Genomic DNA, 230,686 nt, shown 5'->3' with positions numbered 1-230,686 from the left:
CTTGTCATCCTTGATATCCGCAGAAACCTGAATTTCACGTTGCCCTTCCAAATGGTTGATGGCAACATCGCCCCGCTCAATAACGTAGCTGGCAATTTCCTTTAAAGGCACCTTACTTCCATTGGGAGTAGTAATCCTCATATCGTCCAGATCATTGATAGAAGAACGGTTGGCACGATCATATCTGACCCACACCCGGATTTCGTCCTGACCACGCTGAAAGCGTTGAGCTTGAGCTCCAAAAAAGCCAGCTCGAACCTGATTCATAACGCTTCTCAAATCCAATCCCATTAAATAGGCATTCTCCTTTAGCTCTAGCCGTATTTCTTTGATTCCCGCAGGATCATTGTCTGCCACATCTTTTAGAAGCGTATTGTTCTCCAAGATAGACTTCAGCTCTTTTTTTGCCGCTTTTAATTCTGCTATATTATTTCCCAGAAGGGAGACAGAAACAGGACTACCTCCAAAATTGCCTCCGGAACCATAAATTAGGCTTTCCACGCCTATAACCGGACCTACCAATTCCTGTAACCTATTCGTAATTAAATCAGATCGTATTGCGTCCGGACGTTCTTCCCCTGGTAAGAGATTAATATCCAAGGAAGCTGTAGAGGAGCCTGGGCCCACTTTCCGTATCATGTTTTCAAACAGTTGTTTGCCCGTACCCTTTAAATATTTCTCGGTAAGCTCTTGGTCAACAATTTTTGCCTTTTCCTCTATCAAGCTGATAATTGAATCGGTTACCCTTTCATTCGTCCCATTGGGCATTAATAAATCTACAGATACCCTATCACTTGCCACCCTAGGAAAAAAAGCTGTTCTGATGATACCACCGCCAATGGAGCCGAAGCTCAAAAACAACAACATTACGAATATGGAAAACATCAATAATTTATAACGAAGTGAAAATCGCAATAAGGGACCATATAGCTTATCCCGCATCCAGACCATAAAACTATCGCCCCACTCGTTAATCACCCTTAATTTCGCAAATATCTTTGCCAATCCTTTTTTGGGTTTATTGTCCAAGGGCTGAAGTGCCTTTGAATGAGCCAAGTGAGCCGGTAATATAATAAGGGCCTCTACCAAGGAAACCACCAAGGTAAGAATAACAATTACGGAGACCTCCCCAAAAAATTCACCGATCCTACTATCCAAGAAGAGGAAAATAGAAAAAGCCAAAATCGTGGTAATGATAGCTGAGATTATCGGAGGCAACACCTCCATAACACCGTCAACCGCTGCCTGTATAGGGGGTTTACCTTTTTCGTAGTTCTGATAAATATTTTCGGCAATTACTATACCGTCATCCACCAAGATTCCGATAACGATAATCATTCCAAAAAGAGACAAAACATTGATGGTTACATCAAAAAATCCGGCAAAGACGAACATTCCCAGAAAAGCCACCGGCAATCCGAATGCCACCCAAAATGCCAAGCGTGTATTAAGAAAAATGGAAAGAAAAAGCAGGACCAGAATCATTCCCATTACAGCATTTTCCGTCAAGAGTTGAGTCCGTTGGTTCAATGTGACCGATTGATCGCTTACAACACTCAATTTTACATTGTTGTGTTTCTGGTTGTATTCTTCAATATAAGCCTTGACCATTTCCGATGAGGACAAAAGATCCTCTGTATTGGTACTCGTTATAGAAATATTAACAGCAAGGTTCCCATTAAAAAAGGTGGTGTTGGGAGTTTCTGAAAACCGGTCCCGAATTTCGGCAACATCTTTTAAACGGATGGTTTTTCCTGAAGAATTGGCCCTCACTACCAAATTGGACAACTCACTACCGTAATAAGACCTATTGTTGGCCCTAATAAGAAATTCTTCTGCGTCTGTCTTAATATTACCCCCGGTAACCAAAATATTTGCATTGGATACAGCTTGCGCCACCTCGTCAAAGGAAACATTATAGGCCAAAAGGCTATTTTCGTTCACGGCAATCTCTATCTCCTCTGCCGGGTACCCGGAAATAGTGATTTGAGAGATACCCTCCATGGCCCTTATATCATTCTCTACCTGCCTGCCAATCTGTTTTAAGGCCGACAAACTTATATTTTCACCGCTTATAGCAAAACTAATGGTTTGCCTCACAGTCTCCAGTTTGGAGACCACCAATGGCTCCATACCCGTTGGAAATGAAGGCACCCTATCTACCGCATTTTTAACTTCCAGGAGCATAAAGTCTATATCCCTGCCTTTTTCGATCTCTACATTTATAATACCACTGTTTTCCCTTGAAGTGGAAGTAACCCTGTCTACCCCTTCCAATCCTTTTAAGTTATCCTCTATCTTGAGGACAATGCCCTCTTCCACTTCTTGGGGAGAAGCTCCTGGATAGGTAACATTTATAGTAATGTTTTTCGAGTCAGTTAATGGAAAATATGAAGATTTTAATGACAATGCCCCAACGATACCAAAAACAAGGAAAGCCACAATTATTACATTTACGGCTACATGGTACTTAATAAAATAGGCTATAATATTCCTCATTAGTCTTGATTGTTGGTTTCTTGGTCTTTAAATACTTTCACCAACATTCCGGAATAGGCTCCCATTACCGGTTTGGATAAAATTGTAAGTCCATCTGGGACATCTTTGAGAACTACCTTTGTATTCGAAAAATAGACAGGATTAACTGGTATCAAATCCAATATGGAGTCCCTAACGACAAAAATTTGGTCGTTCTCCAACAACAAACTTCTGTTTACCTCAATAGCATCAACTTCTTCCCTTGCGGTAAGATTGGCCTCTAGGTACATGCCTTCCCTAAGGTCCGGGTCTTTGACCTCTATAAACGCCGTTATGGTTTGGGAGGTTAAATCTACCCGCCCATTGATCCTAGCAACTTTACCTTTATAAGTTTTAGATTGGCCAATACTTTTTAACTCAACCACTTCACCTACATTGAGCAAATCGCTATAGGTTTTACTTATGGCAACTTCAAGCTCATAATCGCTAGTATTGATAAATTCGCCCAATTTTTGACCAGAACGAACCAAGGTACCCTCCGTGACCAATGCCTCCGTGAGTACTCCATTAAAAGGTGCCGCAATGGTATATTTGGCCAAACGTTGCTCCAAATTCTTTGTAGTATAGTAATTGGTTAAAATACCACGGCCGGAAATAAAATATTTCTCCTTTTCAGTGGACATTTCAGGAAGAATGGGGACACTTTTATTTATATCAAAATTGGCTAAATATGTTTGCCATTTATTAAATATTTCCGGATAATCCAATCGAAGGTCCGGCATGATAGAAGTTATTAAATTGTATAAATTACTTTTTGAAGATTGGACATTGGCATAATATTCTGCTGCATCAATTTGAATTAAAATTTCTCCAGCTCTATATTCCTGTCCCGGTTTAAATAACTTTTTACCTGGTTTAAACACCCCTTGGACCTCTGCATAGAGCTCCACCCTTCTTTTGGCCACAAGATTTCCGTTAGCCGGAACAACAATGGGCACATTACCATTTTTGACGGTTTCAACAATAACCGTTTTTACCACTTTTTGCGGTCGTGGTTTTGGGGTATACTTACTATTTATAATATATTTCGCACCAAAAATGGAGCCTATTATGAGGAGTACCCCAACAATAGATAAAACAATTTTTCTAGAATTCATAAAAGGGCTGTAAGTTGGTTTGATTGCAAAACTATCTATAAGTTTAAGTGACTTTTGTTAAATGTATCTTAAAGTTCCAAAATAACATAATTACAAAAAAAAAGGGAATACAATTTGTATTCCCTTTAACCAAACCAACTTATTTTTAAGCATTTACTATTCTTCCATTTCGTCCTCAAACTTCGTATCCGCCATTCTTGTCTTAATGACATCAAAATCTTTATACTTATTTTCTTTTTCTACCTTATCATAGTCAAAAACAAGAAACTGACTTGAATTCATATTGTCCATATTATCGAACGAGAATATATTGTTGTTCTGAATTTGAAGAATCTGAAGGCTGGACAATTGTCCAAACTCTTTCGGAATTTCCCCACCAAGTTCGTTGTTGGCCAAAACCAACTCCTTCAATTGACCCAATTTTCCTAATTCTCCTGGAATAGAACCGTACAGTTTATTCTCAAAAAGTCCTAAACTCTCCAGGTTTGAAAGTTCTCCCAAAGAATTTGGTATGCGCCCCGTAAGGTTGTTACTCGACAAATTCAGTTCCTTTAAGGTCTGTATGTTTCCAAGACTTTCGGGTATTTTCCCCGACAAGAAATTATTAAAAGCTGACAGCTTTACCAGCGATTTCATATTTCCGATTTCAGAAGGTATTTGGCCTTCCAATCTATTCATTTCCAATTTTAGAACCTCTAATTTACTAAGCCCGGCAAGACTTTTTGGTATCTCTCCACTAATGGCGTTGAAGGCCAGGTTTAGATGTACCAAGTGTTTTAAATCTCCTAAACTTGCAGGCAGACTACCCACAAGGTTGTTCCTAAAAAGGTTAATTTTTACCACATGGCCATTTTGCACGGTTACACCATGCCACGTGTTGACCGGGGCATTAACATCCCAGGTAGTGTTCCATTTTTCACCTTGCATATTTTTGTAAAGTTCCAAAAGCACATTTGTCTCACTTTTTGGAACCATGGCGTTGACCATACTAGTAAACACCATACAAAATACAAGCAGTGCCATAAATCCGGCATTACGCAATTTTCGTTGTAACATATCCATATTTTTTCTAATTAACTCCATCCTCAAAACGCGTTTCAGCAGTTCTAATATCCTTTTCGCTATTTAATTTATTAATATCAAAATCTCTAATCTTATTACCATCAAAATCAAATAGTGCCAACCTATCTTTAGCAGCATCACTATTGAAATGATGTTTACCAAATTTGTTATTTTGAAGTTGAACCAATTCCAGATTAGGCAAGTTTAGAATATCTTCTGGAAAATGTCCCCTAAAATTATTTTCTGCCAAAACCAGCATTTTCAAGTGGGTAAGATTATCCAGGTTTTCCGGCACTACACCACTAAAATTATTATCGGCCAACTCTAACCGCTCCAAATATTTCAATTTTCCAAATGTTAATGGAATAGTGCCAATTAATTCGTTATGGGAAAGCAATACTACCTTTAGCTTTTTAATATCTCCCATACTAACCGGCAATTCTCCGGAAAGGCTGTTGTAAAATAAATCCAAAACCACAAGCTTTTCCAGATTACCAATGTTTTCTGGAATTGCGCCGGTAATCTTATTTTTACCCAACCTTAGCACAACCAATTTTTCCAATTTGGTGATTCCTCCGGGAATATCCCCACCTATCCTATTCAAGGCTAGATTCAAGACCTTTAAATTAGCCAGGTCGCCAATAGAATTTGGTAAGTTACCCCTAAGATTGTTATTCATTAGATTAATGGAAACCACCTTGTTGTTCTCAATACTAACACCCTCCCAAGAAGAAACAGGCGCTTTCAGGTCCCAACTTTTGGTCCAGGTATCCCCATTGGCACTGTTATAAAGGTCTATCAAAGCATTTTTTTCCAGAGCAGAAACCTGTCCAGACAGAAATTGCCCAACAACAACCATAAATAACATGAATATGCTTTTTCTCATATTTTCCACCTAAGGATTAAGAATTACCCTACAAAATAAGATTATTGTTCGACAAACAACAAAAGTATTCGATGAAAAACACATGAAAGCCCTATTTTTGTTGTGAAAGTGCCAAAAGTTGTGGTGAAAATAATTTGACCCTTTATATTATTTGTCCTACAAAGAGAATTCTTCCAGCTCCAAGGTGATATTTTCCCAAGTTTTCATCAGATTTTCGAGGTTCTTTTTTTTCTTCTGATAAGCGTCGAAAAAATTGGATTTTGCAATGGTTGCATCATAATTCATAAGCAGATCATGGTCTATACCTGCTATTTCCTTTTCCAACTTGGATATATCGCTCTCCGTTGAGCTGAGTCTGTTCTTAAGGGATTTTATCTTTTTTTGATCATCAAAATCGACATGTTTGTCCTTGGATTTTTCTTTCTTCGGGACTATTGTTTGTTTCTTTTCTATAGCCCGAAAATCCTCGACTTTGCGCTGTTCCAAATAGAAATCGATATCCCCAAGATATTCTTTAATTTTACCATCTTTAAATTCATAGACCTTATTGGTAAGTCCTTGTAAAAAGTCCCTATCGTGACTCACCAAAATCAAAGTTCCATCAAAATTCTGAAGGGCCTGTTTTAGTACGTTCTTAGATTTTATATCCAAGTGGTTTGTAGGTTCATCCATCACCAACACATTAAAAGGCTGTAGGAGCATTTTAGCAAGGGCCAATCTGTTCCGCTCACCACCAGAAAGTACTTTTACATATTTATCCACCTCATCTCCCCGAAATAGAAAAGACCCTAGAATATCCCTTACCTTACTCCTATTTTTCTCATTGGCAGCGTCTATCATAGTATCTAAAATGGTTTTTTCACCATCCAAATATTCCGCCTGATTTTGTGCAAAGTATCCTATCTGAACATTATGTCCCAGTTTTAAATGCCCTTTATGATCCAAATCCCCCACCATAATTTTGGCCAGAGTAGATTTTCCCTGTCCATTTTGCCCCACAAAAGCAGTCTTGGAATCCCTTTCAATTAAAAGATCAATCCCTTGTAAAACGTGGTTATCACCATAACTTTTGGCCAAACCTTCAATTTCAGTTACCACCTTGCCTGGAGTGACCGAAATTTGAAATCTCAAATTCATCACACTATTATCATCCTCATCAACCTCTATCCGCTCCATTTTATCGAGCTTCTTGATCAGGGACTGTGCCATGGAAGCCTTTGTGGACTTGGCCCTAAATTTTTCAATCAACCTTTCAGCTTGCTGTATTTCTTTTTCCTGATTTTTTTGGGCATTTAACTGCTGTTCCTTTATTTCGTTACGCAGCACCAAGTATTTGGAATAAGGCTTATTGTAGTCATAGATCCTCCCTAAAGATATTTCAATGGTTCGGTTGGTAACATTATCCAAAAACATTTTATCGTGGGATACGATCATTACACCCCCGGAATAATTTTTCAAAAAATTCTCCAACCAAATAATGGATTCTATATCCAAATGGTTTGTAGGCTCATCCAACAGTAACACATCATTACTCTGCAACAACAGCTTTGCCAACTCTATCCTCATCCGCCAACCTCCGGAAAAAGTTTCAGTTTTACGGTCAAAATCCTCACGCTTAAAACCAAGGCCCAACAATACTTTTTCGGTTTCACCCTGATAGTTATAACCGCCCAATATTTCATAATGGTGGGTTACATCGTTCAGATCTATAATCAATTGATTATACCCTTCACTTTCATAATCTGTACGTTCTGCCAGCTGGTGATTGATTTCGTCCAACCTAAGCTCCAATGCCTTTATCTCTTCAAATGCCTGATGGGCTTCTTCCAGCACGGTTCTACCCAGTTCAAAATCGATATCCTGACGTAAAAACCCCATTTTAATATCTTTTTCAGAGGCTATAGTTCCCGAATCTATGGGCATATCCTTTGATAAAATTTTCAACAGAGTAGATTTACCTGCCCCGTTTTTACCAATAAGACCAACCCGGTCTCCTGAATTTAAACGGAAAGATATTTCTTCGAACAAGTATTCTCCTCCAAAGGAAACGGAGAGGTTATGGATATTAAGCATATTTGGTGACTAATGTTACACTGATTACATCTACAAAAATGTACTTTTGTAGAAACTTTTTGCAAATGTTAAAAAAAGGAAACAAACTCTACAGCATTTTAACAGGAACTTGTCCTAAATGTCACGAAGAGAGCATGTATGAGGATAAAAATCCATATCATATTGGAAATATCTTTAAAATGAACGAACGTTGTTCGCATTGTGGCACCAAATATAAAATTGAACCCTCTTTTTTTTATGGAGCTATGTATGTTAGTTATGGTGTAGGTGTAGCATTTGCCGTAGCCACTTTCATAATTGCGTTTGTAATGTTCAAAGCTACGTTGATAAATACTTTTATTGCAATAATTGTTACTATGATAATCTTTATGCCCTTTATAATTCGGGTATCACGAAATATCTGGATTAATTTTTTCGTAAAATACGACCCCAAGGCCGCAAAGGTCAATTCTTAAAATGTTTCTTGGTAAAACGGGATAGGTCCATTTCAGGTTCCAAAGCCGTATTATTTTCTATGAAATTGAAAAGCTGCTTGGAAGCCATTGGGGCGATCATGACCCCTCGGGATCCCAAACCGTTAAGTAAAAACATATTTTTATGTTCGGGATGTCTACCTACAAGCGGCTTCCTATCACTTACCGTTGGCCTTATTCCGGCTACGTGGTCTATGACCTCATAATTACATTTTAAAAAAGTGTCCAACTTTTGCAGAAGTTCCTGTTTGCATTCCTCGGTTGGAGTATTGCTTTTATCCTTCCATTTATAGGTGGCACCCACCCTATAAAGGTCATCGCCCAAAGGAATAATGAACACAGAAGATTTAATAACCCGCTCCTCTTTTAAGGCTGGTGCCTTAATGGTCAACAATTCACCTTTGGTACCGTTGAGTGGCAAATAATTGAAATACGGATTGGTTTTTATACCAAACCCTGTAGCGAATACTATCTTTTTAACTTTTAATCCTCGGTATTCCAAATAGCCATCCTGTAGCTTTAGGGCTTCAAAATCAAAAGATTCCTGAAGTATTAAACTCTGACTCTCTAGATACCGCTTATAATGCGATACCAAAACGGAGGTATCTATCCTGCCAGTATGTAATACTTCCCCGTAGCCATTAGGGGCATCAATGTTAGGATTATCATTAGGCAGTATTTTTGGAGCTATAAATCGACTTAAGTTAGGCTTGTCTGAGGCCTCGAACCATAGATTCTGTTCATTTATACTTGAAAAACGTCTAAGGATAGGAATTTTATAATCCAATTGGATATTTAATTTTTTTTCCAACGCGTTATAAAAGGGAATCGCAAGATCTAATTGCTCATTGGCGTTCCAGGCCAAAGTAAATCGTTTAAGGGTAACCGGATTGTACAACCCACCCGCCACCACAGAGGAGGTTTGGGAACTATCCGTGATCACTTTAAACGACTTTTCATTCGTTTCCAATACTTCGCAAAAGGAGATGCCGGCCAAGCCCAGGCCCACAATTAAATAGTCTACCATGGTGTAAAAGTAGAGAAGGAATTTTAAATCTTCAGTAAAATAGTGCAAAAAGAAAAGCGCCACATCATATGATGTGGCGCTCTGATTTATATGTGAATTGGAATTTTATTAAGGCTAGTATGCCCACATATCTTGCTCTCTATCTCGGATAACCTCTTTAATTCGTTTGGATTCCAATAATTGGAACAAGGCATTATCGGCTATATAGTCCTTAACCTCACGATCCCCATGCACGTTATCCTCCTTATAGATAGTGGCATTGAATCTTCTGGCATTCAATAACATATCAAAGGAAATAGGCTGTGCGGAATTGCGTTGGTTAAACACTTTGGCCTCATGTAATATTTGTCTTGCACTTGGGTACCATACCCAGAACAACGGAACTTTTGCTTCGGCCAAATCCATAGACTCATCATCTATAAAGTTAACATCCGGAGCTACGGGAGCAATACCCAACAATCGGTATTTTAACTCTCCCTGTCTTTTGTCGAAATACCAGATTCCTTTAACAAGGTACTCCTCCAAATCGGCAGCGGAAAGGTTCCTGCGATTAATATATTCAGGGGAAATTGGTTCTCCTGCGTTATACTGCTCGTAACCATAGTCTGTAGTGTCCACTTTCTGCAAAGTAGCAGCCAAATCACTGAACTTTCTTTTCTCGGTAAAATAGGAATCCACGTATACATCTTCCAGTCTACCATTTTTAATGTTCTTGATCAAAACATCGTACAACGACCTTCTATCAGGACCAATATCAATTGTATCCAAAGGATAATACAGTGGAAAATTAACACGCTCGTCCAAGTCGATGACTTCCCAAACGGTCTTGGACCAGAGTATATCCCTATCATCCACATAAGCATAGGGCAAAGGAGCATCGTTATCTTTCTCGATCTGCGCCTGTGTCTTCTTACCTATCTCTTCCGGTAATTTGGCATTTAAAATATTTGCCTGGGCGGAAATAGACAATGGTAAAAGAACCACTACTCCAATTAATAAAACATTTTTCCAATTCATCAGTTTAAATTTATTGTTTTTAATCTTCAGTCCCGTTATCAGGAGACTGGTGAATTAGCCATGGCAAACATTTACCATGGCTCCTTCACAACATTTTTACTAGTTTGTTATCTCCACAACAACAGGAGATACTTTTTTAAGCTTATAGCCTTTATTATTTGTGATATAGGCTTCGATATCAAATATCTGAACGGCATCTCCACGGCTAGCTCTTTTAAGGGCAGACTTGGCTCTAGCGTCCAATTTGTTACCGTTTACATCTACAGTTGGCTGTCCAGGAACTTTAAATTTAAATCCGCTAACCGCAAGGTTAAGGTCAAAATCAAAATCTTCCAACAACGCACCTATTGTAGAAATCTCTAGGTTGTTTTTTCCCATTTTAGCACTTCCGGATTCTCCTCTCACAGAACCTGAAGGTCTTGGAATATCCTTAATTCTGAACTCAGAAGAAGTTTTGATCATTTGACCATCAGGCAACTTACCTGAGGCGGTGATTGAAACAGATCTTCCTGTACCAGGATTCATAGCATATTTACTTCCACTTTGCTTACTAAGTCCAGGAGCAGATGCAGAAACATTGTTATCAGGAATACCAGGAATGGATATGGTGATAGGGTTGGAAACCCCACGATAAACCACATTCATTTTATCGGCTGAAATCACAGCAGCATTAGGCTTTGTAATAGTTGCAAATGTTGAGGATACCGGCACTTCTGTACGCTCCCCATCCTGCATAAATACTAAATTACCAGCTATTTTATGATCTCCAGCACTTCCAGCACTAACCGTTAATCTAACTTTACCGTCCTCGATCACATAATCCGAACCTTCGTTCAACTTTCTTCCGTCTAAGGTCAAATTAACTTCATTAGGTTTTGTTGTGGCATCTTTACGACCCAATACAATATTACCGGCAAACTTTTCACCTGCATAAAATGCAGATTTTTCTTGCTCCAATAAGGTAGTATAATTGGTCATGGAAACCTCACTGCTCAACTGACCTTGAAGCATAGCTTTTAATGCATCTTCTTCGGTAGCTTTTATATCCGCCTGAAGCGAAGTGATTTTAGTCAATGACGCTACTAAAGGATAGCCTTCAAAGTTATAGTTCAACCAATCTTGTTTGGAACCATCCCTTTTTTCAACTTTACCGTTTTCATCACCAGTCTCGAACCTACTTTTAACAGAAGACTTTACAGACTCCAGTTCTTGAGGCATAACCGCAGAAATTTGTGTGCGATAATTTACCAAGCGATCCAAGAATTCTTTACCATCAGCTCCAAGTTGGTCTCCTTGAAAAAAACGTTGATCTAAATAATCGGTCTTGTCCATTACTTGATAATCTTTTGGATCCTTAACATCGACCATCATCTCCTTTTTCAAGTTTTCCAAGTATTGGTAATACTCTAGGGACAATTCCTTTATTTTCTTGGCATCTTCCAAAAGAGGACCAAATTTCTCAGCATTTTCTGATGCTTTAGTTTCAAGACCACTTAGGAAAGCAGTATTGTTTTCCGTGGTTTTTAAGTTAGAAGCTTCTAACTTTTCGTTCATAAGACCGAAAGCCGATAGAACTTCTTTTCCCATATTTAAGGCCAGCATCGCGATGAAGATCAAGTACATTAGGTTGATCATCTTCTGACGTGGTGTTGCTTTTCCTCCTGCCATTTTTCTAATTAGTTTTAATTATTAATCGATTTGGGTTTGGTTATTTGAATTATAACTAATTAGTTTCTAGTCATTGCAGATAACATACCACCGTATACTCCGTTCAAAGAAGAAAGGTTGGTTGCCAAAGATTCCATTTGATCTTTTAAGGCACTTGAATTCTGTACCACTTCCTCGTTGATAGACGCTTGTCTGCTTGCGCTTTCCAACTGAACTTTATAAAGACTGTTCAAAGATTCCATTTGAGAGGCAGCTTGTACCATTTCATCAGAATACTTTTTAGTGGACTCCATAGCATCAACAGTTGGAGCAATACCCTTGGCAGCACCTTCAAAGTTTCTAATGCTAGATCCAAGACTTTCCATAAGGTTGGCATCTACACCAGCCTCTTTTAACAAATCATCCAATTTTTTGGATAAAGATGATTCCGCTTCCTTCATTTCAGCGTTGGAATTTGATTTTCCTGAAGCGGCACCTCCACCTAATTCTGGATACACCAATGACCAATCGTATTCGTCATCTACTGGTTCAAATGCACTAATAGCAAAAATTAATGCTTCGGTAATAAGTCCGATTGCCAATAACAATCCTCCCGTAAGTGGGCCAAATTGCCAGTGAAGGATCTTAAATAATGCTCCTATAATCACTACAGATGCACCAAGGCCGTAGGCCATGTTAAATAATTTCTTAGTTGATTTTGACTGTGCCATAATTTTAAATTTAATTAAGTAATGTTAATAATAAGTATTTGGTTTAACGTTTGATTTAATATAAAGGTCTTCTTTATTTTATATTTTAATTGGTAGAATCTTCCTCTCCCATGTAATCCTGTACGGTTCTAAAGCCGATGTAACTACGTGCAGAATCTTGGTATTCGTAATCTCTGGTGCTTACCTGTAGGAAATAAGCAACATCTTTCCAAGATCCACCTCTTATAACTTTTCTAGCATTGTTGGTCGATTCTGCATTTGGGTTCATCGTAGACACATATTCGTATGAATTTGGGTCATAACTACTATTCGTCCATTCAGAAACGTTACCAGCCATGTTGTATAGATTATAATCATTTGGTTCATAGGCCTTTGCCTCTACCGTGTACAAGGCCTGATCGGCAGCATAATCCCCTCGCTGTGGCTTAAAGTTGGCCATAAAACAACCAGTATCACTGATTACATAAGGACCACCCCATGGGTATGTTCCACCTTCTATACCTCCTCTAGCAGCATATTCCCATTCCGCTTCTGTTGGTAATCTAAAGCGATTGACAAATTGCTTGCCTCTACTTTTTTGATCGTCGTTCTTGTATTTTGTTCTCCAGTTGCAAAAAGCCTGGGCCTGTTGCCATGAAACACCCACTACAGGATAATCACTATAGGCATCATGCCAGAAGTAATCGTTGTGCATTGGTTCATTATAGGAATATGAAAAATCTTTTATCCATACCGTGGTATCGGGATATATTTCCAATTCTTCCTGTTTTATGAAATCCTTTCTACTTCCCTTTTTGGCACGAGCTGCTGCTTCAATATCCATCCAGGTGTATTTGTATTTCAATTTGGTAACATCTATATTACGTTGCCCATTATAAGATTCTTCTTCTGGCAAGTACATGGAATCTACCATGACCTCGGTATAATATTCATCAGGATATCTGGATATATCCCATATCAAATCAACCCTTTTGTTCAACGCCCTACCTTCGTAGCCCGTTTCGCCCATGCCGGAATAGTTGTTTAGCATATACTTATCGTAAGCAGATAATTTTGTGGTATCGGCATCCTTAAAGGCATATTCGCCTATACCGCCATCATCTGGACCTAGTCCCAGTTCATCTGCCAGTATTGCCAAATTTGTTCTTGCGATGGAATCTTTTACCCATTCTACAAATTGGCGATATTCGCTATTCGTAATTTCCGTATCATCCATGTAGAAAGATCGAACAGTTACAGTTTTTGTCGGGGCGTTTTGCGTCTGAGCCTGATCCTCCTCACTTTTACCCATGATGAATGCTCCTCTAGGAATCAATTCCATACCATAGGGTTTTTCGGGATACCACTTTTTTCCTTGAGCTCCGACCAGCTCTCCTTTTGTTTTGGACCCACAACTTGAGAGTAAAAAAACAAATGCTATAGATAACAACAATAGCTTCTTCATACGTTAGGTTAAATTTCGATTATGATTATAAATGCAAACACAAGTATTATTCTCTAAAACTTATTTTTAAATAATTTATTGTATAAAATTTGTTTTATACCCTAAAATTATTATTTCAATTAAACCCTTTTTTGTAGGCTTTAAACCACCGCTCAGGAATATTTTGATTACATGCATCTAGATAATCCAATTCGGTGCATGGTAATAACGCAGGTGAATTTGTTTTAGTATGTGAAGTTAAAATTGAAGGTACCTCTACCCACCATCTTTCGCTAAGATGACTTTTATAGAAGATAAGGGATTCATCTTCGGTAGGTACGGTATACTTGGTGAAGTCGTTACTATTACTATTGGGCAGCTCTTGAATCCTATAGTTCAGCCCCTCTATAAAATACCATATTATTTGTGCGACAAGTTGAAAAGATTGATTGCTATTCTCGCATTCGTAAATCCCAAAAACGGATACATTGTCGCTAATTCCAGCATATCTAGCTATGGCACAAATTTCCCTCCCGTTAAAACCATTGGGGGAATAATTTCTGGAATACCCTATATCGGCGGCACGTATGGCACGTGCATCCAAACTTACCACATGAGCGTTCCTTAACACGGGTTCTGCCAAGGTTATATTGGAAATTAACTCCCCCAACCTGTAGGAATCAAAGAAAAGTCGCTCCATAAGGTCCAATTCTTCCTGGGAATTAAAATAACTTTGATAGCCTATATTGGAAAAATTGAAAAGATTGTTGGGTTTATCGGTAATTATTTTACTCATATACGAATGGGAAGAAATAAGTTCTTCGTCCATCCCAAAATCAAACCTACTATCTATGGACACCAAGTTGACCATATTTTTAAGTCCGTCAAAAGCCCTATAAGTGGGATATGTAAGGTCTTGGGTAGCACCAATTACAATGGGAATAATATTTTCTTCCAATAATCCGGCAACAATTTCCTTGACAACGAAATAGGTGTCCTCTACGGTCTCACCTTCCTCTATATCGCCCAAATCCACAATGGAAGAGTTCCAATTGCCCAACATTAAATTATAAAGCTGAAGCCTGATCTCCGAGATATCCAGGCGCTCTGGTTTTTTCTCGAAAGCATTCCTGGATTCATTGACCCCCAGTATGGCCACACTAACATTTGCCAATACCGGAAGACCATGCCGTGAAGTATGCATATATACGTGTTTTCCCAATGCTTGGGCCGGTAGTAATTCGCAGTGGGCCAATACCCTATCACTAACGGGTACTAAAAAATCGAATGCCATATTATTTTTTAGCCTTAGGTTTCGCTTTAGTTTTTTTCTTAGGTGCTTTTTTTGCTATTAATTCCTGTGCCTCTTTAAGGGAAATCTTGGTGGCATCCACATCTTTGGACACTTCCACTTTTATTTTACCCTTAATAATGGAATGCCTTCCCCATCTTGCCTTTTCTATACGAATACCCTCCTCTGGCCATTCCTGAATCAACTTATCAATTTCCTTTTGTTTTTTGGCCTCTATAATCTCCTCAATATCCTGTTTGGATAGAGTATCAAAGTCATATTTCTTACTTACATTAATAAACATTCCGTCCCATTTAATAAATGGGCCAAACCTACCAACTCCTTTGGTAACATCCTTATCCTCGTAGGTAGCTATAGGGGCATCTGCTTTTTGTTTCTCCTTGATAAGCTCTACAGCGCGGTCCATATCTATCTCCATGGCATTTTCATCCTTGCCCAGGGAAACAAACTTTTTCCCAAACCTAATATAGGGGCCAAACCTACCCACATTGGCTTCTACTTCCTCCCCTTCATACTCTCCAAGCTTTCTAGGCAACTTAAACAGATCCATGGCTTCCTCATAGCTAATGGTATTTAAAGATTGATCCGGCAACAGACTGGCAAACAACGGTTTTTCCTCATCATCTACCGTACCTACTTGCACCATAGGCCCAAAACGGCCCAATCTTACCGAGACCTGCCTTCCGGTTTTGGGATCGGTCCCTAAAACACGTTCACCACTGGCCCTATCGGCATTTTCTTCCACATCCAGGACCTTGGGGTGAAAATCCCCATAAAAATCCTTCAGTACTTTTTGCCAATCCTCATCCCCTGAAGCAATCTCATCAAAATCTTCTTCCACTTTTGCAGTGAAATGATAATCCAAAATTGTTTCGAAGTGACTTACCAAGAAATCGGTTACAATCATTCCAATATCCGTAGGGACCAATTTACCTTTGTCGGATCCCACATTTTCGGATAAATCTTTAGCAATAAGTTTATCGGATTTCAACAATAACTGCACATAATTCCTCTCCGTGCCCTCAATGGTACCCTTTTCTACATAGCCTCTATTTTGAATTGTGGAAATAGTAGGCGCATAGGTAGACGGTCTTCCTATGCCAAGTTCTTCCAGTTTCTTTACCAAAGACGCTTCCGTAAATCTATATGGAGCCCTGGAAAAACGCTCTGTTGCCGTTATATAATTATTAAGGAGCTTTTCACCCTCCTTCATTGCCGGAAGCATTCCTTCCTGCTCTTCACTTATATCTTCTTCATCGGTTCCTTCCAGATACACCTTTAGAAAACCATCAAATTTGATTACCTCCCCGTTGGCGGTAAATTCTTCTTTATGGGTATTGGATTTTATTTTAATGTTAGTGCGTTCCAATTCTGCATCACTCATTTGTGAGGCAAGGGTACGTTTCCAAATTAGTTCGTATAATTTGGATTGATCCCTTTCCAAAGAAGGGGACTGATTGGTCATCTCCGTAGGACGAATGGCCTCATGGGCCTCCTGTGCTCCCTTGGATTTTCCGGTAAAACTCCTAACCTTACTGTACTCTTTACCGTAATTACTTATAATGGCATCCTTTGCCGCATCTATAGCATCTTTGGAAAGGTTAACACTATCCGTTCTCATATAGGTTATTAACCCTGCCTCGTACAAGCGTTGTGCCACCTGCATGGTCCTTGAAACTGAAAAATACAATTTCCTTGATGCCTCTTGCTGTAATGTTGAAGTTGTAAATGGAGCAGCCGGCGATTTTTTTGCCGGTTTCTTATCCAGTGTAGCTACGGAAAAATTAGCTCCTATATTTTCCTTTAGGAAAGCTTCCGCCTCCTTCTGGCTTGCATAGGTCTTATTTAACTTGGCTGTAAATATACTGCCCTCATTGGTTTTGAATTCGGCCGATATCCTAAAAGCCGCTTCAGGCTTGAAGGCTTCTATATCCCGTTCCCTTTCCACAATCAATCTAACCGCTACAGATTGAACCCTACCAGCAGATAATCCTGGTTTAATTTTTTTCCACAAAACGGGGGAAAGTTCGTAACCCACCAATCTATCCAGCACTCGTCTGGCCTGTTGGGCGTTAACCAGATTATAATTTATTTCCCTAGGATTTTCAATAGCCTTCTGAATGGCAGATTTGGTAATGGAATTAAAGACTATCCTCTTGGTTTTATTCTTATCCAACTTTAACTCCTCGGCCAAATGCCAGGAAATAGCCTCTCCCTCCCGGTCCTCATCACTAGCAAGCCATATAGTTTGAGCTTTGTCCGCCAAATCCTTAAGTTTTTTAACCAAGGCCTTCTTATCCTTGTCAACAATATATTTGGGGGCAAAATTATTATCCACATCCACTCCCAATTCTTTGGAAGGTAAATCGGCAATATGCCCAAAACTGGACTCTACCTTATAATCCTTTCCTAAAAATTTTTCAATTGTTTTTGCTTTAGCCGGGGACTCTACTATTACTAAATTCTTTGCCATTAACTAGTTTTTGGTGACACAAAAGTATATCAATTTTTTTATTTAACGGATTTTCATTTGTACCACTACAAAAAAACACCCCTATTTCAAGGGGTGTTTTTAATTATTTCGCAGCTGTTAACCAAGCTTAAATGTGCTTATCAGCTTTATTTTATTTTCCAAATATTCATATTGATAAATGACTTCTTCCCCGATCATCAGCAAATTATCCTCCATGGGAATAACATCAAACGTATTAATATCTTTAAAATGATTCAGCTGTATCAAATTTTGAACATCGGTTTTATCATAGACCTTAAGTCCCGAAGTCCCGTCACAAACAAATAGTTTTTCGGCTTTTATCCCCAAGCCATAAGGGCCATCCATTGGATAGGTCTTGACCAATTCGGGATTTGTTATATCTGAAATGTCTACGATAAAGAGCCCACTTTCCGTGGCACCGCACATATTGCCTCCCCTTAAGGTTACATAGGCAAAATCACCATCAACCACTACAGGATCACAGGCTGTTCCGTGCTGAAATTCGGAAATCAAGGTAGGCGTGGCCGGAGATGAGATATCATAAATATACATTCCGCGCATGCTCCCTAAAAATAATTGATCACCTCTACTAAAGATTGTTTCAATATCAAAACCTGCGTACACATCCTCCAAATCCTTTGGATTCTCCATGTCTTGAATATTGAATACATTAATATTATGACTATCCACGGCATATAAATAGTCGTTTACTATTTTAAAGCGCGCCAAAGATCCGCCTTGGCCAGTAGGTACCGCATTTTGGGTGGCATTGGCCAGCATAACATCAAACTCACGTGAAAACTGAACTTCCACTTCTTCAATTAGCCTTCTTTCCTTTACTGTTTCCCATCCAATAACAATGTCGTTCTGATAGTCTATACCCTGCCATTCATAAATATCTACCTCAAAAGGAAAAACCACATTATCCCTTAGAACATCCTCCAAACGGTTTACCATTTTAACATTATTGATATCGGATATATCCAGAACGATCAAATCGGTAATACTATCGGCATATAAATAATCGCCCTTTACAGAGACATCAACGTTTCCTGGTATTTTAATAAAGGCTATTTTCTTAGGGGCTTTGGGATCGCTATTATCCACTACGTGAACCCCTCTATATTTGTCATTGACAAATATAAATTCCCCATAGACATAAATTTTTCCGGATTCATTCAAAGGAATGGGGGCTATGATATCTACATCCTTCTTAAATTCGGCTTTGCTCATGGTTAACGGCTTGGCCACCAAGTACTCGGCATATTTGCCATCATCCTCATCATTACAGGAAACAATCCCAAGCGTAGCCAGTACAAAAAAAAGTATTATTATGTTTCTCATAGTCATAAAGTTATTGGGATTACTCTGAAAAGATACCATTAGGCTTATAAAGTTGCGTGGATTTTTGAGAAATTTTTAACTGTCAATATGTCATATTTAGCCATATAATACTATCTTTGCAAACTCTTAATGATGACGATGAATGCATAATAAAATGGAGAAGACTATAGACGAATCTGTTCAAGGAACAGCCATAACCATTGCGGAAAAGAAAAATAGCACCAGAAAACTATATATAGAAAGTTATGGTTGTGCCATGAACTTTTCAGATAGTGAAATTGTTGCCTCTATACTGGCCAATGAAGGCTTTAGTACTACCCAGGATTTAGAGGATGCCGACTTGGTATTGGTAAATACCTGCTCTATTCGCGAAAAGGCGGAACTCACCATTCGCAAGCGATTGGAAAAGTTCAATGCCGTAAAAAGACACAGGCCGCATATGAAGGTAGGTGTTCTTGGCTGTATGGCAGAAAGGCTAAAAACCAAATTACTGGAGGAAGAAAAAATTGTGGATATGGTAGTAGGTCCGGATGCATATAAGGACTTGCCCAATCTTATTCAAGAGGTAGATGATGGCAGAAATGCAGTAAACGTAATTCTGTCCAAAGAGGAAACCTACGGGGATATTTCCCCAGTACGTCTCAATACCAATGGCGTTACCGCCTTTGTATCCATTACCCGTGGTTGTGATAATATGTGTACTTTTTGCGTAGTGCCCTTTACCCGGGGACGGGAACGCAGCCGAGACCCACAATCTATTTTAGAAGAAGTAAACGACCTTGCCAGTAAAGGATTTAAGGAAATTACACTATTGGGACAGAATGTGGACAGCTACCTTTGGTATGGCGGTGGGTTAAAAAAAGGGTTCGAAAAAGCGACGGAAATGCAAAAAGCCACAGCTGTTAATTTTTCCAATCTATTGGAATTGGTAGCTTTGGCGCAACCAAAATTGCGTATCCGATTTTCTACTTCCAATCCACAGGATATGACGCTGGATGTAGTTAGAATTGTAGCAAAATATCAAAACATCTGTAATTACATTCATTTGCCCGTGCAAAGCGGCAGCAATAGGATTTTAAAGGAAATGAACAGATTACACACCAGGGAAGAATATCTGGAACTGGTTAAAAATATTAAGGAAATAATTCCGGATTGCACCATATCCCAGGACATGATCACCGGCTTTCCGTCCGAAACGGAAGAAGACCATCAGGATACGCTGTCCTTAATGCAGGAGATACAATATGATTATGGGTATATGTACGCCTATTCCGAAAGGCCTGGCACTGCTGCGGCCAGAAATATGGCAGACGACGTGCCCCAAGAGGTAAAAAACCGAAGATTAACGGAGATCATTGCACTGCAAAGGGAACACAGTCATATCAGGAGCAAACAACAACTTGGAAAAACTGTAGAGGTCTTGATAGAGGGATCTTCCAAAAAATCCGACTTGGATTGGATGGGCAGGAACTCCCAAAGTTTTGTTGTGATATTTCCTAAGGAAAACTATAAAAAGGGCGATTTTGTAAAGGTCGAAATTACAGACTGCACATCGGGCACATTAATAGGAAGACCTGTGGGATATTCCAATAACAATTAGAAGATGGAATCGATTCAATCAATTAAACAGCGCTTTGAAATAATTGGCAACGATGTAAAACTTAATCGTGCCATTGAAAAAGCCATCCAAGTGGCACCGACGGATATCTCCGTATTGGTAACCGGTGAAAGCGGTGTTGGAAAGGAAGCTATTCCAAAAATAATTCACTCCCTTTCGCATAGAAAACATGCCAAATATATAGCAGTCAACTGCGGGGCCATTCCCGAAGGCACCATAGACAGCGAACTTTTTGGACATGAAAAAGGTGCCTTTACTGGAGCTACGGGCACTAGAAGCGGTTATTTTGAGGTAGCCGATGGTGGGACCATTTTTTTGGATGAAGTCGGAGAACTGCCATTGACCACCCAAGTACGCCTTTTAAGGGTGTTGGAGAATGGTGAATTTTTAAAAGTAGGCTCCTCCCAAGTACAAAAAACAGACGTAAGAATAGTGGCTGCCACCAATATCCACATGTTCGAAGCCATTAAAAAAGAGAAATTTAGGGAAGATCTATATTATCGTCTAAGTACTGTTGAAATTAACATTCCCCCCTTACGCGAGCGCAAGGAAGACATACACTTATTATTTAGGAAATTTGCGTCAGATTTTGGTCAGAAATATAAAATGCCCACTATCCGCCTGGATGATGATGCGGTACAATTGTTATTAAAATACAGGTGGCCTGGAAACATTAGACAGTTAAGGAATATTGCGGAGCAGGTTTCTGTCCTGGAGGAAAGCAGACTTATTAGCCTAGCTACTTTAAATGGCTACCTACCCAATTCAAGCAACACCAATTTACCGGCCGTTATTGGAAAAGATAAAAAAGAGGGTGATTTTAGCACAGAAAGGGAAATATTGTACAAAGTGCTTTTTGATATGAAAGGCGACTTGAACGATTTAAAAAAATTAACACTGGAGTTGCTTAAACACAACGACAGCGAGAAAGTTCAGGAGGAAAACGAAAATCTTATCCGAAAAATCTATGGTGATGATGAGGAGGACTATACGGAGCAAGAGGAAAACACAAATAAAATTTTACAGCTTCCCGAGCCATATACAGAAAAACCAATAGTTAAAACTCCCCAAGTAGATAAGTATGATTTTGCAGAGGAGATAGAAGAGGAAGAAACCCTATCTTTACAGGATAAGGAAATAGAGCTCATAAAAAAATCCTTGGAACGAAATAAGGGCAAAAGAAAAGCAGCCTCGGCAGAATTGGGCATCTCGGAACGCACCCTTTACCGTAAAATAAAACAGTACGACCTTTAACAGTAGGCAGTAAAAAATACAAAAAGAAATTAATGACCAAGAATAAACATATTATTTTAATGCTTGTATTGGTGGCAAGCATTTCTGGATGCGGTATCTACAACTTTACCGGGGGTGACGTAGGAACTGCAAAAACCTTTCAGGTAAATTATTTTCAGAATTACGCCTCCCAAAATCCGGGGTCTACTTTTGAACCTGGAATGGATAGGGATTTTACCTTGTCACTTCAGGATTTAATTTTAAACCAGACTAGCCTGGACCTTGTTAAATCCAATGGGGATTTGCTGTACGAAGGTGAAATTGTGGAATATCGGATTTCCCCTATGTCTGCCACCTCCCAGCAAACAGCTGCACAAAACAGGCTGAGTATAGGGGTAAATGTAAGGTTCTTTAACAATACCAAGGAAGACGTCGACTTTGAACAACGGTTTTCCTTCTTTTACGACTATCCTGCCAATTCGCAATTGGCTAGTGTTAAGGACGAAGCACATCAAATAATTTTTGAACGTATAACCCAAGATATTTTTAATAAATCATTGGCAGATTGGTAATTTATGAACGTACAGGAATTTACATATTTATTGCAGAACCCTGACAAAGTGGTTTCCCCTGTGCAGACCAATCAACTGGAAGATGTACTGGCCGAGTACCCTTATTTCCAGGCCGCCAGGGCCATGCACCTAAAAGGCCTTAAAAACCTCAACAGTTTTAAATACAACAATGCCCTTAAGCTAACCGCAGCCTATACGGCAGACAGGGATATTCTTTTCGATTTTATTACCTCTAAAGATTTTCTACAAAATACCATCGCCGATTCTATTTTGGGCAAAGCCACTACCTTAAATGATACTCCAACCATTTCTGAGGAGATAGTTTCGGATTTTAAAGAAGAAAGCGCACTGATCGAAGAATCGGAAGACGAACCCTTGCCCAGGACAGTAAAGGACGCAGACAATATTCTGGATCCCTCCCTTTTTTCCTCCAAAGACCCAGAAATTGACAAATCTATTTCCGACGATAAAAAAAAAGCTGAAGAGGCACTGGAAATCGGGAAACCATTGAATTTTACCAAAAAAGAGAAGTATTCATTTGGGGAATGGCTCCAGTTAACCTCTAAAGAGACACAAAAACCGAAGTCGGAATCCGACACTGCAAAGAAGATAGCACATACTAAGCAGCCTAAATCGAACCCTAAAGAAGACAGGCTGAAAAAGAAAAAATTTGATCAAATCGACAAATTTATTGAAACAAACCCCAAAATTGTACCTAAGCCAAATTCGACCAAAGTACTTATCAAGGACTCACTTACCTTTGATAAAAATGAATTAATGACCGCTACTTTGGCCAAAGTATATTTGGAACAAAAGAAGTATAAAAAGGCCATTCAGGCTTACAAAATTTTAAGTTTGAAATATCCAGAAAAAAGTAGTTTCTTTGCAGACCGAATTAAAGCGGTAGAAAAGATACAACAAGAAAATAATTAAATAATGAATACAACGTTTACAATATTCTTGGTACTTATCATCCTAGTTTGCATCCTATTGATGCTTGTTATTATGGTACAAAACCCTAAAGGTGGTGGATTGTCTTCTTCTTTCGGTGGAGGCGGAACCCAAATTGTTGGAGGGGTAAAAAAAACTGGAGACTTTTTGGATAAAAGTACTTGGACATTGGCAACTATATTGGTTGTTTTAATTTTACTTTCCAATGTAGCAATAAAGGGCAGTTTCAGTGATTCCGATTCAAAATTACTTAATGGGGATCCTATTGAAACCACAGCACCCGATGCCTTACCGGAAACACCTATCTCTGCACCTGCCACTAACGGTACAAATAATACCGACAGTGCTCAATAAGTAAGAGAAAACACATTTAAAATATTAAAAATGCCAGCTTACGTGACAAGCTGGCATTTTTGTTTTAACAAAGTGTCAGTTTTAAGGCAATGGCATAATTTCTGCCTACAATAATCAAACTTAAAAACATAAAATCTAAATAATATGGCTAAAGTTAGCATTAAACCATTAGCGGATAGAGTTCTAATAGAACCTATGGCTGCCGAAACAAAGACTGCATCAGGTCTTTACATCCCAGATACCGCAAAAGAAAAACCACAAAAAGGCAAAGTAGTTGCCGTTGGTCCTGGTACCAAAGATGAAAAAGTAACCGTTAAAGTTGGAGACACGGTATTATACGGTAAGTATGCCGGCACCGAGTTAAAACTTGAAGGCACAGAATATCTTATGATGCGCGAAAGCGACATTTTAGCAATTATATAACATTGCTCTTATTCCCTAAAATTTGGGGATATTCCAAACAACAAACTAAAGAGTATAACTAATTTCATTCCGTTTATATTTGGAATGATAAATGAAATTAAATTATGGCAAAAGATATAAAATTTGATATCGATGCAAGAGATGGCCTCAAAAGAGGTGTCGATGCATTGGCAAACGCAGTAAAAGTAACCTTGGGACCCAAGGGTAGAAACGTAATCATCAGCAAATCATTTGGTGCTCCGACCATTACCAAAGATGGGGTTACCGTGGCCAAAGAAATTGAATTGGCAGATGCTCTTGAGAATATGGGTGCCCAAATGGTAAAGGAAGTTGCTTCCAAAACCAATGATTTGGCAGGTGATGGTACTACTACTGCCACTGTTCTTGCTCAAGCTATCGTAAAAGAAGGCTTAAAGAACGTAGCTGCTGGCGCTAATCCAATGGACCTTAAAAGAGGTATAGACAAAGCCGTACAAGCTATTGTTGAGGATTTGGCCAAGCAAACCAAAAAAGTAGGTGACTCTTCAGAAAAAATCAAACAAGTTGCCGCTATTTCATCGAACAATGACGAGACTATTGGTGACCTAATTGCTCAAGCTTTTGGAAAAGTTGGCAAAGAAGGTGTTATCACTGTTGAGGAAGCCAAAGGAACAGATACTTACGTTGATGTTGTTGAAGGTATGCAATTTGACAGGGGTTATCTTTCTCCATACTTCGTTACCGATTCAGAAAAAATGACTGCCGATTTAGAGAATCCTTACATATTATTATATGATAAGAAGATTTCTTCTATGAAGGATTTGTTACCTGTATTGGAGCCAGTAGCACAGTCGGGAAAACCTCTTTTGATCATTGCAGAAGATGTTGACGGTGAAGCTTTAGCTACATTGGTAGTAAATAAATTGAGAGGTTCTTTAAAAATTGCCGCTGTAAAAGCACCAGGATTCGGTGACAGAAGAAAGGCAATGTTGGAAGATATCGCTATCCTTACAGGTGGTACCGTAATAGCTGAAGAAAGAGGCTTCACTATGGAAAATGCTACATTGGATATGCTTGGTACTTGTGAAAAAATCACTATTGACAAGGATAACACAACAATCGTAAACGGTGCAGGTGTTCCAAAAACTATCAAGTCCAGGGTAAACCAAATAAAATCTCAAATCGAATCAACCACTTCTGATTACGACAAAGAGAAATTACAGGAACGTTTGGCTAAATTAGCCGGTGGTGTTGCCGTTCTTTATGTTGGCGCTGCTTCCGAAGTAGAAATGAAAGAGAAAAAGGATAGGGTTGATGATGCCCTTCACGCCACAAGAGCAGCTGTTGAAGAAGGTATTGTTGCCGGTGGAGGTGTTGCTTTGGTAAGAGCCAAATCTGTTCTAGGCAAAATTAAGACTGAAAATGCTGACGAAGAAACTGGTGTGCAAATTGTTGCCAGAGCTATAGAATCTCCATTGAGAACCATCGTTGAAAATGCTGGTGGAGAAGGATCTGTAGTAGTTGCAAAAGTTTTGGAAGGCAAAGGAGATTTTGGTTATGATGCCAAATCAGAAACCTATGTTGAAATGATCAAAGCAGGTATCATTGATCCTAAGAAAGTAACTAGAATTGCATTGGAAAATGCTGCCTCTGTTGCCGGTATGATCTTGACTACCGAATGTGCTTTGACAGACATTAAGGAAGACGCTCCTGCAGGCCCACCAATGGGTGGTGGTATGCCAGGGATGATGTAAGACTTACAATTTACAAGGATAAAAAAACCGCATTTGGAATACCAAATGCGGTTTTTTGTTTTAAGTATTGAACGAAAGAAAGAACAACCAGATCGTTCAACGTTTACTCATGATGTTGTCCATCATCCGAATTATCCTCACGATATTTGCAACAAGGATGTACACTTTCATAAGCCTCCTCAGTAGCCTTTAATTCCTTGGTATCATGACCTACCCCCACAATAGCGGTCTTTATTGCCATCGAATTTGTTTTTCGCTCATCAATAATAACCGATAATTGGTGCGTTGGAATATCCCATAAAGCATATTTAACACCTTTTACCCCTAAGGCGGCCTCCTCTATCCTTTCTTTGCACATAACACATTTTCCATTGACCTCGAAACTCATTTTCTTATTTTTCTCCTGACCATAGCCAGCAAGGGTCAATATTCCAAATACGGCTCCCACTAATAATTTTTTCATTGCTATACTTTTCATGTTGAATATTTAATATTTAATAAAGTTATAATTTACACCTGAATCCTGCATAAAACATCCTGCCCATTACGGGACCATATATCATGGTCGTGTCAAAATTAGTACCAAATGGATTGTCTGCGGCCACTACTGGGTTGACTTGAGTGAAATTGGTTAAATTTTCCCCTCCCACATAAATTTCCAAATTACCATTAAACACTTTGGTCAGCTGTGCATTCATTAAACTATAGCTAGGCGAATAATCCCCTAACTGATACTCCTCGGGATTACTGCTCGTATTGGGCAAGCGTTGTTTACCCAAGGCATGAAGCGTATAATCCATGCGCCAGTGAGACCCATTGGCTTTAGCAACCGTGTTATACCCAAGATTGGCAAAAAATCGATGCTGGGCCTGTAGTGGCTTTTGAAGGGAACCACTGTTGTAATCGGTCTCAACATCATAAAATTTGTAGGCCGTCCTTAGTTCCACGTTCTTTATAATATTATGATTTACCTCGAATTGGAAACTATGGGCCATGCTCTTGCCTTCCAAATTATAAAACGAAACCTCCTGAGGATTTTCCCAATCCACCACAACTTGATTCTTAAAATCGGTCACGTAGTAATCTACCGTAATGTTACCTGCCCTGCCCAACAAATGAAATCCCTGTAAGTAACTAACTCCATAATTCCAAGCAACCTCAGGATCCAATCCATAGATATTCCCATTGATCCCCTGCAGTCTTATCTGTCTGGATGAGGCAAATAATTGTTGATTCTCGGCAAAGATATTGGCAGCCCTTTTACCACGGCCTACAGATGCCCTGAAACTACTTCTTTCCCATGGCATATAACGCACATGTATTCTGGGAGTGACAAAGGTCCCCAAATTATTGTGGTTGTCCACCCTAATACCTGCCGTAAGACTCCATTCCTTTAGATTGTCATAACTATACTCAAAAAATGCCCCTATAGACCTATCCACTCTGGAATAATCCAAGGTATTAACCAGTTCCCCATAACCATCGTAGGCAAAAGTGAAGCCCGTTTTGAATTTGCTCTTGGTATCCCCGATTATCGAATTGAACAACAGGTTGGAATAAATACTTTCGTGATCAATATTATATTGCTTAAGACCAAAATAGGAATCCTGTTTGTGCAGACTATAGGAAGTCTGAAAACCAAAACTCTGAAAAGGGAGTTCCGGAAATACGTAGCCTAATTTTAAAGAAGTATCAAACCGCTGTGTATTTATTTCACTTCCCCACGAATTTGTAGTGAATTTATCGTTTTCAGGATCAAAATTGGTCTCACCTACTTGTTTTTCATCATTTAAGAAACGAAGATTTATAAAACTCACCCAACCTTTACTAGGATCTTGGTATTGCCATCTGTTCAAAATATTTATTTGATTTCCAACGGGAGCTTCCAAAAAACCATCATCATTGTCATCCTCCATGGTATCCCTCCTGTTGGCATGCAGATAGAGTCCTGTACTCCATTTATTGGTCAATTTCTTGTTCAGATGGGTATTTAATTCCAACCTACCGTTCATATTGGCATAACCATTAACAAACAGGGCATTACCCGTTAATGGTTTCACCAATTCCGTATTAATTTGACCTGAGATACTTTCGTAACCGTTTACTACACTCCCCGCCCCTTTGGTAATCTGTATACTTTCTACCCAAGTGCCAGGTGTAAAGGTAAGCCCGTAGGCCTGTGAAGCACCCCGGACCATAGGAATGTTTTCTTGGGTTATCATTAAATAAGGACTGGTAAGGCCCAACATCTGAATTTGTTTGGTTCCGGTAAGGGCATCGGAATAATTAACATCAATGGCCGGGTTGGTCTCAAAGCTTTCGGAGAGATTGCAACAGGCTGCCTTTAATAATTCGGCACTGTTTATTGTGACCACATTTTGGGGACTAAAAAACGATTTCTGCACGGATTCCCGCTTTTTCCGGACCACCACCTCATTCAACTCATTGGATGGCCTTAACCAGTGATGAATCATTTTAGGAGCATTGACCAATAAGGTGTCCGACTCAAATCCCACATAGCTTATCACCAGCCGATCAAACTCCTTTTTAAAAGGAATAACAAAGCTACCATCCTCTTTGGTGATGGTGCCGGTTTGGGAATTTAACCAATATACATTGGCACCTGCCAACCCTAGATGCTTATTTTCTGGGTTGGCCTCCATAACCATACCTTCGATATTATTTTGGGAAATAGCCGAAAATGGAATCCACAATAGAATACTTATTATAAAATTCTTCACTTGATATTTTTAATATTAGTTCATTATTAAACGCACAAACACATTCGTCCTTTTCCATAATCAATTACTGGAAAAGCGACAATACTACGAACTAAATAAAATCAAATAAGAAAAACCTGGTCTAGGATAGTGATATCCTTTACCAAAATGGGCGGTGGGTAATGGGAATGCGGGACAAGTGGCTGCGCCTTGGGCTGAAACTGGCTTATATAGTAAGCCGCATAGGCTACTAAGAAAAATTGGTGGCCAAAATCAATGTCATGGTAGGATATTTTTAAATCATCCTGCCCAGGGATAGTAATAACCTCATGGTCACAACAAGGGTTACCCTCTTTATCGAAGATAGCATTTACCAACCCCAAATCCATACCACAGGTGTCCGCCTCATGAAAGAAAGCTATATCGACCAACGAACCAAAGCAATAGTGTTTCTCTATCGTCCAAGAAACGGTAGAGACCAGCATAAAAAATGCCATCACCATAGCTAGTATTTTTCGGATCATTGGTTTCATGAATGCAAAAATAATCAAAAGTTGGAAATCTATATTTTACATAATAAGATATTAACTTAAAAGTAAGGATAAAATTGTCTAAAATAAAACAGCAACAAAAGTTTGAACCCGTTATAGAGAGCAGATTTGGAAATAACCCTACTTTTGCAAAAAATAATTTTATGCTTACAACATTAAGGCCAAAGGTTTCAGCAATTATAGGTCATGATAAAAAAAGTAATACCGAAAAAATGCAAGCCATTTGCGAATTACTAAAAGAGAATGTTCCCTATTATAATTGGGTAGGCTTCTATTTTAAGAATGGTGATAAAGACGAGTTAAAATTAGGACCATACGCCGGCGCCCCTACAGACCACACCATAATTCCTTTTGGAAAAGGCATTTGCGGACAGGTTGCCGTTTCCAATCAAAACTTTGTAGTACCGGATGTACAGGCCCAGGATAATTATATAGCTTGCAGCATAACCGTTAAAGCGGAAATTGTAGTCCCACTTTTTCTAAATGGTGAAAATATTGGACAAATAGACATAGATTCCAACACTCCAGACCCATTTTCAGAAGAGGATGAACGATTTTTGGAATACGTGAACCGGGAAGTAGCAAAAATTCTTTAAAACTTTAGGGCGATTGTTAATAAACGTACTGATTTTTAAGTACAAAAAAATTACATTTGTGTCCTTATAATCCATAACAACAATCACAACAAAATGAGTACCACTAAAAAAGCTTCATCAGCCTTAATATCTGTATTTCATAAAGATGGCTTAGAGCCATTGGTAAAAAAGTTTAATGAATTGGGAATTACCATCTATTCTACCGGTGGTACCGAAGTATTCATTAAGGATTTAGGAATTGATGTAGTGCCAGTAGAGGACGTCACCAGCTACCCGTCTATTTTGGGCGGCAGGGTTAAAACATTGCACCCTAAGGTATTTGGTGGAATTTTGAACCGTCAGGACAACAAAAATGATCAGGACCAATTGAAGGAATTTGAAATCCCCCAGTTGGATATTGTAATAGTAGACCTATATCCCTTTGAGAAAACAGTTGCAAGTGGTGCTTCTGAACAAGATATTATTGAAAAAATAGATATTGGTGGTATTTCCTTGATACGTGCAGCCGCCAAAAATTACAAGGATACACTTTGTGTTTCTTCCATGAACGACTACGACGAAGTCTTGGAAATGATAACCAAAGGTAATGGAAGTACTACTTTGGAAGACCGCAGACGTTTTGCTACAAAATCTTTCAACGTTTCATCACATTATGATTCAGCGATTTTTAATTATTTCAACAAGAATCATCAGGAGGCGTCATTTAAATTAAGCGAAACCAATGGGCAAGTGCTGCGTTATGGAGAAAACCCCCATCAAAAAGGGTTTTTCTTTGGCGATTTTGACGCTATGTTCAACAAGCTACATGGCAAGGAACTTTCCTATAACAATTTGTTGGATGTAGATGCTGCCGTGAATCTTATTCAAGAATTTAAGAATGACGAACCTACGTTCGCTATATTAAAACACAACAATGCTTGTGGTCTTGCAACCAGACCAACAATTCACCAGGCATATGTAGATGCCCTGGCCGGTGATCCCGTATCCGCATTTGGAGGAGTCTTGATCAGCAACGTAGAAATAGACAAATCTACTGCAGAAGAAATACACAAGCTCTTTTGCGAAGTAGTTATTGCTCCTAGCTACACTCCTGTAGCCCTTGATATTTTAAAAGGAAAGAAAAATAGAATTATCCTGGTTCAAAATGAGGTAGACCTTCCAAAAATGACCGTTAGGTCATGCTTAAACGGGGTTTTAGTGCAGGAGAAGGATCAAAAGACCGATCAAATTTCAGACCTTAGTAATGCCACCACTAAAAAGCCGACGGACAGGGAATTAGAAGATTTAATATTTGCCTCCAAACTTTGCAAACACACAAAAAGTAATACCATTGTATTGGCAAAAAACAAACAATTATGTGCTAGTGGCACTGGGCAAACTTCTCGTGTTGATGCGCTAAACCAAGCCATACACAAGGCTCAGTCCTTTAATTTTGACCTTAAGGGTGCAGTATTGGCCAGCGACGCCTTTTTTCCTTTTCCTGATTGTGTGGAAATTGCGCATAAAAGCGGCGTAACCAGCGTTATACAACCCGGTGGTTCTATTAAGGACCAACTTAGTATCGACTATTGTAATGAAAATGGAATTGCAATGGTAATGACTGGCACACGTCATTTTAAACATTAATTTTATTACATTTAACGATCAAATTGACTTTTAAACCGAAATATAACAACATAAAATGGGATTCTTTGATTTCTTAACCGAGGAGATTGCAATAGACTTAGGTACTGCCAACACCCTCATCATTCACAACGACAAAGTGGTGGTAGACAGTCCATCTATTGTAGCCAGGGACAGAATAAGTGGTAAAATCATTGCCGTAGGCAAGGAAGCCAATATGATGCAAGGTAAGACCCATGAAAATATTAAAACCATACGCCCTCTTAAAGATGGTGTAATTGCAGATTTTGATGCCTCTGAAAAAATGCTTATGATGTTTATCAAGAACATTCCTGCATTAAAGAAAAAATGGTTTCCACCAGCACTTAGACTGGTCATTTGTATTCCGTCCGGTATTACGGAAGTGGAAATGAGAGCAGTTAAGGAGTCGGCAGAACGTGTTAACGGAAAAGAGGTTTATCTTATTCACGAACCAATGGCCGCAGCCATTGGTATTGGCTTGGATATAATGCAGCCCAAAGGAAATATGATCGTTGATATAGGAGGTGGTACTACAGAAATTGCGGTAATTGCCTTGGGTGGGATCGTCTGCGATAAATCGGTTAAGATTGCAGGGGATGTATTTACCAATGATATCATCTATTACATGCGTACGCAACACAACCTATATGTTGGGGAGAGCACTGCTGAGAACATAAAAATTACTATTGGTTCTGCTACAGAAGATTTACAGACACCTCCGGACGAAATGTCGGTTCAAGGTAGAGACCTTTTAACCGGAAAACCAAAACAAGTATCAATTTCCTACAGAGAAATAGCCAAGGCTCTTGACAAATCCATTCTAAGGGTAGAAGATGCCGTTATGGAAACATTATCACAAACACCTCCCGAACTGGCAGCAGATATCTATAACACAGGTATATATCTTGCCGGTGGTGGTTCTATGCTAAGGGGACTGGACAGACGTTTATCCCAAAAAACAGATCTACCCGTATATATCGCGGAAGATCCATTAAGAGCAGTTGTAAGGGGTACCGGTATTGCTTTAAAAAACTTGGAGCGATACAAGAGTATTTTAATTAAATAGTTTATTTAATACATTGCACTTAGAACTACCTGTTAACAAGGCAACCAATTAGCAAATAGGCAATAAATCCTTATTTGGCAATTGATCAATTTAGGAATTACAAAACAATTTAAGTGAATGCAGCAGATTATCAACTTTATATTAAGATATAAAAATTTCTTGCTATATCTTTTCTTGTTGACTATATCCTTTGCGCTCACCGTACATTCCCATTCCTACCACCGTTCCAAATATTTTAATTCCTCCAACTGGTTAACGGGCAATATCTACAAAACCACAAGTAGTATAACCACCTATTTCGGATTAAACGAGGAAAATAAAAAATTGGTGGAAGAGAATAAGCGTTTACACACCCTTCTTTTTAATCTAAAAAAGGAAGATTCCATGCAATTGGATACTGCCAATATTAATTACAAGGTCATTGCCTCCCAAGTAATAAAAAACAGTTACGGACTGCCCCGCAATTATATTACGATCAACAAAGGAAGCATAAATGGAATCAAACCCGATATGGGGGTAATTACCTCCAATGGCATCCTCGGAATAGTTGAAAATACCTCCAAAAATTTTGCTACGGTACAGAGCATCCTGAACACTAAATCCAGGATCAACGCCAAAATCAAAAACACCAATCATTATGGTTCATTGGTTTGGGACACAAAAGATTTCAATACTGTACAACTAGTGGATATTGAAAGGTTGGTACCGCTAAAAATTGGGGACACCATAGTTACTGGCGCAAGTTCCAGCATCTTTCCTGAAAACATTCCGATAGGCATTATCAAGAAATTTGATTTAAACAACTCACAAAGCTCCTATAGCATAGATATTAAGCTATTTAACAATATGGCCGCTATAAAAAGCATTTACGTATTGGACAATGTGCAACGGGAAGAAATAATAGAATTAGAAGCCAAGACCAATAATGATTCGCAATAGCTACTTTATTAATGTAATTAGATTTGTACTATTAATTTTGGTGCAGGTATTAGTCTTTAATAAGCTTAATTTTTTTGGATATATCAACCCAATGGTGTATATTCTATTCCTATACTGGTATCCCATTAAGGAAAAAAGGCAACTGTTTCTTCTCTTGAGTTTTTTACTTGGCTTTACAGTTGATTTATTTTCCGATACCGTTGCCATACACGCCGCTGCCACCGTCACTATTGCTTATTTAAGGCCAACCATTATGCGCTTTTGTTTTGGGGTGAATTATGAATTTCAAAACTTTAAACTAACCAACACCACTAGAGCACAACAAATTGCATTTTTAACGTTATTAATAATAATACACCATTTAGTTTTCTTCACTTTAGAAATTTTCAGTTTTGCAAATACACTGTTAATTTTGAAGAAAGTTTTATCTATCAGTACAGCTACTTTAATATTGTGCTTACTGTTAAGTTCACTTTTTAGTGTTAAAAAAGAATGAGAAAAATCTTATTATCCTCCATTATATTGCTGGTTGGAATAACTTTTATCGGTAGATTGTCTTATCTCCAGATCTTTAGTTTTTCCCCTAACCAAGTATTGGAAGATCCCGCCATAAAGGCAGTTTACGACTATCCGGAAAGAGGCTATATATATGACAGAAACGGAGAACTTTTAGTAGCCAACCAGCCGGCCTATGATGTTATGGTTATCCCTAGGGAAGTAAAACCTTTGGACACCCTCGATTTTTGCAACCTTCTTGGAATTGACAAAGAAAGGTTCGTATCCCAACTAAAGAAAGCTCGGGTTTATTCCCCAAGACTCCCCTCAGTTTTAGTACCTCAACTTTCCAAAGAAGATTATGGTCGACTTCAAGAAAAAATGAGAAGATTCGAGGGGTTCTATATTCAAAAAAGATCCTTACGATATTACGATACCAATAGCGGTGCCAATGTATTGGGATACATTAGCGAGGTCAACGAATGGGACTTGGAAAGAAATCCGTCCTATGCCGCCGGGGAATTAAAAGGAACCACCGGTATTGAAAAGGAATACGAAACTATTCTAAGGGGACGCAAAGGCGTAAAATACATTCAGAAAGACCGATTTAATAGGGACATTGGCCCCTATAAGAACAGCACATTGGATACACTGCCCGAGCAGGGAAAACAAATAACCGTCACAATAGATAAAATACTTCAGGAATACGGTGAAAAATTGATGACCGGGAAACACGGAGGAGTTGTAGCCCTTGAGCCTGCAACCGGTGAAATATTGGCGTTAATTTCCGGTCCAACCTATGACCCCGCCCTTTTGGTGGGCCGGGAGCGATCAAGAAACTATAGTAAATTACACTATGACACTATTACGAAACCAACTTTTGACCGTTCCATATTGGCATCACAATCCCCAGGATCGCCATTTAAGACCCTAAATGCCCTCGTTGCGCTTCAAGAAGGAGCCATTACACCGGAAACCTCTATTCATTGCTACAACGGGTTCTATGTGGGTAAAAGGAAAAGAGGCTGCCATTGCGGAGGAGGAAGCAGAAATTTAAATTCTGGCATATATCTATCCTGTAATGCCTATTTTGCGGGAGCTTTTCGCAAAATCTATGACCAATTCCCAACCTCAGCCGAGGCAATGGATGTCTGGGAAAAGCATATGAAAAGCTTTGGCTTGGGAACATTTCTGGGTTACGACTTGCCTACTGGAAGACCCGGAAGAATTCCAAACAAGGAATATTATAACCGAATATACGGGGAAAAACGATGGTCTTCCTCTACCATTATTTCCAATTCCATAGGTCAGGGAGAAGTAGAAGTTACCCCTATCCAATTGGCCAACATGACGGCAGCAATTGCCAATAGAGGACATTATTTTACACCGCATGTACTCAAAAAAATTGGGGCTGAAGATATTAGTATTCCAGAATTTACCGAAGCCAAACATACCACTATTGATAAAAAATATTTTGAACCGGTGGTTCAGGGAATGGCCGAGGTATACAGGAAAGGTACAGCAGCACGGCTTCAAATAGAGGGCATTGAAATTGCAGGTAAAACAGGAACCGTTGAAAACTTTACAAGAATCGATGGGGTACGTACCCAACTCACGGATAACTCCGTTTTTGTTGCCTTTGCACCCGTGGACAATCCAAAGATCGCCATTGCTGTATATATAGAAAATGGATACTTTGGGTCCCGTTTTGCCGGACATATCGCTTCCTTAATGATTGAAAAATACCTAAAAGGTGAAATTACCCGTGTTGACTTGGAGAAAAGAATGTTGGAAAAAACTTTGGAGAAGGAATATGCAAAGCCCTATAGTGGACAACCCTTTAAAATAAATGAGCGTGTCTGGTAAAAGTGTCCTTAAACGCTTAGACTGGTTTAGCGTTCTTATATACATTTCTTTAGTATTTATAGGTTGGATAAATATTTATTCAAGCACCTTCACAGAGGACAACCCTTCCATATTCAATTTCGCCTCATTACATGGAAAGCAATTGTTTTTTATAGGAACTAGTGCCGTCGCAATTATTATTATTCTGGCCCTAGAAGCCAATTTTTATGAACGATTTTCAAGCCTGTTTTACATTATATCCCTTGCACTGCTCTTAGGTCTCTTTGTCTTTGGCAAAACTATTGCCGGGGCTACCTCTTGGTACGACCTTGGTTTTTTCAACCTGCAACCTTCTGAATTCGCAAAAGTTGCAACCGCCCTGGCATTGGCTAAATATTTAAGTGATATACAGACAGACATTAAGCGCCAGAAAGACCAAATGGTCTCAATATTGATAATTTTGATTCCGGCTTTCTTGATCATTCCACAGCCCGATCCAGGAAGTGCCCTGGTCTTCTTCGCCTTGATTTTTGTAATATTTAGGGAAGGTCTCCCGCTTTATTATCTGAGTATAGGAGTAATGGTAATCCTTATATTTATTCTAACATTAATGTTCGGTACTATCTGGGTAGCCATAATCCTGGGACTCCTATTAGCTTTGTTCCTATTATTAAAAAAGCCATCATTCAAAGTACCCATTATCCCGGTTACCCTTATTTACGTAGCTATCGTTCTATTCTCCCTATCGGTTAATTTTGTTTTTAATTCGGTTTTTGAACAACGCCATAGAGACCGATTCGGTCTTTGGCTTAGATTGGAAAAGGACCCCAAGAAAATGGACGAAATCCGAAAAACCATAGGATACAATACTTATCAATCTGAAAAAGCTATAGAATCAGGAGGCTTTTTTGGGAAAGGATTTTTGGAGGGAACAAGAACCAAGGGCGACTTTGTTCCCGAACAACATACAGATTACATATTTAGCACCGTAGGTGAAGAATGGGGGTTTATTGGTACGGCAACCGTTGTTATCCTATTCACCTTATTGCTTTTGAGGTTGGTTCATTTGGCGGAGCGACAGAAAAATGCCTTCAGTCGTATGTATGGCTATGGTGTCATCTCCATTTTATTTATACATTATTTTATAAACATAGGTATGGTCACCGGTGTCCTGCCAACCATAGGTATACCCCTACCCTTCTTTAGTTATGGAGGTTCCGGTTTACTATTTTTCACAGCCTTATTGTTCATTTTTCTAAAATTGGATGCGAATAGATTAAATGAATTGACCTAAAATTTCCACCCGCCAGTACTTATGTTGGCTTCCAGAAAATCTTCTAGATCATCAGGCAAATTAGGGAAGAAATCGATTCCCGTTATTTTTTCCAGTTCATCTACCGAAACTATAAATTGATCCAATTTCCCAATATCTTCCCTGTGCGGGAATAGAAATGCTATAATCTTGAGATCCCTGCCATTACCTTTGGCAATAATTTTATAGTAAAATTTTGGGACTGCCACGTCCTCTTCACCTATGCTGGGCAATCCTTTTTCCAATACACCAGCGGTAACGACAAACAGTGGTCCATCCTTTTTGGCCCAATACCGCAGCTGCTGCTCTAGCCGATTCCAGATTCCTGCATTAAAATCCCTGTCCTGGGGGCTAATATTACTCGTATAAAAGGTTTCATTGTATGCGTTTTCAGAGAATCTACGATCACCCGCAGGACACAGATGGCCCCTATCGTAACCAGATCCCTTATAGTTTCTCCAGTCAGCAGACTTGGTACTAACCTTGGGGTCTTCCAAAAAATATGGCCTTTTTCTATCATCCTTGGTCAAATGGGATTTATCCAATATATAAGCCACCCACTCCGCCTGCTCATAGGCTTCATTATAGGATAAGGCAAAATGGGCATGTTGCACTATTTCACCAGTAGTGGAACTAGGCCTCAGAAGTTCAGGGATTTCCGTCCTACTTCCTTCCCCGTCGGGCAGTGTATATGGAGCAGGAGTGTAAAAATTCTCAAATACCCAAAATAGGACTACACAAACAAGCAACAGAGTTGTATAAATGACCCTATTTTTGTTATATTTATTCATAATGTAAATATAATTTAAAGTTACGAATTGGGATTCGTCGCACTTGTAAGTTTAGAGGTTTTGGAGCGACAAAATAAGGGTACAAAAATCAAATTATACCACTAATTCCAACATCACAATTAGATTGAATACCGACTACTATTTGAACCATAAAAAGAAAGGAAAATATATATGTTGACTTGGAAAGATATCATCAACTTCAGTGTAAAGGGGAATCCACGACCAGACACAAGAGTTGAGAAAACAGAGGAGGAATGGAGACAACTACTAACTCCTGAACAATTTAGAATTGCCAGAAATAAAGGAACGGAAGCTCCGCACAGTGGAGCACTTTGTAGCACCCATGATGCCGGTAAGTACAGCTGTATATGCTGTGACACCCCATTGTTCGATTCCACCATTAAATTTAATTCCGGAAGCGGTTGGCCCAGTTTTACCCAGCCAATTAAAGACAATGCCATTAAATACCATAAGGACACTTCCTATGGTATGGTCAGGGTAGAAGTAATGTGCAATACCTGCGATGCCCATTTGGGGCATGTATTCCCGGACGGGCCAGAGCCCAGTGGACTGCGCTATTGTATTAATTCAGAATCCATGAAAATAATTAAAGAAAGGGTAACCGATGAAAAATAAAAAATTAGAAACCGCCACCATTGGTGGTGGATGCTTTTGGTGTGTGGAAGCCATTTTTCAGGAAATAAATGGTGTGGAAAAAGTAATTTCTGGCTATACTGGAGGAAATGCACCGGGTAAACCAACTTATAGGGAAGTGTGTTCTGGACTCACCGGTCATGCGGAAGTAGTTCAAGTAACTTTTGATGCCAATGTTATTTCGTACGAAAACCTCCTGGTCGTTTTCATGACCAGCCACGACCCAACCACATTAAACCGACAGGGCGGCGATGCCGGCACACAGTATCGTTCGGTTATTTATTATCACGATGATGCCCAAAAGGAAAAGGCAGGCTTAGTAATAAAGGAAGTGGCACCCTACTTCGACAAACCAATTGTAACAGAAATTAGTCCGTTGGGAACATTTTACGAAGCTGAAGAATATCACCAAGATTACTATAGGAATAATAAGTCGCAGGGATACTGTAGTGCTGTTATTACACCGAAGTTGAGCAAGCTCCGAAAAATGCATGCCGATAAACTGAAAAAAGTAAAAGTGTAATTGCGCTCCAAAATAAACGAAAGTAATTGTCAAGAATTAAACAGAGTTTGTAAATACATCCCTCCAGCCAAAGAATTTGAATTAAACAGAACTGGAATGGACATTATTAATTGAATGATAGCACTTTATTAATTGAATGATAGCACTTTGGATGACCAAAATGTTTTTAAGGCTCGTGAATTTGGGGTAGAACAATGGATAGATGCCAATGGAAATATCTCCAAGGCTATTAAATTGTCCGATTTTGAGGGAAAATTCAAAGTGGTTTATTGTTTTCAAAGTTGGTGCCAAGGTTGCCATAGTAGAGGATTTCCCACGCTTAAGGAAATGGTTACTGCCTTAGAAGGCAACCAAAATATTGTTTTTTTAAGCATTCAGACCGTTTTTGAAGGATATGATACCAACACATATGACAAGATACTGGAAACCCAAAATCAATACGATTTAAAAATACCCTTTGGCCATGATCCCGGTGATGAAAGTTCCAACAATATATCTAAGATCATGATAAATTACAGAACGGGTGGAACACCATGGTTTATATTTATAGATCAAAACGATAATGTGGTTTTTGCCGACTTTCACCTAAATGTACAAAATGCCATTAATTTTTTAAATACCATTTAAAGTAACGGACAAGCCTTTACCAAACTCCCATTATAGTGTAAAAGGATTCGCTAAGACTCAGTTCTATCAAGATTGTTTATAATTACATAATTTCTCATTCACCAACTTGAACGTGAAAAACAATTCTTGCCCTGACCAATAATTGCGTATTTTGTATGAATTAGGTAAACTCAATTTTACCACTCTAACCTTTTGATTAAAAACCCGAAAAATTCCACCAAAAAAAACACTAAATAAATGGATAACAATTTAATAACTGGTAATTTAAAGTTACAGCACGATAAGGAGAATAAGAGATTTACCATGGCTATAAATGATGAAACGGCTGTGGTAACCTATAAGCTAGTTGATGGGCAGATGTATTTGACCTATTCTGAAGTACCCTTTAAGCTAAGGGGAAAAGGGTATGGCAAGGAACTTGTGGAAGGTACCTTTGAGCAATTGACTAGTGAAGGATACAAGGCGGTGGCCGTATGTTCGTATATAAAGGCCGTTGCCAGAAGAAGTAAAAAATGGAACTCTATAATAGATTAGGAATCGTATGAATTTGAATATTAAGGACACTTTTAATACAGAACTCCCAGCAGACCCAATTTTGGAAAACACAAGAAGGCAGGTCATGCAGGCATGTTACTCTTTTGTAACTCCAAAATTAACTGCTAAACCTAGCATGATTCACACTTCAAGTGAATTGGCACTAGACCTGGGGTTAACTGAGGACGACCTAAGGTCCGAGGAGTTCCAAAATATTTTTACAGGAAACGCCGTTTTAAAAGACACGCAACCCTATGCCATGTGCTATGGCGGCCACCAATTTGGCAATTGGGCCGGACAGCTGGGAGATGGCAGAGCCATAAATCTATTTGAAGTTAACCACAACAATAAACAATGGGCGCTACAGCTAAAAGGGGCAGGGGAAACACCTTATTCCAGAACGGCCGATGGCTTGGCCGTATTGCGGTCTTCCATTAGGGAATATTTGTGCAGTGAGGCTATGTACCACCTAGGAGTACCCACTACAAGAGCCCTTTCCTTGGCGTTAACAGGCGACCAGGTACTTCGAGACATACTTTATAATGGTAACCCCGCTTACGAAAAGGGGGCGGTAGTATGCAGAGTGGCACCATCTTTTTTACGCTTTGGAAATTTCGAAATTTTTTCTGCAAGGCAGGATAAAAAAACTTTAAAAGATCTCACAGATTATACTATTCGGCATTTCTTTCCCCATTTGAATGAAGGTTCAAAGGAATCCTATATCCAGTTTTTTAAGGAAGTGGCAAACAGTACACTGGATATGATCATCCACTGGCAACGTGTTGGCTTTGTACATGGGGTTATGAACACGGACAATATGTCTATTCTTGGACTTACCATAGACTATGGACCTTACGGATGGCTGGAAGGCTATGATGAAGGTTGGACCCCTAATACAACAGACAGACAGTATAAGCGCTATAGATATGGCAATCAAATAAATATTGGCCTTTGGAACTTATATCAATTGGCCAACTCCCTATTTCCTTTGATAGAAGATGCGGCACCCCTTGAAGGAATCTTAAAGGATTACAGGGAAAATTACCAAACAAAATACCTGTCGATGATGAAATCCAAAATAGGACTTTTTGATACCGACAAAAATGATGGCGAACTCTTGGGTAGACTGGAAGAAAACTTACAATTGACAGAAACCGATATGACCATCTTTTTTCGAAGCTTGAATAAAATTGAAAAAGAGAGCCCTATTGATGATCACTTTTTAAACCCGGTGAAGGATGCCTTCTATGTTTTTGAAGAAGTTGAGGGCGACATTCTTGAAAAATGGAAAACATGGTTTACCGATTACCAAATAAGATTGCAAAAAGAAAGCCTAACAGACGAACGTAGAGGTGAAAAAATGAATATGGTGAATCCCAAATATGTCCTGAGAAACTATATGGCACAATTGGCCATAGATGATGCGGACAAAGGGAATTATACCTTAATCAATGAATTTTTTCAACTTTTGAAGCATCCATACAATGAACAAATAAAGGCTGAAAAATGGTTTGCCAAGCGTCCGGATTGGGCTAGGAACAAAGTAGGATGTTCCATGCTCTCCTGCAGTTCGTAAGCGTGTATCCTTATCACAAACAAAGCGACTTGCTTCCATGTTATCAGAAAGAATAAAAGCCATCCCCTTAGGTTACTCGTGCGTACTTTTTCAAAACAAAAAATACGGAGTAACGCGGTCCAATTTCAATAAGGGCAAAAGTATTAAAGTATATGCCGAGGAGTTGGGTGGTAACGATTTTATCAGTTTTAACTTTTATATTACAGATAAGACGGAGCAGTTAAAACCATGTGAAATGCCCCATGCCAAGGTAATCAACTTCATAAACAATTTCCATTTATTGGAATAGGCATCAGGCCATTTAAAGACAAAAAAAACCTGCTCCATGAGCAGGTTTTAAAATCGTTTCAAGGTATAAAATTATCCTTTTACACTGGCTAATTTGGAGTTCTTGATATTATGCATTTTTAGATCTTCCAAAACATTCACAGCCTCTTCAACATAAACATCCTTGGCTAAATCCTTGTGCCAGCGGTCCCGCTTTTCCCTTAAAATCGAATCTTGGGTAAATAGATCTTTTTCGTATTTTAGAGATTCAAATGTTAGATGTGAATCATAATCCGAGATAGTTTTAAAATACTTGGCCTTTTCCTTATCAGCTTCCAATCCTTTCTTATAATCCGCGTACTTTAAAGAGACCACAGTTTCGTCCTGTGCCTTTTTTATCCATTGCGCATTTTCCTCGATCAATTTTATTTGAGAATTCTGGTTCATTCTTTTAGTGCTGCTCGCAATGGTAGACTCATAGTCTATATAGCCATCCCAAGGAGTATATTCTGCTGGTGAAATCTTATCCCAGGTCAACGGATTTTCTTGATCCCTTTCCCCTAGGTCGATATAACTATAACGATCTGGCACAACTACATCACTTTTAACACCTTCCAACTGGGTAGACCCGCCATTAATTCTATAGAATTTTTGAGTCGTAAGCTTTATAGCGCCCAAATCTCCATGCTCATTGCTTCTTACTATATTCTCTAAGGGGATTACATTTTGAACCGTACCCTTTCCAAAGGTTTGTTTACTACCAATAACCACCCCTCTCTTATAATCTTGTATAGCTGCAGCCAATATCTCGGAAGCAGAGGCCGATAGTTCATTTACCAAAATCACCAAAGGTCCGTCCCACTGAATGCGCTCATCCTTATCGTTATAAACCTCCGGTTTTTTATCGGTAGACCTTACCTGAACAATTGGGCCGTCCTTAATAAATAGTCCAGCCATTTCAACCACTGTTTTAAGAGATCCACCGCCATTATCACGAAGATCCAAAATTAAGCCTTCGGCTCCAGCTTCTTTTAATCTTTCCACTTCTTGGGCCACGTCCGTAGCCGCGTTCCTTTCATTATAGTCCTCAAAATCTACATAAAATTTTGGCAAATTAATGAGGCCATATTTTTGATTACCCTTAATTATGGATGCGGATTTCGCGTAAGATTCTTCCAATTCAACCACATCCCTGGTCAGGGAAATAACTACCATGGAACCGTCCACTTTTTTAACGGTTAGATCCACCCTTGTACCTTTAGGGCCTTTAATAAATTTGATGGCGTCATCTAAACGCATACCAACAATATCAACAGGTGTTTCCCCATTTTGTCCTACTTTTAAAATCTCGTCGCCAACTTCCAACTGTTGGTCTCTCCAAACTGGACCTCCTGAAATAATCTCTACTATTTTAGTTTGATCTTTCTTCTTTTGTAATCGGGCACCAATACCTTCAAATTTACCTGACATACTGGTATCGAATTTTTCCTTATCATCCGGTGCAAAATAAAAAGTATGTGGATCGAAGACTTCAACTATGGTATTTAAATATTGTACAAACCAATCTTTACGTTCCAAATCATCCACGAAATCAAAATAATCATCCAAGGTACTTTTTGTTAAATCCCTAGCGGCCTTTTCGGCTTCAGCTGAAGTCAATGGCTTGGAAGAAACATTTTCATCAGCAATGGGTTTGGAATTATCTACACTATTGGATGCCTCACCACTATTTGTGACTGAAGATTCTTTGTTGACCTCCAATTTGGAATCGTAAGTACCCAGAGTTGCATACTTTAGCTGTTTTCTCCATCGCTCTTTTAATTCCTTCCGGGAGTCTACATACCCCTGCCCGTCATAATTAATTTCAATGGTTTCATCTACATTGTAATCAAATGGTTCCTCTAAAACTTCTTTATAAATCTCTTTGGCATCATCCATTCGCTTCAATAAGCGTTGATATACCATATCAAAAAAAGAAATGTCGGTATTCTTGATCTGATCATCTATCTGAAACTTATATTTTTCGAATTCCTGGATATCACTTTCAAGAAAATATCGCTTGGTAGGATCTAAAATATCTAAAAAACCTTCGAAAACATTAACGGAGAAATCATCGTTAATAGCCTTCGGCTGATAATGACCACGTTCTAAAACATATGTAATAAGGTCTAATAATAACTTGTCCTTATCATCAGTTTCAAATGATTTGTTCGTAAAACTGCATGAAGCTACCGCAACAAGCATTACTATTAAGGCGTAGGCTAAATTTCTTTTCATTTATTTTATTTTATTATTCCACATTTGGAGTTAATTTTAAAGTATAAAACAACCCCTCCCTGAATGTATTAAAGCAAACATCTAAAATTAATCAAACGATGAGTGCAATCCAAGTTTTGCCATTTAATTATGACCTTTAACGGCAATTACTCTAAGATAACGAAAAAATCGTGCCATATTATACCAATATGACATTAATCTTTTGTTAATATCTCAATCGCATTGGACACTGACAACGGTTGGACCTGTTATGGAATTCTATAAATTCCAGACATAATTTCATCGTGTACTCTTCATATTAGGAAATCCGATAATAGATTAAAAACGTATTTTTGCAGCATAAATTATATACCATGGCGAAACCTTTGATCCTAGTCACAAACGACGATGGCATTACAGCTCCTGGCCTAAGGGCTTTAATACGATTCATAAAGGATATTGGGGAAGTGGTTGTAGTGGCTCCGGACAGTCCGCAATCTGGAATGGGCCATGCGATAACCATAGACAACACCCTGTATATAAAAAAGCTTACCGTAGATTTGGAAAGTGGAGCAAAAGAAGAATACAGTTGCAGCGGAACTCCCGCAGACTGTGTTAAGCTTGGTCTACAGGAACTTTTGGATAGAAGACCAGACCTCTGTGTAAGTGGAATAAACCATGGATCCAATTCGTCTATCAATGTTATTTACTCGGGAACCATGAGTGCAGCAATAGAAGCTGGGATTGAAGGAATTCCGGCTATTGGATTTTCGCTTTGTGACTATTCTTGGAATGCCAACTTTGAGGCTTCCAAGGAGGCCATTCAAAAAATAGTCAAAGAGGCATTAAAAAATGGCATCCCGAATGGGGTTGTACTCAATGTGAATATTCCCAAAACCGATAACAAACCTCCCAAAGGCATAAAAATTTGTAGACAGGCACGGGCCAATTGGAAAGAAAAATTCGACAAAAGAACTAGTCCAAATGGCAAGGAATACTATTGGCTAACTGGAGAGTTTGAACTGCTGGACAAGGGAGAAGATACGGATGAATATGCCCTGTCCCAAGACTATGTCTCTGTAGTCCCAACCCAATTTGATTTAACCGCACACCACTCCATTCAAAACATTAACAACTGGAAACTAAATGATTAAAAAGGAAATACGCATAGGATTTATAGTAGGTATCATTGCCAACACGGTTGGAACTTTATTATATATTCTTATCTTCTCCGATTTTGGTATTGTAGAAACATATAATGCAGCTGTTCAACAAGGGCATATTGGTAGTTTATTGGCGCTTGGAGCCATTTTAAACCTGTTTGCCTTTTTTGGTTTTTTAAAAATACGTAGAGATTATAGGGCAAGGGGTGTAATGATTGCCACCCTAGTGACGGCTATGCTAATACTGTATTACAAGGTTTTTTAGATTCAGGATATGGATTATTCAATATATTAAATTGGAGAACTGGTAATAAACCACACAAACTAAACGGATGAAATATTACATCATCGCTGGTGAGGCCTCTGGCGACCTTCATGGTTCAAACTTGATTAAAGCCCTTAAATTAAAGGATTCGGAAGCCGACGTTCGTTGTTGGGGAGGCGATTTAATGAAGGCTGCCGGTGGTACCTTGGCAAAACATTACAAGGAAATGGCGTTTATGGGTTTCCTTGAAGTTATGACGAACATTAACCAGATCTTTAAAAATATTGACTTCTGTAAAGAGGATATCGTCAATTTTAATCCTGATGTAATTGTATTTATCGATTATTCCGGCTTTAATCTTAGAATTGCCTCATGGGCAAAAAAAAACCATTTTAGGACAAATTACTATATTTCCCCCCAAATATGGGCATCTAGAGAAGGACGGATCCATAAAATAAAAAGAGATATTGATGCCATGCACGTAATTCTTCCTTTTGAAAAGGAATTTTATGAAAAAAAGCACCACTTTCCCGTTAATTTCGTGGGCCATCCTCTTATTGATGCTATTGGGGATATTCCAAGAACCTCCGATAAAAAATTTAGGGAAGAACATAATTTAGATTTAAAAAAGCCCATTATTGCACTATTACCGGGAAGTAGAAAACAAGAGGTTCAAAAAATGCTCACCTTAATGTTGTCGGTAACAAAGTCCTTTCCAAAATATCAATTTGTGATTGCCGGGGCGCCCAGTTTGGATTTGGAATTCTACCAGCCTTTTTTAAAATCTTCCCAAGTAAGCCTAATTTCCAATAAGACCTACGATTTATTAAGTCTGTCCTATGCCGCCTTGGTAACTAGCGGAACCGCTACTTTGGAGACAGCGCTTTTTAAGATTCCACAAGTGGTATGTTACCGTGCCAATTGGATATCCTATCAAATTGCAAAACGGATCATTACCCTTAAATTTATTTCCTTGGTAAATTTAATAATGGACAAAGAGGTTGTTAAAGAACTAATTCAAAACGATTTAAATACCAAAAACATTACTACAGAACTCACCAAGATTTTGGACGGACCTGAGAGAAAAAGACAGTTTGAAGCATACTACGAATTGGAAAAAAAACTAGGAGGCAAAGGCGCTAGTGAAAAAGCGGCGTCCCTGATTGTGGAGAGTGCCAAAACTGCACAATAATAATTTCATGAATCTCAATTTTGGCGCGTATTGCATAACTTATGCAAATAATTCTAACTGGAAATCCATAAATTAAATCACTTTTCGAGCCCCGTTTAAACAATAACTACAGCACCAATACGTTGTTGGAATAAAGACATTATTGGCGATTTATCCTGAAACATTCGCAAGGGTTTTCCCAAAAAAATAACGGATTTTAAATTAATTATTTAAATTTGATATCCAAGAGCACTAACTTTTACTTGGATGATACAAAGATTTTTTTCTTTATTCCTAATTCTTTCCCTGATCGGCTGCGGTGCAGCCAAGAAAAAAACAGTCCATCGCGAGGACAGAAAAATAACAGTTGAAGCCTCGGAAATACCTACTGAAGTAAAGGCCGGGACCCCTATAGGCGTTGAGACCATTAGTAAACCAGCCGCCAAAATAACTGAGCAAATCGTGCATACCGCCCTGACATTTTCAGGGGTCCGTTATAAATTTGGCGGCACAACCGATAGGGGTATGGATTGTTCAGGGTTGCTATATGTAGCCTTTGGGGAACACGATGTTCAACTGCCAAGAGCCTCCTACCAAATGGCAGAGGAAGGAGAAAAAATAAATTTAAAGAACATTAGCAAGGGTGACCTTCTTTTCTTTGGGACCTCTAGAAGAAAAAACAATATAAACCACGTTGGTTTAGTGGTCCAAGTTGACGGCGATGAAATAAAATTCATCCACTCCACCTCATCTAGGGGAGTTATTGTTTCCTCCCTGCGGGAGGGTTATTGGAATTACGCCTTTATAAAGGCTACACGGATCCTCTAGCATGCGGTTGCTAAGGTTTACAACCATAAAACTTACCTTATTACTTATTTGTGGAATTTTAATTGGATATTCATTTAATCCATCACTTGCATTTTCCTTTAGTTTAACCCTTATTTTATTAATTGCCCTAGGAGTTGTATTTGCATTTAACCACAAAGCACCCTCTACGCTTTTCGGATTTCTGACCGGACTTTTGACGGTGGCCATTGGTATATTGAGCCTTACCCTAAGTGAATCCAAAAATATTGGCTCACATTACACCCATCATTCCATGAACGGGAAAAGGGCCTATACTTTAAAAATCCGCGAAGTATTAAAATCCAACGATTTTTCGGATCGATATGTGGCGCATGTTAAATACATGGATAGTTTAAGGGTTGCTGGAAAAGTACTTATTAATATAACAGTAGATTCAACAAAGGGAACTCTGCTTGTGGATGATGAAATAATGGTCTTCACTACATTCCAACCCATTACACCCCCCTTAAACCCACATCAATTCAACTACAGAAAATACCTTGAGAATATAGGAATAAAGCACCAGGTTCGGCTAACACAGAATAATTACATAGCAAATCCCCTCCCTTATAAGACCATCTTTGGTTTGGCTTCCAAAATAAGGAACCAAATCATTGAAAAACTAAGAAAAGAGAATTTTGGCACCGAAGAATTGGGTGTAATCCAAGCCCTCCTCCTTGGCCAACGAAATGAAATTACATCAGAAATAGATTCAGATTACAAAAACGCAGGCGCCTATCATATCTTGGCATTGTCCGGTTTGCATATTGGAATTCTTTTGGGCCTGCTCCATTTTTTATTGATGCCCTTGGAGCTTCTTCCAAAAGGGAGAAGTATAAAGCTGGTTGTTATTGTATTGCTGTTATGGTGCTTTGCCCTCCTGGCCGGTCTTTCTGCTTCTATACTTAGGGCCGTGGCCATGTTTAGTTTCGTTGCCTATGCCCTGTACTTGAATAGGCCCACAAGTAATTTTAATATACTTGCATTGTCCCTGTTTTTCATTCTATTATTATTGGACCCACTATTATTGTTCCAAGTTGGGTTTCAACTAAGTTATGCCGCTGTTTTTTCCATTGTTTGGATATTCCCTCTATTACAAAAACTCTGGGTTCCAAAATATTGGTTCCTTAGGAAAGCTTGGGAATTGGTTTCGGTGAGTATTGCAGCTCAGTTGGGGGTACTGCCCATAAGTTTATTTTATTTTCATCAATTCCCTGGGTTGTTTTTGGTATCAAGCCTGCTGATTCTTCCCTTTTTAACCTTTATTTTAGGGTTTGGAATTCTCGTTATCACACTGTCCTTGGCAAACAGTTTACCTCCAATTCTAGTTACAGTGTACGACACTGTAATCCGTTGGATGAATACCGTTATTGGAACTGTAGCCCAGCAGGAAAATTTTCTTTTCCGAAATATTTCTTTTGATGCCATTCAATTAATTCTCAGTTATGGCATTATCATCTCCATGGTTATTGCATTTACCAAAGTATCCTATAAAAGGGTCATGGTATTTCTAATATTGATCTTATGCTTTCAATCGTATATTTTAGGGAATAGGCAGCTTACAAAACAGAAGGAAACCCTAGTAATAGGGCATATTACCAGAAATACAATCTTGATCCATCAAACGGGACAAAAAGCTACTGTATTTACCAACAATCCAATGGCCTCGGATAGAATGACCAATGATTACACCATTGCCCAGAACATCACAAAAGTGGAACATCAACCAATAAAAAATAGTTTTCTAATAGGCGATGACAGACTGCTCATCCTAGACAGTTCCATTGTTCAACTTCCTAAGGAAAATGCTATCTCAACCCTATTACTGACTCAATCCCCGAAGATTAATCTGGAAAGGCTTTTGGATTCGGCACAACCAAAAATTGTTATCGCCGACGGTAGCAATTTTAGAAGTTATATAGAACGATGGAGGGCTACTTGTAGGAGAAAAAAGCTCCCCTTTCATTCAACTGGCGAGAAGGGAGCTTTGATATATAATTTACGATAATTACCTAACCCCGTGCATAAGTTTTTTAAGAAGTGGATTTAAAACGATCGATATAAATCCAACACCTACAGGCACGAGGGTAAAAATCAGAAAAAACGTTCCCATAGAATATTGCTCGGAAATCCTATCAATCATTCCGCCCATAGTTCCTGCTGCCTTTTGGCCAATGGCTATAGCCAAGTACCATACCCCGAACATGAAACCGATCATCCGCGCCGGAACAAGTTTACTCAGGTAAGAAAGTCCAACTGGTGAGATGCACAACTCTCCCATGGTATGCAACAAATAAGCTAAAATTAAAAACACCATACTCACGGAAGCAGTCTGTGCCCCTGAGGGTATTCCCGATGCACCAAAGGACAGGACAGCGAAACCCAATCCTAACAAAATAAGACCAATACCGTATTTCATGGCGGCACTGGGGTTATATTTGCTTTCCCACCATCTGGAAAAAAAAGGTGCCAGTGTAATGATAAAAAATGAATTAAGAATGCCGAACCAAGTTGCATCTACCTGATTACCCTCTTGGGAAAACTTATCCATTAATCTAAAGATCACCAAAATCCAAAGTCCGATAAAAGCGATAGCCAATATAATATTGGAAAAACCTATACGCTTATAGGTCTTTTTTGCCAGTAGCACCAGAACCCAACTAATAATTAACAACGGAACAGTTGTCAGCAAAGCATCCATTATCTTAAAGATCATGGCGGACTGACCCACGAGCTCCCTATTCGTATAATCCCTTGCAAATATGGTCATAGACCCCAAGGATTGTTCAAAAAAAGCGAAAAAGAAGACTGTAAAAAACCCAAAGATCGATACGGCTATAATTCGGTCCCTTACCACAGGTAGGTATCTGGCAATTCTGGTAACCAATAAAATTAAAAATAAGACCAACGAGCATAAGATAACTACATTGGTGCCACTGAGGCCGCCAAGGCTAAAGGGCGCCAAACTTGTTCCCTGAATTTTTTCCAAGGGATCATTAAAGAGATAAAGTAGCCCGCCAATCGAAGACAAAACAATCAAAATTTTATCTAAAAGACTAAAAGGATTCAATTTGGTTTCAACATCTTGGTCCTCTCCTATCACGACTTTGACTTCCCCCAGTTTTAATGGCTTACCACCAATATCTCCAAACAGGTCCTTTGCCAACCAAAACTGTAGCATGCCTAGAAGCATAAAAATACCCGCTAAACCAAAGCCCCATGACCAACCGTAATTTTCTGCCAAATATCCGCAAAGCATCATACCAAAAAAGGCACCTGCATTTACGCCCATATAAAATATGGTATAAGCTCCGTCCTTTTTGGATTCTTTGCCGTGATACATCTCGGAGATTATGGAAGTAATATTGGGCTTAAAGAAACCAGTACCAATGATTAAGAGGGCTAGACCAAGATAAAAAGTGGCCGTCGTTTCCAATGCCATAGCGGCATGGCCCAAAGTCATTATTAAACAACCTATTACTACAGCCACCCTATAACCTGTTATTTTATCGGCAATCCAGCCACCCACTATTGGGGTTAAATACAAAAGGGAAGCATAGGTTCCGATTAAGGCCAGTGCATTTTCCCTGGGCCACTCCCAACCTGGATTGTCGCTTATAATAGGCGCTGTTAAGAACAACACCAATAGGATACGCATCCCGTAAAACGAGAATCTTTCCCACATTTCCGTGAAAAATAAAACAAATAGTCCCGCAGGATGACCAAGGACCTTGTCCTTAAAAAGATTTTCAATATCGGTATTCATATCAAGACAGTTTACTTATTATTTATTTCAGAATCACCAGAGGCCTATTGCCCCTGACACTGAACTTAACTATCATTACTATAGGTATATTCATCTGCAAAATACGTTAAAATACAAATTACCGACCAAAGGGATTAATGTGTAATTTTGCGTTCATTATCTTCGGCACCATGGGTCAATGTTTTTAACTTCTTCAAGAAGACTCCAATGAGTAATCCAAAGAGAATACAGAATATGGCAATTCCTGTAAATACCGTGTACTCCCCGAGATGAGAAGCGGATTCCCCTAATAATCCTGCCACTTTATTTCCCAAACCTGTTGTTGCAAAATATAAGCCCATCATTAGGGAGGCGTATTTGGCAGGAGCTAATTTGGTAACAAAGGATAAGGACACAGGAGAAAGACTTAACTCGCCCACAGTATGGAACATATATGCCAACACCAACCAATACATGGCAGACGATCCCGAGCTTTCAAATTGAGCAGTCGCAGCTGTCATAAATAAAAATCCAGTTCCCATGATAATTAGTCCCACGATCATTTTAAAAAGAGAGGAAGCTTCCTTACCCTTAAGCTTGCGACTGGCCCAGAAGTTGGCTACCACAGCCCCTAGGACAATAATAAAAAATGCATTCAAGGATTGGAACCAAGATGCTGGAACCTCCCAACCCATTAACATTCTATTCGTTTTTTCGGAAGCATAAATATTCATTAATCCCCCAGCTTGTTCAAATGCACCGAAGAAAACGATTACCATTAGAAAAGAGAGAATTAAAACAATAACCCTATCCTTTTCAATTTTACTAAGTGGTCTCTTTAAGGCATCTTGATCTTCAATATTCACGGATTTTCCAAGAAAGTCGCCCACACCCACAAGATATTTCTGACCAAGAACAAATTGTATAAGACCCAAAAGCATACAGACACCAGCCAATCCAAATCCATAATGCCAGCCGTAAACCTCTCCTACATACCCTACAATTAAACTGGAAAGAAATGCGCCAATATTTATACCTATATAAAATATGGTAAATCCCTTATCCCTTCTAATATCACCCTTAGGGTAAAGTCCACCCACCATGGTAGAGATATTAGGTTTTAACATACCAACACCGGCAATAATAAAACCGAGACCTGTATAAAATGCCCACATCTGTTCTATAGCCAGTATACTGTGGCCTATTACCAAAAGTACGGCTCCAACAATCACTGCCTTTTTCTGTCCAAGAATTCTATCTGCGATGATCCCACCGGGAATAGAAGCCACATAAACCAGCATGGTATACCAACCATAAAGTGCCAGAGCCTCAATATTGGTCCAGCCCAAACCTGGATTCCTATCACTAGTTTCGGTAATTAAATATAATACCAAAATAGCCCTCATCCCATAATAGGAAAATCGTTCCCACATTTCAGTGAAGAATAGGATATAAAGTCCTACCGGATGGCCAAATAATTCCTTTTGATGTGCTTCTTTAACGGTTGTCTGCATAATTATGAATTATAGATTTTCTTTTATGAAATTGGTTATTTTTGTGAACAGATGTAGGCGGGTATTCCCGCCATTGATACGGTGATTCTTATCGGGATAAATGGCCCAGTCGAATTGTTTATTGGCCTGTACCAATGCTTCCACCATGCGCATCGTATTCTGTAAGTGCACGTTGTCATCTGCAGACCCATGAACCAACAAATACTTTCCCTTGAGAAGTTCAGGGTAATTAAATGGTGAGTTTTCATCATAACCGCTTGGGTTTTCTTGGGGTGTACGCATAAATCGTTCTGTATAAATAGAGTCGTAAAATCGCCAAGAGGTCACAGGAGCCACCGCAATTGCCATTTCAAAGGTATCATTCCCTTTTAATAAACAATTGGTAGACATAAACCCTCCATAGCTCCATCCCCAAATACCTGTCCTTGTTTCGTCTACAAAAGGTAATTCACTTAGTTTTTTGGCTGCGGCGATCTGATCCTCAACTTCATATTTACCCAACTCCATATAGGTTACCTTTTTAAATTCAGATCCCTTATAACCTGTACCCCTACCATCTACGCAAGCAACAATATAACCTTCATTGGCCAACATTTGAAACCAGTAATCGTTGGTGCCCATCCAGGCATTGGACACTCTTTGTGATCCAGGACCACTGTATTGGGTCATAAACAGCGGGTATTTTTTCGTTGGGTCAAAATCTCTTGGCTTAATCATCCACATATTCAACTCATTAACATTAATGGGGATTGTGGAAAATTCCTTGGGACTTATCCTGTAATTGCCCAATTTAGACAATACTTCCCGGTTATCTAAAATGTCCTTTACTTTTTTTCCAGTCAAGGAGTTATGTAGGGTATATTCCGGAGGGGTAGTTGCGCTTGAAAAGGTATTTATGAAATAGGCGAAATCAGCGCTAAAATCGGCATCATTTTTCCCCACTCTCATTGTTAATCTTTTTTTATACTTCCCATTGCTCCTCACCCTGTAAACATCTCGATTGATTGATCCGTTTTCGGTAGATTGGTAATAAATAAGATCTTCCTTTTGATCGTAACCGTAGAATTTGGTTATCTCCCAAGGACCTTTGGTCACTTGGTTCAGCAGATCCCCATCGGCATTGTACAGGTAAATATGGTTAAATCCATCTTTCTCACTGGTCCAAATAAAGCTGTCATCCTCTAAAAAAGTAAGATCATCCTTAACATTCACATAGGCTGCATCTGTTTCCTCCAATAGAATTCGGGTGTTATGATCGGTAGCGTTTACCTCAAATAAATTTAACCTGTTCTGATGCCTGTTCAAGGTCTGAACACTAAGGTAATTGGGATGGTGCATCCACTTTATCCTAGGAATATAATAGGGATCCTTAAGACCCACCTCCGTTATTAGGAGAGAATCCATATCAACAATATGGAGAGAAACCACAGCATTATTTTCTCCGGCTTTAGGATATTTAAACACGGTTTGGGTCTGGTATAGACTGGAACTGTAGACATCCATGGAAAAATCCGGTACATTGGTTTCATCGAACCGTATAAATGCTAGTTTAGACCCATCGCTATTCCACTCAAAAGCCCTTACAAAGGCAAATTCCTCTTCGTACACCCAATCCGTTACCCCATTGATTATCTTATTCTTCTCTCCATCAAAAGTCAATTGTCTCGTAAGCTCGCTAGCAATATCAAAAACATAGATATTATTGTTATACACATAAGCAACCTTGCTACCGTTGGGTGATAAGATTGGCTCTTGAATCCTGGAATCCGAAATTTTTATAATTGATTTGGAATTAAGGTCGTACACAAAGAACACACCTAGTGTAGACCTTCTGAAAATAGATTGGATTTCCGTTGCCAACAATATTTTGGATTCGTCTTCACTAAATTCATAGGAGGTAAAATACGGTACCGAATTTGACGAAGAAACTATTGTTTCCAGTTTTTTTTGGGTTTTGTAATCATATTTCCCAATAGACGATATTCCCGAGGCCTGGTCAATATTTAAAATGGTATATTGCTTTCCATTTTTCATGGAATGCAATATATCCAAACCCTTAACCATAAAGGCTCCTTGATATATTTCTTCTAGGGAGATATCCTTATTTTGGGCAATAAGAACTGAAAAATTGCATAGAATAAATAGGAATAACAAAAGCAAGGGGGACTTTATCACAAAAACATAGGTTTAAAAGTTCTATTATTACTGAAAAACTATTAAGACTATTTCAGTATTTTCGAAGATTGATTCTAATCTCCAAGTTTACTAAAAAAATAACAAAAACAGGTGCCTTATACCTAAAAAATAACAATCCGTAATTACAATTAACCCGTTTTAAGATATTCAATGTTTTGACACCTTATTACTATCTTTACCCAAAGAAACCGAAAGCTCCATGACCACTCCGATAGAAGGATTTTCCAAACTGACAAAAGAGGATAAAATTAACTGGATTGCCCAACATTATACCAAATATAGTGAGGAAACTGTTGCTATCTTAAAACAGTATTGGAACAATGATGCAAAATTGCAAAGTTTACATGATGAATTTATAGAAAACACGGTTACCAACTTCTATTTGCCTTTGGGCATTGCTCCCAATTTTTTAATCAACAACAAACTATATGCCATCCCAATGGCAATTGAAGAAAGTTCAGTAGTGGCTGCCGCCAGTAAGGCAGCAAAATTTTGGCAGACCCGTGGTGGATTTAAGACCAGTATTTTGGGAACGGAAAAGGTAGGACAGGTGCACTTTATATACCAAGGTGATACGGAAAAACTGACCAAATTTTTCCATATTGTAAAGCCAAAATTAATAGCTAGTGTTGCTCCCATAATTAAAAATATGGAAAAACGCGGTGGCGGTATAACGAGTATAGAACTAAGGGACAAAACCTCAGATTTGCAAAACTATTTCCAATTACATTGTACCTTTGAAACATTGGATGCCATGGGAGCCAATTTCATAAACTCTTGCCTAGAAGGGTTCTCCCAATGCCTTAAAGACGAGGTACAGAATTACAATGGATTTACAGACCGGGAGAAGGATATTGAAATAGTCATGAGCATTCTCTCCAATTACATCCCCAATTGTGTCGTAAAGGCCGAGGTTAGTTGCCCTGTATCCGATTTAAAGGCCCACCACGGTATAACGGCCGAGGATTTTGCAAAAAAGATGGTCCGCGCCGTAAATATTGCAAAAGTGGAACCCTATAGGGCGGTTACCCATAACAAGGGCATTATGAATGGTATTGACGCCGTAGTCTTGGCTACTGGCAACGATTTTAGGGCCATAGAAGCCGGAGCACATGCTTATGCCGCCAAGGACGGGCAATACACCAGCCTAACACATGCCAGTATAGAAAAAGGGGTTTTTAGATTTTGGATAGAGATTCCTTTGGCTCTAGGAACGGTTGGTGGGTTAACAAGCATACATCCGTTGGTAAAACTTGCTTTGGAAATATTACAGAATCCTACCGCAAAGGAACTTATGCAAATAGTAGCAGTGGCCGGACTGGCACAAAATTTTGGAGCTTTACGTTCCCTGGTAACCACTGGCATCCAACAAGGACATATGAAGATGCATTTATTAAATATTTTAAACCAATTGGGCGCTACCGAAGCAGAAAAACTTAGCTTGGTGGATTATTTCAAAAAACATACTGCATCACATAGTGCAGTGGTGGTAGCCTTTGAAGAATTGAGGAATAAGAAATGACAAAACAATACTACAGTAACGGTAAACTGTTGATAACAGGAGAATATCTAGTACTGGACGGTGCACTAAGCTTGGCCGTTCCTACTTTATATGGCCAATCCTTAGCCGTAAAAGAAATCAAGGATAATCTTCTGGTTTGGAAAAGTTTGGACGACAAAGGAAGAACTTGGTTTGAAGGTGTTTATGAATTGGACAATTTTTCCGAAGTTTCCAAAAATGCACATTCTCCCGAATCAAAACCCATCTCGGACAGGCTCATAAAACTTCTTTTGGAAGCCAAGAAATTAAATCCAAATTTTTTAGCTTCAGCCCATGGTATAGAAATATCCACGGCATTGAACTTTCCTAGGGAATGGGGTTTGGGATCCTCGTCTACCCTAATCAACAATATAGCACAATGGGCGAATATCGATGCCTATGAGCTGTTATGGAATACTTTTTCGGGAAGTGGGTACGACATTGCTTGTGCACAACATAACAGCCCTATCACCTACCAGTTAAAAAACTCCAAACCAATTGCACAACCAGTAGCCTTTAATCCATCCTTTAAGAATGATCTGTACTTTGTTTATCTAAATCAAAAGCAAAACAGCCGGGAAGGCATTGCCCATTATCGAGAAAAGGATTTCAACTCTTTTACCACCCTATCCCAAATTAGTAGTATTACTCAACGAATATTGACCTGTACGCGTTTGTCCCAATTTGAAAAGCTGCTGAAAAAACACGAAGCGATCCTGAGTGATGTCCTTGAGGTACAAACGGTTAAAGAAAGGTTATTTCCTGACTTCAAGGGAGCAATTAAAAGCTTGGGAGCCTGGGGAGGCGATTTTATCCTGGTCACTGGTAACAAAACCACGCCCGATTACTTTAAGGAAAAAGGTTATGCTACTGTCATTCCCTTTTCAAAAATGGTTAGATAACCACACCCGCTCAGATTGTATTTATATACCTTAATATGAAACAATTTTACCAAAAACAATAAAACCTCCCGATTGGGAGGTTTTATTGTTTTGTAATCTTCTATTTACTAATAAAATATAGATCTTTTGTCCTCTATTGTAGAAGCCTCCTTTAAGGCATTGTATACAGAATAGTTTACCCTACCTGCTGCCGAAGCCTGTAAGCTACTGGCATAGGTACTATAGTTATCCAGTTTTGGAGCGTCATCTTTTTTTGTTACATTTAACATATACACACCACTTTCACCAGAAATCAAATCTGAGGTAGCCCCTTGCTCCATGGCAAACGCAGTACCAACAACGAAAGCCTCCGACCCAGCACCTGGGATAATAGGAGATTTCATGGTCAATGCAGAAGCCGTAGTGGCTATAACATTATTATCCTTGGCAAAATTTTCCATAGATTTACCTTTATTGGCTTCTATGATCTTAGCCGCTTTTCTTTCCTTTCTTAATTTTGGAAGAACTATAGCCGAAGCATCCTCAACACTCATAAGTCCTTCTGCATATTTCGCAGTTAATTGAACAACAGCATACCCATTGTTTATATTAAACCTTTTAACCTCTCCCAATTTGGTATCTTCGTTAAAAGCCCATTGAACAATGGAACGTTGGGCAGAAAGACCTGGAAGATTTTCGTCCATCTCCTTAATTTTGTTTACAGGTCTAACCAAATAATTACTTTCTTTGGCCGCCGCAGTAAAGTCTTTATCCGAAGTAGTTTCCATTTCAAATTTGGTAGCCTCCGTAAACAAAGTATTGATAGTCTCCTCAGAAGGCTCTATTTCTCTTGCCAATGTGGCCAACTGAACAATATCCTGCTTATCATCTATCTTAACAATGTGAAAACCAAAATCTGTCTCAACCAATCCAATGGCCCCAACAGCATTACTAAAAGTAAAGTCGTTAAACGGCGCCACCATTACCCCTTCTTGATTATATCCAAGGTCACCACCTTTTGGGGCAGAAGGTCCGTCTGAATTATCTCTGGCCAATTCAGCAAAAACAGTTGCTTTTTGCTTTGCCTCGACCAACAATTCCTTAGCTTTTTTCTCGGCTTCCTCCTTAGTACGGGTAACTTCTGGATTGGCGCGTTGAGCTCCTTCATAAGAAATTAAAATATGACTGGATTTTACGGTACCGTTAGCCTTTCTATCCATCATTTTGGAAACCTTGAAGAAGTCCCCATCACGATACGGACCATAGATACTTCCTTTTTCTAAGGCCATAAGCGTATCTGCAAACTTAACTGGCAGATCTTTTTTAGCCTTATAAATAGTATCGAATTTAATATCTGAATTTCTATCCAAAAAGGCAGCCATATCATTTGTATGACCAAACCCTTTAATGGTGTCATTGGTATCTTTCTGTGAATTGTACTCCACACGATCCTCCAAAAGTTTTGAGATTTCTTCCTTTACGGCATTTTCATCTTCCAAAGAAGCTTTTTCCTCGAAATAGACAAACTGTATATCCCTAGACTTATCTTGCTTATAATCTTTTTTATGGTCATTAATATAAGCCTCAATTTCATTTTTTGAAACCGCTATAGTTGAATCTGGTATTGAAGAGAAAGGTACCCTTACATATTTGATATCGACTTTATCATTGGCCAATTTATAATCCAATTCGCCTTCCTTTAAGGTAGAAACCACACCAGCCCTGATAAGATTAAAATAGGTTTGCTCCTTGGCGTTTTGAATTATGGCCTGTTCGTCCTGCAACCATAGAGCATAACGACTAGGATTATTTGCTTTCCAATCGGCCACAGCTTCTCTAAACTTATTATCGTCAAAAACTCCACTGGCATTTTGAAATTCCGGATTTTGAACATAGGAAGGAATAGTTTTTATGTAGTTTATTATCTGATCCTGTTCTATTTCAATACCCAACTCCTCGAACTGCTGATTTAGGATTGTATTTCTAACTTCCCTATCCCATACTTGATTAACCAATTGCATGGAAGAAGCCGTAGGACCGGCCATTCTAGAATATGCCTCAACATTCCTTCTAAATTGATCAATGGAAATTTCATCCCCATTAATCTCCGCCACGGAAGAACCAACCTTTCCACCACCCAATTCATTGCTGCTGAACACTCCTGAAATTACGAATGCAAACAAAGCCAGACCAATGATTAAAATTAAAACGGTAGTTCGTTTCCTTATATTCTCTAAAATTGCCATTATGTAAACTGTTTAAATTTATCCCGTTACTATCGGGAGGCGAAATTACTACTTTCTTTTGAAATAATAAAAACTAAAAAAAATCAAAAAATATCCCTGAAATGCCTATTCATCATCAAGCACAACCAAGGAAACCATATCTATTTTATTACTTGAAACCTCTAAAACCACAAAAAGAAAATTATCTATTTTAATTTCGGAGTCTTTTTCCGGAATTTCACCAGTAACGTTAATGATCAAACCTCCCAGTGTTTCATACTCATCGCTTTCAGGAAGGTGCAATTTATATTGTTCATTGACATAATCCACTTCCAATCTACCGGAGAACTTATAAGAGTTTTGATTTATCTGCTCCTCGTGCAAATCAGTGGAATCATGTTCATCCTCGATATCACCGAACAGCACCTCCACAATATCCTCCACCGTCATGACCCCGGAGGTACCCCCATACTCGTCCAAAACAACTGCAATACTTTTCCTTTTTTTGGTCAAAATATTAAGTATATCATTGATTAGCATCGTTTCGGGAACAAATTCTACTGGAAGCAGGATACTTTTTATCGTTTTGGGCTTTTTAAAAAGCTCATAGGAATGTACGTATCCAATAATATTGTCTATTGTATCCTTGAATACCAATATTTTGGAATACCCAGTTTCCGTAAAAAGTTTTGCCAAATTTTTAGGGGTCTCATGAAGTTCCACTGCTGCAATCTCTGTTCTGGGCACCATCACCTCCCTTGCCTTAACCCCTGAAAACTCCAAAGCATTTTGAAAAATTTGTATTTCCGAATCCACCTCATCTTCCTTCTCCACAGCTTCCATCTGCTCGGTAATATAATCTCCCAATTCTATTTTACTAAATGCCAATTGCACCTCATCGCCATCTGTTTTAAAGAGCACTTTTAGTATGATATCGGATATCCAAATAATAAAATCCGATATCACAGAAAACAATACATAAAATACATAAGCAGGTATTGCCAACAGTCTTAATAAGGTATTGCTATAAATCTGAAACAATACTTTAGGCAAAAATTCGGCAGTCAAAAGTATTACCAAAGTAGAGATAACCGTTTGGGTAACTAGGCTGAAATCGGTTATCAATAAAGCTAAAACACTACCTGTGGAGGACTCCATACCGGCAAAGAGCCCCATTAGCATGTCGCCCATAAAAAGACCATAAACCACCAAGGCTATATTGTTCCCAATAAGCATGGTTGCAATAAACTTAGAAGGTTTTTTAGTTAGGCGAGCCAAGACTTTGGGCAAAAAACCATCCTGCTTTTTCTCAATTTCTATGTGAATTTTATTCGCAGAAATAAAGGCTATTTCCATTCCCGAAAAAAAGGCCGAAAATAGTAATGAAATAACAATGACAATATATGCCTCCAAGATTATTGTTTATTATTTTTCTGACGTTCTTCGAACCTTTTCCTATAGGTTTTTTTAAAAATGAACATTCCTATAGAAACTATCCCAAAAAAGACAAACAAGTAGGCTCGCTGTCTATCTATGTTCCATTGCTCGTATATCTCAAAAGCAGACACTACGGCCACTGCCAAATATAGGTATTCTGTATATCTTAAAATCTTAATCATTCTTCTATCTTCTTTTCTTTTATACTCATATAGCCGTAGGTCTTATTAGCATTAAAAAAACTAAAATCCCTATTAAAGTCCATTCCTTCCCCATCCATTATAGTTCCCTCCTCTGGATTGGTATATTTGAATTTCTCTTGGGTAAAAATCCAATCATTGGTTCTATCCCAATATAATTGTGGAGCCTCCAACTTTTTACCGTCGCTGGTTTCAATAACCACATTACCTTGCAAATCTATTAAATTAGTACTGGAATAAATAATTCCGTAATCTGCTGTAACCGTGCTCTTTTCTCCCTTTTCATCAAAAAACTCCACCATAACTCCATCGGGAAAGGTATAATAAGGAAAAGCCAGATTGTTATAGTCGTCGCAAATTGGACCCTTTAATACCGCCACCACATGGGAGGGGACAACTCCTTCATTTTTCTCAAGCTCAACCGTCTCGGTAAGGGTCAGTGTAAAATCCTCGGCCACTGCACTTGGAAATATTTTTTTTATAGCTTCATCCCCAACTCTCTCATAACTATCTGCACAGGAATAAAAAAGCATTGCCATAGTTATAACTATGGCAATGCTCCTAAAATAATATAATCCTTTTTTTTTCATCCTATAGGCTGGGCACTTTAACACTACCACCTACCCAACATGAGAAACTTACTGTTTTACCGGCCATACCTGAATTAAATATATCAGTTTTGGATGGCGCTTTAGCTCTATAACTGGCAGCTGCTTGACCAGCCCTACCACTTAACGCGGGATCCACACGACCTGCCTGGCGAGCCAAGTCTTCGGCTTTCCAGTATATAGCTCTTTTCTCGAAAGGAGTACTACCACATTCGTTGGCACTTCCTGCATACAAACTAGCTATCAACAAATAAGCCTTACCGTTGGAAGGATTTGCATCTATTGCCTTTTGGGCATAACTCCTAGCGGTAGACCTACTACCTCTTCTATAGCTAGTTGCGATTTTATATGCAATATTGGATTTCTTTTTGGCATCTTTTTCCAATTCAAGTGCCTTGTTGAAATCTTCAAGTGCTCCTTTGGTATCCCCAGCATTGTTTTTAAGGGCACCACCGTACATATAAGCACTGGCGGAAGGCTCCATGGCCAACTGTACTTCAAAAAGCTTTTTGAACATTGGATCTTCAGTACATTCCTTACTATACATTCTCCCTACTGCTCGCTTGATCCAGGTTATATCTCCCTTTTTAGATTCAAAGTTCTTTTCGTACAATGGAATTAAGTTTTCACAATTGGCCAAGGCACCCAATTTGCTGTCAATACTTTCAGCTATCTTACCATAGCTTTCAGAATAACTATTATAAGAACTCAATTGTTTTTTCTCTTTGGAAGTCAATGTACCGGCATCTTCCTTTGGAAGGAGTTTAGTGATAACCTCTGTAAGCTTATCGTTTTCTTCATCTATCTTTTCAGTAACGTTGTCGTATTTTTCAAATACTTCCTCTAAATCCTTTTTACCTGCACTATTCAGATCCACCAAACTGGAGAAATATAAATACAATGCCTTAGGATTTTTAAAATTTGCCTTATCCTCTGTAAAAGCTTTGTCAAGTTGAGAGTAGATTTCCTCATCGGTAATCATTTTCTCATCATACTTTAACAACACCTTATCTATAATAGTCTCAGCTAAGTCTGTCTTGGCAGGGAAGTACTTTGCCCTATTATCATATAATTCAATTAAGGCATTTATATTGGCAGTCTTATCTGCTCCTGTAGATTTACCCAACCTATCCTTTAATATTCGTTCACCATATAAAATATTGGCCCAATTTAAGGTAGGACAATTTTCATATACCATCTTCCATGGCGTATAGGCAGCCTCATAATTCTTAACTTTTACATGCTCAGTGTAAATGGAAAGATTGGTCATACACTCCGGATTTTGAGCTTGAGAATGCCCTAAACCCACAAATCCCATGGCGGCTATCGCAGTGATGTAGAGTTTCTTTTTCATCTGTCTGTTTATTTTAAGGTGGTTAAAGTAATAATTTTTAATTAATTTTTCTTGGTATGAACCATTTATCGTTTAATGATAGGCCCAGATTAACTTTGAAATAACTTTCTTCAACTAAATCTCCATATTTTGTTCCTCTTTTACCAAGTTCAAAACCAAGGTTAATATTGGAAAGATTACGTCCCAGTGGTAAACCTATTCCAAAAGTTATGCCAAAATCATTTATCTCCTTATTATCTACTACTATTCCCGATTTAGAGACCCTTGCCCCGGCCCTATACGTTGCCCTTTTCAAATAACTTGTAAAAGATGTGTAATCTGGGATATAATACCCACCAAGCCTAAAGGTCTCGGCATTCTGATATTCCAAATTACTGGCAGGAGTAAGTTCGTTCTCAAAACTACTTAGTCCCTGAAAGCTGTACTCTGCCCCCAAAAACCATTTTTTATCTATTCCATAGCCAACGCCTAAAGTGGCCGTGGTCGGAATCTGCACTCCGGTGCGCGCCAAACCTTGAGCTTCCAAATCTACCTCCAGCACCTCTATATCCCTACCATTGACAGTAGAAAAAGAACCAATGGTCCTTGTGTTCTCAGACACCAAATTGGCTTGTGTATTAACCACTATACTGGTAAAAAGAGTGTGTTTTTCGGTGAGGGACGGTGTAAAACTTGCTCCAAAATTAAAATCAAAACCTTTGATCCTAGATTCTATCCTATTGAATGACCCCAATTGTACATCTTCAATGGTCTGAAAACTACTGGTCTTCTGGTTTCCAAAATTAAAATTACTGGTAACTCCTAAACTTAGGTTTTTCAATAGTTCATAGCCCACGGAGAAATACACTCGGTTCAATCCCCCTTCACCATTAAACGATTCCAGTATTGCTCCCTGACTTGAAGAAGTTCTTTCAGATTGAAAACTGTAACCTACGGAAGAATAGGGCATAATTCCAAAACCCACACCAAAACCTTTGCCCAAGTTAAAACCTAACGATAAATAGTCCAAATTTGAAATTGATGCGCTTTCTTTAGCAACATTACTTTCAAACCGGTACTCTTTTCGTGAAAGCCCAGCTGTGTAAGTTGTTAAACCCAACTTGCTATAAGCTGCGGGGTTACTCAGATTAATGTGAATACTATCCGTATAAACACTTAATCCACCCATCATTTGATTCTCCACTGTTCCGGTAGCCCTTAAATCGCCAACACCAAAATAGGAATAAGGAGAAGCAGTATTATTCTGTGCATATATGCTTACCGAAGTTACGCATAATATTGCAATTATAAAATTTTTGATCATCTAGCGCTTGTTGTATTCTAACAAATGATATAACCCCAACAGGAGAAATTTAGAATGCGCAAATATGGTATTTTTTAATCGTTTTGACAAAAATTGAGCATCACCACCTGTTAAAATAACTGTTAAATCGACAAATCTACTTTTATACTGATCAATTATTCCGTCTATTTCACTACAAATGCCATTTACCACACCGCTGTGTATACAAGTTTCGGTAGTATTTCCTATATAATCGATAATAGGTTTTTTTTCCAACAAAGGCAATTTGGAAGTTTGTTCGTGCAAGGCCCTATACCTCATGTTAATTCCAGGGGAAATTGCCCCACCCAAATATTCCCCATAATCGTTAATGGCATCATAGGTGACACAGGTACCGGCGTCTATGACCAAGGTGTTTCCATTTGGATTATGATAAAAAGCCGCTGTTGCCAGGGCAATGCGATCTACACCCAAGGTCTGGGGGGTTGCATAAGAGTTTTTGAAGGGTGTTTTGGAAGCATGACTTAACACATGGACTTTGCAAAACACACATAACATGGCAATTTCTTCATTACTCATTCCTCCAACATTGGAAACAATGGCATTTTGAATGTGAACGTACTCCGCAAATACGGTTTTTACATTTTTTGCAAAATCTGCATTCGGAATTTTTCGATAAAAAATTATTTTTTCATTATCGAAAATCGCCATTTTCACTAGGGTATTACCCACATCTATGATCAAGTTCATACTGCAAAGATCAAAAAAGATGAAAAAACAAATGCCTTTTTTTTCATTTTTGTTTGTATATCATAAAATTGAAATTATATTTGCACCCGCTTACAGCGTTTGGTGCCTTAGCTCAGTTGGTAGAGCAATGGACTGAAAATCCATGTGTCCCTGGTTCGATTCCTGGAGGCACCACCTCAAAAGCCCTTGATTTTCAAGGGCTTTTTTATTTTTATAGCCCTTTTTAGCATCTCTTTTTCAGCAAACCGCCGCACTTCCGAGAAATTTTAGTGATTATACTAAATCATAACCTAAAGATTTTTTACATTCCCAACAATTCCGTTATGCTTACCGACTCCCAAATTATTCCCTGATAGGCACTTCTATATCCACCTTCATATAATATACCAATATTTTTCCGATCAATAAGTGTCAAATCGGAATAAGCAGAAGGACCTCTAAAAATTTGTTTTACCATTGGCCATGACTCTCCATCATCCGAACTTGCCCTGATTGTCATATTCACTCTACTTTTGGTATCTGCCGGGTTTGCAAAAAGAACATATACCCGACCTTCATAATCAAATCGCAAGGTACTGGCCTGGCAAATTGCTTCTATCAAGGACTCATGATGGTGCATGTTCTTCCAAGATTCCCCTCCGTCATCGCTATAGGCAAGTTGCCTGCTACTCATCTGCCTATTATAATTGCGCATGTTCAGCATAAGTCTATGATCGGAAAGTTCTACCACCTCACATTCATTTACCTGATCAAGAGGAGTGCTTCCTCCCAACTCCCATGTTTCTCCATGATCGTCGGAATAAATGGTATGCGAATAATACTTTTTGGTTACCGCCTCAATATGATCACTTGCGATTACCAACCTGTCTTTATACTTGCCTCCAAGAATTTGAATTCCCGACCCTGGCCCTGTGGCATACCATGTCCAATTGGACAATTTCACCTCTGAAGTAATTTCTTTAGGTACACTCCAACTTTCACCCTCATTTTCGGACTTTAACACAAACACCCTGCGTGTGTCCTTGCTCTTTTGGGCTATTATTTCCGATTCATGGTCTCCCCCTAAATTCCAGGTGGACAATAAAAAAACAACCCCCGTTACACGATCAACTACAGGTGAAGGATTTCCACAGGTATTTCCTTCATCGTGCCACAGTACTTCCAATTTACCCCAAGTTTTACCACCATCTTCTGACCGCTTCATCACCAAGTCGATGCTTCCTGTATCGCTACAGCCATTCTTCCTTCCCTCGGCAAAAGCCAATAAATCACCTTTTTTTGTTGTAACTACAGCGGGAATCCGAAAACATTGATAACCCTCATTGCCACCTTCAAAAATATAATTCAAACTTTTTTCTTGCTCCTTTTCCCCTTTTGAGGCTTGGGAAGCAAGTGAATATGCCAGCAAGCCTAAAATGACAAAAACGAAAATTCGCTTCAAAAATATTTTGAAAAAAAACATTTATTAATTCTTAGGATTGGAAAATTTACCACTAATATATTGGATCATAAACAAAAGTAAGAACTATCATCATTCTACAATTTGCCCTTTAGACAACAAAACGTTTTTTAATTTATCGTAATCCACTTCCTGAACGGCAGTTTCTTCATCGATTGCCAGAACAGCCGCAGCAGCCGCAGATTGTCCCAATATCATAAATACAGGTTCCATTCTAATAGAACCAAACGCAATATGACTGGAAGAAACACAGACTGGCACCAACAGGTTTTTGCACTCTTTCTTCTTGGGCACCAAAGATCCATAGGAAATGGTATATGGGCCATTGGTGCTAACCCCAATATCTCCTTCATTTTGCACAAATCCATCTGGTTTCACATAGCGTTGAACATTATGGGAATCCATTGTATATGAACCCATACCTATTGGTTTAGGGGTAGCCCTTTTTTTCAAAAGCTCATTTTCGGTCATCACGAACTCCCCAATCATCCTCCGGGCCTCCCTTACATAGATTTGGTGTGGCCAGTTTCCATTGTCCGTAAATTCATCCTTGGCCAGGCCCCATTTTTGCATTTCCGACTGTATATCTTGCGGAACCCTAGGATCATTGGCTACAAACCAGAGCAATCCCTTTTGATAATTCTCATGTTCCTTAATAATCTCTTTTCTTCTTTCATAGGTGGCCTCCGGATAATCGTAATTCATACCAATATTATCACTACTCAGGGGACCGTGGTTGTTGGTGTCGGTTTTGTAGTTTGGTACGGGATCGAACTTTTCGAACCAATCCTTCCTTCCACTTTCTAAGGACCTCGCCAATAACTCGTAGTTCAGGGGGACATAATCCTCTGGTTTGGGAAAGGGAATTCTATTTTCCGGAAAATTGCTCATACACAACCTAAAACAATAGGCTTGGATCTTATTGTCACCGCTGTGTCTATCCCCAGGATCTTCCTCCGATATCTTGGGCAAAAGACCACTGGAGGGATCTCCAGGTACTATATATGGGGAAATATCCGATTGAAACCAGTGTTTATGATGCAAGATCCCTGTCTGCACCCCATTCCATTCTTCGCCGTATACTTCCTTGCCCTCTCTACCCACATGATAGTTTACGCCCGCTGAAGCCATAAGGTCTCCTTCATAAGTGGCATCCAAAAACATTTTACCAGAATATGTCTTTCCCGATAAAGTGGTAATGGAAACAATATCGCCATCTTTAATCAGTACGCCATTTTCCCTATCCAACCATTCATCGCGATCTATCCGAATCTGCTCTTCCTTAACCAAGTCCTCGAATACCTTTTCCGCCACATGGGGCTCAAATATCCACATGGTCCTATTTTCACCATCCATGGCAGGGGTACCCTGGCCTTGGTTCCCATATTCCTCTTTTTTTTGCCAGATCCAGGCCTCTTCCGTATTGTAATGTTGCCAAACTCTGTGGTAAAATTCCCTGGCCAGCCCACCAATTACACTCTTGTCCCCTGTATCGGTAAAGCCCAAGCCTCCTGATGACAATCCTCCCAGATGAATGTCGGGCGATACCACAATGACCGATTTTCCGGAACGTTTTGCCTCCACCGCAGCCGAAATGGCAGCGGAAGTGCCTCCGTAAACAATGATATCGGCAGAAGCTACCGAGTTACTTTTTTCTTCGGTCTGCTTGCAACCTGTTAGTCCCATCATTCCAGTTATAACCAGGATAAGGATTAAATTAATAGTCCTTCTTTTTAGCTTCATTTTGTTTGGTGGTTGAAATTGATCTCTATGAAAATTGTAATTTATTTTAGCCTTTGACTATCTTTTAGAAGTTGATCCCTTAAATTGGGGTAAGGCACATCCTGAACATTGGTATTGGCATCTATGGCAAGTGCTGCTGCCGTGGCCGCTGATTGTCCCAGGACCATAAATACCGGCTCCATCCGTATGGAACCAAAGGCGATGTGGGTTGAACTTACACAGATTGGAACAATAAGATTGTTGCATTCCTCCTTTTTGGGCACCAAGGACCTGTAGCTAATGGGGTAGGGCTTAAAGCCATGGGCCTCTACATTGCCCTCGTTCTGCACATACCCATTGGCATCCACATATCGCTGTACATTATGGGAATCCATGCCATAGGCCGCCAACCCAATGGCATCCTCCGCCACTATCAATGCCTCACAATTTTTTTGGGTCATTACATAATCGCTGATCATTCTCCTCGCCTCGCGGATATAAAGCTGTTGCTGCCACCCATCGGCCCTTTCAAATTCATCCTTGGAAGTGCCCCATCTGGAAGCCTCATCTCTTACCTCACTTGGAATTCTAGGATGATTTGCCAAAGTCCACATTAAACCCATTTGATAATCCCTATGATCTTCTATAATTTGCTTCCTCTCATCATAAGATGCTTCTGGATAATTATAATTTTTGCCTATATAATCTGTGGAGAACCCATTTTTATTATTTGAATCAGTTTTGCGATTAGGCATACTGGAATTTATTAATGGTAGTATATAACCACTATAATTATACATGTCAAGTACCGACCCTTTGCGAGCTTCATAATTTCTAAATAAAAGTTCATAATCCAATTCGTCATAATTTGCAGGTTTCTTAAATGGAATACGATTATCTGGATGGTCAGTTAAACACATTCTAAAACAATAGGCCTGTATCTTTTTATCGCCTTCCCCTTCGAGTCCAGGTTTTTCATTAACATTTGGCAATAGGCCAGATGATGGATCACCCTTTTTAACATAGGGATCCACCCCTGGGATAAGATTATGGTTAAAGGCATTTTTGGAAACAAATCCGGTCAGGGAGGTATTTATAATATTGGCCTGTACCCCGTTCAAGGTCTCCCCATATTCCGCGTTACTTTCCCTGCCCATGGCATAGGAAACGCCGGCCGAGGCCATTAGATCACCCTCATAAGTGGCATCCAGGTAAACCTTCCCCTTGTAGGTCCTGCCACTTTCCATGGTGATCGACTCTATTCTGCCATCTACTTTTTTAACCCCGGATTCCCTGTTCAGCCTTTCGTTGTAGACCATTTTAATCTTTTCCTTGTCCATCATGGACTTATAGACAGCAAGGGCTGCGGAGGGCTCAAAAGTCCACATGGTAGCCTCACCTTCCTCCGTACGGGTCTGTCCACTATCCATATATTCCGATTTTTCCTCCCATTTCCAGTTACTGGGATCATCGTAATATTTTTTGATGTTCTCATAGAACTCCCTGGAAATACCTCCAATGGCCTGCTTGTTACCAATATCGGTCTGGCCCAGACCCCCGGTTGTCAATCCTCCTATTCGGTTCGTGGGTTCTATTAGCACAACGGACTTTCCCATTCTGCTGCTTTGCAGGGCCGCAGCAACCCCAGCAGAAGTGCCCCCATAGATAACGATATCGTACTTCTTGGTTTGACCGTATGCTCCAAGGGTAATTAAACCTAACGACAAACACCCGACTAATTTTACAAAATAACTTTTTGCATTTCCTAAACGATCCACTCTAAATATTTTCAAATTTTAACTTTTATAGATTATACAATTATAATTTCCTTTTTAATGCTCTACTACCTAAAAAATCAGGGATTGGTCTTTGGGATCCATAGGCATAAAATTAACATCCAAGTACCCACCGCTGGCATTATCATCGGTTACTATTTGTGGTTTTCCCTTTATCGATTCTATTGAAAAACGGTGTATATGACCCGCAAAAATTCCTAATAGATTAGGAGCGGAAAACACCGCCTTATGAAAATCGAAGGTAGTTTTTGTATGTCCCTCTTCTGGCCACTTTAATCGTCCTTCCAGTTCAAAATTCCTATCGGAAGTAGCGCCCCAAACCGGATTTCCACATCCAAAACCAATGGACTTCCCAGGGGCGTACATGGGTATGTGCACCAATAGCACCATGGGAATACCGCTAGAAACTTGTTTTTTAAAAAAGGCCAATTGATCTTCATTTATTTGATAGGTGGAATTGTCGATGGCCACGAATCGGATTCCCTTTACATCATAAACCGCCATTAATGGATGATTTCCCTGATACAGAGGAAGCAGTCTATCTACAATCCATTTGTCCCTTAAACCTTCCAACGGCCCCTCCATACCCTCATAATGCCAATCATGATTGCCCGCAACATAAATATAAGGGATATTCACTTCTTCCAATTTGGCTTGTACCCACTCGATGGCAGCTTCGGATGGAAAACTAAAAATATCCCCGATTAGGGTAATTAAGTCGGCCTGTGACTCCTTAGCAAAATTTAAAGCAGCTTCAAATGCCAATTCAGGATTGGTTACTTCATCCGTTTTAAAGTGTTTGGTCTGATTATAGGCCTTGGCCATACGCCCACTATATTTTTTATACGGAACACCCCGATCATCGTCCCTAAACATATGGGTATCGGCGATATGAACAATCTTTATTGGCTCCTTAATGACATCCGAAAAAAATTGTAGCTTGTTTTCCTCTATAGTAACACAAAATTGAATTTCCTTTTCGGAGGTATTTGAAGCAGTTTCAATTGTTGAAAACTTGGTTAGTCCCAGTCCGAGTGATGCCGAGGCGGCATTTTTAAAAAATAATCGACGTTTCATTTTTTTGAAATGTTATTTTTTTACCATCCAGGAAAAGCAATTGCAATTGCCACAACCCGTATTTTATGGTTAAAATAACACAAATAACAATACCCCCAAATTTTAAAAGATCATAAAACTAAGTTCCCTGCGAGCTGCTTAAGGATAATCTCTGACAACTTTGCTTGAAATTTGGCATTGCTATGACGCACCTTTGAATTGATATAATTCAATTGGGCCGTCCTAAATTCAATGGTAGGGATTATTCCAATTCTATATTTTTCAACAGTAATCTCCAAATTCTCCTGTGCAATAGCCTCATTTTTACCTTCCAATTCAATAAGACTTATATTGGTGAGGTAAGTTTGATAGGTAGTATTCAACAAGGACATTAGTTCCTGTGTACGTTGGGCAATGGCCACTTCCGAGTTTTCAATCTCAATCTTCGCTATTTTCTCATTTCGATTTTGATTAAACCCGTCAAAAACATTTAGACTCGCACCAAAACCATAGGTCCATCCTCTAGAATTTGAATTGGTAGTAAAACCCAAACTGGATTCGGTGCGCCCAAAGTTATAGCCTGTATTGGCAAAAATTGTTGGGTAACGCAATGCCCTAGTTTGTTTCAATTCCAGTTCACTGATCTTTTTGTTGATCTGTTCCGCCTGAAGGGTCGGGTTTTCTTTAGCCACCAGAGTCTCAAGTTCGGGCAATTGCAGTGCTTGATCCACAAAAATTTCTGGCACTACCTCAAAATCGATTTTTAAATCACGTGCCAGATACTCGTTCAATTGAACCTTGGTATTAACATACAACTCCTTTTGCCGCTGCATCAAGGTTTCATCAGTATTTAGGTCCACCTGGGCGTTAAGTACCTCCAATTTTGAGGCCTTTCCAATGGTAAAACGGTTATAGGCCAGGTCAACCCTTTGTTCCGAGATAATAATGGTACTGTCCAAAGCCGTGAGTTGCTGTTTCTGCTGCACAAGATCAAAATAGGTAATCATAACCTCCCCTACCGTGTTAAGGATTACTTGTTTTAATTGGGCCTCTCCCAATTTCTGGGATTCTTTAAGCTGCTCATAATCGGCAAACATTTTTAAACCATCAAACAAGGTCCAATCCATGGCAATTCCGTAGTTGAGACTATTGTTCTTGGCATTGTCCCTTTCCACATTACTTCCATCCGATCGGGTCTGACTTAAATTTTGAATGCTATTATTATCGGTAAGGCCAAGCCCTACTTGAGGAAGCATCCCTGCATTGCCCATACTTACTGAAACCTCATCTATTTGCAGCTCATTGGCAGCAATCTTTATCTGATAGTTGTTCTCCAAGGCAATTTGGACCGCTTCTTCTACCTTAAGAATTTCCTGTCCAATAAGGAGGTTGGTTAAGGCAAAGAAAACAAATAGTATGGCGGCGCAATTATAGTTGTTCATTTTTAATAGGATTCTAGGGCTTTAAACTCAGGATGATGTTTTTTCTCCCTGGACCATAAGAAATACAATGCAGGGATAACAAATAATGTAAGTACCAATGAGAACATGGTCCCCCCAATAATTACGACTCCCATACCTATACGGCTTGTTGAGGCCGCACCTAAGGACAAGGCTATTGGCAAGGCTCCCAAGGCTATGGTTAGACTGGTCATTAAAATGGGTCTTAATCTGGATTCAGATGCTTTTAATACGGCCTCCAATTTAGACATTCCTTCCTCCCTAAGTTGATTGGCAAATTCCACTATTAAAATACCATTCTTGGTTACCAGTCCAATGAGCATTATGGTACCTATTTGGCTAAAGATATTCCAGGTCTGGCCAAAAAGCCATAGGGAAAACATTGCCCCGGCCACGGCCATGGGTACTGTTAAAATTATAATTAATGGGTCTATAAAACTTTCAAATTGGGCTGCCAATATCAGAAATATAAGAAGCAGGGCAAGACCAAAAGCAAACAGGGTATTGGAACTACTCTCCACAAAATCCCGGGATTCCCCTCCTAAATCCGTAGTAAAGCTTTCATCAAGTACTTTTTCCTTAATTTCTTCCATAGCAGCTATCCCGTCGCTAAGGCTCTTCCCTGGAGCCAGATTTGCAAAAACCGTTGCCGAGGTATATCTATTGTTGTGAAATAATTGTGGTGGGCTACTATGTTCCGATGTAGAAACGAGATTATCCAATTGAATTAGGAGACCATCTTTATTCTTTACAAATATGGAAGTAAGATCTAAAGGCGCGTCACGGTCCTTTTTATCAAATTGGCCAATAACCTGATATTGCCTACCGTTCCTTAAGAAATACCCAAAACGTTGCCCACTCAGGGATAATTGCAAGGTTTGGGCCACGTCCAATACAGAAACCCCCAAACTTTCGGCTTTTTCCCTATTTATGGTTACATAGAGTTCGGGTTTATCAAATTTCAGGTTTACATCGGTAAAGGAGAAAGTTTCATTTTTTTCGGCTTCCTGCATAAATTCAGGAATTTTTTCCTTCAGCTTTTGAAAATTCTGAGCTTGTATAATATATTGTATTGGCGCTCCTCCACGGCGATTTACCGCGATAGTTGGCCTCTCCGATACATTGGATTTACCACCAACATAAGATTTTGCCCATCTCCCAAGATCGTCTGCAATTTCCTTTTGTGACCGCTCCCTCTCATTTGGTTCTACCAGCGCAACATTTGCACGACCACTATTCACCGAAGAAGTGGTACCGAAGCCCGGGGAGGTAAGTACCAAACTTACCTTTTTTTCCGGGATAGAATCGTTGATCAGGTTTGTAATATCATCCATTAAACGATCCATATATTCGTAGGAAGAACCCTCCGGTGCTGTAACGCTCAAGCGTATAAAACTACGATCGTCATAGGGTGCCGTTTCTTTTTGAAGCAGACCGTAGAAAAGGACAATAAGCCCTATACATGCCAGTAATATTGGGAAACTCATCCATTTCCTTTTCATAAAAACACCTAATGCACTGGCATAGGATTCATTCATTTTCACAAAATAGCGCTCCGTGAAATTATAAAATTTGGAATGGCTCTGCTTTCCTGGCTTAATTAGATAAGCGTTAAGCATTGGGGTCAAGGTGAGCGAGACAAAAGCGGACACCAGCACCGCCGAACCCAGGACGACTCCAAATTCCCTGAACAAACGGCCCACAAAACCCTCTAGGAATATTACTGGGAGAAAAACCGCCGCAAGGGTAATGGATATGGATATCACTGCAAAGAAAATCTCGTTGGAACCCTTTATGGCGGCCTCGATCGGGCTCATCCCGGCCTCCACCTTCCTATAGATATTTTCGGTGACCACAATTCCGTCATCCACAACAAGACCCGTTGCCAGAACGATGGCCAAAAGGGTAAGGACATTGATAGAAAACCCGAACAACCACATAACAAAGAATGTGGCTATCAATGATACCGGTATATCTATCAACGGACGCATGGCCATTGACCAGTTTCTAAAAAATAGATATATGACCAATATTACCAGGATAATAGATATCAATAAGGTTTCCGCTACTTCCGTAACCGCCTTTCTTACAAAAACGGTATCATCTATTACAATGTTTAATTTAAACCCTTCGGGCAGATCCTTTTTCAGCTTTTCATATTCCAGATAGAATCTATCGGCAATTTCAAGATAATTGGTACCTGGTTGCGGTATAACGGCAATGGCGACCATAGGCTGACCAGAATCGCTCATCTTGGTCTCCATATTCTCCCCTTCCAAAGAAGCCTTGCCAATATCGCTTAGGCGTACCAATTTTTCGCCATCGGCCCTGATTATAATATTGTTGAAACCTTCCTCCGAATCAAGGTTACCAATGGTCTTAACCGTTATTTCGGTATTATCACCCGTTAATTTCCCCGAAGGCAACTCCACATTCTGCGCCAACATTGCACTACGTACTTCCGCCACGGTCAATCCATAGGATGCCAATTTAAAAGGGTCTATCCACAAGCGCATAGCATACCTTCGTTGACCCCATATCTGAACACTACTTACCCCAGGTATGGTCTCTATCCTTTGGGATATCACATTTTCGGCATAATCCGAAAGCTCCAGTATATTTTTACTATCGCTCTGAATGGTCATGGAAAGTATCCTATCCGCGTCGGCATCGGATTTTGAAACTACCGGAGGGGCATCTAGATCATCTGGCAAACTTCTTACCGCCTGTGATACCTTATCACGAACATCGTTGGCTGCGTCTTCTAAATTTTTATCAAGATTAAACTCTATACTTATGGAACTAGATCCCTGAATACTGGAAGAAGTTATGTTCCTAATTCCATCAATGGAATTTATAGCCTTCTCCAAGGGTTCTGTAATCTGGGATTCAATAATATCGGCATTGGCCCCCGAATAATTAGTACGTACAGAAACTTGGGCCGGATCTATGGACGGAAATTCACGAACTCCCAAATAGGTAAAGCCAATAATTCCAAATAAAATTATGGCCAAATTCATTACAATGGTAAGTACAGGTCGCTTAATACTTAATGTTGATAAACTCATTGTTCCGCAGTAAGAGATTCAGTTTCCTTTAATAACACCTTTACCGGAGTACCATCCTTTAAAGCCATAACCCCATAGGTAAGTACAGTATCCCCAACCTTTAATCCAGAAACGACCCGCACGGAACTTCCTGTACGAGCACCAATTTCTACATCTATCTCCTTGGCCTTGCCATTCTCAACGATAAAGATTTTTTTACCATTCTGAACAGGAATCAAAGATTCACTGGGCACCAATAAGGCGTCGTTGACCGTTTCCAGAGGTAATATTACATTGGCAAAAGCACCAGGGAAAAGCCTACCCCCGGGGTTTTCGGCCGTTGCCCTCATTTTCAAGGTCCTAGTGGCAACCTCCACTTCTGGTTCAATTGCATATATTTTTGCTCTGTATTCCTCCTTGGAATCGGCCGTGGTAAAGGTAAAGGATGTACCTACTTTAATCTGGGCGGCATATTTCTCTGGAATTGAAAAAGTAATCTTTAGTTGATCTGTATTCACCAACTTAGCCACGGCCGTAGCCGGACTAACATAGGTCCCTTTTGAAATGGAACGAAGCCCAATAATACCAGAAAATGGGGCACGGACAGTTGCCTTTGATAATTGGGCGGCTATTAATTCCGATTCTGCACTGGCCGATTGAAAATCGGCACTAGCAATGTCATATTCCTCTTGACTGATGGCCTGCTTTTCCAATAGAAGTTTTGCCCTTCTTTCATTTTCGGCAGCCAGCTTCTGGGCGGTCCTTACTTTTGACAATTGCGCCTGCAATTCAATATCGTTCACCCTGAACAAAACCTGGCCTTGGGCGACCTTACTACCCTCCATGAAATTTATACTTTCAACCACACCAGATACCTCACTTCGTATTTCTATTTGCTCGTTTGCTTCCAAGGTACCTGAAAGGGAAATATTATCATTAAATTCCTGTGGACGAAGAATCATGCCAGAAACAATTGGGACTTTACTGGTGTTTGCAGAACTTCCTGATTTACCCGCTTCACTATTTTGCAAAATACGATAGGTTATCAAGCCTCCCAATCCAATTAGTAATAAAGTATAAACGATGTATTTTATTTTCATAATTTTTGGAGATAGCAACCAATAATAAAAACATTAACAAGACTCTAACAAATCTAATTCTTATGACCTATTTTTAAGAATAGTTAAACTTTATTTAACAGTGATTAACATAAAACCAAATATTTACCCCGTATGATTAAGATAAAACCAAAAAAACACAAGGTTTCTTGAAGATTTTTAGTCAAATTTATCTCCAATTTAAAATATAAAAAGCCATATAAAGGTTTGGAAGGAAATAATTTAATTGATCCTGCCAAGAATTACAGTTGTACAAATCTTGATTATTCCTAGGTACTTAGTGAAGTCTAACCCTAATATTATAGTTACCAGATGGATTTTATGGGGCGTATTGTAAATGTATCCAATTTCAATTCCACATCACCGGGATTGGAAATCATCAAATTCCGGTAAAATTCGTTGGGAAAGATCTGGGCGGTCATCACATATTGACCATGGTTTATAAAAATCTCTACAGAAGACCAATCCATCAGGATTCTTACTTCATATTCCCCATTAGGCAAATCAGGGATCGGCATGGTCTGAACATTTTTAGCAAAATCCTCATCAAAGGTTGTTTTTCCAGAATTGGACCTATCCAAAATAAATTGTTGGGCCTCACCGTCCAAAATCAAATTTAAATGCTCTCCCAAACTGTTATTGAAATCCAGTTTGAATTGCTGTGAGCTAGTTTTAAATTTCAATTCAGACCGATTAAAATGATCAAAAGTCAATGATTTATCCAATTCTGGACCTAAGGTGATGTCTTCTGAAGAACCAGGAACCCTAATCTCCTCCAAACTTTCCAACGGGTAATTAACCAATTCAAACTTGTCATTTATCCGATGTAGGGAAAGTTTTCTGGGCAGCGTCATTGCACTACGCCATTTTTCGGTGGGTGTTTCCTGGGCATAGGCCCAATTACTCATCCAACCAATAAATACTCTTTCATTATTGGGCACATTGTTATAGGTTACCCCGGCATAGTTATCGGTGCCCCAATCAATCCATTTATGCTCCTTTTGATCGCTTTTAAAGGTTGTGCCATCAAAATCACCTACAAAATATTGGGTACCACTGCCTCCATTGGGCGCCCCTGGGTTGATACTTATCAAAAGCACCCATTTTTCCATGTCCGTACCTTCCACTTTTAACGGAAACATATCCGGACATTCCCAAACACCACCGTGTGCCCCCTGATTCTTTCCAAACTCGCTTACCTTATCCCAGTCTTTCAGGTCTGGGGATTGCCATATTTGAAGATGGTCCCCCGCAACCAATAACATTGTCCAACTATTGGTTTTATCATTCCAAAAGACTTTGGGATCTCTAAAATCCCTTATTCCTTCGTTTTTTACAACGGGATTGCCTTCATATTTAACCCAAGTAACCCCATTGTCCAAACTATAGGCAATCCCTTGGGTCTGGAAGTCATCTTTTCCCGCTTTTTCACCTACCACATCGTGATAAGTGAAAATAGCCACCAACGGCGGGTTATCCACAGTTCCAAATCCCGAGGAATTATTAGTATCCACAACGGCACTTCCCGAAAAAATATAGCCGTGTTCATCAGGAAATAACGCTATGGGTTTATTTTCCCAATACACCATATTCTTACTTATTGCGTGACCCCAATGCATGGGCCCCCAAACAATATCCTCTGGATAATATTGATAAAAAAGATGGTACACGCCCTGGTGATAGACCAATCCATTGGGGTCGTTCATCCATTTTTCCGGTGGCGTAAAATGAAATTGGGGGCGATGGGTTTCCTGATAGAGGCCAAGTTCGGTATCAACACTTTGAACCGGCCCTACTTTTTTCTCTTCCTTGCACGACAAAAGTGCCAATCCCAAAACAATCCAAAACAACTTCATATCGAATTTTTTTTAAAGCTTCATATTCATTAAAAATAACGAATAAATGCCCATACCAAAAATATCACTGAACGATTTTGTCCCCAGAGCTCAATAATAATAGTCCGTTTCATATCCTTCTCTAATAATAAATGGGCATTACTATTCGAAGTTAGAATAATGCCAAAACTGATTTATGTCATATGAATTCATGTAAATACTTAATAACTTATGTATTAAAATACTGTGTCATGGAACGGAAAAAAAATCCAAGGGCAGATTTAAACAAACAAAGTGGACTTTTCTTTGTAATAGGCCTAACACTAGTACTCCTTCTTGTTTGGGGGGCGTTGGAGTTAAAAACGTACCCCAAAGAAAAAGCAGTCATCGAGCAGTTGACGGTAACTGATTATTTGGAGGAAAAAGTGCCTGTCACTGAAGCATTAAATGTACCTCCCCCACCTCCACCTCCAGCGGCACCAGAAGTCATTGAAATAGTTGAAGATGTTGCTGAAATTGAAGAAACGGTGATTCAAAGCACCGAAATCAACCAGGAAACAGTAGTCGAAGAGGCCACACTTAAAGTAGAAGATATCGCCGTGGTGGAAGAGGAAGAGGAAGATATTGAAGTCCCCTTTGCCGTAATAGAAAACGTACCTGTTTTTCCCGGGTGCAATGAAACCAACAATGAAGCCCAGAAAGCCTGCTTTCAGAAAAAAATTCAGGAACATATCATGAAACAGTTTACCTATCCCGATGTAGCCGTTGAATTGGGAATTGAAGGCAAGGTTTATGTGCAATTTATCATAGATAATACCGGCCATATTACCAATATAAGAACTAGGGGTCCTGATAAATTATTGGAAAAAGAAGCCAACCGTATTATAGCGGCTTTACCCCAAATGACGCCTGGAAAACAACGAGGCAGGGCCGTAAAGGTTCCCTATACCATTCCCATTACTTTCAGGCTACAGTAGTTTCTGGTCCAAGGCAGCTATTTAGATTGGACAAGTAACTCCCACAAATTCACTATTCGGGTTCAAAAACCGAATCCGAAACCTATTTGTACCATATTGCCCTCTACGGAATTAAAGTATCCTACATTGAAAGACAGAAAATTAAATCCACTGATCCACAGACCCCCACCTTGTGATGTATGCCAACGATTACTGGAATCGTTACGCTCCCACACCCTACCATAATCAAAACCACCAAAAACGCCCAAGGTTACAGGTGCTACTGCAGTGGCATATTTCTTAATCCTAAATCTAAGGTCTGATGTCTGATAAAAATAAGAGTGACCGGCAAATCTCTCATCCCGAAACCCACGAAGTCCGTTAGTTCCTCCGAGGGTAGGTGCATGGTAAAAAAAGTAATCGCCTCCGCCAATATTCGTCTTATATTCGGCTGTTGTACCCAGAACCACGTCTCCTGACGGAATAAGCTTATGACTCATTCCCGCTTTAAATGCGAAATATCCAAATTGATTATCCGCCATTTGAGTATTTAATTTGTAACCAACGGTTAAGCCCAAATAAAGTGCCTTGGTAGGAAAATCATCGGCATCGTCGTTTTTGTAATATGCGGAGGTCTCCGCACCCACATAATTCTGGGATTCAAAAATCTGTGGATTCAGATTGGAGGGAACAAAAAAGCGATCTTCCAACTCCTTTAACTTAAAGGATTCAAATAAGGCCTTTATCTTCAACGTGTGATAAGCAATACCTGCGTTAAGTTGGATTTTTTGCATCCTGGCACGATAATAATCCCGACCCAAATCATCTTCGAGATTAAAGGTTTCATTTCCGATACCAAAATAATTATTGGAAAACCTATTGGTAGCGTAATATCCGTCCAATTCAAAATTCCATTTGGGAATTATATTGGCATAAACCCCTTGATAAGAAAGCTCCAATGCCTTAAACAGGAAGTAATAATTTGCCCCTACGATATGTTTCTGTCTAAAATCATGTCCGTTGAATCCCCGATTTAAATAGGTGTTTTTAGCCCCTATATAAAAGCCGTCATCGGTTCTAAACCCTATTGCCGGAAGAAAAACATTGCTGTTCTGCTCTAAAAAGCGCCAATGAAAAGTATTGGTCTCATAAACATCGGTAAGCTGATGCCTCGGTTTCTTTTCTTCGAACTTAATTTCCTCGTGCTTCCAATCATAGACTTTTAAGCTTTTACTATTTGTAATGTTATAAGTTTCCTTACCGTAGCCACCAACCAATCGTATAAATATTTCGTTGTCTCCTTCACCGGAAACTTCAAATACATCATCATCTCCAAGACCATAAATCCATATCTCCTTGGTTTTTTTACTCTCAAATGTCCGTTCGAACATCAGTTCATTAGTTTTATCGCTCAACAACCTTCTGAGAACTACCTTGGTCTTACCTTCCGGCAGTCTGGTAATTACAACTTGATCATCCTTTTCTGTACCGTGCAGGGTCACTATATTGTCCAAATAATCCGCATATTGTTTTGCGTATTTAGGCAGATTGGCCAGCCTCAATTTTAAATTTTCTTTGATGGCATTGGCAGTACTGTCTTGCACCTCCGTGGGTAATTTTATAAATGCCGCGTCTATTTCCTCTTCTGAAAGTTTATCTTGAATAAACCGGGCCTCATCCTCCCACACCTTGGCATCATACTGGGTCAACAACGCACGATCTAACCTGTTCCCTCCTATATTCAACCATTTTACGTCATTAATTTCTGGACCATATGATTGCCAGCGACGTGCATCCGGGACAAAAAGCTTAATAGCTTTCATGGCGAAACCGTCAAATTTGGGAAAGGCGTTGTCCCTGTCCCTAGGAATAGGTAAAAATTCCTTATCGCCATCCTTTTTCTCATATTCAGCCCAACGCCATTGATCTTGGTGCCTATCCCAATCCCCTATGAGCATATCAAAAATACGGGCTCTTATAAAATCCCTTTGGTCTATAGTATAGGATTCATCACCACTAATTTTTTCCAATATGTCCGTAGTACTCTCCATCTCCTTCATTTTTCCAGACTCATCGATAGTCCGCCTATAACCTTTAAAATTTGTTTGTTCGTCCGAAGGGCGCTCTTCAACAAAATAGAGTTCATTCCCAAATTGCTCATTTAGGTCGCCGAGACGTTCCTGTTTAGGGATATAAAAAAGACTTGGACTGGAATGGTTGACGTTTACCGCCCGAGCCAAAGGATTTATGACCAATTGCATATACGGATGCGCTGTGGTAAAGAAATCCGATATTACTTCTTCTGTCCAAGTATCCTTATAGTCATTTTCTTCGAAGGCAATTCCTTTAACTTTAAACTTAAGGAACTTCAGTGCATTTTTACGAAGGGAACGCATTGAAAATTCCTTACCGTTATTATCTTCCAAACGAATGGAGTAAGATTGATGGCCCCCACCTTCCTTGGTTACCTTTAACCCTCCATAAAGTGTATCCAAATAAGCTATAGGGGCGGTCACCGATGTGCCAAAATAGTTTCTATACCGTTCTCCCCATAAAAACTTATAGAAGCCCGATCTGTTCAATTCCTCCTTATCATCGGTAACTGCATCCTTCATGGTTCTATCGGTAATTAAAGGAAAATTATGTGGCGTACTTTCTTTGTCCAATTTCGGAAGTATGTTTATAGTGTTCTCATCATCTCCCTCACTTATAAAAGTGACTTTTGACGAGCCATCCTTGAAATATTCCAGTTTAGCGAACCCTTTTGCACCATGGGTGTATTTGCCTTCAAAATCCAACGACCCCCCAATGGTGGTAATTTTATCCGCACCCAATTTAGTCGGTGTTTTTTGAAAAAGGGATCCACCGATCACCTGATGTATGCCGCCACCTGTGAGATATTGCAAACTCTCTTCATGACCGGAAACAATAGTAATCCTATCGGAAGCTTTGGCTAAAGCGCTAACCAGGATCCTAAGGTAATTGTAACGTCTCGAATTCAAAAGCTCTGGAGAAAAAGCACCTAAATCCGCAATACCATTCATAACTGTTCCCAGAACTGGTATAGGGGTTATATGGCTTTTAAAACTTTCCATTCCCGCATATTTACCATTACTAAATATAGGGTGGTGCATGGCAATTACGATATTTTTATCCTGGCCATCGTTGATATAACCTTCCAATTCCTCAAGAAACCTTCTTCTAGTATTAATATCGGTACACTTTTTATTTATGTCCTTTACACGTGACCAATTGGAGATGAACCACTTGGAATCCAACACAATTATATCTAGTTTATCATTGATCTCAATATGCTCTAATGGGCACGCATTCTCTGGATAAAAACTGATTTTATCCTTTTCCAAATCCTTGATATAATCCTCTATTTTTTCAACCTTATCGGAATCGAAATCCTTCCATTCATTATTACCCGGAAGAAAAATGGTTTTCCCCATAAAATTGTCCAACAGTTTAATCTGCTCATCCAACAAGTCTTTGTCCGTGCTCCAAGCTCCTTCCTTTTCAGATATATTATCTCCCGTGAAAAATAGGGTACTTTCCTCCGGTGCACTTTCGAGTGCAGAAGCAAGAAGATTCTGTGTTCCTCCAGATTCACCCTTTCCTTTATTTCCGAACCCTCCGGCAATATAAATCGTATGCAAAATATCTTTAGTGTCAGACGAGGGTAACTGTACCGGAACCGATTCTGCAAATTGGGGGGAATAGGTAGCACATGCATTAATAAAGAAAGCAATGAATATGTAATATACTACTTTGATGTATTGTTGTGGATTCATCTTTTAAGAGCTAAGGTTAGTTGGTTTAAACACCCCTAATAGGTTGTGGTTCATGCACCATTAGGCACTAATCCACATCGCTACTTCAACTTTCCTATAGGGTCAATTTTCAAAAATAACCCCGGATAAAATAAGTCCGGCAAGGATAATTAACAGGACAGCGGTAATAATTGCGGCCCCTATTTTAGTCTTTTTATTGTCCTGAAAAATATAATTATCCCTAGGATCATTTTCGTCTTTTAAGATTTGGGTGTTTTCTTCCCCTTGTTTTCTGGTCATATTCCTGTTTTTTTTTGAATACTCCAAAATACATCGCCTTAACAGCAGCACTTAATGCAATCGGCAAAAATGTTAACTCTTTTATCCGGAACTGATAAAAATTGAATTTGGTATTAAAAAAGTACTGAAACCTACCAACCATGAATTAATCCAAGTCGCATCCAAACGTAGCAGTAGCATTAGTTATGGAATGATATTGGCATTAGCACCAAAAACCCTCCCGATAAGATTTCGGGATGGTATTTTACCATACACAAACTACTATGAACAGGAGATTTCACCTCTTCTAAGTAAGAGGAGAAGGAAAATCCCCGAAGTCTAGTTTCGGGGAAATTATGGACCAAAGTATTTATTGAATCACTAGTACAAAATAATTCTTCTTCCCACGCTGTAACAAAACAAATCTATTATTTATAAGGTCTTCAGTGGTTATGATATAATCTTCCTTGACCTTTTCCTTGTTTACGGAAATGGAATTTTGTTTCAATTCGCGTCTAGCTTCCCCATTAGACCCTAAAAAGCCGGTTTTTGCAGCCAAGGCCGCAATCATATCCAGTCCATCTTCTATATCTTCCTTGGAAACCTCAGCCTGTGGCACACCCTCAAAAACATCTAAAAATGTCTTTTCGTTTAGTTTTTTCAAGTCCTTGGAGGTCGATTTTCCAAATAGGATATCACTGGCCTTAATAGCGTTGTCCAAATCTTCCTGTGAGTGCACCATTACGGTGACCTCATCTGCCAAACGCTTCTGAAGAACCCTTAAATGTGGAGCCTCTTGATGCGTTTTTACCAAATTTTCTATTTCCTGTTTCGGTAAAAAAGTAAAGATCTTAATATATTTTTCCGCATCCTCATCCGAGGTGTTAAGCCAATATTGATAAAATTTATAGGGCGATGTTCTTTCCGAATCCAACCATATATTACCCCCTTCGGATTTCCCAAATTTGGTGCCATCGGCCTTTGTAATCAAAGGACAGGTAAGGGCAAATCCCTTTCCGCTGCCTATTCTACGAATTAGTTCGGTACCGGTAGTAATATTCCCCCATTGATCGCTACCACCCATTTGAAGGGTACAGTTATATTCCCTATAAAGATGTAAAAAATCATATCCCTGCACCAATTGATAGGTGAACTCCGTAAAGGACATCCCTTCTTTGGCTTCGGCCGACAAGCGTTTTTTAACCGAATCCTTGGCCATCATATAATTTACGGTAATGTGTTTCCCAACATCCCGTATGAATTCCAAAAAGGAGAAATTCTTCATCCAATCATAGTTGTTTACCAAGACCGCACTGTTGTCCTTTCCACTGTTAAAATCCAAAAAACGGGAAAGTTGTGCTTTTATAGCTGCCTGATTATGAGCCAAAGTAGCCTCATCCAACAAATTACGCTCTGTAGATTTTCCTGAAGGATCACCGATCATTCCGGTTGCCCCGCCGATCAAGGCATAAGGTTTGTGCCCTGCCAATTGAAAATGGCGAAGCATCATAACCCCAACCAAATGCCCAATATGAAGAGAATCTGCTGTGGGGTCTATTCCAACATAAGCGGATTGCATTCCACTTAACAAATGTTCTTCCGTCCCGGGCATTGCATCGTGCAACATTCCTCTCCAAGTTAATTCTTCTACAAAGTTTATAGTCATGCCTTAAATATTCTAATTCAATAATAGCTGCAAATATAAAATAAATAGGTAGCTTAAGTCCTGATGAAAACGGAATAAATTGGAGTCAATTGAGTAAATTTGCGCCATGATTTTAGTCACAGGCGGTACTGGTTTGGTAGGAGCGCACCTTCTTTTGCACTTATTGCAAACGGATGTCCCGGTCAAAGCCATTCATAGAAAAAAGAGCAACCTAAAGGAAGTGGAAGAAGTTTTCGGTTATTATACCGACAAATCCCAAGAACTTTTTGAAAAAATCTCATGGATAGAGGCTGACCTCAACGACCTCCCGGCGCTGGAAATCGCTTTTGAAGACGTTACCCATGTTTATCATTGTGCGGCCTTAATTTCATTTGACCCCAATGATTACGAACTCTTGCGCACGGTAAATATTGAAGGCACAAAGAATATTGTAAATCTCTGTATTGCCAATGGTGTAAAAAAATTGTGTCACATAAGTTCTATAGGCGCTATTGGGAGAACTCTGGACAAGCAAGAGGCTACAGAGGAAACCGAATGGAATTCCCAGCAGAGCAATGTCTATGCCTTAACCAAGATGGATGCCGAATTGGAAGTTTGGAGAGGTGCCCAAGAAGGTCTTCCTGTTATCATTATAAATCCTGGGGTTATTTTGGGCCCTGGTTTTTGGAATACAGGTACCGGAATTTTGTTTAAAACGGCTTATAAAGCACGTAAATACTATCCACCTGGAGGAACAGGTTTTGTTACCGTAAGTGATGTGGTAAAAATAATGACCCAATTAATGGAGTCTACCATAACCAACGAAAAATTTATCGTGGTGGCCGATCAACTTTCTTATAAAGAAATTCTTCATAAAATTACAAAGGCCTTTGGCAAACCAAGTCCCAATAGGGAACTTAAATTTTGGGAATTGGAAATCCTTTGGCGGCTGGATTGGCTAAGAAATATCCTTTGGAATAGCGGAAGAAAACTCACCAAGATTTCGGTATCCTCTTTACGAAAAAACCAAAAGTTCAATAATAGCAAAATCCAAAAACAATTAGGATACTCCTTTGAGGACTTGGACGACACCATTGAAATGTCCTGCCGCAAATTTATTGAACGGAATCCTTAGTATTTACTTGCTTTTTTTTCGAATTTGGATTCAATTTTTCTTTGGCCTCCTTTAAGGAATCCTGCTTCTGCTGCCTTTCCTCTTCAAAAAACTTCTCATCCTCCTCCAATTTCTCCTTCACTTCGGTATAAATAGACTCGTACACAGTAGGTATAGACGCATAATAGGTATCGCTACCTACAAATTGCACGCTATCGATCCCATATTTGGTATAAATATACTCCATAGGTTCAATCTCATATTCATTTAAAATGCTTTCATTAATTATCTTGCCTGCATTTAATAGGGATATGTCATATAATATGGTGGCCATTTTATCCTCTGGAATAAGATTTTCCGGTTTTTCTACCACTTTCTCATTACAGGAAAACAACAAACCTATAAAAACGGGAACGATATATTTTACCATTGCTATCTATTAAAAGTTAACCTCATGGCCTTTCTCTCTTCCGAAAAATTGCCATTCTCATAAGCCAAATGACCATTTACAAAAGTATGGGTTACCTTGGACTTAAACGAGTTTCCTTCAAATGGAGACCACCCACATTTATATGCGATATTTTCCTTCGTCACCGTCCAGGAATCCTTAAGATCCAACACCACTAAATCCGCATAATAACCTTCTTTTATAAATCCGCGATTTTTTACTTGGAACAATTTTGCCGGATTATGGCACATTATTTCAACTATTTTCTCCAAGCTTATCCTTCCTGAATGATAGTATTCCAGCATTGCAGGCAAGGCATGCTGAACCAAAGGACCTCCTGATGGCGCTGATGTGTATACATTCTTCTTTTCCTCCAAAGTATGGGGAGCATGGTCCGTAGCAATCACATCTATACGGTCGTCCAATAAGGCTTCCCAAAGCTGATCCCTATCCGCCGCAGTTTTTACGGCTGGATTCCATTTTATCATAGTTCCCTTGGTGTCGTAATCCTCTTCCGAAAACCAAAGATGATGAATACAGACTTCGGCAGTAATCTTTTTGTCCTCAAGAGGGATATCATTTCTAAAAAGCTCTGTCTCCTTTCCTGTAGAAACATGAAAAACATGAAATCTGGCCCCTGTTTTTTTTGCTAGGGCTATGGCTCTGGAAGAAGAAAGATAACAGGCTTCTGCACTTCTGATCATAGGATGGTATTTAATGGGAATATCATCACCGAATTGAGCCTTGTATTTGGCGAAATTCGCCTTTATCGTAGTCTCATCCTCACAATGTGCAGAAATTACCATCTCGGTATTCCTAAATATCTTTTCGATTACTTCCTCATTATCTACCAACATATTTCCCGTGGAGGACCCTAAAAAGAGTTTAACTCCGGAGCAGGCATTTTTATCCAATTTCTTTATCTCCTCCAAATTATCATTAGTACCCCCAAATAGAAAGGAATAATTGGCAAAGGCAGAATTCCTTGCCATTTCAAATTTGGACTCCAAGGCTTCGATCGTAGTCGTTTGGGGATTGGTATTGGGCTGTTCCATGAAGGAAGTTATTCCGCCAGCAACCGCTGCCCTACTTTCCGTAGCAATGGTACCCTTATGGGTTAGCCCTGGTTCCCTAAAATGCACTTGATCATCTATGACTCCGGGAATTACATATTTCCCGCCCACATCGATGACATTTGCCGCTGTATCCGCAGAAATATTTGCCTCTATTTTAACAATAATATCATCTTCCAGTAATATATCACTAGGGAACACTTTATTGTCATTAACAATTGTGGCGTTTTTTAATAGTATCCTTCCCATTCTAAAACTTATTTTTATGAAATAAACTACTCACTTTCATCTGAATTACCCCGAACACGGCCTCATTTATAATGGAAGCGCTCATCTTGGACTTACCCCTTATTCTATCGGTAAAAATAATAGGAACTTCTTCAATAATATACTTTTTTAAATGGGCCCTGAACTTCATTTCTATTTGAAAGGCATATCCAATGAATTTAATGGAATCCAAATTGATCGTTTCCAAAACCTTTCTCCTATAACAAACAAACCCTGCCGTAGGGTCATGAACCTTCATTCCTGTTATTAATTTAACATAGAACGAAGCAGCATAGGACAACAATATTCGGTGCAATGGCCAATTTACAACATTAATACCCTTCTTATATCGGGACCCCACAGCCACATCTGCCCCATCAACACAAGCTTGGCGCAGTTTTATAAGGTCTATAGGGGCGTGCGAAAAATCGGCGTCCATCTCAAAGATAAATTCATATTCTCTTTCGATTGCCCATTTAAACCCATGAATATAGGCTGTTCCCAATCCAAATTTATCCTGTCTCACCTCTAAAAATAGGCGATCTGAAAATTGTCCCTGCAAATTTTTTACTGCACTGGACGTGCCGTCCGGAGAATTATCATCTACAACCAGAACATGGAAATCCTGTTCCAAAGCAAAGACGGAATGAATAATAAGCTCAATGTTTTCAATTTCATTGAAGGTAGGAATAATGACTAAGCTATCCGCCATCTAGGTATTGCAATTTTAGCAAAAGTAGTATTTTAAAAACTGTAGCGAAAAAACATGGAGGTTTTATGATTTTTTTAAAGATTAAATACCTTCGGAAGTTATCTTTTCACCCCGTGAACGGGACGTTTTCATCATTACCCTTTTTGAATATTTAGATATATCCTGCTGAACATACTTCAAAAAAACCTAAAATAACTTTACCGAAAAGACGGCAATAGGGATGCCTATTCCTTCTTCTTAAAAAAGAAGAATACTAGACCTTATATACTTCATGCACTCTAAGGAACGATAAATACAGCCCTATTTGGCTTCTTGTATTTTTTCCATGGATTTAGTCCAAAAAAAAGCTTAGGTTTGGACTGGATTTCCGAACCATCCTTAAAAATAACAAAGAAACCCGCATTCAACATGCGAGTTAAAATTAGCGCTGGTTGACACTAAATGGAATGGAGAAAACGTTATTACCACTTTCCATTTTGAAATAGAAAACCATTAGCTTAATGGATAGCGGGAGCTGGGAATAATTTTGAGGATATCTCTGGGAATAAACAATAGGCTGGACAAATGGAAGCTATTTTAAGAAATCAGTACGTTGTAGATTGGATAACGATTATCCTATTTTCCAGTATCTTTTTTATGGTGCTCGCCAAAACCACATATTATAGTCGATTTCTCAATTATATAATCCTGCCATTCAATAACAAGTATATATTCCTATACCAAAAGAAGGACAAGCTCTTTAATTGGTTCAGTATTTTCTTCAGTATTTTCCAATTACTTAATTTTTCACTTTTTATCTATTTTATAAACAAGATTTTTTTTCAATTTCCTGAAGAACATCAATTTGGGGCCTATTTAATTATTTTTACCTCACTATTTTTATTTTTGGTCATCAAGATACTTTTGCAATTCGGCAACGGTTTTATCTTTAATGCCAACAAGGTCATTTCTGAAATTGTCTTTAAAAAACTCGCCTACCTCAACTACAGCGGTATTGTAATGTTATTTGCCAATCTTATATTAAATTATGTTTTACAAGAATCCAAAACAGTAATTTTCATAAGTATTTTGTTAGTATTTATAATTAATGCCATTGGTTGGATAACTACATTGAGAAATCATCAAAATTTCCTTGCCAGTAATTTTGTTTATTTTATTTTGTACCTTTGCGCTCTTGAAATAGCACCAATAATTATAGTTGGTAACTATCTAATAGACCGAAGCCTATGAAAGTTAAAACTATTTTGGTTTCACAGCCAGAACCAAAGATGGAAAATTCCCCCTATTCCAAACTTATTGATAAGGAGAAAATAAAGGTAGATTTTAGGCCTTTTATCCACGTGGAAGGTGTTGATGCCAAAATGGTCCGACAGCAAAAAATTGATCTTAATAATTTTACTGCAATTATTCTAACCAGTAGAAATGCAGTAGATCATTTTTTCAGGATTGCGGAAGAAATGAGGTTTAAGGTACCTGATTCCATGAAATATTTTTGTCAGTCGGAAGCAGTAGCTTACTACTTACAAAAGTACGTAGTCTATAGGAAGCGTAAAATTTACGTCGGGAAAATGAATTTTCCTGACTTAAATGCTTTGTTCAAAAAATACAAGGACGAAAAGTTTTTATTACCGTCTTCGGATGTTCTAAAACCCATTGTTCCCGAAACATTGAACAGTTTGGGAATAAATTGGACCAGAGGAATATTCTACAAAACGGTTATAAGCGATCTTTCAGATTTAAGGGACGTATACTATGACGTTTTGGTATTCTTTAGTCCATCTGGAATAGAATCCCTTCTAAAGAACTTCCCTGATTTTAAACAAAACGAAACCAGAATAGCGGTTTTCGGGAATTCTACGGTAAATGCAGCTACGCAAGCGGGACTTAGAATAGACATTCAAGCTCCAACCCCCGAGACTCCTTCTATGACCATGGCACTGCAGAGATACATTACCACGGTAAATAAGAAATAAGTCGAGTCGCGACAATGGCTCTAAAACTTAATTCAGTGATGGATTAACATAAAAAACCCCGAGGCAAGCCTCGGGGTTTTTCTTTTAAAAAGCGTATCGTTGTGGTCCTCCCCGCCTAATTTCCTCATTGGCATAAGCTTCAAATTTTCTAAAATTTTCACGGAAGGCATTTGTTAATTTAAACGCGGTCCTATAGTAGGCCTCGTCATTGTTCCAAGTTGCCCGGGGGCTAAGCACACTTGTAGGGACTCCCGGACACTCCCTTGGTTGTGCCACCCCAAAAACAGAATGGATATGGTATTTGTCATAACTGTACAATCCCAATTCTCCACTGAGGGCTGCATGGATCATTGCACGGGTATATTTTAATTTCATTCTGGTACCCACCCCATAAGGCCCTCCGGTCCATCCTGTATTCACCAACCAGACGTTTACCCCGGCGTCCAACATTTTTTTACTGAGCATTTCAGCATATTTTGTGGGGTGCAGTGGCATAAAGGGTGCTCCAAAACAGGCCGAGAAATTAGGTACGGGCTCAACTACCCCCGCCTCTGTACCAGCCACCTTGGCAGTGTATCCCGAAATAAAATGATAGGCGGCCTGACTAGGAGTCAATTTGGAAATTGGCGGTAAAACTCCAAAAGCATCGGCTGTAAGAAAGAAAATATTCTTCGGATTCTTTCCAATGGAGGGCACTTGAATATTATCTATATTATAAATTGGATAACTCACTCTAGTATTTTGGGTAATGGAAGTATTTTCAAAGTCGACCACACCATTTGCATCCAGAACCACATTTTCCAAAAGGGCCCCTTTCTTTATGGCCCCATAAATTTCAGGCTCATTTTCTGCCGAAAGATTAATGACTTTGGCGTAGCATCCTCCCTCAAAATTAAACACGGTATTTTCTTTTGTCCATCCATGTTCATCATCCCCGATCAATTTTCTATGTGGGTCCGCTGACAAAGTGGTCTTCCCTGTTCCGGAAAGACCAAAAAAGATGGCAGTGTCCCCATCATCGCCCACATTGGCAGAACAATGCATGGGAAGACATTTTTTATATACTGGAAGAATAAAATTCAATGCAGAAAATATGCCCTTCTTAATTTCCCCCGTATATCCCGTACCTCCTATTAAGGCAATCTTTCGGGTGAAATTTAATATGGCAAAATTGTGCTGCCTTGTCCCATCCTGCTCCGCTTTGGCCATAAAACCCGGAGCATTGATGACCGTCCACTCAGGATCAAAACCAATCAATTCGTCTTCAGTAGGCCTTAAAAACATGTTATAGGCAAACATATTGGACCAGGGGTATTCATTTATAACCCTTATATTCATTTTATATTCGTCGTCGGCACAAGCAAAACAATCCCTTACATAAAGCTCCTTTTCATTAAGATATTCTACAACCTTGTTATAAAGTGCATCGAACTTTGCGCTTTCAAAAGGTATATTCACATTTCCCCACCATACCTTATCGGCTGTAATATCATCCTTAACTATAAACCTATCCATAGGTGACCTACCCGTAAATTCACCTGTATTTACGGCCAACGCCCCAGTTGAAGAGGTTAGACCCATGCCTTTTTCTACTGTAATTTCATGTAGTTTGGAAGGTGATAATTGATAGTGGATCTTTTTTGATGAAATGCCATAGGCTTTTAACGAAATCGATCGCCTTGATGGGGTTGATGAATTCATAATAGTTGAGTTTTGTTAGAAAAATATAAAAGCTCCAAGAGCTTGATAGTTTTAATTCGATTGATTTTGATTAAAGACCCTAATCCCTAAAAGTATCCAACCCGTGACCAGGAGAGCACCGCCAATGGGAGTGATTAATGCCATTTTCTTAAAATCAAAACTTGATAGTTCATTGGTTGCCAAAAGATAAATAGAAAAGGAAAAACATATCACACCAGCAACAATAAAATAATAAACGAGCTTTTTTCGCTCTTCGACCAATAAGTTAAATCCTCCCAAGATCATTAGGAACAAAGCATGGTACATCTGATATTTCACTCCTGTTTCGAAGGTACCGATAGCCTTGGCATCCAACATTTCTTCCAGACCGTGTGCCCCAAAAGCACCTAAAAGAACTGCCGTTAGACCAAAAAATAGCCCAGTTCCAAAAATTGTTTTGTTCATAACTTATTGGTGCTTATTCCTTACAAATATAACAATTTGATACCTTAGTATCCGTTAAATAGAAAAGTAAAAAACCAATGCGGCGAAAAATACTTGTTGTGGGCACAGGGAAATCCACCTCCTATTTGTTGGATTATTTACTGCAAAAAGCAGAAGAGGAAAATCTACAACTTACTATTTGTGACTTAAATACCGATGCCCTACCTGACAAAATAAAATTACATCCGGCATGTACTGCCATAAAATTAGACATTTTTAATGATGTGGCCAGAAGAAAGGTAATCAAAGAATCTGATATTGTTATCTCCATGCTCCCTGCCCATTTTCACATCAAGGTTGCCGTGGACTGTATACAATATGGGAAACACTTCGTTACTGCCTCCTATATTAGTGATGAAATAATGGCCTTAGACCAACCAGCAAAAGAAAGAGGTCTTGTTTTTATGAACGAAATTGGATTAGATCCAGGGATAGATCATATGAGTGCCATGCAGGTAATAGATAACATTAGGGACCAAGGTGCCAAAATGATTCTATTCGAATCATTCACCGGAGGTTTAGTGGCCCCCGAAAGTGACAACAACCTCTGGAACTATAAATTTACCTGGAATCCTAGAAACGTTGTTGTGGCCGGCCAAGGAGGTGTAGCCAAATTTATACAAGAAGGAACTTACAAATACATTCCTTACCACAAACTTTTTAGAAGAACAGAATTTTTGGATGTTGAAGGCTACGGGAAATTTGAAGTTTATGCCAACAGGGATTCCTTAAAATACAGGGAAGCCTATGGGTTGCAAAATGTGCTTACTTTATACCGCGGAACCATGCGAAGGGTAGGTTTTTCCAAGGCATGGAATATGTTTGTACAATTGGGCATGACCGATGACAGTTATACCATAGAGAATTCGCAGGGAATGTCTTACCGTGAATTTGTAAACCTCTATCTACCTTATTCTCCGACCAACACAGTAGAACTAAAAATGCGGCATTATCTTAAGATTGATCAGGATGATATAATGTGGGAAAAATTAATGGAACTTCACCTTTTTGATTCCAAAAGAAAAATTGAATTAAAAAATGCTACCCCTGCACAAATTTTGCAGAGAATCTTGGAAGATAGCTGGACCTTGGCCGAAACGGACAAGGATATGATCGTCATGTACCATAAATTTGGATACGAACTTAATGGCAAAAAAGAACAGATAGACTCCAACATGGTGGTCACTGGGGAAGACAGGACATACACTGCAATGGCCAAGACGGTTGGATTACCGGTAGCCATGGCCACCTTACTCATCTTAAACAAAAAAATAACCAATCCCGGGGTACAGTTGCCTATTAGGCGGGAGGTATACGAACCCATTTTAGAGGAATTGAAAAGCTTTGGCATACACTTTAAAGAATATAAAGTACCCTACCTTGGCTATAATCCCGATTCCGTTGCCAGTTAAGGTTTAAAACCATTTTGGTATCTTTATATCATAATTGAAGTATTAATCATGAAATCCAATAACGAAAACGTTAAAATTGATGGTATCGACAAAAAGATCCTAAGATTTTTAATGTCGGATGCCAGAAAGCCTGTTTTGGAAATTGCCAGGAAAATTGGGATTTCAGGTGCCGCTATTCATCAGAGGTTACGCAAATTGGAAGCTTCAGGTTTAATTGCTGGGTCTAAATTTATTATCAATCCAAAAGTATTGGGATATACCACCATGGCCTATATTGGCATCTATTTGGATAAGGCCATGAGCAACCCATTGGCCGTTAAGGAACTTGAAAAAATCCCTGAAGTATTGGAATGCCACTATACTACAGGAAACTGGTCCATTCTTATAAAGGTACTTTGTAGGGACAACGAACACCTTATGCATGTACTTAATAGGGACATACAACAGATAGAAGGGGTATCCAGAACCGAAACCTTTATTTCCTTGGACCAACAGATAGACCGTCAAATAACCATATAAAAAAAGGACACCTATAGATGTCCTTTTTAGTTAAATATTTAAGATTTTATTTAATCCCTTCCGCCCAAGACCTGCATAGCCCAGTAGACTAAGGTTGCCAATGAGCCAATTGCTGCCACCAAATACGTTCTGGCCGCCCATTTTAAAGCATCCTCAGAACCTTTATATTCCTCTGGGGTCACCATATTCTTATTCTTTAACCAAGCCAAGGCTCTATTACTGGCATCATATTCCACAGGTAAAGTGACAAAGCTAAACAAGGTAGCAAGACCCATCATTATTAGACCTGCTACAGCCACCCAATATCCCAGGCCAACACCTGCTGCAGCTCCCAGCATAATTCCGCCAAAAACTACCCACATGGACATTCCAGAAGTAACACTTACCACAGGTACCAATTTGGAACGCAAGGTCAACCATTCATAGGCCGTAGCATGCTGCACGGCATGTCCACATTCGTGGGCCGCAACCGCAGCCGCCGAAGCATTTCTTTGGTTATAGACACCTTCACTTAAATTTACCGTTTTGTTTACAGGATTGTAATGATCCGTTAGCATTCCTGGTGTGGAAATAACCTTTACATCCCTAATTCCATGATCGGCCAACATTTTCTCGGCAATCTCGGCACCACTCATACCATTGCGCAAATGCACTTTGGAATAGAACTTAAATTTACTTTTAAGCTTATTACTAACCAACCAACTTACCAAAGCAATTGCACCCAGTAATATATAATACATCATCATAACGATTTCATTTTTAAAATTTATCGAATATACTAAAGATTCCTTTATTCAATCTGAACTAAATACAGCAAAAAGCTCGCCAAATTATCCATAATTAAACAGGACAGTAAAAAAGGATAATTATCTGACAATTTGTCCCTTCCTACTTATACTTTAACTTAAGCACGATCATAATGAAAATTAACACTGAAGTTATAAAATTGGCCAAAATCATGGGCACACTTTCATGATAAATTCCGTAGATCAACCATAGGACAACTCCTAGAAACATGGCCAAATACATGGTCAATGAAATATCCTTGGTGGACCTATTGCTCCAGGTTTTATGTACCTGTGGCACTAATGAAGAAGTAGTAAGTACGGCTGCTACCAAGCCCATGATCTCTATGTTTTCCATAACCTCGAATACCGTCTATTAATTCTTTGTTCCAATACCTATTTAAATCTACCCAGTCAATTTAGCCCACATCAAATACTATTACAATTAGTCAAAAAACTTAGCCTTTCCCAGTGCCATATTTAACCTACAATGTTAACGATCTTCCCTGGAACAATAATTACCTTTTTAGGGGCACGTCCCTGCAACTGCTCCTGGGTTTTAACATGGGCCATGACGGCAGCTTCAATTTCCTCTTTGGAAAGATCTACCGGCAACTCTATTTTGAAACGCATTTTTCCGTTGAACGAAATGGGGTATTCCTTACTGCTTTCTACCAAATACTTGCCTTCAAATTTAGGAAAGGGAGAAGTTGCAATAGAGGTGTTATGTCCTAACTTGGACCACAGCTCCTCCGCTATATGGGGGGCATAAGACGAGACCAAGACAACCAAAGGTTCCAATATTTCCTTGCTACTACATTTTTGTGCTGCCAACTCGTTTACACAGATCATAAAGGTAGCAACCGAGGTGTTAAAGGAGAAATTCTCTATGTCCTCCTCCACTTTCTTGATAGTCTTATGCAGGGTCTTTAAATTATCTGCCGATGGTTCAGCACCTGTAACCATAAAAGCACCTTCTGTCCCGCCGTGGTATAAACGCCACATTTTTTTTAGGAAACTATAGACCCCACTGATTCCTGCTGTATTCCAAGGCTTGGACTGCTCCAACGGACCTAGGAACATCTCGTACAAACGCAGGGAATCTGCACCATACTCCTCACAAATACTATCCGGACTCACCACATTGTATTTGGATTTGGACATTTTTTCTACCTCGCGGCCTACGATATACTTCCCTTCCTCCAACAGAAATTCGGCATCCTTCAAATCAGAATAAAGAGGATTTTCCTTGAATTTTTTCACATCCAATTCATCAGATGGGTTTACCAATGCCACATCTACATGAAGAGGCTGTACCGATCTATCACCTATTAAGTTTTTTGAAACCAAGGTGTTTTCGCCTTCAATTCTATAAACAAAAGCACTGGTCCCCGTAATCATCCCTTGGTTGATCAATTTTTTGGCAAACTCGGGTTTGGGCACCACCCCTTTGTCGAACAAAAACTTTTGCCAGAAACGGGAGTATAGTAAGTGTCCGGTAGCATGCTCGCTACCACCAATATAAAGGTCCACATCCTGCCAATAATTTATGGCCTTCTGCGAAAATATTTCGTCCTCATTATTCGGATCCATATAGCGGTTAAAGTAGTACGAACTTCCTGCCCACCCTGGCATGGTGTTCAACTCCAATGGAAACACGGATTTATGATCTATTAATTTATTACTGACAACTGTCGAATTATTTACATCCCATGCCCAAATAGTGGCATTGCCCAACGGTGGCTCACCAGTTTCCGTAGGTAGGTATTTCTCTACCTCTGGAAGTACAATGGGTAGATGCTCCTGATCGATCATTTGAGGCATTCCATCTACGTAGTAGACCGGAAAAGGTTCTCCCCAATAGCGCTGGCGACTAAAAACGGCATCGCGCAACCGGTAGTTTATTTTACCTTCCCCTTGACCTAATTTTTCCAATTCAAAAATGACGCGTTTAACTGCTTTTTTATATGGAAGTCCATTTAAAAAATCTGAATTGGTTATTAGCGTCTTTTCCTTATCGGCAAAGGCCTCTTCGGAAATATCCACACCCTCAAAAATATTGGGGATAGATATATTAAAATGTTTTGCAAAGTCATAATCGCGCTGATCACCACAGGGAACGGACATTACCGCCCCGGTACCGTAGCCTGCCAAAACATAGTCGCCTATCCAAATCGGAATAGGTTCCTTGCTAAATGGATGTTCTGCATAAGCACCGGTAAATGCCCCAGTAATGGTCTTTACATCTGCCATACGATCGCGCTCACTGCGTTTGGCCGTGGCCTCAATATATGCGGCTACTTCAGCCTCCTGCTCAGGGGAAGTTATTTTAGCTACCAATTCATGCTCTGGAGCCAAAGTCATAAAACTCACGCCAAAAATAGTGTCTGGACGGGTGGTGAAAACATCAATGACCTCTTCATTTCCTTTCACCTTAAATGTTACTTCTGCACCCTCGGACCTACCGATCCAGTTGGTCTGGGAATCCTTTAACGGTTGCGGCCAATCTACCGTTGCCAAATCATCCAGCAATCGCTGAGCATAGGCGGATATTCGCATACTCCATTGCGTCATTTTTTTACGGATCACAGGGTGTCCACCACGCTCCGAAACCCCGTTAACAATCTCATCATTAGCCAAAACGGTCCCTAATGCTGGACACCAATTGACTTCGGTTTCCGCCAAATATGTCAATCTATATTGTAATAAAATCTCTTGCTGTTGTTTTGGCGTAAATGCCTGCCATTCGGTTGCGGAGAATTCCACCACTTCCTCATCACATACCGCATTAACATTTTGGTTACCTTCTTTTTCAAAAGTGGCAATCAGATTAGAAATATCTTCAGCCTTATTGGCCTGCTTATTGTACCAAGAATTAAAGAGTTGGATAAAGATCCATTGGGTCCATTTGTAATAGTTGGGATCAGAGGTACGTACCTCCCTGCTCCAATCAAAAGAAAAACCAATTTTGTCCAATTGCTCCCGATATCTACCAATGTTGGTCTCGGTTGTTATCGCAGGATGTTGTCCAGTCTGAATTGCGTATTGTTCTGCAGGAAGTCCAAAAGAATCGTACCCCATTGGATGCAGTACGTTAAATCCTTTTTGTCTTTTATAACGAGCATAAATATCACTAGCTATATACCCTAGTGGATGCCCTACGTGCAAACCGGCACCGGAAGGATACGGAAACATGTCCAACACATAAAACTTTTCCTTTGGAGAATCATTTTCTGCCTTAAAGGTTTGTTTTTCCGCCCAAAATTTCTGCCACTTTTCTTCTATCTTCCTGAAATCGTAAGTCATCTAATCTATTGTATTTAAATCCAGTGCACCTACAGCACACCCCTTATTTTCCAATGCAGGGCAAAAATAAGTTTAATCTGTGAAAGCGAAAAGATATTATCTACTTACCTGCCAAAGGTTGAAAACTACATTCATAGGACCACATAGCCATAATCCAATATGTCATATTCTCCCAAATTACATCAATCTTCTTGGACCTGCTTTAATATCGGTACTTTTATTAAATATGCTTTACACCATAATCCGAAATGGTCATTTTGTACTAATAAGGATGATTTTTACCAAAAAATAAACCCAAAGATCTGCTTACTACACTGCATTACTTTAATTAAGGCTGAAAAATGTCACAATTATTTTTAATTCAATTTACTTTCCTATTTTTACATATTGATTTTGTACTATGAGCACATCGTTTGAACGTTTTCAAAAAAGAAAACTGATTTCCTCCTATTTTTCAGTAGTCCTAAGTATTGGACTAGTACTTTTTTTATTGGGAATTTTGGGGCTTCTGGTATTGAACACAAAAAAGTTGGCCGATCATTTTAAGGAGCAAATTACCATATCCGTTTTTCTTAAGGATAATGCCAAAGAAGTGGAAGTAGACCAATTGCAAAAAAGTCTGGCCATGGCAGAATATACCAAAAAGGCCACCTATGTTTCCAAAGAACAGGCTGCTGAACAACACAGTGTTGAGATAGGGGAGAATTTTTTGGATTTCCTTGGATACAACCCCCTTAAAAATTCCATTGATGTACAATTAAAGGCAGATTATGTTTCCACAGATAAAATCGCTGAGATCGCAGAAGAAATTGCTACCAAGGATTATATAGAAGAAGTAAGCTATGACAAACCTTTGATTACCCTCTTAAACGATAATGTAAAGAAACTAAGTTTTTGGATTTTAGTGGCCAGTGGTATTTTTACATTTATCGCGGTATTATTGATCAATAGCTCCATCCGTCTTTCCATTTACTCCAAACGTTTTATAATAAAGACTATGCAGATGGTAGGTGCCACCAAAACATTTATCCGGAGGCCATTTATTTGGACCAATATTAAGTTGGGCGTTCTAGGGGCTATATTGGCCTTAATTGCCCTTGGCTTTGTTGTTTACTATGTAAACATTAATTTTCCCGAGCTAAACCTTTTTCAAGACCCTACGGTTTTGGTATTTCTTTTTGCAAGTGTCTTCGGGTTAGGGGTCCTAATTTCATACATAAGCACTTTTTTCGCAACACAACGTTTCTTAAATCTTAGGACGGACGATTTATATTATTAAATTTGCGGCATGAGTAAAAAACAAAATATTAATCAACAGCAAAAGCCTAGGCAAGAATTTATCTTTCAGAAAAGGAACTACATGTTTATGTTTATTGGCCTAGCCCTCATAAGCTTAGGTTTTATCCTTATGAGCGGTGGCGGAAGTGACGACCCCAATGTATTCAACCCAGAGATTTATAATTTCAGAAGAATTCGCTTAGCGCCTACATTAGTATTGATAGGTCTTGGGATAGAAGTCTACGCCATTCTGTTGAATCCGCATAAGAAGAAATAAATTTGGACATATTAGAGGCTATTATTCTTGCCATTATTGAAGGTATAACCGAATATTTACCGGTTTCTTCAACAGGACACATGATCATTGTATCTTCCTTTTTTGGAATTGCTCAGGAAGATTTTACCAAGTTATTCACTATTGTAATACAATTGGGAACCATACTTTCGGTGGTTGTACTATATTTCAAACGATTTTTCCAAACTATCGATTTTTATTTTAAACTCTTGATTGCTTTTATTCCAGCCGTTGTTTTTGGCCTGCTTCTAAGTGATGTTATAGATTCGCTATTAGAAAGCCCACTTGTGGTAGCTTTTTCTTTGGTGATAGGCGGATTGATCCTACTAAAGGTTGACGATTTATTCGGAAATTCGGACAATACGGATATTTCATACAGCACTGCCTTTAAAATTGGACTTTTCCAGTGTCTGGCCATGATCCCGGGGGTATCCAGAAGTGGCGCCAGTATTGTTGGAGGCATGACCCAAAAGTTATCTCGGACCGCGGCCGCCGAATTTTCATTTTTTCTGGCCGTGCCCACCATGTTGGGAGCTACCCTAAAAAAGAGTTATGACTATTACAACTCAGGTTTCACCCTTACTTCCGACCAGATAAATTTATTGATAATAGGCAATATTGTTGGATTTGTAGTGGCCTTATTCGCTATAAAAACCTTTATTGGATATTTAAGCAAACATGGTTTTAAAGTCTTTGGTTACTACAGGATCGTAGTCGGAATTGCCATTATTGTAATTCATTATTTTATTTGGCCACTAACCGTAATATAATGACGAAGGAAGACTTTTTGGAAGGACAGGTATTACTTATAAACAAACCTTTGGGCTGGACGTCTTTTCAGGCAGTGAATTCCTTAAAATGGAATATTAGAAAGAAATTTGAGTTAAAAAAAATTAAGATCGGCCACGCTGGGACCCTTGATCCATTAGCCACTGGATTATTGCTCATCTGTACTGGAAAATTTACCAAGACTATAAACGAACTCCAAGGTCAGGAAAAGGAATATACCGGCACTATTACTTTAGGTGGAACAACCCCATCCTTTGACCTGGAAACGGAAATAAACGAAAATTTCCCCGTAGATCATATTACGGACGAAATGATACACGCCACTACCACACAATTTATCGGCGATATTGAACAAGTTCCACCAGTGTTCTCGGCATTGAAAAAAGACGGGAAAAGACTGTATGAATACGCAAGGGAGGGCAAAGAGGTGGAAATTAAAAAAAGAGCGGTCACTGTTACCGAATTCGAAATAACGCAGATAGAATTGCCAAAAGTTCATTTTAGAGTGGTGTGCAGTAAAGGCACCTATATTAGGTCATTGGCGAATGATTTTGGGAAAGCCCTCCAATCTGGTGCCCATTTATCCTCCCTGAAAAGAACCAAAATAGGTGATTACAACGTAAATAAAGCCATAACCCCCGAGGAATTTGGTAATTTACTGCAAATCGATAGTTAAAAAAACTTCGAAAATTAAGGTGGTAACCTAACCGTTCGTCGATAATTTGAAATATTTTTGATAAAACGTGGTTATATCACTATGAATTTGAGTCGGAAACAACTTTCTTTTTTAATAACTTTCTTTTCCATGTCCTTGGTCGTACTAAGTTTGTACAACATCCACTTGGGACAAAAGGAAAAAGAGGAGTATGTTATTGAATTAAGTCTTCTGGAGGAGGAGGAAGACCTTGTTAAGGAATTAGAGGAAGAAATAAAGGACATGGAGGAAATGGCCAAGTCCGAACCTGTTAAAAGTCATATGGCCTATAACGAAGCCAACAAACCTAGTTTTGGCAACCCCGAACCGCTTAAAACTCTCGAGGAAATAATGGAGGAACAGGAGTTGTCCTCAGATAGTGATGACCCAACGGACTATCTAAGTTCCGACTCCGAATACGCAGCAAGAGTAAAGGAGCTGGCCAAAAGAAGAAGGGAAAAGCAAGAGCTTTTAGGGGAAAAAGAAGCGAGCAAAGAAGTAATGACCAACAATTTGGCCAAAAGAAGGACCTCAATTTCCTATTCTTTGGTGGATAGAAGGCATACCAGCCTTCCTATACCCATTTACACTTGTATTGAAGGCGGTAAGGTGGTCATTAATATTAAAGTTGACCCCTTAGGAAAGGTTATAGAGGCCGATGTAAATAAAAAAAGCTCCAGTACACTCAATGGGTGCTTGGTAGACAATGCCATCGAATATGCCTTAAAATCAAAATTCAATGCTGGTGAAAAAGTAGAACAAATGGGTACTATCACCTATTTATTCCAGGAAAAGCAACGATAATAAGTCGCTAACCGTATTTTGACCCTTATCCTTGTTATACCATATCTGTAAATCCTGTTTGAATTCTGGAGACAAATTTCCGTGCTCCTTTTTGTGGTCCTGAACCATTTTGGCAGCTGTACTTGGCCGGGAACCCCATTCACCAATAATTTTACCGGTAGCATCATCAATAGAAATCAATTTTGGGATAGCCATAGCACCATTGGACAAAAACTGCTCCATTAATTCCAAATTTTCATCGCGCAATACAAGTCGTAAGGAAATATTCTTATTCCGACTTGCTATTTTATTCATAACTGGTATGGTTTGGGCAGCATCGCCACACCAACTTTCCGTAAGTACCAACCAAGTAATTTTTTGGTCTACCTCTTTAATTTTTGATTCCGAATCAGCGTCGATCTTAATTGTCTTGTCCAAACGTTTCATCCGTTGATCATTCAGAATCGTATAATTACCAAGTTCCTGGCTTTGTACTGATCCCGTAGATTTTCCCGCTATAGCTAAATTGGCAACCATAAGCCTGTAATCCTCATAAGCCATAGCTCCCTTTAATCCATCTTGCACAACCTCCCGTTTAGTCCTCTTTACTGTTTGTTCCATAAAATTTTCAGAATATTTTAACCAAAATTAACCCTGCCAAGATCAATAATTGGTAACATAAGTTACATTGGTAGCATTGCTACCTAAATACTTACATATCTCTTAAATAAGTGGAAATATTAGTGGTTCAGGGCTCGTTTTTTGATCATTCCGCCTTTAGTATCGTTAATACTGTTCATTACAACAAAGGCATCGGGGTCTATCTTTTCCAGTTCCGTGTTTAATTTACTGATCTCCAATCTAGTGATTACCGCATAAATAATGTCATACTCATTATGGACACCACTTCTACCGTAACCACCATGACCCTTATAGATGGTAAGCCCCCTGCCCAGTTTTTCCGTAATCATAAGTCTAATCTCTTCGCTACGTGAAGATATAATGGTAACTCCGGTATACTCTTCAATCCCATCGACCACAAAATCCAAAGTTTTTGAAGCCGACAAATAGGTCAACATAGAATAAAGCGCCGTTTCCAAAGAAAGAAAATAGGCGGCTGCCAAGAATATTATAACATTAATTACTATTATATTATCCCCGATCTTGGTCCTTAATTTTCTACTCAGATAAATGGCCAGCACCTCGGTGCCATCCAACACTCCACCTCCTCTAATGGAAAGGCCAATACCGGCACCAAGAAAGAACCCACCAAAAACTGCTACCAAAAGTTTGTCCTCGGTCACTTCCGGAAAGTGCACCGTAGCCAATACTATGGCCAAGCCAAGAATTGCCAGGGAGGCCTTAATGGCAAATTGCTTACCTATCACTTTAAAACCAAGATATATAAAGGGAATATTAACAAGTATGATCAGTATATATAATGGCGTAGATGTGATTTCGGAAATCAAAAGTGAAATTCCCGTAGCACCACCATCAATAAAGCTATTGGGCAATAAAAAACTTTCCAGACCAAAAGCGGCAGAAAAAATCCCTGCTATAATAAACAAAGCATCGTGAATATTAGCGAAAATTCCAACCCTAAATCTTCTGGACTTTTTCCAATAGGAATACAAATTGGATTTAAAGTCATGACTCTTTTTCTTTCTTTCCGGCATATTATAGTATTAAAATAGGTTTTATTAATAGCTAGGACCTATTATCATCTTACTTCCTATTAATCATTTTTAAATACGTTATAAAAAAATAAATTGCGAAGTTCCAAGGTTGTGAAATTAAAAAATCAATTTTTAAAAACGGAGACCACTACCATGATTATTGTAATTAATTTACAAGCTAATGTTGAGCATTTAAGGTTATGATGCCAATATACTATCTTTGCTTTACGATTTACATCTTATAATGAAATTTCTGCTCCATTTTATCACAAGCCTCTTTTGCCTCTATGGTCTATATGGCCAAAGTGCTATTGACAAGGCAATACGAAAGTTCAACAATAACAGTGTGCCTTATATAAAGGTGGAGGAATTAATACAGAACAACCAGTTCTTACTCCTTGATACGAGGAGAAAAGAGGAATTTGAGGTAAGTCATCTTAAAAATGCCGTATGGGTCGGTGACAAAGAATTTGATTTGGACACGGTTTCCGACAGCATTCCCGATAAAAACACACCCATTATTGTCTATTGTTCCATTGGGGTGCGATCTGAAGATGTGGGAGAAAGGCTTTTAAAAAAAGGGTTATGCACAGGTTTACAATTTATACGGGGGTATTTTTGAATGGAAAAATAAAGGTTTTAAAGTATATGATTCTATTGGACAAGAAACGAATAGAGTGCATGCCTTTAATAAACATTGGGGCAAAATGTTGACCAATGCAAATAAAGTATACGATTCCAGAAAACATAAGAATTAAATGCCGATATCGCCATTAGCCAGGAATTTGTTATAAGTTGAATGCTGGTTATAAAGAAGACCCATAAATTCCCCCATTTCTACACTACATATAGTAATGAATCCGAACTAATAACGACCATTAAGACCAAGCCCTATAAATTGGCCACACATTTCAGAGATACTATGATCCACCCCAAAGACTTACTATTAATTTTTACCCGTAACCCTGAACTGGGCAAGTGTAAAACTAGATTGGCTGCAACAGTAGGTGATGAAATTGCCTTGGACATATATAAATTTTTGCTTAATCACACCAAAAATTTTACGAAGGGCTTAAACATCAGCAAATGGGTGTGTTATTCCGATCATATTTGGGAAAATGATATATGGGACAACTCCATTTACAACAAAAAAGTGCAATATGGCGATGAATTAGGACAGCGCATGGCCAATGCTTTTATGGACGGATTTGAGGCAGGTCATGAAAAAATTATTATTATTGGAAGTGACATGTACGACTTGTCCGAGAATGAATTAAAGGAAGCTTTTTACTCCCTGGATAATCATGATTATGTAATAGGGCCCGCTATTGATGGCGGTTATTATTTGCTGGGAATGAAAGTCTTTAACCCTACTCTTTTTGAAAATAAAATTTGGGGCACGGACACTGTGCTGGAGTCTACTTTACAAGATCTAAAAGATGAAAACTATGTTTTGCTGGCACCTAAAAATGACATTGACAATTTTGAAGACATTAAGGATATTGAAATATTTCGCACCTTTTTAAAAAATTGAAATTATATGACTAGTAAATTACTAAAGGAATCTACGGACTATTTAATAGGAAAGGGTTTTGAAGCCCCTGAAATTGGAATAGTATTAGGAACCGGTTTAGGTAAATTGGCAGAGGACATTGAAAATCCAATAGAAGCCCATTACAACCATATACCCTATTTTCCTCTGGCTACTGTAGAATTCCATTCAGGTAAATTGATATACGGTATTTTGGAAGGCAAAAAAGTAGTTGTTATGCAGGGCAGATTTCATTTTTATGAAGGCTACGACCTATTGGATGTTACTTACCCTATTCGGGTGATGCACTTATTAGGTATAAAAAAACTTTTCATATCCAACGCGGCAGGGGCCATAAATCCCAATTTCAAGAAAGGTGACATCATGCTAATAGAGGACCATATTAACCTTCAAGGCGGGTCGCCCTTAGCGTTTAAAAACGTAAGTGAATTCGGTGATCGTTTTACGGATATGAGTGAGCCATATGATGTTTCTATGCGTAATAGCTTGGAGAAAATAGCAAAAAAAGAAAATATATCCCTCCAGAAAGGAGTTTACGCCTCAGTGGTAGGGCCTCAACTGGAAACAAAGGCAGAATACCGAATGCTAAAAATCATTGGGGCCGATGCCGTGGGAATGAGTACAGTTCCGGAAGTAATTGTTGCCAATCATTTACGATTACCAATAGTGGCCGTATCGGTGCTAACAGACGAATGCGATCCGGACAACTTAAAGCCGGTAAATATTGCCGAAATAATTGAAATTGCTGGGAAAACCGAACCAAAAATGATAAAGTTATTTAGGGAATTAATTAGGGAAATTTAATAATAAGTATTGAGTATCGAAGAAAGGCAATTTTAAACCTGATGACAAATTTTTAAGCAAAAAGACATGAGTTATTTAGAAGCCACAAATGAATTATATAAGAATGCAGCATTAACCCCTGAGGTTGGACTGTGTTGTACCACAAATCCCATCTGGCAGTTTCCCGGGTTGTCCATTCCTAAAATAATGCAGGAGATGAACTATGGTTGCGGAAGCACAGTATCTGCCCAGGATTTGGTAAACAACCCAAAAGTCTTATATGTGGGAGTTGGGGGCGGAATGGAACTGTTGCAATTTTCATATTTCTCCAGGCAAAAAGGAGGGGTTACAGGAGTTGATGTTGTGGATGAAATGTTGGAGGCTTCAAGAGAAAATTTCAAAATAGCTGAAAAGGAAAACTCTTGGTTTAAAAATGAGTACGTAAACCTCGTAAAAGGGGATGCACTAAACTTACCAATAGCAGACCATAGTATAGATGTGGCTGCTCAAAACTGCCTATTTAACATTTTTAAGGCCGAAGATTTAAAAAAAGCGGTGGCTGAGATGTACCGTGTATTGAAACCACATGGCCGATTGGTTATGAGCGACCCCACTTGCGAACAGCCTATGAACGAAACACTTCGTAACGATGATCGACTTAGAGCTCTTTGTTTAAGCGGCAGTATCCCAATAAAGGATTATGTAAAGGTTTTGACAGATGCAGGATTTGGTACCGTAGAGATTAGAGCACGAAAATCATACCGGGTACTCTCGCCCAATCACTATCCCACAGATGACTTAATCTTTATTGAATCTATTGAAATTGCTGCCATCAAGGACCCTATGCCCAAGGATGGCCCCTGCATTTTTACAGGAAAAACAGCCATTTATTATGGTAATGAAGAATATTTTGATGATAAAAACGGCCATGTTCTAATGCAAAACCAGCCTTTGGCAGTATGTGACAAAACAGCATCTGCACTGCAAAAAAGTAATTCCGAAATTCATATAAGTAAAAGTACCTGGCACTATAATGGTGGGGGTTGCTGTTAAACATCAATATGATGTAAGGTTTGAGTGTTTGGCTACACTAATTAAAAGTAAATAAAATTCCATGCGCCTTACATTATCACTATTACTGCTTCTATTTTTGACACACAGTGTTCAGAGTGCTGTCCTTACCTCAAGGTATAGGGAAAATTATGCTCCCAAAATTAATTTGCAATTAGATCATACCAATTGGGAGAAATTACTCAAAAAGTATGTAGATAATATTGGAAATGTTGACTACAAAGGCTTTACCAAGGATATCTCGGAATTGCAAAGTTACTTGGATTATTTGGCGAAGAACCGTCCAACCGACAAAGCAACCAAATCCGAAAGACTAGCTTATTACATCAACCTTTATAATGCAGCGACGGTGAAACTAATTTTGGACAATTATCCTACCAAAAGTATCAAGAACATAAAAAATCCCTGGGGAAAGGATATTGTAGAGATAGGGAATGAAAAAATATCCCTGGGCGACCTGGAACACAAAATACTACGAAAAATGAATGAGCCTCGTATCCATTTTGCCATCAACTGTGCCTCCTATTCCTGTCCAAAATTATTGAACACTGCATTTAATGCTGCCAATCTTGAAAAACTATTGGAACAGGCGGCTGCAGATTTTATCAATGACCCAAAAAGAAATGTTCTGACCAAGGAAAAAGCCTCCTTGTCCGAAATTTTTAACTGGTACAAAAAAGACTTCACCGAAAAAGGATCGTTGGTAGATTATATAAATAAATATGCTACTCAAAAGCTGACATCAAACACCAAAATAAGTTATTTAAACTATAATTGGGATTTAAATGAAATTGAGTAATTCCTTAGATATAAGCATTATAATCCCGGTCCTCAATGAATCTGAGCACATTAGCACTTTATTGGATCACTTGTCCGTGAATAGCAGTTCAGGGAATATTAAGGAAGTAATTGTGGTTGATGGGGGAAGTACTGACGATACTATTGCCATGGCACGAGCCAAGGGCGCAATAGTTATATCCTCCGAAAAAGGACGTGCCAAACAAATGAATCTTGGCGCTAGGGTCGCATCTGGCTCGTTACTTTACTTTTTACACGCCGATACCTATCCTCCCAAAAACTTTGATCTTTATATCATAAATGCGTATAACAACAATATAACTTCAGGCTGCTTTAGAATGAGATTTAATACCTCTAAAAAGTTCTTGCAATTCTTTGCATGGTTCAGCAGAATTAACCACAAATTATGCAGGGGCGGCGATCAATCGCTGTTTATTCTCAAGGAGCTATTCCAAAAATCGGGTGGCTTTAACGAGAATTATATCATATACGAGGACACTGAATTTATTGGGCGTCTTTACAAAATATCAAATTTTAAAGTACTGCCACAAAACGTTATAACCTCCGCAAGAAAATATGAACAGCATGGCTCCTTTAGACTTCAATATCACTTCGGAATAATTCACTTGAAGAATTTATTGGGTTTTGGCCCAGATCAATTGTATAAGTATTACAAGAAAAAAATTGTCTCTTAAGGCTCCTTATTTACTGGTTTCATAATCCAGCAATACTCCTTCAGAAATCCACTTGGCAAGGGCCTGTCTATTATCTGGATCCAAGATTCGCCTTTGGTCCTTTTTGTTTTTAATATTACCAACTTCTATATAAGCCATGGCCGGTAAGGTGTTTTTTACTAAATACAACCCACTACGATCTGCGAAGGTCCCCTCATAGTTCCTATTTGGCTGATATTGTCTGTACTTTTTCAAAAAGGTTTCATGGATACTTTCCGCCAAACGCTTTCCATTCTTACTGTTCTCATGATGATAGAAGAACACATCTATATTCTGCCCCCTGCTTCGGCTATCCACATGGGTAACGATCAACCGCTGATATTTCCCTGAATTTTCCAAATACAGTTTGTTCACTGCATCAACACGCTGTTTTAATCGCATTAATTGGTTCAATGGAATTTCTTCATTAGGATAGGCCACCTCATCCCTATCTATTTCCAGCACCCGTTGATCCCTTATTCCATCGTTTAAATCCCTAATTATAATATAAGTCTTGGCTCCATGGGAAATAAGCTCTTTGGCCAAGCGCAGCGTAATATCATAGGCATACTCGTCCTCCGCAATTATTTTGCCCTCATATTTTTCAATGGCGCCAGGGTCGGGCCCGCCATGACCGGATATTAAATAATAAACGTTTCCCTGTAACTTATTACTTTTTATCTCCGTATTAGCATATTTTTTTCCAAAAATGTCATCTGAAATGATATTGGAAACAGACTTGATTTCTGTTGCTTTTTTCTCAACGGCTTCCGTTATAGCCACGGTATCCAAAGCCACTGGAGGTATAATGTACTCCCTTCCCTCATAAAGGTGCATGCTATCCCTTAAATTATCATGATTAAGATCAACAAAGTGTCCGTAGTGTCTAACCGGGTTAATCCCTTGCTTCCTAAGTATGGAATAAATTCCGTCCCCTTTTTCAGCAATTACGGTTTTAACCGAGGTTTGGGAAAAAACGGGAAACGACATTAAGGCAGTTATGCAAAATATTACAAAAGGTTTTATTACCAACACGACACTAATTTTACACAAAGATTATCAAAAATACTGCCCAATTCCAAAAACAATCCCATGAGATGCATTTTTTGTAATGCCATAGCCATAATCTATTCGGAAAATTGCGTTAAATATTCGCTTATGAATGAACCTAAAACCAATTCCCGGATAAACCCTTATACTTTCCTTCTCCCCAAAATCGCCAAAATCTCCCCCTGGGTTTCGCCATGTCCCTGAATCTACAAAAACATTACCCTGTAATACAAACCAATCCTTATCTATAAAACTATACCTATATTCTGAGTTGAATACGATGGTGGCAGTCCCCCTATCTATTTTATTTCCCACTCCCCTTATGTTAACATTATTATCTACGGAAAAGGGAGCAAAAGGTGTATCTATATTGCTTGAAATACCCAAACGCAAACGATTAGCCCAATTACCTCGATAGCCAATTCTTTTAAAATAGACAAAGTCATTGATCCCAATTAAAAATTCCGGTAAATTTTCATCGGGACTCTTGACATATTGAAAATTTAAAGTGCTGCCAAAACCTGAACGATAATGATAATCATAATTTATATTCTCATAATAGTAGATCACCTTATATAAATACTTATCCACTTGCAATTCTTGGGGGACATTTGGACTGGTTGCACCAGTTATATAACTATAATTTTCCGCAAACAAATTAATTCCAAAATCTACCCTGTTTTTATTGTTGATGTTATACAGACCCAAAACTTCAAAAGCCTTGTTGTTATATCTGTAATCTGCAGTATTATCGTTAATAAAAACTGGTTCTTGGGTAGTAATATTATTATAGCTAAGAGCAAATCCAAAGTTCCCCCTTATAACATAAGGCACCCTAAAATTTATTCCATAAGAATTAAAGATATCCCTTTGATAAAATCCGCCCAATATCATGTTTTTACCCAAAAGATTGTACTCCTGTAACCCTATTTTAAATGCAAATTCATCATTTGTTGAAGTATAAAGATTGGCGAACGGAATTAAGGTAAAATGTTCTTCAACGGTGTAGACAACGGAATATTCATTTTCATTAACGGCTTCAGCACGAAAATTGGCGTTGGCAATGGAAGGCAATTGTTTTATGCGTTGAACGTCTTCCGCCAAGGCCAAGGAATCCAATAAACTGCCCGACTTTACCTTAATAAGATTTTCTAAAAAAGAAACTTTAGTTCTTTTGGCGCCATCAATTTTCACTTCGGTTACCGTAGATTGCTGGGTGTATCCTGCCAAAAATGTAAAAAACAATAATGCCCTTAAACCGATTTTCATTATCAATGCGCAATTTTATGGGAAGCGTACTCATGAATTAAATATGAAAAGAGTCCAAAAACAGTTTAATGATTCAGAGACCGGGGAGAAAACCCTAGTATAGCTTATAGAAACTCTTAATTACTTCTTGGGCAGGTTTGTTTTGTGGGGTAAACCTATTGTCGTTTATTCCACCCGCTTTTTCATGATCAATAAACCATTTCCAGACAAATCCACCGGCAAACCACTCTTCTTTCCAAAATTCTTCAAAAATAGCTTTGGTGGCATTGGCCTGTGCTTCAAGGTTTACATCGTCCTTACTATGATCCACCAACCAAGGTTTTTTTGCAGTATAATTATTACTTCTATAACCGTATTCCGTAAAAATTATAGGCTTTTTTTTCGTCAAGGCCAATGATCTTATTTTTTCTTTATGCGGTTGCCATCCCCTTCTCAATTGCTCCACAGTAGGGGTTTTCTCATCACTTAAAGGAAAATAAGCGTCTATCCCTATAAAATCCAGATCATCCCAAAAAGGGGTCCTTCCGTATTCATCCCAGTTAGCTGCATAGGTAAGTTTTCCCTCATAAACACTCCTGATTTGTTTGATCAGTCCGGTCCAATACTGTGGCCTGTGATCAACAAATTGCTCCAACTCGGTTCCTATACAAAATGCATCGGCCTGGGTTTCCTGCGCCAGAGTAGCATATTCCATAATAAAGTTGGTATATGAAATTTCCAAAGCCTTCCACTTTTCCTCGGAATTCATTATTAAATTTCCGGTAAATTCACCTCTGGAAATCCATATCTGAGGCTTTAACATTACCTTTAAACCATTCTCGTGCAGGATATCTATATATTGCCTGGCACCCGTTCTTGTTTCCCCGAACCACTGTCTTGAAGTGTCAAAAATTATTTCCGGGGAGTCCTTATCCCTTATAAATCCAAAAGGCATTACCGCAGCACACTTGGCGTTGACATTTCTTACTGCATCTACGTGTTCTTGGGAAACTTTATCTCTAGAGGCCACAAAACTCACACCATTAAGCTTCTCAACTACTTGATCGTTACAACCAAGCTGTATAAAAAATAAGAAAAGTAGGCCGAGGTTTCGCATCCAGAAAGATTTTGAACTCTAAATTAGGCTATTTATTGATCATTCTAAAAAATAGCCCGCATTCCAAGGTTAAATGTCTGTCCCAAGCCTGTATTTTCTCCTCTAATAAAATTGGTGTATAACGCTTCAAGATTTAAGGCATTCGTTAGTTGATATTTTACCCCACCTCCCAAGGCCGTATAATTTTGTGCAAAATTATTACCCAAATCCAACCTTTGGGAATGTTGCGCCAAAGCCAAAATGGTGAATTTAGAACTTGGAAAATAACTCAAAAACACCCCAGGAGATAGGTTTAAGCTGTTATTGGCAAAGCTTTCGCCGGCCTTTCCAAAACTTAATTCGGAATTAAGTTCTGTAAACAATTGCCATTTCCTATTGGAAAAAGTAAGGTCATAAAAAAATCGGTTTTGCCATATATATCCCTTCTGATCCAAAAACACCCCATTTTCGGTTTCATTATCCACAAGAGGAATAAAAAAGGAGCTCTGGACCGAAAAATTACTCAGTGTTTCAATAGGAACAAATTTTACAGAAGGAGCTATAGAAGTTATACCAGACCTGGCCGTAGAATTTTCACCATCAAATTTAAAAACATCCAAGGCATTCCTCCCACCAACTACATTGGACCTTAGCTCTACAATAGCCCCAAGATTCCATCTTTTATTTTCGCCCGTGCCCGTATAAACTTCAATAGTAGAAGTGAAAAATGTTTTTCGAGCCTCCTGACTACTGGAAAAGGTACTTTTCGTTTCTGTATAAAGATTATTAAACCACTTTAAGTCCCATTGACCCTTTCCCATTAATTTGGAAGGAGTGTACTGTTGAATATTACTATCGGCGTCCTGGTCAAAATCTTGGGATATACCCATCGAAAAAACAAAGAAAGCAACCATTAAGGGCCATTTATTTTGAAGGTTTTTCATTTCTTTACTATGTTTTGTTTTGGTTCATTAATTATCATAGCCCGGCCAACTTCCCAATCCTCACATTGGATTAAAATGCCTGATATGCTCAATAGTCTATCGGAAAATTACCAATAAGATCTATTAGATTTTAAAAAACTTTCCACTCCGGATTTAAAATCAGGGCTATACAGTTAAAATTTACCTAATAGATTTAAAAGTCTTTATAAAGTATTACACATTTTTTTACGAAATATTTTTTTAAGTTAGCATTTATCTAGGGTATCTTGGCGTATATCCCGCTTTGATATAAAAAAATCCAAAAACTTAGTACCAACAATTCCCATTGCTAGGCAGTCTATATTAGGAACAAACTTAGATTTCATTAGCTTTGTCTAATATTTAAATAAATAGTACGCGTGGGAAGTAAAAATAAGCTGAAGCGATTCAAGGAGAATGAAACTTTTAAGAATGTAGTTCAACCCAATAGGGAGGAAATTACTAATGATACTTTCTCCTTAAAAGGCAAATGGAATGAATTTTTTGGCAATGACAATCCTATAGTTTTGGAACTGGGCTGTGGTAAAGGCGAGTATACCATTGGGATGGCCCAGCAAAACAAAAATAAAAATTATATCGGAATTGATATAAAGGGTGCCAGGTTTTGGCGTGGCGCAAAAACTGCGATGGATGAAAATATAAGCAATGTAGCCTTCTTGCGTACCCAGATTGAACTGATCGACGGACTTTTTGCCCCCAATGAAGTTTCTGAGATATGGATTACCTTTCCAGACCCCCAAATTAAATATAAGCGCACCAAGCACCGACTTACCAACGAGGCTTTTTTGGAGAAATACAAATTGATCCTAAAGGAGGATGGTGTAGTTAATCTGAAAACCGATAGCGAATTTATGCACGGTTATACCTTAGGCCTTTTACACGGAAAAGGATTGGAAGTTCTTTATGCCAATCACGATGTATACAAAAACGAAGGTAGCCCAAAAGAGGTTTTGGAAATACAGACATTCTACGAAAAACAGTATCTTGAAAAAGGAAAACCGATCACTTACATCAAGTTTAGAATTAGTTAAACCATGGAGCACTTACTAATCCTTTTTTTTGCCACATTTTCAGCGGCCTTCATGGCCACTGTTCCACCAGGGTTATTGAACATGAATGCTGCAAAAATAAGTGTGGAAAAGGGTAAGACCAATGGTATTATTTTTAGTCTTGGGGTTTCTACCATGATTATAATCCAGGCCTATATTTCCGTGTTGATCTCCAAATTTCTATTCAAACATCCAGAAATTATAGACCTTCTTTTAAAAATAGCCCTTATTGTCTTTGCTTTTTTCACCATCTATTTCTTTCTAAAGGGCAAGAAAAATAATCTGGACAGACCCAAAATAGTTAAGGTACGCAAGAGAAATAGTTTCTTTAAAGGGATATTGTTAGCCGCAGTAAATTTACTGACCATACCCTATTACAGTGGTTTAAATGCCATGTGGAATGCCTCCGGCTGGATAAAATTTCAATTTCGCGATATAGCCACCTTTATTCTGGCAGCAGGATGTGGAACTTTTACCGTGCTCTATCTGTATACGGTCTATTTTACCAAATTGGAAACCAAGAACAATGGATTTTCAAAAAACTCCAATTATATTTTGAGCGCATTAATGTTGGTCCTATTGGTGATTACCTTAATTCGCATATTTTATACCTGATGAAACCCGAAAATCAGAACTTCTTTGAAAAAGTATATGCAGTGGCCAGGCAAATACCATATGGACGGGTAACTTCCTATGGCTCCATTGCCAAATATTTAGGAACTGCAAGAAGTGCAAGAATGGTTGGCTGGGCTATGAACGGAGCACATAAAATAGGGGATATTCCCGCCCATAGGGTAGTAAACAGAAAAGGCCTTTTAACAGGGAAACATCATTTTAACGGTACTAATCTCATGCAGCAGTTATTGGAAAGTGAGGGAATAAAAGTAGTGGATAATCAAATCATAAATTTTGACGATCACTTTTGGGACCCATGGCTGGAATTAAGGTAATTCACCAAATCTTTATTACCAATAATTTTGGATTGTTACTACCATAAAGAAGATAGTTAATACCTTATTTTACTTTTCAATTCCCTTCCTTCATAATCTCGCTCCTAAGCCCTATCTTTGTAATTTAGAATCAGTTTTAATAATAACTGAATAAGAATGGTTTAGGATGAAATTAGACAAGAAAGACATACTGAAAGCGCTCGAAAATATTACTGTCCCAGGAGAAGGGCAAAATATGGTGGAAAGTGGCGCCGTAAAAAATATTATGGTTTTTGGGGACGAGGTTGTTGTGGATCTCACCATTTCCAACCCAAGTTTGCAGGCAAGAAAGAAAACCGAGGTTGAAATTTTAAAGGTTATTCATGAGAAAGTGTATAACAAGGCCAAAATTACCGTAAATGTAAAGGTTGATGCACCCGCTGCCAAGCCTAAGGTAAATGAGATCAAAGGCAAACCCATTCCTGGCATCAAAAATATAATTGCAGTTGCTTCCGGAAAAGGAGGGGTAGGAAAATCTACGGTAACGGCAAATTTAGCGGTAACCTTGGCTAAAATGGGTTTTAAAGTAGGCCTTTTGGATTCTGATATTTACGGTCCTTCAATGCCTATCATGTTCGATGTAACCCAAGAAAAGCCCTTGGCCGTCAATATCGAAGGAAAGTCAAAAATGAAGCCCGTAGAGAATTATGGGGTCAAGATTTTATCCATTGGATTTTTCACACAACCCAATCAGGCCGTAATTTGGCGAGGCCCCATGGCTGCCAAAGCGTTAAATCAAATGATATTCGATGCCCATTGGGGAGAATTGGATTTTATGTTGTTAGATCTACCTCCGGGAACCGGGGATATACATTTAAGTATTATGCAATCCTTACCAATTACAGGTGCCGTGGTAGTAAGTACCCCACAGGAAGTGGCCTTGGCCGATGCCCGTAAGGGAGTAGCGATGTTTCAACAAGATTCCATAAATGTTCCAGTACTGGGAATCGTGGAAAATATGGCGTACTTTACACCTGAAGAATTACCCAACAATAAATATTACATTTTTGGAAAAGAAGGTGCCAAACATTTGGCGGAGGATTTGAATGTACCTTTTTTAGGGGAGATACCTCTCGTTCAAAGTATTAGGGAAGCAGGTGATGTAGGAAGGCCGGCGGCACTACAAACGGCAACCGCAATTGAATCTGCTTTTGAAGAAATTACTAAAAATGTAGTTCGGGAAGTGGTAGGAAGAAATAAAAGTTTACCTCCAACAGAGGCTATTAAAATAACTACAATGGCGGGTTGTTCGGCTGTTAAAAAGAAATAATTATGACATCGATTGAACTTAAAAATAACGTAGAAAAGGCTTTGGAGGAAATCCGTCCTTTTTTACAAAGTGATGGAGGGGATATATCCCTAATTTCCATTGACAATGACACTTCCGTTAAAGTAAAATTGGAAGGGGCCTGTGTAGGGTGTACCGTAAATCAGATGACCCTTAAAAGCGGCGTTGAAATGACCATAAAAAAATATGCACCACAAATACTGGAGGTCATAAATGTGGCCTAGCAATCTGACTTTTATCATAAATATATATCCATTCCTTTTCTAGCTTTGTAGCTATTTTAAGTTCTTTTCTCCATGATTAAAACAGACATTCTAATTATTGGTGCCGGCCCAACAGGTCTTTTTGCTGTTTTTGAAGCAGGTCTTTTACAACTTAAGTGCCATCTAATAGACGCATTGCCTCAAGCCGGAGGACAGTGTTCCGAAATATATCCCAAAAAACCCATTTATGATATTCCTGGCTTTCCAGAGGTTTTGGCAGGTGATCTTGTAAATAACCTTATGGAACAGATCAAAGCATTCCAACCGGGTTTTACCTTGGGAGAACGAGCCAATACGATAGAAAAATTGGATGACGGAACTTTTCTGGTAACCACCAACAAGGGTACCAAGCACAATGCACCAATTATTGCCATTGCCGGTGGTCTCGGCAGTTTTGAACCCAGAAAACCCTTAATAAACAACCTTAGTTCTTTTGAGGATAAAGGGGTTGCTTATTTTATAAAAGACCCAGAAGTTTATCGCAATAAGAGAGTGCTTATAGCAGGAGGTGGGGATTCTGCCTTGGACTGGAGTATCTTTTTGGCCAATGTGGCTTCAGAGGTGACTTTGGTGCATAGAAGAAATGAATTTAGAGGTGCTTTGGATTCTGTAGAAAAAGTACAGGCCCTAAAAAATATAGGAAAAATAAATCTTATCACGCCCGCAGAAGTAGTGGAACTAAGGGGCAGCGGAAAACTGGAAGCAGCCGTAATTAATAAGTCCGGTGACCAGGACGAGGAAATTATCAAGGAAATAGACGATTTTATTCCCTTGTTCGGGCTTTCTCCAAAGCTAGGACCCATTGGGAATTGGGGATTGGAAATTGAAAAGAACGCCATTAAGGTAAATACTTTCGATTATCAGACCAACATACCTGGTATCTATGCCATTGGCGATGTAAACACTTATCCCGGCAAATTAAAATTGATTCTTTGTGGTTTTCATGAGGCAACCCTAATGTGCCAAAGTGCCTATCAACGCATTTTCCCGGACAAAAAATATGTGATGAAATATACTACCGTCGGCGGTGTTTCCGGTTTCGATGGAAGCAAAAAGGAAGCTCCCAAAGCTGTTGTAAAGTCCATTGATTAAAAAAAACAACTAATTCCTAAAGTAAATCCCTTAAATTTGCTGCCAATTACCAAATAAGAATATTTCTGGCATGAGCGATGTTAAAATAAAGATTAAGGATAGGGATGGGGTTGTACACGAGGTAGATGCACCTACAGACATGAATATGAACCTTATGGAAATAGTTCGTTCCTACGAACTTGCCCCAGAAGGAACTATTGGTATATGTGGAGGTATGGCCATGTGCGCTTCTTGTCAGTGCTATGTAGAGTCTGACCACCAACTACCCGAAATATCCGATGATGAGGATGCCATGCTTGCCGAGGCATTTAATGTGAAGGACAACAGCCGCTTGGGTTGCCAAATTCATATCACAGAGGATTTGGAAGGTCTGGAAGTTGAATTGGCTCCGGAAAGCTAAATTTTATACCACCCCTTATACAAGGGAAAACCAATAGCCTTACTATACATTTACTCTGTTACCAATTAATATAATTGGTAACAGAGTAAATGTATCCTAAAACCACACATGGATTCACGACAAACAACAATGATATATTATATCCTCGCCTGGTAGGTAAATAGGTTAAAGTATCGTCCTTCTTTTGCTATAAGTTCATCATGCGTGCCTTTTTCAGCAATCCGACCATCTTCTATTACAAGAATCTGATTGGCTTTTCTAATGGTACTCAATCTGTGGGCGATGACAAATGTGGTTCGTCCTTCGGTTAGGGTGGCCAAACTTTTTTGTATCAAAGCCTCACTTTCCGTATCCAAATTGGAAGTAGCCTCGTCCAATATCAAAATTTTTGGATCGGCCAAGACCGCCCTAGCTATGGCAATACGTTGTCTTTGCCCACCGGACAGCTTCACTCCCCGTTCCCCGATCAGGGTATCCAAACCTTTTTCGAACCTATCTGTAAATTCATCCACATAAGCTGCCTTAACGGCTTTTAGAACTTCTTCCTCAGTGGCATTGGGCCTAGGGAACATTATATTCTCCCTAATGGTACCTTCAAACAAAAATTCGTCCTGTAGGACCACTCCTAAATTTCGCCGATAGCTACTAAGATCCACATTGGAAAGATCTTGATCATCCACAGTAATAGTCCCTGATAAGGGATTTAAAAATGTGGCCGCCAAACCGGCAATCGTAGATTTCCCTGAACCCGAGCTACCCACTAGGGCTACCACATTGCCCGACTTCACTTCAAAACTAACATTGTGCAATACATCCTTATCCTCTTCATAGGCAAATGACACATCCTTAAAGGCTATATCCCCTTTTATATTATCCAGAACAATTGTTCTTTCCTCTTCATTGGCTTCCGGTACCATGTTCATTAGTTCTTCCGTCCGATCAAGACCGGCCAATGCCTCTGTAAGTTGACTTCCAATATTACTCATTTGCACAATAGGTGCGATCATGATGCCCAAAACAAAGGTAAATGACAAAAAATCTCCAAGGCTTAAGCCTTCGTACATTATTTTATACCCACCAATTCCCATAATTCCTGTAGTGGCAATTCCTATAAGAAAGGTGGATGAACTGGTCATAAAAGCCGTTGCCGTTAGGCTCTTTTTTACATTTTGAAACAATAACTCCACTCCATTCTCAAAAACCTTTGTTTCCTGTTCCTCTGCATTGAAACCTTTAATGACCCTAATTCCGCTCAGAGTTTCTGTTAGCCTCCCGGTAACCTCAGCATTTATTTTTCCCCTATTTCTGAAAATAGGTCTAATAATCTTAAAGGCCTTTAAGGCTATAAAGGCAAAAATGGCTAATGGAATAAAGGTAAAGAAGGTCATAGACGGACTTATCCACAACATGTAAACCAGGGCACCTATTGCCGTTATACTTCCTCCCACCAATTGAACCAAACCTGTACCAATAAGATTGCGAACCCCCTCTACATCGGACATTATACGGGAAACCAAGGCACCAGATTTGGCATTGTCAAAAAAGCGGATCGGAAGTGAAAGCACTTTCTTTTGCACCTGTGCCCTAAGCTCAGAGATAAGGTATTGTGCCTGTACACTCAATATTTTTGTCAACAAAAAGGAGGTTACGGCCCTTACCAAAATTGATAGTATTACCAAACCGACCAATATTTTAAGCATAGTCATATCCTTGTTTGGAATAACATCGTCCATAAAATATTTTAGGGAGATAGGACCTACAAAATTTGCTGCATTGCTTATAACGATCAAGAACAGCCCGACAAAAACCAAATTGCGCCGTGGCCAAATTATTGTTTTAAAGGCGGTAAGAATACTAACTTTTTTATTGGACATTAGAAATTATGTTTTGATTGAGGGGATTTACAATGTGTAAAAGTAATTAAAGTTATTGGTAGGCGAACCATGAAACTTACTCTGTTACTACCTAATTATGGCCTAGGGCCATCCTTAAAAATGGGAAAATCTCCTAAGACTTGACCGCAAATTTAATTTACTGGAATAGTCCTAATCAAAAAATAGGAAGTACTACGGGGTATAATTCATCTACAAATCGCTTATAGGCCTCTCCTGAAGGATGAAGGCCATCCCCTGCTACTAAATCAGGATTGGTCAATCCATGTCGTGTTATGTCCGTAATATTTACAAAAGGAACACCATTCTGCAAAGCCGTAGCCTTTGTAAAGGCATTGTATTCATCAATTTCTTTGGAAATTTTATCGGTATTTCTTCCTGCCGCAAACGGGGTATAGGCATAATCTGGAATAGAAATAACAACAACATTTTTAGGGTTGCCGTAAGCCAGGTCAATGGCACGTTCCAAAAGCAGGGGAAACTCCTTGGTATATACACTAAATGGCTTGCCCTGGTATTGGTTGTTTACCCCAATCAAAAGGGTTACCAAATCATAGCTTGGCAACAAGGTTCCTCTGTTGATTGCATCCAATAAATTATCTGTGCGCCATCCGGTGACGGCTATAATTTCGGTATTGACCTTTACTTCTAAACCCTGCTCCAATCTATCCTTTAATTGGATTGGAATGCTTTCTGCACTAGTAACACTTGCGCCAATAGTATAACTATCGCCTAAGGCCAAATAATGATAGGCCCCTGATTCATTTAAATGAGGACCTGGTATTTCGTTAGCGATGGGAGTAGTAGACCCAGGTTCCAAGATCATTTCCATGGAGGGTTCATAAACAGGCATGTCCTTTTCTTGGGAACAACTGGAGAAAATAATGGCAAATACAAGCAATAAAGTCAACCGCATCATAAATGTTTTACATTATTTACGAAAATATGGCCCTGAGGTTTTCAGCATTATAAACAACCGAAATCAATTATAATCCCTTGGCCTACATCCCAATAAAAATCGAATTGACTTAAAATTGTAGATGCAGTAAATTCACCTGACTATTAAGGTTGATAAAAAAACAAGATACCTATTTGCAACCCAACGATCAGTTTTTGTTACGTTTAAAATTCCTAAAGACCCTTAAGGAATAAGGGATAAGAATAAGCAATAGATTAATAATCAACAAATAGTAATATCCTTTCATATTGGTCAGCGTTTATGTTTTTTTGGCTATTCCTTTATAATTATAATAGTGGCTTTAGAACCAGTGGATAAATTCCACATATTGGAATGTATCATTTTGCCTTCATCGTCATAAACATTTACTTGAGCAGTATTAGGCCCCGAGGTACCTTGGTTCAATGCCTCAAAATCAATTCTATTAAAACCCTTTTGTAAATCCAGATTGATTCCCTTAAAGGAACCTGTTAAAAAAATATTAGGTTCCACCACTTTATCATTTAGCAATATCCTAACCCTATCACCATCTACATATTCGTGATCACGGCAAACAATGCCCACAAATTTTCCATTGCTTTTAATATCGCCCAAATACATATTTCCAAAAAAGGTGGAAGAACCTTCCTTTTCCTTTACACCTACTTTAGGGTCTATCTTTAGACCGTATCCTGCCTGAACCAACTCCCTATCAGGAAGCATTTTTATATTTCTGGCCGTAAGGGAATCCTTAAGATTGGTGGTAGGTTTTAAGGTAATAATGGAAGGGAAATTCAAAGCAGTTCCTTGGTCGGGGTTTTCCCTCACTCCTTTGTCCCCTTCAATTTTCAAAGGATTGGTCGTAGGAAGATCTGTTTGAGCAATACCTAGCTGGGAAATTAAAAACAGAACGCAAAATAAAAATACAATTCTCATATGGCCGATTAAGGTACGAATCAGATACAAAAATATCAAATACCTTGCCATGTGTATCTAAAATGCTGTTAAAAATGGGCAATTAAAAAAGTACGCTAATCATTTCCACACTTTTTTGAGAAACCCTATAAAATTTTTGCTCATTATATTTTCAATATCCGTTTCCGAATAGCCTCTTTCTGAAAGTAGCTTGGGAACCTCTTGAAGGTCTGCAATCGTATCTAGGTCGGTCGGACATTGCTCTTTCCCAAAACCGCCATCAAGATCGGTCCCTATCCCAACATGTAGTGAATTTCCGGATAACTGGCAAATATGGTCTATATTGTCTATCATTTGGGTAAGGGTAACATCCATTCCCTCAGGTGTTGAAACTCCTCGAACCCAATTGGGGACCATCATCCAAGCGTCCAATGCTATGCCAATTACTGACTGCCTACCAATAAGTTCTCTTATTTGTTCATCTGAAAATTGCCGGTTATGGTCCACAAATTTCCGACAATTGTTGTGGCTTGCCCAGACCGGACCATTGTAAACCTTCATGGTTTCCCAAAAACTAACATCGCATAAATGAGTGGCATCCAGAATTAGGTTTAATCGTTCTATCTCTTTTAATAATGCCTTACCCTTTTGGCCAATCCCTCCAACTGAATCTGTACCATGCGCATAGGTCCCCGGGCCATAATGTGCAGGACCGATAGCCCTGAGACCTTGTTCATACGAACGTTCCAGATATTCCAAAGTAATTATGGAATCGGCTCCTTCCAAACTAAGTATATAGCCAATGGGTGTTTTGTTCACGCCATTTTTCCATAAGTCCAAATGTGTATTCAATTCGGCCAAATTTCTAATTTGGACCATTTCCCCTATTTCCTCCATAGCCCTGTACCAAGCTAACTGTCCCTGGGTTTGTGCCCAGGCCTGGTGGGGAGAATTCCAACCTGGTAATTGATTTTCCCTCTTTACGTATCTCGCTATTTGGGTAGCCACACATAGGCCAATATTCCCCTTTCGCATAGCATCTAAAGAGACCGTATTCCTTGCCCTATCCAGTTTATCTGCCATGCCCACTTCGCTTTTCCTAATATCGGCTACGGTCCAAGTTAAATCCCTATTCCATTCCATGGCATTCATAGAAAGGTCTAAATGAGCATCAAATACGAACATATTTCAAATTTTATCCAGTTTGCGGGCCATCCTTTTATTAAGAGACCTTTTATTGGAAGGTTTATATATTTATTTTTAAATTTCTTGCGACTACTTTCCAAGAGCTGGTCAGACTTCCATCAACCACCGTTAGGACTTCATCATATTTGGCAACAGTTGGGCAAATATGTACCGGTATGGCATATGCTACATCCCCCACTTTAAACATGTCATCATTGGGGCATTGTACCACCAAATGTTCCTCACTCTGCCCTATTTGGGTACATTCTTCTCCTTCCAACAATAATACCCTGGGGAAAGTCATCTCCGATGCCAAGTGTTTATGTCCTAGGTCGAAGCAGACTAAATTGGATTTAGGCTTACTTATTACCCTAGTTAACAATACTGCAGCTGGAATAAAGTTCATCTCCTGATATGAAGCAGCATAGCCAGCATCCCATAATAGTGTTGTTCCGGGACTGGTCTCCACCCCTTCGCGCTTTAGATGAATGGGAAATGTTGGGGAGCCGCCTGCCACAATACTAGGAACACGAATGTCTATTTCCTCCAAAGATCTTTTCAAGTCCAGAATCGCTTCAAAATCTTTATTGCATTTATCCTCTCTTTCAGATAGATCTTTGTTGTGGATATGCCCGTCGTAAACATGTAATCCTGCAGCAAGTAAGTTGGGATTCTTATATATGCCTTTGTACAATTCAACTGCTTGCGCATTGGGTTGAATTCCTGTTCTGTTCATCCCATTATTTATATCCAACCACAGTGGCACTTGAATACCTTTGCCGTCAGCAGTTTTTGCTATTTGTTCAATAATTTGCTGGTCGTCGACAATGGTGGAAAATGTGCTGTTTGGATATTTCGCAATCAAACTGAAAAACCTGTTTATATTGGCTCCTACCGGTTGCATTGCGAGAAGGATGTCTTCCGCACCGCATTTTGCCAAGAGTTCTGCTTCTGCAACGGTAGCGCACTTAAATTTATGAATGCCACGCTTCAACTGAAGCTTTATAATTTCGGCAGTTTTATGGGTCTTTATATGAGGCCTTAGGTTACGGGTACCTCCTGCCATAGTTATCATGGTACCAATGTTTTTTTCTATCCGATCCGGATAAACCAAAAGCGCAGGGGTAATAATATCTTTTGGGTCGGTAATCTTATACCAATCATTGTTTATCATAGCATGGTGTTTATTATCAATAAAGCTCAAACATGGCCTCTACCTCTACTGGGATGTTATCCGGCAGCATCATCCCCACAGCACTGCGCACCCCAATGCCATTTTCCTTTCCGAAAACATCCGCCATCAATTCACTAAAACCATTAATAACAAAAGGTTGCTTTCCAAAATCCGAGGTTGAATTTACCATTCCCAGAACTTTTACCACCCGTTTTATTTTGTCCAAACTACCAAAATGTGTCTGAATCGTGGAAAGCATAGTTAAGCCCACTTGTCTGGCTGCTAGTTTGGCTTCGTCCGCGTTCATATCAAAACCAGCAATGCCGATCATTAAAGAACCATCGTTCTGAATTGGACCCTGACCTGAAACATATAAAAATTTATCCACTACCAAAATAGGTCTATATACTCCGGCTGGTTTTGGGGCTGGAGGTAAAACCAATCCTAATTCCTTAATTCTTTCTGCGGTTGAACTGCTCATAATTAATTCTTTGATTAAACAAACAAACTTAAAATCATTACTCCTATCAAGCCCATGACTCCCACAGTGGTTTCCATAACCGTCCATGTTTTTAAGGTGTCCTTTATAGATAGGTTAAAATATTCCTTGAACAACCAGAATCCACCATCGTTTACATGGGAAAGCATTAAACTTCCCGACCCTATGGCCAACACCATTAATTCCGCACTTACCCCAGTTGCATTTACCAAAGGTAACACTATTCCGGCGGTGGTGAGACCAGCAACGGTTGCAGAGCCCACGCACACCCTAATAACGGTTGCCACAAGCCACGCCAAAAGTAAAGGGGAAAAGCTGGAATCCTTTAAAATATTGGCAATATAATCACTAACCCCACTATCCACCAATACCTCCTTTAGTGCTCCTGCGCCGGCAATAATCAAGAGCACCATAGTTATGCCGGAAATGGAACTTGCCACAGACGCCATTATTTCGGTCATTTCCTTCCCCCTAGCCAGACCCAAGGTATAAATGGCCACTAAGACAGCGATCAACATGGCAATTACCGGATTGCCTATGAAATTGACAATTGGCAAAATAGCAGCATCCTTGGGCAATAAAAGATCTGCTGCAGTGGCTAACATAATTAAAATAACAGGGAGAAGTGCGGTAAAAATACTAATATTTATGCCTGGCATTTCTTCCTCCTTCAATATGGTCGGGTTCACGAATTCTTTAATAGGAGTGGCCGTTATATTTTTAATGGTTCGGGAAAATACTGGACCTGCCAATGTAATGGCCGGAATTGCAATAATAGTTCCATAAAGAAGTGTTTTTCCAATATCAGCATTAAACATTGAAGCTATCGCCGTAGGGGCAGGGTGCGGAGGAAGAAAACCATGCGTTACGGAAAGTGATGCGATCATAGGTAGGCCAACATATAATAATGGCAACCCGGTTGAAGCCGCAATAGTAAAGATCAAGGGTATCAATATTACAAACCCTACAGAGTAGAACATGGGGATGCCCACAATAAATCCGGTCAAGACCAAGGCCCATTGAATATTTTTGATTCCAAATTTTGCCACCAATTTGGTCGTTATTTGCTGTGCTGCACCACTATCCGCAACCAATTTGCCTAACATAGCCCCTAAACCTAGAATGATTACCAGGAAACCTAGCGTATTCCCAATTCCATTTTGGATGGATTGTATTACCCCCTGCAATTCCATTCCCTCTGCAATACCCACGGCAAGGGACACGATGATAAATGCAATAAAGGCATTCAGTTTAAATTTGGCAATAAGCAAAAAGAGCAGAATTAATCCAAGTACAACAATAAGTAAAGGCATAGTAATGGTTTGGTGGTTAATTAAATACAAAACCTAAATATACTATATCACTCCATAAAATTGCCATCCCATTAGGAAAAATTTAGAATTGGTAAGTGAAGGTCAATGAATAGGTATTTTGATAACGAGCAAAGCCTAGTTTCATCTGCTCCTTTTTATAAGGTTTGGTGAAAATATAAGTACTGGCAATTCCAATGGCCGCACCACCAAAAACGTCCCAGAAATCGTGATAACCATCTGGGGCTTCGGTCCTACTTACGGCAACTAAACTGGCTAGAATATAGGCGGGAATACCGTAATCCCAACCGTATCTTCGCTGTATAAATGATGCTCCTGAAAAGGCGGATGAAGTATGACCGGAAGGAAAGGAATCATATAGTTTTCTGCCTTCAGGCCTTTCTTTTTTGGTGAAATGTTTTAAGGAATACGTTAATACCATGGTAGTGCCGTACGAGAACGCCAATTTTTTGGTGCCCTTGTAATCCTTCTTTATCAAAGTCATGAGTCCAGCGGTCAAAGGCAGTGCCAATTGAAGTACGTCGCCAGTATCTTCCAAAACAAATTCCCATTTCTCATGTCCCCCCTCCGTATCTTGGGAATAGCATTTAATACTTAAAATAAAGAAGACACAAATGAGCCTTAACGACCACTTTCCCATGTAATATTCTTATAGAAACACCTTATTAAATAATAATAATAATAATAATTCAACCCCGTTCACAATTATTGGCCATTGTCTAGGTTGAAACAAAAAACAAAGCTTAAAATGGCAATCCGCAGAGGCCCTGCACAAACCCTTGCACATTACCCCATTCTAAGAACCCTGTAACCAATTGTCCCGTTTATAAGCTTGAAGATAAAAAAATATACAATACCTATTTATACAGTTCAATTTAAAGTCGATAATATTTTTACCAGCTCTGTAATTTTTGTAACTTTAAGAGAATCGACATTTACAGAACCGGAGTTGTAATATTCCAATCTGATGCCCGCCGTTGGACCAAATAAAAAAGTGACTTATTTTCTCTTGGATCCTAATAAAGTTTTAAAGTTTGTTTCATTTTAACAAAGCAAATATCATGGCACCACCCTTCTTATTTAGTCTCATTATTGTACTGTTTTTATTAGCCGGAATACGCATAATCTTCGAATATAAAAGAGCCTTAAAATTTAGGTTCGGGAAGTATATAAAGACTTTACAACCGGGTTTTAGGTGGATTATCCCTTTAGTGGAGACGATACAAATCGTGGATATTAGGGTTATCACCATAAATATAATATCCCAGGAAGTAATGACTGAGGACAATGTTCCCTGTAGTATAGATGGCGTAGTTTTCTTCAAAATAAACGATCCCGAGAAAGCCGTACTGGAAGTGGAAGAATACAGGTTTGCCATTACACAATTATCCCAGGCGGCATTAAGGGATGTCTGTGGGAAGGTGGAACTGGATACTATACTGTCCAAACGTGAGGAAATGGGAAAGAATATCAAGGCCATTGTTGAATTGGAAACCAAGGAATGGGGCATTGAAATTATTGACGTGAAAATTAAGGACATTCAACTACCAGAAAACATGAAGCGTATGATGGCGAACCAGGCTGAAGCCGAACGGTCTAGAAGAGCAAGAATTATATTGGCACTTGCCGAGGAACAGGCCGCAGGAAAGTTGTTGGAGGCTGGAAAGCTGATCGATCAATCGCCTTCTGCAATAAAATTAAGGCTTTACCAGACCCTATCCAATATAGCTGCTGAAAAGAACTCTACTATCCTATTTCCCTTCCCGGAAGAGGTTTTGCCCAGAAACCCCATAAAGAAGAATAAAAACAAAAAATAGTTACACTTAATTATAAGAATCAGCGTTTCTTTATCTTTAAAGAAAGTTTGAATTTCAACTATGGAAAAACATAGATGCGGTTGGTGCATGGGAGATGCACTATACGAGAAGTACCACGACGAAGAATGGGGTGTCCCCGTTAAGGATGATGACCTTCTTTTTGAATTTTTAATTTTGGAAACCTTCCAGGCCGGATTGAGCTGGATTACCATACTGCGAAAAAGGGAGAATTTCAGAAAGGCATTAGATAATTTTGATTACCAAAAAATAGCCAAATACGGGGAGCCTAAAATTGAATCCTTGCTGCAGGATGAAGGAATTATTAGGAACAAGCTTAAAATAAGGGCCACTGTTACCAATGCCCAAGAGTTTATTAAACTACGAAAGGAATTTGGAAGTTTTAGTAAGTATATATGGGGATTTGTCGATGGCCAGCCCATTAAAAACAACCATAAAGATCACAAAAACCTACCAGCCAACACCCCTTTGTCCGATGCCATAAGCAAAGATTTAAAAAAACGTGGATTTAAATTTGTAGGGAGCACTGTAATATACGCACATATGCAAGCGACGGGTATGGTAAACGATCATGAGATAAATTGTTTTAGATATAATGAAGTATAACCACATAATCCCATTGCTATTATTGACCTTTAGCCTAAATAGTTTTTCCCAAACGAAACCGGAACGGGAACATCGAATTAAAAAATCGCAATTTCCTTACTTGAAAATTGAGGCCCTTGCCTTGGAAGATGCCAAAAAATTAAGGTACTACAAAGAAGTTGATTCCTCCAAAACCACCTATACCTTAAAATTTAGGAAAAATAAAATGCATTATCATATAGATTTTAATGAAAAAGGAACGATTCTAAAAACTGGCTTTAAAGTAAGCGAAGTTGACATTCCCAAGGATACCTATGCCAATATTAATTCTTTTTTAAGAGAGAATTTTAAGGATATTAAAATTAAATACATCCAACAATGCTATCCCGGCACCTCGGATGATGTACTAAAAAATACTCTTCAAAATCTCATATTGCCCCTCAATACGTACAAAATGATGCTACGCGGTAAGAAATCGGATGAAAGGGAAGACTTTATTGCGATTTTTGATGCCGAGGGAAATTTGATAAAAATTGCAATGGCCTTACCGGCCAATTATGACCGTGTACTATATTAAAAGGTGACTGGGTTTTAACAACCTACCCTTTTAGAATTTCGATAAATTGTTTTCTAGGGATTTCTTCGGCACCAAGACTTTCCAAATGGGCGGTGTACACTTGGCAGTCGATTAGTTTATACTTCTTCCGGTGCAACTCTTTTGCTAGGCTTATGAAAGCATATTTGGAAGCATTACTAGTTTTACTGAACATGCTTTCTCCACAAAAGACGTCTCCAAGATCTATACCGTACAGACCTCCTACTAAAAGATCATTTTCCCATACTTCCATAGACTTCGCAATTCCCATTTGATGCATGCGCAAATACGCGTATTTCATTTCAGGGGTAATCCATGTTCCGTTCTGGCCTTTTCGTATTATTGCTGAACAGGCATTGATGACTTTTTCAAATTCGGTATTCCATGAAATCCTAAATCTGCTGGACTTCATAACTTGGTGCATGCTTTTGGAAATCTTTACCTTCTCGGGGAACAATACCATTCGAGGATCGGGACTCCACCAAAGAATAATGGAATCTTCATTAAACCAAGGAAATATCCCATTCCTATATGCCAACAGCAGTCGCTCCGGAGACAAATCCCCGCCAACGGCCAATAATCCGTCATCATCGGCATTCTCTACATTTGGAAACTGTAAACGATGGTCCAGGAGAAACATTTTGAAGTTAATTAATGGTCCCTAAAATTAAGAAAACCTATTCGGTAATGAACAGAATAGGTTTTCTTAATTTTCACTTTACATAACCTTTTGGAACATTTATAGTTCTGTTCCCAGGTAATATAGTCTGCACTTGTTAGAACGGCAAGTCGTCGTGGTCCTCGTCATTTACATCATCCGCGGGTTCAAAAGCATCCATCGGTGGAACCGGTGGCATTCCCGGAGCGCCTGCTTCCTCCTGTAAACTCTCTATCCTCCAACCCTGGATAGAGTTAAAATATTTTGTCTCCCCTTGTGGGTTAACCCATTCCCTACCTCTAAGGTTTATACTAATTTTAACGGCTTGACCAGCCCCAAAACTATTTAAAAGGTCGCATTTATCCTGCACAAATTCGACCATAATATGTTGTGGATATTGTTCCTCGGTAGTTACCACCACTTCTCGCTTTCTAAATCCGTTACTCCCAAATGTTTGGGTCTCACCTACCATTTTAATTTTCCCTTGTATTTCCATTTTACTATTTATATAATTCTACTTTGTGTTCTTTTTTTGTCAATATTAAGCAATTTGATCAGGAACACCTAAAACAAATTATCCCATCTCAATTTTTAGGGTGTCAGCCCTTAAAATAGTCCTAAGCATCAAACCATTTTGAAACCTATTAAAACTTCAATTTAAAATAGCTAATGTCTTTTACCATTTTGTTTTTCCCATTATAAGGGCATATCGGCCAATAAAATTTTCCATGCCGACAGCACATCCTTAACTTTTAATAGCTCTTGGGCCTTGGCATGCTTTAAGGCCACATCACCTGAATTTAAAATAGCCCTTAACTCCATATTATTTTTAACATACAACCTCACCTCTTCCTTGGAAGGCAATTTTTCTATATTTCCCAACATTCCCAAATCGTTCCCTGTTAGAACGTTGCTCAGCTTAATATGCTCAGGTATTTGATCTACACCAATACCTAAGCTGCTAACGGGCTTGGGCACTTCAAACAAACCCAAATTGGCTCTACTATACCAATTGCCGCCCATCCGGGCCACTTGATCTATTTTATATTGATCAATACTTCCATTTTCATCCAAAATATCTGCATCCACATGTATTTTTAGCACTTTGGAAAAGATAAGATTCCCGGCTCCGCCTCCTTCCCCAAGTGGTTCTACTTTAATCACCTTGCACTCAAATTGCACAGGAGATTCTGCTACCCTAAAAGGTTTTACCATCTCCGAAGGTAACATCGTTAGTCCAGACTTTAAAAATTCATTTTCACCCTCCTTGTACTCCGAGCTCGCCAAGGACATTTGCTGAACCATATTATAATTGACCACGTTAATGACCACTTCCATATTTTTAAGCACATTTTCCAAGGTATGTTTAGTACTATTGTCACGGACCCTTCGGGATGGCGAAAAAATTAAAATAGGCGGATTGGAACCAAAGACATTGAAAAAACTAAAGGGCGACAAATTAGGTCTCCCTTTGCCATCAATGGTACTGGCAAAAGCAATGGGTCTTGGACCAACCGCACCTAACAAATACCCATGTAATTTAGCCGTGGGTACTTCTGAGGCGGTGATGGAAACCATTTTTTTCATAGCGGGTAAAGGTACACAAATTGTAGGCAAAATGAAATAAAGAGGGAGATATGAAAATAGAATATCTTTGTCCAAATTGCGTTATCTTTAAGTATAATTTTATAGTTTGATGGATTTTAGTCCTAAAAAGAAAACTTCGAACCTTCTGTTATTAATAGCTTCTTTTGCTATTGTGAGTTTAATACTGTGGAACACTAACAGTTTTTTCAAGAAATTTAAGGAGGAAGAGCGTCATAAAATGGAAATTTGGGCCACGGCACAATCTGAATTTTTATCCCTTCCCGTAGACGCCGATCCCGGAAATCTGCATATTAAAATTTTTCAAAACAACACCTCCACACCCATGATACTGGTAAACAAGGACAGTACCATAAAAGTGAACAATATGCCCGGTATCCAGAAAACGGACACGTCTTTTATCCATGGTAAAATAAATAAGTTTAAAGGAGAGAACAAGCCAATTTCCATTGAATATAAGGGAGAAAACCTGGCCACCCTATATTATGGGAATTCTGAGGTACTAAACAAATTGAAATATTACCCGATAGCTCTTTTACTGATAATATTCCTATTTGGAACAGTTATCTATTTCTTATTCAAGACCAATAAAACATCTGAACAAAATAAACTTTGGGCGGGTATGGCCAAAGAGACCGCCCACCAGATAGGCACCCCACTTTCTTCACTTTTGGGATGGAACGAGTTATTAAGGGCAGAAAAAATTAATCCAGAAATTACCAAGGAAATAGAAAAGGATATAAGTCGATTGGAAACCATCACGGAACGCTTTTCCAAGATCGGATCCCTACCCATCCTTAATGAGCACGACATTGTTGAGGAGACGAGAAGTGCATTTGATTATTTAAAATTGAGGAGTTCCAAACTCATCCATTTTTCATTTAATTCCCAAGTGGACCATGTACCAGTACTTTTAAACAAGGCCTTGTACAATTGGACCATTGAAAACTTGGTGAAAAACGGCATAGATGCTATGAGGGGCAAAGGCAGTATTGCTATAGAAATAGTTCCTAACGGGAATTGGGTCAAAATTTTAATCACAGATACGGGTGCCGGAATATCCAAAAAGAATTTTCAAACAATATTTAATCCTGGGGTTACCACTAAAAAAAGGGGTTGGGGCCTAGGGCTGTCCTTGGTAAAAAGAATTGTAGAGGAATACCACAAAGGCAAAATTAAAGTACTTACATCAACGAAGGAGGGTACTATAATGCAAATTATGTTTAAAGTTAAAAATTAAGGCGATGGCAAAGGAGAAATTAGTTGTAATAAAAGAGGCCGATTTAACAAACAATTGTCCCGAATGTTTTAATCAGGATTTAAGGTTGACTTTTTATCAAAGACATACTTATGGGCGACTGTACGATAGAACCACGAAGGATGTGAACCATGAAATTAAATGTAAGAAATGCAATTCTACGATTTATCCTGTAACTTGGACGGAAGACATAGAGCGTGTTTATGAATACTACCAAAAAATGATAGCCCCGGATCGTGCGTCCATACGCTTTACTTCCCTTTTTTATATTTTAACTCTATTATTGATAATCTTGGTAGCCGCTGGGGTCTATATTTATTTAGCAGGCATTATTTAATATTCGACCTAATTTTTTCAGCTACATCCGTAAAATCCTTGGGGCTAAGTGATGCCTTATGCTGAAAAGTGGCATCCCGCATTCCGTTCAATGGAATTAAATGTACGTGTACATGGGGAACTTCGAGACCTATTACAGTTAGTCCTACCCTATTGCAGGGTACACTGGCTTCAATGGCCAAGCCTATTTTCCTGGAAAAGGCCATAAGCCCCAAATAGGTTTCCTCATCCAGGTCCAAGAGTTTGTCCACTTCTTTTTTGGGGACGCACAAAGTGTGCCCCACAGCGTTGGGATTAATATCCAAGAAGGCGTAATAATTATCGTCCTCTGCAATTTTATAGGATGGAATCTCACCGTTGATGATTTTCGTAAATATTGATGACATAATTGTGAACTTTAAATCAAATTAAAAGATAGTGCAAATATTTTAAACACTCAGTTAAATATAATCTTCGTGGACCTAAGACAGCCATATTTCCCAACAATACGAAATCCCTTTAAAAGTAAAAACCCCAATCGAATACATCAATTGAGGTCTTATCCTATATTGTAAATTGGATTATCTAGTAATTTCCAATATTTCAAATTTTAAAGTTCCGTTTGGCACGGTGATTTCTGCGGTTTCCCCTACTTTCTTGCCCAAAAGACCCTTACCAATAGGTGAACTCACAGATATTTTTGACGTTTTTAGATCGGCTTCACTTTCGGCGACTAGAGTATATTTCATTTCCATTCCGTTATTCATATTCTTCAATTTAACCGTAGACAATACCAACACTTTGGAATTATCCAATTGCGATTCATCTATCAACCTAGCATTGGCAAGGATCTCTTCCATCCTGGAAATTTTCATCTCCAACAGACCTTGTGCCTCCTTGGCAGCATCATACTCAGCATTTTCAGACAAATCCCCTTTATCCCTAGCCTCACCTATAGCTTGGGAAGCTTTTGGACGCTCAACATCCTTGAGGTAATTAAGTTCCTCTCTCAATTTTTTTAGCCCTTCTGCTGTATAATAAGATACTTTGCTCATAAGTTCTATATAAAATAAATAGGAAAATCCTCTTTTTTTAAAGAGGATTTAAGACAAATATACATAAATTTTGATCAACTTTGTTCAACTTATTTAATTTGGCACAGCGGTATGAAACCCATTTTAGGAATATTACTTTTCTTTTTTTTATTCTCCTGTGAAAAGAACTCCACTAATAGAAACCCTTACCTACAGGAAATTAGCTTTAGGTTCGCCCTTAACTTAAACCTCCCACTTTACAGCCCCTTAACCAATACAGGAAGCGCCGTATATGTGAGTAACGCAGCAGTGGGCACCAAAGGAGCATTTGTTATCAACACAGGTTTTAATTCCTATATGGCCTGGGAAGCGAGCTGTCCCAACCATGCCCCCAATGAGTGCTCAACAATGTCCTTAGATGGACAATTGGTTACTTGCTCTTGTGAAGGTTATGAATACCATTTGTTTACCGGACAACTTATGAACAGACCGGAGGACGGAAGAAGTTATCACGACCTACTTTATTACAAAGCCACTTATAGTGGCAATTCCGTAATCATCTCCAATTAACAACCCTTAGATCTGTCCTAAGATTTTGTCCATTATCCAACTGGTATGCACTCCCGACTTCCCGGTTGAAGGATGCTCCCTGTTTTCCAATAAATGTGCCCGTAAGTTTTCCACATGAAACTGCTGCACGTGCTTTGGGTGATCAATAAAGAGATTTTGAATACCATTTTCATTGCTTAGGGTGATATCCCCTTCATCAAATACCGGAAAGGATATTTTACCGGTACTACCTATAATCTCCACCATATCCACTCTTTCCGAGGTACCAAAATTCCAACTGCCCTCCCCAGTAACTCCATTTTTGTATATCCAACAAGCCGCGATGGCATCTTTTGCAGTATATAGTCCTTGTTGGTTGGTGCTTACCCCAAAGACATTTTCAATGTCTCCTAGGTAAAACGAAAATAAGTCCAGCCCATGGCTGGCCAAATCATCAAAATAACCCCCTGGTGCAACTTCAACATCGGTCCGCCAATTGTATGTCTTTTGTAAATCTTCGGCACTTGGCGGTTTTGAAAGATGCCATTTAATATGTCTTATTTCCCCAATTTCATTATTGTCCAGCCAATCCTTAATTTTTTGAAATCTAGGCAAGGAGCGTCTATAATAAGCAACAAAAAGTGGCAATTTTTTTTCCTTGAAAACATTATATATTTCCAAGCTATCCTTGTAGGTCGGCGCCATGGGTTTTTCCACACAACAAGGCTTTCCTGCTTCCGCCACCATTAGTGCGTAATGTTTATGAGTATCCGGAGGGGTAGCAATATAAACAGCATCTACTTCTGGGTCCATAATTAAATCCTCTGCTTTGCCGTAAAATTTAGGTACCCCATGTCTTTTGGCATAGTCTTCCGCTTTTTTTAAATCCCTCCGCATAACGGCTATTAGCTGAAAATCCGGCGTTTGTTGATAAGGTGGTCCGCTTTTTACTTCGGTAACCGCCCCGCAACCAATTATTCCCCAACGGATGGGTTTAGGGTAATTCATATTATTCATTCTCTCAATTTTTAAAATTTAGCAATTCGGTCGAATACAAAACTAGGGATTACAAAACAAAACCTGATTTCCAATTCCGCAGCATTCCTCAAAATATTTCAAGAATACATTAACCTATTAACAAATAAAGTTAAAAAGAGTGTATTTTAATCTCAATTGACCAAAAAGGTGAATAAATAACCCGATTTTTCAAAGTTTAAGAAATTCTACAATCTGGTGTTCCTGCTGAATTTGGGGTCAATTGAAGCGAACTTGGATTATAAGTCACATATATATTCTTACAAGCGACTATAAATGGGGAAATTAAAATTGCAAAGGCAGAGCGTACTAGTCATTATTATTTTGTCATTTTAATTTCACTCCTGTAAAGAAAAGACACAGACCGCAACAGAGGTACAAACCAAGGATATAGGGCTTAATGGTATTGGATTTGTACCCATCTTTGATGGAAAAACTATAATGGTATATAAAGTGAATCCAATCCCACATGGAAGAAGGATGGCTTTATCACAAGAAATCAATAAAGGGCGCGGACGTTTCGAAGAATCAATAGCTCCTCAATGCATATTTCTTAACTCAAATTAATGATATTTTACCAATCACTACATTTACCTCTGATTTTTGCCAATATATTTGTAAAATGATATAATTTTTGGATAGTTTTATAAAAAACGGTTGTATTTTAACCATTATTTTATGTACTGTTTAATCATTTCAAAAACTTTTTTTTAGGCAGTCATTGTTCTAACTCTTTTTAATAACACAACTTAATAACCTAGTTAAAATGAAAGCAAAAATTGTATTTACGTTTTTTATACTGAGTTTTTTTACACTAACCTTGTTTGCCCAGGACCCAGTACTTAAAAGTGCTTTTAATGGAAAAAACTTCAAGGGATGGGTTGTTCCCGAAAACAATATTTGGTGGACCGTGGACAACGGAATATTACAGGCCAAAAGTGGCCCAGAGAAAAAAGGTTCCATATTATGGACCGACAAAGAATATACCGATTTTGTAATAGAAACCGACTTTAGATATGATGAGGGAACGGTAGATACCGGTATCTTCATTAGGAACGAAGCGCAACAGATACAAATGGGTGTTTCTGGCTCTTTAAAACGCGATATGACCGGCTCTCCTTATATTCCGGGAAAAGGGTATCCAGTGGAAGCACTTAATGTAAAGGAAATTCTAAAGCCCAACGACTGGAATACCATCAAAGTTATAGCCATTGCCGGATATTACGAAGTTTGGCTCAACGGCAAACACGTTATGAGCTACACCTCGGACAATTATGTTAAAACAGGTCCCATTGGCCTGCAACTACATCCCAACACTGAGATGACCGCAAGCTTCCGAAATATCAAGATTGGGAAAATGTAGTGAAATAAACTATTTCAAATATAATTTCAAGGAATAAATAAATTTAACTCAATACCTATTAACAAATATGAATACACAATCATTACGTCTTAAATTGGGCTTATGCGGTGCTTTGGCCCTAGTCTTTATGGTATCCTGCAAAGAGGCTAAGACCGATAAAACGGCAGATAGCAACAATGAAACCAAGGCAGAAAAAAGAATAAAATTGGTAAGTAACGACCAAGAAAAAAAAGTGGATGTCTTTATTGATGGCAACCTATTTACCTCCTATATCTATCCCACCAATATTAAAAAACCCGTATTATATCCTTTAATCACCCCCAAGGGAACAAAGATTACCAGAAAATATCCTCTGGAACCATCTGTAGGGGAAAGAGTTGACCATCCACATCACGTAGGAGTATGGTTTAATTACGGAGATGTTAACGGATTGGATTTTTGGAACAATTCAGATTCCATAAAAGTAGAAAAGAGGGGAAGCTATGGGACAATAGTTCACAAAGAAATTATGGCAATGGAAGACGGTAATGAGGAAGCCCGTCTTAAAGTAGCTATGGATTGGATTTCTGCAGAAGGTAAGGTTCTATTAAAAGAAAATACCACTTTTGTATTTAGGGGCGATCACGATGAATACTCTATTGATCGCATCACCAATCTTTCTGCCCCAAACGAAAAAGTAGTTTTTAAGGACAATAAAGAAGGGGTATTGGGTATAAGGGTCACAAGGGAATTGGAGCACCCCTCTGATAAGCCGGATATTTTTACAGATTCAAATGGAATCCCTACTGGTGTTCCAGTTCTTAACAATGAGGGGGTAAACGGAAACTATATCAATAGTGAAAATATTGAAGGGGACGACTGTTGGGGAAAAAGATCTAACTGGGTTAATTTAAGATCTAACATAGGAGATGAAAAAATTTCCCTTGCCATTTTAGATCATACCTCAAATGCCGGGTATCCTACCTATTGGCATACTCGTGGCTACGGTCTTTTTGCTGCCAATCCTTTAGGACAGGAAGTCTTTAGTGACGGTAATGAATCTTTGAACCTTACCCTTAACCAAGGAGAGGACGTATCGTTTAAACATCGGATTGTAGTGGCCAGCAAAAATTTGGAAAAGGCAGAGCTGGATGCGGAGTTCGCCAATTTTTCGAAGCAATAAACACTATTCCAAATCACTTATTAATATAGAATAACAAACAGAATTTATTAAAAAACAATTATGGGCAACCGAAGAAATTTTATTAAAAAAACCACCCTTGCCAGTACAGGTGTTGTTGTTGGGGCATCTGCATTTTCCGCCAAATCTTACGGAAATATTATAGGTGCCAATGACCGTGTAATTTTGGGATCTATTGGAGTAAGAGGTCGCGGAAGTGATTTATTGAACAATTTTTCCAGCATGTACAATGACGGAGTGAGAATAAAAACTATTTGTGACGTGGATTCTGCCGTTTTGGGCGAAAATGTACAAACTGCTACCAAGAACCAAAAGGGCAACAAGCCAGGTACGGAAGTAGATATGCGCCGTGTATTTGAGGACAAGGAAATAGATGCTGTTGTCTTAGCAGTTCCCAATCACTGGCATGCACTAGCTACTATTTGGGCCTGCCAAGCCGGAAAGCATGTATATGTTGAAAAACCAAGTTCCCATAATGTATGGGAAGGCAGAAAAATGGTTGAGGCGGCAAGAAAATACAATAGAGTAGTCCAAGTTGGATTTCAAAACCGATCTATAAGCAATGTAATGCAGGCCATGGATTTCCTACACCGTGGAGGTATTGGCGAAGTGTTCCTTTCTAGAGGTACTTGTTTTAAACCTAGGGATTCCTTCGGAATTTCCCCTGATAGTGTATCGCCATCAACTTTGAACTACGATCTTTGGCTAGGTCCTGCCTCCTATAGACCTTATAATGAAAAAAAGGGGCACTATAATTGGCATTGGCATTGGGATACCGGCAACGGTGATACTGGCAATCAAGGTCCGCACCAATTCGATATTGCACGATGGGGACTGAATAAAAAAGTACATCCAGTAAAAGTACAGTCCATGGGAGGGATTTTTGGGTTTTCTCCACAAGAATGTTCACAAGAAACACCAAACACACAAACTTCCGTATTTGAATATGAGGATGGAAAAATATTGGAATTTGAAACCCGTGGCAGGTATACCAACCACGAGGCCAATTTAGGCATCAAAATTGGCAATATGTTTTACGGTACAGAGGGATGGATGGAAGTAAATGGCTCGACCTGGAAGGCATACAAAGGCAAGGAAACCGAACCCTTTGCTGGTTCTGAAATGTCTGGAAGTGCCGCTGTTGGAGGAGACACCTCATTTTTGACCGCACCGGATAGCAAGGGACATTATGGCAACTTTATAGACGGAGTCCGCTCTGGAAATCGGCATGATTTAAATTGCGATGTTGAGACGGGACATATGTCCACTGTACTTCCCTTAATTGCCAATATAGCTTATCGTGTGGGTAACACCTTAAAATTTAACGGGGAGTTTGAGAAGTTTATAGAGAATGAAGAAGCTGATCTAATGCTTACTAGAAAATACAGATATCCATATATAGTTCCGGAAAATGTATAATCCTCCAACCTAAGTATGGATTCTCTTGAATTGCCTAAATCAATTATATTATAGGGAGAAACATTTAAAAAGAATAAACCCCGATGTTAGCTGTATTTGCCAACATCGGGGTTTTTATTACCGTTTACATTATAAAATCACAATCTATTCCTAAAAACTAATTGTTGCCCCTAGGAGGAAATTAACACCGGATTGTGGATAATATCCAGCACCTTCAATGGTAGTAATAGTTCCTGGTACGGAATAATCGTCATCAAAAGTATAAAAGTACCCATTGGACTCGTAAAGGGAATCGAATATATTATTTACCAATCCCGAAAGCACAATACTTTTAATAAAGCTATTGGTATTTATTTCATATTGCACGTTGAAATCGGTTTGCGAATACGCATCCAACTTAGATCCTTCGGAATCTATATTGCCCATATACTGCTCTCCAACAAACTTGGTCAACAAGCTAAATTGAACATTTTCCTTAGGCTGATAGGTTAAAACATTTCCTACAACAATATCTGGCGAAAAGGAAATATGTGTATCGCCAAGTTCCTGCAGTTCACCATCCCTTTGAAACACAAAATCCTTGTTTCTGTTTCTGCTCAAGGCCACATTGGGACGTATTTTAAATTGATTTCCCAAGGCTATGGTAGCATCTACTTCCAAACCTAAGCGGTAACTGTCCCCTACATTGGCACGTAAAGGAGCTCCAACATCATTTAACTCGCCAGTGAGTACCAATTGATCCTTGTACCCCATAAAGTACACATTGGTATTCAATTGTACATCTGGAGAAATATAGCGCCATCCCAACTCATAATCGTTCAACTTTTCAGGCTTGGGGCTACCACTTTCATAATCATTTCTGTTGGGCTCACGATTGGCCCTGGCATAAGAGAGGTAAAAATTATTGTTTATGTTTAGATCGTAGGTAATCCCAACCTTTGGGTTCATAAAATTAAAGGTATCATCAACAAGCCCTGTGTCTTCGCCATTGGCCTCATAGCCTATCGTCCTAAACTGTATATCCCCATAAGCACTCCATTGGTCGCTAAACTTGTAATTGGCCTTGGCAAAAAGATTTAGGTCCGTTTTAATGGAACTGTCATCATAATACCTGTCTTCATAATCCTTATTGTTGGAAAAACGGGCCCAAATAATTTCACCAAAATGGCTTCCTTCATATTTGTTCCAACCGCCTCCAAGAATTAAGTTCAAACCCTCCTTGTCATAATTTACGGAAAATGTGGTTCCGTAAAAATCATTGACCAGCCAGCGCCTTCGTATTAGATCGGTCTTATCCACTTGTTCCCCATCTACCATTATTGGCTCAATTCCGTAGGTACTAAAGTCATCGTCTTCCTTATATTGTTCAAAAAACCCTCTTCCTTTTGTAAAATGGACTGCCAGATTGGTATTCCAATTATCTGCAATTTGTTCGTTCCAATGCAATTGAAAATGATTTTGCCTATAATTATCCTCTTCGTGGTCATAAAACTGGGTATTCCCATTTTCATCGGTATAGATTCCCGCGGAATTAAAAGTCCTATCAGATTTCAATGTTTCGGCATCAATTCCGTTCCAAGCCTGATAGGTTATTTCATGTCCACCGAACAACAACGCTTTCACCAAGGTATTGTCATCCACATAGGACCCTTGTAAAAAATAGGAATCCAATTCGGAAGAAGCCCTGTCAATGTAACCGTCAGAAGTTATTCTGGACAAGCGTCCGGCAATTTCCACATGATCGTTCAGCAATCCGGTACTAAATTTCAAATTGTTCCTGAGTGTTCCAAAGCTGCCTAAGGAAGAAGAAATCTGGCCAAAGGCCTCAGTGGCAACGGCATCGGTCAACACATTTAAACTTGCACCAAAAGCTCCTGACCCATTTGTTGATGTTCCTACCCCACGTTGTAGTTGCAAACTTTCTGTGGAAGAGGCGAAGTCGGGCATGTTTACCCAAAACGAACCATGTGATTCGGCATCATTGTACGGAATCCCGTTAATGGTAACGTTGACCCGTGTACCATCACTACCACGAACTCGGATACCTGTGTAGCCAACACCAGCACCGGCATCGGAAGTAGTAACCACTGCTGGTAAAAAATTCAATAGAATAGGAATATCCTGTCCTAAATTTCTAGGTTTGATCTGTTCCTTGGTTAAGTTGGAAAAGGTTACCGGAGATTGTTTGGTTACCCTAACGGCAGATACCAATACCTCATCCAAGGCAATTTCTTTTCCTTCCAAAGAATCTTTGGGTTTCTCTTGGCCAAAGGCCGAGAGTGCAGTCGCAAATACAGCGACCGTTGTGAACATAGTTTTCATCCGTAATACATTTGTTACGAATAAAAGGGGCTATTATTCTTGTTAAAAATTGATTTTTGTTTTTCCCCGATTACATAATTGCATCGAAAATAAAACCTTGGAAATTCCAAAACGCGATTTTCGCATCCCTTGGCAGCATTACCTGCCCAGGTTCCTTGGGTATAATCTCAGCCTGACCTAACAAGCACCCCTTTGAGACGGCCGCAAATTTACATACGACCAATCTAATTTCATAATAAAAAGAGATAATTAATTAACTTTAATTTATAGGCCAATAGAACCTGAAATACGTATTTTAGAATAGCACCTGCAAATACTGGCTTAATCAATGAACAAGACCAAAAACAAATTTACCTTTAAAATAATATTCAGCTACTTCATGCTGGGGATCCTGACCCTAGTCGTAGCCTTTTTTATATTTTCCGAAATAAAGGTATTGGTGTCTACCGATACGGCTTCTGAAAACGATATTAAACTACTCAAAACAGGCTCCTTACTTACTGAGTTGTATGAGGCAGAAAGCCTTTCCAAATTGGCCCTGCAAAAAAAGACTCCAAAAAGTTTTACAGCCTATGCCCAAAAAATTGACTCCATTTTTGTCACTATCGACTCCCTTAAGTTATTAACCGATAATGACTACCACAAAAAAATGTTGGATAGTGTGCAAGGGCTTCTTAAAAAAAAGGTGTTCAACAGCAACGAGCTCCTACGATTAAAAAGAAAAAATGAATCCAATAGCTCTATAGACAATGCTTTAAAAGAGTTTAGTAAAATAGAGGAGTCTCTCGGCAAAATAACTCCGGAAAGCCTTAATCCAAATTATGCAAATCTACCTGAGGACACCAAGGGCACCATAAAAAAATGGGCCGAATATTTGAGTGAAAACGTCCCAAAAGACACTAGTAACATTCCAGTTTCCCAAAGGGTAGATTCCGTGTTAACCGTATCCAAATCCCTTTTGGCCGAGGCCAAACAAAGTAACACCAAAACCCTTCGTTCAGTAGCGCAGAAAGAACTACAATTAAGCAGTGCCGATTTGGAAATTTCACAACAGTTGCGCAGTATTATTTCTGCCTTTGAACAAGAGATTATAGCAAAATCCTACAATGACAACCTAAAAAAACAAACTGCGCTAAAGAGGAGTATTCGACTAGCTGGTTTTGCCAGTTTATTGGGCTTTGCCATTGTGGGGCTATTTACTTTTTTGATTACAAAAGATTATTGGAAGGTTCAATTGTACAGGCAGCAGCTGGAAAAGGAAAAAAAGTTTTCCGAATCCCTATTAAAAAGTCGGGAACAATTGATCTCTACGGTAAGCCATGACCTGCGCACCCCTCTGAATACGATTACAGGGTATTCCGAACTTATGGAAAATACCGGACTTACGGGTAAGCAGGTTTCCTACTTAAAAAATGTAAAATCCGCCTCCAAATACGTGGATAGCTTGGTCAACGATCTATTGGATTTTTCCAAACTCGAAGCTGGAAAAATAAAAGTGGACAAAACAGCTTTTATACTGTCTGACCTAATTAAGGAAACTGCAGAAAACCTTAAGGAAATAAACGCAAAGAAACCCATAGAACTAATTATAAAAATCGATGGCCTATTGGAAAATCCTGTTTTAGGAGATCCATTTAGGATAAGGCAAATATTGACCAACCTTATTGGAAATGCCTATAAATTCACAAAAGAAGGCTTTATAGAAGTGGAAGCCAAGGTCGTCAATGAGGTCAATGGAAACTACCAAACGGCAATCAAGGTCACAGATTCAGGTATTGGTATTAAACAAGAAAAGCAGGAGCACATTTTTACGGAGTTTACCCAAGCGGAGGACCATACCGACAAAAAATATGGCGGTTACGGGTTAGGGCTTACCATTTCCAAGAAACTCACCGAACTTTTAGGAGGAAAGATCGGTCTCAGGAGCGAAGAAAATAAAGGGAGCTCATTCACAGTGGAAATTCCTTTCGAAATATCAAAAAAACCCTTGAAATCTCCCAAGAAAATTGAAATTCGTCCAAAATTGGAACTAACCCTCCTAATCATAGATGACGACCAGGCAATGCTAAAATTATTAAAGGAAGTCTGTGAATATTTGGACATAACCACCCATACCTACAATAACTTCAATGATATTTTAAAAAATGGGGAGCTTCATTATGACATGGTTTTGACCGATATTCAAATGCCGGATATTACTGGTTTTGAAGTATTGAGTCAATTACAAAACGGCAAGTATTCTCATTATAACGGCCAACCCATAGTGGCCATGACCGGCAGAAAGGACTTAAAAAAGGAGCACTATTTTGAAGCAGGTTTTTCAGATATCATTCAGAAACCTTTTACCAAAGAAATGTTTCTAAAGGTATTGTCCAACCTGTTCCCCCATACCGTTAGTGAAAAACCCAAAAGTAATATCAAAGCAAATATCACCTCTGGTTCCAACTTATTCAATTTGGGAGTCATTTCCTCCTTTTTAGGCGATGACGAGGAAGGTATTGCCGAAGTTTTACGGACCTTTCTTACCGATACTACCACCAACATGGAAAAATTGAAAGTAGCGGTAAATGATTTGGACATTAAGAAAATTAACCTGGTTTCGCATAGGATGCTACCTATGTTCAGACAATTAAATAGTACCGAGATAATTCCACTTTTAGAAGAATTGGAAATCTTGGAAGTTGGCCAAATGGAACCTAAGATTTTAAAACAAACCTACAGGAACCTCCACAACAAAACTACGGTTTTAATTTTGGCCATTAAATCGTATTTGGCTACAAGTCCAAATTATAATGATTGATTTTGTTATAAAGTGTTTTCCTTGTAATCTGAAGCAATTTGGCAGCTTTGGATTTATTAAAATTGGATTGTTTTAAGGCTCTAACTATTTGTTCCTTCTCATAATCGGCCTTGGAAAAGTTATCACTATTTACACTGCCTACCTTGCTTTTGTGGACCTCCCTAGGTAAAGCCTCCTTCTCCACATAATCGCCGCTGGTCAACAACACCGCTCTTTTTATTACGTTCTGTAATTCGCGTAGATTTCCAGGCCAATGGTATTGCTTAAATATATTCTCAACATCCTCTGAAAAACCTTCGACATTTTTACCTAAGGATCGATTGGCCTTCCTTAAAAAGAAATCGGCAAATAGAGGTAGATCCTCAAACCGTTCCTCCAGGGACGGCATTTCCACCGAAAATTCGTTTATCCTATGAAATAAATCTTCTCTAAAGTTTCCTTTTTCAACGGCCTCCGTCAGGTCTTCATTGGTTGCAGTAACAATGCGGACATCTACATCCACTTCCTTGGTACTCCCAACCCTTTTAATCTTTCTTTCCTGTAACGCCCTCAATAATTGTATTTGGTTTTCATAGGACAGGTTCCCTATTTCATCCAAAAACAACGTACCCCCATTTGCAGCCTCAAAATGTCCTATTTTGTCCTCAACTGCTCCTGTAAAACTACCTTTGATATGCCCAAAAAATTCACTCGTCGCAATTTCTTTGGGAATAGCTCCACAATCTACGGCCACAAAACTGTGGTCCTTTCGCTTGCTATTATCGTGTATGGCCCGTGCAGTGACTTCCTTCCCTGTACCACTTTCTCCGGTAATTAATACAGACATGTCAGTTGGAGCCACTAGTTTAATATACTCGGTCAATTTTTTAGAGGCATCGCTTATTCCCGCTACCACTTTATTTTCCGGTGATTCACCGTCTGTACTTACTACCTTACTGTTTTCTTTTGGCGGATTATTGGTTTGTTGCTTTACTTCTTGACTTAATGCGCTCTTGATCTGCATTAAAATCTCCTCTGGAGTAAAAGGTTTGGAAATATAGTCGTAGGCACCCTTTTTCATGGCCTCCACTGCTGAACCGACCTCAGCATATCCGGTCATCACAATTACCTGTGTTTTGGGATTTACCTCCTTAATATCCGACAATAGTTGTAGCCCGTCGTAATTCGGAAGTCTCAAATCTGTTAATACCAGGTTATAAGTGGTTTCCTTAATTTTGATCTTGGCATCCTGGGCCGTAAAACTAACATCTACATCATAGTCATTTCTGATCAAAAACTTTTGAAGCATTTGACAAAAAGCGGCGTCATCTTCAATGATAAGCAGTGTGGGCATACAATTCTATTACTATTTACAATGAATAGTAAAAATACCATAAGAAAGTTATTCACGCCCATAAATTATCATAAAAAAAGAGGGGGATTGCATTGAGCAATCCCCCTCTTACCAAACCAACTTGATACAAAACAAATAATTCAAGTTATATTATAGTTCTATCCAATTACCATCCTTGTCAGCATATATAGTTCCGGTTGTACCATCTTCCAATGTTACTTCCATCTTATATTGCTCCTGCTTATTTACATAAGCCTTACTAATAGTAGCTGAAGCATAGTCAGTGGATACTGCTGTTGCAACCGCCTCTGGCAAATTACTGGTTTCGATTTCCGAGAAGTCGTCTTGAGCTACAGCAATTTGAGTTGCTTCTCCTGCTATCTCTTCGCCATCTTGGGCAAATGCTGTTAGACTTCCTAGTGATAATACTGCTACAAAAAATATCTTTTTCATGATTTTCATTTTAATAGTTAAACTTGCTATACCTATTGAAAATATGATACCAAAAAATCAATTTCTGTTATATCGAACAGCAACATACTGTTATTATGATAGTTACAAAATATGCGTTGATTTATGAACTGTGTATTTTTGGGTATGGCCCAGCCCTAGTGTGTAAAAAATAAACACTTTTTAAAGGTTTGCGTTACACCTAACCACCCAATCTTGATTCGTTTTGAATACATACTTTTAGAACATATATAGCTCAATGGTTTCCTAAACGCACAATTCTATTTCTATTCTTCTTAATATTACTAAAAAATGGATGCCCTATTTACTCCTTATAAAATACCATCCATTTTATCTTACCATCCCATCTCCAATCTTAACCATATAAAAAAGGCTCGCTATTTACTTAATCCAATATTGTAGCTAAAGCAAAGACATCGGTCCTTATTTATCATAAAAAGAAGGGGATTGCTCAATGCAATCCCCTTCTTACCAAACCAACTTGATACAAAATAAATAATTCAAGTCATATTATAGTTCTATCCAATTCCCATCTTTGTCAGCATATAAAGTTCCGGTTGTACCATCTTCCAATGTTACTTCCAACTTATATTGCTCCTGCTTATTTACATAAGACTTACTGATGGTCCCTGAAGGATAATCAGTAGAAACGGCTGTTGCAACCGCCTCTGGTAAATTACTGGTTTCTATTTAAGAGAAGCTATCCTGAGTTACGGCAACTTCGGTACCTACCTCTGCTACCGCTTCCCCAGTTTGGGCAAATGCTGTTAGACTTCCGATTGACATTACTGCTACAAAAAATAATTTTTTCATGATTTTCATTTTAATAGTTAAACTTACTTTACCTATTGAAAATATGATACCAGAAATAATACTATACCCAACTTAACATCAACATACTGTTATTGAGCTTGTTACAATATATGAATTGAATGATGAACTGTGTATTATTGGGTATGCCCCAGCCTTAGTGGGTAAAAAATAAACACTTTACGTGCGAATTTTATTTCTAAATGACACTTATAGATTCCTCTACTGGTTGTACTGCACGTTTCTGAAATAGCTATTTTTATCATACGATTTTAATACATTGAACAGTTTCATTATTTACGAATTAGCCATAAAAAAATGGGATCATTAAAAAACGATCCCATGTTCCTAGGCCATGCCTACAATATTAGTATAAATGATATCTCCTATCTATCAATCCAATCTCCATCCATATCGGCATAAACGGTACCGCTATTGCCCTTCTCCATAACTATCTCCAGTCTATACTGTTGGGAATTGTTCACAAAAGCTTTATTAATTACTGCCGAAGGATAATAGGTGTCGATTGCCTTTGTTACTGCTGCCGGCAATTCCATAGTCCCTATTTCGGAAAATTTATCTTGGGCAACGCTTATTTCAGTAGTGTCCCCCTTTACTATTTTATTTTCCTGCGCACAGGCGGTTAGACTTGTTAGTGATATTGCAATTCCAAAAAATAATTTTCTCATGATTCTAATTTTAACAATTATTACCATTACCAATGGGAAAACCATACCGAAATCAAGAATACTACATAAAACTCTGATTACCATTAACATAAATCAATAACAGCGTTTTAGTGTATTTGGGTAATACTGGGTATTTCGAACTTGGACTGTGTTAAAATTACCCGTTTTACATTAGTCGGAAATTATTAGATCCATAAAAACTATTGAAAACTTAACAGATTTAAAAATGGTCCAATTAACATACTTGTTAAGTGTCCAATCTATATCCAAGCTAAATGGACTATACATTCTTTACATTTAATACAAAACAAGCAGCATCTTGGAATTTCACGAAAAAAGGGCTGCCAAACAGCAGCCCTACTAATTCAAATAACTAAAATAACTCAATATTTTAATGCATTACATATCGATCCAATTACCTTCAGCGTCGACATACAGTTCAGAATTGGTTCCATCAGAAAAAGTAACCTCTAACTTGTATTCGTCTTCGTCGTTCATATAGGCTTTATTGATTACTGCCCCGGCATGATCCTTCTCCAAGGCTTTTGTAATTGAATCCGGTAATTTATCTAGCTCGATTTCAGTAAAATCTTGAGCCATAATTACTTCCATAATTCCATCGTGAAAAATTGGAGGAGACGCCAATACAGGACTTAAACTTCCCATTGCCAAAGCTGTTGCAAAAACTAAATTTTTCATATCATTTTTCATATCTCTTATATTTTGTGTGAATACCTATTTTTTTCAAATGATAGAAGGAAAATTGTGCCAATAATAAAATAGAAGATATTTTAAGTTTAATTACTTGATTTTCAACTTATTAAATTAAAATAACCAATATTGTAGTGTGTATAAAAATGTATAGTCCCCAAAAAGGTGTATAAAAAATATACACTTTCCTGGGGACTAACCACTTAACTAAACCTTTGAATATGCTCCTTGTCCAGTACAATGTAGATGGGCACAAGCTCAACATACCTGCCGTATTCCTAATTTACCTGATGAGCAGGTTTCAATAAGTCGTTTACCGTTTTTACCGGATTAAAGGTTGCCAAAGGAACTTCCACAAAAATGGTATTCCAAAAGGCCATCGCCCCATTCCAGAGCCCGGGCAACTCAAGGGCTTTTAAATCCTTGCCTTCTTTAGTTTTCTGGGTAATAAAGCCTTGTTTAGCATCCACAAAATTCAATAAATTAAATTTTTCTCCTTTGTAATTTCTTACGCCACATACCAGATCTACCGGATTAAAATGGGTAGAGTTCTTTAATATTTCTACCTGTTCCGGATTGGACATATCAACTTGTGCGGATTCAATTATTTGAAGTGAAATATGATCGTGGGCATCCCTTATCCAAAATGGTCCACCTCCAGGTTCGCCTTCATTCTTGACCATTCCACAAACACGTATGGGGCGGTTGATCTTATCCTTTAAAATTTCTATTTGCTGACCAATACTAAACCCATTGTACTTATCCAAGAAACGTACATTGAGATCATTTTCCAAAAACAATTTTATAGTCTCGAGTTTTTCGGAAGAAAGTTTATCCCCGTCCAATGCCTCTGCATATTCAAAAGCTTTGGCTTGCAATTCCAAAAGTAAACCAGCCAATATTTTTTTGCTTCTTGCAACCTCTCCAGCCAATCTTGGAGCTACTACATTATCAATATTCTTAATAAAAATAATGTCCGCATCCTGCTCATTCAAATTCTCTATTAATGACCCGTGTCCAGCTGGCCTAAATAGTAGGGTGCCATCAGAATTTCTAAACGGTTTATTGTCCAGGGTCACCGCAATGGTATCCGTGGAAGGTTTTTGAAAGGAATAATTTACTGTAAATGAAGTAGAAGTTTCTTTTGCCACTCTTTCCCCTGCAATCTTAAATTCCTTATTAAACATTTCACCATGTTGTTCCGAAATGGTAAAATGTAGATTAGCCTGGTTATTGACCTGGGCATAGGCCACAGCTTCCTTTAAATGTTCTTCAAACGGAGTGGCACTATACTTCCCATAATTATGAAAAAACAAAAGGCCCTTAGGGTAAAATCCGAAGTTTAAGCCTTCAGGCATCAACATTTCCTTTACAAAAAGGTACTTTTCCTCGTCCTTGGACTTAGTTTTGCCAGCTATCCGTTTTTGTAAAATATCGTAAAAGGCAAATTTCTTATAGCCTTCAAAAAAAGTTTTAACGTCCTTATCCTTGGTCCTATCCAAATAGGCCTCAAATTTTTCGGTTTTTGGGTCGTAGGTATCCAAAAAGTTAAACATCGCTTTAAACATTCGGGATGCGGCACCGGAAGCCGGCACAAATTTCAAAAGTGAAATTTTCTTTTTAGCCTCCTCGAATTTTTTAATTAAGACTTCTTCCTTGGTATTAGAAAATTTAGCAATTCCATCAGATACTATTGCCGCCTTTTCCAAACGCACAAAAGGAATACCCTCCTTAAACGTCTCTATTTGACCTAGAACTTTAGCCTTGGAAATTCCTTTCTTTTCTAATTGCTTTTTGTCTTCTTCCGTTAATTCCATTATTTTTTCAGTAGTTGGTTAATGTAGTTCTTGGCCGTTGTGAGCCTTGTTTTTTTATCACCCATTAAGATAATAAAATTCCTGTTATATTTTTCCAAACTATCCTTGAAATAAAGAAACATTCGTTCACGGTCATTTGGTTTATCCCTTAAGTCGTCCTTTTCCCACGGAATGTCTATATAGGTTAAAAAATAAACATCGTAAGTATTCTGTAGTGCGTATTCTTCCAATACTGGATCGCAATACCCTAAATAATAGGCCTCGGAATACACTTTGGTCTCAAGAAGGTCCGTATCGCATATTAAAACTTCATTAGCTTTTTTGGTCAGGGAATTTTCTAATTTGATCTGCCCCTCAGCTATGGGCAATAAATCTTTGGGCTCACAAGTCTTCTTTTCTTTATCCCATTTATCCTGAAGATAATCACGTGCGTATTCTGGAACCCAAACAGTATTATAATGTATCGCCAATTCACGGGCCAAGGTTGTTTTTCCCGTAGATTCAGGACCAAAAAGGACTACTTTAATAATACTTGAGGGCTCTTGTTTAAACTTTTCTTCCATGCAAGGTATCCGAAAATGGCAATAATGGTGAACAATAAATATTGCAGAGATGTAAAGATAAGTCCTTTATATAAATATAGGGGCACCGATATTACATCACCAATAATCCAATATACCCAATTTTCAAGTTTCTTCTTTGCCATAAGCCACATTCCTACAAAGAAAATAGCTGTGGTTAAAGTATCCACATAAGCTGTCCAGCTATCCAACTTGTCAAAAACCAAGTATACCAAAGCAACAAATAAGACGGTAGCACCGAACAGAACAACCGACCAGTTCTTTTCCTTTGTGGTTGTACGGGTTATGGGAATAAAATGGGTCTCATCTACCTTTCTAGTCCATACATACCAACCATAGATACTCATTGCAAAATAATAGGCATTGATCAGCATATCTCCCAAAAGGCCAAAAATCAAAAGTATATATACAAAAACTCCGGTACTTAGAATTCCTGTAGGGAATACCAAGATGTTCTCACGCATGGAATACCAAACACTTAAAAATCCAAAAACCACCCCTATCATTTCCAAAATGATTAAATGTATGGGCGTATCTTGGTACTGGGCAAAAATCCAATCAAAAATGAGGTCCATAATCGCTCCGGTCAGATTTTACAATTTTCATAAATAATAATCCCTTATCCATTAACTCTAAGAAAGCTTTAATCTCAGCATTGAGAACCTCCATCACCTGGTCATATTCTAAGTAGATCTGTGTACTTAAAGGGTTTTCCAGATTCTTAAGGCCAATGACCTTAAGTTTATTAGTGAAATTGATGATGTGTATCTCAAAGTCGTCCTGCAAGGGAGAAAGGGTAAGCCCTACTGATATATTCATGATTTAGCTTGTCTTATGACGGGTAATCCCTATAGAATAGTGGCATTAAAGATTAGGTAAAAATAACCCTTCACGCTAAGAGTTTTAGAATTTAATTAAAGATATTGATTGGCACAAAGGAATAATAACTAGGACAGAAGGCTCCTATATTGGACCATCCGCTAATTTTTAATGGCGTATACGCAAGTATATCCCTCAAACTCCAAAAATATAATATTGTACTGCGAAGTTTTACCCTTATACAGAATGGTTCCCGTAGTTTCCGTATCCGACAATGAAAAATCGGTAATATCTATATGGTGCAAAAAACTAAGACCGTGTTGTGCATATATCTTATACAACGATTCTTTGGCTCCCCAAACAATGGTAAGTTTTCTTACCAATGCATCTGCATTTGCCACGGTTTTATATTCCTCCAAAGGAGTGTATTTATTGGCAATGCTAAGTATTTTATCGCGCTGCATTTCTATATCAATTCCAACCTCTTTAGATTCGGAAATAATAATCCCGGTAAATTCATGTGAATGGGTAATGGAAATAAACTTGCCATCTTTTAAATGTGGTTTACCCGCATCATCGTAATACAGATCATGATCAACATAGCCTTCTTCTGCCAACAAGTGTCTAATACTTAAAAACCCCCTTCTATGCAATTCCGATTTCATGCCCATCATTCGTTTCTGGCAATGTGGAGTCAGCACAATCCCCTCTGAAAGTTGGGATTCCGTTTCCTGAACTTTCCAAATCAAGACTTTAGCGTTTTCGTCTACTGTTATTGTTTTGTAAAGAGGCATTAGGTTATTTAAGTTATTACTACCTTTGCAAATGCAAAAAATAAGATAATTGTTCTATTACTAAAGTAAAAATAAAAATGGAGAAGAAATAAGCTTATCGAAGATATTCTTCATTTAAATTATTTTTAATTAATTTCTCCTTATTCTATTTTGGCGATTAGGACCAATTAACTGTAACAAAGATAAATATATGAGTACTAAAACCATTCCTTACGTACCCTATAAAGTAAAAGATATTGGCTTGGCCAAATGGGGAAGAAAAGAAATTGAACTAGCAGAAGCCGAAATGCCCGGCCTAATGTCCTTAAGGGAAGAGTACGGAAAAGAACAGCCTTTAAAAGGCGCCCGTATTGCAGGATGCTTGCACATGACCATACAAACCGCCGTTCTTATTGAAACTTTGGTTGCCTTGGGAGCAGATGTTACGTGGAGTTCCTGCAATATTTTCTCTACCCAAGACCAAGCGGCTGCAGCCATTGCGGCCTCTGGTGTGCCCGTATATGCATGGAAGGGAATGAGCGAGGAGGAATTTAACTGGGCCATTGAACAGACGTTGTTTTTTGGTGAAGACCGCAAACCATTAAACATGATATTGGATGATGGGGGCGACCTTACCAATATGGTGCTCGACAAATATCCAGAATTGGCCTCAGGTATTAAAGGTCTTTCAGAAGAGACCACCACTGGTGTCCATAGGCTTTACGAACGTGTAAAAAATGGAACTTTGCCAATGCCGGCTATTAATGTTAACGATTCTGTTACCAAATCCAAATTCGACAACAAATACGGATGTAGAGAAAGTGCTGTAGATGCCATTCGCAGGGCTACAGATACAATGCTTGCGGGTAAAAGAGTGGTAGTTGCCGGTTACGGTGATGTAGGAAAAGGAACTGCTGCATCCTTCAAAGGAGCAGGTTCTATTGTTACCGTTACCGAAATTGATCCAATTTGCGCCTTACAGGCCGCCATGGACGGTTTTGAGGTAAAAAGGCTGGACACCGTTGTTGGCAATGCCGATATCGTAATAACCACTACAGGAAACAAGGATATTATTCAGTCCCAACACTTTAAGGCGATGAAAGATAAAATTATCGTTTGTAATATTGGTCATTTCGACAATGAAATAGACATGGCATGGTTGAACAAAAATTACGGTCATACCAAGGACGAGATAAAACCACAAGTAGATAAATACACTATTGATGGTAAGGATATTATTGTTTTGGCAGAAGGCAGACTGGTAAACTTAGGCTGCGCTACAGGTCATCCAAGTTTTGTAATGAGCAACTCGTTCACCAACCAGACCTTGGCCCAAATGGAACTTTGGAACAACACTGACAAATACAAAAATGAAGTATATATGCTTCCGAAACATTTGGACGAAAAGGTGGCCGCCTTGCACTTGTCCAGATTGGGAGTGGAATTGGAGACTTTAAGACCAGATCAAGCAGAATACATTGGAGTTTCCGCAAAAGGCCCGTTTAAACCCGATTACTACAGGTACTAGATTTTAAGCTTATATAGATAGAATCTGGACACCTTTTTAATATCATATCAAAATCCTTATCTCACCTAAATAGATAAGGATTTTGATTTTATTTAATTCCTACACAAACTTAATGAACATACTCTTAACAGGAGCTACTGGAACCTTAGGTTCCAGAGTGTTATTTTCACTTTTAGAATTCCACTTTCAAAGTATAGAAACCATATACCTTCCTGTTCGGAAAAAAACTTCGGTTAGCGCCAAAGAACGTATTGCCAAAGTTGTCTCAAGTGACTTTACCACTGATTTTGTAAAAAATAACCTCTCTGAAATTTTAAAAAAAATTGTTACAGTCGATGCCGAAGACCTATTAAATCCTACTTCATTTATAGGGAATAACAGAATTGACTATTTTATACATTCCGCTGGTTTTGTAAACCTATCCACCGACCCCGCAGCCAAAGAGGAAATTTTTAACCGAAATCTACAGTTTACAAAGGACATTTTCAATACCTATCAAAAGCATATTGAAAAATTCGTTTATATAAGTACAGCTTTTGCCGCCGGGAATATTGGCGGATTATTGGACAATGATTATTCTAAAATAAAACACGGCAATTATCGCAATTATTACGAAGCTTCCAAACACGCTTCCGAAAAATTTCTATTAAAAGCCGGTAAAGACTGTAATGTCCCTATTCAAATTTTACGACCAAGTGTTCTTGGGGGAAATATTAATGAAAACCCAAACTACTTCTTGTCAAAATATATGGTTTTTTACCTTTTTGCGAAGTTTTTTCATAACAGTGACTCCAAAGATGCTATAAGAATTACTACTATGGCAGGCACTGGTTTAAATATAATTCCAACCGATTATGCAGCTCAAGTAATTGCGAGGGTGATTTCTACGGAAATTCAACAATTGAACATTGTTCATTCCAAAGAGACCAATATGATAAAAGGAATATCCAAAATATTAAAGGTGGTAGGGTTCACGAATTTCAGTTTTACCGAAGACCAAATTAATACTTCAACCGGGTTTTCTTCAAAATTGGAAGAGTTTTACTATGAAACTATCGGGATACATTTACACCCGTATATGAATTCCAAACCCAATGAATGGGACACCCAACTTTTAGAAAGTATTTTACCAATACCAAGTTATAACCTTGTGGATTATTTGTCAGAAACAGTTGAATTTGCCAAGTTAAACAATTTCAGGAGTCAGCCGTGGTAAGCATCAACAGGGGATGAATCCCTTGTAATGTTTTTTATGAATCATATCGTATAAGTTTGTTATGGGCATATTAAATCACAATCGTAGACGGTAAATCGGCAAAAGAATATTTCTAAACAACCAGAACAAAAAAACCCTCTTTGTTTCCAAAGAGGGTTTCTAAATTTTAAAAGACTTACTTTTTAGGCTTCAAATGGTTCAATAGAAACATAAGATTTACCTCCAGCTTTCTTTTGGAACTTAACAAGACCATCTATCCTTGCGTGCAAAGTATGGTCTTTTCCAGCGTAAACATTCTCACCTGGGTTATGCTTAGTACCACGTTGTCTTACAATGATGTTTCCTGCAATGGCAGCTTGACCACCAAAAATCTTAACGCCTAAACGTTTCGATTCTGATTCCCTACCGTTTTTAGAACTACCTACACCTTTCTTATGTGCCATGATATATTGTTTTAATTCTTGTTATTAACTTAAAGCGGCAATTAATTCTGCTTTTTTCATTGAAGAATAACCTTCAACTCCCTTAGCTTTTGCCAATTCTCTTAGCTCAGCAACTGTATTTTTACTCAAATCTTCAGTAGCCTTTGCTTCCACCTTCTTAGGTGCTTCAGCTTTTACCTCTGCTTTTTTAGCGGCAGGCTTAGCTTCTTTTTTTGGTTCCGCCTTTTTCTCAGATTTTTTAGCACCAGAGGCAATTATACCTTCTATTACCAATTCTGTCAAATATTGACGATGACCGTTTTTCTTTTTGTAACCTTTACGTCTTTTCTTTTTAAAGACAATTACCTTATCACCTTTTAGGTGCTTAATGACTTTAGCCTCAACAGCGGCTCCGTCTATAGCGGGGGCGCCAATTGTGATGTTACTACCATCTTCCAACAAAAGAACGTTATCAAAGGTTACTTTGCTACCTTCTTCGTCTTGTAAACGGTGAACATACACTTTTTGGTCTTTCGCAACTTTAAATTGCTGCCCTGCTATCTCTACAATTGCGTACATAGCTTGTGTTATTTATAAATTTAAGAACAAGCCTAATATTTACTTAGGCGGGTGCAAATATACTCCTAAATCCTTAATCCACAAGTGATTTTTAAGATTTTTAAACCGATTTTCTTTTAAGGTTGTTGGAAGACTTAAACAATTGCATAAATGAAAGGGTCAACACTAGGGTAGTAGCAAAACCCATAATGGCTACAGTAAAGAACACTATACCCTCGGAAGTATCATAATCCCTAAACCATACCTTGGACAGTTCATCCAAAAATCCAATATTTATCTCCGTAGCATAAAAAGCGAAAAAAATTGTAAAAATCAATGTCCCTACAAAGCCTGTAACAATCCCCGCCGTAAATCCTTTGCCGTAATTAAAGGCAGGTCCTTCTTTGAGCCTAAAGTATTTTATAGCTTCATATATTCCAAAAGCTGTTATTACACCATTAAAAAGGCTGTAAAATATATTTGTATGCAAGTTAAAAAGAGACAACAATAAGAAATAGGCAATTAATGAGCCACTAACTGCTATTCCAAACCTAATCGGGAGCGCGTATTGTTTCATTGTTTTAAATTTTCAGGTTATGCATTTAATTTACAGAAATTTAATGATTTATGCACGCTAATTAACAAGGAATTGATTTTTCTTGGTTTAAATCCAATGTTTTTGCTCCATTATCAAAGAAATATATAATAGGGACAACACGACTTACTTCAATTTTTGTAAAAACGGAATCGAAATACAGCATACAAAAGCCCCAATTCAGTATCTTTGGTTTGGAAAAAAAAGTGTGGTATCGAACATTACAAAAAGGATCGGCCCACTTAAGAATTAACGTAAAAGGTCCTTTTGGCCCTTTGTATTATTATTAAATTTATCCGATGACAAAAAAAAATCTAATTCTCATTCTATCCATTTTAATCTCGGTTACCTACTCATGTAAGGAAAAAAATAATGAGGGCTCCCAAATGAAGGAGGTAATGGCCATTCATGACGAGCTAATGCCCAAAATGGGGACTATAGGTAAATTGATCTCACAATTGGATGAAGAAATAACCAATGATGAGTCTTCCAACGACCATGCAGCGGCAAGGGAGGACTTAAAGGCAGCACACAAGGCTATGATGGATTGGATGAAAGGGTTTGGTAACCGCTTTGATGGTGATGAGATTTTAAAAGCAAAGGCATTGACAGATGAAAAACAAAAATGGCTGGATGAAGAGGAGACCAAAGTCAAAGCACTCAGAGATCAAATCAATTCAAGTATTAAAAAGGCAGAGGATTTGTTGAAAAGCAATTAATCAGCGTTTTATTCCTTCCATCGCAAGGATTCAATAATGTTACGCATATCATTTTGCAAGTACACCGCTGCAGGCAAAATGGAATCATAATTGGGTTTGGCATAAAAATACAAAGATCCGGTTACAAAGTGTTTGATGCTGTCCGTTACATAAAACTGGGACTGGGAGGCGGCATCGCCCTTTATCTCATAATACATTCCATATACCTTATGGGGTTCATTCACCACTGGGTCCTCATAAATGCCCTCGGCCTTTAGCACATGCTCATAACTTAGTTTCTGGGCATCGGTAAGAAGCTTGTCCAAATTCCCGTTCACCTCCTTGTAATTAACAAAAATAGAACCCTTCATTAGCGGATAGTCCAAAACAAAGGAAGTATGGGATTCGGATTTTAATCTGGCCTTTTCATTGCGCTTAATGGAAAAGTGCTGCGTTTGCAAAACTTCTTCCTTTCCCGAAGGATATTCCAACCTAAGCATTGCCTTGGGCTTGGGCAGAACATCATCTTCGCATGCGGATATAAAACAAACCATAAAAATTAAAAGTCCGATATTAAGCTTCATGTGGCAATGTAATTTTTATTTGTTTCAGTCGTTTTTTATCAAGGCTCTCCACAACAAATTGATAATCCTTGAATATTACCACCTCTCCCCTTTTAGGAAAGCTTCCGGCAATCTCCAAGACAAATCCCGCTACAGTTTCCGATTCCCCCTTTTTCTCCTCAAAATCATCCTCATCCTCAATTTTGGCCACCCTATAAAAATCCTTCAAAGCCGTTTTGCCATCAAAGACGTAGTTAAAATCGTCCAATTTTGAGAAAATTAAATCCTCATCATCAAATTCATCACTAATATCCCCTACTATTTCCTCAATAATATCTTCAAGCGTAACTATCCCGGAAGTACCCCCATATTCATCCACCACAATTGCCAAATGATTTTTCTTGGTCTGGAAATCCAACAACAAATTATCCAATTTTTTGTTCTCCGGAACAAAATAGGGCTCCCTGATCAAGGACATCCAATTAAAGGTTTTTCGGTCTATGTAAGGTAAGAGATCCTTTACATAAAGTACTCCCAAAACATTGTCCATATTTTGGGAAAAAACCGGTATCCTGGAATACCCATGAGTTTTTATCTCTCCCAAAACTTCTAGGAATTTCATTTCCTCGTTAAGGGCAAAAATATCAATCCTCGGCCGCATTACCTGTTTGGTATCCGTATTTCCAAAGGAGACGATCCCCTCTAGAATTTTCTGTTCCTCCACGGTAGTATCTCCCTCGGAGGTAAGCTCCAAGGCCTGGGATAAATGTCCAACGTTCAGGTTGGATTTCTGCTTGCCCAATTTATTGTACATAAAGATCGTAGCGGACCTCATGGGCAAACTTAAAGGGGAAAATATAAAATCCAACACCTTTAGTGGGTAGGTCATAAAAAAGGCAAAGGTAAATCTATTACGATTGGCGTATACCTTTGGCAAAATCTCCCCAAACATCAATATTAGAAAGGTGACTACTACCACTTCCAAAAGGAAGCGCACAGGTAAAATTCCAAAAATAGTATAGGTAATATCGGCGAAAAGAGTGTCGCCAATGTTATTGAACAATAATACGACAGCAATATTTATGGCATTATTTGCAATTAAAATGGTGGCCAACAATTTTTTTGGACGGTCCAAAAGTTGAACCACAATTTTTCCTTTGGCCGTCTTTTTTTCCTCTATTTCATTAACATCGGTTTGGGATAGGCCAAAAAAAGCGACCTCGGCCCCAGAAATAAGGGCAGAACAAAATAACAAAATTAAGAGTATCGCGATTTTTAGGGTAAAACCGCTATCGATTGCAATAAAATTCAATATTAAACTAAGGGGGTCTGGGTCCAATAGTCAGTCTTTAAATTTAATTAGTCTAGAATGGTAAATCATCTTCCTCTTCGGATCCGTTTGCACCTAGGGGCTCATTAGCCTTATTTGCCGTATTTGTAGTTGCGGCTGATCCTTGCTGCGGTTGATTCTGGTTGCTTGCTTGGGAGTTGGCCGTACTTTCTTTTTTAGTGGTCAAAAAAGTAAAATCCTGAACATGCACCTCGGTGGTATACCTGGTATTACCGTCTTCTCCTTGCCATTGACGGTTTTTAAGTCGCCCTTCCACATATATTTTATCCCCTTTGCTAAGGTACTTTTCACATATTTCCGCGGCCTTGTTCCTTATTACAATATTATGCCAATCCGTATTGGTTACCCTTTCTCCAGTCTGCTTATTGGTATAGGTTTCATTGGTTGCCAATGGAAATCTTCCAATACAGTTACCACCTTCGAAGTAGTGCATCTTAACCTCATCTCCCAAATGCCCGATCAGCATTACCTTATTTAGTGTTCCGCTCATAACTCAAATTATACTTCAAAAGTACTAAATTTTAAACGTTTTTATAAAATCTGCAATTAAAACTGGAACAGGATATTTATGAAGTTCAGCTATTTGTATTCCATTTTCCAGATTGGTGTCAAAGGTGATGATCCAAAACCTAGTGTGCAAATGTTGATGGGAAAGTTTATGAACTATTTTATTTTCATTGTATAAATATATTTCCGACGGTTCTTCCAGGGTAATATATTCTCCTAGATTTAGAACCACCTCTTCTTGCTCTATGTACTTTTCCGTTTCCAACAACGGGAATTGGTACAAATTCCGCCAAATTCCGCTCCCTTTTCTTTGCTCCAATAGAGTCTGATTGTTTTCGTCTATCAGTACTAAATAATTAAAATAGCGATTACGCACCTTATTCTTTTTAATTTTCACAGGCAAACCATCAATGTTATTGGTCGCAAAAGCCACACAGCTTTCCTGTAAAGGACAAATGTCGCAGTCCGGACTCTTGGGTGTACATTGCAGGGCCCCAAATTCCATTATCCCCTGATTGTAATCCCTAATGTTCTTGACGTCCATTATTTTTTTGGCCAATTCCTTAAAATATAGAATGCCCTCTGAACTATTAATTGGTAGATCCACCCCATAATAACGTGCCAAAACCCTATATACATTTCCATCCACTACGGCCTCTGGCCGGTTGAAACAAATAGAAGCAATTGCACTGGCCGTATAGTCGCCAATTCCCTTGAGTTCCAAAAGCTCTTTATAGGTATTTGGAAACCTACCATAATATTTTTCAGAAATTATTTTTGCCGTGGTATGTAAATTTCTTGCTCTGGAATAATACCCCAATCCTTGCCATAACTTAAGAACCTGTTCTTCGGATGCTACTGCCAAATCCTGAACGTTCGGAAAGGCATCCACAAACTTCAAATAATAAGGTATACCTTGCGCCACACGGGTCTGTTGGAGCATTATTTCCGACAGCCAAATAAGATAGGGCTCATTGGTTTTTCGCCACGGAAGAAGTCTCTTATTAACATGGTACCACTCTAAAATTATTCTGGAAAAATTCATTTAACAGGGAATAATTTACAAAAGTAACGGTTTACTAACTTAAAATTAAGTTCCTTAGCAATGAAAGATTCAATTTAATTCATATATTTGCATCCCGAAAAAAAAATTCTTTAGAAATTTATTTAGTTAAAATGACGAAAGCGGAAATTGTAACGAAAATCTCAGAAAAACTGGGAATTGAAAAAGGAGATGTTCAAGCAACTGTGGAATCTTTCATGGATGAAGTTAAGACATCTTTAGAAAGCGGAGACAACGTATACTTAAGAGGTTTCGGCAGTTTTATCATTAAAACAAGAGCTGAAAAAACAGGTAGGAATATTTCAAAAAATACTACCATAAAAATCCCCGCACACAACATTCCTGCCTTTAAACCGGCAAAGGTTTTTGTTGAAGGAGTAAAAAGTAATGTACAAGTCAAATAAAAGAATATTAATCTAAAAAAATAGACCTCTATGCCTAGTGGTAAAAAAAGAAAAAGACATAAGGTAGCTACCCACAAGCGCAAGAAGCGCAGGAGAGCTAACCGACACAAGAAAAAGTAGTTGTATCAACTACTTTTTCCTTTTATACGTTCCTTGACATAGAAATTCGTAATAGAATTTCGACGGGTTTATACAACCTGTACAAATTATTGTTTAATCATTTGTCCCCGCTCTAGAATTATTGAGTGGCAGGATGAATATAAATTAATTCAGGTGAATAGAGAATTAATCGTAAGATCTAGTTCCAATGCCATTGATTTTGCCTTGCTAAAGGATGGAAAACTCACTGAATTGCACAAAGAAGAAGACAGTAACGACTTTGCCGTAGGCGATATTTTAATTGCTAAGGTCAGAAAGCCGGTAACTGGACTAAATGCAGCCTTCGTAAATGTAGGGTACGAGAAAGATGCCTTTCTACATTACCACGATTTAGGGCCACAACTAGCTTCTATGTTGAAATTCATTAAACAAGTTAGCACTGGAAAACTTAAGGACTATTCCTTAAACAATTTTCAGTTTGAAGAAGATATTGACAAAAATGGTAGCATCACCGATGTTATTAAAGCCAATCAATCTTTACTGGTACAAATAGTAAAGGAACCCATTTCCACAAAAGGACCTCGAATAAGCTCTGAACTTTCCATAGCTGGCCGTTACTTGGTCATGGTCCCTTTTTCCGATCGCGTATCGGTTTCTCAAAAAATCGAGAGCAAAGAAGAAAAAGATAGGCTAAAAAGACTCGTCAGGAGTATTAAGCCTAAAGGGTTTGGCGTTATTATCCGAACAGTAGCAGAAGGTAAAAAAGTTGCAGAACTAGACAAAGACTTACAAAATTTACTGAACAAGTGGTCAGTAATGTGCGACAAAATTCAAAAAGCACCACATCCATCCAAGGTTTTGGTTGAGCTCACCAGAGCTTCCTCCATTCTTAGAGATGTTTTTAATGATTCCTTTACTGGAATTCATGTTGATGATGAAACGCTTTTTGAACAAGTAAAAGATTATGTGCATGAAATTGCACCCGAAAAAGAATCTATTGTAAAGTTGTATGATTCTAATGTGCCCATTTTTGAAAAATTTGGGATAGAAAGACAAATAAAAACTTCATTTGGCCGTACGGCTTCTATGAGCAAAGGTGCTTATTTAATTATTGAACATACAGAAGCACTTCACGTTATAGACGTTAACAGTGGTAACCGTTCCAATAAAGCCAAAAATCAGGAAGACACAGCCCTTGAAGTAAATCTATTGGCCGCCTCAGAAATCGCAAGACAATTGCGACTTCGCGATATGGGAGGAATCATCGTCGTAGACTTTATCGACATGGGTAAGGGCGAACACAGAAGACGCCTTTTTGATCACCTTAGGGATGAGATGAAAGACGACAGGGCCAAACACAAAATACTACCCCCAAGTAAGTTTGGACTAATACAAATTACAAGACAACGGGTTAGGCCCGAAATGAACATTAAAACAAGCGAGGAAAATCCAAATGGCTCTGGCCAAGAGGTTGAAGCACCAATTGTTTTAATAGACAAGATAAATTCAGATTTGGAAAAACTCTTAAAAGGTCCGGCGAAGGATGATGGAATAATTTTAAACATTCATCCATTTATTGCCGCCTATTTAACCAAAGGGTTCCCATCCATACGTTCCAAATGGTTTCTAGAACATAAAAAATGGGTTAAAATACAACCCAGGGATGCTTATACTTATCTTGAATATCGTTTTAAGAACAAAGACGGTAAAACCATATACTAATGAAAAAGCGACTTCCAAAACGGAGTCGCTTTTTTTGTTTGTAGACTTTTATGTTTCCTTTAATTACATCCTCAAATTATTTTACCCTAGGCGTAACCACAATATTTCTGAATTCTATAGGACCGTGATCGCCCTGAAAGTACAATGGCCCTGGCTCGCCCTCCTTGCTATCCAAAGCTCCTCCTGTAATACCAGGAATTATTTGATCGCTGATAACCGTAGTTCCGTTTGCCACAACTGTTACCCTTCTCCCTATCAAGGTAATATCATATTCCTGCCATTCGCCGGCAGCCTTGGCTACCACCTCACTAGGGGTAAGAAAGCCATATACGCCACTATATTCCACATCTGAAGGTTCTGCCCCTTGGCTATCGGTTATCTGCACCTCATAGCGCCCCCTTAGATAAACACCACTATTACTACCCTTGGGATATTTAAATTCCAAATGCAATTTAAAATCATCGAATTTTTGTTCAGACACCAAATTGGATCCGGATTTAGGACTTTTTAACTCTCCTTCATCAACAATCCACTGATTTTCACCCATGGCCTGCCATCCACTTAAATCCTTTCCATTAAATAATTTAATAGGCTTGCCCCACTTCGGATTTTTGCTATGCTCCAATTTTGGGGCACGCGTAGCCACCCAATTATAAGTTTGGCCATTGGTATACAACATGCTCCCCTTTAAGACATCACCACTCATACTTCCTTCAAACTCCATATAGGTATCGCCGTTTTCCCATTGCGGAGGTATGGCGAAACTAAATTTTCCATCCTTCATTTTTACCTCAGCAATCGGACGTGCACTACCCATGGCGTAAACAAATCTTCCTACCAAAGTACGACTACCGGAGTGACGGATTTCCAACCAGGAAGGTAGTTCTTCCCCCTCTTGGGAAATGACCATGTCCCAACGACCTTCAATAGAGTTTATTTCCTGGGCAAAAGACAAGGTGGTACTTGCCAGCAGAAGGTTAAGTGCCATTAAACACATTTTAAATTTGTTCTTCATTTTCATCTGTTTATTTTTATTGTTTTTAATCGTCAGACCTTCTTATCCGGTCAGGCAAGTGGAATGCGCCAATAGTAATTTCTTCCCGACAACTATCGGGAGGTATCCAAAATTGTTATGGCTAATTTCAAGAGATTGTTTTTTTATGAATCGTAAATATAATTACATTATACCTAGTTCACCAATTTAACCACGCAAAATAACCGCACTAATGGCCTAGTAACATTAGTACATTCAATAAAATTGAAGGGTGGATTTATCAATACCATAAACCACCGTATATTTACAACATTGCTCCCACAAAATCAATAGGAGCAATTAACAAACAAGAGCCTAAGTAACCTAATGATCCCGATTAAAAATTCCTATTCCGTAGATGAAGCCACCAGAAAATTGGAAGGGTATTGTGCCTATCAGGATCGCTGCCATAAGGAGGTTATTTCCAAGTTGAGAACAATGAATATGATTCCCGAAGCCATAGACGTTATTGTGGGACATCTTATTAAAGAAAATTACCTAAACGAGGAACGCTTTGCCAGAAGTTTTGCCAGGGGCAAATTCAACATAAAAAAATGGGGAAAAAATAGAATTGAAAATGAATTGAAGTATAGGGAAATCTCCAAATACAATATAAGGTTGGCCATGGAGGAAATAGATTCAAAGGAATATCTAAAATCCTTTAATTCCTTAGCCAAAAAACGCTTAGCCGAAATAAGGGAGAAAGACCTCCAAAAACGTCGAAAAAAATTAGCGGATTACCTCTTATACCGGGGTTGGGAAAGTGGAATGGTGTACGAGAAAGTCTACGAACTTGTTCCCAACAAATAACAATCGACCTTCAGGCCCCTACCAAAAGGAAAGGGCCAAGGATCGAATATCTAAATTAATTAAGATTAAAGGAAGCCCCTAAACTGAAGACAAACTGATTGTGCAATTCCTCGGCCGGTGTCAAAGTACCGGTCTTGTATTTTGCAAATGGTGTGGCGACTTCAGTAAAAACACCAAAACCATCGCTGAAAAAGTAACGAACACCCAAATGACCTCCAAAATTCTTAAGACCAAGATCTAATCCTGGATAAATATCCACATTGTCCCCCAACTGAAAAACACTGCCCAAATTGGCATTGAATCTTGCCTTGAAATCTATTCTATCACCAAAATCGGCATTGATCAATTCCTCTACCCCTAAAATATAGGAGGAAGACAGACCAAGTGAGAAGTTTTCACCCAAACCATAATCATAGGTCACGACAATCCCGGTACCGTTATCCTGAAAATTGGCGCCTATCTGAAATTTCATATCCTCCTTACCCTCAAAAGCCTGTGCGTTAACAGATGCCACGGCCAAAATAAATACCAATGCAATTAATACTTTTCTCATAGTTGTATTAGAATTATAATTTTAATTAAAGGGGACAAAGATATTCCTTTCCACAAATAAAATCCCTAAGATAACTGCTTATTTGTTCTTTCAATGGCCTGCTCATTCTTCCAATCGATCCACTCCTGCCCTTTTAGCCTTCTCATTATATTATCGTAGTAGCGCATTACCAATACATTGTAAAAAGCCTTACCTAAATTTACCGGGTTTCTGGCCAAAGCACGTAAACTCATGGAAAATCCCGGACTAAGATACTTCATATAGTGCCAATACCCTTCCGGCATATACAACACTTCGCCATGTTCCAAACGGGTTTTAAATCCGGTGGCATTTTTTAAGGCAGGCCACTTTTTATAATCGGGATTGGAAAAATCTATGCTTTCATGGGTAATCAAGGAATGTGGAACTTTGTACAAGTGTTTATTTTGTGACTGTGAAAAAAGAATGACCTCCTTTTTCCCAGCAAAATGAAAATGAAATATATTGGCCAGATCAATATCGTAGTGCATAAACGTATGGGAATTGGTCCCTCCAAAGAAAAGCATAGGTAGGCCTTTCATTAGGTTCAAACCAAAATCGGGGAAAGAATAATCCTTTTGCAGCTCTGGCGCCTCCTTAAGGATATTCCATAGAAATATGCGATATTTTGTGGGCTCCTTTTGCAATAGGTCCAGATAATCATACATTTTCATTGTAGCATGAGGCTCATTAAAGCCATCCTTGTAATGCACCGGGCGATCATCATAAAGTGGCACTGTCTTATTACCTGCCACTTCCCCCATATAATCAAAATTCCATTTGGTATAGGCTGGCCATTCCTCAATACACTTTTCTATAACCACAGGTTTCTGTGGCTTAAAATAGTTATTGAGAAACTCTTCTTTGGTAATATTCGCTACCCTTGGAATCTCCTTTAAGTTCAATGTAATCTGATTGTTTAAGCTAGCAAAGTTAAAAAACCTAACATAATTTACTTTACCATATATTCCAACACCATATTACTCTGTTAGATTGGCCTTCTTTTTAGCAGCTTCATTTCGATCAATGGTATGTCCCGGTCTGGTCCATTTTGGTTTTTCGCCCTTGCCTTGATACTGTGAATCCTCAGCTTCTACAGTTTGGGGTTGGGAAACCTTGGTAAAAGCTTTTTGTGGATTTAATCCCAATAGCTTAAACATGGCCATATCCTCATTTACATCTGGATTGGGAGTAGTAAGCAACTTATCCCCGGCAAAAATAGAATTGGCCCCAGCAAAGAAACACATAGCCTGCCCTTCCCTGCTCATTTGTGTACGACCAGCAGATAGCCGAACCTGGGTTTCGGGCATAATAATTCTGGTAGTGGCCACCATACGTACCATATCCCAAATTGGAATGGGAGGTAGGTCCGCCATAGGGGTACCTTCAACGGCCACTAGGGCATTGATCGGCACGGATTCTGGTTGTGGGTCCAAGGTGGAAAGCGCCACCAACATACCCGCCCTATCTTCCAAAGCCTCGCCCATACCAATAATCCCACCGCTACAAACGGTAACATTACTCTTGCGCACGTTGTCTATTGTATCTAAACGATCTTTAAAAGCACGGGTAGAAATAACATCTTTATAATAGTCCTCGGAAGTATCCAAATTATGGTTGTATGCATATAGTCCAGCTTCCGCCAAACGATGTGCTTGGTTCTCGGTAATCATTCCCAAGGTACAGCAAACCTCCATATCCAGCTTGTTAATGGTACGTACCATTTCCAATACCTGATCAAACTCTGGTCCGTCCTTAACATTTCTCCATGCAGCTCCCATACACACCCTGGAGCTTCCTGCTGTTTTGGCACGTAAGGCCTGAGCCTTTACTTGGGAAACACTCATAAGGTCGTTGCCCTCCACTTTGGTGTGGTAACGTGCAGCCTGTGGACAATAACCGCAATCCTCAGGACAACCTCCCGTTTTAATGGATAACAAAGTGGATACCTGAACCGTATTGGGATCATGGTTTTCCCTGTGTACTGTAGCCGCCTCGTAAAGCAGCTCCATAAAGGGTTTGTTGTAAATATCCAGTATTTCCTGTTTGGTCCAGTTATGTCTTACTTCGCTCATACATTTTAGTTCTTGGGGCTTTCCCCGACTTCCTTCTCTCCCAACACCTACAAGGAGGACCTGCAAGGTCTTGAAGACCTTGTAGGTCTACACCTTGCAGGAGAGGGCAAGGAAGTCGGGGTCGGGCTTATTCGCTATATCTTTTTCAGTCTACCTTCGCCAGGCGCGGTAAACATAAAAAGGATGCCGCTGCAATCCCTAAGCCAACATCGATTTAAGCGTCAAAAATAACCTATAATCTGCAGAAATTGCAAAAATCGATTCCTAAATTATTAGATAATGCTATTTAATAAGGGCTTATTAAATATTTGATTAGTTAGAAAAGGACTGTATACAAACCAATAAATCCCTATTTAAAAGGAATTAAGGTCTTCCAATAAGAATACTCACCGCATTCCCTCCAAAACCCACTGCGTTTACCATTACTTTATTGATCCCAATGGAAAGAAACTTTTGGAACATAAATTGTATCTTTACTTTAAGAAATTAGAAATTATTATGGCAAGCATCGATTTAAGAAATACGGTCCGAGAGTATATAGATAAGGCAGACATAAGGCTTTTAAAAATGATTAAAGCATTAGTGGAAAGCTATCAAAATGACGAGCAAGAGTTTACTTTAAGCGAAGAACAATATCAAATGATCGATAAGCGTAAGGAAGCCCATGTCAATGAAGAAAGTAATTCATTAACTTGGGAACAAGTCAAACAAAACGCCAGAAATGCTACTCAATGATGGCATATAGTTTAGAGGTTATAAACGATGCCAATCTAGAAATTATTGAAGCCTATCTCTATTACGAGGAAAAAAGAATTGGTTTAGGCGAGGAATTCTTGGAACATTTGGATTTCTATTTTAAACGAATTATAGCCAATCCCAAATGCTTTCCCCAAAAACGTAAACCCTACAGAGAAGCATTTATAAAACGCTTTCCATTCTTAATTATATATGAAATCACCAATAAAAAAGTGATTGTTTATTCCGTATTCAATACTTGGCAAAATCCTAATAAAAAGAAGAAATAATTCTAATTCCAGGCCAATTCATAATCATCAGTAGAATTTATAATGAGTACTTCCACCAATAGTTTGGCACAATAGATATTTTTTCCTTCTGATTGCTTTCACAAGTCAATCCTACCCAATAAAATACTCACCGCATTCCCTCCAAAACCCACTGCATTTACCATTACTCTGTTGATCTGTTTTGGCATAGCATCGTACTCCACATATGGCACTCCTATAAACTTTTGATGTTGCAACATCAACACCGCCAATTCCAAACTCAACATTCCCGAGGCACCAAAGGAATGCCCTACTTTCCACTTGTTGGTGGTCAAGGCTGGCATGTCTTTTCCAAATATTTTCTTGATAGCCGCCACTTCTGACAAATCCCCTTTAATGGTTCCCGGAGCATGCATTACCACCACATCTACCTCCTTGGAATCTATCCCGCCCATAGCCATTTTCATGGATCGCTGAAAACAAACGGCATCAGAGGAAATGCTAATATTGTGCTCCAGTATTTCAGTAGCGTATCCCAGGCCTTCAATACGGGCAAGGGCATTTTGAATATTGCCCTTCTCCAAACAGGCCATGGAAGCAGCTTCACCCAAAACCATAGTATTCTGTTTCTTGTCCAGATCCAAGGCACGACAAGGATAACCACTAGGGTCGTTGGCAGCATACCGCGAATAAACTTTTAAGGCCTTCATCTGTGCAATGGTAAAGGGCGTTAATGGCGCCTCGCTGCCCCCTACCAAAAATTTATTGGCCATACCACTTTTCAACCATGCCACCCCGTTCAAGAGGGAATGCAGGGCAGTGGAACAAGTAATGGAATGTGATATTTCAGGGCCTTGGGTCTGCAGATCATGGGCCACCCATGAGGAAATATTCCCCAAAGTGGTGGTAGGGGAAGATAAGGTAGAGGCCTCCCCGTTTCGAATAAATTCGCTATGGTATTTTTCAAAAAGTCCGGTTGCACCTCTAGAAGATCCAATGTTTACCCCAAAATTGCCATCCTTCCAACCCGCTTGACCTATGGCTTCCCTGGAGGCATAAATGGCGTATAGCACAGAAGGGTCCAAGTTTTTATATTTGGAATCCGAATTTTTTAATTCCAATATCTTCTGTTGTGCATCTTTGGTTAAGGCGGAACCCCAGGCCGTTAGATCGCCATAGTTCATTTGTTGTAAACAATGGTCCGGAAGTTTATAATTTTCCCAGGTCTCATTCAAGAAAGTTCCCAAAGGAGAGATGGAAGATAATGCCGTAATAAAAATAGGTTCGTTCTGCATAATTTAAAATGAATTAAGAACTTCCTTTATACTGTTGTAGATTTTTTGCATTTGCTCCTTGGTCGTGATATAGGGCGCCAAAATGTATATGGTATTTCCAAGAGGCCTAAGAAAAACCCCCGAATCCATAAAATGCTTGAACAGTCTGTCCCTAACATTTCCATAGCGCTCCATGGCAATATTAAGGTCCAGCGCGTAGATAATCCCAATTTGCCTAGTGGACGCTACTTTGGGGTGATCTTTTATTTCGGCATCAAACTCCTGGTGCCACTGTATTATTTGACCTATATTTTTTTGAATTCCCTCTGATGTCAACAATTCAATCCCCGCCAAGGCAGCGGCACATGCCAAGGGATTTGCGGTATAGGTATGACCATGAAAAAGCCCCTTTGCAATTTCATCACTATAAAAGGCATCGTAAACTTCCTGGGTACAACTCGTCACGGCCATTGGCAACATTCCTGCCGTAAGGGCCTTGGACATACATATAATATCTGGCTTTACCACCATATAATCGGAGGCAAAGTGCCTTCCCGTCTTCCCAAATCCCGTCATTACCTCATCGGCTATGGCCAGTACCCCATGGGACTTTATCACTTTTAAAATTTTCTCCAAATGTTCTGCCCTGTGCATTTTCATGGCTGCCGCTCCCTGCACCAGGGGCTCATAGATAAATCCGGCTATGGCATCAAGATCTAAGGTCTTTTCCAATTCATGCAATAGACTCCCAATATTGTCATCCGTAGGAACAGGAATCCTTTTTACATCAATAAAATAATCTTCAAAAGGGCCGTTATATACGGATAAGCTGGAAACGGACATCGCACCGAAAGTATCGCCATGAAAACCATCTTCAAAAGCCAATAAAACAGTCCGCTTTTTCCCTTTATTATGGTGATACTGCAAGGCCATCTTTATCCCTATCTCGGTTGAAGTGGAACCGTTGTCCGAAAAAAACAATTTCTCCTGATTGGATGGCAACAATGAAATTAGTGCTTCAGAAAGCGCAATGGCAGGTTCGTGTGTAAATCCACTAAAGACCACCTGATCCAACTGTTGCATTTGAGCGTAGACCTTAGCTATTATGGCATCATTACAATGCCCGTACATACAGGTATACCAAGAGGAAATGCCGTCTATGTATTCCTTGCCCTGCTCATCGTACAAAACGACCCCTTTAGCCTTGACAATGCCAAGCATTTTAGGATGCAGTTTGTGTTGCGTAAGTGGGTGCCAAAGGTGCTTTTGATCCCTTTCCGAAAGACTTTTCAATTGAATATCCTTTTTAAATAGAAGTGCAAAGATGGGGAATAATGACTAAAAACACTATCCCGATCCTATTTCATTTAGAAGTAAAACGAAACGATAATCCTGAATTATTCCAAGTAATTATTTCACCGACCAAAGAAATTACAATGCAATAAGTGCAGGACGCAATTCTTCCGCGTATTTCTTAATAACTTCCTTGGTCATGGATGATTCTTGTCCAATTCTTCCAAGCACAGAGACTCCCGTAATCTTGGAAATAATATCCTCAGAGGCGGAATTAGGCTCTCCGTTAAAAACAACGGCCACATCATAACCTTTTAACAAAAGCCATTTAATGGTCAATAGGGAATGGTTAATACTGCCCAAATAGTGCTTCACCACTACAATTACGTAATAAGTGGGCATAATAATATCCAGTAAGGTATCGGAATCGTTCAGTGGCACCAATACACCACCCGCCCCTTCGATTACCATATGGTTCTCTGTTTTGGGCTCCTGGATTTTATTGTGGTCTATATAAACCCCCTCAAGAGCCGCTGCCGCATGTGGACTAATTGGCGCTTTTAGAGAGTAGCTACTTTTATGTATTACCGTTTTGCTATTTGAAATTAATTCGGAAATTGTTTCGCTATCGGATTCGTCCCCTGTTTGGACTGGTTTCCAATAATCTGCCTCCAAGGCCTCCACCATAACGGCAGAGGTAATTGTTTTTCCTACATCTGTGGATATTCCTGTTACAAAAAATTGCTTCATTCTAGTTTGGTTCTGTTATAAACTCACAATTTAGACATTTATACTTTCTTTTTTCAAAAAATGGAAAAAGTTTATAAAATAGTCCTCTCCTGTTAAAATATATTTCCATTCTTTGGGCCTTACAATTGGGACAGATTCTCAAATTTCCATGATCATCCATGGCGTAAGACCTTATTTCATTGTAAATTTCAGTTGCTCTGTCCTTATCGGAGTAATACACCTGAAGCTTTACTCCACCTATGGCATTGCTGATCAAGGGATCGGAGTTAAGGGTGTTCTCATCCCTCAGGAAAACAGGAATACCGTCCGACATAAGGCGGCCCTTTAATATTTGTACATCGGCTACATATTCAAAAGCGGCCAGGGTATAAAATTCTTGTTTCTCCATGATGTTAAAATAAGTTGGACAATTGTAAAAGCACCTCGTTAATTTCCTGTTCCGTATTAAAACTATGCAGACAAAATCGCAAACGCTCCTTCCCTTTTGGAACGGTGGGCGACATTATAGGTTTAATATCAAACCCATTCTCCTGTAATTGCTGCGACCATTTCTTTACTTTTTCATTGCCTTCCACCAAACAACAATGTACGGCGGAATTACTTGGGATAAAATAGGACTGAAGGTTATGGACCTTCAATTCACTTTTAAAAAATTCAATATTCGTCCTAAGCTGATTTTGCTCCTTGTTTGTTGCCGATACATGTTCACAGGCGGACAGTATCGTCGCCAAGGAATGCGGAGGCATTCCCGTTGTATAAATAAAACTGCGTGCAAAATTCACCAAATAACTTTTAAGGGCATCACTCCCCAAGATGGCCGCACCATGGCAACCCATCGCCTTCCCAAAGGTGACAATCCTGGCAAATACCTTGTCTTGAAGACCAAGTTCATAGATCAATCCTTCTCCCTTCCTACCAAACACCCCTACGGCATGGGCTTCATCGATTACTAAATAAGCCCCCTTGGTTTGGCATAAGGCTACAAATGCCTCCAAATCCGGTGAATCCCCATCCATGGAAAAAACCGACTCCGTAACCACGTAAATATCGCTATCCAGTTTGCCTTCCCGTACACGATCAATCTGTCGACTTAAATCTTCCACAGAGTTGTGTTTAAACTTAAAGCTTTGTGCCCGGCCCAAACCTATGCCATCCCGAATACTGGCGTGGGACAGTTCGTCATAAAAAACAACATCTGTCCGTTGGGGCACGGCACTAAAAAATCCGATATTGGCATCGTAGCCCGAATTGAAGATTAGGGCAGCCCCGGAACCAAAAAAATCCGCCAACAAATCTTCCAACTCCCCATATAGTTCGCTATTACCTGTTAACAACCTTGATCCAGAAGCACCATTGTCATTGATACCTTTCTTTTCCAAAATGCAGGAGGTATTTTTAAAAATGGTCCCGTTTTTGGCAAACCCTAAATAATCATTAGAGGAAAAATCAATCAAACCATTGGGTACGGGCAACTTTCGAAGGGCATTGTTAGCCTGTCTTTCGGTGAGTTTTTCCGTCAATTTTTTTGGGAATTCCGTCATATTACAAATGTAGCATATCCTGTATTTAAATAGTATATTCGTTTATACAAAGCCATGCAAAAATAATATACAGACCTTGTCCTTGGCTAGGTTCCCATCTTTAAAAAACGTATCGAAATCAAATTGTATGAAAATCAACATTTTAAGCCTCCTCTTCCTTGCCAGTTGCATAAGCCTACAAAGTCAGACCAACCGCTACACCATATCCTTTGAAAATGCCGTACATCACGAAGCGGAAATCACAGCATCCTATCCACAGCTGGATTCCGGTGTGCTATCGGTACGTATGGGCCGTTCCTCCCCTGGGCGTTATGCCCTGCACGAGTTTGCTAAAAATGTATATAATTTTAAGGCAACCGATAGTAAGGGAAAGTCTTTGGAAATTCATAGGCCCAATCCCTACCAATGGGATATTAGCGGCCATGATGGGGAAGTGAAGATAAGTTATACCCTTTTTGCCAATCGTGGGGATGGCACCTATGCACAAATTGATGAGACCCATGCCCACCTAAACATCCCGGCTACCTTTATGTACGTGACCAATTTGGAAGATCGGAAAATAGAAGTGGACTTTAGGGTTCGGGAAGACCTCAACTGGAAAGTGGCCACTCAAATGCCAAAGCTTATGGGCAATACCTATACCGCGCCCAATTTACAGTATTTTATGGATAGCCCTACGGAAATCAGCAATTATGGGCTACGTCAATTTACCGTAGACAACAATGGCCAGAAACAAACTATACAATTTGTATTGCACCACAACGGTACGGAAGCGGATCTGGACACCTATTTTGAACAGGTAAAAAAAGTGGTTTTGGCCGAAAAAAACGTTTTTGGCGAACTTCCCTCCTACGATTATGGGACCTACACCTTTTTGGCCTGCTACATCCCCAATGTTTCAGGCGATGGTATGGAACATAGGAATTCTACCATTCTTACAGACAGGGAAGGATTGGCAGAAGGCGGCATGAAAAACAATATAGGAACCGTTGCCCACGAATTTTTTCACGGATGGAATGTGGAACGTATTCGGCCCAAAGCATTGGAACCCTTCAATTTTGCCGAAGCCAATATGAGCGGGGAACTTTGGTTTGCAGAAGGTTTCACCAGCTATTACACCAATTTTATCCTTTGTCGCGCAGGGATCATCACCCCTAAGGAATACGTAGAGGGCCTTACAGGCACTTTCAACTATGTTTGGAACTCTCCGGCCAGGCAATTCTTTAATCCCATAGAAATGAGCTATCAGGCCCCCTTTGTAGACGCTGCCACTTCCGTAGATCCAGTAAATAGGGACAATACCTTTATTTCCTATTATTCCCATGGTAGTGTTTTGGGATTGGCCCTGGACCTTTCGTTGCGACAAAACAAACTGAATTTGGACGATTACATGAAATTGGTCTGGCAGACCTTTGGGAAAAAGGAAATTCCGTATACCCTGTCCGATCTACGTCAATCTTTGGTACAATACGCCGGAATGGAATTTGGAAATCGTTTTTTTGATAACTATATTCATAACAGTGGAATGCCCAATTATGAGGAGCTGTTCAAATCTGTAGGCATAGTGTTAAAGCGTGCCACTGACAAACCTTATTTTGGGGCAAGTGTCAACATCAACCAATTTGGGTCAGGAATTGTCCAACGTAATACCACCATTGGGAGTCCAGCCTATACGGCAGGGCTGGACTATGGGGACGTAATTACCGCCGTAAACAATATCCCCCTGACTTCTAACCAGAGTTTTGGGGAGCAAATAGCAAAATTCAAGGTAGGAGAAAGTGTACAGGTAGCCTACACCCGCTATGGCATTCCAAAATCCACCACAGTTGTTTTAGCTGCGGATCCCACTTATACCATAGAATTAACGGAGAAAGATGGCAGTAAAGTGAGCAAAGAAGTATTAAAAAATAGAAGGGATTGGTTAAAACAGGAATAAGATGGAGGTAGTCTTTAAGAGCTGTACCAATGACAGCGAATTACAACAAATACTAAGCTTACAACAAAAGAACCATTTACAAAATGTTGATGCAGATGAAAAGGAAAAAGAAGGTTTTGTTACGGTTTCCCACACCTTGGAACAGTTATTTAACATGAACGCTGTTTGCCCCCATATCATTGCCAAGGACCAAGATAGAGTGGTGGGCTATGCGCTTTGCATGCATCCCCGATTTGGGAACGATATTGAGGTATTAAAACCCATGTTCAAGGAAATAGCTTCGGTAATACCCAAAGGTGACCCCTATATGGCAATGGGTCAAATATGTATAGACAAGGAATATAGGAGGAGAGGTATTTTTAGAAAGCTGTACGAGACCATGAAAAACCACATTCAACCCGAATTTAAAAGCATCATAACCGAGGTGGACGCGACCAATCTACGTTCACTGGATGCGCATTATGCGGTGGGATTTGAGGAACTAAAAACCTACCATTCCGGAGGACAGGATTGGAAATTGATAATACTGAAATAATGGTCTTTGGGGATTAAGATGGAATAATCGAAAGACTTGGACACGAGCCTGCCTAGCTGTCAGGCAGTCGTGACGCATGCGCCAGCGGTGGCGATAATTAAGTCATGGACAGGGACGGGATTCTTAGAATTAAACAAAAGGCTTCAGCTGAATATATTGAAACTTTATTTCCCCTAAATGTTCTTCTTGGATAAACCCCTCTTTATAAGTACCCCAATCAATGGGAAATTCTTTCTCATTGGTCCCAAACTGGGAAAGCAATCCCTCCGATATTAATATATATTCTTCGTTGGGAATTTCGTTTTTAAGTAGTCGATGTGCAGTAATTACATCCTCTCCAATGAGTTTTATTCGCTTGCCTACAGGAACCAAACCTACTTCCTCCCCATAGTGCAAAATAATTTTCAACCCCAATACCTCAGGAATCATTTCCGCCGCCTTATCACCATTATACCGGGCCTTAAGCGCATGCAGTTGTTTGTAAAACTCGGTATAAAAAAACCTACATTGATCTAAGAGTTCCTTAAAGGAGGGAAGCTCTCCTGACTTATAAAACAATACGGCATCTCCTTCTATTTCTGATATTTTAAGTCCTATTTCATTGGAATAGACAATCTTGTTCAAAAGGGAAGGAATTACTTTTGAACTCAATTCAAAATCGGTTTTGCTCATAAATTGAGTGAATCCACTAATGTCCGGTATACATAATAAAGTAGGCAAGGCTTTCATATTATAAAAATTGAGTTTTAAAACAACCTAAGAAATTGCAGGCAATGTTATAAATTATAGCATACTGTGTTGCAACAATAGTATTTTGGAGTTTGACTTAATAATCCAACCATTTTAGGATATTAATTGGCCGTTACGTTTCTCGGCAAACCCCGATCCATCCACTGTCATATCCCTTACAAGTAAATCATTATAACATGATCAATCTTCTTTTTTTATTGAATATAGGGCAAAAAAACGAAATACTTTTCGCCTTAACCCCGTCTGAAGCAATAGGGACAATGATTTACCCATTTGGATCAAATTCAATATGGTTTCGAGCTAAAAGTTTATGGGCGGATCTATAATTTTACCATTATCAAAAGAACTAATAAGACTTGGTCTTGACATAAATTAAACATCGTGAAAAAATCAATATTTATTTTGACATTGCTTTTTGTATCCGCTATTTCTTTATCCAGCTGCCGGGAGACAAAAGCCGTTAATGAAGAACCAAAAGGAGATATAGAACGGGCTGTAGATGAAGCAGAAGATGGTGTAAAGCGAGCGGGGGAAGAAATAAAGGGAGCATATAAAGACGTTAAGGAGGAAGTAGACGGGAGCACAGACGACAATTAGGCTTGAAAACTGACTTAATTGTGAGTATTTGGCCCTAGGACAAACGCTGATGTTTTCAGAAAAAAAATAGAAAATCAATTTACTATGAAACTTTCGATATTTTGTTATTCCTTATTGACAATAATTCTATCTGTTGGTTGCAATACTGCTGCAGAAGGCCAAGTCCCCAAAGAAGTTAAGACCACCTTTAAGAATATGTACCCAAAAGAAAACGACCCGGATTGGCACAAGGATAAAAACGGGAATTTTGAATCCAATTTCAAAAAGGACGGAGAACACTACAAAGCCGATTTCAGTCCCGAAGGACAGTGGTTGGAAACGGAACGCCGCATATCAAAAAAAGATTTGCCAGATGCTATAAAAGAAAAAATTGACAAGGATTTTAAGGATTATGAGCTTGTAGAGATTGAAGAGGTGGACCACAATTCCAAAGGCAGGTTTTATGATCTTGAATTTAAAATAGATGGAGAAAAAAAAGATGTAGAATTCAACGCTCAAGGAAGTATCATCAATTAAATGGCAAATCGGCCTTTTGATAATCCTTAAGCTGCTGTGGGCCTTCCAGCAGAATCCTGACAATTTGCAAGGTTCCGTCATCCTTTGTGGCTATTTCCCATTTGATTAGGGCTATGGTCCCTTTTTGGATTTCAATTCCAGTAATACTGCGTGGATGAACGCAACTACCATCGTTAAAAAAAGGAATTTCCCCTGGTGCCGGAAAGCGTGGCCTGTGGGTATGCCCAACAATGGTCAACAATTCATTATTGGCCATAATCCATTTTTTTATACGCCTTTCAATTTTAATAAGTTCCTTGTAATTTTTGGCAGGACTTGTAGGATCCGCAATACCCCATACCTGTAATGGTTTCCATAAAACACGTACCAAGAATCGGCCCCAACGCCAAAAGGTATAGTTCCACCAATCTGCCTGGTGTCCATGGGCCAATAATAATTCCTGCCCACTTAATTTATGCTTTAAAATTATAGCCTCGTGATAGTTAATATCCTCAAACAATTCCTTATTGCAATCATCGATAGGTTCAAAATAGTGAGACAAATTACTCTTTACATATTCCGGGTCTTTGTAAACCATATCATGGTTCCCCCAGATCATATGAAGCCTTTTTTCCAAATGGAACTGCTTCAAAAGTTTATAAACGTTTTTATGGGCGGTAAAAATCGAATCAAAGGAATGATTTTCCCAAAGTTCATCACCATCTCCCAGTTCACAATAAGTAAATCCTTCATTAAGGTAATGCCTTAACGCATGGAAATAAATATTGCGATTGTTGGCAAATTCGTCCGCAAAACTACTGTCCCCCCTATGGCAATCACTGAACAGGATAATTTTGGAGGAATCATCAAAAGGCAGGGTTTTGGCATTGTTGTAAGCCCTGGACAATCTGGTAAATGAGGACATTTGTTTTAGGTTAAAAGTTAGTACTTTTTTTGGTTAAGGAAATAATATCTTCTAATTTGATAAGGCAGATAGTCCTGGAATACGACCAAAAGACCTTAATGGAATGGATATCAGAAAAAGTAGGCTCTTCCTTTATCAATACAAAAATGCAAGAAAGCAATTTCTTTTGTAATTTTACGCTGCAAACTTGGACTAATATAGGCAATGAAGGGATTCACAGATAAAATATCACCATTGGAGCATCATATAAGCTTTAATAAATTATTAAAGCAATATGATGAAATGGCGCAGAGCGAGGATACGTATTTGGCTTCCAAGGCAAGTTATATTGTTAATGCCCAAGCCCCCTTCCCCGAACTCCGTGAGGGATTCACAGATATATCTTTGCTGGCAAAACACAAGGAAGTTATACAAATCATCTTGCAGGATTTGTTTTCCTCCGTACTTACAACCAATGAAATAAAAACGGCATCCACGCCTTATTCAAACATAATATTTAATTCCAGTAAGCGCTTTGAACGAATTTTGGAAGCGGCAGGGCAAAATTTCGAGCCCGAAATAAGGAACCAAGAAGAAGAGGTAAGCTATATTATGGCCTGTGTTGTAATCCTTAACTTTTACTACGGGTTTAAGCTTGATTTTAAGAGACCCTTTTTCTACGATATCCCCGATGCCAATGGGGTAATGAGACATTACCGTATTTTGTACAACGCGGATTTTATAGAGATCTTGCCCAAAGGCTCCCCATTGAAAATTACCCAAAAGGATGTGGACGAACTATTGGAAAATATAGACAATGTGGAACTTTGGAAAGAGAAGATTCCTCCCAATAGTTTTATCAGTAAAGGCTTTGTAATATCCAACATGTTCGATGTTACTGCCGAACATTCCATATCTGAAATAAAATCCAACCTGATCATCAATGATAAAAGTGGGGGTAATTTCATTAAAGGTGTGGAAAACACCTTTAAATCGTTATTTGGATTACCAAATTTGCGCATTGGGTTCGCGGTCTACAATTCCAAGGATGAGCAATTTGAGAGGGTTTCTGTAAATGGCATAGATAGTTTTATTTTACAAAAAAAGAAAGTTGAGACCTGCAATGAATCCCTTTGTAAGGCCTCTTACAGCAAACTAATTGACCAAAACAGATTCTTTGTAATTAGCGACGTAGAAAAATATTATAAACTCTCAGATGGTATGCCACCGTATAAGGGCCTACACGACCAAAAAATTAAAAGCGCGCTATTGACCCCCATTGCAAAAGATGGTCGACTATTAGGGGTACTGGAATTGGTGTCGGACAAGGCAAATGACCTCAACAGTGTTAATGCCAAGAAACTGGAAGATGTAATACCCTATATCGTCTCCGCTGTTTTGCGTTCCTTGGAGGAGGAAGAAAATTTAATTGATGCCGTAATTCAAAATGAATGTACTTCTGTGCATTCATCCGTATACTGGAAATTTAAAGAGGAAGCTAAACGATTTATTTTGGAAGACCAGGAAGGATTGCAGCCGTCTTTCAGGGAAATTGTATTTAATGAAGTTTATCCCTTATATGGTCAAACAGATATTAAAGATTCTTCCCAAGCAAGAAATACTGCCATTCAGCGAGACCTTATGATTCAGTTATCGGAGATAAATAATGTACTTTCCGAGGCTTGGGAAAAAAATAAATTGCCCATATATGAAGAACTTATTTTTAGGGTAAACAACCATATAGACGATGTTAAGGAGGTGTTGCACACCAACAGTGAACAGGCGGTTTTCGACTTTGTAAATGATGAAATTAACCCAGTATTCGCACATCTGAAAAAGACTTCCAAATACTATCAGGACTTATTGTTATCATATGAGTCCAAAATTGATATGGGAACAGGATCCTATTATGATCACAGGAAAAATTATGACGAAAGCGTAACGCTGATCAATAAGAAACTGGCATCTGTCATCGACAAAAAACAGGAAGAAGCGCAAAATATGTACCCCCATTACTTTGAGCGCTATAAGACAGATGGCGTAGAGCACAATATGTACATTGGGGACTCCATTACCGGGGCAAGGGAATTTGATCTTCTTTATCTAAGCAATCTTAGGTTATGGCAATTACAGGTAATGTGCGAAATGGAAAATAAACACTACGCACTCAAATCAAAGCTCCAGGTTCAACTTGATGTAGCATCGCTTATCCTAGTCTATAATGGCTCGTTATCTATCCGATTTAGAATGGATGAGAAACGTTTTGATGTGGACGGCACCTACAACGCCAGATACGAAATTATTAAAAAACGTATAGACAAATCATATATTAAAGGCACCAACCAACGACTTACCCAACCTGGAAAAATTGCAATAGTCTATTCACAAAAGAAAGATGAATTAGAGTACCTTAGGTACATAAAATTCCTCAAATCCAAGGGTTATTTTGATGGCAAGGTTGAAATAGTTGAATTGGAAGGCCTCCAAGGGGTATCCGGCCTAAAAGCCATAAGGGCATCCGTATGCTACAATCCTAACAATGAAAAGGGCAAGACCTATTCCTATGAGGATTTAATGGAGGAAATCAAGAATTAAGTTTACGCTCTTGCTTACATACCGCGATCCGGACCAAAGTACTTAAAGGCAACGGCAAAAGCTATTACGGAAACTACCATTCCAATTATAAAAATCGTATAGGTCCATCGTAGGATTTTATATTTCCGGTTCAATACCAAACCAAGATAGTATAAATCCTTGGTCAAGGAGGAATAGATATAATCCTTATCCTGTACCAACTCGTTTATGGCCCATTGGTAATCTTCCAATTTCATTTTATGAAAATTCCCAAAGAACAACAAGTTCACTTTTCGTTGTCTTACATCCTCCTTGGTAAACTCGCCCTGGGTAACATTTGGCCTGGTTGCAAGAACAGCCAATACCATTGATACCACACTAAAAATAACAAATAATAAGGTGGGGTAGACTAGGTAATTATTGGACGGATTGTCCAATTTGGTCATAAGGTTGGACAACACCAAAGAAATAATAATGGCATTTACGGAGAGTAGTATATTGGCTTTGGTATCAGCAATATCACTGAGCATTAAATGATTCTTTAAAGTTACCCGAAATAAGGTCTGTATACCACGATCGGGACTTTCACTCTTATATTTGGCCTTCAATTTCTCCTTTTTCACTAGATTTTCCTCCGCTTTTTTTCCCTTGATCAGCCTTTTTATATTTTTATTCTTTTCTTCCTGCCAATTTTGAAGGGCATAATCGGTATAAAAACGTTGTTCCGTTTGGAACATCTTAAGGTTTGCCTCACGCCATTCCTTCTGTGTATAGGTCGCCAAACCTAAAATATCCAACTCTTCCCTAAGCAACTCGGCGGTTTCCATATAACTCTTCTTGCCGAAATGGGAACAATCGGCGTCCCTAATAATTTCTTCCAAGAGGTTTTGGGGCTCGTAGAACCTTTTGGTAGCCATAATTAGGCTACACACACGTTCTAATTTTTTTTCATCGTATTCCTGTCCACCTAAAAATTCTCGGGTTATATTACAACTTGTCTCCTCGTGATTCTCAGAGCCTTGGGTATAACCAGTATCATGTAACCAAGCCGCCAGTAGGGCAATCTCGTTTTCCTCCTCGCCCAACTTATAAAAATTCAATAATTCTTTAGTACTTTTAACAACCCGCTGGGTATGGCTTAAATTGTGGTACAAATAATTGGAATCTAGTTTATTAGATAATAAATCGACAACAAAGTTTTCAGTTTTTTCGAGGATTTCCGACATAATAGTTAATTATGACCCACAAATTACAAAATTTTGATTTCTAAACAGATGTACATGAGGAAACATTACCTACTTATATTGATACTTTTTCTATTGGCAGGCTGTGCTACCTACAAAACAAAATATGCGGAAAGTTCCGCTGTGGCAGACATAACTAGTGACAGCGAATTGCTGCACACTTTTTATTTGATAGGGGATGCTGGAAAATCCCCTATGGATGGTCAAAGTGAAGCACTTAAGGCTTTCCAAAAAGCTTTGGAAAAAGCCAACAAAAATAGTACCGCCCTCTTTTTGGGAGATAATATCTATCCTGCCGGAATGCCCAACAAAAAGGACTCCACCCAGGCCTACTTGGAAGCTAAAAACAACCTAGATGCGCAACTAAAGACCCTGGCCCAATTTAAAGGCAATCCCATATTTATTCCCGGAAACCATGACTGGTACAATGAAGGGCTGGAAGGGCTGGAAAGACAACAAAAATACATCCAAAAAAAATTGGATAGCAAAGAGGTCTTTTTTCCCGAAGATGGGTGCCCTATAAAGAAAATAGATATCACCGATAAAATAGTGGTTATCGCCATTGATACGGAATGGTACCTGACCAATTGGGACAAACACCCTAGGATGAACGATAAATGTGAAATAAAGGACCGAGAAACATTTTTTGAGGAACTGGAAAGCCTTATCAAAAAAAATAGGGACAGGACTACCATTTTGGCAATTCACCACCCCATGTTCAGTTATGGACCACATGGCGGACAGTATTCGGCAAAACTTCATTTAAACCCTACAGGCAGCAAATTCCCCCTCCCTATATTAGGTTCTTTTGTAAACCTTATTAGAAAAACTAGTGGAGCCTCCTACGCCGATCTCCAAAATAAAAGATATACGCAATTAAGGAATCGTCTAGTAACCATAGCGCAGTATTCGCAGAAAGTTATTTTGACTTCAGGACACGAACATACACTTCAATATATTGTGGAGGATAATATCCCCCAGATCGTTAGTGGTTCCGGGGCCAAGGAAGGAGCTACCAGATTATTGAACGGTTCCAAATTCTCCACGGGAAGAATGGGCTTTGCAGAGTTAAAGGTGTACAATGATGGTTCCTCCCAGGTAAGATATTTTGGGGTTGGGAAAAATAATGATCCCGCCCTTCTATTTTCTACACAGGTACTGCCAGCGGATAGAACCGAAAATTACGCATATGATGACAAAGATTTTACACAAGAGGTTAAAGCATCTGTTTACTCAAAGGAAGATATTGAAAAAAGCAAATTCTTCAAAACTATTTGGGGCGATAGGTATAGGAAATACTACGGCACGGAAGTAAAGGCCCCCACCCTTAGATTGGACACGCTGTATGGCGGTTTAAAACCCGTCCGTAAAGGCGGGGGAAACCAATCCAAATCCCTTAGATTGTCCGATAAAAATGGCAAGGAATACGTAATGAGGGCCGTTAAAAAGAGTGCAGAGGTCTATTTACAGGCCATGGCCTTTAAGGATAAATACGTGATAGGGGAATTTAAGGATACCTATACCGAAAAACTCTTAATGGATTTTTATACCGGTGCCTTGCCCTACGGTCTTCTTACGGTAGGAACCCTTTCCGATGCACTAGATCTCTACCATACCAACCCTAAATTATACTATATCCCAAAACAAGCCGCCTTAGCGGAATTTAATGGTGAATTTGGGGATGAGCTTTACATTTTTGAAGAACAGGTGGGCGATGGTCATGGGAATTTGGGCAGTTTCGGCTATATCAATAAAATTGAAAGTACCTGGGACATGATCGATAAAATTAAGCGGGACGAAAAATATGTGGTCAATACTGAAAGATATTTAAAGACCCGCTTGTTTGATATGGTGATGGGTGATTGGGATAGGCATGACGATCAATGGCGCTGGGGCGAAATCAAGGACAAGGAAACGGGAAAGATTGTTTTTGAAGCCATCCCAAGGGATCGTGACCAGGTGTATTCCATTTGGGGAGATGGGGCCCTAATGGGTGTTGCAACAAGAATAATTCCTGCCCTTCAAATGATGGAGGGATTTAATAATGACATTAGAAATGTGGTGGCATTTAACAAGAGTGCCTACGGCCTGGATGTAACCTTATTGGCCCAAACTACAAAGGAGGATTGGGAGAAGGAGGTGCGTTATATACAGCAAAACTTAACTCCAGAGGTAATAGATGAAGCCTTTAGAGCTTTCCCTCAAGAAATTTTGGACGAGAATATCCTTGACTTAAAGAATATACTTATATCCCGCATCAATAACCTTCCCAAAATTGCTGATGATTACTTTTTGGCAATCAACAAATATGTTGTCATAAAAGGTACCGACAAGGACGATTGGTTTCAAATTAACAATTTGTCCGAGCAAGAAGTAGAAATAAAAGCTTATCGAAACATAAGTGGGAAAAAGGATAAACTCTTTTTTCAAAAGAAATTTAACCACAATATCACAAAGGAAATTTGGGTCTATGGCCTGGACGATGATGACATTTTCGAGGTCGCAGGCGGTAAGCGCAACAAAATAAAAATTAGACTTATAGGTGGACAGAACAACGATGTTTATGATATATCAGAAGGCAGCAACACATGGATTTATGACCATAAGTCCAAAAAAAACACGTTCAAGAAAATAAATGGAGCAAAATTAAGACTTACCAACGATTACGAGACCAACACTTATCAACCGTTAAAACTTAGGAACAGCACACGGCAGATAATTCCGACCATAGGATTCAATCCCGATGACGGCATAAAGCTTGGCTTTAATGCCACAAATACTTTTTATGGACTACGGCAAAACCCTTATACTACCCAACACAATTACAATGCCGCCTATTATTTCGCCACTAATGGCTTTGAGTTGGGCTACAAAGGAGAGTTTGCCCATATATTGGATAACTGGAATTTAGAACTGGCCGCCCGCTTTACCAGCCCCAATTTTAGCATTAACTTTTTTGGAATCGGGAATGAGACCGAAAATTTAGACGATACTTTGGATATGGATTACAATAGGGTAAAAATTCAAAACTTAAGTTTTTCTCCATCTCTGGTTTGGCGTGGACAGCTGGGGGCAAAATTTAGAACAGGCATTACCTTGGAAAGTCTGGAAGTGGAAGAAACCGAAGATAGGTTTGTGAATACCTTCTACCTAGCCAACGGAGAGGAGAACAGAAACAGTTTTATTGGGGTGGACGCGGAATACAGCTATGAAAATTTGGACAATGCCGCCTTCCCCACTATGGGAATGTCAACTGGACTACTCTTGGGATACAATGCGAGTTTGGAGAACCGGGGGCAAGCCTATGCCTATATAGTTCCAAGTCTTTCTTTTGATCATAAATTGGCATCCAATGGCAGATTGGTCCTTGCCACCAAATGGAAGGCCCATTTTAATTTAGGGGACGATTACGAATTTTACCAAGCAGCCAGTATTGGAGGGATAGATGGGCTTAGAGGCTTTAGAAACCAACGGTTTTCCGGTAAGACCAGCTATTACCAGAATACAGACCTTAGATTTAGCCTTAAAAGCCTTAAAACAGGATTGTTACCTGTTACGTTGGGGGTATATGGAGGTTTTGACTACGGAAGGGTCTGGACACCCAACGAAAATTCCGACCTATGGCACACCTCCTACGGAGGGGGATTTTTTCTTAATGGAGCGGATGTGATGACGGCAAGGGTAGCCTTGTTCAACAGTGTTGACGGCCCAAGATTTACCTTTGGTGTTGGTTTTGGTTTTTAATTCTAAACTGTAAGTTTTGCAATTGGTTTAGTTGCCCAGCACAAAAGAATATAGGTTTCTTCCCGTTTTTCCGGACTCCTCATCCGAAAGCAATAAGGTATTGTTATTGGTAAAGGAAACGGATTCCAATTGCGTATAGACGCCTAGGTCTATGGTTTTTAAGGTTCCAGTGGAAAGGAAATTATCCATTGTAAAATCTGTAAACACCCATAAGGTTCCATTTCCCAATAATACTATTGTTTTACCATCAGGGGAAATATCGGCTGAAGTTACCTGACCATTTATCTTTCCTTTTGGAGGAAAAAAGGAACCTAAGTATTGGGCCTCATGTTTCCCCTCAATAGCCGGAACCTTATACAACAATGCTTCTCCGTTAAAAGGATGTGTCCTGTTTTTTGTTACTATATAAAAATTGTTCTGGTAATAAAAAAAGGCCTCGGCATCAAATAGCAATTTTTTCTTTTTTGGAGGAAAATCTTTCTGTTCTGGATAATTGAATTCAATCTTTGTCGCTTCAATATCATCTCCTGTTGCAGCATCCGGATTTGGGATCTTGTAGATGGCCAAATTTTTTCGGTCGTTACCATTATTTCCAAAATCCCCTATATACACATTGTCCCCATCGCTCGCCAAATCCTCCCAATCGTGATTTTTGGCATTTTTCACTTTTAATTCCTTTAAAAGATCACCCTCATAATTAACCTGATAAATTTTATCGGGATTACCTCTATCCATAACGAACCAGAGCGTAGAATCCTTGGAAGGGACTATTCCGGAATTCTCCGTTAATTTATGGGGAAGTTTGGTAACGTAGGTCAATTGTCCATAGTTATGGGCACACCCCACAACAATGATCCAGAGCAATAAAAAAAAGTATTTTTTCATCTTATTCTTTTAAGGGCATGTATATCTCAGCTATCCATTCAATTTCATTTCCGCCAATATTTGGGTTACTAAAAAACACCTCAACAGGGGTTTCAGAGACTTCTAACCCGTTCTTTTCAGCATAGTTCAACAAAGCGTACCAAGCACGGTCAGAAGTAATATAATTACCGTTGTACACAGCTTTTAAAGCTTTAAGGCCGTTAAACTTCTTGTACTTAATGATTCCATTTTGTGGCAGGCTATCACTTTTTATAATTGGATAACAAAAATTATAGGAAATACTGTCCACCTCCCTATCCCAATTGGTGATTTCCAAAAATGGCCTTCCATTTAGTTCAACATTATTATCAACAAGAACCGTACTAAGGATGGGGTAATTTTGCATCATTCCCTTTGCTTTGGAAAGTTGGGAAGCTTTTAAGGGTATATAGGCACAATAGGTTTCTGGAAGCTGTTGAAGGGTATCCATTACAGTAACCCTGAACTTTTCAATATGGTCATTCAACAGATCGTTAAACTCAAGGATGGTCCTTTTGGTCCGTTTTTCGAAGTCCGTGTCGGAAAAGGGAATACTTAATTTGTTCATTAAACTATGGTCAACATCCTTGATGTATACCTTTATCCTGGAGGTTGAATCATTAATAGGGGCGATTCTCCACTGATATTGGAATATGGAATCATTGAACGATAACTGCTGATCAATGCTTAAAAAATCTCTTTGTTCCAGCAATACCGTATTTTTATTGGCATTGCCCCATAATTTTATACTCTGATTTATGGTTCCTGGGAATGTCTTGGATTTAATGGAAACCGAATAATCATAGGGTTTTAAAAAAAGATACCAAACCAAGGATATTATTAGAAGGAAAGCTACAAAGTAAATAATTTTGTTTCTCACGAATTTTAATTTTATTCCAGGTAGGTGACTCTTGTAAATTATTGATGGTTTAATAGGTAATTAACTCTTGACATTATTTCGACGCCAAGGCCTTTTTTTCTTTCATATCCAGTTTGCCCACAATAAATTTACCCAAATTCCTACCCTGTCCAACCCCAATTTCCACAGCAGCCCTATAATGGATTCCACCGTACATTCGGCTAATAGCGGCTTCATCTGCAGCCTGATTGAATGATGTAAAACTTCTTATTGGCAAGCCATAAGGTATTTCCGTATCGTCATCAAAAGAAAAATTATCCCCAAAAATACTGGTCAAGGCCGTAGCTGCCGCACCGGAAACCACAGAATGTCCACTAGTGTATTCCGGAAAAGGAGGGGTCTGAAGCACTGGCTGCCAATTCTCATCAATATACTGGTTTATTACCGTTTCGGGCCTTATAAGATTAGATCGGTATTTTTCGTCCCAACAACTTATAAAGGCATCGGCTATGGCCATAGAGGTCTTGGTATAGGCAAATACCGTTTGATCAAAATCTGAATTTGTTTTTTCACAAGCTATTTTGGTAATCCCTATCCAATGTGCCCCGGGTGTAATCTTTTTAGTGGCAAACATTAAATGGCCCCTTGTTACGGAGACATAGGGGTTACAATCCCAAAACTTTGCAATGGCAATTTCTTCGGAAGTATCCCCTTTTGCGGTAATCTCATTGCTTATGTCATAGACCTCTTTTACCTCTTTATAGAAATCGGAACCCAATTCCATGGAAAAAACTGGCGGTGGAGCAGGTATAAACTGATTTGCCGAGTCAATCACAAAAGGCCGAATTTTGCTCCAATGTGGTTCTATACCATCCATATAGGCAGGTGGCGTTGGCTGCCAACGCGAGGTGTCGTCCGTATTGATGGTAAATTTGGGCATCGTTCTCGTCTGTTTATAATTATCCTTATCCAACCAATCCCCTATGTGCTTTGCAACCTGAAGGCCATATTCCTTGGAATTATTGAACATCGTCAAGTTTTTATCCTGCCAATTTGCGTACAGACTATCCCGATGCGCTTCAATTTTATCTTCGGAAAAAATTAATCGCTTGCTTATTTCCATATGTGCAATAAGGGCAGCCATTTGATAATTGACGGATTTGTCCTGCCCAGGTTTCGGAATGGGCGTCAAATCTGTTACCTGACCTACCAAAGACTTGTATTCATTATTATTGAGCGCTATAATTTCATATGCCGCAATATTGGGATAGGCGAAAATTCTACTTGCCACTGGAGGCGAAAAAATGTCATGGATCATAACTTCCGTTACCTTGTGTATGGAATAATGCAGATCCTGGGGAGAAATAACAATTGGCTCCTCTTTATTTTCACAGGAGACTATAATTGCAAATAATAGGATTAATCTTAAATATTGTTTCATCAGTTTATACTTATTTGTTTTAAAGAGGTCAGAGGTAATTTGTCATGACCTTTTCCATTTTATTTTTTTTTGAAATAATCTTTCACTTCATTTTAACTTCAAAATATCCCTTCAAGAATAGTGCAGCCATTCTACAATTCTTAATCTCTCAAGTCATATACCTGAGCCTGATCATTGTTATAGGTGACCAATAAATAGGGTCTACCGTTCAAATCTATCATATTTAAATGTCTTACCGACTTAAATTGCAGCTCCAGCCCTATTTTGTTACCCAAAATTACATCATTTTCATTTTTTATCAAGGCTCCTGAGAAAGAATCTAACCTCCCGTGATATGGCTTTATTCCAAAATAGTTCCCTGCCGCCAAAATCTCTGTACTTCCGTCCCTATCAAAATCATACTCTAAAAATGCCCTTATGGGAGCAAGCTGTAGTTCCGCCTTAAAGGGAACAAAGGAATATTTACCACCATTATTCTCCAAAAAACCGGATTGTAGGGTATTTACCTCTAAAACAGTACAATTCTTTAGTGGCTTTGGATCAACAATCTCGTTTATGGGTTTGCCAGCAAAGTCCTTATACGTGGTAAACTTCTTTCTAAGGCCTACCATTTGGGAGGAAAGCTCATCCAAACCTTCCAATGGATAATAATCACCACTTTTTTCTGTGGCCACAATGGTCTCGGTACTTCCGTTCTGGTCGAAGTCCGAATAAAACATTTTCATAGGATAATCATGTGAAGCCTTAAACTTAGTGTTGTTCCCCCAGTTTCCCAGTAGATAATCCAGATCTCCGTCCTTGTCAATATCAAAAGGTATTATGCACTCCCAAAGTCCATTGTAAGTATTATCCAATAGCATCTGCTCCGTAAGCTGACCCTTATTGTTTCTAAAGAATTTTGGCGACATCCACTCGCCCACCACAATTAAATCCAGAATTCCATCATTGTCAAAATCGGTCCAAACCGCATCCGTTACCATTCCGGCTTTTTGTAGTTCTTTATTTTCCACTATGGAGAACTTACCTTGATCGTTCCTAAGCAAATAGGAATTTGGGATATTCCCAAAATCGTTCGTTATGGCATTATTGCCAACAAATAAATCCAGATCTCCATCATTATCAAAATCACATTCCCGTATTACTGCCGCATTTTCAAAAAACTCCGGTAACTCACTTGCCTCAAATCCCGTTTCATTTTGAAGATAATAGCTATCTGTTAAGGGAGCCATCTTATTGTAAAAATCAGCTCCTCCACTTCCTATAAAAAGGTCGTTCTTTTTGTCACTATTTAGGTCGGCTATAATGGCGGCGACATCCTCTTTTATGGAGTCGTTCGCAATATTTGCAATCCTTTTTTCCACATAAGTGGTATCTCCCTGAAGAAATATTCTTGACGGAATGTATTTGGAACCTCCAAAAAATAAATCATTTTTTCCATCACCATTCAGGTCACCTGTGGCCAAGGCTGGACCACGATCGGATATTTGATATGGAATTAATTTTTGTCTATTGATATCCAGATAATTATCTTCCTCATGGGTGAAATTGATGCCCAAATTACCTTCCACTTTATTAAATATCTTCTTGGATAAAGGCCGTAGCGAATTATAATTGAAGGGTTTGGTGTTTTCCGGGGAAATAATCAAGGCTTGATTTACTGCAACCTCTTTTAAAACTTGGTAGGTCCTATTTGGCCAAACTATTTTTAAGGAGTCAATCTTGTCCTGCTTTCCAAAACCAAAATGAACCATGGGTTCCGATGAGGCTTGGAATCCCCGAACCGTATACAGTTCCTTGTACTGTAATTTTCCATTTAGATAGGCAAAGACTTTGGTGCCAATACCATACTTATTCTTGGATGTATAATTAAACCTCAATTTTATATAGTTGGCCTTGGCGTCCGTTTTGTTGATGTACAATGCTGCTGTACTGTTTAATGTATTGATTATCAGATCTAAATCGCCGTCATTGTCCAGATCCGCCATGGCCGTAGCTCCTGAAATAAGAGTATCCTTTACCATCCAAATCCCGGACATATCCTTATATTTCACATCTTTCCCTCCCTTATAAACATAATTGTGGGTCACCCCGGAAGGCATCATATCCAGGGCCTGCTGATCCACCAATTTGGTGTTGTTAAGCTTATTTTTAATTTGTTCATCGGAGGCGAATTTAATAAAGTCCAGATCGTTGGGCCTTTTTGGAATACCGTTGGAAATAAAGATATCCTGTTCCCCATCCTGGTCGTAATCGCCAAATAACGCACTCCAACTCCAGTCGGTAGCTGCAATACCACTTTGGATCGCCGTTTCAGCATATGGAGTATTTTGTTGGTTTACAAACAACATATTTCTGGAATATTGGTAGTGATATCCAAATCTATCTACCCTTAATATTTGAGTTTGGGTAAGGTCATCGCCCTCTGAAGATTTTAGTACCTTTTCGTCCTCGGGAAGCATGTCCAAAGAAATTAGATCTGGCCATCCGTCATGGTTTATGTCGGCAACATCGTTCCCCATGGAAAACTTGGTGGTATGACCAAAATAACTGCGCAATTGTTCAGAAAATGTACCGTTGCCATTATTGAGATAATAATAGTCATCCTCGTGAAAATCGTTCCCAACATAGATATCCGGATATCCATCCTGATTAAAATCGGCCACGGCAATGCCCAACCCATATCCGTTGGCGCCACCGTAAATTCCGGCCTCTTCACTAACATCCACAAATACACCCCCATCATTGCGCAAAAGTCTGTCCCCAGACTGTGCATTTCTCTTTTCCCTAAGTGCGGCCTTCCCGTAGGATTGTTGTGTATGTACGGCATGGTTGAGCAGATACATATCCAAATCCCCATCCAAATCAAAATCCAGCAAAGCGGCAGAACTGCTGTAAGTATCAAAATCGAGACCAAATTCGGCTGCACTTTCTGTGAAGGTATTGTCGCCGTTGTTTATATAAAGCTCATTTTGCCCATTAAATCCATTTATACCTACTACCGAACAAACGTAAATATCCAGTAGTCCGTCCCCATTTATGTCGCCCATTATGGCCCCGGTGTTCCAAGTACTATTCCCAGATACACCAGCAGTTTCGGATATATCCCTAAACTTTAAGTTACCCTCATTTAGGTATAATCTATTTTTTACCTGATTACCGGATAGGAAAATATCGGGTAGCCCATCCCCGTTAATATCTCCAGTGGCCACTCCTCCGCCATTGTAGAAATATAGGTAGTCCAATATGTTCAGGTCATCGGTTTCCGTAATGGTATTCTGAAAGTCGATCCCGGTTTCATCTGGTGATGGGTTCCTGAAAATTTCACCTTGCTTAGAGCCGCAACCAATGAGAAGCACTGAACATAAAATATATAATGTAACTCTACTCATCCAGCGCAAATACTTTTGGTTTGTTATCATTAATGGCAACAATGACAAATCGTTTTCCATTTTTATCCTTGAACTGTTCAATATTTTTCACCTCCTCTTTAATAAAAAATCCACTTTCATCGTAATTTTGCCATTCAAAGTCGAGCTTATCATTTCCTAAAAGAATACTTCCAAAATTGGCATCAAGACGCGAGTATTGAGGCTTGAATTCAAAATTATTACCCCCCATTATTAGGTCCAAATAACCATCATTGTTGACATCGGCACATGTAATACCGCAAACACAAGACAATTGTACCCTCCCCGGCAATTTCTTAATAGTAAATTTTCCTCCCCCTTCATTTATTGCGATTACGGATTCTTGTACGGTACCTTCCTTGACAATAGTATTGCTAAAGTTGTCATTTGAAAATAATTCGTCTATAGTTCTTTTGGCGTATTCGGAGGATTTAAGGTTCTGCTTTTTCAGGGCTACCATTTGCGTAGTTAGTTCCTTCTTTTGATGAATGGGATAGTCCTTTCCTTCAAAATTACGAGTGGTAATCTGTTCTATGGTCCCATTGTTATCAAAATCATTTATCCACAATTTCATGGGATTGGCTTTGGAACAGGAATAGGGCACATTACTCCCTTGATTTCCCAGAATTAGATCATAATCGCCATCGTTGTCCAAATCCTCGGCACTAATAGCATTCCACCATCCGCTTAGGCTATCCAATGCCGTGTTTATTTTTGATAATCGTTTACCGGAATTCTTATAAATTATGGGTTTTCCCCAATCGGCAACGGTTATTAAATCTTTCTTTTCATCGCCATCGATATCAACCCAAATGGCGTCCGTTATCATCCCAGCTTGCTTGGTGTCGTATGCCAAACGTTCCGTGGCGTCTCCAAAAGTGCCGTCACCGTTATTTTCCAAAAACAAATGGTCCGGATCCAAGCCATAATTTCCAACAACACTTCTGGACCCGATAAATACGTCCATGTCACCATCATTATCAAAATCTTGGGGAGCTATTACGGCAATATTTTTAAAGGTACTTGGCAAAATTGAATTTGAAGCTTCAAAAATCCCCTTTCCATTATTAATATAGAGCCTTGCACGATAGTGTTTTTCATCCCCAACCTGATTACCTCCATTTCCTACCATAAGATCCATATCCCCATCACCATCTACGTCCAAAAATGCTGCAGCGGTATCCTCCAGGGCCCCATCCTTTTCAAAAGCTTTTTGTCTGGTAGGTGTTAATACACCCTTACCATCATGAAGATAGAGTATTCCGGCCTGGTTGGCTCCGCCTCCAATAAAAACATCTTCATTGCCGTCACCATTTACGTCGGCTACCGTTAGAGCCGGCCCTTCTTGGGAAAGCATTTTAGAGATAAGACCCTCATAATCAAAGTCATTGTAATTATTCTCTTTATGTACTAAGAGTTTGGAATTGCCCAATTCTCTGAGCAGTGGATTCGTAATTGTTTTTTTATTGGGAACAAATATATCCAGGGCTTCAGAATTTTTGAGGGTGAGGAATTGATTTGCCTTAATATTATTAAATTTTTGGGTACGATCATCCGGCCAAATTACCTGCATGGAATCTATGGTGGCATTCTTGCCCAAACCAATGGTCATAACATAATCTACGGAGGATTGAAACCCTCTGGAAGGCATCAATTCCTGTACTATGACTTGATTGTCAAAAAAAAGTTTCACCGTGGTTCCAATGGCAAATTGATTGGCCCCACTTCCTTCAAATTTTAATTTAAGATAATTGTTTTCCGACTTTTTATCGCTGTGGTTCTCATATATAAATGCTTGCATATTTACATTATTGACCACTATATCCAGATCCCCGTCATTGTCCAAATCTCCGTATGCCGCACCGTTGGACATACTGGGCAAATCCAAGCCCCACTTTTTGGTTTCATTGGAGAATGTTATATCTCCTTTGTTCCTATAAGCGTAATTGGGTTGTGGTGCAATGGGCATTTTCGCAATAATGGAGTCTATGGATTGTTTCTCTCCGGTAAGCGCCATTTTCTGGATAATTTCATTGGCAAAAAAGTCCACAAAATCCAAGTCTGTCAAATCGTGATTTATGCCGTTGGTAATGTAAATATCCTTTAATCCGTCATTATCCATATCAAATAATAGACCGGCCCAGCTCCAATCGGTTTTGGCTACCCCACTGTAATAGGCTACTTCGGAAAACGAATTGTTCCCATTGTTCAACTGCAAGGTATTTTGAATGTACTGTTGATAAAAATCCTTACTCTGCTTTAATTTAAACACATTGTATCCTTCAAACTCCATAACCGATTTTACTCTTTGATCCCCTTCGGGAAGCATGTCCGTAATAAAGATATCGGCAAATCCGTCATTGTTTATATCGGCCATATCTATACCCATAGCCGATAAACTTAAGTGGGAGGTCCATTGTTCAATTTCCTCCTTGAAGGTCCCATCTTTTTGATTAATATAGAGGTAATCCCTTTCATAAAAATCGTTTGAAACGTAGATGTCAGGATAGAGATCTCCGTTGATATCACTGACCATAACCCCTAGTCCAAAACCAATTAAACTACCATAAATACCGGCTTCTTCGCTAACATCCACAAATTTACCGTTGTCATTTCTTAAGAGCATATCCCCTACACCTTTAAATATATCTGGAACTCCCGCCCAATCCTGGGCCCTTACCTCTCTTTGCTCAGCATAGCCCAAACTACTAACTGGCACATTGCTATTATTTAAGATATAAGCATCCAGGTCACCATCCTTATCATAATCAAAGAATGAGGCATGGGTAGAAAAACCGGTCTTCGCCAAATTGTACTCAGTTGCCTTTTCGGTGAAAGTAAGGTCACCATTATTTATGTACAGATCATTATCATGGTTATTGCCCTCCATATTTCCGGCATTACTCACATATAGGTCCAGAAATCCGTCATTATTAATATCTACCATGGTTACCCCTGTAGACCACGGCTTGTTGCCCTCAACCCCTGCCGCTGCAGAAATATCTTCAAATTTTAAGCCACCCTTGTTTAAATACAACTTATTGGGGACCATATTTCCGGTAAGATATATATCGGGAAGGCCATCGTTATTAATGTCACCAATGGCAACGCCTCCTCCATTGTAGAAATTTCTGTATTTAAAAATGTTAAAATTTTTCTGGTTTACCACTTTGTTTACAAAGTCGATTCCCGTTTTTTCGGAAGCCAATAAGGAGAATAGGGTCTCCTCCTTCATTTCTGTCGTTTTATCAACCTCTTTTTTTTGGGAACAGGAACCCAACGATAGCAATACCAATAAAATAAGGCTTACCCTTACATTTAGTTTACCCATATATCTTTGTGATTATTTTTTTTAAGACAGCCTAAAATACCTTTATAGTATTCTATGCCTTTTCACCACTTTAAAGATTCAATCCATTACCCAACAATTTTATCTACGCGTCACAAGGAATAGTAGTTTCTACAAAAAACTCCCACATTGACCACAATTCATAAGATTTAAAATGGTTAAGCAGACCGGTATCCAAAGAGAGAAAAATCAATTTTTAAAATTTAAGACCAAGATAACTAAAGTTCAATAAATTACCTTGCCGCCGCTGTTAATAATTGATATTTATTTGCGATTTTATGATAGTAATTTGATATTTCTTGGGGGGTGATTTTGTGATAAATTAATTATGCTTGCCGAATATTATAAATAATCCAATATATTTAGCCCAATCAATTAAACTTTATTTATAATGTTAGGAATTCTTTCTTTTGTGGGCTTTACCCTTTTGGTTGCCCTTATTGCCTATCTAGCTACCCGAAAAACCGATGAAAATTCCTCTGACGGTTATTTTTTGGGAGGCAGAAGCCTCACCGCTGGAGTAATTGCGGGTTCATTACTTCTTACCAACCTTTCCACCGAACAAATAGTTGGTCTTAATGGAAGTGCCTATACGGACGGTTTATCTGTTATGGCATGGGAAACATTGGCGGCTATTGCCATGGTAGTTACTGCCGTTTTTTTATTACCTAGGTATTTAAAAGGAGGACTCACCACAATTCCCCAATTTCTGGCGAAAAGATTTGATATCACTACAAAAACCATTACCTCAGGATTATTTCTTACAGGGTATGTGGTAGTACTATTGCCGGTTATCCTGTATTCCGGATCGGTGGCAATAAGTGGCATGTTCAATGTTCCGGAACTTTTGGGTGTTTCAGAAACAACGGCCTTGATTCTTTGTATCTGGGGAATTGGAATAATAGGTTCTATATATGCAGTTTTTGGAGGATTAAAGGCTGTAGCTGTTTCAGATAGTATTAATGCTGTTGGTCTTATTGTTGGTGGTATTCTTATCCCAATTTTTGGTTTGATGGCTATTGGGGACGGCAATATGTTGACTGGTCTTGATAATCTAATTAGCTCGGATGCCGCAAGATTCGACTCAACGGGTGAAACGGGACAGGAAGTACCATTTTCCACAATTTTCACTGGTATGATGCTTGTTCAACTTTTTTATTGGGGTACCAACCAACAGATCATTCAAAGGGCTTTAGGAGCTAAAAATTTGGCAGAGGGTCAAAAAGGATTGTTATTGGCCTCTTTTTTAAAGATTCTGGGACCTTTAATTTTGGTATTGCCAGGAATGATCGCCTATCACTATTTTGATGGCGGACTGGCATCCAGCGACCTTGCTTATCCGGAACTGGTAAGGGCTGTTTTACCCAAACCTTTGGTCGGATTTTTTGCCGCTGTACTTTTTGGAGCCATTTTAAGCTCCTTTAATAGTGTCCTAAACAGTTCGGTGACCTTATTCGGTATAGATATCTACAAGCAGCACATTAATAAAGAGGCCCCTGAAAAAACAGTAGTTAAGTACGGTAAGATTTTTGGTATTTGTCTAGCCCTGGCTGCCATGTTCATTGCTCCCTTGATTGCCAATGCAGGAAGTCTTTTTAATTACCTACAGGAAATAAATGGTATATATAGTATCCCGATCTTTACTATCATCGTAGTTGGATATTTAACAAAAAGAGTCCCTGCCATTGCTGCCAAAATAGGCATATTTTCGGGATCCTTATTATATATTATAAGTCAGTTTATCCTTAAAGGTCAGTTTGTGGAAAAGGCGTTGGAATCGGCCAAAGCCTCTGGAATTACCGATCCTGCGGCATTGAAATTGGTGGAAGCTGATGCTTATCCCCACTATTTACACATAATGGCTATTTTATTTGTGACCAATGCGGGAATCATGCTTCTTATAGGTAAGTTTTACCCCAGAAAGGAACCTTTTGAATTGGAATATACCAAGCAAGTTTCCATTGAACCCTATAAATATGTAAATCATGTAGGGCTCGCCGTAATAGTTATAGTAATTGGAATCTATATCTTTTTTGCCAAATAATAGGATTGACTGACAATCAAAAGAGTGTTGTACTAAAACAAAGTAGATACCTTCTTTGGTTATTGTGGGTGTGGGATTTGGGGATAATCAACCTTTTGCACATAGATTGTACCGAATCGTAGGTTTATGACCCATAGAAAATAAAAAGAGGGCTGTTCAAATGAACAGCCCTCTTTTACATTATATAAATTACTTAAACTTAATTCTTAGTATCCAGGGTTCTGAACCAAATTGGGATTGGAAAGCAATGCAGTTTCTGGAATTGGGAAAAGATTTAAATTTGGATCTCCACTTACCTCTTTTAAGCTCCAAGGTGCGGTGAATTTATCAAATCTTACCAAATCGTTCCTTCTCCAAAACTCAATAAACAACTCCCTACCTCTTTCTGCCAGTAATACATCCTCGGTTACACTGGGTAAATCTGGGGTATCGGTCCTAGCCTGTCGTAATGTATTGACCATAGCCGTTGGGTCTCCACCCATACGCATCATAGCCTCAGCCTTCATTAAATGGGCATCGGAATATCTAAAAAGAATCTGGTGCTTTCTAAAAGAGTTAATTTCTCCCCCGTCATTTGGATGGTATTTAAGAATTCTGATACCGTCGGCTTCTCCATTACCTACCAAGGAGGTCAACTCTTTTTTCAATATTAGATCTCCACCCTGTCTATTTTTTAATTTAGTACCGTCTTCATTGTACTGCTGATTGATTAAAAAGCCGTATCCAAGACCTAAATTAACATTGTTGGCATTGGAAGCATCAGGTACCCAACCTCTTCGTTCTTCTTGACCATCACCCACATAATTGGAGTTGGGATCACCTTCAAAAGAGTCGTAGAATTCGGCCAGGGTAGAAAATCCGTTCCAGCCTCCGCCAGTATTATCCGGAGAGTTCATATTATAATGCATACTATTCCAAATCCTCGCCCCAATATCACTATTCAAAAAGAAAATGGTCTCATTATCATCCGAGGATTCGAATATTTGAAAATATCCATTTTCTATGGCAAAACCTTGAGCCGCAATATCATCTACAGCATCGATAACCTTTTGCATATTTGCGGCATCAACAGTACCCCCATTGTAAATATGAGCATTTAGATACATTTTTGCCAAAAGAAAATTTGCCGCTGCCTTGGTGGCGGTACCTGTATTGGCGGTACCTGGACTTCCATCTGGCAATCCCGGCAATGCCGCCAACAAATCGGCCTCCACAAAGCTAAAAGCTTCACTTCTGGTTAGCACTTTTGGATTAACATCAGGACCTTCATCCACTTCCCTAAAGGGTACGGAAGCAAAAAAGTCCATCAGAAAAAACATATTAAAGGCCCTTAAATATTTGGCTTCAGCCAATACTGCCGCATCTGGATTACTTTCTATAATTTCGGAAGCCCTAAATACATTCTGATTTAAATTGTTCCATGCATTCTTAATAAATAAATGCGCAGGGGTCCAGGTATGGGTATGCAACTGTCTCCATATCCCATTATCGCCCCAGTCAGTTCCACGCGTTGGTATCAACAGCTCATCCGTAGTAACCTCGGACATGGCGTACATGGTTTCCTGAGTTGCAAAGTCGCCACCCACTTTGTTGTAAAGGTCACTAAGAGAGGAAGCCGGATTGGCCACCGGTGTAAAGCCGCCATCGGTTGCTGTACTTATGATCGAATCCGTTTCTTCTATCTCCAGATTGGTACAGGCAACAAGGCCTACCAACACGAATATGGAGCCGAAAACGGGTTTCATATATTTTTGTATGTTCATAATGCTATGATTAAAAAGTTACGTTAAATCCTAATGTGTATGTTCTTGGTCTCGGAAAGGCGCTATAGTCTATACCCGCTATAGGCAACCCATTTAAAAGGGCTGCACTGGCCGGTGCCACACTAACCTCTGGATCAAGACCGGAATAATCCGTAATCACAAAAAGGTTCTGACCGGTAAGACTAAGTCTCATAGACTTGAACAAGCCTTCTTTTAAAGGAACGTCATAAGAAATGGATGCGGTTTGCAATCTTACAAAATCTCCTTTTTCCAAGAATCTAGTAGAAACCGATGCTTCGGCAAATCTACCTTCCTGTCCTGCCAATTCCACCACATTTTGTGTTACATTATTACCACTGCCAATGGCACCTCCGGTAAAAAAGGCGTTGGCGGTATTGTTGTAAATATAGTTGCCAAACTGACCATTGAAATACATGGAGGCCGACCAGTTTTTATAATTGGCCGAGGTTGAAAAACCTCCTGTGAAATCCGGTAATGCACTTTTACCAACAAACTGTTGGTTATCCACACCACCCTCATGTACAGGGTTACCGTTAGCATCGAAGCCTGTAAACTCCCTTAAATAAAAGGAATACAAAGGCTGTCCAGAGGCCAGGCGTTGGGCGAATGCGTTGGATAGACCAGCACCACGAATGGTTCCTGCTGCAATCTCCCCATCGAAATCCGTAATTTCATTTTTGTTGTAGGCCACGTTAAACCCAGCGGTCCATCCGTAATCTGCTCCTTGTAAAATGTCATAGTTAAGTGAAAATTCAGCTCCTTGGTTCAACACCACTGCATCCAAATTTTGGAAAAAAGTAGGCTGAGGAGAAGGTTGGGCCGCTTCTATATTAAGCAGTAAATCCCTTGTTTCCTTACGGTATACATCAATTGACCCACTAAAGCGATCATTGGAAAACCCAAAATCCAGACCTACGTTATATTGTGTAGTTTCCTCCCATTTTAAATCGGGATTGGCAAATTCCACAGTAGAAATACCAGGCACGTTAACGTCTCCACCATCACTGATATTTGGATCACCATTGGTCGTAGTGGAATATCGTTCCCTTCTAACGAACCTACCATACCCCAAACCATCCTGGTTACCAGTAATACCGTAGCTTAACCTAAGCTTTAGGGTGGACATGGCGTCGCCCATAAAATCTTCCTCGTTGATTTTCCAAGCAAAAGCTCCGGAAGGGAAAATACCATAACGGTTGTTTCCTCCAAAACGCGAAGAACCATCGGCCCTAACCGTTGCAGTAAACAAATACTTGCTTGCTATACTATAATTGGCCCTGGCAAAAAAGGACTGTAATTCATCCGTATTGTCAAAAGTATTAGTGAAAACGGATTTAACAGGTATGCTTACCTCTCCCAAAAAGTCTGTTTTCGGATCTGGAAAAAGTCTGTTCACGAAAAGATCGGCATCACCTCCAGAAGCATATCCATACTGCTGGTAAGAGCCTGTAATCATCGATTCAATCTTGCTGGCCGCATCGGTTAAATTCCTGGCCATATTATTTAAATTTGGAGTTCCATATCCCCAACCTTCAACATTTCTACCTTGGGTATTAAAATCCTGATACGAAAAACCTCCTAGAACATCCAATACCGAATTATCGAACTCTTTCTTGTATGTCAGGGTCAATTCCAGCAATCTATTCTCTAAATCAAGGTCGTTTATGGTGCCCCTACCATTACCACCTGCGCCACGTCCCACATTAAAGGATTTACTTCCCAATTCAGCTTCACGAGTAGAAGTGGATTTATCATAACCCACAGTAGCCTTGGCCGTTAAGTCCTCCACAATATCGTAGGAAGCTGAAAAATTGACCAGAAAACGATCCGTATAGGTTAAACTTTGCCAATTCTCCAACAAATTCAACGGGTTGATCCTATCTCCCGGATTGAATGAACTATTGGCTGGCCAAGTAGGGTTGGCGGAGTAGGCAGAACCCAACATATCCCCAGTGGACCCTGCGCTACCACTTAATGGTGGTGCCTCGTCATTTACACGGGAAATGGTACTTTGTAAATCCAACCTTAATTTATCATCAAATAATCTTTGGGTAAGATTAACCCTACCTGTAACCCGCTCCTGGGAAGATTTTGGAACTATCCCAAACTGCTTACCGTAGTTAAAAGTTGCCCGTACGTTACCTGAACCATAATTTTGGGAGTAGGCAAGGTTATTATTGGTCGAAGATGAATTTCTAGTGACTAAAGATTGCCAATCCGTATCATTGCCCAAGTCCGTTGCTGCTCCACCAAAGGCAGAAACAGCAGATAGGAATTCGCTCCTATTCAATAAATCAAATTCGTTGGACGGTGATGAAAAACTTAGATCTGAAGAAAACTCCCAGGTACCACCCTGTGCACCGCCTTTACCACTCTTGGTCGTAATGATTACTACCCCATTGGCACCTCTGGAACCATAAATAGCGGTCGAGGAAGCATCCTTTAGGATACTCATGCTTTCTATATCATTTGGGTTCAAAAAGCTAAGTGGGTTTCTAGCCGAACTAGAACCAACACCTATATCCGTTCCTTCAGAGGAACTACCTCCAGAAGGAAGTGGAACACCATCGACCACAAATAATGGATCGTTGTTGGACCTAACCGACGATGTACCCCTAATCCTAATAGAAACACCGGAACCAGGTTCCCCACTTCCTTGGGAAATTTGAACACCGGCCGTTTTTCCTTGAATTAATTGTTCAGGCGAGGAAATAACCCCTCCGTTAAAGTCTTCTGAAGTTACTGCAGAAACCGCTCCGGTGGCATCCTTAACAGTAGTAGTACCATAACCAATGATAACTACCTCTGCCAATGCCTGAGCATCTTCCTCCATCATTATGTTGATAGTGGTCTGGTTACCTACCGCGACCTCTTGTGTTTTGTAGCCGATATAGCTAATAACAAGGATGGAACTTGCATCCACATCACTAAGAATGAAATTTCCATCAAAATCTGTCTGTGCGCCATTGGTAGTTCCCTTTACCACGACGCTGGCTCCCGGTAAGGGGCCAGTTGCATCAGATACAGTACCTGATACTTCTTGAGCTGATGCTAATCCAAAACATAAAAATGTTCCAAATAGCAAAAAGCTTTTAAGTAATTTAAGCTTCATACATTGTTAGTTTTAATTGAGTTAAATAATAGATTGAGTTTAAAGTTCCTATTCCGAAGATAAATCATATAATTACAATATTTTGTTATATTCTTGTTTTTAACACTGAAATATTACCGAAAACGTTTTAGTCGCCTTCAATTTTTTCAAAAACGTAATTATTAAACTTTGTACGAATATACATCTTTCTTAAAGATAATGATATTTTGACATATTTCAATACTATCTTTACATTTATCTAAATTTGGCCTCCGTACTTAAATCATTGTATTATTTTTACGCTTCCGATATTAAATAGTCTAATTTGTGCCAAAAAGGCCCAAATGCTTTTGTATTTTTAGTAGTATATTCACTTTGAAAAAAAATCACCTTTGAAGAAAAAAATCACCCTCAAACATATTGCAAGGGAATTAGGGGTTTCCATTTCCACAGTTTCCAAAGCATTGAAAAATAGTGAGGAAATTGGATCGGATACTAAGGAGAAGGTCCAGGCCTTTGCAAAATTATACAACTACAAGCCCAACAATATTGCCATCAGCTTAAAGAATAAGCGCACCAAGAATATTGGAGTAATTATTCCGGACATTGTCCATCATTTTTTTACTACTGTGTTTCGGGGTATAGAAAAATACGCCAACGCCAAAGGTTATAATGTCATTGTATGTGTTTCCGACGAATCTTTCGATAGGGAAGTCATTAATATGGAATTACTGGCCAACGGAAGTATAGACGGATTTATAATGGCCCTTTCTGCCGGCACACAACTAAAAAACGACTATAACCATTTGAAGGAAGTTACAGAACAAGGAATTCCCATAGTATTGTTTGATCGTGTAACTGAGGATATAAAATGTGATAAAGTCATTATCAATGACAAAAAAGGGGCCTACAACGCCGTGACCAAATTCATAAAAGACGGTCGGAAAAGAATTGCCATGATCACTACTGAGGACTATTTTAGTGTTAGTAGGGAAAGAGCTGCCGGCTATCGTGAGGCATTATCCGACAATGGAATTGCCTATAACGAGGATCTAATTCTAAAATTTCCTTCCATGACCATTGACGAAAAGGTGATCGAAGATTTTTTTAATCGTGAAAAAGTAGACGCCGTACTGAGTGTGAATGAAATTTTTGCCATCCACAGTATGCGGTTGGTACAAAGCAAGGGCTTAAAAATTCCAGAGGATATTTCCTTTATTGGTTTTACGGATGGTCTATTGTCCAAATACGCCTCTCCAGGGCTCACGGCAGTGGCACAACATGGCGAACATATGGGAGAAATAGCAGCAGAAATGCTTATTGAAAAGGTAGAAAGTGAGTTGGAGGAGGAAACCTATACCACAAGGGTTTTGGAACCCACTATTATAGAACGGGGATCAACAGTGAATTAGGTTTTACAATATTATATTGAAAAAGCTGGTTGCTGAAAAGGGGCTAACCTATTATTTCCGTTACTCACGGAAATTTAAAGTTGGAATGCAGGGGTACCGACCCCCTCGGCTATTACAAATCCAATTTTTTTAACCCTGCCAGATTTTAATTGATATCATAAAGAATGAAGAAAACAGGATTTATATTTGACTTGGATGGCGTTATTGTAGACACCGCCAAGTACCATTATTTGGCATGGAGAAAATTGGCCAATGCGCTGGGCTTTGAATTTACCGAAGAACAAAACGAACAATTTAAAGGGGTAAGTCGTAAAAGATGTTTGGAAATTCTCTTGAATATTGGCGGTATCCAAGCAACAAAAGAACAATTTAACAGCTGGCTGGTAGAAAAGAATGAGGATTATCTGTCACTTATTGAGAACATGGATGAATCTGAGATCCTGCCGGATGTGCAAAAAGTACTTTCTTTTCTTAAAAACCATAATATGCCAATAGCCTTAGGGTCCGCCAGCAAAAATGCCCGCCCTATTCTGGAAAAGGTAAAATTAATGGATTATTTTGATGTCGTTGTAGACGGAACCCACGTTACCAAAGCCAAGCCCGATCCAGAAGTTTTTTTAATAGCCGCTGAACAACTTGGGGTACATCCCGAAGATTGTGTGGTCTTTGAAGATGCAGTTGCAGGAATAGAGGCCGCCAACAATGCGGGAATGTTGAGCATAGGCATAGGCGAAGCAAAAGTACTTTCCAAGGCAAATTTCGTATTTGCGAATTTTACGGAAATTGATGTTAAATTCATAAATCGTCTTATGGAATAAAGTTTAGGGCGAACATTGACAATATTTGGTTAATTTGGTAATTTCTAGTTTGAAAACAACAGAAAACGACCATACACCTATTACGATAACGCACAAACACTAGCATAATGAATCAAGATTATATAAAGCCCCACAACTGGTCTATTATCGAGGAAGGATTTGAAAAGGACAGGGTAAAATCCTCTGAAAGTTTATTCAGCCTTGGAAATGGAGCCATGGGCCAACGTGCCAATTTTGAAGAAAAATATTCCGGTCCTACTTTTCAGGGAAGTTATATAGGCGGGGTGTACTACCCAGATAAAACAAGGGTAGGCTGGTGGAAAAATGGTTATCCCGAATATTTTGCAAAAGTATTGAACGCTCCTAATTGGATTGGAATAAATGTACTTATCAATGGGGAAACCTTGGATCTAAATACCTGTAAAAACGTAGCGGATTTTCGCAGGGAATTAAACATGCAGGAAGGATGGTATACCCGGAATTTTAAAGCAACCCTGCCCAATGATGCCGTTATAGAAGTAAAGATTACCAGATTCCTAAGTTTGGACCATGATGAAGTGGGTGCCATTAAATATGAAATTACTCCGATAAACCAAGATACTTCCATAGCTTTTCACCCTTATATAGATAGTGGCATAACCAATGAGGACACCAATTGGGACGACCAATTTTGGAACACTACCGGGGTTTCATCGGATGGTTTTCAGGCGTTTATTGAGGCCCATACCATGAAGACCAATTTCTCTACCTGTACATTTATGGAGTCCAAATTGTACCATAATAATAATTTGGAAAAAGAAAAGCCATTAGAGGCAATTTCCGAGACTTCTGCAGTTCATCACTTTAAAAAAGAAATCAAAAAAGGAGATACCCTATCGTTGATTAAATTTGGTGGTTATACGGTCTCTACCAACCATAAGGCCAATGAATTGATCTCTGCTGCCAAAAAGGCCTTGTACAAGGTGACCGAATTAGGTTTTGATGCCCTATTGGATCTACAAAAAAAATCCTGGGCCAAAATATGGGAAATGAGCGATATTATGATCGACGGTGATGTTAGCGCGCAACAGGGAATTAGATTTAATATTTTTCATTTAAACCAAACCTATTCGGGAAAAGATTCCAGACTTAATATTGGGCCAAAGGGATTCACCGGGGAAAAATACGGCGGAAGTACTTACTGGGATACAGAAGCCTATTGTATTCCATTTTATATGGCTACCAAAAATAAAAAAGTAGCAAGAAACCTGCTGACGTATAGGTACAACCATTTGGAAAAGGCCATTGAAAATGCCCGAAAATTAGGGTTTGTAGATGGGGCGGCCCTATACCCCATGGTCACCATGAATGGAGAAGAGTGCCATAACGAGTGGGAAATAACCTTTGAAGAAATACATCGTAATGGCGCCATAGCCTTTGCCATATATAATTACTTCCGGTTTACGGGAGATTACACCTACATCCCGGAAATGGGCCTGGAGGTTTTGATAGGGATAGCCCGTTTTTGGCATCAAAGAGCCACCTTTTCTACCCAGAAAGACAAATATGTAATTCTGGGCGTTACGGGTCCCAATGAATATGAAAACAATGTAAACAACAACTGGTACACTAATTATATTGCCAAATGGTGCATTAATTATGCCTTACAGGAACTTCAAAAAGTAAAAGAGGGTTATCCGGATGATTATCATAGAATTATAGGAGTCACCAAACTTGCAGAAAAGGAGACCAAAGCCTGGGGCAAGGTGGCCAAAAAAATGTACTTCCCCTTTGATGAAAAATTGGGTATTTATTTGCAACAAGATAGCTTCTTGGACAAAGAACTTATCCCGGTAAAGGAATTGAACAAAAAGAATCGACCCATTAATCAAAAATGGAGTTGGGACCGCATTCTAAGATCGCCTTATATAAAACAAGCAGATACCCTTCAAGGATTTTATTTCTTTGAAGACCATTTTACCACCGAAGAACTGGAAAGGCATTTCGATTTTTACGAACCATTTACAGTGCACGAATCCTCACTATCCCCATGTGTTCATAGTATTCAGGCCTCAAAATTGAATAGAATGGATCAGGCGTATGCCTTCTATCTACGTACTTCGAGATTGGATTTGGACGATTACAACAAGGAAGTGGAAGAAGGACTCCATATTACTTCAATGGCAGGTACATGGATGAGCATAGTGGAAGGTTTTGGAGGGATGAGGATTTTAGATGATAAATTATCCTTTACCCCAAGAATACCAAAGGAATGGACATCCTACTCCTTCAAGGTAAATTTTAGGAATAGAATTTTAAAGGTCACGGTTACGGAAAACGAAACCACCTTTGACCTGGAAGGGACGGATGAAATGTCTATTCGGGTGAATGGAAAACGTGTTGTTTTAACCGCTGGCAAAAAAAACTATTCATCAGCTCCCTAGTCTTTTAGCAACAATAAAACAATCCCAGGAATGTTCAAAAAATGCGCGATTGGGATTATTTTGTAAAAACACTTAAATAAATTGAAACAAAAGGTGTTCGTGGAAAAAAATTATTAAAAAATTAACACTAATTCCAAAAACATGTATCATTATTGCATAGAAAAGCTCAATAACACCTAGTTGGCTTTTCTTCCCGAAAAGAAGCATAAAATGAAACAGACCACTGAAATTCGAAAAACAGTAGTTTATCAAGTATTTACCAGATTGTTCGGCAATACGAATACCACCAATAAACCATGGGGGACCATAGAAGAAAATGGGGTAGGCAAATTCCGTGACTTCACGCAAAAAGCTTTAAAGGAAATTAAGGATCTGGGAATAACACATATATGGTATACGGGTATTCCACATCACGCCCTGATAGGGGATTATACCGCATACGGCATCTCTAACGACGATCCGGACATTGTTAAGGGAAGAGCAGGTTCACCCTATGCCGTTAAGGATTATTACAGCGTTAATCCAGATTTGGCGCATAATCCCAAAAATAGATCAACAGAGTTTACAGCCTTAATTGCCAGGAGCCATAAAGCAGGTTTAAAAGTTATCATAGATATAGTTCCAAATCATATCGCCAGAAAATACGAAGGAAAAAATAATCCCAAGGGAGTGGTAGATTTTGGGGCCAACGATAATACAAATGTAGTCTATGACAAAGACAACAATTTCTATTACAATCCCGGAGAGTCCTTTACGGTCCCGGATTGGAGAGATGGCTACCTGCCTTTAGGTGGGGAAGAAATTAAATTGGCATATAACAAATTTACCGAAACTCCCGCAAAATGGACTGGAAACGGGTCCCGATCGCCCAAACCCGATTTTAATGACTGGTATGAGACCGTGAAAATTAATTACGGAATTAGTCCGGACGGACATAGGGATTTTGCATCACTACCAGAGGATTTTGGCCATAAAGACTTTTCCGAACATTTTGAGTTCTGGAGAAACAAGGAGGTACCCGATTCCTGGATGAAATTTAGGGATATTGCCATCTTCTGGTTGGACCAGGGGGTAGACGGATTTCGATATGACATGGCTGAAATGGTTCCCGTGGAATTCTGGAGCTTTATGAATTCGTCCATAAAAATGAAAAATCCAGATGCATTTTTAATGGCAGAAGTATATAATCCACAACTATACCGGGAATATATCTTTAAAGGGAAAATGGACTATTTATATGACAAGGTGGAATTTTATGATTCCTTAAAACATATTATGCAGGGCCATGGGTGGACAGACCACATACCGGTAGTTCAAAACGGACTAATGGATATTGAGCACCAAATGCTTCATTTTCTGGAGAATCATGACGAGCACCGTATTGCCTGCCCAGAATTTCTAGGAAATGCCGACATGGCCAAACCGGGAATGGTGGTTTCCGCAACCATTAGTACCTCACCTACAATGATCTACTTTGGGCAAGAGGTGGGAGAACCGGCCGCCGAAAGTCCTGGTTTTGGGTCACCCGGTAGAACCTCCATCTTCGACTATGTTGGGGTACCCCACTTTCAACGCTGGGTCAACAATAAAAAATTTGACGGAGGGCAATTATCGGCAAAAGAGAAAGAACTTAGGACATTTTATAAGAACTTGCTCAATTTCACCATTAACAGTAGTGCTTTAATGGGCAATTATATGGATATTCATTTTTTCAATAAGGAGCATACAGAATATTACAATCACCGTGTCCTCTCCTTTGTAAGATGGTCCAAAAACGAAAGACTAATTATTATTTCTAATTTTGACGCCCACGACACATTTGGATTCGATTTAAAACTGCCGAGGGAGATTGTACAGGCATGGGGTCTGCAGAATAAGACATACCCTGTAAAAGACGAATTGTTCAAAGAAAAGGAGTTAATCTTGATCATCGAAGATGAAATTGGCCATATCAGAATAGATATACAACCATTGGAATCATTAATTTTAAGTTTAAAATAGTTAAGCCCATTACATTATGAAAACATCATCACTAGTTGGATCATTATTCCTCTTACTATTAATTTTAAGTTGTGACAATATGAACAAACCCTTGGTTATTGGCCATAGAGGTGCCATGGGGCATGAAACGGAAAACACCTTGGCATCCATGCAAAAGGCAATAGATCTTGGTGCGGATATGATAGAGATCGATGTCTTTAAAATAAAAAGTGGTGAAACGGTAGTATTCCATGATAAAGATGTGGAAAGACTTACGGATAGTATTGGCAAAATAGAGGACTATAATTTTGAAGACCTGCAGAAATTAACCTTGGTCGGCAACCACAAAATCCCTACCCTACAAGAGGTACTGAATGTAATTGATAAAAAAGTACAACTGAATATAGAACTAAAGGGTTCCAATACGGCAGATAGGGTTAACTTTATTATGAATTACTACATAAAGGAAAAAGGTTGGCCTATTGACAAATTCCTTATTTCCAGTTTTAAATGGGATGAACTTCAGGCCATGCGGAAGCTAAACAATAAAGTGCCGATTGCCATCCTAGTAAGTGGGGATCCACTGAAAGCGTTGGACATTGCCAAAGAATTAGAAGCTGTGGCCATCAACCCATACTTTGAAGATTTGACCTTGGAGAATGTTCACGAGATGAAAAAAGCCGGATTTAAAGTATATCCATTTACGGTGAATGAACCAGAAGAAATTGAGGCGGTAAAGCGATTGGGAGTAGATGGCATCATCACCAATTTTCCAGAACGCATTAATTAATGTTCGATGTAATTGTACTAGGAGGAGGAGCCGCCGGTTTCTATGGGGCAATACACATTGCGGAATCCAATCCCAATTTGAGTGTCGCAATCTTGGAACGTGGCAAAGATGTACTGGGCAAGGTTAAAGTATCCGGAGGTGGGCGCTGTAACGTTACCCATGCCGAATTTGACCCTAAAGAACTTACCAAAAATTATCCTAGGGGAGAAAGGGAACTGTTAGGTCCGTTCCACAACTATTGTACAGGTGATACAATGGCTTTCTTTGAAAAACGCGGAGTGCAATTGAACATTGAAGCTGATGGCAGAATGTTCCCCTCTACCAATTCTTCACAAACTATCATAGACTGTTTTGTTGGGGAAACAGAGCGACTTGGAATAAAAGTGCTCAAGAATAGTTCCGTTATTGGGATAACACAGCTGGACAAGGATGATTACTCCTGGGAAATTAAATCGATTCGAAACACATACAAAGCCAAAAAAATATTGGTGGCCACTGGTAGCAATCCTAAAATATGGGAGTTATTAAGACAAATGGGGCATACCATAGTCCCACCGGTACCTTCACTTTTCACCTTCAATATTAAGGATGAAAGAATTTCCGGCATACAAGGGGTTAGCACCAACGCCAACATCAAGATAATTCCTACCAAGGTAAATAATGGAAAATACAATGCGGCTTTAAAAAAATATGCCATCCACCCATCCGACCTAGAATCCGAAGGCCCCCTTTTAATTACACATTGGGGAATGAGCGGTCCGGGAATATTGAGGCTATCGGCTTGGGGAGCTCAGTTGTTGAATGACTTAAATTATAACTTTTCAATAAAAATAAATTGGCTTCCAGCCTATCATGAGGAAGGAGTGCTAAGTCAGCTTTATGAGATAAAGGAAGTGGAGGGAAAGAAAACAGTACTTCGCACCAAAGCGTTTGAAATTCCAAAGCGATTATGGATCAGCCTAGTAAAGGCGTCAGGCATTTCGGATACCGATAAATGGGCAGATATTTCCAAAAATCAAATACAAAAATTAGCGAAGCAATTAACGAATTCCAAGTTTAATGTAGATGGGAAAAGCACTTTTAAAGAGGAATTTGTTACTGCCGGAGGGGTAGACCTAAAAGAAATCAATTTTAAAACTTACGAAAGTAAAATACTTCCCAACCTGTTTTTTGCCGGGGAAGTAATCAACATAGACGCCATTACTGGCGGATTTAATTTTCAGAATGCTTGGACCGGGGCATTTATTGCGGCCCAAGCAATAGCAAAACGTGTATAAAAGGGACTAACTCAATAGCAACATCAACAAAGCGGCCAAACTAGCTCCAATAATAGGACCTACTACTGGTATCCAAGCATAACCCCAATCGCTTCCTCCCTTACCCTTTATGGGCATAATAGCATGCATTATACGAGGGCCCAGGTCTCTGGCTGGATTAATGGCATAGCCGGTGGTACCTCCCAAAGAGAGCCCTATTGCCCATACCAAAAATGCTACTGGCAAAGCCCCCAGGGATCCCAATCCTATTACCGTTTCCGTTTCGGTTATTGAGGCGTCCGTAAAATAGAGGACTACAAATACCAAGGTAAAAGTACCTACAACTTCACTAAATAGATTATTAATGGGATTTCTTATGGCCGGAGCAGTACAAAATACCGCTTTTTTAGTGTCCTGATCCTCTGTTGCATCAAAATGATCTTTGTAGAAGAGCCAAACGATCAAGGCTCCCAACATGGCCCCTAGGAATTGCCCCAATACATAGGTGGGAACCAAGGCCCATTCAAACTTTTCAGCAACGGCCAGTCCAATACTAACGGCCGGATTCAGATGTGCCCCGCTATAGGGTGCGGCAACCGCCACTCCTACGTACACTGCCAATCCCCAGGCAGTGGTAATTACCATCCAGCCCATGTCATTGGATTTTGTTTTGTTAAGGATTACGTTGGCTACTACGCCGCCCCCTAAAAGAATTAGAAAAAAAGTGCCGATGATTTCAGCAATAAATGGAGTCATATTTAGTTGGTTTTTTATTTAAGCGTTTTGTTTGGACCAATATTCTACAGCATCAATTGCCCTGTACCAGCCTTTAATATTTTTTTCAATTTCTTCCCTCTCCGAACTAGGATTAAAATTAACATCGGTTTGCCATATTTCCTGAATTTCTTCCAGACTCTCCCAGAAACCTACCGCCAAACCTGCTAAATAGGCCGCTCCCATAACGGTGGTCTCTATTACTTTTGGGCGTACAGTTGCCGTATTTAGAACGTCGGCCTGAAATTGCATCAGCATATTATTTACAGTAGCTCCCCCATCTACCCGTAATTCCTTGATGGAAATTTTTGAATCTGCTTCCATAGCCTTTAAAACATCCATGGTCTGAAAGGCAATAGATTCTATGGCCGCCCTGGCAATATGTGCATCCGTACTTCCCCTAGTAAGCCCAAAAATAGTTCCCTGTGCATGTTGGTTCCAGTAGGGTGCACCCAAACCTGCAAAGGCAGGTACAAAATAAACTCCATCGGTACTGCTTACAGATCCTGCCAACTTTTCTACATCTTCAGAATTTTTAATGATCTTTAAGCTATCCCTCAACCATTGAACTACCGCTCCTGCAATAAAAATACTTCCCTCTAAGGCATATTGGGTTTTCCCATTAATGGTCCACGCTACGGTGGTTAAAAGGTTGTTTTCAGAAACAATAGGCTTTTCCCCAATGTTCATCAGCATAAAACACCCGGTACCATAGGTGTTTTTAACCATTCCCGGTTTGGTACACATTTGGCCGAAAAGTGCCGCCTGTTGATCACCAGCAATTCCAGCAATGGGAATTTTACTGGCAAAAAAGTTGGGATTGGTATTACCATATACTTCACTGGACTGTTTCACTTTGGGCAACATACTCTTTGGAATAGTAAAAAGCTCCAATAACTCATCATCCCATTCCAAGGTGTTTATATTAAAGAGTAAGGTTCTAGAGGCATTGGTAACATCGGTAATATGCAATTCGCCTTTGGTCATATTCCAAATTAACCACGAATCTATGGTTCCCATAACCAAGTCTCCTGCTTCCGCCTTTTTCCTAGCTCCTTCCACATTATCCAAAATCCATTTCACCTTGGTACCCGAAAAGTAGGAGTCGATTACCAAACCCGTTTTTTCCCTTATAAGCTTGGATTTCCCTTGCTTCTTTAATTCATCACAATAATTGGATGTCCGCTTATCCTGCCAAACAATGGCATTATAAATTGGTTTTCCTGTTTTTTTATCCCAAACAACTACGGTTTCCCGTTGGTTGGTAATTCCTATAGCTGCAATATCTGCTCCGTAAATCCCTTTTTTGGTGGTCGCTTCTGCGGCCGTACTGACTTGGGAGGACCATATTTCCAGAGGATCATGCTCTACCCAACCAGGCTTTGGAAAATACTGCGTAAATTCTTTTTGGGAGACCGAAACAATATTGCCTTTTTTATCAAAAATAACTGAACGGGAGCTGGTTGTACCTTGATCTAACGCTAGTATATATTTTTCCATATGGTTGGTAAATTTTTAAAATGGGTATCAAGATAACAAAATATAGGTACTAATTTTGAAAAATCAGCAATGAGGGCCCCAAGATTTCAACAATAACCCCAAACCCACTTAATACAATAAGCCTATTATAAACAGCATTAAAATTATGGTTGCCCATCAAGAAATTTATAGATAAAAATATGCTAGTAGCCCCATAGTGATTAAATTGTTGTTTTTATTCACTTCCTTTAAAACTGTACCATCATGACAACGTATATTATTCTACTGAGGGGAATCAATGTTAGTGGCCAGAAGAAAATTATAATGTCCAACTTAAGGGCCATGCTCCTAGATATGGATTTCGCTATGGTACGTACCTATATACAAAGCGGCAATATTGTTTTAAAAAGCGATTTAACCTCGCCCATAAAAGTATCACAAATAATCAAAGACGGTATTTACACCACTTTCGGCTTTGATGTTCCTGTATTGGTAAAGACATTTAGTGAGTGGAAAGATATTATTGAACAATCCCCATTTAAAAAATTCAACGACTTGGAGACCAGAAAATGGTTTTATGTGCTGCTACAGGAAGCTCCTAAAAAGGAACTCACCCATGGCTTACAACAAGAACAATTTCCGAATGAACGGTTTGTAATTTCGAATAACTGCATCTACCTCTGCTGCGACCAGGGATATGGCAATACGAAATGCGACAATAATTTCTTTGAAAAAAGACTTGAGGTACAGGCCACTACCAGAAATCACAGAACTGTGATGAAATTGTTGGAAATGGCAGAAGGAAATTAATTCAATTCCCAAATTTTATAGTTCAGTGCGGTTGCAAAGCAAACCCAGAGCAGATAAGGAATTAATAGATAAGCGGCAGTTTTACTTACAACTTTAAACCATTTTATGGTAAAGATCAGCAACACAAGTAAGGCAAGAATAACAAGCAAGGCCCCAAACGTATTTTTGAATCCAAAGAAAATTATACTCCAAAGGGCATTGAACAACAACTGAATGCCAAAATGGTACAGAGCGGTTTTCACCCAAATATGATAAAACCCTTTTGCCCAGACAATCCCCGCGGCAACCCCCATCATAATATAGAGTATGGTCCAAACCGGGGCAAAAATCCAATTTGGCGGATTAAAACTAGGCTTATTCAATTCCAAATACCAATCATTTACAGAGGATTGCGTTGCAAAACCGGATAAAAACCCAATCATTAGGCACACTGCTACAGAAATTGCGATATAGGTAATTTGCTTTTTCAAAGGTTGGTTGTTAATGCTCTAATTTAACAATTAATTTTAACAGGATCTACAGCAAAACTCCTTAAAAACTATCTTTGCACAAATTGATTCCATTATGACCGATAAAGACTTTATCCCTTCCAGGTACACTGTAGACAAAACCGAAGGAAAAGTTACATATAGATCGCCCAGCAATATTGCCTTGGTAAAGTACTGGGGAAAGAGGCAACATCAGATTCCCGCCAACCCATCCATCAGTTTTACATTGGATACATGTGCTACCACTACAACGCTTATCTATAAAAAATTGGACAACCAAACTTCCGACTTTACCTTCGACCTCCTTTTTGAGGGCAAACCTAAGGAGGATTTTAAGCCCAAAATAAATGCTTTCTTCAAAAGAACAGAGCCTTACCTGCCTTTCTTAAAAACATATCATTTCACTATAGAAACCTCCAATTCGTTTCCCCACAGCAGTGGCATTGCATCGTCGGCCAGTGGCATGTCTGCCCTAGCGCTGTGTCTAATGGAACTTGAAAGGGAGTTGAACCCAGAAATGGACCCCAATTTTTATAAAAGGAAAGCCTCCTTTTTGGCACGATTGGGATCAGGTAGCGCCTGTAGGAGTATTGAAGGTGATTTAATTCAGTGGGGTGCACATAAGGACACTTTGAACAGTTCCGATCTTTATGCCATAAAATATCCATATAAGGTACACCCGATTTTTAAGAACTATCAGGATACCATCCTTCTGGTGGATAAAGGATCTAAACAAGTTAGCAGTAGCCTTGGCCATAATTTAATGCACGATCATCCATTTGCAGAACAACGGTTCGACCAAGCGCATAAAAATCTGTCTAAATTAAAATCAATTTTCGAAAACGGAAATTTATTGGAATTTATTAAAATCGTGGAAAGCGAAGCACTTACCTTGCATGCCATGATGATGACCAGCATGCCTTATTTTATGCTGATGAAACCCAATACTCTAGAGATTATCAATAAAATATGGGCCTTTAGGGCCTCTTCCAAAACCCATATCTGTTTTACATTGGACGCTGGGGCCAATGTCCATGTACTGTATCCTGAAAAAGAAAAAGAAAAAGTTTACCAATTTATTAGTAATGAGTTGGTTGCATATTGCGAAAACGGGCAGTATATTTGCGATCAAATTGGAAAAGGAGCGAAAAAGCTGTAAATTCAATTTGAAAAATGAATAATTAATAGCGGGATGTTGCGTTAATTATTAAAGAAATTATAAGTTATTGCTGAATAAAGTATAATCATCAAAACTATAATTACAGATTATAAAATATTACGGTTTAATTATTTATGCTTAACTTAAAGGAATGAAAGGACCATTATTTTACTCTAAAATTCTACTTTTCGGGGAATATGGAATCATTAAAGATTCCAAGGGACTTTCTATACCCTATAATTTTTTTAAGGGGGCATTAAAATCCAAGAACAAAGATTCTGAAGAAGCAAAAAAATCCAACGCCAGCCTTAAAGCCTTTGCGGAATATTTAAAAGATTTACAGCAAAAAGACCACGAATTGGTGTCTTTTGATCTGGAGGCCTTGAACAAAGATGTAGCCAACGGAATGTATTTTGACAGTTCCATTCCACAAGGATATGGAGTAGGGAGCAGTGGCGCTTTGGTAGCCGCTATCTACGACAAATATGCTATTGAAAAAATCACCGTTTTAGAGAACCTTACCAGGGAAAAACTACTAAAGCTGAAGACTATTTTTGGGAAAATGGAATCGTTTTTCCACGGTAAATCCTCAGGCCTTGATCCTTTAAATAGCTATTTAAGCCTACCAATACTCATAAATTCCCAGGATAATATAGAATCTACCAGCATTCCGTCCCAAAATTTGGATGGTAAGGGAGCTGTATTCCTTTTGGACAGTGGTAGCACTGGGGAAACTGCCCCGATGGTACATTTGTTTATGGAGCAAATGAAACACGAAGGATTCCGGGCCATGCTAAAAGATCAGTTTATTAAACATACAGACGCCTGTGTAGAGGATTTTATAAATGGGAACGTAAAATCCCTATTTGGGAATTTAAAACAGTTGTCCCATGTGGTCTTGGATAATTTTAAACCCATGATTCCTGTGGAATTCCATAAACTATGGAAGCAGGGAATAGATACCAACGACTATTATTTAAAACTCTGCGGCTCTGGTGGTGGAGGCTATATTTTAGGATTTACCGAAGACATCAATAAGGCAAAAAAAGCCCTGAAAGGTTATAATTTAGAAGTGGTTTATAACTTCTAAACGCAATCCCTATGTTTAGTAGAAAAAACAAGCTCTTGCTATTAAAGTTCCTGAGCCTGTTTTCTGTGGTCAGAGGCTACAACATTCTTATGATCACCTTGGCGCAGTACTTGGCGTCCATTTATATTTTAGCTCCCCATTTACCGCTCCGGAAAGTTGTTTTTGATGTCAATCTGTTCGTTATAGTACTCAGTTCGGCTCTTGTAATTGCAGCTGGTTATATCATCAATAATTTTTACGATGCGGAAAAAGACCTGATTAATAAGCCTCGAAAGAGTATGTTGGATCGATTGGTAAGTCAACGTACCAAACTCACCACCTATTTTGTATTAAATTTTCTTTCGGTATTCTTTGCCAGTTATGTCTCCTTTAAGGCCGTTGTGTTCTTTTCTGCCTATATTTTTGGCATTTGGTTCTATTCCCACAAGTTAAAGCGAGTGCCGTTTTTGGGCAATTTTGTTTCGGCAACCTTAGCCATTGCCCCCTTTTTCGCCGTTTTTGTGTATTATAAGAATTTTGATACCGTGATTTTTGTCCATGCCCTATTTCTTTTCCTATTGATATTGGCCAGGGAAATGATCAAAGATCTAGAAAATATTGCTGGGGATATGGCCCAAAACTATAAGACCATTCCCATATTGTACGGATCAAATTTTTCCAAGACCTGTATCTCCATTTTGATCGGACTAACCCTACTTCCCTCCTTTCTCTTGATCGAATATTTTGATGTGGGCTATATGTACCTCTATTTTATATTCTGTATTTTATTGCTTTTGGGTTTTTTGGTTCTTTTGGTAAAATCCAACAGCAAAAAACACTACGTTTGGCTACATAACATTCTAAAACTGATCATTATACTGGGAGTATTCAGTATTTTATTGATCAATGTGGATCTGGTATTGAACAGAATTCTCTAAGAATCAGTAATAACCGCTCCAATAGCCTAAACATATGATTTCCTTTGCTACCTTTGCAGAAAATTATAGTACTTATGAGTAGGTCAGATTCTAATAACGACAAAAAGGCATCAGGTAGGCAAGGCGGCACTTTTAGAAAAAAAAGCTATGCAAGGGGCAATGCACCGGTAAGAAAGAAAACGGAAGCAAAGCCACCGTCGGACCCCAATGTAATGCGACTAAATCGTTATGTAGCCAACTCAGGCGTTTGTTCGCGTAGGGATGCCGATATTTATATCTCTGCAGGAAACATCACGGTCAACGGCAAGCCGATTACTGAAATGGGCTACAAAGTAAAACTGACCGATGTAGTAAAATTTGACGGTCGTCTGCTAAATCCGGAGAAAAAAGAATACGTACTTTTAAATAAGCCTAAGGATTTCGTTACCACTCCCAAAGATGAACACGGAAGAAGAACCGTGGCCTCCCTTATTTCAAGTGCTTCCAAATCCAAACTCACCGTAGTGGGTAAGATGGACAAGAGCACCACTGGTCTTCTATTGTTTACCAATGATGGTGAGATGACGAAGCGACTTACAAAGCCAAAAAACGGACTTCGAAAAATATATCACGTAGAGCTTAACAAAAACCTTAGGGGCGAAGACCTCCTAAAGATCAAGGAAGGCATTTCTATAGAAGATAGCGTTGTAAAGGTAGATGACATTAGTTTTATTGAAAATGCTCCGAAGAGGGAAGTAGGAATAGAACTAAAGAGCACCCGTAACAAAATTGTACGCCGTATTTTTGAAGAATTGGAATACGAGGTCGTAAAATTGGATCGAGTGGTCTATGCCGGACTCACCAAAAAAGACCTTCCAAGAGGACACTGGAGGCATCTAACCGAACAGGAAGTCATTAATTTAGGAATGATAAAATAGCGCCTAATGTCTATTTTCATTCCCACCATTATTCGTTTTCTCTTATCGGCAACAAACCCTATATCACCCAGATAAAAAGTACGTTATGTTGTTAATATTATTATAAGGTTCGTAAAATTTTGTTGATATTTAAGATTAAATAACCAACTATGAATACTAAAAAAGTAATCGGAATCCTTCTAATAATTGGCGGCCTGGCCCTAGGATATTTAGGTTTGAATAAAATAGAAAATAGCGGGGCCTCTGTAAAGGTGTTGAACATAGAACTCGATGTTTCAGATAAAGGGAGCAAACAACAGGGATATATCTATTTAGGATTAGGTATACTTTTGGTTGCCGGGGGTGTCTATACCGTGAATAAGAAATAACCATTTTTTATCATATAGGTTTAGCTTGGACAATAGAAGTTGACAGGGCTTAGCAAGATCCAAGACGGTCATAATATAAAATGCCATTGTTATTTCTAAAAGGCATTGAATTTGATCGCGAAATAGTCTTTCCAGAAAAAATAACCACAATACTTTCCGCACCTAATCCGCCAAGAGAACATGGCGAGAAAACATGGTACATATTGGAGAAATCCATCCTTTTGTAATCGGCGATCGGACCTGACATTTACGGTTATTGCAAGCCTGCCTAAGTGCTAGGTAGGTGCAACGCGGCAATCTGTTTTTTTTGTAGTAGAAGATGCTTCGTTACGACTGTACCTCACACTGTCTGCTGTAGTCACTTCGACAGAGTCCCATTTTTCTGAACTCCCAATACCTATTGGAAGAGAAGTCGCACACCATTGGTCTTTCCTTAAAGGTCTCAACCAGACAATCCTTTTCATTACGAGTTTAATAAGACTTGGATCTATAATAAATAATCAAAAAAAAATGTAATTGACTATTTTTGGATTATAGAGAAATACTGTTTGCCATTCCTGCTTAATGCCCCTAAAATAAGGGTCTGACATTAATGACGTAAATATGTCGTATTAGAGGCGCTATCGAAACTATAATCCAGAATTACTTTTACATCAAATAAAAAACAATATTAATTGAGCATTATGAGTTTATCACAGCGAATTAAAGAATTAAGATGTAGTAAAGGTATGTCTCAGGAATTACTGGCCGAAGAGTCTAGTTTGAGTCTAAGAACCATTCAAAGAATAGAAAATAATGAATCAGAACCTCGAGGTGATACGTTAAAAAGACTGGCAATTGCACTGGACACTTCTCCAGACGAAATTATAGACTGGAAAATTAATGAGGACAAAGGATATTTAACACTAATGAGTCTATCAGCACTAGGATTTTTGTTCTTTCCGATATTAGGGATTATTCTTCCTTTAATTTTTTGGATACTGAAAAAGGATAAATTGAAGGATGTAAATGAGCTTGGCAAGTCGATATTAAATTTTGAAATCACCTGGTGCCTTCTTCTTTTCTCCTATTTTATTATAATATTCTCCGGATTTTTGGGGGTAATAATGGGATATTTAGATAACATCGTAGGGCCAGCAAGTATCCTAAAAATATATATTCCTGTAATAGTCCTGTATATTTATAACATTACCATAATAATCATAAGCACTATCAGGGTCTTTAAAAACAAAAAACACTGCTATATAACGGCTCTGAAGATATTCAAATAAAAAATATCCAGTATCAAGTCAACCTTTAATCTGTTATTAGGCAAAGTGAGGCTATCTTTTTTTCCAATAGAAGATGCTTCATTACGACTGTTTCCTGATATATTATATGTCAAAAAAACAAAAGAGTATTAAAAGAAGGTTAATTTTTTAGGCATCATAAATCCCCACGTGCTGATATTCAATATTTTACCAACAACCATTGACCCAACCCATACTTACTTCGCTCATTTAACACCCATTATTTGTTAACTTAGGTATTAAATTCCCCCTGTTTGCTGCCTTGCGTACAGAAAAATCGAAATTTACTGTAAAGGAAGATCTTGGCTTAAATAAAGCACAAAAAATAATTTTTTTTAACCATAAATGATAACAATGAAAAAAGTATTGTTTTTAACCGGCGATTTCACTGAAGATTATGAAACCATGGTCCCATTCCAGATGTTGGAAATGGTTGGATACACTGTACATACCGTATGTCCGGACAAGAAAAAGGGAGATATCGTTAAAACGGCTATACATGACTTTGAAGGCGACCAGACCTACACGGAAAAGCCAGGTCATAATTTTGCGTTGAACTACAGCTTTGCAGATGTAAATGTGAACGATTATGATGGATTGGTGATTGCTGGAGGAAGGGCACCGGAATATTTGAGATTGAACAAAAAAGTACTTGAAATGGTACAACATTTTTTCACTACCAATAAACCTGTAGCCGCAATCTGCCATGGGATTCAAATTTTGACCGCTGCAGACGTAGTAAAGGGAAGAAAACTGACGGCTTACCCTGCCGTGGGCCCTGAAGTAACTTTGGCCGGAGGGGAATTTCAATCCATCCCCGTAGATGGAGCCTATGTAGATGGCAATCTAATAACCTCTCCAGCTTGGCCCGCACATCCAAGTTTTATAAGGGAATTTCTAAAGGTTATGGGCGCTAAAATTCAGCTATAACCAACAACCTTGCTTCCTAGGAAGTAATACCTTTATAAGTCCCTGGTATAGGTTGAGCGCTTTAAAGTGGTCAACCTATATCAGGGACGTCAATATTCGACTTTCAACTTTGAACCGCGAACGAGAAACAAAGAATTGCTATATTAGAGACTTCTTTGGAATCAGTATTCCACAATTAAGGCAGTCCTTAAACGTCAATGATCAAAAAAATAGCCCATTCCGAAATTTCCAATGCAGTAAAACTTCACGAACTTTTTCGAGTATCCTATCGCATCGAGGCTGAATTACTGGGCGTAACGGATTTTCCTCCGTTAAGAAGGACTCTTTCAGAATTTCAAAACAGCAACACCCAGTTTTATGGCTTTTGGAAAGATGATATTTTGGCCGCTGCAGTTGAAATAGACCAACTAAAAAACACTCTTAATATCTGCAGCCTTGTAGTAGATCCAAAATATTTTAGGCAGGGAATTGCACGTAGGCTGTTATTGTTCGTTGAAGATTATGACGATTCCGAGACCCTTATTGTAGAAACCGGTTGGGCCAATGCCCCAGCAATAGCCTTATATAAGAAGTTTGGGTTTCAGGAAACACGGGAATATAACAGTGAGGGAGGTATCAAAAAAATATGTTTTAGCAAATCGAAATAAGAAAAATGAAAAGTAACACCATTGGAAGAAATCTCAAATTATTAGTACTTGTTTTTACTGTTTTTTGTGTTGGAAATGCTTTCGGCCAAAGTCTGACCAATACAAAAATCAACGGCTACAGAGGCATTTGGTTCGAATTAAATCAGAAGTACGAGTATGGGGACAAATACTCAGGGGCACTGGGAACCTACACTGCAAAGCACGTTCCGCTAGCCATTTATGCCCCCGAAGTTGAAAAAACCTTTTTTGTATATGGGGGAACGCCATCCGAGGACCAACGTCACCTTCTGTGTATGATCGGGGAGTTCGACCATAAAACGGAAATGGTCTCACGACCCACCGTTGTCTATGACAAAAATGGAGTAGACGACCCTCATGACAATCCCTCCATTCTCATCGATGGCTCAGGTTATATTTGGGTGTTTATCAGCGGGAGAGGTGCCAATAGGCCAGGTTATAAATACAAAAGCAAAGCGCCATATTCCATTAAGGAGTTTGTACAGATTACGGAAGAGGAAATGACCTACCCACAACCGAGGTATACAGATTTTGGCTTTTTTCAATTTTTTACAAAATATACAGGGGTACGTCAACTCTATTATGAAACCAGTAAGGATGGCATTTCTTGGACCGATGATAAATTACTCGCTGCCATCCCTGAAAAGGAAGGAGAAAAATCAGGGCATTATCAGACCTCTGACCTATTTAAAGGCAAGGTGTTAGGTACATTTTTTAACCGACATCCCAATGGCAATGTCGACAAAAGAACCGACCTATACTACATTCAATCGGCCGACTTTGGAGCCACATGGACCACTGTCGATGGCATAAATACCCCAGTCCCAGTGGTGGACCTGGCAAGTCCCGCTAGAGCTGTGGATTATGCCTCCCAAAATAAAAATCTGTATCTCAAAGATATGGGCTTTACAGCTGAAGGCAATCCCGCTTGTCTATACATTAGAAGTAATGGCCACGAACCCGGCCCCAAAAGTGCCCCATACGAATGGTGCATCACCAAATGGAACGGTGCGGAATGGCAAACTACTTTGGTAACCACCTCCGACCACAATTATGATATGGGGAGTCTCTTTATAGGCGAAGACAACTGGAAAATTGTTGGACCTACGGAAAAAGGCGCCCAGGATTGGGGCGTTGGTGGTGAATTGGCCATCTGGCAATCCACTGATAAGGGAGAAACCTGGGAAAAGATAAATAACATAACGGAAAATAGTTCTTTAAGTCATTCCTATGTGAGAAGACCTGTAAATTACAAGGCCCCGTTTTCTTTTTTCTGGGCCGACGGAGATTCGCACCAGCTAAGTAAGTCCGAACTGTATTTTGGAAATTTCAAGGGTGAAATTTGGAAAATGCCCTATAATATGACCGAAGATTTTGAAAGACCAATTAAAATCAAATGATTATTTTAGGACATCAATAGAACCTAATGAAAGCTGTTAAATGTGAAATCTACGGACCCCCTGAAAAGGTGGTTAGGATAACCGAGGTCGCAATACCCTCGCCTAAGGAAAATGAAGTCTTAATAAAGATCCATGCCACTACCGTAAACGACTACGACTGGAGTCTAGTTAGGGGCAAACCCTATATATACCGAATATTTTTCGGGCTATTTAAACCAAAACATACATTGGGTATGGAATTATCGGGCACTGTCGCGGCTTTGGGAGCAAAGGCTACAAAATTCAACATTGGGGATGCGGTTATGGGCGATACCTCTAATTATGGCTTTGGCTCCTTTGCCGAATATATAAGTATTAACGAAAAGGCGGTGGTACAGAAACCCCAGGCTTTAAGCTTTGAGGAAGCAGCAGCCATTCCGCATGCCTCCTGTCTGGCTTTACAGGCGCTTAGGGACCTAGGAAAAATAAAAGAAGACCAAAAAGTTCTGATCAACGGTGGTGGCGGTGGCGTAGGAACCATTGGCCTGCAAATTGCCAAACTTTATAATTGTGAGGTTACAGGAGTGGATTCCCAAGAAAAAGTGGCTACGATGACCTCGCTTGGTTTTGACCATGTATTGGACTATAAAAAGGTGAATTTCACCAAGGCCGGGGATCGGTACGACCTCATCTTGGACTGTAAGACCAACAAAGCTTCCCTTAGCTACCTAAAAGCCTTAAACCCCACCGGGCGATATGTAAGTATAGGTGGCAAGCCTTTCAACCTCATAGGATTATTACTGTGGGGAAAGCTTGTACCCCTGTTCAGTTCCAAGAGGCTAAAGATACTAGCACTAAAATCAAATATTGGCTTGGATTATATCTGTGACCTGCTAGCGCAGCAGAAAATCCAATGCCAGATAGACGGTCCATATCCCCTTGAAGATGCGGGTCGATTGATCCAATATTTTGGAGAGGGAAAACACAAGGGGAAAATTGTAATTAGCATCAAAACCTGATCACATAAAGAATGAATCCCATTGCCCACCTAAAAGAACAACTAGACCAGGAAGGTTTATGGACCGCAGAACTGGAATTAAATAGGAACCAATATTTAAAAGTACAGGGAAGTATGGACACCAACCTCTATTGGGTGGCCGAAGGGAGTTTAAGAATTTTTGTGGTTGAGGAAAATGAGGAACACACTATTAGATTTGGTTATAAGGACAATTTTATAGTTGCGTTGGATTCTTTTCTAAATGAAATGCCTTCCGATTTATACATTCAGGCACTAAAAAAAACTAAACTAAAAGTCATTGGCAAGGCCACTTTCATGGATTTTATGAAATCCACCCCGGAAAACAATACCACCTGGCAACTAATGTTGGAGCAATTGGTATTACAACAAATGGAAAGGGAGCGGGATATCTTAACCGTGTCTCCCTTGGAAAGGTATAAAAGAGTCCTAAAGCGCAGCCCTCAACTCTTTCAGGAAATACCCAACAAATACATAGCCTCCTATCTGAGGATGACCCCCGAAACACTTTCCAGGATCAAAAAATCTTAATTTCAATCAATGTTTTAACGGCTAAAAGGAGTGAATTTTGTCATAAAAAAACAATGGAAATAGCATCTAAGGATTTATTGCAGGATTTGTTGGAGCGCAGCCAGGAACATCAAACCAAGGCCGAGCATTTTAAAAACTTGCCTTTGGAAACCTTAAATTGGAAAGCCTCCCCAGAAAGCTGGAGTATATTGGAATGCCTTGAACATTTAAACCGGTATGGGGATTTTTATATTCCTGAAATTGAAAAGCAGCTAATCGCATCCAGACACCGGCCTTCCGAAAAATTTAAAAGCGGATGGTTAGGCAACTATTTTGCTAATACCATGCTTCCCAAGGAAAAGCTGAACAGGATGAAAACCTTTAAAGCCATGGACCCCATAGGCAGTACCTTGGATAAGGGGGTACTCACCAAATTTATTACCCAACAACAGGCCTTGATCAATTTAATAGAGCTAGCCTCACAGGTAGACCTAACCAAAACCAAAACGGGTATCTCCATATCCAAATGGATCAAGCTTAGATTGGGAGATACGTTTAGGGTGGTCATCTATCACAATCAACGGCACATGGTCCAGGCGGGAAGGGTATTGAAGGAGGCTAGCAGGTCATCTGTTTAGAATGAAAGATTCGAGGTATCAACAAATAGGTCTCGACTGCGCCTGCCTGAAGGCAAGGCAGGCTCGACCAGACATTTTACCGTCATTGCGAGGAGTTTTTGACGACGAAGCAATCTTTATATTAAAGAATCGTATTGCAATGCTGCGCCAACCTAAAGGCTAGGCAGGCCTGTCTACCGACAAGGCAGGCTCACAATGACTAGTGTAGTCACTTCGACAGAGTCCCTTTTCGGGACGACGAGAAGTCACACACCATTGGCATCTCCTTTTAGGTCTCGACTGCGCCTGCCTGAAGGCAAGGCAGGCTGGACCAGACATTTTACCGTCATTGCGAGGAGTTTTTGACGACGAAGCAATCTCTATATTAAAGAATCGGATTGCAATGCTGCGCCAACCTAAAGGCTAGGCAGGTCTGTCTACCGACAAGGCAAGCTCACAATGACTAGTGTAGTCACTTCGACAGAGCCCCTTTTCGGGACGACGAGAAGTCACACACCATTGGCATCTCCTTTTAGGTCTCGACTGCGCCTGCCTGAAGGCAAGGCAGGCTGGACCAGGCAGTAATCCATCATAGCCAACGCAGCATCGCAACATTTTACTGAACTTTGAACCTTCGACCTAATCCCACATTGTTAATTGTTCATTGACATATTGAGCAATACACCGAAGAATTTTGAACTTTATCGATTAAGCGAATCTGAAGCCCAATATTTGCTACCTTAGAAGGTTAGAAGCCAACTTTTGGTTGTAGTACTCCCCCCGCTGCGCACCCACGAAAATTTTACGGAATTAATAGGATTTTTTATACATAGGAATGTATTAAAAAACAGTTTGTCCAAGAAAAGGATATAGGCACATGTTACTAAATGCAAATGTTGTACCCAATATAACCAAACCAAATGGCCACATCAGTAAATTCAGCTTTCAGTACTTTTAATAACGACTATGTAAACCTTTTAAAAGACAGAACAGATAAAGCAAGAGCGAGTAGAAATTGGTTGTATAGTCAACTAAATAAACTCGAAGACAAAGACGACCTAAATTTCCCATTCAAATATGATGGGTGGCATATTAACTATGGTTCATTTGAAAGGAGAACCAAAATTCGTGAATTAGACGATGTTGACTTGATGTTCTGCTTGGGAGGAAACGGAGCTTATTATTCCAAATATGGGAATGAATATACAATCCATACACCTAATGCTGGTGCGAGATTGAAATATTTATCAGATTCCAATATTTTGAATTCAAGGCGAGTTGTTAATAAGTTCAAAAGTTCGTTATCTACAATTGAGCAGTACAAGTCGGCTGAAATTAATAGTCGTGGAGAAGCTGCAACATTGAACCTTTCTTCTTACGAATGGGTATTCGACATTGTTCCTTGTTTTAAAACCGATACTGATATTTATTTAATTCCTGATGGTAATGGGAATTGGAAACCGACTGACCCAAGAATTGACCAAAAAAGGATTACAACAGCAAATCAAAATAATAAAACACTTGTCCTACAACTTGTTAGAACGTTAAAATATTGGAATCGGAGAAACTCTACTTACACTATTTCATCTTATCTATTTGAGAACATTGTCATCAATTTTGTAAATTCAAGAGCAGAATTAAATGGCTATAATGATATAAATATCCGAGATTTTTTTTATTATTTAATTTCAGCCATATTCGGTTCTGTTTATGACCCTAAAGGATTTCAAGGCGATATGAATACTTTTACATTTGCAGAAAAAGAAGCAATTTCAAGAAAAGCTGACTGGGCATATGAAAAAGCAAAAGACGCTGTTAATGCTGAATTAACAGATAAAGACCAAAAAAAATCAATTAATCTATGGGGAGAAATTTTCGGAACAAATTTTCCAACATATGGCCAATAAAGGAAAGAAAATATTGAAAAGGCAAAATAAAGATATTCATATTAACGAATTACTTGCTCAAAAGAGAGTTTACTCAATAGCCAAAAATTATCAAGGTTTGTTGATTTTCATTTCTGTTCCATTGCCAATTATTATTTCATTGGTAATTAAAACTAATCCAACATTAATTGATGAAGCAAGCTATATTTTTGTTCTTTACACAATTATAGCTTCAGTCGGAGAAAAGATTTTAGAAAGTACTATTGACAGATTAAAAAAAATTGCAGCATCAATAAAAGAGACGTTTGATACTAAAGTACTCGACATACCAGTTAATGCAACTTTGAATTTAGTGCTTATAGATAGGGAGATAATTAGACGATATTCTTTAATGTATAACGAGAATCAAAATATTGTCGGTAAGGTTACGGATTGGTATTCTTTGGCTATAAAGAAAGTTGATACTAACGTAGCAAGCTTACTTTGTCAACGTACGAATATCACTTATGATTTTTCAGTTCGTAAACGTTATAAATATTTAGTTTATGTCATTAGCTCAATAACTTTTACTATTCTTTTAATAATCGCACTAACGAATGATTTGAGTTTACAAGGCTTTCTTGTTGAAGTTATTTTACCCTCAATTCCAGTTTTTATGTTCGCTTACAAAGAAATCAATTCAAATACGGAATCAATTGATAATTTAAATCATTTGAGAAATCTGATTGAATCGACGTTAACTAAAACTAATATTGATGATAATATTGACATAGAACACTTGAGAAATATTCAAGATAGAATTTATAATAACAGACTTTTAAGTCCTATGATTCCCGATTTTATTTATAACTCTTTAAGACCAAAACTTGAGGATGAAATGAATTATTCAATGGAAGAGCGGATAAAAATACTGCATACAATAACTAAGCGTTCGTGTGGTCGGTACGGCCAAACATGAACGCAGTGTTGACTGAACCGGGTCCGGTTGTCCCTTACTATGGGGATTGCTATGGTTTAATGGAGTTTTTCAGATGGAACTTGTTGCCAGAGCGGGCC

The 230,686-nt window shown here is 39.0% G+C and carries 204 protein-coding genes, 1 tRNA gene and 1 riboswitch (1 of these 206 cut by a window edge); of the genes, 98 read left to right on the top strand and 107 right to left on the bottom strand.

All coding sequences use genetic code 11. The features are described from left to right. From MWU78_RS12360 to MWU78_RS12340, 5 genes are all read right to left on the bottom strand, one after another. Window positions 1–2,499, bottom strand: the 5' portion of a protein-coding gene (locus tag MWU78_RS12360; protein WP_246998145.1) for an efflux RND transporter permease subunit. The gene continues 801 nt to the left of window position 1, outside the view; only the first 2,499 of its 3,300 coding nucleotides appear in the window; its start codon is at window positions 2,497–2,499; its stop codon lies off the left edge, out of view. Next, window positions 2,499–3,635: an efflux RND transporter periplasmic adaptor subunit gene (locus MWU78_RS12355; RefSeq protein WP_246998143.1), complete on the bottom strand. Its 1,137-nt coding sequence runs from the start codon at window positions 3,633–3,635 to the stop codon at window positions 2,499–2,501. Before MWU78_RS12355 ends, MWU78_RS12360 begins: the two co-directional genes overlap by 1 nt. A gap of 156 nt (window positions 3,636–3,791) precedes the next feature. Then, entirely contained in the window at window positions 3,792–4,691 is a 900-nt protein-coding gene (locus MWU78_RS12350) for a hypothetical protein (RefSeq protein WP_246998141.1), read from the bottom strand. 13 nt (window positions 4,692–4,704) lie between these two features. Continuing rightward, entirely contained in the window at window positions 4,705–5,583 is an 879-nt protein-coding gene (locus MWU78_RS12345; protein WP_246998139.1) for a hypothetical protein, read from the bottom strand. 156 nt (window positions 5,584–5,739) lie between these two features. Continuing rightward, window positions 5,740–7,656 carry an ABC-F family ATP-binding cassette domain-containing protein gene (locus tag MWU78_RS12340; protein WP_246998137.1) on the bottom strand — a complete coding sequence of 639 codons (1,917 nt, stop codon included), beginning with the start codon at window positions 7,654–7,656 and terminating at the stop codon, window positions 5,740–5,742. A gap of 65 nt (window positions 7,657–7,721) precedes the next feature. Between MWU78_RS12340 and MWU78_RS12335 the strand changes: the two genes are divergently transcribed. Further along, a complete protein-coding gene (locus MWU78_RS12335; RefSeq protein ID WP_246998134.1) occupies window positions 7,722–8,111 on the top strand; it encodes a DUF983 domain-containing protein in 390 nt (129 codons plus the stop codon). Here MWU78_RS12335 and MWU78_RS12330 read toward each other — a convergent pair. The 8 genes from MWU78_RS12330 to MWU78_RS12295 all read right to left on the bottom strand — a co-directional run bounded on the left by MWU78_RS12330 (window position 8,101) and on the right by MWU78_RS12295 (window position 19,124). Further along, a complete protein-coding gene (locus tag MWU78_RS12330) occupies window positions 8,101–9,156 on the bottom strand; it encodes an FAD-dependent oxidoreductase (RefSeq protein WP_246998132.1) in 1,056 nt (351 codons plus the stop codon). The genes MWU78_RS12335 and MWU78_RS12330 overlap by 11 nt on opposite strands. Window positions 9,157–9,270: 114 nt before the next feature. Continuing rightward, window positions 9,271–10,173: a gliding motility protein GldN gene (gene gldN, locus MWU78_RS12325; RefSeq protein WP_246998130.1), complete on the bottom strand. Its 903-nt coding sequence runs from the start codon at window positions 10,171–10,173 to the stop codon at window positions 9,271–9,273. 99 nt (window positions 10,174–10,272) lie between these two features. Next, window positions 10,273–11,841: a gliding motility protein GldM gene (gene gldM, locus MWU78_RS12320; protein ID WP_246998128.1), complete on the bottom strand. Its 1,569-nt coding sequence runs from the start codon at window positions 11,839–11,841 to the stop codon at window positions 10,273–10,275. A 59-nt stretch (window positions 11,842–11,900) separates the two neighbouring features. Further along, the gene (gldL, locus tag MWU78_RS12315) at window positions 11,901–12,551 is read right to left on the bottom strand and encodes a gliding motility protein GldL (protein ID WP_246998126.1); all 651 of its coding nucleotides are present in this window, start codon (window positions 12,549–12,551) and stop codon (window positions 11,901–11,903) included. Between the two features lie 85 nt (window positions 12,552–12,636). Next, on the bottom strand, window positions 12,637–13,995 hold the full coding sequence (gene gldK / locus MWU78_RS12310; RefSeq protein ID WP_246998123.1) for a gliding motility lipoprotein GldK: 1,359 nt from the start codon (window positions 13,993–13,995) through the stop codon (window positions 12,637–12,639). 115 nt (window positions 13,996–14,110) lie between these two features. After that, a complete protein-coding gene (locus tag MWU78_RS12305; RefSeq protein ID WP_246998121.1) occupies window positions 14,111–15,268 on the bottom strand; it encodes a formimidoylglutamase in 1,158 nt (385 codons plus the stop codon). Between the two features lies 1 nt (window position 15,269). After that, window positions 15,270–17,759, bottom strand: coding sequence for a type I DNA topoisomerase (topA, locus tag MWU78_RS12300; RefSeq protein ID WP_246998119.1), 2,490 nt, complete (start codon window positions 17,757–17,759; stop codon window positions 15,270–15,272). A gap of 117 nt (window positions 17,760–17,876) precedes the next feature. Continuing rightward, complete coding sequence (locus MWU78_RS12295) at window positions 17,877–19,124, bottom strand: hypothetical protein (RefSeq protein ID WP_246998117.1); 1,248 nt, start codon at window positions 19,122–19,124, stop codon at window positions 17,877–17,879. 154 nt (window positions 19,125–19,278) lie between these two features. Here MWU78_RS12295 and miaB point away from each other — a divergent pair, with 154 nt between their 5' ends. The 7 genes from miaB (at window position 19,279) to groL (ending at window position 26,008) form a co-directional block, all read left to right on the top strand. Continuing rightward, window positions 19,279–20,724 carry a tRNA (N6-isopentenyl adenosine(37)-C2)-methylthiotransferase MiaB gene (miaB, locus tag MWU78_RS12290; protein ID WP_246998115.1) on the top strand — a complete coding sequence of 482 codons (1,446 nt, stop codon included), beginning with the start codon at window positions 19,279–19,281 and terminating at the stop codon, window positions 20,722–20,724. A 3-nt stretch (window positions 20,725–20,727) separates the two neighbouring features. Continuing rightward, window positions 20,728–21,996: a sigma-54 dependent transcriptional regulator gene (locus MWU78_RS12285; protein ID WP_246998113.1), complete on the top strand. Its 1,269-nt coding sequence runs from the start codon at window positions 20,728–20,730 to the stop codon at window positions 21,994–21,996. Between the two features lie 32 nt (window positions 21,997–22,028). Beyond that, window positions 22,029–22,547: an LptE family protein gene (locus MWU78_RS12280; RefSeq protein ID WP_246998111.1), complete on the top strand. Its 519-nt coding sequence runs from the start codon at window positions 22,029–22,031 to the stop codon at window positions 22,545–22,547. Between the two features lie 3 nt (window positions 22,548–22,550). Next, complete coding sequence (locus MWU78_RS12275; RefSeq protein WP_246998109.1) at window positions 22,551–23,480, top strand: hypothetical protein; 930 nt, start codon at window positions 22,551–22,553, stop codon at window positions 23,478–23,480. A 3-nt stretch (window positions 23,481–23,483) separates the two neighbouring features. Continuing rightward, window positions 23,484–23,852, top strand: coding sequence for a preprotein translocase subunit SecG (secG, locus tag MWU78_RS12270; protein ID WP_246998107.1), 369 nt, complete (start codon window positions 23,484–23,486; stop codon window positions 23,850–23,852). A 144-nt stretch (window positions 23,853–23,996) separates the two neighbouring features. Further along, window positions 23,997–24,275 (top strand): co-chaperone GroES, encoded by a 279-nt coding sequence (locus tag MWU78_RS12265; RefSeq protein ID WP_072860635.1) that lies wholly within the window; start codon window positions 23,997–23,999, stop codon window positions 24,273–24,275. Window positions 24,276–24,379: 104 nt separating this feature from the next. Beyond that, window positions 24,380–26,008: a chaperonin GroEL gene (gene groL / locus MWU78_RS12260; RefSeq protein ID WP_246998105.1), complete on the top strand. Its 1,629-nt coding sequence runs from the start codon at window positions 24,380–24,382 to the stop codon at window positions 26,006–26,008. A gap of 103 nt (window positions 26,009–26,111) precedes the next feature. Here the strand turns inward: groL and MWU78_RS12255 are convergent, their stop codons facing one another. The 3 genes from MWU78_RS12255 to MWU78_RS12245 form a co-directional block, all read right to left on the bottom strand. Continuing rightward, window positions 26,112–26,486 carry a metal transporter gene (locus tag MWU78_RS12255; protein ID WP_348647084.1) on the bottom strand — a complete coding sequence of 125 codons (375 nt, stop codon included), beginning with the start codon at window positions 26,484–26,486 and terminating at the stop codon, window positions 26,112–26,114. Between the two features lie 25 nt (window positions 26,487–26,511). Further along, entirely contained in the window at window positions 26,512–28,677 is a 2,166-nt protein-coding gene (locus MWU78_RS12250; protein WP_246998273.1) for a TonB-dependent receptor, read from the bottom strand. Window positions 28,678–28,850: 173 nt separating this feature from the next. Continuing rightward, a complete protein-coding gene (locus tag MWU78_RS12245) occupies window positions 28,851–29,261 on the bottom strand; it encodes a hypothetical protein (RefSeq protein WP_246998103.1) in 411 nt (136 codons plus the stop codon). A 161-nt stretch (window positions 29,262–29,422) separates the two neighbouring features. On the opposite strand from MWU78_RS12245, the gene MWU78_RS12240 reads away from it, so the two are divergent. From MWU78_RS12240 to rodA, 6 genes are all read left to right on the top strand, one after another. Next, a complete protein-coding gene (locus MWU78_RS12240; protein WP_246998101.1) occupies window positions 29,423–29,875 on the top strand; it encodes a GAF domain-containing protein in 453 nt (150 codons plus the stop codon). 93 nt (window positions 29,876–29,968) lie between these two features. After that, entirely contained in the window at window positions 29,969–31,501 is a 1,533-nt protein-coding gene (gene purH, locus MWU78_RS12235) for a bifunctional phosphoribosylaminoimidazolecarboxamide formyltransferase/IMP cyclohydrolase (protein ID WP_246998099.1), read from the top strand. Between the two features lie 55 nt (window positions 31,502–31,556). Next, complete coding sequence (locus MWU78_RS12230; RefSeq protein WP_103439675.1) at window positions 31,557–32,585, top strand: rod shape-determining protein; 1,029 nt, start codon at window positions 31,557–31,559, stop codon at window positions 32,583–32,585. A gap of 117 nt (window positions 32,586–32,702) precedes the next feature. After that, the gene (gene mreC, locus MWU78_RS12225) at window positions 32,703–33,524 is read left to right on the top strand and encodes a rod shape-determining protein MreC (protein WP_246998097.1); all 822 of its coding nucleotides are present in this window, start codon (window positions 32,703–32,705) and stop codon (window positions 33,522–33,524) included. A 492-nt stretch (window positions 33,525–34,016) separates the two neighbouring features. Beyond that, window positions 34,017–35,885: a penicillin-binding transpeptidase domain-containing protein gene (locus MWU78_RS12215; RefSeq protein ID WP_246998093.1), complete on the top strand. Its 1,869-nt coding sequence runs from the start codon at window positions 34,017–34,019 to the stop codon at window positions 35,883–35,885. Next, a complete protein-coding gene (gene rodA, locus MWU78_RS12210) occupies window positions 35,875–37,158 on the top strand; it encodes a rod shape-determining protein RodA (protein WP_246998272.1) in 1,284 nt (427 codons plus the stop codon). Before MWU78_RS12215 ends, rodA begins: the two co-directional genes overlap by 11 nt. Here the strand turns inward: rodA and MWU78_RS12205 are convergent. Then, window positions 37,155–37,967, bottom strand: coding sequence for a DNA/RNA non-specific endonuclease (locus tag MWU78_RS12205; RefSeq protein WP_246998091.1), 813 nt, complete (start codon window positions 37,965–37,967; stop codon window positions 37,155–37,157). The two genes, rodA and MWU78_RS12205, sit on opposite strands and share 4 nt — an antisense overlap. A 171-nt stretch (window positions 37,968–38,138) precedes the next feature. On the opposite strand from MWU78_RS12205, the gene msrB reads away from it, so the two are divergent. The 6 genes from msrB (at window position 38,139) to MWU78_RS12175 (ending at window position 42,170) form a co-directional block, all read left to right on the top strand. Further along, complete coding sequence (gene msrB / locus MWU78_RS12200; protein WP_246998089.1) at window positions 38,139–38,603, top strand: peptide-methionine (R)-S-oxide reductase MsrB; 465 nt, start codon at window positions 38,139–38,141, stop codon at window positions 38,601–38,603. Beyond that, window positions 38,593–39,144, top strand: coding sequence for a peptide-methionine (S)-S-oxide reductase MsrA (gene msrA, locus MWU78_RS12195; protein WP_246998087.1), 552 nt, complete (start codon window positions 38,593–38,595; stop codon window positions 39,142–39,144). The genes msrB and msrA overlap by 11 nt, the downstream gene beginning before the upstream one ends. Window positions 39,145–39,276: 132 nt before the next feature. Continuing rightward, a complete protein-coding gene (locus MWU78_RS12190; protein WP_246998085.1) occupies window positions 39,277–39,771 on the top strand; it encodes a redoxin domain-containing protein in 495 nt (164 codons plus the stop codon). A 237-nt stretch (window positions 39,772–40,008) separates the two neighbouring features. Further along, entirely contained in the window at window positions 40,009–40,305 is a 297-nt protein-coding gene (locus MWU78_RS12185; protein ID WP_246998083.1) for a GNAT family N-acetyltransferase, read from the top strand. A 7-nt stretch (window positions 40,306–40,312) separates the two neighbouring features. Beyond that, on the top strand, window positions 40,313–41,881 hold the full coding sequence (locus tag MWU78_RS12180; protein WP_246998081.1) for a protein adenylyltransferase SelO: 1,569 nt from the start codon (window positions 40,313–40,315) through the stop codon (window positions 41,879–41,881). Between the two features lie 37 nt (window positions 41,882–41,918). Beyond that, complete coding sequence (locus MWU78_RS12175; protein ID WP_246998079.1) at window positions 41,919–42,170, top strand: peptide methionine sulfoxide reductase; 252 nt, start codon at window positions 41,919–41,921, stop codon at window positions 42,168–42,170. A gap of 71 nt (window positions 42,171–42,241) precedes the next feature. Here the strand turns inward: MWU78_RS12175 and MWU78_RS12170 are convergent, their stop codons facing one another. Next, a complete protein-coding gene (locus MWU78_RS12170; protein WP_246998077.1) occupies window positions 42,242–44,425 on the bottom strand; it encodes a carboxy terminal-processing peptidase in 2,184 nt (727 codons plus the stop codon). 353 nt (window positions 44,426–44,778) lie between these two features. Here MWU78_RS12170 and surE point away from each other — a divergent pair, with 353 nt between their 5' ends. The 5 genes from surE (at window position 44,779) to MWU78_RS12145 (ending at window position 49,857) form a co-directional block, all read left to right on the top strand. Then, window positions 44,779–45,558 carry a 5'/3'-nucleotidase SurE gene (gene surE, locus MWU78_RS12165; protein WP_246998271.1) on the top strand — a complete coding sequence of 260 codons (780 nt, stop codon included), beginning with the start codon at window positions 44,779–44,781 and terminating at the stop codon, window positions 45,556–45,558. Then, entirely contained in the window at window positions 45,551–45,832 is a 282-nt protein-coding gene (locus MWU78_RS12160; protein WP_246998075.1) for a hypothetical protein, read from the top strand. The genes surE and MWU78_RS12160 overlap by 8 nt, the downstream gene beginning before the upstream one ends. A 67-nt stretch (window positions 45,833–45,899) precedes the next feature. Beyond that, entirely contained in the window at window positions 45,900–47,024 is a 1,125-nt protein-coding gene (gene lpxB / locus MWU78_RS12155; RefSeq protein WP_246998073.1) for a lipid-A-disaccharide synthase, read from the top strand. A gap of 246 nt (window positions 47,025–47,270) precedes the next feature. Next, window positions 47,271–47,831, top strand: coding sequence for a C40 family peptidase (locus MWU78_RS12150; protein ID WP_246998071.1), 561 nt, complete (start codon window positions 47,271–47,273; stop codon window positions 47,829–47,831). A 1-nt stretch (window position 47,832) separates the two neighbouring features. Continuing rightward, the gene (locus tag MWU78_RS12145; protein ID WP_246998068.1) at window positions 47,833–49,857 is read left to right on the top strand and encodes a ComEC/Rec2 family competence protein; all 2,025 of its coding nucleotides are present in this window, start codon (window positions 47,833–47,835) and stop codon (window positions 49,855–49,857) included. Here MWU78_RS12145 and MWU78_RS12140 read toward each other — a convergent pair whose 3' ends face one another. The 3 genes from MWU78_RS12140 to MWU78_RS12130 form a co-directional block, all read right to left on the bottom strand. Then, the gene (locus MWU78_RS12140) at window positions 49,858–51,615 is read right to left on the bottom strand and encodes a peptide MFS transporter (protein ID WP_246998066.1); all 1,758 of its coding nucleotides are present in this window, start codon (window positions 51,613–51,615) and stop codon (window positions 49,858–49,860) included. A gap of 134 nt (window positions 51,616–51,749) precedes the next feature. Continuing rightward, a complete protein-coding gene (locus MWU78_RS12135) occupies window positions 51,750–53,108 on the bottom strand; it encodes a peptide MFS transporter (RefSeq protein ID WP_246998064.1) in 1,359 nt (452 codons plus the stop codon). A 9-nt stretch (window positions 53,109–53,117) separates the two neighbouring features. Beyond that, the gene (locus tag MWU78_RS12130) at window positions 53,118–55,280 is read right to left on the bottom strand and encodes a S9 family peptidase (protein ID WP_246998270.1); all 2,163 of its coding nucleotides are present in this window, start codon (window positions 55,278–55,280) and stop codon (window positions 53,118–53,120) included. A 223-nt stretch (window positions 55,281–55,503) separates the two neighbouring features. Between MWU78_RS12130 and MWU78_RS12125 the strand changes: the two genes are divergently transcribed. Continuing rightward, window positions 55,504–56,826 (top strand): hydroxymethylglutaryl-CoA reductase, degradative, encoded by a 1,323-nt coding sequence (locus MWU78_RS12125; RefSeq protein ID WP_246998062.1) that lies wholly within the window; start codon window positions 55,504–55,506, stop codon window positions 56,824–56,826. After that, window positions 56,823–57,746: a GYDIA family GHMP kinase gene (locus MWU78_RS12120; protein WP_246998060.1), complete on the top strand. Its 924-nt coding sequence runs from the start codon at window positions 56,823–56,825 to the stop codon at window positions 57,744–57,746. The genes MWU78_RS12125 and MWU78_RS12120 overlap by 4 nt, the downstream gene beginning before the upstream one ends. A 107-nt stretch (window positions 57,747–57,853) precedes the next feature. Here the strand turns inward: MWU78_RS12120 and MWU78_RS12115 are convergent, their stop codons facing one another. The 7 genes from MWU78_RS12115 to MWU78_RS12085 form a co-directional block, all read right to left on the bottom strand. After that, complete coding sequence (locus MWU78_RS12115) at window positions 57,854–59,971, bottom strand: peptidylprolyl isomerase (protein ID WP_246998058.1); 2,118 nt, start codon at window positions 59,969–59,971, stop codon at window positions 57,854–57,856. A 105-nt stretch (window positions 59,972–60,076) separates the two neighbouring features. Beyond that, window positions 60,077–61,366 (bottom strand): hemolysin family protein, encoded by a 1,290-nt coding sequence (locus MWU78_RS12110; protein ID WP_348647086.1) that lies wholly within the window; start codon window positions 61,364–61,366, stop codon window positions 60,077–60,079. Further along, the gene (locus MWU78_RS12105) at window positions 61,366–61,569 is read right to left on the bottom strand and encodes a hypothetical protein (protein ID WP_187581110.1); all 204 of its coding nucleotides are present in this window, start codon (window positions 61,567–61,569) and stop codon (window positions 61,366–61,368) included. Before MWU78_RS12105 ends, MWU78_RS12110 begins: the two co-directional genes overlap by 1 nt. Then, entirely contained in the window at window positions 61,566–62,177 is a 612-nt protein-coding gene (lptC, locus tag MWU78_RS12100; RefSeq protein WP_246998056.1) for an LPS export ABC transporter periplasmic protein LptC, read from the bottom strand. Before lptC ends, MWU78_RS12105 begins: the two co-directional genes overlap by 4 nt. A gap of 1 nt (window position 62,178) precedes the next feature. Further along, window positions 62,179–63,549 carry a hypothetical protein gene (locus MWU78_RS12095; protein WP_246998054.1) on the bottom strand — a complete coding sequence of 457 codons (1,371 nt, stop codon included), beginning with the start codon at window positions 63,547–63,549 and terminating at the stop codon, window positions 62,179–62,181. A 37-nt stretch (window positions 63,550–63,586) separates the two neighbouring features. Continuing rightward, the gene (locus MWU78_RS12090; RefSeq protein WP_246998052.1) at window positions 63,587–64,852 is read right to left on the bottom strand and encodes a hypothetical protein; all 1,266 of its coding nucleotides are present in this window, start codon (window positions 64,850–64,852) and stop codon (window positions 63,587–63,589) included. Next, window positions 64,853–65,581, bottom strand: coding sequence for a type III pantothenate kinase (locus MWU78_RS12085; protein WP_246998050.1), 729 nt, complete (start codon window positions 65,579–65,581; stop codon window positions 64,853–64,855). A 101-nt stretch (window positions 65,582–65,682) separates the two neighbouring features. Between MWU78_RS12085 and MWU78_RS12080 the strand changes: the two genes are divergently transcribed. Further along, a tRNA-Phe gene (locus MWU78_RS12080) sits at window positions 65,683–65,755 on the top strand. Window positions 65,756–65,882: 127 nt separating this feature from the next. Here the strand turns inward: MWU78_RS12080 and MWU78_RS12075 are convergent. The 8 genes from MWU78_RS12075 to MWU78_RS12040 form a co-directional block, all read right to left on the bottom strand. Then, window positions 65,883–67,022 carry a sialidase family protein gene (locus tag MWU78_RS12075; RefSeq protein ID WP_246998048.1) on the bottom strand — a complete coding sequence of 380 codons (1,140 nt, stop codon included), beginning with the start codon at window positions 67,020–67,022 and terminating at the stop codon, window positions 65,883–65,885. A gap of 90 nt (window positions 67,023–67,112) precedes the next feature. Then, the gene (locus MWU78_RS12070) at window positions 67,113–68,783 is read right to left on the bottom strand and encodes an FAD-dependent oxidoreductase (protein WP_246998046.1); all 1,671 of its coding nucleotides are present in this window, start codon (window positions 68,781–68,783) and stop codon (window positions 67,113–67,115) included. A gap of 41 nt (window positions 68,784–68,824) precedes the next feature. Further along, window positions 68,825–70,555, bottom strand: coding sequence for an FAD-dependent oxidoreductase (locus tag MWU78_RS12065; protein WP_246998044.1), 1,731 nt, complete (start codon window positions 70,553–70,555; stop codon window positions 68,825–68,827). A 54-nt stretch (window positions 70,556–70,609) separates the two neighbouring features. Then, entirely contained in the window at window positions 70,610–71,635 is a 1,026-nt protein-coding gene (locus MWU78_RS12060) for a metallophosphoesterase (protein WP_246998042.1), read from the bottom strand. Between the two features lie 110 nt (window positions 71,636–71,745). After that, the gene (locus MWU78_RS12055; protein WP_246998040.1) at window positions 71,746–73,056 is read right to left on the bottom strand and encodes a TolC family protein; all 1,311 of its coding nucleotides are present in this window, start codon (window positions 73,054–73,056) and stop codon (window positions 71,746–71,748) included. Between the two features lie 2 nt (window positions 73,057–73,058). Further along, window positions 73,059–76,142 carry an efflux RND transporter permease subunit gene (locus tag MWU78_RS12050; protein ID WP_246998038.1) on the bottom strand — a complete coding sequence of 1,028 codons (3,084 nt, stop codon included), beginning with the start codon at window positions 76,140–76,142 and terminating at the stop codon, window positions 73,059–73,061. Then, the gene (locus MWU78_RS12045; protein WP_246998036.1) at window positions 76,139–77,221 is read right to left on the bottom strand and encodes an efflux RND transporter periplasmic adaptor subunit; all 1,083 of its coding nucleotides are present in this window, start codon (window positions 77,219–77,221) and stop codon (window positions 76,139–76,141) included. Before MWU78_RS12045 ends, MWU78_RS12050 begins: the two co-directional genes overlap by 4 nt. Before the next feature lie 323 nt (window positions 77,222–77,544). Further along, the gene (locus MWU78_RS12040; RefSeq protein ID WP_246998034.1) at window positions 77,545–79,095 is read right to left on the bottom strand and encodes a glycoside hydrolase family 32 protein; all 1,551 of its coding nucleotides are present in this window, start codon (window positions 79,093–79,095) and stop codon (window positions 77,545–77,547) included. A gap of 230 nt (window positions 79,096–79,325) precedes the next feature. Between MWU78_RS12040 and MWU78_RS12035 the strand changes: the two genes are divergently transcribed. After that, on the top strand, window positions 79,326–80,051 hold the full coding sequence (locus MWU78_RS12035; protein WP_246998032.1) for an energy transducer TonB: 726 nt from the start codon (window positions 79,326–79,328) through the stop codon (window positions 80,049–80,051). 62 nt (window positions 80,052–80,113) lie between these two features. Here the strand turns inward: MWU78_RS12035 and MWU78_RS12030 are convergent, their stop codons facing one another. From MWU78_RS12030 to tyrS, 3 genes are all read right to left on the bottom strand, one after another. Next, the gene (locus MWU78_RS12030) at window positions 80,114–83,827 is read right to left on the bottom strand and encodes a hypothetical protein (RefSeq protein ID WP_246998030.1); all 3,714 of its coding nucleotides are present in this window, start codon (window positions 83,825–83,827) and stop codon (window positions 80,114–80,116) included. Between the two features lie 102 nt (window positions 83,828–83,929). After that, window positions 83,930–84,106 carry a hypothetical protein gene (locus MWU78_RS12025; RefSeq protein WP_246998028.1) on the bottom strand — a complete coding sequence of 59 codons (177 nt, stop codon included), beginning with the start codon at window positions 84,104–84,106 and terminating at the stop codon, window positions 83,930–83,932. Window positions 84,107–84,455: 349 nt separating this feature from the next. After that, window positions 84,456–85,751: a tyrosine--tRNA ligase gene (gene tyrS / locus MWU78_RS12020; RefSeq protein WP_246998026.1), complete on the bottom strand. Its 1,296-nt coding sequence runs from the start codon at window positions 85,749–85,751 to the stop codon at window positions 84,456–84,458. A gap of 106 nt (window positions 85,752–85,857) precedes the next feature. On the opposite strand from tyrS, the gene MWU78_RS12015 reads away from it, so the two are divergent. After that, a complete protein-coding gene (locus MWU78_RS12015; RefSeq protein WP_246998024.1) occupies window positions 85,858–86,865 on the top strand; it encodes an NAD-dependent epimerase/dehydratase family protein in 1,008 nt (335 codons plus the stop codon). Here the strand turns inward: MWU78_RS12015 and MWU78_RS12010 are convergent. The 3 genes from MWU78_RS12010 to MWU78_RS12000 are packed head-to-tail and all read right to left on the bottom strand — an operon-like array spanning window position 86,846 to window position 89,344. Beyond that, window positions 86,846–87,274, bottom strand: coding sequence for a DUF4296 domain-containing protein (locus MWU78_RS12010; protein ID WP_246998022.1), 429 nt, complete (start codon window positions 87,272–87,274; stop codon window positions 86,846–86,848). The genes MWU78_RS12015 and MWU78_RS12010 overlap by 20 nt on opposite strands. A gap of 2 nt (window positions 87,275–87,276) precedes the next feature. Continuing rightward, complete coding sequence (locus tag MWU78_RS12005; protein ID WP_246998020.1) at window positions 87,277–88,614, bottom strand: dihydroorotase; 1,338 nt, start codon at window positions 88,612–88,614, stop codon at window positions 87,277–87,279. Window position 88,615: 1 nt separating this feature from the next. Continuing rightward, window positions 88,616–89,344 carry a polyprenol monophosphomannose synthase gene (locus MWU78_RS12000; RefSeq protein WP_246998018.1) on the bottom strand — a complete coding sequence of 243 codons (729 nt, stop codon included), beginning with the start codon at window positions 89,342–89,344 and terminating at the stop codon, window positions 88,616–88,618. A 564-nt stretch (window positions 89,345–89,908) separates the two neighbouring features. Between MWU78_RS12000 and MWU78_RS11995 the strand changes: the two genes are divergently transcribed. Together MWU78_RS11995 and MWU78_RS11990 are read left to right on the top strand one after the other, a co-directional pair. After that, window positions 89,909–90,574, top strand: coding sequence for a DUF4271 domain-containing protein (locus MWU78_RS11995; protein ID WP_246998016.1), 666 nt, complete (start codon window positions 89,909–89,911; stop codon window positions 90,572–90,574). Then, complete coding sequence (locus tag MWU78_RS11990) at window positions 90,571–91,317, top strand: uroporphyrinogen-III synthase (protein WP_246998013.1); 747 nt, start codon at window positions 90,571–90,573, stop codon at window positions 91,315–91,317. The genes MWU78_RS11995 and MWU78_RS11990 overlap by 4 nt, the downstream gene beginning before the upstream one ends. A gap of 84 nt (window positions 91,318–91,401) precedes the next feature. Here the strand turns inward: MWU78_RS11990 and pckA are convergent, their stop codons facing one another. Further along, on the bottom strand, window positions 91,402–93,018 hold the full coding sequence (pckA, locus tag MWU78_RS11985) for a phosphoenolpyruvate carboxykinase (ATP) (protein ID WP_246998011.1): 1,617 nt from the start codon (window positions 93,016–93,018) through the stop codon (window positions 91,402–91,404). A gap of 51 nt (window positions 93,019–93,069) precedes the next feature. Further along, window positions 93,070–93,462, bottom strand: coding sequence for a DUF423 domain-containing protein (locus MWU78_RS11980; protein ID WP_246998009.1), 393 nt, complete (start codon window positions 93,460–93,462; stop codon window positions 93,070–93,072). Between the two features lie 77 nt (window positions 93,463–93,539). On the opposite strand from MWU78_RS11980, the gene MWU78_RS11975 reads away from it, so the two are divergent. Both MWU78_RS11975 and MWU78_RS11970 read left to right on the top strand, forming a co-directional pair. After that, window positions 93,540–94,913, top strand: coding sequence for a saccharopine dehydrogenase family protein (locus tag MWU78_RS11975; protein WP_246998007.1), 1,374 nt, complete (start codon window positions 93,540–93,542; stop codon window positions 94,911–94,913). A 48-nt stretch (window positions 94,914–94,961) separates the two neighbouring features. Continuing rightward, the gene (locus MWU78_RS11970) at window positions 94,962–95,432 is read left to right on the top strand and encodes an Lrp/AsnC ligand binding domain-containing protein (protein ID WP_187581132.1); all 471 of its coding nucleotides are present in this window, start codon (window positions 94,962–94,964) and stop codon (window positions 95,430–95,432) included. Window positions 95,433–95,482: 50 nt separating this feature from the next. Here MWU78_RS11970 and MWU78_RS11965 read toward each other — a convergent pair whose 3' ends face one another. The 3 genes from MWU78_RS11965 to leuS form a co-directional block, all read right to left on the bottom strand. Then, a complete protein-coding gene (locus MWU78_RS11965; protein ID WP_246998005.1) occupies window positions 95,483–96,178 on the bottom strand; it encodes a zinc metallopeptidase in 696 nt (231 codons plus the stop codon). Window positions 96,179–96,320: 142 nt separating this feature from the next. Further along, window positions 96,321–96,575, bottom strand: coding sequence for a SemiSWEET transporter (locus MWU78_RS11960; RefSeq protein ID WP_246998004.1), 255 nt, complete (start codon window positions 96,573–96,575; stop codon window positions 96,321–96,323). A gap of 122 nt (window positions 96,576–96,697) precedes the next feature. After that, window positions 96,698–99,523 (bottom strand): leucine--tRNA ligase, encoded by a 2,826-nt coding sequence (leuS, locus tag MWU78_RS11955; protein ID WP_246998002.1) that lies wholly within the window; start codon window positions 99,521–99,523, stop codon window positions 96,698–96,700. A gap of 400 nt (window positions 99,524–99,923) precedes the next feature. On the opposite strand from leuS, the gene MWU78_RS11950 reads away from it, so the two are divergent. The 5 genes from MWU78_RS11950 to MWU78_RS11930 all read left to right on the top strand — a co-directional run bounded on the left by MWU78_RS11950 (window position 99,924) and on the right by MWU78_RS11930 (window position 103,383). After that, the gene (locus MWU78_RS11950) at window positions 99,924–100,802 is read left to right on the top strand and encodes a permease-like cell division protein FtsX (protein WP_246998000.1); all 879 of its coding nucleotides are present in this window, start codon (window positions 99,924–99,926) and stop codon (window positions 100,800–100,802) included. A gap of 9 nt (window positions 100,803–100,811) precedes the next feature. Continuing rightward, window positions 100,812–101,078, top strand: coding sequence for a DUF3098 domain-containing protein (locus MWU78_RS11945; RefSeq protein WP_246997998.1), 267 nt, complete (start codon window positions 100,812–100,814; stop codon window positions 101,076–101,078). A 2-nt stretch (window positions 101,079–101,080) separates the two neighbouring features. Continuing rightward, complete coding sequence (locus MWU78_RS11940) at window positions 101,081–101,866, top strand: undecaprenyl-diphosphate phosphatase (RefSeq protein ID WP_246997997.1); 786 nt, start codon at window positions 101,081–101,083, stop codon at window positions 101,864–101,866. Next, window positions 101,866–102,561 (top strand): tRNA pseudouridine(55) synthase TruB, encoded by a 696-nt coding sequence (gene truB, locus MWU78_RS11935; RefSeq protein WP_246997996.1) that lies wholly within the window; start codon window positions 101,866–101,868, stop codon window positions 102,559–102,561. The genes MWU78_RS11940 and truB overlap by 1 nt, the downstream gene beginning before the upstream one ends. 81 nt (window positions 102,562–102,642) lie before the next feature. Beyond that, the gene (locus MWU78_RS11930; protein ID WP_246997995.1) at window positions 102,643–103,383 is read left to right on the top strand and encodes a hypothetical protein; all 741 of its coding nucleotides are present in this window, start codon (window positions 102,643–102,645) and stop codon (window positions 103,381–103,383) included. On the opposite strand, the gene MWU78_RS11925 is transcribed toward MWU78_RS11930, so the two are convergent. Beyond that, window positions 103,360–103,983: a thioredoxin family protein gene (locus MWU78_RS11925; RefSeq protein WP_246997994.1), complete on the bottom strand. Its 624-nt coding sequence runs from the start codon at window positions 103,981–103,983 to the stop codon at window positions 103,360–103,362. The genes MWU78_RS11930 and MWU78_RS11925 overlap by 24 nt on opposite strands. A 119-nt stretch (window positions 103,984–104,102) precedes the next feature. Continuing rightward, complete coding sequence (locus MWU78_RS11920; protein WP_246997993.1) at window positions 104,103–105,038, bottom strand: YitT family protein; 936 nt, start codon at window positions 105,036–105,038, stop codon at window positions 104,103–104,105. 244 nt (window positions 105,039–105,282) lie between these two features. On the opposite strand from MWU78_RS11920, the gene MWU78_RS11915 reads away from it, so the two are divergent. The 6 genes from MWU78_RS11915 (at window position 105,283) to MWU78_RS11890 (ending at window position 109,937) form a co-directional block, all read left to right on the top strand. Next, complete coding sequence (locus MWU78_RS11915; RefSeq protein ID WP_348647083.1) at window positions 105,283–105,660, top strand: rhodanese-like domain-containing protein; 378 nt, start codon at window positions 105,283–105,285, stop codon at window positions 105,658–105,660. Window positions 105,661–105,837: 177 nt separating this feature from the next. Then, entirely contained in the window at window positions 105,838–106,572 is a 735-nt protein-coding gene (locus MWU78_RS11910; RefSeq protein WP_348647082.1) for a TIGR04282 family arsenosugar biosynthesis glycosyltransferase, read from the top strand. Window positions 106,573–106,578: 6 nt separating this feature from the next. Further along, window positions 106,579–107,394 carry a purine-nucleoside phosphorylase gene (locus MWU78_RS11905; RefSeq protein ID WP_246997992.1) on the top strand — a complete coding sequence of 272 codons (816 nt, stop codon included), beginning with the start codon at window positions 106,579–106,581 and terminating at the stop codon, window positions 107,392–107,394. Window positions 107,395–107,460: 66 nt separating this feature from the next. After that, window positions 107,461–108,426 (top strand): arsenosugar biosynthesis arsenite methyltransferase ArsM, encoded by a 966-nt coding sequence (gene arsM / locus MWU78_RS11900; protein WP_246997991.1) that lies wholly within the window; start codon window positions 107,461–107,463, stop codon window positions 108,424–108,426. Between the two features lie 61 nt (window positions 108,427–108,487). Continuing rightward, complete coding sequence (locus tag MWU78_RS11895; RefSeq protein WP_246997990.1) at window positions 108,488–109,243, top strand: DUF547 domain-containing protein; 756 nt, start codon at window positions 108,488–108,490, stop codon at window positions 109,241–109,243. Beyond that, window positions 109,230–109,937 (top strand): TIGR04283 family arsenosugar biosynthesis glycosyltransferase, encoded by a 708-nt coding sequence (locus MWU78_RS11890; protein WP_246997989.1) that lies wholly within the window; start codon window positions 109,230–109,232, stop codon window positions 109,935–109,937. Before MWU78_RS11895 ends, MWU78_RS11890 begins: the two co-directional genes overlap by 14 nt. 6 nt (window positions 109,938–109,943) lie before the next feature. Here the strand turns inward: MWU78_RS11890 and MWU78_RS11885 are convergent, their stop codons facing one another. The 4 genes from MWU78_RS11885 to MWU78_RS11870 form a co-directional block, all read right to left on the bottom strand. Beyond that, complete coding sequence (locus tag MWU78_RS11885; RefSeq protein WP_246997988.1) at window positions 109,944–110,945, bottom strand: N-acetylmuramoyl-L-alanine amidase; 1,002 nt, start codon at window positions 110,943–110,945, stop codon at window positions 109,944–109,946. Window positions 110,946–111,014: 69 nt separating this feature from the next. Further along, the gene (locus MWU78_RS11880) at window positions 111,015–112,274 is read right to left on the bottom strand and encodes a POTRA domain-containing protein (RefSeq protein ID WP_246997987.1); all 1,260 of its coding nucleotides are present in this window, start codon (window positions 112,272–112,274) and stop codon (window positions 111,015–111,017) included. Window positions 112,275–112,368: 94 nt separating this feature from the next. Beyond that, window positions 112,369–113,370, bottom strand: a complete 1,002-nt coding sequence (locus MWU78_RS11875; RefSeq protein WP_246997986.1) for a glycoside hydrolase TIM-barrel-like domain-containing protein — start codon at window positions 113,368–113,370, stop codon at window positions 112,369–112,371. Window positions 113,371–113,414: 44 nt separating this feature from the next. Continuing rightward, window positions 113,415–114,293 (bottom strand): hypothetical protein, encoded by an 879-nt coding sequence (locus MWU78_RS11870; protein WP_246997985.1) that lies wholly within the window; start codon window positions 114,291–114,293, stop codon window positions 113,415–113,417. 398 nt (window positions 114,294–114,691) lie between these two features. Between MWU78_RS11870 and trmB the strand changes: the two genes are divergently transcribed. The 7 genes from trmB (at window position 114,692) to MWU78_RS11835 (ending at window position 119,413) form a co-directional block, all read left to right on the top strand. Further along, window positions 114,692–115,363 (top strand): tRNA (guanosine(46)-N7)-methyltransferase TrmB, encoded by a 672-nt coding sequence (trmB, locus tag MWU78_RS11865; RefSeq protein ID WP_246997984.1) that lies wholly within the window; start codon window positions 114,692–114,694, stop codon window positions 115,361–115,363. A 3-nt stretch (window positions 115,364–115,366) separates the two neighbouring features. After that, the gene (locus tag MWU78_RS11860; RefSeq protein ID WP_246997983.1) at window positions 115,367–115,996 is read left to right on the top strand and encodes a LysE family transporter; all 630 of its coding nucleotides are present in this window, start codon (window positions 115,367–115,369) and stop codon (window positions 115,994–115,996) included. After that, entirely contained in the window at window positions 115,996–116,331 is a 336-nt protein-coding gene (locus MWU78_RS11855; protein ID WP_246997982.1) for an MGMT family protein, read from the top strand. Before MWU78_RS11860 ends, MWU78_RS11855 begins: the two co-directional genes overlap by 1 nt. A gap of 166 nt (window positions 116,332–116,497) precedes the next feature. After that, on the top strand, window positions 116,498–117,640 hold the full coding sequence (locus tag MWU78_RS11850) for an Mrp/NBP35 family ATP-binding protein (RefSeq protein WP_246997981.1): 1,143 nt from the start codon (window positions 116,498–116,500) through the stop codon (window positions 117,638–117,640). Window positions 117,641–117,642: 2 nt separating this feature from the next. After that, a complete protein-coding gene (locus MWU78_RS11845) occupies window positions 117,643–117,882 on the top strand; it encodes a NifU family protein (RefSeq protein WP_246997980.1) in 240 nt (79 codons plus the stop codon). Between the two features lie 72 nt (window positions 117,883–117,954). Continuing rightward, on the top strand, window positions 117,955–119,013 hold the full coding sequence (locus tag MWU78_RS11840; RefSeq protein WP_246997978.1) for an NAD(P)/FAD-dependent oxidoreductase: 1,059 nt from the start codon (window positions 117,955–117,957) through the stop codon (window positions 119,011–119,013). Window positions 119,014–119,083: 70 nt separating this feature from the next. Beyond that, a complete protein-coding gene (locus MWU78_RS11835) occupies window positions 119,084–119,413 on the top strand; it encodes a 2Fe-2S iron-sulfur cluster-binding protein (RefSeq protein WP_187581159.1) in 330 nt (109 codons plus the stop codon). A gap of 137 nt (window positions 119,414–119,550) precedes the next feature. Here the strand turns inward: MWU78_RS11835 and MWU78_RS11830 are convergent, their stop codons facing one another. From MWU78_RS11830 to MWU78_RS11795, 8 genes are all read right to left on the bottom strand, one after another. After that, complete coding sequence (locus MWU78_RS11830) at window positions 119,551–121,287, bottom strand: ABC transporter ATP-binding protein (protein WP_246997976.1); 1,737 nt, start codon at window positions 121,285–121,287, stop codon at window positions 119,551–119,553. 175 nt (window positions 121,288–121,462) lie between these two features. Beyond that, a complete protein-coding gene (locus MWU78_RS11825; protein WP_246997974.1) occupies window positions 121,463–122,224 on the bottom strand; it encodes an SGNH/GDSL hydrolase family protein in 762 nt (253 codons plus the stop codon). Between the two features lie 312 nt (window positions 122,225–122,536). Then, window positions 122,537–123,178, bottom strand: coding sequence for a hypothetical protein (locus MWU78_RS11820; protein WP_246997972.1), 642 nt, complete (start codon window positions 123,176–123,178; stop codon window positions 122,537–122,539). Window positions 123,179–123,277: 99 nt separating this feature from the next. Further along, on the bottom strand, window positions 123,278–124,342 hold the full coding sequence (locus MWU78_RS11815) for a membrane dipeptidase (RefSeq protein ID WP_246997970.1): 1,065 nt from the start codon (window positions 124,340–124,342) through the stop codon (window positions 123,278–123,280). A gap of 61 nt (window positions 124,343–124,403) precedes the next feature. Next, a complete protein-coding gene (locus MWU78_RS11810; RefSeq protein WP_246997968.1) occupies window positions 124,404–125,516 on the bottom strand; it encodes a D-TA family PLP-dependent enzyme in 1,113 nt (370 codons plus the stop codon). Between the two features lie 16 nt (window positions 125,517–125,532). Continuing rightward, window positions 125,533–125,997, bottom strand: a complete 465-nt coding sequence (locus MWU78_RS11805) for a RidA family protein (protein WP_246997966.1) — start codon at window positions 125,995–125,997, stop codon at window positions 125,533–125,535. 14 nt (window positions 125,998–126,011) lie between these two features. Beyond that, window positions 126,012–127,328: a gluconate:H+ symporter gene (locus tag MWU78_RS11800; protein ID WP_246997964.1), complete on the bottom strand. Its 1,317-nt coding sequence runs from the start codon at window positions 127,326–127,328 to the stop codon at window positions 126,012–126,014. 82 nt (window positions 127,329–127,410) lie between these two features. Then, complete coding sequence (locus MWU78_RS11795) at window positions 127,411–127,986, bottom strand: phosphatase PAP2 family protein (protein ID WP_246997962.1); 576 nt, start codon at window positions 127,984–127,986, stop codon at window positions 127,411–127,413. Window positions 127,987–128,407: 421 nt separating this feature from the next. Between MWU78_RS11795 and MWU78_RS11790 the strand changes: the two genes are divergently transcribed. Genes MWU78_RS11790 through MWU78_RS11780 form a run of 3 tightly spaced genes read left to right on the top strand, consistent with a single transcriptional unit; the run spans window position 128,408 to window position 130,343 of the window. Further along, entirely contained in the window at window positions 128,408–129,163 is a 756-nt protein-coding gene (locus MWU78_RS11790) for a slipin family protein (RefSeq protein WP_246997959.1), read from the top strand. Between the two features lie 60 nt (window positions 129,164–129,223). Further along, on the top strand, window positions 129,224–129,787 hold the full coding sequence (locus tag MWU78_RS11785) for a DNA-3-methyladenine glycosylase I (protein WP_246997957.1): 564 nt from the start codon (window positions 129,224–129,226) through the stop codon (window positions 129,785–129,787). Beyond that, entirely contained in the window at window positions 129,777–130,343 is a 567-nt protein-coding gene (locus tag MWU78_RS11780; RefSeq protein WP_246997955.1) for a hypothetical protein, read from the top strand. The genes MWU78_RS11785 and MWU78_RS11780 overlap by 11 nt, the downstream gene beginning before the upstream one ends. A 22-nt stretch (window positions 130,344–130,365) precedes the next feature. Here MWU78_RS11780 and aat read toward each other — a convergent pair whose 3' ends face one another. From aat to MWU78_RS11765, 3 genes are all read right to left on the bottom strand, one after another. Beyond that, window positions 130,366–131,001, bottom strand: a complete 636-nt coding sequence (gene aat, locus MWU78_RS11775) for a leucyl/phenylalanyl-tRNA--protein transferase (protein WP_246997953.1) — start codon at window positions 130,999–131,001, stop codon at window positions 130,366–130,368. Window positions 131,002–131,137: 136 nt separating this feature from the next. Then, window positions 131,138–131,515 carry a DUF3127 domain-containing protein gene (locus MWU78_RS11770; protein ID WP_246997951.1) on the bottom strand — a complete coding sequence of 126 codons (378 nt, stop codon included), beginning with the start codon at window positions 131,513–131,515 and terminating at the stop codon, window positions 131,138–131,140. Window positions 131,516–131,715: 200 nt separating this feature from the next. Then, window positions 131,716–132,597, bottom strand: coding sequence for a flavin reductase family protein (locus tag MWU78_RS11765; RefSeq protein WP_246998267.1), 882 nt, complete (start codon window positions 132,595–132,597; stop codon window positions 131,716–131,718). A gap of 118 nt (window positions 132,598–132,715) precedes the next feature. On the opposite strand from MWU78_RS11765, the gene MWU78_RS11760 reads away from it, so the two are divergent. Both MWU78_RS11760 and MWU78_RS11755 read left to right on the top strand, forming a co-directional pair. Beyond that, a complete protein-coding gene (locus tag MWU78_RS11760; protein ID WP_246998265.1) occupies window positions 132,716–133,864 on the top strand; it encodes a HAMP domain-containing sensor histidine kinase in 1,149 nt (382 codons plus the stop codon). A 4-nt stretch (window positions 133,865–133,868) separates the two neighbouring features. After that, window positions 133,869–134,219, top strand: coding sequence for a hypothetical protein (locus MWU78_RS11755; RefSeq protein ID WP_246997949.1), 351 nt, complete (start codon window positions 133,869–133,871; stop codon window positions 134,217–134,219). Here the strand turns inward: MWU78_RS11755 and MWU78_RS11750 are convergent. Next, on the bottom strand, window positions 134,212–134,604 hold the full coding sequence (locus tag MWU78_RS11750) for an HIT family protein (RefSeq protein ID WP_246997946.1): 393 nt from the start codon (window positions 134,602–134,604) through the stop codon (window positions 134,212–134,214). The genes MWU78_RS11755 and MWU78_RS11750 overlap by 8 nt on opposite strands. Before the next feature lie 174 nt (window positions 134,605–134,778). After that, window positions 134,779–135,252, bottom strand: a complete 474-nt coding sequence (gene greA, locus MWU78_RS11745; protein WP_246997944.1) for a transcription elongation factor GreA — start codon at window positions 135,250–135,252, stop codon at window positions 134,779–134,781. Between the two features lie 111 nt (window positions 135,253–135,363). Between greA and MWU78_RS11740 the strand changes: the two genes are divergently transcribed. Beyond that, window positions 135,364–135,801 carry a hypothetical protein gene (locus tag MWU78_RS11740; RefSeq protein ID WP_246997942.1) on the top strand — a complete coding sequence of 146 codons (438 nt, stop codon included), beginning with the start codon at window positions 135,364–135,366 and terminating at the stop codon, window positions 135,799–135,801. 6 nt (window positions 135,802–135,807) lie between these two features. On the opposite strand, the gene MWU78_RS11735 is transcribed toward MWU78_RS11740, so the two are convergent. Continuing rightward, window positions 135,808–136,797, bottom strand: a complete 990-nt coding sequence (locus MWU78_RS11735) for a Gfo/Idh/MocA family oxidoreductase (RefSeq protein ID WP_348647081.1) — start codon at window positions 136,795–136,797, stop codon at window positions 135,808–135,810. Between the two features lie 784 nt (window positions 136,798–137,581). Here MWU78_RS11735 and MWU78_RS11730 point away from each other — a divergent pair. The 3 genes from MWU78_RS11730 (at window position 137,582) to MWU78_RS11720 (ending at window position 140,777) form a co-directional block, all read left to right on the top strand. Continuing rightward, a complete protein-coding gene (locus tag MWU78_RS11730; RefSeq protein WP_246997940.1) occupies window positions 137,582–138,178 on the top strand; it encodes a DUF1080 domain-containing protein in 597 nt (198 codons plus the stop codon). A gap of 67 nt (window positions 138,179–138,245) precedes the next feature. Then, window positions 138,246–139,340: a PmoA family protein gene (locus tag MWU78_RS11725; RefSeq protein WP_246997938.1), complete on the top strand. Its 1,095-nt coding sequence runs from the start codon at window positions 138,246–138,248 to the stop codon at window positions 139,338–139,340. A 60-nt stretch (window positions 139,341–139,400) separates the two neighbouring features. Further along, window positions 139,401–140,777, top strand: a complete 1,377-nt coding sequence (locus tag MWU78_RS11720; RefSeq protein ID WP_246997936.1) for a Gfo/Idh/MocA family oxidoreductase — start codon at window positions 139,401–139,403, stop codon at window positions 140,775–140,777. A 150-nt stretch (window positions 140,778–140,927) separates the two neighbouring features. On the opposite strand, the gene MWU78_RS11715 is transcribed toward MWU78_RS11720, so the two are convergent. Continuing rightward, the gene (locus MWU78_RS11715; protein WP_246997934.1) at window positions 140,928–143,099 is read right to left on the bottom strand and encodes a TonB-dependent receptor; all 2,172 of its coding nucleotides are present in this window, start codon (window positions 143,097–143,099) and stop codon (window positions 140,928–140,930) included. Window positions 143,100–143,207: 108 nt separating this feature from the next. Beyond that, window positions 143,208–143,302: riboswitch (TPP riboswitch) on the bottom strand. A 125-nt stretch (window positions 143,303–143,427) separates the two neighbouring features. Between MWU78_RS11715 and MWU78_RS11710 the strand changes: the two genes are divergently transcribed. Next, a complete protein-coding gene (locus tag MWU78_RS11710) occupies window positions 143,428–145,899 on the top strand; it encodes an ATP-binding protein (RefSeq protein WP_246997932.1) in 2,472 nt (823 codons plus the stop codon). Here the strand turns inward: MWU78_RS11710 and MWU78_RS11705 are convergent. The 10 genes from MWU78_RS11705 to MWU78_RS11665 form a co-directional block, all read right to left on the bottom strand. Next, complete coding sequence (locus tag MWU78_RS11705; protein ID WP_246997930.1) at window positions 145,874–147,232, bottom strand: sigma-54 dependent transcriptional regulator; 1,359 nt, start codon at window positions 147,230–147,232, stop codon at window positions 145,874–145,876. The two genes, MWU78_RS11710 and MWU78_RS11705, sit on opposite strands and share 26 nt — an antisense overlap. A gap of 150 nt (window positions 147,233–147,382) precedes the next feature. After that, a complete protein-coding gene (locus MWU78_RS11700; RefSeq protein WP_246997927.1) occupies window positions 147,383–147,685 on the bottom strand; it encodes a hypothetical protein in 303 nt (100 codons plus the stop codon). 708 nt (window positions 147,686–148,393) lie between these two features. After that, on the bottom strand, window positions 148,394–148,516 hold the full coding sequence (locus MWU78_RS22420; protein ID WP_281503834.1) for a hypothetical protein: 123 nt from the start codon (window positions 148,514–148,516) through the stop codon (window positions 148,394–148,396). 383 nt (window positions 148,517–148,899) lie between these two features. Continuing rightward, window positions 148,900–149,202, bottom strand: a complete 303-nt coding sequence (locus MWU78_RS11695; RefSeq protein ID WP_246997925.1) for a hypothetical protein — start codon at window positions 149,200–149,202, stop codon at window positions 148,900–148,902. A gap of 399 nt (window positions 149,203–149,601) precedes the next feature. Continuing rightward, window positions 149,602–149,901, bottom strand: coding sequence for a hypothetical protein (locus MWU78_RS11690; protein ID WP_246997923.1), 300 nt, complete (start codon window positions 149,899–149,901; stop codon window positions 149,602–149,604). A gap of 290 nt (window positions 149,902–150,191) precedes the next feature. Beyond that, entirely contained in the window at window positions 150,192–151,730 is a 1,539-nt protein-coding gene (locus MWU78_RS11685) for a DUF4301 family protein (protein WP_246997921.1), read from the bottom strand. Then, window positions 151,730–152,293 (bottom strand): ATP-binding protein, encoded by a 564-nt coding sequence (locus MWU78_RS11680; protein WP_246997920.1) that lies wholly within the window; start codon window positions 152,291–152,293, stop codon window positions 151,730–151,732. Before MWU78_RS11680 ends, MWU78_RS11685 begins: the two co-directional genes overlap by 1 nt. Further along, window positions 152,248–152,886, bottom strand: a complete 639-nt coding sequence (gene pnuC / locus MWU78_RS11675) for a nicotinamide riboside transporter PnuC (protein ID WP_246997919.1) — start codon at window positions 152,884–152,886, stop codon at window positions 152,248–152,250. The genes MWU78_RS11680 and pnuC overlap by 46 nt, the downstream gene beginning before the upstream one ends. Next, complete coding sequence (locus tag MWU78_RS11670; protein ID WP_246997918.1) at window positions 152,870–153,130, bottom strand: hypothetical protein; 261 nt, start codon at window positions 153,128–153,130, stop codon at window positions 152,870–152,872. Before MWU78_RS11670 ends, pnuC begins: the two co-directional genes overlap by 17 nt. A gap of 161 nt (window positions 153,131–153,291) precedes the next feature. After that, window positions 153,292–153,924, bottom strand: coding sequence for a 4'-phosphopantetheinyl transferase family protein (locus MWU78_RS11665; protein ID WP_246997917.1), 633 nt, complete (start codon window positions 153,922–153,924; stop codon window positions 153,292–153,294). Between the two features lie 190 nt (window positions 153,925–154,114). Between MWU78_RS11665 and ahcY the strand changes: the two genes are divergently transcribed. Both ahcY and MWU78_RS11655 read left to right on the top strand, forming a co-directional pair. Continuing rightward, a complete protein-coding gene (gene ahcY / locus MWU78_RS11660; RefSeq protein WP_246997916.1) occupies window positions 154,115–155,431 on the top strand; it encodes an adenosylhomocysteinase in 1,317 nt (438 codons plus the stop codon). 112 nt (window positions 155,432–155,543) lie between these two features. Then, entirely contained in the window at window positions 155,544–156,647 is a 1,104-nt protein-coding gene (locus tag MWU78_RS11655) for an SDR family oxidoreductase (RefSeq protein WP_246997915.1), read from the top strand. Window positions 156,648–156,829: 182 nt separating this feature from the next. Here MWU78_RS11655 and rpmA read toward each other — a convergent pair whose 3' ends face one another. The 3 genes from rpmA to MWU78_RS11640 all read right to left on the bottom strand — a co-directional run bounded on the left by rpmA (window position 156,830) and on the right by MWU78_RS11640 (window position 158,204). Beyond that, the gene (gene rpmA, locus MWU78_RS11650; protein ID WP_246997914.1) at window positions 156,830–157,090 is read right to left on the bottom strand and encodes a 50S ribosomal protein L27; all 261 of its coding nucleotides are present in this window, start codon (window positions 157,088–157,090) and stop codon (window positions 156,830–156,832) included. A 24-nt stretch (window positions 157,091–157,114) separates the two neighbouring features. Then, window positions 157,115–157,648 (bottom strand): 50S ribosomal protein L21, encoded by a 534-nt coding sequence (gene rplU, locus MWU78_RS11645; RefSeq protein WP_111622451.1) that lies wholly within the window; start codon window positions 157,646–157,648, stop codon window positions 157,115–157,117. Window positions 157,649–157,748: 100 nt separating this feature from the next. Beyond that, a complete protein-coding gene (locus MWU78_RS11640) occupies window positions 157,749–158,204 on the bottom strand; it encodes a DUF4199 domain-containing protein (RefSeq protein WP_246997913.1) in 456 nt (151 codons plus the stop codon). 317 nt (window positions 158,205–158,521) lie between these two features. Between MWU78_RS11640 and MWU78_RS11635 the strand changes: the two genes are divergently transcribed. Continuing rightward, the gene (locus MWU78_RS11635) at window positions 158,522–158,941 is read left to right on the top strand and encodes a hypothetical protein (protein WP_246997912.1); all 420 of its coding nucleotides are present in this window, start codon (window positions 158,522–158,524) and stop codon (window positions 158,939–158,941) included. A gap of 8 nt (window positions 158,942–158,949) precedes the next feature. On the opposite strand, the gene gldD is transcribed toward MWU78_RS11635, so the two are convergent. The 4 genes from gldD to mutY are packed head-to-tail and all read right to left on the bottom strand — an operon-like array spanning window position 158,950 to window position 162,386. Next, on the bottom strand, window positions 158,950–159,504 hold the full coding sequence (gene gldD, locus MWU78_RS11630) for a gliding motility lipoprotein GldD (protein WP_246997911.1): 555 nt from the start codon (window positions 159,502–159,504) through the stop codon (window positions 158,950–158,952). Continuing rightward, complete coding sequence (locus MWU78_RS11625; RefSeq protein WP_246997910.1) at window positions 159,494–160,822, bottom strand: gliding motility-associated protein GldE; 1,329 nt, start codon at window positions 160,820–160,822, stop codon at window positions 159,494–159,496. The genes gldD and MWU78_RS11625 overlap by 11 nt, the downstream gene beginning before the upstream one ends. 25 nt (window positions 160,823–160,847) lie before the next feature. Continuing rightward, a complete protein-coding gene (gene ssb / locus MWU78_RS11620) occupies window positions 160,848–161,324 on the bottom strand; it encodes a single-stranded DNA-binding protein (RefSeq protein ID WP_246997909.1) in 477 nt (158 codons plus the stop codon). Window positions 161,325–161,348: 24 nt separating this feature from the next. Next, entirely contained in the window at window positions 161,349–162,386 is a 1,038-nt protein-coding gene (gene mutY, locus MWU78_RS11615; RefSeq protein ID WP_246997908.1) for an A/G-specific adenine glycosylase, read from the bottom strand. 131 nt (window positions 162,387–162,517) lie between these two features. Here mutY and MWU78_RS11610 point away from each other — a divergent pair, with 131 nt between their 5' ends. Both MWU78_RS11610 and MWU78_RS11605 read left to right on the top strand, forming a co-directional pair. Then, window positions 162,518–162,808 carry an HU family DNA-binding protein gene (locus MWU78_RS11610; protein WP_031445631.1) on the top strand — a complete coding sequence of 97 codons (291 nt, stop codon included), beginning with the start codon at window positions 162,518–162,520 and terminating at the stop codon, window positions 162,806–162,808. Between the two features lie 273 nt (window positions 162,809–163,081). Next, on the top strand, window positions 163,082–164,629 hold the full coding sequence (locus tag MWU78_RS11605) for a ribonuclease E/G (protein ID WP_246997907.1): 1,548 nt from the start codon (window positions 163,082–163,084) through the stop codon (window positions 164,627–164,629). Window positions 164,630–164,705: 76 nt separating this feature from the next. Here the strand turns inward: MWU78_RS11605 and MWU78_RS11600 are convergent, their stop codons facing one another. Next, window positions 164,706–165,644 (bottom strand): DUF1080 domain-containing protein, encoded by a 939-nt coding sequence (locus MWU78_RS11600; protein WP_246997906.1) that lies wholly within the window; start codon window positions 165,642–165,644, stop codon window positions 164,706–164,708. A gap of 345 nt (window positions 165,645–165,989) precedes the next feature. On the opposite strand from MWU78_RS11600, the gene MWU78_RS11595 reads away from it, so the two are divergent. Next, window positions 165,990–166,472, top strand: coding sequence for a regulatory protein RecX (locus tag MWU78_RS11595; RefSeq protein WP_246997905.1), 483 nt, complete (start codon window positions 165,990–165,992; stop codon window positions 166,470–166,472). A gap of 55 nt (window positions 166,473–166,527) precedes the next feature. On the opposite strand, the gene MWU78_RS11590 is transcribed toward MWU78_RS11595, so the two are convergent. From MWU78_RS11590 to bioB, 3 genes are all read right to left on the bottom strand, one after another. Then, window positions 166,528–167,025, bottom strand: coding sequence for a porin family protein (locus tag MWU78_RS11590; protein WP_246997904.1), 498 nt, complete (start codon window positions 167,023–167,025; stop codon window positions 166,528–166,530). Window positions 167,026–167,090: 65 nt separating this feature from the next. Beyond that, window positions 167,091–167,954 (bottom strand): cupin-like domain-containing protein, encoded by an 864-nt coding sequence (locus MWU78_RS11585; RefSeq protein WP_246998263.1) that lies wholly within the window; start codon window positions 167,952–167,954, stop codon window positions 167,091–167,093. Window positions 167,955–168,023: 69 nt separating this feature from the next. Then, complete coding sequence (bioB, locus tag MWU78_RS11580) at window positions 168,024–169,118, bottom strand: biotin synthase BioB (protein WP_246997903.1); 1,095 nt, start codon at window positions 169,116–169,118, stop codon at window positions 168,024–168,026. A 498-nt stretch (window positions 169,119–169,616) separates the two neighbouring features. Between bioB and MWU78_RS11575 the strand changes: the two genes are divergently transcribed. Both MWU78_RS11575 and MWU78_RS11570 read left to right on the top strand, forming a co-directional pair. Further along, window positions 169,617–169,853, top strand: a complete 237-nt coding sequence (locus MWU78_RS11575) for an addiction module protein (protein WP_246997902.1) — start codon at window positions 169,617–169,619, stop codon at window positions 169,851–169,853. Next, window positions 169,850–170,143 (top strand): type II toxin-antitoxin system RelE/ParE family toxin, encoded by a 294-nt coding sequence (locus MWU78_RS11570; RefSeq protein ID WP_246997901.1) that lies wholly within the window; start codon window positions 169,850–169,852, stop codon window positions 170,141–170,143. Before MWU78_RS11575 ends, MWU78_RS11570 begins: the two co-directional genes overlap by 4 nt. A gap of 98 nt (window positions 170,144–170,241) precedes the next feature. Here MWU78_RS11570 and MWU78_RS11565 read toward each other — a convergent pair whose 3' ends face one another. The 5 genes from MWU78_RS11565 to MWU78_RS11545 form a co-directional block, all read right to left on the bottom strand. Beyond that, window positions 170,242–171,417, bottom strand: a complete 1,176-nt coding sequence (locus tag MWU78_RS11565) for a beta-ketoacyl synthase N-terminal-like domain-containing protein (protein WP_246997900.1) — start codon at window positions 171,415–171,417, stop codon at window positions 170,242–170,244. A gap of 3 nt (window positions 171,418–171,420) precedes the next feature. Next, window positions 171,421–172,689 carry an adenosylmethionine--8-amino-7-oxononanoate transaminase gene (gene bioA, locus MWU78_RS11560; RefSeq protein WP_246997899.1) on the bottom strand — a complete coding sequence of 423 codons (1,269 nt, stop codon included), beginning with the start codon at window positions 172,687–172,689 and terminating at the stop codon, window positions 171,421–171,423. A 138-nt stretch (window positions 172,690–172,827) separates the two neighbouring features. Beyond that, complete coding sequence (gene bioD / locus MWU78_RS11555) at window positions 172,828–173,439, bottom strand: dethiobiotin synthase (protein ID WP_246997898.1); 612 nt, start codon at window positions 173,437–173,439, stop codon at window positions 172,828–172,830. A 1-nt stretch (window position 173,440) separates the two neighbouring features. After that, window positions 173,441–173,827 carry a DUF2007 domain-containing protein gene (locus MWU78_RS11550; RefSeq protein ID WP_246997897.1) on the bottom strand — a complete coding sequence of 129 codons (387 nt, stop codon included), beginning with the start codon at window positions 173,825–173,827 and terminating at the stop codon, window positions 173,441–173,443. Between the two features lie 4 nt (window positions 173,828–173,831). Beyond that, the gene (locus MWU78_RS11545) at window positions 173,832–174,980 is read right to left on the bottom strand and encodes an 8-amino-7-oxononanoate synthase (protein WP_246997896.1); all 1,149 of its coding nucleotides are present in this window, start codon (window positions 174,978–174,980) and stop codon (window positions 173,832–173,834) included. A gap of 127 nt (window positions 174,981–175,107) precedes the next feature. On the opposite strand from MWU78_RS11545, the gene MWU78_RS11540 reads away from it, so the two are divergent. Continuing rightward, the gene (locus MWU78_RS11540) at window positions 175,108–176,916 is read left to right on the top strand and encodes a PDZ domain-containing protein (RefSeq protein WP_246997895.1); all 1,809 of its coding nucleotides are present in this window, start codon (window positions 175,108–175,110) and stop codon (window positions 176,914–176,916) included. Between the two features lies 1 nt (window position 176,917). Next, window positions 176,918–177,451 carry a GNAT family N-acetyltransferase gene (locus MWU78_RS11535; RefSeq protein ID WP_246997894.1) on the top strand — a complete coding sequence of 178 codons (534 nt, stop codon included), beginning with the start codon at window positions 176,918–176,920 and terminating at the stop codon, window positions 177,449–177,451. Between the two features lie 129 nt (window positions 177,452–177,580). Here the strand turns inward: MWU78_RS11535 and MWU78_RS11530 are convergent, their stop codons facing one another. After that, complete coding sequence (locus tag MWU78_RS11530) at window positions 177,581–178,180, bottom strand: DUF2652 domain-containing protein (protein WP_246997893.1); 600 nt, start codon at window positions 178,178–178,180, stop codon at window positions 177,581–177,583. A 402-nt stretch (window positions 178,181–178,582) separates the two neighbouring features. Here MWU78_RS11530 and MWU78_RS11525 point away from each other — a divergent pair, with 402 nt between their 5' ends. Next, entirely contained in the window at window positions 178,583–178,798 is a 216-nt protein-coding gene (locus MWU78_RS11525; RefSeq protein WP_246997892.1) for a hypothetical protein, read from the top strand. Between the two features lie 84 nt (window positions 178,799–178,882). Then, window positions 178,883–179,314, top strand: a complete 432-nt coding sequence (locus tag MWU78_RS11520) for a PepSY-like domain-containing protein (protein ID WP_246997891.1) — start codon at window positions 178,883–178,885, stop codon at window positions 179,312–179,314. Here MWU78_RS11520 and MWU78_RS11515 read toward each other — a convergent pair. Further along, a complete protein-coding gene (locus MWU78_RS11515; protein ID WP_246997890.1) occupies window positions 179,307–180,218 on the bottom strand; it encodes a metallophosphoesterase family protein in 912 nt (303 codons plus the stop codon). The two genes, MWU78_RS11520 and MWU78_RS11515, sit on opposite strands and share 8 nt — an antisense overlap. 204 nt (window positions 180,219–180,422) lie before the next feature. Here MWU78_RS11515 and MWU78_RS11510 point away from each other — a divergent pair, with 204 nt between their 5' ends. Next, window positions 180,423–182,792, top strand: a complete 2,370-nt coding sequence (locus MWU78_RS11510) for a GAF domain-containing protein (RefSeq protein ID WP_246997889.1) — start codon at window positions 180,423–180,425, stop codon at window positions 182,790–182,792. 14 nt (window positions 182,793–182,806) lie between these two features. Here MWU78_RS11510 and MWU78_RS11505 read toward each other — a convergent pair whose 3' ends face one another. Then, window positions 182,807–183,997, bottom strand: a complete 1,191-nt coding sequence (locus MWU78_RS11505; protein WP_246997888.1) for a Pycsar system effector family protein — start codon at window positions 183,995–183,997, stop codon at window positions 182,807–182,809. A gap of 54 nt (window positions 183,998–184,051) precedes the next feature. Between MWU78_RS11505 and MWU78_RS11500 the strand changes: the two genes are divergently transcribed. Further along, on the top strand, window positions 184,052–187,759 hold the full coding sequence (locus MWU78_RS11500) for a metallophosphoesterase (protein ID WP_348647080.1): 3,708 nt from the start codon (window positions 184,052–184,054) through the stop codon (window positions 187,757–187,759). A gap of 27 nt (window positions 187,760–187,786) precedes the next feature. Here the strand turns inward: MWU78_RS11500 and MWU78_RS11495 are convergent, their stop codons facing one another. The 5 genes from MWU78_RS11495 to MWU78_RS11475 all read right to left on the bottom strand — a co-directional run bounded on the left by MWU78_RS11495 (window position 187,787) and on the right by MWU78_RS11475 (window position 197,700). After that, window positions 187,787–188,644 carry a hypothetical protein gene (locus MWU78_RS11495; RefSeq protein WP_246997886.1) on the bottom strand — a complete coding sequence of 286 codons (858 nt, stop codon included), beginning with the start codon at window positions 188,642–188,644 and terminating at the stop codon, window positions 187,787–187,789. Between the two features lies 1 nt (window position 188,645). After that, window positions 188,646–189,542 (bottom strand): GyrI-like domain-containing protein, encoded by an 897-nt coding sequence (locus MWU78_RS11490; RefSeq protein WP_246997885.1) that lies wholly within the window; start codon window positions 189,540–189,542, stop codon window positions 188,646–188,648. A 73-nt stretch (window positions 189,543–189,615) separates the two neighbouring features. Beyond that, a complete protein-coding gene (locus MWU78_RS11485; RefSeq protein WP_246997884.1) occupies window positions 189,616–190,962 on the bottom strand; it encodes a vanadium-dependent haloperoxidase in 1,347 nt (448 codons plus the stop codon). Between the two features lie 140 nt (window positions 190,963–191,102). Next, on the bottom strand, window positions 191,103–194,351 hold the full coding sequence (locus MWU78_RS11480) for a VCBS repeat-containing protein (protein ID WP_246997883.1): 3,249 nt from the start codon (window positions 194,349–194,351) through the stop codon (window positions 191,103–191,105). Beyond that, window positions 194,344–197,700 (bottom strand): VCBS repeat-containing protein, encoded by a 3,357-nt coding sequence (locus MWU78_RS11475; protein ID WP_246997882.1) that lies wholly within the window; start codon window positions 197,698–197,700, stop codon window positions 194,344–194,346. Before MWU78_RS11475 ends, MWU78_RS11480 begins: the two co-directional genes overlap by 8 nt. A 409-nt stretch (window positions 197,701–198,109) precedes the next feature. On the opposite strand from MWU78_RS11475, the gene MWU78_RS11470 reads away from it, so the two are divergent. Then, on the top strand, window positions 198,110–199,762 hold the full coding sequence (locus MWU78_RS11470; protein WP_246997881.1) for a solute:sodium symporter family transporter: 1,653 nt from the start codon (window positions 198,110–198,112) through the stop codon (window positions 199,760–199,762). Between the two features lie 206 nt (window positions 199,763–199,968). Here the strand turns inward: MWU78_RS11470 and MWU78_RS11465 are convergent, their stop codons facing one another. Together MWU78_RS11465 and MWU78_RS11460 are read right to left on the bottom strand one after the other, a co-directional pair. Then, window positions 199,969–201,525, bottom strand: a complete 1,557-nt coding sequence (locus tag MWU78_RS11465) for a RagB/SusD family nutrient uptake outer membrane protein (protein WP_246997880.1) — start codon at window positions 201,523–201,525, stop codon at window positions 199,969–199,971. A 10-nt stretch (window positions 201,526–201,535) separates the two neighbouring features. After that, window positions 201,536–204,658, bottom strand: a complete 3,123-nt coding sequence (locus tag MWU78_RS11460; RefSeq protein ID WP_246997879.1) for a SusC/RagA family TonB-linked outer membrane protein — start codon at window positions 204,656–204,658, stop codon at window positions 201,536–201,538. Window positions 204,659–205,029: 371 nt separating this feature from the next. Between MWU78_RS11460 and MWU78_RS11455 the strand changes: the two genes are divergently transcribed. The 6 genes from MWU78_RS11455 (at window position 205,030) to MWU78_RS11430 (ending at window position 213,337) form a co-directional block, all read left to right on the top strand. Beyond that, window positions 205,030–206,049, top strand: coding sequence for a LacI family DNA-binding transcriptional regulator (locus tag MWU78_RS11455; RefSeq protein WP_246997878.1), 1,020 nt, complete (start codon window positions 205,030–205,032; stop codon window positions 206,047–206,049). A gap of 164 nt (window positions 206,050–206,213) precedes the next feature. Beyond that, entirely contained in the window at window positions 206,214–206,867 is a 654-nt protein-coding gene (gene pgmB / locus MWU78_RS11450; protein ID WP_246997877.1) for a beta-phosphoglucomutase, read from the top strand. 107 nt (window positions 206,868–206,974) lie between these two features. Continuing rightward, window positions 206,975–209,290 (top strand): glycoside hydrolase family 65 protein, encoded by a 2,316-nt coding sequence (locus tag MWU78_RS11445; protein ID WP_246997876.1) that lies wholly within the window; start codon window positions 206,975–206,977, stop codon window positions 209,288–209,290. A gap of 210 nt (window positions 209,291–209,500) precedes the next feature. Further along, window positions 209,501–211,291, top strand: coding sequence for an alpha-amylase family protein (locus tag MWU78_RS11440; RefSeq protein WP_246997875.1), 1,791 nt, complete (start codon window positions 209,501–209,503; stop codon window positions 211,289–211,291). A 79-nt stretch (window positions 211,292–211,370) separates the two neighbouring features. Further along, complete coding sequence (locus MWU78_RS11435) at window positions 211,371–212,060, top strand: glycerophosphodiester phosphodiesterase family protein (RefSeq protein ID WP_246997874.1); 690 nt, start codon at window positions 211,371–211,373, stop codon at window positions 212,058–212,060. Further along, window positions 212,060–213,337: an NAD(P)/FAD-dependent oxidoreductase gene (locus tag MWU78_RS11430; RefSeq protein ID WP_246997873.1), complete on the top strand. Its 1,278-nt coding sequence runs from the start codon at window positions 212,060–212,062 to the stop codon at window positions 213,335–213,337. Before MWU78_RS11435 ends, MWU78_RS11430 begins: the two co-directional genes overlap by 1 nt. Window positions 213,338–213,343: 6 nt before the next feature. Here MWU78_RS11430 and MWU78_RS11425 read toward each other — a convergent pair whose 3' ends face one another. Both MWU78_RS11425 and glpK read right to left on the bottom strand, forming a co-directional pair. After that, window positions 213,344–214,072: an MIP/aquaporin family protein gene (locus MWU78_RS11425; protein WP_246997872.1), complete on the bottom strand. Its 729-nt coding sequence runs from the start codon at window positions 214,070–214,072 to the stop codon at window positions 213,344–213,346. Between the two features lie 18 nt (window positions 214,073–214,090). After that, the gene (gene glpK, locus MWU78_RS11420; protein ID WP_246997871.1) at window positions 214,091–215,590 is read right to left on the bottom strand and encodes a glycerol kinase GlpK; all 1,500 of its coding nucleotides are present in this window, start codon (window positions 215,588–215,590) and stop codon (window positions 214,091–214,093) included. 243 nt (window positions 215,591–215,833) lie between these two features. Between glpK and MWU78_RS11415 the strand changes: the two genes are divergently transcribed. Continuing rightward, the gene (locus tag MWU78_RS11415) at window positions 215,834–216,379 is read left to right on the top strand and encodes a DUF1697 domain-containing protein (protein WP_246997870.1); all 546 of its coding nucleotides are present in this window, start codon (window positions 215,834–215,836) and stop codon (window positions 216,377–216,379) included. Here the strand turns inward: MWU78_RS11415 and MWU78_RS11410 are convergent. Beyond that, on the bottom strand, window positions 216,376–216,849 hold the full coding sequence (locus MWU78_RS11410) for a TspO/MBR family protein (protein ID WP_246997869.1): 474 nt from the start codon (window positions 216,847–216,849) through the stop codon (window positions 216,376–216,378). The genes MWU78_RS11415 and MWU78_RS11410 overlap by 4 nt on opposite strands. A gap of 94 nt (window positions 216,850–216,943) precedes the next feature. Here MWU78_RS11410 and MWU78_RS11405 point away from each other — a divergent pair, with 94 nt between their 5' ends. The 14 genes from MWU78_RS11405 to MWU78_RS11340 all read left to right on the top strand — a co-directional run bounded on the left by MWU78_RS11405 (window position 216,944) and on the right by MWU78_RS11340 (window position 230,588). Continuing rightward, window positions 216,944–218,026, top strand: a complete 1,083-nt coding sequence (locus MWU78_RS11405; RefSeq protein WP_246997868.1) for a diphosphomevalonate decarboxylase — start codon at window positions 216,944–216,946, stop codon at window positions 218,024–218,026. 151 nt (window positions 218,027–218,177) lie between these two features. Continuing rightward, window positions 218,178–219,116, top strand: coding sequence for a mevalonate kinase (locus MWU78_RS11400; RefSeq protein ID WP_246997867.1), 939 nt, complete (start codon window positions 218,178–218,180; stop codon window positions 219,114–219,116). 11 nt (window positions 219,117–219,127) lie between these two features. Continuing rightward, window positions 219,128–220,033 carry a geranylgeranylglycerol-phosphate geranylgeranyltransferase gene (locus tag MWU78_RS11395; RefSeq protein ID WP_246997866.1) on the top strand — a complete coding sequence of 302 codons (906 nt, stop codon included), beginning with the start codon at window positions 219,128–219,130 and terminating at the stop codon, window positions 220,031–220,033. A 74-nt stretch (window positions 220,034–220,107) separates the two neighbouring features. Further along, the gene (locus MWU78_RS11390) at window positions 220,108–220,950 is read left to right on the top strand and encodes a pseudouridine synthase (protein WP_246997865.1); all 843 of its coding nucleotides are present in this window, start codon (window positions 220,108–220,110) and stop codon (window positions 220,948–220,950) included. A 149-nt stretch (window positions 220,951–221,099) separates the two neighbouring features. Further along, window positions 221,100–221,318, top strand: coding sequence for a hypothetical protein (locus tag MWU78_RS11385; RefSeq protein WP_246997864.1), 219 nt, complete (start codon window positions 221,100–221,102; stop codon window positions 221,316–221,318). A gap of 683 nt (window positions 221,319–222,001) precedes the next feature. Then, window positions 222,002–222,589 (top strand): helix-turn-helix domain-containing protein, encoded by a 588-nt coding sequence (locus tag MWU78_RS11380; protein WP_246997863.1) that lies wholly within the window; start codon window positions 222,002–222,004, stop codon window positions 222,587–222,589. 372 nt (window positions 222,590–222,961) lie between these two features. Beyond that, window positions 222,962–223,537, top strand: coding sequence for a DJ-1/PfpI family protein (locus MWU78_RS11375; RefSeq protein ID WP_246997862.1), 576 nt, complete (start codon window positions 222,962–222,964; stop codon window positions 223,535–223,537). A gap of 197 nt (window positions 223,538–223,734) precedes the next feature. After that, window positions 223,735–224,184 carry a GNAT family N-acetyltransferase gene (locus tag MWU78_RS11370; RefSeq protein WP_246997861.1) on the top strand — a complete coding sequence of 150 codons (450 nt, stop codon included), beginning with the start codon at window positions 223,735–223,737 and terminating at the stop codon, window positions 224,182–224,184. A gap of 5 nt (window positions 224,185–224,189) precedes the next feature. Beyond that, the gene (locus MWU78_RS11365; protein WP_246997860.1) at window positions 224,190–225,602 is read left to right on the top strand and encodes a BNR-4 repeat-containing protein; all 1,413 of its coding nucleotides are present in this window, start codon (window positions 224,190–224,192) and stop codon (window positions 225,600–225,602) included. 26 nt (window positions 225,603–225,628) lie between these two features. Then, window positions 225,629–226,600 carry an NAD(P)-dependent alcohol dehydrogenase gene (locus MWU78_RS11360; protein WP_246997859.1) on the top strand — a complete coding sequence of 324 codons (972 nt, stop codon included), beginning with the start codon at window positions 225,629–225,631 and terminating at the stop codon, window positions 226,598–226,600. 11 nt (window positions 226,601–226,611) lie between these two features. Further along, window positions 226,612–227,148 carry a Crp/Fnr family transcriptional regulator gene (locus MWU78_RS11355; protein ID WP_246997858.1) on the top strand — a complete coding sequence of 179 codons (537 nt, stop codon included), beginning with the start codon at window positions 226,612–226,614 and terminating at the stop codon, window positions 227,146–227,148. Window positions 227,149–227,201: 53 nt separating this feature from the next. Then, window positions 227,202–227,765: a DinB family protein gene (locus MWU78_RS11350; protein WP_246997857.1), complete on the top strand. Its 564-nt coding sequence runs from the start codon at window positions 227,202–227,204 to the stop codon at window positions 227,763–227,765. A gap of 899 nt (window positions 227,766–228,664) precedes the next feature. Further along, window positions 228,665–229,651, top strand: a complete 987-nt coding sequence (locus tag MWU78_RS11345; RefSeq protein ID WP_246997856.1) for a hypothetical protein — start codon at window positions 228,665–228,667, stop codon at window positions 229,649–229,651. Further along, window positions 229,641–230,588, top strand: coding sequence for an S-4TM family putative pore-forming effector (locus tag MWU78_RS11340; protein WP_246997855.1), 948 nt, complete (start codon window positions 229,641–229,643; stop codon window positions 230,586–230,588). The genes MWU78_RS11345 and MWU78_RS11340 overlap by 11 nt, the downstream gene beginning before the upstream one ends. Window positions 230,589–230,686 lie beyond the last annotated feature (98 nt).

This window comes from Arenibacter sp. F26102 (assembly GCF_023015865.1).
In the GTDB taxonomy this organism is placed as follows: Bacteria; Bacteroidota; Bacteroidia; order Flavobacteriales; family Flavobacteriaceae; genus Arenibacter.
The sequence above is the reverse complement of the archived record's forward strand: the minus strand, read 5'-3'. Positions and strand labels throughout refer to the sequence as shown.

Bases quoted from the DNA above. Each gene is read 5' to 3' on its own strand.
- lpxB (WP_246998073.1), top strand. From the start codon at position 45,900: ATGAAATATTACATCATCGCTGGTGAGGCCTCTGGCGACCTTCATGGT.
- MWU78_RS11705 (WP_246997930.1), bottom strand. From the start codon at position 147,232: ATGCCCACACTGCTTATCATTGAAGATGACGCCGCTTTTTGTCAAATG.
- MWU78_RS11785 (WP_246997957.1), top strand. From the start codon at position 129,224: ATGGAAAAACATAGATGCGGTTGGTGCATGGGAGATGCACTATACGAG.
- MWU78_RS12125 (WP_246998062.1), top strand. From the start codon at position 55,504: ATGACCACTCCGATAGAAGGATTTTCCAAACTGACAAAAGAGGATAAA.
- MWU78_RS11670 (WP_246997918.1), bottom strand. From the start codon at position 153,130: ATGAATATATCAGTAGGGCTTACCCTTTCTCCCTTGCAGGACGACTTT.
- MWU78_RS12115 (WP_246998058.1), bottom strand. From the start codon at position 59,971: ATGGCAATTTTAGAGAATATAAGGAAACGAACTACCGTTTTAATTTTA.
- MWU78_RS12005 (WP_246998020.1), bottom strand. From the start codon at position 88,614: ATGGGAAGGATACTATTAAAAAACGCCACAATTGTTAATGACAATAAA.
- MWU78_RS11965 (WP_246998005.1), bottom strand. From the start codon at position 96,178: ATGATGATGTATTATATATTACTGGGTGCAATTGCTTTGGTAAGTTGG.
- MWU78_RS11480 (WP_246997883.1), bottom strand. From the start codon at position 194,351: ATGAGTAGAGTTACATTATATATTTTATGTTCAGTGCTTCTCATTGGT.
- MWU78_RS11600 (WP_246997906.1), bottom strand. From the start codon at position 165,644: ATGAAGAACAAATTTAAAATGTGTTTAATGGCACTTAACCTTCTGCTG.
- MWU78_RS11685 (WP_246997921.1), bottom strand. From the start codon at position 151,730: ATGGAATTAACGGAAGAAGACAAAAAGCAATTAGAAAAGAAAGGAATT.
- lptC (WP_246998056.1), bottom strand. From the start codon at position 62,177: ATGAAAAAAAAAGGATTATATTATTTTAGGAGCATTGCCATAGTTATA.
- MWU78_RS12105 (WP_187581110.1), bottom strand. From the start codon at position 61,569: ATGATTAAGATTTTAAGATATACAGAATACCTATATTTGGCAGTGGCC.
- rplU (WP_111622451.1), bottom strand. From the start codon at position 157,648: ATGTACGCAATTGTAGAGATAGCAGGGCAGCAATTTAAAGTTGCGAAA.
- MWU78_RS12230 (WP_103439675.1), top strand. From the start codon at position 31,557: ATGGGATTCTTTGATTTCTTAACCGAGGAGATTGCAATAGACTTAGGT.
- MWU78_RS11610 (WP_031445631.1), top strand. From the start codon at position 162,518: ATGACGAAAGCGGAAATTGTAACGAAAATCTCAGAAAAACTGGGAATT.
- MWU78_RS11405 (WP_246997868.1), top strand. From the start codon at position 216,944: ATGACCGATAAAGACTTTATCCCTTCCAGGTACACTGTAGACAAAACC.
- mreC (WP_246998097.1), top strand. From the start codon at position 32,703: ATGCAGCAGATTATCAACTTTATATTAAGATATAAAAATTTCTTGCTA.
- MWU78_RS12035 (WP_246998032.1), top strand. From the start codon at position 79,326: ATGGAACGGAAAAAAAATCCAAGGGCAGATTTAAACAAACAAAGTGGA.
- MWU78_RS11590 (WP_246997904.1), bottom strand. From the start codon at position 167,025: ATGAGAAAAGTATTAATTGCATTGGTATTTATTTTGGCCGTGGCATCT.
- MWU78_RS11740 (WP_246997942.1), top strand. From the start codon at position 135,364: ATGAAACCCATTTTAGGAATATTACTTTTCTTTTTTTTATTCTCCTGT.
- MWU78_RS12245 (WP_246998103.1), bottom strand. From the start codon at position 29,261: ATGAAACCAATGATCCGAAAAATACTAGCTATGGTGATGGCATTTTTT.
- MWU78_RS11530 (WP_246997893.1), bottom strand. From the start codon at position 178,180: ATGAAAGCCTTGCCTACTTTATTATGTATACCGGACATTAGTGGATTC.
- MWU78_RS12345 (WP_246998139.1), bottom strand. From the start codon at position 5,583: ATGAGAAAAAGCATATTCATGTTATTTATGGTTGTTGTTGGGCAATTT.
- MWU78_RS11695 (WP_246997925.1), bottom strand. From the start codon at position 149,202: ATGAGAAAATTATTTTTTGGAATTGCAATATCACTAACAAGTCTAACC.
- MWU78_RS12295 (WP_246998117.1), bottom strand. From the start codon at position 19,124: ATGAGAAACATAATAATACTTTTTTTTGTACTGGCTACGCTTGGGATT.
- gldD (WP_246997911.1), bottom strand. From the start codon at position 159,504: ATGAAGCTTAATATCGGACTTTTAATTTTTATGGTTTGTTTTATATCC.
- MWU78_RS11385 (WP_246997864.1), top strand. From the start codon at position 221,100: ATGAATACTAAAAAAGTAATCGGAATCCTTCTAATAATTGGCGGCCTG.
- MWU78_RS11875 (WP_246997986.1), bottom strand. From the start codon at position 113,370: ATGCGAAACCTCGGCCTACTTTTCTTATTTTTTATACAGCTTGGTTGT.
- MWU78_RS12330 (WP_246998132.1), bottom strand. From the start codon at position 9,156: ATGGTAGACTATTTAATTGTGGGCCTGGGCTTGGCCGGCATCTCCTTT.
- MWU78_RS11815 (WP_246997970.1), bottom strand. From the start codon at position 124,342: ATGTTCGTATTTGATGCTCATTTAGACCTTTCTATGAATGCCATGGAA.
- MWU78_RS11635 (WP_246997912.1), top strand. From the start codon at position 158,522: ATGACAAAAAAAAATCTAATTCTCATTCTATCCATTTTAATCTCGGTT.
- MWU78_RS12280 (WP_246998111.1), top strand. From the start codon at position 22,029: ATGACCAAGAATAAACATATTATTTTAATGCTTGTATTGGTGGCAAGC.
- MWU78_RS11930 (WP_246997995.1), top strand. From the start codon at position 102,643: ATGAATTTGAGTCGGAAACAACTTTCTTTTTTAATAACTTTCTTTTCC.
- MWU78_RS11990 (WP_246998013.1), top strand. From the start codon at position 90,571: ATGAAAGTTAAAACTATTTTGGTTTCACAGCCAGAACCAAAGATGGAA.
- MWU78_RS12275 (WP_246998109.1), top strand. From the start codon at position 22,551: ATGAACGTACAGGAATTTACATATTTATTGCAGAACCCTGACAAAGTG.
- MWU78_RS11920 (WP_246997993.1), bottom strand. From the start codon at position 105,038: ATGCCGGAAAGAAAGAAAAAGAGTCATGACTTTAAATCCAATTTGTAT.
- MWU78_RS11890 (WP_246997989.1), top strand. From the start codon at position 109,230: ATGAAATTGAGTAATTCCTTAGATATAAGCATTATAATCCCGGTCCTC.
- glpK (WP_246997871.1), bottom strand. From the start codon at position 215,590: ATGGAAAAATATATACTAGCGTTAGATCAAGGTACAACCAGCTCCCGT.
- leuS (WP_246998002.1), bottom strand. From the start codon at position 99,523: ATGACTTACGATTTCAGGAAGATAGAAGAAAAGTGGCAGAAATTTTGG.
- MWU78_RS11905 (WP_246997992.1), top strand. From the start codon at position 106,579: ATGACTAGTAAATTACTAAAGGAATCTACGGACTATTTAATAGGAAAG.
- MWU78_RS11665 (WP_246997917.1), bottom strand. From the start codon at position 153,924: ATGCCTCTTTACAAAACAATAACAGTAGACGAAAACGCTAAAGTCTTG.
- MWU78_RS11820 (WP_246997972.1), bottom strand. From the start codon at position 123,178: ATGAGAATTGTATTTTTATTTTGCGTTCTGTTTTTAATTTCCCAGCTA.
- pgmB (WP_246997877.1), top strand. From the start codon at position 206,214: ATGAAGAAAACAGGATTTATATTTGACTTGGATGGCGTTATTGTAGAC.
- MWU78_RS11950 (WP_246998000.1), top strand. From the start codon at position 99,924: ATGAGCACATCGTTTGAACGTTTTCAAAAAAGAAAACTGATTTCCTCC.
- MWU78_RS11760 (WP_246998265.1), top strand. From the start codon at position 132,716: ATGGATTTTAGTCCTAAAAAGAAAACTTCGAACCTTCTGTTATTAATA.
- MWU78_RS11475 (WP_246997882.1), bottom strand. From the start codon at position 197,700: ATGGGTAAACTAAATGTAAGGGTAAGCCTTATTTTATTGGTATTGCTA.
- aat (WP_246997953.1), bottom strand. From the start codon at position 131,001: ATGTTTCTCCTGGACCATCGTTTACAGTTTCCAAATGTAGAGAATGCC.
- MWU78_RS11750 (WP_246997946.1), bottom strand. From the start codon at position 134,604: ATGTCATCAATATTTACGAAAATCATCAACGGTGAGATTCCATCCTAT.
- greA (WP_246997944.1), bottom strand. From the start codon at position 135,252: ATGAGCAAAGTATCTTATTATACAGCAGAAGGGCTAAAAAAATTGAGA.
- MWU78_RS11340 (WP_246997855.1), top strand. From the start codon at position 229,641: ATGGCCAATAAAGGAAAGAAAATATTGAAAAGGCAAAATAAAGATATT.
- MWU78_RS12120 (WP_246998060.1), top strand. From the start codon at position 56,823: ATGACAAAACAATACTACAGTAACGGTAAACTGTTGATAACAGGAGAA.
- MWU78_RS11855 (WP_246997982.1), top strand. From the start codon at position 115,996: ATGAAACCCGAAAATCAGAACTTCTTTGAAAAAGTATATGCAGTGGCC.
- MWU78_RS12045 (WP_246998036.1), bottom strand. From the start codon at position 77,221: ATGAAAATAAAATACATCGTTTATACTTTATTACTAATTGGATTGGGA.
- purH (WP_246998099.1), top strand. From the start codon at position 29,969: ATGAGTACCACTAAAAAAGCTTCATCAGCCTTAATATCTGTATTTCAT.
- MWU78_RS11485 (WP_246997884.1), bottom strand. From the start codon at position 190,962: ATGAAACAATATTTAAGATTAATCCTATTATTTGCAATTATAGTCTCC.
- bioD (WP_246997898.1), bottom strand. From the start codon at position 173,439: ATGAAGCAATTTTTTGTAACAGGAATATCCACAGATGTAGGAAAAACA.
- MWU78_RS11640 (WP_246997913.1), bottom strand. From the start codon at position 158,204: ATGAAACAATACGCGCTCCCGATTAGGTTTGGAATAGCAGTTAGTGGC.
- MWU78_RS11870 (WP_246997985.1), bottom strand. From the start codon at position 114,293: ATGAAAAACCTTCAAAATAAATGGCCCTTAATGGTTGCTTTCTTTGTT.
- topA (WP_246998119.1), bottom strand. From the start codon at position 17,759: ATGGCAAAGAATTTAGTAATAGTAGAGTCCCCGGCTAAAGCAAAAACA.
- MWU78_RS22420 (WP_281503834.1), bottom strand. From the start codon at position 148,516: ATGAAAAAATTATTTTTTGTAGCAGTAATGTCAATCGGAAGTCTAACA.
- MWU78_RS11895 (WP_246997990.1), top strand. From the start codon at position 108,488: ATGCGCCTTACATTATCACTATTACTGCTTCTATTTTTGACACACAGT.
- truB (WP_246997996.1), top strand. From the start codon at position 101,866: ATGACGAAGGAAGACTTTTTGGAAGGACAGGTATTACTTATAAACAAA.
- MWU78_RS11395 (WP_246997866.1), top strand. From the start codon at position 219,128: ATGTTTAGTAGAAAAAACAAGCTCTTGCTATTAAAGTTCCTGAGCCTG.
- MWU78_RS11440 (WP_246997875.1), top strand. From the start codon at position 209,501: ATGAAACAGACCACTGAAATTCGAAAAACAGTAGTTTATCAAGTATTT.
- MWU78_RS11680 (WP_246997920.1), bottom strand. From the start codon at position 152,293: ATGGAAGAAAAGTTTAAACAAGAGCCCTCAAGTATTATTAAAGTAGTC.
- miaB (WP_246998115.1), top strand. From the start codon at position 19,279: ATGGAGAAGACTATAGACGAATCTGTTCAAGGAACAGCCATAACCATT.
- groL (WP_246998105.1), top strand. From the start codon at position 24,380: ATGGCAAAAGATATAAAATTTGATATCGATGCAAGAGATGGCCTCAAA.
- MWU78_RS11765 (WP_246998267.1), bottom strand. From the start codon at position 132,597: ATGGTTTCCATCACCGCCTCAGAAGTACCCACGGCTAAATTACATGGG.
- MWU78_RS11515 (WP_246997890.1), bottom strand. From the start codon at position 180,218: ATGTCCTCATTTACCAGATTGTCCAGGGCTTACAACAATGCCAAAACC.
- MWU78_RS11430 (WP_246997873.1), top strand. From the start codon at position 212,060: ATGTTCGATGTAATTGTACTAGGAGGAGGAGCCGCCGGTTTCTATGGG.
- MWU78_RS12025 (WP_246998028.1), bottom strand. From the start codon at position 84,106: ATGACCAGAAAACAAGGGGAAGAAAACACCCAAATCTTAAAAGACGAA.
- MWU78_RS12255 (WP_348647084.1), bottom strand. From the start codon at position 26,486: ATGAAAAGTATAGCAATGAAAAAATTATTAGTGGGAGCCGTATTTGGA.
- MWU78_RS11595 (WP_246997905.1), top strand. From the start codon at position 165,990: ATGATCCCGATTAAAAATTCCTATTCCGTAGATGAAGCCACCAGAAAA.
- MWU78_RS11400 (WP_246997867.1), top strand. From the start codon at position 218,178: ATGAAAGGACCATTATTTTACTCTAAAATTCTACTTTTCGGGGAATAT.
- msrB (WP_246998089.1), top strand. From the start codon at position 38,139: ATGTTGACTTGGAAAGATATCATCAACTTCAGTGTAAAGGGGAATCCA.
- MWU78_RS11710 (WP_246997932.1), top strand. From the start codon at position 143,428: ATGAACAAGACCAAAAACAAATTTACCTTTAAAATAATATTCAGCTAC.
- MWU78_RS11980 (WP_246998009.1), bottom strand. From the start codon at position 93,462: ATGAACAAAACAATTTTTGGAACTGGGCTATTTTTTGGTCTAACGGCA.
- MWU78_RS12185 (WP_246998083.1), top strand. From the start codon at position 40,009: ATGGATAACAATTTAATAACTGGTAATTTAAAGTTACAGCACGATAAG.
- gldM (WP_246998128.1), bottom strand. From the start codon at position 11,841: ATGGCAGGAGGAAAAGCAACACCACGTCAGAAGATGATCAACCTAATG.
- MWU78_RS11995 (WP_246998016.1), top strand. From the start codon at position 89,909: ATGGAAGCTATTTTAAGAAATCAGTACGTTGTAGATTGGATAACGATT.
- MWU78_RS11770 (WP_246997951.1), bottom strand. From the start codon at position 131,515: ATGGAAATACAAGGGAAAATTAAAATGGTAGGTGAGACCCAAACATTT.
- MWU78_RS12175 (WP_246998079.1), top strand. From the start codon at position 41,919: ATGTTATCAGAAAGAATAAAAGCCATCCCCTTAGGTTACTCGTGCGTA.
- MWU78_RS12350 (WP_246998141.1), bottom strand. From the start codon at position 4,691: ATGTTACAACGAAAATTGCGTAATGCCGGATTTATGGCACTGCTTGTA.
- MWU78_RS11545 (WP_246997896.1), bottom strand. From the start codon at position 174,980: ATGACGGAATTCCCAAAAAAATTGACGGAAAAACTCACCGAAAGACAG.
- MWU78_RS11825 (WP_246997974.1), bottom strand. From the start codon at position 122,224: ATGATGCGGTTGACTTTATTGCTTGTATTTGCCATTATTTTCTCCAGT.
- MWU78_RS11345 (WP_246997856.1), top strand. From the start codon at position 228,665: ATGGCCACATCAGTAAATTCAGCTTTCAGTACTTTTAATAACGACTAT.
- MWU78_RS11565 (WP_246997900.1), bottom strand. From the start codon at position 171,417: ATGCAGAACGAACCTATTTTTATTACGGCATTATCTTCCATCTCTCCT.
- gldL (WP_246998126.1), bottom strand. From the start codon at position 12,551: ATGGCACAGTCAAAATCAACTAAGAAATTATTTAACATGGCCTACGGC.
- MWU78_RS11465 (WP_246997880.1), bottom strand. From the start codon at position 201,525: ATGAACATACAAAAATATATGAAACCCGTTTTCGGCTCCATATTCGTG.
- MWU78_RS11415 (WP_246997870.1), top strand. From the start codon at position 215,834: ATGACAACGTATATTATTCTACTGAGGGGAATCAATGTTAGTGGCCAG.
- pnuC (WP_246997919.1), bottom strand. From the start codon at position 152,886: ATGGACCTCATTTTTGATTGGATTTTTGCCCAGTACCAAGATACGCCC.
- MWU78_RS11540 (WP_246997895.1), top strand. From the start codon at position 175,108: ATGAAAATCAACATTTTAAGCCTCCTCTTCCTTGCCAGTTGCATAAGC.
- MWU78_RS12015 (WP_246998024.1), top strand. From the start codon at position 85,858: ATGATTTTAGTCACAGGCGGTACTGGTTTGGTAGGAGCGCACCTTCTT.
- MWU78_RS11520 (WP_246997891.1), top strand. From the start codon at position 178,883: ATGAAACTTTCGATATTTTGTTATTCCTTATTGACAATAATTCTATCT.
- surE (WP_246998271.1), top strand. From the start codon at position 44,779: ATGGCGAAACCTTTGATCCTAGTCACAAACGACGATGGCATTACAGCT.
- ahcY (WP_246997916.1), top strand. From the start codon at position 154,115: ATGAGTACTAAAACCATTCCTTACGTACCCTATAAAGTAAAAGATATT.
- MWU78_RS12010 (WP_246998022.1), bottom strand. From the start codon at position 87,274: ATGGTAAAATATATCGTTCCCGTTTTTATAGGTTTGTTGTTTTCCTGT.
- MWU78_RS12160 (WP_246998075.1), top strand. From the start codon at position 45,551: ATGATTAAAAAGGAAATACGCATAGGATTTATAGTAGGTATCATTGCC.
- MWU78_RS12170 (WP_246998077.1), bottom strand. From the start codon at position 44,425: ATGAAAAGAAATTTAGCCTACGCCTTAATAGTAATGCTTGTTGCGGTA.
- MWU78_RS11350 (WP_246997857.1), top strand. From the start codon at position 227,202: ATGGAAATAGCATCTAAGGATTTATTGCAGGATTTGTTGGAGCGCAGC.
- MWU78_RS11720 (WP_246997936.1), top strand. From the start codon at position 139,401: ATGGGCAACCGAAGAAATTTTATTAAAAAAACCACCCTTGCCAGTACA.
- MWU78_RS12085 (WP_246998050.1), bottom strand. From the start codon at position 65,581: ATGAACTTGATCATAGATGTGGGTAATACCCTAGTGAAAATGGCGATT.
- MWU78_RS11375 (WP_246997862.1), top strand. From the start codon at position 222,962: ATGAAAAAAGTATTGTTTTTAACCGGCGATTTCACTGAAGATTATGAA.
- MWU78_RS11915 (WP_348647083.1), top strand. From the start codon at position 105,283: ATGAAATTTCTGCTCCATTTTATCACAAGCCTCTTTTGCCTCTATGGT.
- MWU78_RS12070 (WP_246998046.1), bottom strand. From the start codon at position 68,783: ATGAAGCTAAAAAGAAGGACTATTAATTTAATCCTTATCCTGGTTATA.
- MWU78_RS11790 (WP_246997959.1), top strand. From the start codon at position 128,408: ATGGCACCACCCTTCTTATTTAGTCTCATTATTGTACTGTTTTTATTA.
- MWU78_RS11360 (WP_246997859.1), top strand. From the start codon at position 225,629: ATGAAAGCTGTTAAATGTGAAATCTACGGACCCCCTGAAAAGGTGGTT.
- MWU78_RS11570 (WP_246997901.1), top strand. From the start codon at position 169,850: ATGATGGCATATAGTTTAGAGGTTATAAACGATGCCAATCTAGAAATT.
- MWU78_RS11365 (WP_246997860.1), top strand. From the start codon at position 224,190: ATGAAAAGTAACACCATTGGAAGAAATCTCAAATTATTAGTACTTGTT.
- MWU78_RS11575 (WP_246997902.1), top strand. From the start codon at position 169,617: ATGGCAAGCATCGATTTAAGAAATACGGTCCGAGAGTATATAGATAAG.
- MWU78_RS11460 (WP_246997879.1), bottom strand. From the start codon at position 204,658: ATGAAGCTTAAATTACTTAAAAGCTTTTTGCTATTTGGAACATTTTTA.
- MWU78_RS11810 (WP_246997968.1), bottom strand. From the start codon at position 125,516: ATGATAAACAATGATTGGTATAAGATTACCGACCCAAAAGATATTATT.
- MWU78_RS11880 (WP_246997987.1), bottom strand. From the start codon at position 112,274: ATGAAAATCGGTTTAAGGGCATTATTGTTTTTTACATTTTTGGCAGGA.
- ssb (WP_246997909.1), bottom strand. From the start codon at position 161,324: ATGAGCGGAACACTAAATAAGGTAATGCTGATCGGGCATTTGGGAGAT.
- arsM (WP_246997991.1), top strand. From the start codon at position 107,461: ATGAGTTATTTAGAAGCCACAAATGAATTATATAAGAATGCAGCATTA.
- MWU78_RS11390 (WP_246997865.1), top strand. From the start codon at position 220,108: ATGAGTAGGTCAGATTCTAATAACGACAAAAAGGCATCAGGTAGGCAA.
- tyrS (WP_246998026.1), bottom strand. From the start codon at position 85,751: ATGACTATAAACTTTGTAGAAGAATTAACTTGGAGAGGAATGTTGCAC.
- mutY (WP_246997908.1), bottom strand. From the start codon at position 162,386: ATGAATTTTTCCAGAATAATTTTAGAGTGGTACCATGTTAATAAGAGA.
- MWU78_RS11700 (WP_246997927.1), bottom strand. From the start codon at position 147,685: ATGAAAAAGATATTTTTTGTAGCAGTATTATCACTAGGAAGTCTAACA.
- MWU78_RS11500 (WP_348647080.1), top strand. From the start codon at position 184,052: ATGAGGAAACATTACCTACTTATATTGATACTTTTTCTATTGGCAGGC.
- MWU78_RS11835 (WP_187581159.1), top strand. From the start codon at position 119,084: ATGAGCGATGTTAAAATAAAGATTAAGGATAGGGATGGGGTTGTACAC.
- MWU78_RS11510 (WP_246997889.1), top strand. From the start codon at position 180,423: ATGAAGGGATTCACAGATAAAATATCACCATTGGAGCATCATATAAGC.
- MWU78_RS12060 (WP_246998042.1), bottom strand. From the start codon at position 71,635: ATGAAACGTCGATTATTTTTTAAAAATGCCGCCTCGGCATCACTCGGA.
- MWU78_RS11800 (WP_246997964.1), bottom strand. From the start codon at position 127,328: ATGCCTTTACTTATTGTTGTACTTGGATTAATTCTGCTCTTTTTGCTT.
- MWU78_RS12140 (WP_246998066.1), bottom strand. From the start codon at position 51,615: ATGAATACCGATATTGAAAATCTTTTTAAGGACAAGGTCCTTGGTCAT.
- MWU78_RS11970 (WP_187581132.1), top strand. From the start codon at position 94,962: ATGAAATCCAATAACGAAAACGTTAAAATTGATGGTATCGACAAAAAG.
- MWU78_RS12145 (WP_246998068.1), top strand. From the start codon at position 47,833: ATGCGGTTGCTAAGGTTTACAACCATAAAACTTACCTTATTACTTATT.
- MWU78_RS11975 (WP_246998007.1), top strand. From the start codon at position 93,540: ATGCGGCGAAAAATACTTGTTGTGGGCACAGGGAAATCCACCTCCTAT.
- MWU78_RS12355 (WP_246998143.1), bottom strand. From the start codon at position 3,635: ATGAATTCTAGAAAAATTGTTTTATCTATTGTTGGGGTACTCCTCATA.
- MWU78_RS11725 (WP_246997938.1), top strand. From the start codon at position 138,246: ATGAATACACAATCATTACGTCTTAAATTGGGCTTATGCGGTGCTTTG.
- MWU78_RS12250 (WP_246998273.1), bottom strand. From the start codon at position 28,677: ATGGTTATGGAGGCCAACCCAGAAAATAAGCATCTAGGGTTGGCAGGT.
- rpmA (WP_246997914.1), bottom strand. From the start codon at position 157,090: ATGGCACATAAGAAAGGTGTAGGTAGTTCTAAAAACGGTAGGGAATCA.
- MWU78_RS11945 (WP_246997998.1), top strand. From the start codon at position 100,812: ATGAGTAAAAAACAAAATATTAATCAACAGCAAAAGCCTAGGCAAGAA.
- MWU78_RS11380 (WP_246997863.1), top strand. From the start codon at position 222,002: ATGAGTTTATCACAGCGAATTAAAGAATTAAGATGTAGTAAAGGTATG.
- MWU78_RS12205 (WP_246998091.1), bottom strand. From the start codon at position 37,967: ATGAATAAATATAACAAAAATAGGGTCATTTATACAACTCTGTTGCTT.
- MWU78_RS12095 (WP_246998054.1), bottom strand. From the start codon at position 63,549: ATGAAAAAGAAACTCTACATCACTGCGATAGCCGCCATGGGATTTGTG.
- bioB (WP_246997903.1), bottom strand. From the start codon at position 169,118: ATGAGCGAAGTAAGACATAACTGGACCAAACAGGAAATACTGGATATT.
- MWU78_RS11845 (WP_246997980.1), top strand. From the start codon at position 117,643: ATGACATCGATTGAACTTAAAAATAACGTAGAAAAGGCTTTGGAGGAA.
- MWU78_RS11435 (WP_246997874.1), top strand. From the start codon at position 211,371: ATGAACAAACCCTTGGTTATTGGCCATAGAGGTGCCATGGGGCATGAA.
- MWU78_RS12265 (WP_072860635.1), top strand. From the start codon at position 23,997: ATGGCTAAAGTTAGCATTAAACCATTAGCGGATAGAGTTCTAATAGAA.
- MWU78_RS11830 (WP_246997976.1), bottom strand. From the start codon at position 121,287: ATGTCCAATAAAAAAGTTAGTATTCTTACCGCCTTTAAAACAATAATT.
- MWU78_RS12285 (WP_246998113.1), top strand. From the start codon at position 20,728: ATGGAATCGATTCAATCAATTAAACAGCGCTTTGAAATAATTGGCAAC.
- MWU78_RS11370 (WP_246997861.1), top strand. From the start codon at position 223,735: ATGATCAAAAAAATAGCCCATTCCGAAATTTCCAATGCAGTAAAACTT.
- MWU78_RS11550 (WP_246997897.1), bottom strand. From the start codon at position 173,827: ATGGAGAAACAAGAATTTTATACCCTGGCCGCTTTTGAATATGTAGCC.
- MWU78_RS11505 (WP_246997888.1), bottom strand. From the start codon at position 183,997: ATGTCGGAAATCCTCGAAAAAACTGAAAACTTTGTTGTCGATTTATTA.
- MWU78_RS12030 (WP_246998030.1), bottom strand. From the start codon at position 83,827: ATGAATCCACAACAATACATCAAAGTAGTATATTACATATTCATTGCT.
- MWU78_RS11470 (WP_246997881.1), top strand. From the start codon at position 198,110: ATGTTAGGAATTCTTTCTTTTGTGGGCTTTACCCTTTTGGTTGCCCTT.
- MWU78_RS11735 (WP_348647081.1), bottom strand. From the start codon at position 136,797: ATGAATAATATGAATTACCCTAAACCCATCCGTTGGGGAATAATTGGT.
- MWU78_RS11795 (WP_246997962.1), bottom strand. From the start codon at position 127,986: ATGGGAAAGTGGTCGTTAAGGCTCATTTGTGTCTTCTTTATTTTAAGT.
- MWU78_RS11860 (WP_246997983.1), top strand. From the start codon at position 115,367: ATGGAGCACTTACTAATCCTTTTTTTTGCCACATTTTCAGCGGCCTTC.
- MWU78_RS11715 (WP_246997934.1), bottom strand. From the start codon at position 143,099: ATGAAAACTATGTTCACAACGGTCGCTGTATTTGCGACTGCACTCTCG.
- MWU78_RS11535 (WP_246997894.1), top strand. From the start codon at position 176,918: ATGGAGGTAGTCTTTAAGAGCTGTACCAATGACAGCGAATTACAACAA.
- MWU78_RS11445 (WP_246997876.1), top strand. From the start codon at position 206,975: ATGAATCAAGATTATATAAAGCCCCACAACTGGTCTATTATCGAGGAA.
- pckA (WP_246998011.1), bottom strand. From the start codon at position 93,018: ATGAATTCATCAACCCCATCAAGGCGATCGATTTCGTTAAAAGCCTAT.
- MWU78_RS12055 (WP_246998040.1), bottom strand. From the start codon at position 73,056: ATGAACAACTATAATTGCGCCGCCATACTATTTGTTTTCTTTGCCTTA.
- MWU78_RS12335 (WP_246998134.1), top strand. From the start codon at position 7,722: ATGTTAAAAAAAGGAAACAAACTCTACAGCATTTTAACAGGAACTTGT.
- MWU78_RS11780 (WP_246997955.1), top strand. From the start codon at position 129,777: ATGAAGTATAACCACATAATCCCATTGCTATTATTGACCTTTAGCCTA.
- MWU78_RS12000 (WP_246998018.1), bottom strand. From the start codon at position 89,344: ATGGCGGATAGCTTAGTCATTATTCCTACCTTCAATGAAATTGAAAAC.
- MWU78_RS11885 (WP_246997988.1), bottom strand. From the start codon at position 110,945: ATGTCGTTTCCCGTTTTTTCCCAAACCTCGGTTAAAACCGTAATTGCT.
- MWU78_RS11910 (WP_348647082.1), top strand. From the start codon at position 105,838: ATGCTGGTTATAAAGAAGACCCATAAATTCCCCCATTTCTACACTACA.
- MWU78_RS12180 (WP_246998081.1), top strand. From the start codon at position 40,313: ATGAATTTGAATATTAAGGACACTTTTAATACAGAACTCCCAGCAGAC.
- gldK (WP_246998123.1), bottom strand. From the start codon at position 13,995: ATGAAGAAGCTATTGTTGTTATCTATAGCATTTGTTTTTTTACTCTCA.
- MWU78_RS11755 (WP_246997949.1), top strand. From the start codon at position 133,869: ATGGCAAAGGAGAAATTAGTTGTAATAAAAGAGGCCGATTTAACAAAC.
- MWU78_RS12135 (WP_246998064.1), bottom strand. From the start codon at position 53,108: ATGCAGACAACCGTTAAAGAAGCACATCAAAAGGAATTATTTGGCCAT.
- MWU78_RS11690 (WP_246997923.1), bottom strand. From the start codon at position 149,901: ATGAAAAATTTAGTTTTTGCAACAGCTTTGGCAATGGGAAGTTTAAGT.
- MWU78_RS12240 (WP_246998101.1), top strand. From the start codon at position 29,423: ATGCTTACAACATTAAGGCCAAAGGTTTCAGCAATTATAGGTCATGAT.
- MWU78_RS12090 (WP_246998052.1), bottom strand. From the start codon at position 64,852: ATGATCAAAAATTTTATAATTGCAATATTATGCGTAACTTCGGTAAGC.
- MWU78_RS12040 (WP_246998034.1), bottom strand. From the start codon at position 79,095: ATGAAGTTGTTTTGGATTGTTTTGGGATTGGCACTTTTGTCGTGCAAG.
- MWU78_RS11495 (WP_246997886.1), bottom strand. From the start codon at position 188,644: ATGAAAAAATACTTTTTTTTATTGCTCTGGATCATTGTTGTGGGGTGT.
- msrA (WP_246998087.1), top strand. From the start codon at position 38,593: ATGAAAAATAAAAAATTAGAAACCGCCACCATTGGTGGTGGATGCTTT.
- MWU78_RS12215 (WP_246998093.1), top strand. From the start codon at position 34,017: ATGAGAAAAATCTTATTATCCTCCATTATATTGCTGGTTGGAATAACT.
- MWU78_RS12305 (WP_246998121.1), bottom strand. From the start codon at position 15,268: ATGGCATTCGATTTTTTAGTACCCGTTAGTGATAGGGTATTGGCCCAC.
- MWU78_RS12340 (WP_246998137.1), bottom strand. From the start codon at position 7,656: ATGCTTAATATCCATAACCTCTCCGTTTCCTTTGGAGGAGAATACTTG.
- MWU78_RS11840 (WP_246997978.1), top strand. From the start codon at position 117,955: ATGATTAAAACAGACATTCTAATTATTGGTGCCGGCCCAACAGGTCTT.
- MWU78_RS12150 (WP_246998071.1), top strand. From the start codon at position 47,271: ATGATACAAAGATTTTTTTCTTTATTCCTAATTCTTTCCCTGATCGGC.
- MWU78_RS11960 (WP_246998004.1), bottom strand. From the start codon at position 96,575: ATGGAAAACATAGAGATCATGGGCTTGGTAGCAGCCGTACTTACTACT.
- MWU78_RS11655 (WP_246997915.1), top strand. From the start codon at position 155,544: ATGAACATACTCTTAACAGGAGCTACTGGAACCTTAGGTTCCAGAGTG.
- MWU78_RS11730 (WP_246997940.1), top strand. From the start codon at position 137,582: ATGAAAGCAAAAATTGTATTTACGTTTTTTATACTGAGTTTTTTTACA.
- MWU78_RS11355 (WP_246997858.1), top strand. From the start codon at position 226,612: ATGAATCCCATTGCCCACCTAAAAGAACAACTAGACCAGGAAGGTTTA.
- MWU78_RS11850 (WP_246997981.1), top strand. From the start codon at position 116,498: ATGAAATTAGACAAGAAAGACATACTGAAAGCGCTCGAAAATATTACT.
- MWU78_RS11805 (WP_246997966.1), bottom strand. From the start codon at position 125,997: ATGAGCAGTTCAACCGCAGAAAGAATTAAGGAATTAGGATTGGTTTTA.
- MWU78_RS11925 (WP_246997994.1), bottom strand. From the start codon at position 103,983: ATGGAACAAACAGTAAAGAGGACTAAACGGGAGGTTGTGCAAGATGGA.
- secG (WP_246998107.1), top strand. From the start codon at position 23,484: ATGAATACAACGTTTACAATATTCTTGGTACTTATCATCCTAGTTTGC.
- MWU78_RS11425 (WP_246997872.1), bottom strand. From the start codon at position 214,072: ATGACTCCATTTATTGCTGAAATCATCGGCACTTTTTTTCTAATTCTT.
- MWU78_RS12050 (WP_246998038.1), bottom strand. From the start codon at position 76,142: ATGAGTTTATCAACATTAAGTATTAAGCGACCTGTACTTACCATTGTA.
- gldN (WP_246998130.1), bottom strand. From the start codon at position 10,173: ATGAATTGGAAAAATGTTTTATTAATTGGAGTAGTGGTTCTTTTACCA.